Source organism: Pseudomonas sp. LBUM1641, assembly GCF_059716235.1.
In genome coordinates, this window is sequence record NZ_CP166815.1 from 4,337,125 (window position 1) to 4,561,151 (window position 224,027).

Below are 224,027 nucleotides of genomic sequence, written 5' to 3' on the forward strand. Positions count from 1 at the left end.
GCTCTATGCCCTCGCCGGCGCCGTACATCTGGCCCAGATTGTTCTGGGCGATGGTGTTGCCTGCGTCGGCCGCCTCGCGGTACAGCGTCAGCGCCTTGTCTGTGTCTCGTGGGACCGCGATACCCATCCGGTAGAACGAGCCGAGGTCGTTCACGGCAATTGGCAAGTGCTGGGCGGCGGCTCTGGTGTACCAGAAAATGGTTTGGCTCAGGTCCTGGGCCACGCCCTGACCGAGTTTGTAACTCAGACCCAAGCTGTATTGCCCCTGCGCTTCACCGGCTTCGGCGGCTTTGCGATACCAGCTCACAGCTTGTACAGCATCTTGTTTGACGCCCTGCCCCTTGTCATACGCATAACCGAGGTTAACCTGGGCCTCTGCCAAGCCTTGCTCCGCGGCCTTGCGAAACCACACGGCGGCCTTTGCCTTGTCGGCGTTCACGCCAACACCGAGGTTGTAGCAAAGACCGAGGTTGTATTGAGACAGCGCAAGGCCTTGCTCTGCAGCCTTGCTAAACCATTGCGCGGCTTGAGCGTGGTCCTTGGGTACACCAAGAGCGTCGTAGTAAGCCACTCCGAGGTTGTGTTGGGCAGGGGCGTAACCCTGGCGGGCGGCGCTTTTCAGCCAGGTGATGGATTCGGCCAAGGTCACGAGGTTCTGACCCTTGATGACAGACAAGTCGAACTGCGCTGGCGCCGAGCCGTTATTCGCAGCCGTGGTGAGCGCCGATAAATCGCTCGTGGTTTGCCGGTGAATCATCGCGCCTGCGGGGCTATAACTTGCAAAACTGTAACTGGTGAACCCCAGAAACACAGTGGCAATACAGACCCGAAACATCCTTTTCGCCTGCATGATTGAATCCTTCGTCAATAAGCTGGGTTCGGTTTGGCCAGAACTCAGCCTGCCAAAAGCCGATCATAGCCAAGCAGGCGTCAGCCGCAATTATGCAAATAGGATTAGCTCCTTATTTTTTCCCGGATTTAAAGCGTGGCTATCAGCGACATTACCGTGTCGATCTTTTAGCTTGCTGAAACGTTTCATCACGTTTATAAAAATGGCACAACTCCAAGAAAGGCTGCTGCCATGACCCCGCTCAAACTTTTTGTTGCCATCAGCGCACTGTCCACTGCCTCCCACGCCATGGCCTGGGATTACGTTCTGCTCGACACTGACAAAGCCGCCCAGAGCTGGCAGATCACCAGTCAGCAACTCGGAATAAAAACCGACAAACCCTTCAGTGTTACCTTACGCACCTTGCACGGCGGTCGGCAGGAGGGCGTCAGCATCGTCGACATTGATAACGGCACGATGAAACTCTCGGTAGTGCCGACCCGCGGAATGAACGTCTTGCAGGCCTCGGTTGGCAATGTACGCATGGGCTGGGATTCGCCGGTCAAGGAAGTGGTCAATCCGTCTTTCATCGAACTCAATGGCCGCGGTGGTCTGGGCTGGTTGGAAGGTTTCAATGAGCTGGTCACCCGCTGCGGGTACGAATGGGTCGGCCACCCCGGCGTCGACAACGGCGAGCTGCTGACCCTGCATGGTCGGGCCGCCAACATTCCTGCGAATAAAGTCACGCTGCATATCGATGAAAAACCACCGTACGCCATCACCCTGCGCGGCGAGCTGAAAGAGCAGGCGTTCAAGAAGGTCGACTTCTCGGTCGCGACCGAACTGGTCACCGAACCCGGCAGCGTGGTGTTCGCCCTTAACGACACCCTGACCAACAACGGCGACTATCCGAAGGAATACCAGGCGCTTTATCACAGCAACTTCAGCACTCCGTTCCTGGAGCAGGGCGCTCGTTTCGCCGCGCCGGTGAAACAGGTGTCGCCGTTCAACGACAAGGCCAAGGACGATCTTCCCGACTGGCAAACCTACCGCGCACCGACCAAGGACTACGACGAAACGGTGTACAACGTGGTGCCGTATGCCGATGCCAAGGGCGATACGTTGACCGTGTTGCATAACAAGGCCGGCAGCCTGGGCGTTTCGGTCGGCTTCAATACCCAGACACTGCCCGTGTTTTCCCTGTGGAAAAACACCGACACCCAAGGCCAGGGCTATGTCACGGGGCTGGAGCCGGGGACAAGTTTTTCCTACAACCGCCGTTATCAGCGGCCACTGAATCTGGTACCGACAATTGGGCCCAAGGAACACAAACAGTTCCGCATCAGCTATAGCTTGTTGGCGGATAAGGCGGCGGTGGATAGAGCCTTGAAGCAGGTTAGCGAGATTCAGGATGGGCGGGAGACTGAGGTGCGGCAGACGCCGTTGGTTGATCTTACCAAGGGGTGACACGGGCGGGAGCATTGTCGGCCGATATGGCAGCCCCTCGGCCATGTGTTCGCGTCTGATCCCGTCGGCTTGTTCAAGGTCCACCAGCGAGCGTGCGACCTTGAGCGGCGATGGGCTGCTCGCAACGATTCGGTCACTGTCCGCGGTTGGCCGATTGCAGCCCCTCGTGACAAACCTCTATTCGCCGTTTCCAACCTAAAGCCCCACCCAACAACGCCGATAACCTCCTACCACCCATCAATCCCCGCTCCCCCACACCTGATTCGCTCCCCGCATGCCCGTATGGCACGTCGCATGCTTGCCTGACCCTGGCCAGTCCACATGGAGTACGAGTGAATGCCTGCGCAAGCCCGTTTTATCGAGCACTACCGTAAAGCCGACCGCATCATGCTCGCCCTGATCTGGCTGATGACGCTGTTCTCCCTGGGCCTGTCGTTCTGGCACGACACGCTGCTGCAAGCACTCATCATAGGAGGCGGCACCAGTGTGGTGCTGACCCTGGCCTATCGCGTCATCGGCGGCACCCGTCTGATGCGCTGTGCGCTGGGCGTTGGCCTGATGGTGATGGCGGCGTTGCACATCAACCAGGCCGAGGGTGTCATCGAATCGCACTTCGGTATCTTCGCGCTGCTGGCGGTGCTGACGTTCTACCGCGACTGGCTGCCTATCCTGGTGGCCGCGGCTACCATCGCGGTGCATCACGTGGTGTTTCATGCCTTGCAACACCAGGGCTTCCCTGTGTTTGTGATGGAGCATCACGGCGGCTGGAGCATGATTTTCGTCCACGCGTTCTACGTGGTGATGGAGACGGTCGCCCTGCTCTATCTCGCGGTACACAGTCAGAAAGAAGCGGTGGAAAGCCAGGAAATGCTCGAAAAGATGCTCGCCGTCACCACCCAGTTCAGCGGTGAGGCCGTCAAGGGCAGCGCGGAAAAAGTTCATGTCTCACTCGCGACGCGTTTCGACCACTTTCTGACCCAGATCACCGGCCTGATCGACGGCGTCGCTCGCGACTCCCACGGCCTCGGCCAACTTGGCCAGGAACTGGCCCACGCCAGCGGCACTCTGGAAAAAGGCGCGCGCCACCAGTTGGCAGAAATTGCCCAGATGACCGACTCCATGCAACGCATGGAAGACGCCATGGGGCATATCGCGGTGCACGTGGAGCAAGCCGTCGAACACGCGGGGCAAGCCAGCCAGCAAGTCATCCGTGGCCAGGAAAGCGTCGGCCGCGCCCAGCAGGAAATCACCCAGCTCGCCACCCGCCTCCACGACACTAACGAAACGGTCCAGGGGCTGGCCGTGCAAGCCGAACAGATCGGCTCGGTGCTGGAAGTCATCAGCAGCATCGCCAACCAGACCAATCTGCTGGCCCTCAACGCCGCCATCGAAGCCGCCCGCGCGGGTGAGCAAGGGCGCGGGTTTGCCGTGGTTGCCGATGAGGTACGCAGCCTGGCGCAGCGCACGGCGGTGTCTACCCAGGAGATCAAGACGATTATCGAAGGCTTGCAACACGGCAGCCGGCAAGCGGTTGAAGCCATGCACGACAGCCGCCAGGGGGTGGAACGCTGCGTGGAAGACAGCCAGCTGGCGGTGGAGATGCTGCGGGCGGTGGGCAATGATATTTCGCAGATTGATCAGTTGAATGGGCGGATTGTGTCGACCACCCGCGAGCAGTCCACGGCGAATGTGGAGATTGTGGGGCGGCTGCAGTCGGTGCAGAGCATTGCGCAGAATACGGCGCAGGATGTTGAGACGCTGGCCAGGAGCAGTGAACGGCTGCCGCCAATTGCGGTGCGGCTGGATGCGCTGGGGCGCCGGTTTCATCAGTGAGCGGGCGCTCGATTGACCCCGATTTTTTCTAGTAAAATTTGGAGTTTAAGGACTAACCCATGGATGTGATTTCAGCGCACCTATTTTCTACAAATCACCGCACTCAAATTGAAGCAAGCGATCGCTGTGGCTGTTTTTACTGCTTAGGTGTGTTTTCGCCTTCAGAAATCACTGAATGGGTTGACCTAGATGGCACCGCTTTGTGTCCGAAGTGCGGGATCGACTCGGTTATCGGTTCAGCATCCAGCTTGCCGATCACCCCTGAATTTCTCTCGAAAATGCACGAATATTGGTTCTAAAAGATTCCGTCACTCGATGGCATCCCTTCTGTTTGAGATCTACAGAGGAGCTTTATCTCAGTGCCGCACGTTTCGGCTACGTATTTACACACTCTGGGCCGGAAGCATTCACTATTGGCTCTGTTAAAGTCTCTCTCTGAACACAACTCACGGACGGCTTCATGGAACGACTCCATCCTCGTGGCATTGATGCGGACGGTTATATCCTCACCGTCTCCAACGTCGAGATGCAGCCACAGTTTCAGGCTTTGCTGACGGACGTTTGCATGACGCTCACGCGGTCGGAACCTCTGCTGGACGGGATTTATCTTTATGGTAGCGTCGCTAGAGGCGACGCTGTGCCGGGGGTTTCTGACCTGGACCTAACCCTCGTTCTGCACAGCCCTCCTACGTCGCAGGATCTGGAAATGCTGGAGTCGAAAAGGCGCATGCTGGAAAGTCGGCATGCCGAAGTCACCAAGATCGATTTCGATATCGGTAGTCGTGCTGAAGTATTGGCACCTGACAATCGATTGAGCTGGGGGTATTGGCTCAAGCATCACTGTCGTTGCTTATGGGGCAATGATCTGACCAAACGCTTTGACCGGTTCAAGCCGTCGCGCGCTATCGCCATTGCCGTGAATGGTGACTTTGAATCCGTACTGACCCGGTATGCCGATCTTATCGATCAGGCGACCACACCGACGCAATCGCTGCGCTTGCAGCGAGAAGCTTCGCGCAAACTCATCCGGTCAACTCAAGTGCTTCGCTCTGAACAGGACCTGATGTGGCCGCAAACACTGGAAGAGCTTGTCGAGCAGTTTGTTCAGCATTACCCAAGTATGAGAATGCAGATCTCTTTTTTCTTGTCCCAGGCAAGGAACCCGGATGCCAAGCCAAAAAAGTTTACGACTCAGCTCCACCATTTTTTGACCTGGATGGCGACAGAAATGCACGGAGCTCATTCCACGTAACGAAGCCACAAATGCGTCCGACCGGAGATCGCCTGTGCGACTGCGCAAACCCGTGCTTGTAGGTCTTCATCGCTAGTGTTGTAGAGCGCACAGAAGTCTCTGGCCACGACGTTAGTCAGGGACGCATCAGGCGGCTCAGCACGAATGAAGCCGATGTAAGAAGCACCTACGCCCATCAATTCATAGCCATGTGCTTCTGAAAAGTGACGCGCAACCGCAAAGTTTTTTGCAGGATCCAGGTCGCAAGTGAAATAGCCATTCGGAAAAGCCGCGAGTGCCTGGCAAGACTGCTGAACGGGCACCAGGACAGCTGAAAGGGGCTGATCTAGAAGAGAGACAGGGTTGTTCTGATAACCGATCCACTCCTGCAGGGCCTGCTCATCCAGCGTCAAACCATGAGCGCAAGCGTCTTCGAAAGAGGTGGCTGCAACCAGGTTCATGAAATTGCGAAGACAGATTGCGAACTCCGCTTTCGTGGTCGGATAGCCTATGTATTCGCCATTCTCGAAGCACTCTGGAGGTAAGCCCGCTATGTCCTGCTCCGATGCATCGTCCATCCCTAAATTGTTGCGCACATGTCCCGAGGTGTAGCGGGCTTGGTGCAGATCATCGAGCGAGAACAGAGGTTTGAATCCAGGGTGCGACTCAGCAATCTTACGACGAGCTTCGGCTAGATCGTCAAAGCGGGTAATACCACTCACGCCGTACTCATCGCATGTACCTACAGACGGGTTATCACGCATGCCATTACCGCGAAATTCGATATCCATAACCTGTTGGCTGCTCCGTGGTGTTACTGAATTGAGTGAATCATCCTAAGCGTTCCAGGATCATCATCGAAAGATACGCTTCCAAGCGACAACAGGCCTTGGATCAACTCCCCATGAATGGCCGATGGTCCTTTTCTTATTGATGAGTATCAGCCTCCTCTGCGGGATAAAACTCGCCCTCCTTCCCCATTTTTTTCAGCCGTTCGCGCACAATTACCTCAACGCTGACCACGGCGGCTTGATCGTCAGGGTTGACCAACTGCAAGCACAGGCGTTGGACATTCTGATCGTGGGTGCCCTCGCTCATCATCTCGTGGGTGAAGACCTGTTCGCCACGCCATAGGCATAGCTGGGTATGCGTCCCGCCGAGCCATATTTCGTTGATTGATCTAAGGTCGGTAGTCTCTAGTTGATCGACGGTGATTGTCTTATCCATTGCGCTGTACCTTACCCATGAGTAGATACAGGTAGACTTACCGGCATAGCGGGTCGTTCCACGCGTTGGCAGTTCAACCGGGCTAATGGTGGTTAAGCACGTCCCGGTTAGAACCAGGACAATTGACGATTGAAGGCGGACGGTACGAGCCGATAAGGGCAATCACATGACTGATCCTGCTGTTTCACATGCAAATGGCCGCGCCTGGATCAATCTTGATCTCCCCTCCTCGGGCCGATACTGCCAGCTCAACAGATGGCGTGCAGACTATGGAACGACCGGCTGCTATCGACCCAAAGCGGACGTTGTCACTTCACCCAGCGTCTAGTAAAGGGTCATCTCCAGTTCCAGGCACTGAAACGAATTTATGACTACTGACTATGGTCAACGTGTTTGTAATCGATGCGGCGAATCAATTACTGCTTACTATCCATCAATTGAAACGCTAGCGATCATCGGGGTTTTCCACGAGAAGGGTGATCAGGCAGTAGTAGATGAGATAGTCCGCCGAGAAAATATTGATCCGAATGTTGTCTGGGAATATTTCCGCCATCGGATGAGGCCTCTGTGCGAGCAAAAAATTGCCCGCTGCTCATTCTGCGGAGGGCAGTTGAGGTCTTGGCGTGCGCGTCAATGCATGCACTGTTTTAGGGAGTGGCACTGACACACAGTATTATCGAGCTGAATTTTCAGATTCTGAACTGCATTCTTACGACTGCTGACTGACCGCTATTGGCCGATTGCAGCCAGTCACCAATGGTAGCCATCGGACAAAAGCTGCCCTCACAAAATACCGCTCTCAGCCAAAAGCAGCGGACAACGCCAAACTATCCGGCGTTACTGCACCTTGCATAGCCCTTTTCCATAGGACGGGGCTTTGAGCGTGAACAGGCTACTTGAAATAGCCTGTGCGGCGTATCCGCAGGCTGTAGACCCAAACGGCAATCAGCAAGGCTGCTTGTAGGGCGGCCGGCAGTACGAACCAGGCAACCTGCACATAGTGGCTGGCCGATACCAGGAAAACTTCCGGAAGCATGAGCGGGATTAGCATCAGCCCGAAAAGTAACGAGCCCAATAGAAACCACGAAGATTTTGCACTGCGCAACCATAGCAACAAGCTGCCCACGGCCAACAGAATGCAGGTCAATACAGCGGGGAGCAGCATGATGATCGAAATATCACCCGTCCTGGCCATACCCCAGCCGTCACTGACCACCCAGTAGGCAATTTTTATGGTGAGAATCAAGCAATAGGCCACCGAGAAGATGACCATCGCCGGGCGTGAGGGGTTTCGTACCTGAGGTGTACTTGTGTCCATAAGTTCCAGATCCAGCGACAGGCCGGATCATCCAGCCAACCGCTGCAGTCTACCGAACGCTCGGGCAATCACGAAGCTGCCGGCGAACATGGCGCACGTCGAGCAAAACTCAGCCCAACTCGCGCCCCAAAAACGGCGCAGTCCGGCTGCTCTTGCTCTTCGCCACCTTCTGCGGCGTGCCACTCACCACCACCTTCCCGCCTCTATCCCCTGCCCCCGGCCCGATATCAATCACCCAATCACTCTGCGCCACCACACGCATTTCATGCTCCACCACGATCACCGTATGCCCCGCCTCCACCAGATGATTCAACTGGCTCAACAACCGGTCCACATCCCGCGGATGCAACCCGGTCGTCGGCTCATCCAGCACATACAGCGTCGCGCCCCGAGCATTACGCTGCAGCTCGGTCGCCAGCTTGATCCGCTGCGCCTCCCCGCCTGACAACTCGGTCGCCGGCTGGCCAAGGCGCAAATACCCCAAGCCAATATCCCGCAGCACTTGCAGCGAGCGCAGCACACCCGGCTCTTCGGCAAAAACTTCTACCGCTTGTTCAACCGTCAGCCTCAGCACCTGGGCGATGGTCAGCCCTTCCCACTTGATCGCTAACGTTTCCGGGTTGTACCGCGCGCCATGGCACGTCGGGCATGGCGCGTATACGCTGGGCATGAACAGCAATTCAACGCTGACAAAACCCTCGCCTTCGCAATTCGGGCAGCGGCCTTTGGCGACGTTGAAAGAGAATTGCCCGGCATCGAAATTGCGCTTTTTCGCCGCCGGTGTAGCGGCGAACAGTTTGCGCACGTTGTCGAACAGCCCGGTGTAGGTCGCGAGGTTGGAGCGCGGTGTGCGGCCGATGGGTTTTTGGTCCACCTGGACCAGGCGGCGGATGTGTTCCAGCCCGCCGCTGATGCGGCCTCCACTGGTTTGTGGGGCGTCGTCTTCGAGGCTGGGTTCGTCTTCGGCTTCCACCACGCGGCCCAGGCCTGCGCCTACCAGTTCCAATAGCGCCTGGCTGACGAGGCTGGATTTGCCCGAGCCAGAAATGCCGGTCACGGCGGTGAAGCAGCCCAGGGGGAAGTACACGCTGAGGTCGTTGAGGTTGTTGCGTGTGACGCCTTCCAGGCTCAGCCAGCCGGTGGGTTGGCGCGGTGGTTGGCTGACCGGGCGCTTTTCGGCGAACAGGTATTCGCGGGTTTGCGAGGCTTCGATCTGTGCAAGGCCGGCGGGTGGGCCGCTGTAGAGGACTTGGCCGCCGTGTTCGCCGGCAGCCGGGCCGACGTCGATCAGCCAGTCGGCGCGACGCATGGTTTCAAGGTCGTGTTCCACCACGAACAGTGAGTTGCCGGCGGCCTTCAGGCGGTCGAGGGCGGCGAACAGGGCTTCGCCATCGGCAGGGTGCAGGCCGGCGGACGGTTCGTCGAGCACGTAGATCACGCCGAACAGTTGCGAGCCCAGTTGGGTGGCCAGCCGCAGGCGTTGCAGTTCACCGGATGACAGGGTCGGTGTGCTGCGCTCCAGGGCCAGGTAGCCGAGGCCGAGGTCGGTCAAGGTGCTGACGCGTTCCAGCAGGTCCTGGGCGATGCGTTGGGCTGCCAGGCGTTTTTCTACAGAGAGTTTTTTATCGCCCTGCCCTTCAGCCACCGGGCGCAGGAGTTCGGCGAGTTGCAGCAGGGACATTTGCGACAGTTCGCCAATGTCCACGCCGGCAAATTTCACCGACAGCGCGGCCTTGTTCAGGCGCTTGCCTTCGCACAGCGGGCATGGGCTGCCTTGCATGAATTGCGACACGCGCTTTTTCATCAGGGCGCTTTGGGAGTGGGTGAAGGTGTGCAGGATGTAGCGCCGGGCGCCGGTGAAGGTGCCTTGGTAGCTGGGTTCGAGTTTGCGTTTGAGGGCTTCGCGGGTTTGGGCAGGCGTGAAGCCGGCGTACACCGGGACGGTGGGGGTTTCTTCGGTGAAGAGGATCCAGTCGCGCTGCTTTTTCGGCAGGTCGCGCCATGGGATGTCGACGTCGTAGCCCAAGGTGACAAGGATGTCGCGCTGGTTCTGGCCTTGCCACGCCAGCGGCCAGGACGCCACGGCGCGTTGGCGGATGGTAAGGGAAGGATCGGGCACCATCAGCGCTTCGGTTACTTCGTACACGCGGCCCAGGCCATGGCATTGCGGGCAGGCGCCTTGGGGCAGGTTGGGGGAAAAGTCTTCGGCGTACAGCATCGGTTGCCCCGCCGGGTAGCTGCCGGCGCGGGAGTAGAGCATGCGGATCAGGCTGGACAAGGTGGTGACGCTGCCCACCGAGGAGCGCGTGCTGGGTGTGCCGCGCTGTTGTTGCAGGGCCACCGCGGGTGGCAGGCCTTCGATGGAATCGACGTCGGGCACGCCGACCTGGTCGATCAGGCGGCGCGCATAGGGCGCCACGGATTCGAAGTAGCGGCGCTGGGCTTCGGCGTAGACGGTGGAGAATGCCAGCGAGGATTTGCCAGAGCCTGACACGCCGGTGAACACCACCAGGGCGTCACGGGGAATGTCCACGTCGACGTTGCGCAGGTTGTGTTCCCGGGCACCCCGCACCCGCACGAAGCCTGGGCGTTGGGTGGTGAGTGAGGTGTCTGGGGGCAGATTGCGCTGGGAAGTCATGGGTAACCTTATCGGGAAGTCAGCACCGAGCGCACCCGTTGCGCCAACTCATCCGGGCTGTAGGGTTTGCTCAGCAGGTGAATATCGGCGCTCAGCAGGTGGTTGCTGGAGAGAATGTCGCGGGTGTGCCCGGAGGTGAACAGCACCGCTATCGCCGGCACTTGCTCACGCGCCCATTCGGCCAGGTCGGTGCTTTTGACCCGGCCCGGCATCACGACGTCGGTAAAGATCAGGTCCGGTTGCAGGCCGCCGTGCAGCATCTGCATGGCCCGGTCGCCGTCTTCGGCGGTGAGTACGGTGTAGCCGGATTGTTCGAGCAATTCCACTGCGGCCGCGCGTACGCCTTCATTGTCTTCGACCACCAGAATGGTCTCCTGGCCGCCGCAGTGCTGTGGCGTAAGGGCAACAGGTGCTTCCTGGCTTTCCGGCCGGAGGCTGCGGGGGAAATACATCTGCACCACGGTGCCGCTGCCCTCCACGCTCTCGACCTCCACATGCCCGCCACTTTGGCGCACGAACCCGAACACCATGCTCAGGCCCAGGCCGGTACCGTGCCCATTCGGCTTGGTGGTGAAAAACGGTTCGAAGGCCCGTGCCAGGATCGTCGGTGACATGCCGGCGCCGCTGTCGGCGACGGCCAGGCGCACGTATTCACCGGGGTTGATGCTTTTGCCAGCGCAATCCGGGGGGTTGAGGATGATGTTTTCGCCGGTGATCCGAATCACGCCCTCGCCTTTCATGGCGTCCCGGGCGTTGATCGCCAGGTTGAGCAAGGCGTTTTCCAGTTGGTTGCGGTCGACGTTAATGCACCAGGGATCCTGGGGCAGTTGCACATCAACTTGGATGGTTTCTCCCAGCGCCCGCTGCAGCAACTCACCCAGGCCTTCATAGATGCGCAGTGGGTTGTACACCGCTGGCGACAGCGGCTGGCGACGGGCAAACGCCAGCAGTTGCGAGGTCAGCTTGGCCCCGCGTTCCACTGCCGCGATGGCGGCGCTGACCCGGCGCTGTACCTGGGGGTTGTCCGGCTCATGCCGGGCCAGCAGGTGCAGGTTGCCGGAGACCACTTGCAGCAGGTTATTGAAGTCGTGGGCCACGCCGCCGGTCAGGCCGCCGATGGCTTCGAGCTTCTGCGATTGGCGCAACTGTTCTTCGGCGGAGGAACGGGCTTGCACTTCGGCGGCGACACGTTGTTCCAGGTTGTGGGTGAGTTCCTGGCGCAAGCGCTCGGAGATCACATGTTCGGTGGTCTCCACCACAATCGCCAGGACCCCGGCCGGTTGCTGGTCGTCACCGGCCACGGGGCTGTAATACAGGTCCATCCAGACTTGTTCCGGGCGGCCGTCGCGCAACAGCTCCAGGGGCAAGTTGCGATAGGACAAGGTGCCGCCGGCCAGGCAGGTGTCGACCACATTGCGGTTGAAGTCGGCGACTTCCGGCCAGCCCAGTTCTACCGGCGCCCCCAACAGATACGGGTGGCGACCGCCGGCAAACACCGAATAGCTGTCGTTGTAGATCATGTAACCCGCCCGTCCCCACAGCATGACCATCGGGATGGGCGATGCCAGCATCATCTGCACGGCACTGGTCAGGCTGGAGGGCCAGGCACCAATCGGGCCGAGGTCGGTGCCGGACCAATCGAATGCGCGAATCCTCTGGGCCATTTCCCCAGCCCAGCCATCACAGCCATGGGTATCGGATAAAAACTGCATCAGTCGGCTCTGCAAAAGATAAAAGGTGGGCGGCTATGAAAACTTTGAGCCCGACAGCGGCGGTTGGTTTCATCGCATATTGCTTATGCCGGTACGAAGGAGCAAGAGCCGGCTCAGCGAAAATCCCGGCTGCGCACACTGATGCCCGACAGCAACGGGGTCAGGTCGGTCAGGCGCCCGGCGATCAGGTGCCGAACCTCCCCCACTGCCTCCCAGCGCCCATCCACTTTAAGCAACCGCGAACCCACCAGCGCCTGGCGTTGGCGCTCGGCCAGATCGCGCCAGACCACCACGTTGATATTGCCGAACTCATCTTCCAGGGTAACGAAGGTGACGCCGCTGGCCGTGCCCGGGCGTTGTCGACCGGTGACCAGGCCGGCGACGCTGACGTTGCGCCCATGCTCAACCAGCAGCAATTCCCTGGAACTGCGGCAGCGTCGTGCGCGCAGTTCATCGCGCAACAGTGCCAATGGATGTGGACCCAGGGTGGTGCCGACGCTGGCGTAGTCGGCATAGAGGTCTTCGCCCACTGTCGGTTGCGGCAGTTCCACCACCGCTTCTTCGGGGCTGGCCACACCGGCAAACAGCCCCAGTTGCTTCTGCACCCCGGCCACCTCCCAGCGCGCCCGGTGCCGATGCCCGGCCAGGCCGCGCAAGGCTCCAGCATCCGCCAGCAGTTCCTGGGCGCGAGTGTCCAATCGAGCGCGCTCGCCCAGGTCGGCAATGTCGAAAAACGCCCGTGCCTGACGCGCCGTTTCGATGCGCCGGCCATCCTCTTCGCGAAACCCGGAGATCATCCGCAAGCCCATGCGAATCGCCGGCTGCTGGCCTTCGATCGGTTCAAGGCTGCAGTCCCAGTCGCTGGCTTGCACATCCACCGGGCGGATCTGCAAATGATGGCGACGGGCGTCCTGCAGGATCTGGTCCGGGCTGTAGAAACCCATGGGCCAACTGTTGATCAGCGCGCAGGCAAACGCTGCCGGCTCATGGCATTTGAGCCAGCAACTGGCGTAGGTCAGCAAGGCGAAACTGGCGGCGTGGGACTCGGGAAAGCCGTAGCTGCCAAAGCCCTTGATCTGCTCGAAGATCTGCGCGGCGAAGGCTTCGCTGTAGCCGTTTTTCAGCATGCCGGTGCGCAGGCGTTGCTGGTGAGGCTCGAGACCGCCGTGGCGTTTCCAGGCGGCCATGGAGCGGCGCAACTGGTCGGCTTCGCCAGGGCCGTAATCGGCGGCGACCATGGCGATCTGCATGACTTGTTCCTGGAACAGCGGGATGCCCAGGGTGCGCTCCAGCACGGCCTTGAGTTCCGGCGATGGGTAGGTAGTTTCTTCCTCCTTGTTCCGCCGCCGCAGGTACGGATGCACCATGCCGCCCTGGATCGGCCCGGGCCGCACGATGGCGACCTCAATCACTAGGTCATAAAAGGTCTGTGGTTTGAGCCTTGGCAACATCGACATCTGCGCCCGCGATTCAATCTGGAACACACCAATGGTGTCGGCCTTGCTGATCATCGCGTAGGTCGCCGCGTCTTCCTTGGGCACCGTGGCCAGGCTGAGGTCCTGATTGCGATGGCGGCGCAGCAGGTCGAAGCAGCGGCGAATCGCACTGAGCATGCCCAGCGCGAGGATATCCACCTTGAGCAGGCCCACGGCGTCGAGGTCGTCCTTGTCCCACTGGATAATGGTGCGATCGGCCATGGCCGCATTTTCTACCGGCACCAGAGTGTCCAGCGGGTGTTCGGAAATCACGAAACCGCCGGGGTGTTGGGACAGGTGCCGGGGGAAGCCGATCAGTTGTTGGGTCAAGGTCAGCACCCGGCGCAGCACCGGGCTGTCGGGGTCGAAGCCACCTTCGCGCAAACGCTCCAGGGGCGGCGCCTCATCACTCCAGCGCCCGCAACAGTCGGCCAGGGCGTTGACCTGATCCGGCGGCAACCCGAGGGCCTTGGCCACGTCGCGCACCGCACCCGCGCCGTGGTAACTGCTGACCACCGCCGTCAATGCGGCGCGGGTGCGGCCGTAGCGTTGGAACACGTATTGCAGCACTTCTTCGCGGCGTTCATGTTCGAAGTCCACGTCGATGTCCGGCGGCTCGTTGCGTTCCCGGGACAGGAAGCGCTCGAACAACATGTTCATCAGGCTCGGGTTGATCTCGGTGATGCCCAGGGCAAAACACACTGCCGAGTTGGCCGCCGAGCCACGGCCCTGGCACAGGATCGAACGGCTGCGGGCGAAGCGCACAATGTCGTGCACGGTGAGGAAGTAGCTTTCGTAGCCCAGCTCGGTGATCAGCTTCAGCTCATCATTGATCTGCCCAAGGGTCTTGGCGTCCACGCCGTGCGGCCAACGCTGGGCAATGCCCTCTTCGGTCAAGGTGCGCAACCAGCTCTCAGGCGTTTGCCCTTCGGGCACCAGTTCCCTCGGGTATTGATAGCGCAACTGGCCGAGGTCGAAGGTGCAACGCCGGGCAATATTCAGGGACTCTTCCAGCAAGTGCGCCGGGTACAGCGCGGCCAGTGCATCGAGGCTGCGCAAGTGCCGTTCGCCATTGGGGTGCAGGCGCGCACCGGCTTCGGCCACCGGGACGTGATGACGGATTGCAGTCATGGTGTCTTGCAGGGCACGGCGACCACGCACATGCATATGCACATCGCCGCAGGCCACCGCCGGCAGGTGCAGGCTGGCGGCAAGGTTGAGGCGTTGCTCAAGATGGCGGGCATCGTTCTGGCCGCAATGCAGCTCCACGGCCAGCCACAGGCGATCGGTAAACGTGCTGCGCAGCCATTGGATGTGAGCCTGGGTGTCGGTGTCTTCGACGATCCATAACGCCAGCAAACCTTGCACGGATGTGAAGTCTTCCTGCAGCAGGCGGTAGTGACCTTTTTCCGCACGGCGGCGGGCGATGGTGATCAGTCGGCACAGGTGCTGATAGCCCTCCAGGTTCTCCACCAGCAATACCAGCTTGGGGCCGTTTTCGAGGCGCATCTCGCTGCCGATAATCAGCGGCAACTCGACTTTCTTGGCCGCCTGCCAGGCGCGCACGATGCCCGACAAGGTGCACTCATCGGTGATCGCCAGCGCTGCGTAGCCCTGCTGCTTGGCCCGCTCGAACAGTTCGCGGGCACTGGAGGCGCCTCTTTGAAAACTGAAGTTGGACAAGCAATGCAGCTCCGCGTACTTCATGCGAACCAGCCTTGCAGCCACAGCGCACCGCTTTCGCCCACGGTGCGGTAGGCCCAACCCTGTTGGCCGGCGCGGGTGCGCACCAGGTAGTAATCGCGGCGCACATCGGCACCATCCCACCAGCCGGATTCGATGCGCTCCGGGCCCATCAGGATGTGTAGACCTTGCTCGGCCAGGGGCGTCGGTTCATGCAGCAACCAGCCGGGGCGTTGCACGTTGTTTGAGGGTGAGCACGGGCGAAGATCAGCACCGGGTTGCCAGGCGCATTCGGGGCGGTGGTCGGCGTGAAAGCGCAGGCCTTGCACCGCCTCGTCTCCGAGCCGCGCCCGCAGGCGTTCGCGCAGTTGTTCCCAGGGCAGGGTTTGTTGCGGGCGCTCGTCGAACAGGTCCTGGCGCTGGGGCACAAACACCGGCAGGTCCTGAGCCACCAAGCGAAAGCCACGCACCGGCGAGGTGACTTGCACCTGCTCCAGGCGGCCGCGGGCCAGTTCAAACAGCATCGCTGCGTCACGCTCGGCGCTGAGCAGGCCGACTTTGATGACGGTGTCGGGTTCTGCGGCGTGTTCCAGGTGCAGGTCAAAGCGCTGCACGCCACTGTCGCGGCCACACAGGAACGCCGATAAATCGCCGGTCAAACGGCGCAGGGGAAACAGCAAGGCCTGGTGGGACAGCACATCAAAATTCAGCTCGATGCGCACATCGAACTGGTCCGGCGGTTGGTAGAACGCCAGGGCCAGGGGCCGTTGCCCGCACAATGCATCGAGGTGTTTGAGCAACGCCGCGTCGAAACGCCGGGCCAGGGTATGCCGGGGCAATGCCTGCACCTGGGCCAGGGTGCGCAGGCCCATGCGCGACAGTGCGGTGGCGGCTTGCGGGTCGAGGCCGGCTCGGTCGATGGGGATCGGTGCCAAGGCTTGTTGCAGGCTGTGCTCGTCGGCCACGGCCAGGCAGTCGTAGGCATTCGCCAGAATCCGTGCCGCCGCCGGGTTCGGCGCGGCGACGATGCGATGACGAAACCCGAGGTCGGTCAGTTCCTTGCGCAAGCGCGCTTCGAGCAACGGCCAGGGCCCGAACAGGCCCAGGCTCGACTCGATCTCAAACAGTAACGCCCGTGGGTAATACACGCTGACCTGGGAGCTGAAACGGTAGGCCCAGGCGGCGAGAAATTGCTGCCAGTATTCGATCTGCGCCGGGTCGTATTCGGCGCAGGTAAAAGCCTTGGTCAAGGCATGGGCCGCCGTCAGGGATTGGCCGGGGCGCAGGCCGAGTTTGCGAGCGGCCTCATTGACGGTTTGCAGCACCCGTCGTTGCGGCGTGCCGGCCAACAGGGCCAATGGCTGATCCGGTTCGGGGCGCAGACGCAGCACCCCGTCCAGCGCCAATTGCGGGAAGACAATACACACCCAGCGCATGCCAACCTCAGTGCCCAAGCGCAATGGGCGCGGGATGGGCCAGGCCGCCCCGGCACTTGAGCACCCGCACTTGCGCAGGGCTCGCCTCCACCGCCAGGCGCAAGGCGGCCGGTGACGGGTTGATGGCCTCGCTCAAGGAGCGCCAGGCGAAGGCCAGGGTCTGGCCGGTTTCCGCCGCCACCTGCAAGCGGCGCAAGGCCCGGTCATCGGCCTTGCGCGGCCAGCACAGCACCGCGCCACAACTGCCGGAACGCAGGCATTGCTCCACGGCCCACAGGGCGTCACGTTCATCGGCCTGGATCACGGAAAGCTGGCGCACATCCACCCCGGCGTTTTGCCAGGCGTGGGGGTACGGCGTATAAGGCGGTGCCACCAGCACGATGCGCTCGCCGGCCGCCGACAATCGCGCCAGGGTCGGCCACACCAGTTGCAACTCGCCCACGCCCTCCTTCGCCATCAGGATTTCGCTCAACGCCGCTTCCGGCCAGCCACCGCTGGGCAGCACTGCATCCAGGGCCGCAAGCCCGGTGGGATGGATGCTGGCAGGCGGCGCGGCGGGCCGGCCTTTCCAGACCCGGCCGCCATTGAACAGCGAGTCCAGTGCAACGACGGCGCCCATCAGCCTTGCCTCACCAAACCGCAGAACACCCCTTCGATGGCCAGGTCCTGATCGGGGCGCACCACGATGGGTTGATAAGCGGGGTTGCGCGGCAGCAAGCGCACGCGCTCGCCGACGTGTTCGAAACGCTTGATGGTGACTTCACCGTCCAGGCGCGCCACCACAATCTGCCCGTTCAAGGCCTCGGCGCTGCGGCGTACACCCACCAGGTCGCCATCAAGGATGCCGTCTTCGATCATCGAATCGCCCTGCACCCGCAACAGGTAATCCGGGGTTTTCGCGAACATGGACGGGTCGAGCAGCAGGCGGTTGTGCACTTCAGCGTCGGCGCCGATGGGCAAGCCGGCAGCTACCCGGCCGAGTACCGGGATGTCCAGCAGCTCCGGCCGCGCCGGCTGATTGAGCAGGCGAATGCCGCGCGCCTGGTTGGGGTTGACCTCGATAAAGCCGCCCTCGGTCAGCGCCAGCACATGCTTGCGCGCCACGCTGCGGGAGGCAAAGCCGAACGCCTCGGCGATCTCGGCGAGGCTGGGAGACTGGCCTTGCTGCGCGATACGGTCGCGGATAAAGGTCAGGATGGCGGTACGGCGGGGCGTTAGGTTCGTCATGGAGTACATTTGTACTCCTGTGGGAAATTTCTAGCAATATCCGTCAGTCGCTTCCTATGTGGTCACGGGAAAAGCCCCCGCCAAGTTGACGAACGGTCTTTCGAATGTTCAGATGCCGGCCTGTTTCAGGTGCCTCATGCCGCCGTGCATGGGGTGAAACGGGAAACCGGTGCCGCTCTTTTCGAGCCAGTCCGGTGCTGCCCCCGCAACGGTAGACGCGTGATCCCTTCGACACACCACTGTGGCCTGCGCGCCATGGGAAGGTGAAGGTATCCATACGCGTGAGCCCGGAGACCGGCCTGGAATTCTGTTTGGCAAAATCCTGCGGTGGGCGGGCATGGGCCGGTATTGGCGTGTGCTCGGTGCCTACTCGTGCGTGCTTTTCGCGAAAGATACTTTTCCGAGAAGACTATGATTCGACCTTTCAAGACTCCCGTGCCCGGCCTGTTGTTCGGCTGCCTGTTCAGCCCCCTGCTGCTGGCCGACGACAACACCCTGGAACTCAAGCAACTCAACGTTTCCGCACCGTCGGTGGAGTCCACCACCGTGGCCGACATGGCCCAGTACGGCAGCAAGGTAGAGATCGTCACCCGCGAACAGATTGAGCGCGCCGGCCCCGCCGCCGATGTCTCGCGCGTGATGCAGATGTTCATCCCCGGCCTGTACGTGGCGCCCAAGAATGGCCCGTTCGACTACGGCACCTACTCCCTGTTGGGCGGGCGCAACGACGACACGCTGATCCTGCTGGACGGCGTGCGCCTGAACAACCGCCTGTACGGCGGCCTGTACCTGGACACCCTGCCCGCCAACGCCATTGAGCGTATCGAAGTGCTCAAGGGTGGCCAGAGCCTGCTGTTCGGCACCCAGGCGGTGTCGGGGGTGATCAATATCGTCACCCGAAGCCCGCAAACCCGTGTGGCTTCCGGTGAAGTGAACCTGGGCGCCGACACCTTCGGCGGCACCACCGGCGATGCCCGGGTCGAGAAGATTTTCAACAACGGGTTTGGCGACCTCGGCTTGCTGGCCTACGTCAGCCGCAACGTCTCCGAGGGCTACCAGCCGTTTCGCAACCGCGACATGAAAAACGTCACCGACAAAAAGCGCTCCTACGAAGTCACTACCTTCGGCACCAAGGCGATCCAGTCGTTTGGCGATGACACGCGCCTGGAACTGTTTTACCAATACGCCGACGCCAACCTCGATTTCGCCCGCCCTGTGGACAACCACAAGACCACCAACGACCGCGTGCAGCAGATCGCCACGGCGACCTTTGAGCAAACCTTCAACGACCGCCTGAGCTACTTCGTCAAAGGGCATATCAACGATTGGGACACGCGCTATACCCGCCTCAACAATGTCGAAGGCGGCGGCACCAAGGTCATCAACCACAACGACTACTGGGGCTTCACCGACTGGGGTGTGCAGGCCGAAGGCAAGGCCGTGTTGCCCGGTGAGCATGTGCTGGTATTCGGTTCCGACAACCAGTGGTTCAAGGGCCAGGACGATGTATTGATCATCGATGACAACAAGGCCCAGGCCCACGCGCTGTACACCCAACTGCGCCCGAATATCGAAGCCCTGCCGAACTGGCACCCGAGCATCGGTGTACGTCACGAAGCCATGAGCGGCGGTGACAGCGCCACCGTCGGCATGCTCACTTCGCTTTATGACCTCAACGACAACTGGGCCCTGCGCGGCCAATACGGCACCGCCTACAAACTGCCGAATGCCGAGCAACTGTTCGTCAACGAAGACGATGAGAAAGGCAACCGCAACCTCAAGCCGGAGAAGAGCCGCAACGCCGAACTGGGCCTCGACTACAAGGGCAGTCTGCTGGCGCGGGACTTCAGCGCCAGCGTGACGCTGTTCAAACGCAAGATCACCGACCTGATCACCCAGGACGATATCCAGTGGGTCAACGGCCAGGGGCAGATCCAGATGCGCGGTTTCGAGGCCGACGCCAAGCTGCAACTCAACGAACAATGGAGCGTGCAAGCCGACATGACACGCAACCTCACCGAGTCCCGCGCCGGTGTCACCCTCAACGATATTCCCGGCTTCTTCGCCCGCTCGCGGGTCGGCTATGAATCGGTGGACCGCCTGTGGGGCGTCGGTACCGCCGTGCGTTACATCGGCGATATCGTCAGCTCGAAAAAGGTCGAGTACGGTAACTACACCGTGGTGGATGCCGACGCCTATCGCTATCTCGACAACGCCCACCAACACCGGGTCAGCCTGCTGGTAGAGAACCTGTTCGACCGCGACTACGTCACCAGCCGCGCCAGCAACGTCGACAACCTCGGGCGGCCGTTCACCTCCGAAGTACGCTACACGTATCGCTTCTGATGAGTACGCCCGTGGAAACTCATCCGGACTGGTCCCGTGTGCCTGACCACGCCCGCCACGTGTTCCTGTGCACCGGACCGCGCTGCACCCAGCGTGGCGCGCTGCAATTATGGAAAACCCTGCGCCGCCACCTGCGGGAACACGACCGCATCGAAAAGCCTGGCGGCGTGCTGCTGACCCGCACCCACTGCCAGTTCCCGTGCAACCTGGGGCCGATTGTGACGGTGTACCCGGACACGTGCTGGTACGGCGTGCACAGCAATGCAGACGTGCAACGCCTGGTGGAAGTGCACCTGGTGGGCGGCGAAGTCGTCGAGGATTTGCTGATCAAGGAGCGCCCATGAAAGCGTCGTGGCTGGTGTTGGGCGCCCTGCTCTGCCCACCGTTGGCTCTGGCGGACAGTTATCGCAACTGCAACCAGAACTGGACTGCCGCCCACTCACCGCCCTCGCGCATCGTGGCCCTCAACCAGCATGCGGCTGACCTGTTGTTGGCGCTGGATGTCGACCCGGCATTGGTGGGCGTGGCGTATCTGGATGACAACGGTGCGGCCCATCGACACGGCGAGTATTTCAGCGTGCCGGTGATTGCGCCCAAGTACCCGTCCAGTGAAGTGCTCTACGCGCAGAAACCGGATCTGGTGGTCGGTGGGTTCGCCACTGCCTTTGGCACTGGCGTCACTTCCCGCACAGGGTTGGCAGGCAACGGGGTTGGGTCGTACTTGCTGGAGTCGGCGTGCGACGGGCACTCGCTGGATTACTTCGGGCATATCCGCAACGACCTGTTTACCCTCGGCGCCCTGGTGCACAAACAGCAACGGGCGCGGGCGTTGAGCGAGGCCATGGACGCCGACCTCGCCAGTGCCCAGGCACTGGCGGGCGAAGGTAAACCGTTGTCGGTGTTTTACCTGGACAGTGAAGTCAACGGGTTGGACAGCGAAGGCCAGCGGGGTTTTGTCACTACATTGGTGGCAGCTGCCGGGGCGCGCAATGTATTCGCCGGGATCAACCAATACCGCGTCACCGTGAGCAGCGAAACCCTGTTGGTGAGTGACCCGGATGTGATCTTGCTGGCGGATGCGGTGTGGTCACCGGCCAGCCGCAAGCGCCAGTTGCTGACCAGTGACCCGGTGCTGTCGCGTTTGCGGGCAGTGCGGGAGAACCGGATGATCGATATTCCGTTTACCCACCTGGTGCCCACGGCAAGCAGCGGGCGGGTGGCCCTGGGCCTGGCGCGGCAGTTCAAAAAGCTGGCTGAATAAACACAGTTTTCTGCCTTTGCTCTTCACCACTCATGACTTTTGGTAAAGAGTCCTTTTCGGATTCAGCGGTTTTTCTGAAGGAACGAGGGGTCGATACTCGACTCCATTGTTCACATCACTTCAGGAGTCACTCATGTCTATTCCCGCATTCGGCCTCGGTACGTTCCGCCTGCAAGGCCAGGTCGTCATCGACTCCGTCAGCACCGGCCTGGAGCTGGGCTACCGCGTCATCGACACTGCGCAAATCTACGAGAACGAAGCCGACGTCGGCCAGGCCATTGCCGACAGCGGCATCCCACGGGGCGAGCTGTTTATCACCAGCAAGATCTGGATCGCCAACTTCGCCGAAGGCCAGCTGATTCCCAGCCTCAAGGCGAGCCTGCGCAAGCTCCAGACCGATTACCTGGACCTGACCCTGATCCACTGGCCATCGCCGGAAGACCAGGTGCCGGTCGCCGAATTCATGGGCCAGTTGCTGGAAGCCAAGCGTCAGGGCCTGACCCGCCAGATCGGTATTTCCAACTTCACCGTCGACCTGATGAAACAGGCGATTGCCGCCGTCGGTGCCGAGCACATCGCGACCAACCAGGTGGAGCTGCACCCGTACCTGCAAAACCGCACCGTGGCGGATTTTGCCAAGGCCCATGGCATCCAGATCACTTCCTACATGACCCTGGCCTACGGCGAAGTGCTGAAGGACCCGGTGATCCAGCAGATCGCCGAACGTCATCAGGCAACCCCGGCGCAAGTGACCCTGGCCTGGGCCATGCAACTGGGTTACGCGGTGATCCCGTCGTCGACCAAGCGCGCCAATCTGGCCAGCAACCTCAAGGCGCTGGAGCTGACCTTGAGCGACGCCGATATGGCGCAGATCGCCGGCCTGGAGCGTGGCCATCGGCTGACCAGCCCCAAAGGCATCGCCCCGAACTGGGACTAAGCCGCAGGGCTGCGGGACAACTCTCGCAGCCACGGCAGTACCCGCAAGCCACAAGTGGCTGGCGGCGGGTCGATGATGTCCATGAAGTGTTCGAGGTTGACGCTGTCCGGCGCTCCCGGCAGGCGCACCAGCAGTGTCGGTGTGGCGGCCGGCGTGCCCAGGTCGCGGATATCGTAGACCAGCACATGGCGAATCTGCGGGTGCTGTTCCTGGTAGGCCAGTACCCCGCCCTCGCTGTCTGCCAACCCGGCATTGATGATCAGCACGTCGAACGGCTCCGTCGGGATGGCCGTGAGGATCAGCACTTCTTCAAAAGTTTGCACCGGGACGATGCGGTAGTAGCCCAATTGGTTGAGCATTTTTTCGATGTACAGCCGTTGAAGGTGCTGTTCATCGGCGATCAGGATGGTCAGTGCTTTGTTTGGCATGGCGATCACCTGAGCAAGGAGCGCTCGTGAGGGACTGGGCGGCCTATTTTCCAGACATATCTCGAAGACTAAATAAGGCTTGTTCCACCTTCATGTAGGAGTTGTCCCAAATAGCTCGAATGACAGCCCTCGCCGGTCAAGTCTGATTGCAATAAACCGACAACCCGTGATGCAGGTGAGCGAGCGCTTCGTCCACGTCGTCGACGGTACCGGCCAGCTCGTTATGCGCTTGCCGTTCACAGACGTTTTCCAGTACCTCGCAGCACTCCATCAATGCCTGGGCCTTGACCATGCGCGCGCCGCCTTTGGTGCGATGGGCCAGGTCATGCAGCCCGGCAAAGTCGGCCTTGCGTTGCAGGATCAGCAGTTGCCCATGGTCGGCTTCCAGGCTCTCAAGCAACGGCGCCAGCAATTCTTTTACCGCGTCGATATCGCCCCCGGTCAGTTTCTCCAGGTGGCTCAAGTCAAAGTCTGCCGATGGCTCATCTGCGGTGGCCGGTGCCACAGAAGGCGTGGCCGTTCGCAGCACCAGAGCCGCATGCAAATCCTCAAGGCCGGTGGGTTTGAACAGGCAGCCATCCATTCCCGCCTGCCGGCAACGTTCGGCCTCCTCGGGCTGGGCATTCGCGGTGAACCCCAACAGCAGGCAAGGCGCCAGGCCACGCTCACGCTCCAGGGTGCGGATATCCCGCGCCAGTTCGTAACCGTCCTTGAACGGCATATTGCAGTCGGTGATCACCCCGTCAAAATGACCGGACAACCACAACTCAAGCCCCTCGACGCCATCTTCGGCAGTGGTGATTCGGTGCCCCAGGAAGCTCAACTGCCGGGCCAGCAGCAGTCGGTTGGCCGGGTAGTCATCCACTACCAGAATGCTCAGTGCATGAACCGGAGGAGTTTCCAAGGCAACGGATACGGCCGGTCTCAGGATCGCGTCGGCGACGGCCAGCTCCAGCGTGACGTCCACCCGGGTGCCCTGCCCCAACAGACTGCTCAATTGCAGTTGCCCGCCCATCATCTCGCACAGGTTGCGGCTGATGACCAGGCCCAGGCCCGAACCGCTGCGCGCCGATTGCGCGGTGTTGTTGCCCTGGATAAACGGGTTGAACAGGCGTTTCTGGTCTTCGACACTGATGCCGATGCCGGTGTCTTCCACCCACAGCCTGAGGCTCAGGTAGCCGTTGGTAATCGCCGACGAACCGGACGCGCCAAGCCGTACCTGGCCATGGGGAGTGAACTTGATTGCATTGCTCAGCAGGTTCGACACCACCTGCTTGAAACGCATGGGGTCCACCAGCACGTATCGGTCAATCAGCGGGTCGAGTTCCACTTTCAATAGCAGGCCCTTGGCTCGCGCCAGGCCATCGAATACCCGTGCTACGGAAGACAGCAACTCGTGCAGGTTTGAAGGTTCAAGGGCCAGGGACAGATGGCCCGACTCAATGCGTGCGATGTCGAGAATATCGCCAATCAACTCCAGCATGCCCCGCGACGCATCAGCGGCCACCTCCAGCGCATCACGGTCGGCCCGATCCTGCTCGGCGGCTTTCAAGGCCAGTTCGATCATGCCGATCACGGCATTCATCGGTGTGCGTATTTCGTGGCTCATGGTCGCGAGGAAGGTGGTCTTGGCGCGATTGGCTGCGTCGGCATCCTCCTTGGCCTCCTGCAGCTGGCCCAGCAGGTGCTGCCTTTCGCTGACGTCGACCCAACCGGCGATCATGCCCACTACCCGCTCATCACCGTCGCGGTACGGCAGCATCCAGTGGTAGATGGTCAGCACCGTCCCGTCCGGCACCTTGAGCACACGGTCCTGGATCTGCGGCTCGCCCCGCTCCATCAGGCGCAGGTAATCCTGATGAAAAGACTCGGCCTGGGGACGATTGCCAGGGTCGGTCTCGACCACGGTTTTACCGGTCACATCCTCCAGCTTGTAATCGAACACATCGAGGTAAGCACTGTTGCATGCCATCAGCCGACCGAGGCGATCCCGCACATAAATCGGATGAGGCGTGCCGTCGATCAACACCCCCATAAAGCGCATCTGATCACTCAGGGCGCGCTCGGCCTGGACTCGTTTGCGAATCAGCTGGCGCAAATAAATCGCCCAACCAAGGGTGATCAGCAACAGCAGCGCCGCGAGGCTGAAGCCTTGAATGATTGCACTGCGGTGCCGCGCCCAGTAGCTGTCTTCAACCAGCACTTCGCTGCGCCAGTGGCTGGCCAACTCGTCCATTTCCTGGGGCGTGATGCTCAGCAGCGCCTTGTCGAGGATCGAATACAACTCCAGTTGGCTGCGGTTGACACCGAAAGCGATGCGGGCCGGCTCAGAGCCGACCGTACTGGTGACCCGTAACCGGTCACGGTACTCGCGGGCAATCATGTAGCGGGCGCTGATCAAGGTATTGACGGCGGCATCGGCGCCGCCACTGGCCACCAGCGCCATGGCGTGTTCAGGGCTCTCGACGTCCACGAACTTGATGGTGGGATAGTCCCGGGCGATCCCCTCCTGCAGGCTATTGCTGCCAATCAGCGCCAGGCGCATGCCGGCCATGTCTTCCAGGGTCAGGGGGTTGCCCTCATCAATGCGACTGACCAGCACAAACGGATTGATCAGGTAAGGTCGGGTAATGCGCACCTTTTCGGTCCGCTCGTCGCTGGGCGTGACCACCGCGATCATGTCTGCACCACCCGTGCTGACCTTGTCGATTTGCTGGGGCATCGAGGTGCCCGGGATGAAGTCAAACTTCAACCCGGTGCGCAAGCTGATGCGAGCCAGCACCTCCGCACTCAAACCTTCGAACGCGCCCTGCTTGTCGACAAATGAAACCGGCAGGAACTTGTCGAGTGCCGCAACCTTTATCCTGGGGTTCTTGTCCAGCCAACGCTGTTCACTGGCGCTCAAGCGCAACCGGTCCGCGCCCAGGAACCCAAGATTACCCGCACTCCAGCGCCGCAGGATTTCCATCTGCTCACTGACCGGAATAACGGCCAGCGCCGCGTTGATGATCGACTGCAGGCGCGTGTTGTCACGGGGGAATGCAAACCCGAAGGGATTGACTTCAAGTGACGAGAAATCCGCCATTCGAACGTTGTTCAGGTGGTTTCTGTTGATCAGGTAGTTGGTGCTGATTGCGTCCCCCAGGTAAACATCTGCTTGACCAAACGCCACCGCACCGATGCCCTCGAAGGTCGACGGGAAAAGCTGTAGCCGGGCATGGGGGTAAAACGCCTGCACCACATCAGGCTGCATGTAGTGATAGAACATCGCCACGCGCTTGCCGGCGAGGTCGGCACTCAAGGTCTGGCTGTCGCCTGTGCGGGTTACAAGCGCCGGTTGATCCATGGCGTAGGAGCGCGATAACACAAGTTGCGAGTCTGCTGCTTCGTAACCGTTGGCAGACCCCATAAAGTCCACCTCGCCGCGCTTGAGTGCGCTGATGACTTCATCCCGATTGTCGTAGCGCCTGACTTCTATGGTGATGTTCAGTGCATCGGCGATCAGCGCCGCGTAATCCGCCGTAATCCCCTCAAGCTCATCGCTGGTGCTCAGCTCGAAAGGTGCGTAATCAGGCGCCGAAATCCCCATCAACAAGCGGCGCCGTTCGCGTAGCCAGCGCCAGTCCGCCTCTTGCAGCTCTACGGTTGGGGTTTCAAGAATGGAGTGCCCCAGCAGGTACAGGGCGCGTGGCTCACCTAGAGCCAGGCCTTGTGTACAAAACACGCCCAGCAGCAGACTTGCACTGAGCCACAAGACCCGGAAGTTGGTCATTTCAGATCAGATGATTGCGCTGGGCGAACTTGGACAAATGCACCACCGACGACATTCGCAGCTTCTCCTTCAAGCGGGTTTTGTAAGTGCTGATGGTCTTGTGGCTGAGCAACATGTCCTCGGCTATTTCCTTGTTGCCAAGCCCCAGCGCCAGCTTCTGCAACACGGTCAACTCGCGATCGGACAGCTCAGCCACCAGGTCCTGCTCGGTGGACTGCAAATCGTCGCGCCGCACCGAACTGGTGGGCAGGCTCGGAAAGCAGCTGTAGTTGGACATCACGGCCTTGATCGCTTTTTGCAGTTCATCCAGCTCGCCGGTCTTGGCGACAAACCCCATCGCACCGGCCCGCATGCAGCGGGTGGAGAAGAACACCGCCAGGTAGGACGTGAGCACCAGGATCTTGCAAGGCAGGCCCAGCGCCTTGATTCGGCTGATCACCTCCAGGCCGCCCAATTTGGGCATCGCCAGGTCGAGGATGATCAGCTCGGGGCGCTCTTCCCTGGCGATCTGCATGGCATCTGCGCCGTTGCCGGCCTCGAAGATCGTGTCGAAACCTTCCTGCCTCAGCAGATAGCGCACGGTTGCGCGGATAAATGGATGGTCATCCACGATTAAAGCTTTGCTCATAAGGCTCCCCTGGGAGAATTCAGCACCGTTACACATCACACGGGACCTATCTACCTGTGAGAAATGACAGTTCCGACGAGCGGTTCTGAACATTCCTACAAGCAATAGCCGGGTCCCTCCACTTGAACCGCGCATAACCATAGGTAAGCGGCACCGGCGTGCCTGGCTAGTCGCAAGCGCGCAACCTTACCAATGGAATGACGCGGCAACTGAAGGGATAGTCCCAGCTCGATGTAGGACTTTTCCTCACTAAAGCATAGTAAACAGCGGCCTGCCGGGGAGTGGACCTCGTCTAGTCGGTGGTACTCGGGCTCCAGAACGCCTGTATCACCAAGGTCGAGGTCGAGATACGCGCCACCAGCGCGTCCAGTTCGTCACCGTCGACGGAGGTCACGGCCAGCGTCGCCTCGATTTCCACCTCTTCAGGACCAAAGGGACGTACGTCCACGTCACTGGCCGGGTAGTTGCAGCGTGCAAGCTCGGCTTCGAGCAAGGCCAGTACCGCCTTTTGCTGGGTACGCCGGGCCACCACGTAGAGAATGTTGGTGACCTCGGCCGACACCACGTCCAATGGCTGGCGGTTGATGTTATTGACGATCGGCCGCAGCAAGGTGTTGGCCGCCAGCACAAACAACGTGCCCAGCAGCGCTTCGAGGATCAGGTCGGCACCGGCACACGCGCCCACCGCCGCCGATGCCCAAAGGGTGGCTGCGGTATTCAGCCCGCGCACGTTGCCCTCTTCACGCATGATCACGCCGGCACCGAGAAAACCGATGCCCGAGACCACATAGGCCACGACCCGCACCGCCCCTTCCGCGCCGCCCAGACGGTTGGCCATGTCGACGAAAATCGCCGCCCCCACCGCCACCAGCACGTTGGTACGCAAGCCTGCCGTGCGCTGGCGGTACTGACGTTCGAAACCAATCAAGCCGCCGAGGATAAAGGCTGCGGTGAGGCTGACCAGCGTGTCGATCAGTGAGTTGAGGTTGATGTTGTTGATTGCTTGCATGGTGTGTCACTCCTGCGCGAGGAAACCTTCGGGCAGGTACGACCGTCCAGTGCCGTGGCCGAGTGGCGGGCACGACAGGACAGGCCCGCCTGTCGCAAACGACAGGCGCGTCCGTAGTACCGCGATGCAGGGCATCACGTACTGGTCAGCGTCGATGAGAGGGAACTCGGAATCGGGCCAGGACTGGCCGCTACCGGGATGCCGTTTCTCGCTTTTGGGCGAGACAACGGCATCGGAAAAATGCGCGTTATCTTGCCAAGTATGTGCCGGTTATCGAGACCGGCCGACGACTGTCACTCGAACAAGTACCCACTGAGGGTCTCCGCTATTGATGAAAACGCGCGAAGTTTACGCTCCGATTTAAGGAGAGTAAACCGTAGGAAAGCGCACCCGAAAGGGTTAGGAAGATTCTTCAGGGAGGGTTCAGGTAGGCACCTCCACCCCGTAGCAGCTGTCGAGCCCAAGCGAGGCTGCGTCGGCCGCACTGCGGTAATCAAGCCAGGCACAGCACCGAGTCGCGCCGAACGCAGCCTCGCCCCGGCTCGACAGCTGCTACGCAAAGGACGGTCGATCACGCTCTACCAGCGCCAAATACTCATTGATCTGCCCACCCGCCAAGGCCTTCACCTGAATGGAAACCCGATTCACCTTCCGGCCCATCTCGATCCCATCCCGAGTCCGCACCTGAACATACCCAAGCCGGGGCCAGAACCGCTCGGCCTTGACGTTCCCCACCACCACCGTCAACCGCAACCAGCGTGCGCCCAGGCGTACTACCCACTCCTGGAGATCCGCATGCAGCTGCCGCGCAAAACCGGTGCCATGCAACGGCGTGACCACCAACAGCAACCCGATATGCCAAACCCCGACCGCCAGCAGGTCGGACGCCACATTCACCACCGCAACCAACTGGCCATCGGCATTGCGATAGCCAATCCAGTACATCCGCGTGTAGCTCCAGGTGTCGGGCAGTTGAAGAGTCAACTCATCCCGCGCCTCCGTGGGCGTGGCAGGCTCACCGTTGACCGCGAGAAAATACTCCGGCGCCGCCTCGAAAAATCGCTGCAGCTCGGCTTCATCCTCAAGGGTCAGCTCAACCACCCGAATGCCCGCTATCGAACTGCGCGGCAAGGCCATCGTTTCAACAACATCCATGTTCATCCCTTCTCAATCGTCGCGCGTCAGTACTTCCAGCAACTCAATCTCAAAGCGCAGATTACTGTTGGGTGTGATATGCGCGCCCATCGAGCGCTCGCCGTAAGCCAGATGCGCCGGTACAAACAACGTGCGAATGCCGCCGACTTTCATGCCCATCAAGCCTTGGTCCCAGCCTTTGATAACGCGACCGGTACCGATCACGCATTGAAACGGCTTGCCCCGCTCCCATGAAGAATCGAACACCGTGCCGTCTTCGAGGGTGCCGGTGTATTGCGTAGTGATCAGGGCGCCTTTGACCACGGCTTTGCCGTCGCCGAGGCGGACGTCGGTTATTTCAAGTTCGTTGCTCATTTTTTCTCGTTTTGTGTAGTGCGTGGCTCACGCCAAACGGGCGTTTTCCCAGAGTCAAACGCGTTTGGCAAGCCCGGGATTGGGGTCACACGCCCCAACCTACAAAAAACCACGAAAACACCCCTGTCAAAATCTCCAAACTCCCGATTTACCTTGTTCGGCTCAACGATCAGCCTAACCCTGCAAAAACATAGAACATCAAGGATGACCAACGTGACAATAGGATCAGATTTCAATTACCCGGCTGACATTGCTACTGGTACCTCTAGAGAAAAGAGGTCTATCAAAAATAAATGGCGAGGTCGCTTTCCCAGCCCACCAGATTTATGCTTCGATTATCGAACCTTAGTTGAGCAACCTGGCGGAATAGCCAGCACGATTGATTTGAATCACAAAATATGTATTATCGGAGCAGGTATAACAGGGCTTACTGCAGCACGAGAACTTTATCGCTGCGGCTTTAAGAATATATCGCTATTCGAAAAATCCAAAAGAATCGGTGGCAGGCACCTCACCGTACTTGGCGCCCATCAATCCAACAGCATAGGACGTCCGCCCTTTGAGATGGGCGCAATGCGTATGCCCTTCTTTAATCGATCTGGCGAACAGCCCACTGACGGTAGATCCTTGATGGCCTATTACGCAAAAGAGTTTGAGCTTGCTCATTCAAACTTTCCAAACCCGGGAAGCCCATGGGTCAAATCAACCGGCATCTACCTACGCGAAGGGACTATAGACAATAGCAGTCAGCCCATAATGCTGATCTGGAAAAACAAAGATGGAATAACGCCACCGCCCGGCGAAACCCTACGAGCCGTGTCTGCAAAGTGGGAAAACTTTGCCAAACGCATGACTCAGAAAGTCGCGGAGTTCTATGGAAGCGAGCAATGGGAGTTAATTTGGGCTGCCATAGTGCAAAAATACGAAAGTATTTCGTTTCGGGATCTAGTAAAAATGCCGGCCATTGAATCTTGGCACAAGGACCGTCCCGGTGACTTCGGGGGTATGGGAATGACGTCACAAGAATCGTCGGTATTCTACGCAATTGGAATAGGCGATGGCAGTTGGGGAGCATTTTATGACATATGCTCGCTCTATCCACTGCGTACCGCGATTTTTGGTTTCAGCAGTCACCTTCAGTTGATTCATGGCAGGGTCAACCTTGACGGCGCGACCTTAGACTCTCCACACTTGAAAAGCGCGGCGGTTTTCGATTCCCGAGGGCTTAAGTTCAACAAACCTAACTACAAAGGCCTCGGCGCCTTGGCAGAGTGCCTGCTCTTTATGAGCCTCCCTGAAACAGGACACTCCGTGTATGAGCATAGCCTCGAGAAAACAACTGGCTTACTGACCGACTCTCCAGTAAAAAAACTGGAAAAACTCAAGAGCGGAAAAACACGAGTTCATTATGAATGGAACTCGAGCAATCCCAAAAAAACTGAAACGTGCTACGAAGACTTCGATTCAGTCATCATGACTCTCCCCTCTTGGCTGATCGAAACACAGATACTACTTGAGGGTTTCGATCAAGAAATGCTTACTTTCGAAACGATAAACGCTTATAAAACCGCTCACTGGGAAACCAGTTGCAAAGTATATGCCCCGTTAAAAAAGTCCTTCCTATCCAAAAATACAAAAATCCCTCAAGCCATAGTGACGGACAGCTTCATCCATGATGCATATACGTATCGCTACAACGAAAGTTACACCTACGACTGCATACTTCTAAGTTATACGTGGGAAGACGACGCAACGAAGCTCTCCTCGTTAAATGATAAAGAACTGGTAGCCAAGTGCATTGAGGAGCTGGACAGAATCCTGATTAATTCAACAAATATCCAGGAAAAAATCTCTCCATACATAGGCCGCGAGCAGGCTGTAGTGCAACGCTGGATGAATGACAAAAACTCGTTAGGATGCGCAAAACTATACAGACCGGGGACTTATTATGAGGCTGTAAGTTTAATGAAATATAACAAGGATTTTTCACTAAAATCCGGACTTTACCTATGCGGTGAATCTTTCTCAGTAGACGCCGGCTGGACAGAGCCATGTTTTAGAGGTGCAATCGATACTGTCATAAATATCTGCAGCCGGACGGGTGCCAAATTCAATGGAGGATTCACCATGAAAGACTATCCTGAATACAAAACTCAACGTTCACACTAATCAACTCCAGCACTCAGTTTAGAGCCTTGGCAGAACCAAACTACAGCGCTATAGGAACCGTCCGACTTTCATTTAAACATCAGTTCACCTCTTATAAACATCCAGCTATTCCTGGCTGAATAAAAATAAGAGGTCACCCGCAATGAGCGATCCAACAAGCCCTGTCCGCATAGCTGTCATACAGTTCGATCCCCAGGTCGGAATGGAAAACCGGGAACGTAACCTGCGTCATAGCCTTGAGTTGGCAACGGAAGCAGCGAGCGGTGGTGCCAATCTGATCGTGCTGCCAGAGCTCTCGAACTGTGGCTATTTCTTCTCCAGCCGTCAGGATGCGTTTGATCACGCCGAGGCCATTCCGGGCGGACCGAGTGTGCAAGCCTGGATGGATTTTGCCTGTAAACATCAGGTGTATCTTGTGGCAGGCCTCAGCGAAATCTCCGGCATGCAGTTGTTCAACACCGCCGTACTGCTGGGGCCGGACGGTTTTATCGGCAAGTACCGCAAAGCCCATTTGTGGAACCTGGAAAAGCTCTGGTTCAGTCCCGGCGATGTAGGGTTCCCCGTATTTGAAACACCCATAGGCCGCATAGGCCGCATAGGCCTGTTGATCTGCTGGGACATCTGGTTCCCTGAGGTGCCGCGCATCCTCAGCCAGCAAGGCGCCGATATTATTTGCAGCCTCAACAACTGGGTATGGACGCCGCCGCCGCTGTTCGACGACGCGGGGAAGTGTATGGCGTCGTACCTCACGATGACCGCTGCTCACGTCAACAACGTGTTTATCGCCGCCGCCAGCCGTATCGGAGAGGAGCGCGACGCGCGTTACCTGGGGTGTTCGCTGATTGCCGGAACCAACGGTTGGCCCATCGGCGCGGTGGCTTCGGCGAATCGGCAGGAAATCCTGTTTGCCGATGTTGACCTCACCAGCGCTCGCAGTGCACCTATCTGGAACAGCCTCAACGATTTGCAGCGGGACCGGCGTGCTGATCTTTACGACCAGATGCTCGGGTATACCCAACACCGCGCCCTGCCACGCTGATCGGAGGGCGCATGATGGAAATCCTTTTAGAAAAACCGTCCCTGCACCGCTCCCGAGCCGATAAAACAGTCATCGCCCTGGGCGCTGCCAGTGCATTGCTGATCCTATGGATAGCCCTGACTCACCCTTGGCCGGGCTATGTCGACATGGTGACCAGCCTTCCTCACCCCAGCGCCTGGCTTCGCTGGGTGCTGGGGGATATCAGCGAAGTCGCGTTCTACAAACATGAACTGGCCTCACTCGGCCTGCTTGGCGGCGCGTACCTGGCGTGGTGGGCCAGCCGTACAGGCAAGTCCTGGCAAGGCTTTGCCATCTCGTATGGCACCGGGCTGTGGCCCTGGCTGGTGACCAGCTCATTACTCGGTTTATTGCTGAGTAATGCGCTCTGGGGATGGACTGTGACTGCAAGCACTTGGCAGCCGACGTTTGCAGCATTTGTTTCGCTGCCGGCGGCCATGGTGCTGATGTTCGGCGGAGGCTGGAAAGTCACCCTCAACGGCGCGGTACTGGGTGCCTTGCTGGTCACGCCGATGTGTTTGTTGATCGTCAATTACATCTGCGTACCGCTGGGCTTGCCGGTGGTCATCGGAAATGTGCTGGGGATGGCGGTTGGCAGTGTGATTGCATTTGTGTTGTGCCATTGCGTGCCGATCCTGGTGCGCAGCCGCCACATAGCCCCGATAAAGCCTGCGCCCTTGAAGCCACCGAGCTACGGCGTGGTGTGGAGCGCGCGAAGGGTATTGGCAGACTTTTCCGAAGCGCCGTTCTTTGGCAATGAGCTGGCCAGCCTGGGCTTATTGGCTGGCGTGTTATTGGCTTATGCGCTGAACCCGATGAGCCCGGCCTATGGATCTGGCCTGATAGTGCATCTGATCGGCGCGCAAGCGTTGACGTCTGCGCTGGGCGTGGTGATCTGGAGACATCAGTGGATCAAACGTGGTTGGTATCCCACGTATGTTCCGCTGGTGTCGGTGGTCCCGGCGGCCGTATTGACCTATGGCGGCAGCTGGGTGGTGATGGGTTCAAGTGCATTGCTGGGCGCATTGATTGCGCCGCCACTGGCCTGCGCCATTGCAGGACGGCTACCCGCGCACTTTCATCCTTATATCGGCAACGTCATCTCGATGGCGTTGAGCACCTTGATGGTGGTGCCATTGGTGGGATGGTTAGCCGTTTAGCCACACTCCCTTAAGCCGGGCAATGGAATGCCCGCGCACTCAAAGCCAATGCCAAAACCGACTCCAGAACCCCCGCCCCAGATCATTCTTGCAGCCCGCATATTGCGCCGCATACATCTGCGAACGGGCCTGTACCTTACTGGCAACCGGCATCAGCCAGGCTTTGCTCGCATAGGTGCGCTGACGATAACCGCCCCAGCCTTCGTGGTAGTTCAGGTATTGGCCGTAGGCATCGTATTTGTACACGCCGTTGATGGTGTAGGTCTTGTCCATGTACCAGCCGACAAAATCGATGGCGTCGTCAAAGTCCTCGCGACTGGCGCCGGTGCGGCCGGTGCTTTTCTGGTAGTCGCTCCACACTTCATCCTTGGCCTGGGCGTAGCCGGAGGCAGTGGACACGCGGCCCCAGGGGATGATCCATAACAGGTATTTACGCGGGGTCTTGGCGTCCTGGCGGAAGCCGGACTCTTGATACATGATCGCGAACGGCACCTGGATCGGCACGCCCCAGCGCGCCTGGGTGACTTTGGCAGCGTCGTACCAATCATCCTTTTCACGGAAGATGCCGCAGATGTCGTTGGGGGTGCGGGGCGGCGAGGTTCCGCATCCAGCCAGTAAGGCGGTGAGTAATAACAGCCCTGTGGTTTTTACTGCGTTCAAAAGCCCACCGTTTCATCGTGAGGATAAAAAGGCGGGCAGTTTACTCGTTCGGCGGGGTTGATGCAGGGGGCAAGCAGGACTATTCCTGTGGCGAGGGAGCTTGTGCCCTCGCCACATCCAGCACCTCACATCATGATCAGGCCAATGGCACCCGACGTGTAGTGATCGCCAGGCGACCTACACCGAAGCTCAACGCCGCACCCAGCAGCAACATCAACAAGGTGCTCCACGCTGCGCGGGACAGTTGCTTGGCGGCCACTTCACCGGCTTCACGGGCTTTCTGTTCAGCTTGTTGCTTCAGCTCGTCAACCTTCTGCATGGCCTGCTGGTAAGCCTGGGCATAGTTGTCGACGATCTGGGTCGCTTCAGCCTGGCTCTTGCCGGTACGGGCGGCGACGATGTTAACCAACGCCTGCTTGTCTGCGGCATTCAACGCTGGCTCACCGGATGCCTTGACCCGCTCGAACCACTGCTTCAGTTCATCACCGGCCTGGGCTGGGTTGGTTGCGGCATCGTTGGCCGATTGCTTGCCATCCGCAGCTGCCTGATCGGCTTTGTGCTCAACATTGGCAGGGTCCAGTTCAGGCTTGCCGCTCTGCTTGAGCAGGGTGTCGAGTTGGCCTTGCAGGCTGTTCCAATCCAGCTTGATGCCCTGCTCATTCAACTGCTGCTTGACGCTGTCGCTGATGCCCGGCGCCACGGCGGCGATACCGCTACCGGCAGCCGACAACCCTTTACCGACGACGTTACCTGCGGCACCCACAACGCTGGTGGCCAGCGCGGCGAGCAGCCAGGTGGTGAACAAGGTGGTGATGGTCCAGCTCAACACGCCATGCAGGCCGCCGCGATCCGGTGCGGTACGCCCGGCCACGAATGCACCGGCACCGATGGCGAGCAGCGTCGAGACAAACAGCCAGATACCGGCACCGGTACCAAAACCGCTCAGCGGGTTACCGGCCGCCATCGGGTTTACAGCACTGGCGCCAATTGCGGTGCCGAGTACGCTCAACACCAAATAGGTCACCAGGGCAATTGCACTACCGGCCAATACCGAGCCCCAGGAGACTCGAAACAGCGAACGGTTGGTTTCATAGACAGTGGTCATGGTCGATCCTTTGAACAGTGGGTAGGTGGCCAGTTTGGCGAGGCACCTACCCTGCGGTCTCGGCCCAATTGCACTAGGCGCACTGGTGCATTCGCACCCCGCGCCGTGCACTTTCTCTGCACTATCCTGAGCCTCAGGTGTCGTACTTCCTATGCGACTTACCCCAGGAGAAAGCATGAGCCAGGCCGTCCTCGCCAAAGAAACCAACCGCCGCCAACTGCAGCAGATCATCTCCGGCTTGTCCGACGGAGTGATCCTCGCCGAGGCCGACCAGAACATCCTATGGGCCAATGAAGCCGCGCTGCTGATGCATGGCGTGGATAAAGTCGAAGACCTGGGTGCCAACACCCAGGAATACGCCGCGCGCTTTGCTTTGCGTTATCGCAACAACCATCCGCTGGCGCTGGAGAATTACCCGTTAAGCCGGGTGGCAGACGGTGAAGAGTTCAGCGATGTGGTGGTGGAAGTCACGCCCACCGGCGACGAGGAAAAAGTCTGGGTGCATCGCCTGCGCAGCCTGGTACTCGACGACGCGTCCGGCGAGCCGGAGCTGCTGGTGTTGATCCTGAGCGACGCCACCGAATGGGCCAGCGCCGAACAGCGCTTCGAAAAAACCTTTAATGCCAACCCGGCGCCGGCGGTGATTTGCCGCTTGAGCGACCTGCGCTATATCAAGGTCAACCAGGGCTTTTTGGAGATGACCGGCTACAACCGCGACCAGGTGATCGGCCACTCGGTGTATGAACTGGACGTGCTGGAACAGGCTGAAAACAAGGACCTCGCCGTGAAACGCCTGGGCGAAGGCGCGACCATTCCGCAGATGCAAGCCGAACTGAAACTGCCCGAAGGCGGCAGCAAGCTGGTGATCGTGGCCGGCCAGCCGCTGGACATGAACGAGGAAGACTGCATGCTGTTTTCCTTCACCGACCTGGAGCCGCGTCGCAAAGCCGAAACCGCCCTGCGCCAGAGCGAGGAACGCTTCGCCAAGTCGTTCCGCCTGACGCCAGTGCCGACCCTGGTGTGCAACGCCGCCAACCGCCAGGTGGTGGATATCAACGAAGCCTTCATGACCATCACCGGCTATACCAGTGAAGAACTGATCGGCAAATCCATCGAAGACATCGACTTTATCGACAGCCCCCAGGCGAGCACGCAACTGTTCACCACCCTGGAAAAAGCCGGCAACCTCGACGGCCTCGACCTGAAGATCCGCAAGAAAGGCAATGAGCTGATCGACTGCGTGCTGTCTGCCGACACCGTGAGCATCCAGGACGTGCCTTGCTACCTGCTGGTGCTGATGAACATCACCGAACGCAAGCGCTCCGAGCTGGAACTGGTGGCGGCGATCGAGGAAGTGATGCAGGACGCCTCATGGTTCAGCCAGACGCTGATTGAAAAGCTCGCCAACGCCAAGAGCGTCAACAGCCCCAATGTACCGAACATCTCCTTTACCGACCTGACCGCCCGGGAGCGCGATGTACTGGGCCTGATTTGCGAAGGCCTGGCCGACAAGGAAATCGCCTCGCGCCTGAAACTGGCGCCCAACACTGTGCGTAACCATGTGGCCACGGTGTACTCCAAGCTGGGGGTGCATAGCCGTAGTGCAGCCATCGTCTGGGCCCGTGAACGCGGGCTGTTTGCCGGTGAATTGCGGGTTAAAAAACCAAAATAGAGTGCAAATGCACTAGTGCGACCGGTGCAAATTCGCCTTATTGCACGGGGGCACACTGCTTAACCTTGAAGGGTGGGCACAGGGCTTTAGGTCCTGTGCTGTTGAGATGTCATGCCCTTTAAGGAATCCGTCATGAAAAGCGAACAAGTCAAAGGCGCCGTCGAAAAAGTGGCCGGCAAGGCTCAAGGTTTTCTGGGTGATCTGACCGGTGACGAACGTCTCCAGGCCGAAGGCGTAGCCCGCCAGGCCGCAGGCCAATTGCAGCAAACCTACGGTGACGCGCTGGACACCGTTGGCGACTTTGCCAAGCAAAAACCCTTGGCTACCGTAGCGATCGTCGCCGGTGTCGGCTTGCTGCTGGGTCTGTTGCTGCGTCGTCGCTGAGGAGCGCCTTAATGTTTACGCTCTCCCAACTGCGCAACTGCATCGAAGAGGCCCTGTCGCCCCTGACCTGCGAGTTCACCCTGTGCCGTGACGCCTCGTTGACCCTCAAAGTCTTCGACGCCGAAAGCGGCCGGGTGGACTTGGTGGTCACCGGGATCAGCGTCAACAAGCTGCAGACCCCGCAGGAAGTGGAAAAGATGGTCGACGAGTTGCGTTACGAATTGCAGAGCAACACCGTCGGCAAAGTCAGGCTGGATGACCTGCCGCTGCGCCCGCTGTAACTGTAGGAGCGAGCTTGCTCGCGAAAAACGCCCAGGCGCCGCGCTCATTCAGGCGTGGCTCATTATCGTTAACGACCTTCGCGAGCAAGCTCGCTCCTACAGTATTCAGCGGGCCTTCAACGACGCCCCGATAAAATAGAACACCCCTCCCCCGACGATAAACGCTGCCAACATGTAGAACATGTAGTGGGCCGGCAGGCTGGCCAGTACCAGCCCGCACAGCACCGGCCCCAGGGCAGCGCCGAGGTTGGAAAGGTTTTGCGCGCCGTAATACATGCCTCGCAGATGGTCCGGGGCGATGCGGTCGATAAACATGTACTCGGCCGGGAACACCACGATTTCACCCACGGTGAAAATCGCCATCGCCAGGATCCACCACCACACGTTGCTCGCCAGGGCAAAACCAATCACGCCCAGCATGAACATGCCCAGGCCGAAGATCAGCCACTGGCTCAGGTAACGGTGGGAAATCCGCCGGCCAATCGCGTATTGCAGGGTGATCACCAACACGGCGTTGGTGGTGAGTACCGCGCTGATAATCGTGTAGGTGTATTCAGCCGTGGTGGTAGTCACCAGGTATTGCGAGAGGTACGCGGTGAACTGGCCAAACACCACGGCACTGAGCAGGCCGCCGAGGGTGAAGCACACCAGCCGATGATCCCGCAGCAGTACGCGGCCCACGGCGAGGAATGACACCGGCTTTTGCGTGGTGTCGACGGTGGCCAAGGTGCGGTCGCCCCAACGCCAATACAGCAGGAAAAATCCAAGGCCCAGAACGGCCGACAAGATAAACGGCAAGCTGATATCGAGCTTGGCTATCATCGCGCCAAAAAACGGCCCTACTGCATAACCGATATTGGTCAGGGTGTACTTGATGGAAAACGCTTCGCTGCGTTCATCTTCCGGCAACAGGCTGGCAAACCCGGACTTGATCGCAATGTCGATCACCGCGTACGCCAGGTTGATGAGTATCAGGCAGCTGTAGAACGACCAGATTTCCCGGGCCAGCACCGTGCCGATAAACCCCAGGGCAAACACGACGCTCAGGCTGAGCAACAGCCGATAACTGTTGATGCGGTCTACCAGGAAACCGCCATACACACTCAGCAACGATCCGACGATCAATGAGCTGCCGATCACCAGGCCGACCTGGCTGATGTCGAGGGCGAAGTGGTTGGTGAGGTAGATCACGAGGTACGGAAACGTGATGGCTTTGGCCAGCGTGAGGATCAGCGTGGCCGACAACAGCAGATTCACGGTACGTGGGTAGTTTCTTATTGTGGCAAGCATCCTGCTCTCATTTTGATCAAGGTAACGAGGCCATTGCGGCCCGCAAGCGGATGTACCTTAACGCAAGATGAGACGAAATAAATGCTGATTTATGCATTTATGCAAAAAATAAATGCAGCGGGATGAGGACGCCGTCGCTCATCCCGCTGAACGCTTTATTTTTTAACCGGCGTGATGTCGAGAATCGTACCGTTGGTGGTTTTGAGCAACACGTATTTGTCGTTTACCCGGGCCCACTGGCTGTCTTCTTCCGGCTGCTTCAAGCCACGTTTCTTCCAGTCGGCAATCGCCGACTCCTTACGCATCAGAATGTCTGGCGCGCGGTCGCCCGTCTTGAGGTCGCGGGTATTGATGTTTGAAGGCTGCACGGTTTTTTGCGGGGTATCCGCGGCCTGGACGGTGAGACTCGCGGCGGACAGGCTCGCGGCAACCAGCAGGCAGGCAACAAGGGATTTGGACTTCATGGGCACTTCCTTCAATGAATGACGCGTAAAGATTCCGACCGCAGCCGTGAAGAATCATTCAGCGAAGTGATTGAAGCGGCGGATGGATGGACAGCCAACGACCGAGGCGACGATTAATCAGATAAGATTGGTTCTTTTTTCCAGCTGCTCAGGAAGTCCAATGACTGGTACCCACGTCATCATCATTTTCGTGACTATTGTCACTTTGCTCGCGCTTTACGTGTTCGGCACCTACCGGGAACTGGTGGCGCTGCTTGATCGTTGCAAAAAAGCCTTCGGCCAATTCAAAGAGGCCGAGCAACAATTGGCGGCGGCGCAAAACGCCTCGTCACCCGCCGCGGACATTGCCAGCCTGGAAAGCCGCGTCGCGTTCACCCGCCAGCTGTTCCACGACTCGGTTAACAACTACAACACCTACAAACACAAGTCGCCGACGTCGGTGGTGGCCGAGCTGCTGGGGCATCGTGATGATGTCAGCCTGTCCGGGTTTGAGGTCAAGCACACGGCTTGAACCTGCCGACACTTACACAGGTGCACGCTGACGCGTCGGCGTGCCCTGATGAAACACCATCTGCCACTGCCCGCCGCTCTCGCGCCATACCGAACTGCGCAACGACTCCCCCGCCGCATTGGCCTCAGTCGCCGCCCGCTGACAGCGATACGTCACCAACGCCACGCCTTCGGCCAGCATCTTCAGAGCAAAGTCACTGATACTACGGGCTGAAAACACCTCATCCTGCAGCCCCTCGATCACCTCGGCCTTACTGGCCCACACATTGCCACTGGCGCCAAATTCGACGAAATCATCCGCCAGCAGCACCGACAAGCGCGCGGCATCTGTACGGGTGGTGCATTGATGCAGCTCCTGTTCCAGGCTGCGTAAATGCTCCGACAACTCCATACCCATTGCCTCCATGAAATTAATCCTGTAATTTTTCATGAAATTTCTTGATAAGAATTTCACGAAACGCCTATGGACAAGCAAGAAGAACTCGACGCCCTGGCGATCCTGATCCACGACCTGCGCAAGCACAAGAAGCTCACCCTGGCGCAACTCGCGCAAAAGATCGAGCGTTCCGTGGGCTTCCTGTCCCAGGTTGAACGTGGCCTGTCGCGCCCTACCGTGGCCGATCTGACCGCCATCAGCCATGCCCTCGGTGTGCCCACCACCTACTTCTACAGTTTGTCCAAACCGAAGGCCGTGAACTGGGTCACGCGCCCCAATGAACGGCGCACGGTGTATTACGCCAACGGCATCACCGACATCCTGGTGTCGCCGAGCATGCACGGCGCGTTCTCGATGCTCGACAGCCTATTGGCCCCCGGCGCCAACAGTGGCGAACAGACCATGAGCGACCGTGCCGAACAGGCCGGTTATGTGCTGGAAGGCGAGTTGACACTGTGGGTTGAGGGCGAGGCCGACGCGGTCACCTTGCGCCCGGGTGACAGCTTCCACCTGGCCAGTTTCGCCCACTGCCGCTACGGCAACCTGACTGACCTGCCAGCCCGCGTGCTGTGGGTCTACAACTGAAGGCACACCAAGGAGCGTCACCCGTGAAAAGCCATTCCTCCACGCTGCTGGCCGAAGTCCGGACCTTTCGCCTGAACCATCCCGATGTGCGTTATGTCGACCTGATTGCCCTGGACATTCCCGGGCATTTCTACGGCAAGCGCTACCCGGTGGACATGCTGGAAAAGGTCGCCGCCGGCAGCCCTTTGAAACTGCCGCAGAACGCAGTGCTGCTGGGTGCCCAGGGCGGTTTGTTCAAGATCGGTGACTATTGCTTTCACGACGGTGACCCCGACGCCAACCGCCGCCTGGTGCCCGGCACCCTCAAGCCGGTGAGCTGGGAAGCCCAGCCGCTGGGGCAGATGCTGATTACCTCCGACGGCACCGAAGCGCCCATCGAATTCGAACCTCGGGAAGTGCTGGCCAAGGTGCTGGAGCGCCTGCACCACAAAGGCATTCACCCGGTGGTGGCGTTTGAGCTGGAGTTCTACCTGTTCGATAAAAAGCTCAGCGACGGCCTGCCGCAATTCGCCCGCGACCCGCTGAGCGATGACGCCGACGACCAGCCCAATTTGCACATCGAGCGCCTGTCGCGTTTCGCCCCTGTGCTGGACGACATGGTCGAGACCGCCAAGGCCCAGGGCATCGACATCACGGTGATCACAGCCGAACTTGGCCCCGGCCAGTTCGAAATCAATTTCGGCCACCTGGAAGACGGCCTGCGCGCTGCCGACTGGGCCGCCCTGTTCTGCCGCAGCACCCGTGGCGTGGCCCTCAAGCACGGCTATCGCGCCAGCTTCATGGCCAAGCCCTACCTGCAACATCCCGGCAGCGGCATGCATGTGCATGTCAGCCTGTACGACGCAGCGGGCAATAACCTGCTGGCCGCCCATCAGCAGCAACCGTTGCGCCACGCGGTGGCCGGCTGCCTCGAGCTGTTGCCTCATTGCATGCCGATCTTCTCCCCCAACCACAACGCCTTCCGCCGCCTCGGCGGCACGGTCAACGCGGCAACCCGCGCGTGCTGGGGTTATGAGGATCGCGACGCGTGTGTGCGAATCCCTGAATCCGACCCGCGCAACCTGCGCATCGAACATCGCCTGGCGAGTGCCGATGCCAATCCGTACCTGGTGCTGGCGGCGATTCTGGTAGGGCTTGAACAAGGTCTTGAGGCTGCCAAGGAGCCCATCGCACCGCTGAACGAAGACCGCAACAGCGGCACGGATTTCCCCCTGGAAATGCTCGAAGCCGTGCGCGCCATGCAGCATCAGCCTGCGTTGCGCGAAGGCCTGGGCGCCGAGTTTGTCGACGTGTATTGCGAAAACAAACGCCAGGACCACCTGGCATTCCATCAGGAAATTCATGCGCGGGAATATCGCTGGTACCTCTAACCCCCCACCTCTCTCCGTAGCAGCTGTCGAGCCTTGGCGAGGCTGCGTCAGCGGAGTATCAGACACACCGCGAACGCAGCCTCGCCTAGGCTCGACAGCTGCTACGACGTGGGGCGTGCGATATGGGGGTTTGCATGTAATCTGATGGCCAACTTCATCTGTGGACTTGCCCATGACCGACCAAAGCGCCCCGGCCCTGAAGGAAATCTTCAACGCCGAACGCCTGCAACACATCGCCACCGAAATGACCGCGGTGTACCCGGCGTTCGACGCCAAGGGCTTTCTCAAACACGCCAAGGCCGGGCTCGCGGACCTGTCGGTGATGCAGCGCATGGCGCAGGTCAGCGAAAGCCTGCACGCCGTGCTCCCGCTGGATTACCCCCAAACGCTGAAGTTGCTGTATGCCCTGGCACCCCGCCTGAACAGCGCCTTTGTCAGCCTGTCCCTGCCCCACTACGTCGCCAGCTACGGCGGCGATGATTTCAAGCGTTCCATGGCGGCGCTCAAGTACTTCACCACCTTCGGCTCTGCCGAGTTTGCCGTGCGGTATTTCCTGCTGAAGGATTTCAAGCGCACCCTGGCGGTGATGCAACAGTGGTCGCTGGATGACAACGAACACGTACGGCGCCTCGCCAGTGAAGGTTCACGGCCACGGCTGCCATGGTCGTTCCGCCTGGCCGAGGTGCAGGCCGACCCGAACCTGTGCGCCTCGATCCTCGACAACCTCAAGGCCGACAGCAGCCTCTACGTGCGCAAGTCGGTAGCCAACCACCTCAACGACATCACCAAGGACCATCCCGACTGGGTGCTGACCTTGATCGAAGGCTGGTCCCTGGACAATCCCCACACCGCCTGGATCGCCCGCCACGCCTTGCGCAGCCTGATCAAGCAAGGCAACACCCGGGCGCTGACGATCATGGGTGCAGGGGCCAAGGCCGAGGTGAAGCTCCATCAGCTGAAAGTCGAACCGGCGGTGATTAACCTGGGGGACCGGATCAACCTGTCCTTCAGCCTGGAATCCATCACCGACACCTCGCAAAAGCTGGTGGTGGACTACGCCATCGACTATGTGAAAAGCGCCGGTCACAGCGCGTCCAAGGTGTTCAAGCTCAAGGCGTTTACCCTGGGCGCCGGGGAACATCACGCCATCAGCCGTGGCCAACATATTCGTGAATTGACCACACGCAAACACTATTCCGGCAAGCACGCGGTGCACGTGCTGGTGAACGGCGAACGACTGGGAAGCGTCGAGTTTGAGCTCGTAAAATAATCCTTAAAACATTAACGAAGGCTCTATCTCGCGCCTTTCAGCGAAAATAATTGTCCGACAATGCTAGGCATTCGTGTTGCGATCCATTATCATCCGGCGCCTTCTCGGTACCCCCAGGGTACTTGTGTCAATGTTCCACCTGAGGCGCTCATGCACCGTTTTTCGTTTTACCGTCCCCTGATCTGCATCAGTTGGGGGCTTGCCAGCCACAGCGCGTTTGCCGCCCTGCAACCGATGGCCGAAGCCCCGCTGGCCAGCGACACCGAGCTGCATTGCCACTTCAACCGCGACGCCAGCGTCGACTGCACCACGCGCTACCACTACACCATCCTCAAGCCGAGCGGCCGGGAAATGCTCTCGCGGATTGACTTCAGCTATCAGGAAGAGGACGGCTTTGAACTGGTCAAGGCCGAGTCCACCCAGCCCGGCGGCAAACCGGTGCCCCTGGATCAGGCACAAATCGACACCCGCACCGCCCCCAATCCTGACCAGGGATTCTCCCGAGAAAAACAGACCTCCCTGGCATTCCCCAACCTGCGGGTCGACACGCAAATACGCTATACGGTGCGCGAACACTATCCCGCCAAACCGCTGATGACCGAGTTCTACTACGCCTTGCAGTTCGGCCCCAGCGCTGCACGACGTGACCACTTCAAGGCACGCTTCACCGCCGAGCGGCCCATCGAGTGGCGCAGCGAACTGATGGAGGGTTTCAGCATTACCCCATCGGCCAATCGCAAGACCCTGGACGTGGTGCAAAAGGCTCCGACCTACCTCAGCTACATCAACGAATCCGCCAACGCCTACATTCGCCACGCCCCGCGCATCGAAGTCGGCAGCTCGCTGGATCGCCAGCAGTACTTCGGCAACTTCGCCGAACGCTACAACCAGATCCTCAGCGCCAAGCTACCGCCCCAGGGCGCCGCCGCCGTTGCCGCCGTTCGCGGCCTGCCGCCGGTGCAACAAGTGGCCGACCTGATGCAGCACATCAACGACCACTACCGTTACCTGGGCGACTGGCGTGCATCGGATCGCGGCTATGTACCCTTCAGCCTGGCCGAGATCGAACAGCACGGCTACGGCGACTGCAAAGACCTTTCGACGCTGCTGGCGGCCATGCTCAAGGCCAGCGGAATCAAGGCCGAATCCGCCTGGGTCAGCCGCGGCGACGTGGTCAACCCGCTGCTGATTCCCGGCACCGGCGCGCCGAACCACGCCATTGTCCGCGCCGAAGTCGATGGCCAGGTGTGGTGGCTGGACCCGACCAACCCGGTCTTCGCCCCAGGCCAGACCCTGCCCGACATCCAGGACCGCTGGGTGCTGGTGACCAACGCCGAGGGCCAGGTACGTGAAGAACACATCCCGCTGCAACCTGCCGCCACCACATTGATCCTCGACAAGCAGGAACGCTTCGACGCCCAGGGCACCGCCCGCGTCTCGGCCACCGTTGATTTTCGCGGTATGCCGCTGATGCAACTGAGCCTCGCCGACCGCCAGCAAGGCTCCACCGCCAGCGACCAGAACATCTGCGACAACTTCGGCAAACAGATCACCGACTGCCAGGTCGAGCGCCCCGCCACGGCGTTTTTGATCCCGGCCAGCTACAAAGTCAGCGCCACCCTGACGGACATGCGGCCCCTGGAGCCCTTAGGCAATGACCACATCTACAACGATGCCTTGCTGCAGGAGAAATGGGACGGGCTGCTCAACTATCGCCGCAACGGGCAACTGGCGGACTTGTATGTAGGCAACCCCGAGACGCTGGATTACACCATCGCGCTGTCGGGTGGCCAGATCGACAAGGACATCAAGGCCTGCCAGGTGCACTCGCCGTGGTACGACCTGGACCTGACGGGTGAACGCGTCAAGGGTGAATGGCGCTATCACTACCTCCTGGTGCAGAAGATACGCTGGCTGACTCACGATGAAATTGTCAGCGCGCCGTTTGAAAAGATGATCAATGAGATCCGGGCCTGTGGTGAGCAGGTGCATCAGGTGGTGAAGCTCTAACCCTCCCCCAACAAAACCCCTTGCTCCCGCGCGCACAGTTCCACCAGGTAATCCCACAACACTCGCAACCTTACCGACTTGTGCAACTCGCGCCGGGAGCTGATCCAGTAGCTGCGCTGGATGCTCTCGCCCGGCAGCAGCGGCACCAGATCCGGGTCGCTCGCTGCCATGAAGCACGGCAACACGGCAATCCCTAACCCCGATCGCGCGGCCTGGTGCTGTGCGATCACGCTGGTGCTGTGGAACACTACTTTGGGGTTGCGGCAGAAGCTGCTGAGGAATTTCAATTCCTGGCTGAACAACAAATCGTCGACGTAATCGATCCAGGCATGGACTGCCAAATCCTCGCGCTTTTCAATCGGTGGCGTACGGTCCAGGTAGCTGCGGCTGGCGTAGAGGGCCAGGCGGTAGTCGGTGAGTTTGCGGGTCACCAGTTGGTCGACGCTGGGGCGTTCCAGGTGGATGCTGATTTCCGCTTCGCGGTTGAGGATGCTGACGAAGCGCGGCACCGCCAGCAGTTCCACTTCCAGGCCCGGGTAGCGTTCGAACAGGCCGCCCATGCGGCTGGCGAGGAACATCACCCCCAGACCTTCAGCCACGCCCAGGCGAATCTTGCCCAGGGGCGCGGCGGAATGGGTCAGTTCTTCTTCGGCCAGCAGTGCGACGTTTTCCATGGCTTCGGCGTGTTTGAGCAGGGCTTCGCCGGAAGGCGTGAGTTCGTAACCCTGTGCGTGCTGCACGAACAGCGCGGTGCCGAGGCTTTTCTCGATGGCTTCGATGTGCCGGGCCACGGTGGCGTGGGTGGTTTTCAAACGTTGCGCCGCCGTGAGCAGGCGTCCGCTACGCTGTAACTCAAGAAAGAACCGCAGATCATTCCAGTCGAACATGCCGCCTCCGCTCTCCACCTCAAAAGCATCGCTGTCTAAAAACGCACAGCAGCTGGGTAAAAACTAACATTTTTAAGACGAAAACTAACAACTAGGATGGAGCCAATAAGAAAAACAAGCGAGGTCACAGATGCATTCTGCAGCTGCTGAATACGATTACGTGGTGGTAGGCGCCGGCCCCGCAGGCTGCCTGCTGGCCAATCGACTGTCTGCCAACCCTGCCCATCGCGTGCTGCTGCTTGAAGCCGGCGGTCGCGATAACTATCCCTGGATCCACATTCCCGTCGGCTACCTGTTCTGCATCGGCAACCCACGCACCGACTGGTGCTTCAAGACCGAAGCCCAGGAAGGCCTGCAAGGCCGTGCGTTGAGCTATCCACGGGGCAAGGTGCTGGGCGGTTGTTCGTCGATCAACGGCATGATCTACATGCGCGGCCAGGCCCGGGACTACGACGGCTGGGCCGAGGACAATCCCGGCTGGGCCTGGAAAGATGTGCTGCCACTGTTCAAGCAGAGCGAAAACCATTTTGCCGGCGCCTCGGAATTCCACAGTGATGGCGGAGAGTGGCGGGTTGAACAACAGCGCCTGCACTGGCCGATCCTCGACGCGTTTCGCGATGCCGCGCAGCAGAGTGGAATCGAGAGCATCAGCGACTTCAACCAGGGCGACAACGAAGGCTGCGGCTATTTCCAGGTCAATCAGAAATCCGGGGTGCGCTGGAACGCGGCCAAGGCGTTCCTCAAGCCGATCCGCCAGCGGCCCAACCTGACGGTGATGACTGAGGTTGAAGTCGACCGCGTGCTGCTGGAGAACGGTCGCGCCACCTCAGTGGTTGCTCGCCAGCAAGGCCAGGCCGTCACATGGAGGGCGCGCAAGGAAATCATCCTGTGCGCCGGTTCGGTGGGTTCGCCCGGCATTCTGCAACGCTCCGGCATCGGCCCTTCCAGCGTGCTCAAGCCCTTGGGTATTGATGTGCTGCACGAGTTGCCGGGCGTCGGTGGCAACCTGCAGGATCACTTGCAACTGCGCCTGATCTACAAGCTGGAAAACGCCCGCACCCTGAACCAGATCGCCGGCACCGTGTTGGGCAAGATGGGCATGGGCCTGCGCTATCTGTACGACCGCAGCGGCCCGCTGTCCATGGCCCCCAGCCAGTTGGGCGCGTTCGCCCGCTCCGGGCCGGAACAGACGTCGGCCAACCTCGAATACCACGTGCAACCGCTGTCCCTGGAGCGCTTCGGCGAACCGCTGCACGCCTTTGCGGCCTTCACCGCCTCGGTGTGTGACCTGCGCCCGCAAAGCCGTGGCCGCATCGACATTCGCTCGGCCAACCCGGCAGACGCGCCGTTGATCCGCCCCAACTACCTCAGCCATCCGGAAGACCTGAAGGTGGCCGCCGACGCCATTCGCCTGACCCGTCGGATCGTTTCGGCGCCGGCCCTGAAGCAATTCAACCCGGTGGAATACCTGCCCGGCGAAGCACTGCAAACCGACGAACAACTGCAAGAGGCCGCCGCCCGCATCGGCACCACTATTTTCCATCCGGTGGGCACCTGCCGCATGGGCAGCGACAAGGAGGCGGTGGTCGACGCGCAACTGCGGGTGCACGGCATTCCGGGCCTGCGCATCGCCGACGCGTCAGTCATGCCACGCATTACTTCAGGCAACACCTGCTCACCCACGCTGATGATCGCGGAAAAAGCCGCGCAGCTTATCCTTTCGCCGAACACAAGGAGCCTCGCACCGGAGAAAGAACTGACCTTACCGGCTTGAACTTACCTTACCGGCTAGACCTGTAGGAGCGAGCTTGCTCGCGAAAAACGTCAACGATAATGCGTGCATTCCGGATTAACGCAGTGTCTTTGCATTCTTCGCGAGCAAGCTCGCTCCTACAGTGGAATAGCGGCGCTGATGCTGGCGCCGACAGTGGAACAACAATAAATAATCACTGTGAGGGCTACCCAATGTCAGAACACGCTCAACCCCTGGACCCGGCGCTCGGCGCACGCTCGAGCAACGACACGCAGAAAGTCATCTTCGCCTCCTCCCTCGGGACGGTGTTCGAGTGGTATGACTTTTTCCTCTACGGCGCCCTCGCGGCGGTGATCAGCAAGCAGTTCTTTGCCGGGGTCAACGACACCACGGCGTTTATCTTCGCCCTGATGGCCTTCGCGGCCGGCTTTGTGGTGCGCCCGTTCGGCGCGCTGGTGTTCGGTCGGCTGGGTGACCTGATCGGCCGCAAGTACACCTTCCTCGCCACTATCGTCCTGATGGGCCTGGCAACCTTCTGCGTGGGCCTGCTGCCGACCTATTCAAGCATCGGCATCGCTGCACCGATCATCCTCGTGGCGCTGCGCATGCTCCAGGGCCTGGCGCTCGGCGGCGAGTACGGCGGCGCAGCCACTTATGTGGCCGAGCATGCCCCAGCGGGCAAACGGGGCTTCCACACCAGCTGGATTCAATCTACCGCTACCCTCGGCCTGTTGCTGTCGCTGCTGGTGGTGCTGGCGTGCCGTTATTTCACCGGTGACCAGTTCGAAGTGTGGGGCTGGCGCCTGCCGTTCCTGCTGTCGATCGTGCTGCTGGGCATTTCCACCTGGATCCGCATGAGCCTGCACGAGTCGCCGGCGTTCCTGAAAATGAAAGAGGAAGGCAAGGCCAGCAAGGCGCCGATCCGCGAATCTTTCGGTAAATGGGAAAACCTCAAGATTGTGCTGATTGCACTGTTCAGCATCAACGCCGGGCAAGCGGTGACGTTCTATGCCGCGCAGTTTTATGTGCTGTTCTTCCTCACGCAATTTTTGAAGATGGACCCGGCATTGGCCAACATGCTGCTGATCATCAGCGTGGTGATTGGCGCGCCGTTCTTCATCTTCTTCGGGTGGCTCTCGGACAAGCTGGGGCGCAAGCCGGTGTTGATGGTCGGCCTGCTGCTGGCAACCGCATTGTACTTCCCGATCTTCAAGGGCCTGGCCTACTACACCAACCCGGCGATGGACCACGCGAGCCGCCAGTCACCGATCACGGTGTTGGCGGATCCAGCCACCTGCACCTTCCAGTTCGACCCGGTAGGCAAGGCGCGTTTTGACAGCCCGTGCGACAAGGTCAAGACCTTCCTGGTGAAACAGGGCCTGCCGTACGAAAGCGCGGCCGCCCCGGCCGGCAGTGCGGTGCAGGTGAGCGTGGGTGATGTGCGTATCGACGGTTACGACGAAGCTGCCCTGAAAGGCGCGGTGACGCTGGCGGGTTATCCGCAGTCGGCTGACGTGGCGCAGGTCAACAAAACCATGGTGGTGGTGCTGATCGTGGCACTGATCCTGATTGCCGCCATGTGCTACGGCCCGCTGGCGGCGCTGATGGTGGAGCTGTTCCCGACGCGCATCCGCTACACCTCGTTGTCGCTGCCTTACCACATCGGTAACGGCTGGTTTGGTGGGTTCCTGCCGACGGTGTCGTTTGCGCTGGTGGTGTACACCGGCGATATCTTCTACGGCTTGTGGTACCCGGTGGTGATTACCGGAGTGAGCTTGATCGTCGGGCTGATTTGCCTGAAAGAGACCAAGAACGTCGATATCGACAATAATTGAAGCTGACCCGCTGCCGGTCGCCCGACCGGCAGCGCAACCTTTTGCTGTACATCCATACAGATAAAGGTTGATCAATTCCCTTCTGTTGCGCATCCTGCTCCCCATTCAATTTCGTAGCGAATGTGGTGACCATGCGGCTGTTCCTCTGTGAAAAACCGTCCCAGGCCAAGGATATCGCCGCCGTGCTCGGCGCGACCCGGCGTGGCGACGGTTGTTGGCTGGGTTCAGGCGTTACCGTGACCTGGTGTATCGGCCACCTGCTGGAAACCGCCCCGCCCGACAGCTACGACGCCAAGTACAAGCGCTGGGTGCTGGCCGACCTGCCGATCATCCCCGAGAAGTGGAAGATGCTGGTCAAGCCCAAGACCGCCAGCCAGTTCAAGGCAGTCAAGCGCCTGCTGGGGGAAGCCCAGGAATTGGTAATCGCCACCGATGCCGACCGCGAGGGCGAGATGATCGCCCGGGAACTGGTGGAGCACTGCCGTTATCGCGGCCCCATCCAACGGCTGTGGCTCTCGGCACTCGATGACGCATCGATCCGCAAGGCCCTGGCCTCATTGAAGCCCGGTGCGGAAACCTTCAGCCTCTACCATTCGGCGCTTGGCCGCTCCCGCGCCGACTGGCTGATCGGGATGAACATGAGCCGCCTGTTTACCCTACTGGGCCGACAGTCTGGCTATCAGGGCGTGTTGCCGGTAGGTCGGGTGCAAACCCCGACCCTGCGCTTGGTGGTAGACCGGGACCGCAGCATTGCCGACTTTGTACCCGTCGCCTATTGGGCCATCGATGTGGATTTGCTCCACGACAACATCACCTTCACTGCGCAATGGCGCGCGACCGAAGATGCCTGTGACGATCAGGGCCGTTGCCTCAATCCGGAGCTTGCCCGGGACGCCGCCAACGCCATGAGCAACGCCGCCAGTGCGCGACTGATCAAACTGCGTACCGAGCGGATGCGCGACGTGGCGCCCCTGCCCTTCGACCTCGGCACCTTGCAGGAAATCTGCTCGAAAAAACTCGGCCTCGGCGCTCAGGAAACCCTGGATGTTGCGCAGTCGCTCTACGAAACCCACAAAGTGATTACTTACCCGCGCAGCGATTGCGGCTACCTGCCCCTTAGCCAGCACGGCGACGCGCCGAAAATTCTCGCGGCGCTGGGGCGGGCCGATCCGGCAGTGAACGCGTTGATGCCGCATATGGATCCACAACGGCGCTCACGGGCCTGGAACGACGCCAAGGTCAGCGCGCACCACGGCATAATCCCTACCGGCGCCGGCAAGGATGTCGGGCAACTGACCGGCAAGCATCGCGCGGTATACACCCTGATTCGCGCCCGCTATCTCGCGCAGTTCCTGCCCAATCACGAATACGACCGCACCCAGGCCGATTTCGACTGCGCCGGTGAAGCCTTGCGGGCTGTCGGCAAAGTCATCGTGGAGCCTGGCTGGAAACGCGCATTGCCGGAAGCATTGGCACCGGCCAAAGGCCGTGAAGCGCCTGCGCCGCAGTCCTTGCCAAAATTGGTTCAAGGCCAGGATTACGCCGTGGCCAAGGTCAACCTCAAGGACCTGTGGACCCAGCCACCCAAGCCCTTCACCGAAGGCGACCTGATCAAGGCGATGAAAAACGTCGCCAAGCTGGTGGAAGACCCGCTGCTCAAGCAAAAGCTCAAGGACACCACCGGGATCGGCACCGAAGCCACCCGCGCCGGGATTATCCAGGGCCTGCTGGATCGCGGTTACCTGGTGAAAAAAGGCAAGGCGCTGTCGGCAACGCCTGCCGCGTTCAGCCTGATCGATGCGGTGCCCCGGGCAATCGCCGACCCCGGCACCACGGCCATTTGGGAGCAAGCACTGGACATGGTGCAAAGCGGAGAGATGAGCCTGGAAGAATTCGTCGCCAAACAGGCGGCGTGGATGAGCAAGCAAGTCACCCGCTGCACCGGCATGCGCCTGACCATCAGCGGCCCGGCCAGCCCGGCAGGACGTGGCGCTGCACCGTGGAAAAACAAACGCAAACCGGCCAAGCGCAAGACAGCCACCAGCCCGAAGCGGGCGGCGAAACCGGCAAACAAAGGCTGAGAGGCACTGAAAAGTCGCGTCAATGACGTTTTTCGACGGGATGTATGCCGCTTTGGACCTTGCCCTGCTGCAGGCCATCCAGGATTCTGTAGGGCCTGCTAACCTCCCAACAATAACAACACCGGAGTGGCCTCCATGAAAACCGTTGCCCAAGTGCTGAAGTCCAAAGACCAGCAAAACCAGCAAGTCCACACCATCCCCCACGACCATACGGTATTTGAGGCCTTGATCGTGATGGCTTCGAAAAACGTCGGGGCCTTGCCAGTGCTCCAGGACGGGAAGGTGGTGGGCATCATCAGTGAACGAGACTATGCCCGTAAGGTCATCCTCCATGGATTGTCTTCGGTGGCGACCAAAGCCCACGAGATCATGAATTCGCCGGTGATCACCGTCGACACTCACCAGACTGTCGAGACCTGCATGACTATCATGACTGACCGACATCTGCGGCACCTGCCTGTGGTGGAGAACGGCGAGTTGCTTGGCTTGCTGTCCATCGGCGACCTGGTCAAGGAAGCCATTGCCGAACAGGCCGACCTGATCAAGCAGCTGGAGCAGTACATTCGCGGCGAATAATCATTGGGGAACCCATGCTCGATACCCTGCAACATCAGGTCGATGACCACCTCGTTACCTTGCACCGGGCCATGGCCGAACGGCGCTTCCTGGTACTGACGGGTGCGGGTATCAGCACCTCTTCGGGCATTCCCGACTACCGGGACAGCGAAGGCGTGCGCCGGGGCAAGGCGCCGATGATGTACCAGGAGTTCCTCGCGACCCCGGAAGCACGCCGCCGCTACTGGGCTCGGGCGATGCTCGGCTGGCCGAGGGTGCGTGTCGCACAGCCGAACGCTGCGCATATCGCACTGGCCAGCTTGCAGCAGCGCCAGCGCATTACCGGGCTTATCACCCAGAACGTCGACACCCTGCACGACCAGGCCGGCAGCCATGACGTGATCGAACTCCACGGCAGCCTGCACCGGGTGCTGTGCCTGGATTGCCAGCAGACCAGCGAACGAGATCTGATCCAGCGCCAGATGGAAGCTGAGAATCCGTACCTGGCAGGGGTGGACGCGGTTCAGGCGCCGGACGGTGACACCCTGCTGGACCCGGCCTTTGAAGGACGCTTCCAGGTGCCCCGCTGCCCCCATTGCGGCGGGCAACGGCTGAAGCCGGATGTGGTGTTTTTCGGCGAGAACGTCGCCCAGGGCACCGCCGCCAAGGCGATGGCGGCGGTGGATGACGCGGAAGGATTGCTGGTGGTGGGTTCGTCGCTGATGGCGTATTCAGCGTTTCGGTTGTGCAAGGCGATGGTTGAGCAGGGCAAGCCCGTGATTGCCATCAATCTGGGCAAGACACGGGGCGATGAGTTGCTGCAACTCAAGATCGAGGCCTCCTGCGAGCGCCTGCTGCCGTTGTTGGTGGAGCACCTCCTGTAGGAGCGAGCTTGCTCGCGAAAAACCTGAGGGCCCCGCTGACTCTCAGAAGCCCCGCGTTATCGTTGACGATCTTCGCGAGCAAGCTCGCTCCTACAGTTTTCATACCCGACTCGACTTCCAGAAAATGACGCCCAAGTCACGCTTTCCGCTCTCATCCCCGTCCCACGGGGATTTATGTAGTACTCGAAAATAATCACTACATAATCGTTGACGTAACCATTTTGTAATTGCATGATTCAAGCGTCTCCCGGATCGGGAGCGTTGGTAACAAGCGTTTTGAACAAGCTCGTCTGACCGCCGAGCTGTTTTTTCCGGATGTGCACTGCCCACAAGGCAGATTGATGAAGCTGACCGGCCCGAAAGGATCGGTACAAGGAGCTCAAACGCTGCTTGTCTTCGTTATGAAACCATTGCGTAGCAGTTCATCAGCAAGACTACATGCATCGGTTCAAGACCCTGCCCGTATTCGGCAGACAGTCGCTGACGCCCGGTTTTCTGAGCCGGAGACAACTTAGTAGTTTTAACGGATCAACTAAAGATCGCCAACTGGTCAAGGGGCTTACACATGAATCTGAACAACCAACCAACTATCGATGAATTGGCTGAGATGTTCGCAGCGCAGAAAGACACGCTCGACGACCATATCCTCTGGATTGGTAAATCGGGCCAGGTCCATATTGACTGCCTGGCGCCCCATACCGTGGAAGAAGAGTTCGACAAGAATAACCGTGAACTGGCAGCACGCCTGAAGATGTACCGCCGCGGCCAGGGTTATGTCGGCAAGAAAGCCGCCGCCGATCGCAACTTTATCGAGCAGGTCTTTCACACACTTAATACCGAATGGCAGAACCTTAAAGGCCATTCGCACGTTAAAGTGATCGACAGATACTGCTGATAACTACCCACTGATTACTTAAGCCTGCTCGCTTAAACGAGCAGGCTTTTTTATGGCCGACTGTTATTGCAGCAAGGCTGGAAAACGCCCCTTCCCTGCTTCATCGCGAAAGATATCAAACATGGCCTGGGCCGCCGCCGAGAGTTCGTGACCGGGCTTGGTCAATACACCAATCGGCCGTTCAATCACCGGATCGCTCAACGTGATGCAGTGGGCACCCGCTTCCTGCATTTGTCGCGCACACAGCGCCGGCACCGCACTGACACCCAAGCCACTGGCAACCATCTTGCCCACCGTCGCCAGTTGATGACTCTCCAGGGCCACGGGCAGCTTCATGTCGAGCGCCTTCAGGTGTTCTTCAAGCATCACCCGCACCGTGGAGGGGCGCTGCAAGGTGATGAAGGGTTGTTCCAGCAGGGTGTGCCAGTCGATATCGGACCGACGCGCCAACGCCGAGTCACCGGGCACTACCGCGACAAAGCGATCCACATACAGCGGGGTGAACACGAGCGACGAGCTTTCCGTAGGCTCAAACGCCACGCCCAGTTCCACCTGGCGATCCCGGACCATTTCCAGCACCTGCTCGTTGATCACGTCATTGACCGTCACGTTGACCTGGGGATAGCGCGCCCGAAAAATCTTCAGGATCGGCGGCAGCAGGTTCCCGGCAAACGACGGCATCGCTGCCACCGTCACCCGCCCGCGCTGCAAGGTGAAACGCTGGCGCAACTCATCCTCGGCATTGTCCCAATCGGCGATCAGGCGCCGGGCCAGGGGCAGCAGGGATTCACCTTCGGGGGTCAGCGCGACATTGCGTGTATTGCGGCTGAACAAGCGCCCGCCGAGGCCTTCCTCCAGACCTTTGATGGTCAGGCTCAAGGCCGACTGGGAAAGATGCAAACGCTCACAGGCCGCCGCAAAGCTGAGGGTCTGGGCCACGGCAAGAAAGGCGCGCATCTGTTTAACTGTCATGAAGCTTCTCCCGATGGCTGGTGACTATGCTGTTTTTTAAATCAATCAACCTTAAAAAACAACTTAACAAATCAATCCGTCGGCGCAACACTCGGTTCATATGGCTGGCCCACAAACAATAAAAGAGGTGCATATGGCAGGTTTTGATAAACGCGTAGCGTCCTATGAAGAGGCGCTGGCAGGCCTGGAAGATGGCATGACGGTGCTGGCGGGTGGTTTTGGCCTGTGCGGCATCCCGGAAAACCTCATTGCCGAAATCAAGCGCAAAGGCACCCGCAACCTGACCGTGGTCTCCAACAACTGCGGCGTCGACGGCTTTGGCCTGGGCCTGCTGCTGGAAGGCAAGCAGATCAGCAAAGTCTTCGCGTCTTACGTCGGTGAAAACGCGCTGTTCGAGAAGCAACTGCTCAGCGGCGAAATCGAAGTGGTCCTGACACCTCAAGGCACCCTCGCCGAAAAACTGCGCGCAGGTGGTGCCGGCATCCCGGCGTTCTTCACCGCCACCGGCGTCGGCACACCCGTCGCCGAAGGCAAGGAAACCCGCGAATTCAACGGTCGCCCGTACCTGATGGAAGAATCCATCACCGGCGACTTCGCCATCGTCAAAGGCTGGAAAGCCGACCACTTCGGCAACGTGATCTACCGCCACACCGCCCAGAACTTCAACCCGCTGGCCGCCACTGCCGGCAAGATCACCGTGGTCGAAGTCGAAGAAATCGTCGAACCGGGCGAGCTGGACCCGGCGCATATCCATACCCCAGGGATCTACGTCGACCGGATCATTTGCGGCACCTTCGAGAAGCGCATCGAACAGCGCACCCTCCGCAAATAATCCACCAGTCCAAATAATAAGGAGACAAACAATGGCTCTTACCCGCGAACAAATGGCTCAACGCGTCGCCCGCGAAATGCAGGACGGTTTCTACGTCAACCTCGGTATCGGCATTCCGACCCTGGTGGCCAACTACATCCCCGAAGGCATGGAAGTGATGCTGCAGTCGGAAAACGGCCTGCTGGGCATGGGTCCGTTTCCGACTGAAGAAACCATCGATGCCGACATGATCAACGCCGGCAAACAGACCGTCACCGCGCGCATTGGCGCGTCCATCTTCTCCTCGGCCGAGTCCTTCGCGATGATTCGCGGCGGCCACGTCGACCTGACCGTGCTCGGCGCGTTTGAAGTCGACGTGCAAGGCAACATCGCCTCGTGGATGATCCCAGGCAAGCTGGTCAAAGGCATGGGCGGGGCGATGGACCTGGTGGCCGGTGCCGAGAACATCATCGTGATCATGACCCACGCGTCCAAGGACGGTGAATCCAAGTTGCTGAGCCAGTGCAGCCTGCCGCTGACCGGTGCCAACTGCATCAAGCGCGTGCTGACGGACCTGGCTTACCTGGAAATCGAAAATGGCGCTTTTGTCCTCAAGGAACGCGCACCTGGCGTCAGTGTTGAAGAGATCGTCAGCAAGACAGCCGGTAAACTGATCGTCCCGGACCACGTTCCAGAAATGCATTTCCAGTGAGGACAGATTCCATGCAAGACGTCGTGATTGTTGCTGCCACCCGCACCGCCGTGGGCAGCTTTCAAGGTTCGCTGGCGAGCATCCCGGCCCCGGAGCTGGGGGCTGCGGTGATCCGTCGCCTGCTGGAGCAAACCGGCATCGACCCAGCGCTGGTGGACGAAGTGATCCTTGGCCAGGTGCTCACCGCCGGCAGCGGCCAGAACCCGGCACGCCAGGCCTCGATCCTCGCCGGCCTGCCCCACGCCGTACCGGCCCTGACCCTGAACAAGGTCTGCGGCTCGGGCCTCAAGGCCCTGCACCTTGGCGCACAAGCGATCCGTTGCGGTGACGCCGAGGTGATCATCGCCGGCGGCATGGAGAACATGAGCCTGGCCCCGTACGTATTGCCGGCCGCCCGCACCGGCCTGCGCATGGGCCATGCGAAAATGATCGACAGCATGATCACCGACGGCCTGTGGGACGCGTTCAACGACTACCACATGGGCATCACCGCCGAGAACCTGGTGGACAAGTACGGCATCAGCCGTGAAGCCCAGGACGCCTTCGCCGCCGCCTCCCAGCAAAAAGCCACGGCGGCCATTGAAGCCGGGCGTTTCAACGATGAGATCACGCCGATCCTGATTCCCCAGCGCAAGGGCGATCCAGTGGCCTTTGCGGTGGACGAACAGCCACGCGCGGGCACTACCGCTGAATCCCTGGCCAAGCTCAAGCCGGCCTTCAAGAAAGACGGCACCGTCACCGCCGGCAATGCGTCCAGCCTCAACGACGGCGCGGCTGCCGTGCTGCTGATGAGCGCAGATAAAGCCAAAGCGCTCGGCTTGCCAGTGCTGGCCCGTATCGCCAGCTACGCCAACGCCGGCGTCGATCCCGCGATCATGGGCATTGGCCCGGTATCGGCCACCCGACGCTGCCTGGACAAGGCCGGCTGGAGCCTGGGCGACCTGGACCTGATCGAAGCCAACGAAGCCTTCGCCGCGCAGTCACTGGCGGTGGGCAAAGAGCTGGAATGGGACGCGGCGAAGGTCAACGTCAACGGCGGCGCGATTGCCATCGGCCACCCGATTGGCGCATCAGGCTGCCGTGTGCTGGTGACCCTGCTGCATGAAATGATCAAGCGTGATGCGAAGAAAGGCTTGGCCACACTGTGCATTGGTGGAGGTCAGGGCGTCGCACTGGCGCTCGAGCGCCGCTGATTTCCAAGAGCAACATGGAGAAGGCCCGGTTGTGGCGAGGGGGCTTGTCCCCCGTTGGGCTGCGCAGCAGCCCCAGTACATTGACCTCGGTGTTTCAGGTAGAACTTCAGCGCGGGTTTTAGGGGCCGCTGCGCGGCCCAACGGGGGACAAGCCCCCTCGCCACAGGACTGCGATCGGTCAGTCCCGCACCTGGGGCACCGCAAACACCGCATTTGCCCGCACCACCACCTTCTCCCCCACCTGCACACTGACCGTGGCAAACGCCATCTGCCGCCCGCGCTTGTGGTGTTCCAGCCGCACCTCGATCCACTCCCCCACCTGCACCGCGCCGAGATAATCCAGAGTCATGCTCGCCGTGATCAACGGCAGCGGCGGCTCACTGGAAAAGGCCATGGCGTAGCCCATCCCCACATCCGCCAGGGTGGCCAACACGCCGCCATGCACGGTGCCGCGCCCATTGGCATGGCGATTGTCCGCACGCAGGCCAATCTCCAACTGCACCCCTTCACCACGGCAGTACACCGGGCCCAGCAGGTCTAACAAAGGGCTGCTGCGAGACAACGGGACAAAACCTTCGGGGATAACATGGGCGGTCATGGCGGATTCTTCCCTGGAATGAGCCTTGAGGTGTACCCCAGCCCTTGGGTGACGACTATCAAGATCAGCGCTGCAAATCCTTCACGATACTTTGCGTTAATTTGCCGGACCCGGTTTAATCGCCACTTTTGCACACCTCAAGGAACTGCAATGCGCCATCCGGACGGCAAAACCTCTCTGCTACTGATGCTGCTGGTCTTGGCCGGCTGCTCGCCCAAAGGCCATTCCGAAGCCACGGTCATCAGCGGCGAACAAGGCAAGGCCGGGGCGCAGCTGGCCTACGAGCATGAGCTGAGCCTGGCGCTGCCCGTCGCCTTGCTCGCACCGCGCATGCAGGCCACCCGCGAAGCCTGCGAGTCGGCGCGGTTCGGCCCGTGCAATATTCTCGGTATCAAGCAAGACAGCGACGGCGGCCAGATGGTGCTACGCATTGCACCTGCCGGCGTTGAACCGTTGGTGGCCATGGCGGCCGAAGGCGGCAAGCTGGGGCAGCGGATCACCACTGCCGAAGACCTGGCCGATGCAGTCGCCGATGTACAGCGTCGTCAGGAGCGGTTGCTGGCCCAGCAGCAGCGCCTGGATGAACTGGCCAAGCGCAAGGACATCACCGTGGGCGACCTGATCACCTTGAGCAAAGAGCAGGCGAATATCGAAAACGACCTGCAGGAACTGGCCCAGGCCGCCGCAGGCCAAAAGCGTCGCCTGGACACCAACCGCGTGACCCTGAATTTCAGCACCTCGGACGGCCTGCAGCAGCAATCACGCCTGAGCCGCATGCTCAGCAACCTGGGCGCCAACCTGGTGGACGGCACCGCCGATGCACTGGAGCGCGCCAGCTATGTATTGCCGTTCGTGATCCTGGCCTTCCCGGTACTGTGGCTGTGGGTGTGGCTGTGGCGCAAGTTGGTCAAGCGTCGCCCCTAACGCTTCATGCAACGCTGATAACGCTCATCCACGCGCTTGGCGAACCAGGCGGTGGTGAGGTTGCGGGTGATCTTCGGACTCTTCAGCACGATGCCCGGCAGGATGGCTCGCGGCACCGGTTTGCCGGCGGCCTTTTCGGCCAGGGCGAACACACGCTGGTACAGGGTGGTGTCTTCAAAATCCAGGCGCTCGCCCTGCTCCAGCTGGCTGCGGATGCTCGGGTTGCGCATGTCCAGCGCCTTGCCCAGTGAGCGTACTGCCAGCTCGGTGGTGCCTGGCAGGAACGAGCCGTAGTTGATCAAATCACCGTCCAGCGCCAGCGTGGTACCCGAGACCCGGCTGACCGCCGCCTGGAACGCTGCATTGCGGCTGGCATACCAACCCGCATTGAAATCGGCGAAGCGGTACAGCATCTGGTCGTAACTCACCGGGTAGCCCAGCAAATGGGTGATGCCAAAGTACATGCCGCCGCGGCGGGTAAACACTTCCCGACGGATGCTGCCATCCACGCTGTAGGGATAGTCCCGCGCCTGCTTCTGTGCGAAATCGATGCTGACCTGCATCGGGCCTGCGGTATGCACCGGGTTGAAGCCGCCAAACAGCGTATTGCCCAGGGGCACGACACTGATGAAGTCGTCAAAGATCCCACTCAAATCCCGCTCGGTACGCGCAGCGTTCAAGCGCTCGGCGTAGGACTTGCCGGTGGGCGAGCGCAGTTGCAGTGCCGTGCGCACCAGCACCGCCGGCACATGGACTTTAGCGGCGCGCCGCAGGATTTCGTCCTGGGCGATCTTGCCCATGTTCGGTACCGGCGGGTCGACCTGATAGGTGGACTCCTGCTCGGTCACGGCCAATACCGCGCAGATGTTTTCCGTACCGGGGTAGATTTTCTGCGTGTTGAAGGCGGTGTAGATGTCTTGAGCCCAGCCGTTGCGGTCCGGCACGCTGGCCGGCATCAGCCGCACAATCTGCGCCTTCACCTCGGCTTCGCTGCGCTCCGGCAGTTGCTGGGTGCGCTGGCTGGAGCAGCCGGCCAGCACCAGCAAAGTGGTGAGGCACAGGATCAGGCGAGATGAATGCATGGGGCTTCCTTGGGCGACAATGGGCCAGTCTTGGCAGATATCGACCGGTAAGTCTAACCGGGGTTCGCCGACCTGGCGCACTCGCCAAAAAAACCAGAACGTGAAAGGATCAGGCAACCGTCGTTCCTACAAGGAGTTTGAATGCCATGCTTAGCCTGAACTTCCTCATTACCTGCCTGATCGTCGTGCTGATTCCCGGCACCGGGGTCATCTTCACGGTGTCCACCGGGCTGACTGCCGGCAAGCGCGCCAGTGTGTTCGCCGCGCTGGGCTGCACCGCCGGGATCGTCCCGCACTTGTTGGCCTCGGTACTTGGCCTGTCCGCCCTGCTGCACACCAGTGCCCTGGCGTTCGAAGCCTTGAAGTATGCCGGCGCGGCCTACTTGCTGTACCTCGCCTACGCCACCTGGCGCGACCGCTCGGCCTTTGCCATGAACGACACACCGACGATTGCCAGCGCCCGCAGCCTGATGGTGCGGGGCCTGTTGCTGAATATTCTGAACCCCAAGCTGACGATTTTCTTCCTGGCGTTCCTGCCGCAATTCGTCACCCCGGGCGCGAGCGCACCCGCCCTGCAAATGCTGTTGCTGAGCAGTGTATTCATGGCGATGACGTTTGCGGTGTTTGTGATTTATGGCCTGCTGGCCAATGTGTTCCGCCGCGCAGTAATCGAATCACCACGCGTACAGAACTGGCTGCGCCGCAGTTTTGCGGCGGCGTTTGCGGGGTTGGGGCTGAACCTGGCGTTTGCCCAGCGCTAAGTTGCAAGCAGCCGCGAACAGGCTTCTTGTGGCGAGGGAGCTTGCTCCCGCTGGACTGCGCAGCAGGCCCATTTTCAGGGCCGCTGCGCGCCCCAGCGGGAGCAAGCTCCCTCGCCACAGGTTACTTAGATCCCGGCGAGTGCCAGGTCCATCGCAAAGTAGGTGAAGATCAAGTCCGCACCAGCGCGCTTGATCGACCCCAGGGTTTCCCGAACCACGCGGGCTTCATCGATCGCGCCTGCCTGGGCACCGAACTTGATCATCGCGTACTCGCCGCTCACCTGGTACGCCGCCACCGGCAAACGCGAGGCTTCGCGGATGTCGCGGATGATGTCCAGGTACGCGCCGGCCGGCTTGACCATCAGCGCATCCGCGCCTTCCTGCTCATCCAGCAACGACTCGCGCACCGCTTCGCGGCGGTTCATCGGGTTCATCTGGTAGCTCTTGCGGTCGCCCTTGAGCGCGCTGCCGCCGGCTTCGCGGAACGGGCCGTAGAGGGCCGAGGCAAATTTGGTGGAGTAAGCCATGATCGGAATATGGCTGAAGCCTGCTTCATCCAACGCACGGCGAATGGCCTGGACCTGTCCGTCCATTGCAGCGGATGGCGCAATCACATCGGCACCGGCGCGGGCGGCGGCCACGGCTTGCTTGCCGAGGTTGACCAGGGTGCGGTCATTGTCGACCTCAGCGCCGTGCATCACGCCGCAATGGCCGTGATCGGTGTACTCGCAGAAGCAGGTGTCGGACATCACGATCATTTCCGGCACCGCATCCTTGATGATCGAGGACATGCGCGAAACCAGGCCACGTTCTTGCCAGGTGTCGCTGCCGGAGGCGTCGAGGTGATGGGACACACCAAAGGTCATCACCGACTTGATCCCGGCTTTCGCATAGCGCTCGATCTCACCCGCCAGCTTCGACTCGGGAATGCGCTGCACCCCGGGCATGCTGGTGATCGGTACGAAGTCGTCGATTTCTTCTTCAACGAAGATCGGCAGTACCAGGTCATTGAGGGTAAATTCGCTTTCCTGGAACAGGCCACGCAACTCCGCAGAGCGGCGCAGGCGGCGTGGACGGGCTTCGGGGAACTGGCTGGACATTGATGCTCCTGAAAAAGGCAGGACGAAAAAACGTTGGGGCGAAAGCTTATGCCTCGTGCACCGCAGAGCACAAACGCCAAGTGCGGAACAGTTTATTGCAGGCCAGGTAACAATTGCATTGATCTAGAGCTGTACACGCCCGTCAATGCAAACGGCCACCGCGCCGCCGACCCAGATTTCCTCGCCGCTCTGTTCGACGCGGATTCGCCCGGCGCGGCCCATGGCGGTGCCCTGGCTGACCACATAGCGGCTGGGCGCCAGGCCTTCGCCGAGCAACCACTGGGCGACACCGGCGTTCAGGCTGCCGGTGGCCGGGTCTTCCGGGGCACCGTCGCCGGCAATGAAGGCCCGCACTTCAAATTGCGCCTCGTCGCCGTCCCGCCCGGGGTTCCACGGAGCGATCACGCCCACGGCCAGACCCTGCAACTGCGAGTAATCCGGATGCAGCGCCAGTACCTGCTGGCGATCCTCCAGCATGACCGCCAGCCAACCTGCACCGTTATCCACCCACTGGCTGCGCACAATCGTCCCGGGGCCAAGGCCCAGTCCCCGCCGCACGCGCTCAACCAACTCGCTTTCCAGCGGGCCGGAGCGCAGCAGTGGTGGCGCAATAAACGCCAGTTCATCTCCCTGGCGGCGGATGCGCACCAGGCCGATCTCACACTCCTGGATGATCTCCGCGCCGGCGGGTTGGCCGCCGGCCTGCAGCCAGGCATGGCAACTGCCGAGGGTCGGATGGCCGGCAAACGGCAGTTCCTGCAGGGTGGTGAAGATTCTTACGCGGTAGTCCGCCCGTGGATCACGGGGCTTGAGCAAAAACGTGGTCTCACTGAGGTTGGTCCAGTTGGCGAAATCCGCCATTTGCTGGTCGCTCAGGCTGTCGGCGCCCAGCACCACCGCCAGCGGGTTGCCCTTTAAGGCCACGTTGCTGAAGACGTCGAGCTGTTTGAAGTCGAAGGAAGGCATGCAGGTCCTTATGCCGGGATGTTCAAGCCACGGATCACCGCGGGCCGGGCGACGAACCCGTCCAGCGCCCGCAGCACGTTCGGGAAGTCGGTGATGCCTACCAGGTCGCCGGACTCGTAGAAGCCAATCAGGTTGCGAACCCATGGGAAAGTGGCGATGTCGGCAATGCTGTATTCGTCTCCCATGATCCAGGTGCGACCCAGCAGGCGTTTTTCCAGCACTTCCAGCAAGCGGCGCGCCTCGGCAACGTAGCGGTCACGCGGGCGTTTGTCCTCGTAGGCCGCGCCGGCGAATTTGTTGAAGAACCCAACCTGGCCAAACATCGGCCCGATACCGGCCATCTGGAACATCAGCCACTGGATCGTCTCATAACGCATTGCCGGGTCTTCGGGCAGCAACTCGCCGCTCTTTTCGGCAAGGTAGATCAGGATCGCGCCCGACTCGAACAAGCCCAGCGCCTGGCCGCCGGGGCCATTGGGATCGATGATCGCCGGGATCTTGTTGTTGGGGTTCAGCGACATGAATTCGGCGGACAGCTGGTCCTGGGTCTCGAAGCTGATTTTGTGCGCCTCGTAAGGCAACCCGAGCTCCTCCAGCATGATCGACACCTTCACCCCGTTGGGCGTCGGCAAGGAATAAAGCTGCAGGCGCTCGGGATGCCGGGCCGGCCATTTGGCGGTGATGGGAAAGTCTGTCAGTGAGTTCATCGCAAAAGCCCAGTTAAAACCTTGATAATAGTGGTTGAATGGTCGGCGCGCACCCGACTTAAATCCGCAACATCCGCCGGTTAATCTCCTGCAATCGGCAGGGATGCCGCCCCATTGTCCACCCGGAACGAACCAAAGTGCCCGGGCGCACTCTTAAGTGCGCCCCCAAGGAAGCCACTTTCACGACACGGAACACCTGGCTTGTCCGCCTTAACCCGCTGCACGAAGACTCGACCCTCAATGACTATCAAGCCTCTGTGCCTTGCGAAACGCCTGAAACGCTACTCCTACATCCTGCTGCCGGTATTGCTGGTAGGCACCGCGGTCGGCCTGACCCTGGAATCCAGAATCAGCCGCGCCCAGCAGGTCGACGGCGTGCAAACCCTGGTGTTCCTGCGCCACGCCGAAAAACCCGCCGGCGGCCTCGGCCAACTCAATTGCCAGGGTTTGAACCGCGCGATGAACCTGGCCAGCGTCCTGCCGGAAAAATTCGGCAAGGCTGACTTTGTGTTTGCCGCCAACCCGACCCGCAATGTCGAGGAAGGCGAGAAAGACAACTCCTACAGCTACATCCGCCCACTGATGACCATCAGCCCCAGCGCCATCAAGCTCGGGTTGCCGGTGAACATAAACTTCTCGGCCAATGACACCAGCGCCCTCGCCGATGAGCTGGTGGAAGACAAGTACCACAACGCCGTGATCTACACCGCCTGGTCCCACGGCTACCTGCCGGAGTTGATCAACAAGGTGGCCAGTGAAGCGGTAGGCGAAAAACATGTGATTACCGACGATTGGTCCGGCAGTGATTTCGACACCTTGTACGTGCTGACGCTGACCTGGCACAACGGCAAGGCCACGCTGCTGAGCCGCAATTACAAGCAAGGGCTGGATAACGGCGAGCAGAGTTGCCCGGATGCAACGCAGGTTAGCGCCGATATCTGAGTGCCACAGCGTATGATGCTGCGCTATTGACTCAGCTGCGGATCATCCACATGTCCAACCTCTCCTCCACCCAGCCTGCCCGGGGCTGGTCCTTCTGGTGGAAACCAGCGCTGTTCCTGCTGGTGGCCTGCATTGGCCTCTACTACGTGAAGTGGTCGCCCTACTACGCCAAGGCGTTTATTGCGGCAGACAACCACAGCATCGGCGCGTCGATTCTCAATGACCAGCAAAGCGCGCCGCTTGCCGCCGCATTGGCCTATGCCCAGGTGTATTTCCTGGCGATCTGGAAAGCCGCCGTGCTGGCGGTCATTCTTGGCTCATTGCTGCAAGTGCTGATCCCGCGGGACTGGCTGTTGCGCCTGTTTGGTCGTGCCGGGCTGGGCTCCACCCTGCGCGGTGGGCTGTTCGCGTTGCCGGGGATGATGTGCAGTTGCTGCGCCGCACCAGTGGCCGCCGGCATGCGCCGCCAACAGGTGTCGGTCGGCGCGGCGCTGGCGTTCTGGATTGCCAACCCGGTGCTGAACCCGGCGACGCTGGTGTTCATGGGTTTTGTGCTGGGCTGGGGCTTTACCGCGCTGCGGTTGGTGGCCGGGATCGTGCTGGTGGTGGGTGTGTCGCTGGTGGCGCAGCGCATCGCGCGGCCAGAGCAGGTGCCTGAAGCGGCGCTGGACGCGGTGGCCCAAGCCAGCCACACCGAAACCGAACCGTTCCTGAGCCGCTGGCTGCGCACCCTGTGGCAGCTGTTCTGGAGCACGATTCCGGTGTACATCCTGGCAGTGCTGATCCTCGGCGCGGCGCGGGTCTGGCTGTTTCCCCACGTTGACGGCGCCATGGCCAACAGCCTGGTGTGGCTGGTGCCGCTGGCGATTGTCGGCACGTTGTTTGTGATCCCGACGGCCGCCGAAATTCCGATTGTGCAAACCATGATGACCCTCGGCATGGGCACCGGCCCGGCCGTGGCGTTGCTGATGACCCTGCCGAGCGTGAGCCTGCCGTCGCTGCTGATGCTGCGCAAGGACTTCGATGCGCGGGTGCTGGTGACTGTGGCCGGCTTGACCATGCTGATGGGTGTGGTGTGTGGCCTGATCGGGGCGTTTATCCTGTAGTGAGTGGGTGAGTTCGAGGGCCTCTTCGCGAGCAAGCCCGCTCCCACATTTTGACCGCATTCCTACTGGATAAACGCGGTCGAATGTGGGAGCGGGCTTGCTCGCGAAAGGGCCGGCAAACTCAATCAATTACTTACGCCGAGCGAGCCTGTCCCGGAAATACTCCACCACCGCCGTTTGCTCTCCTGCAAACTCGATGCGCGCACCTTTGCTTTCCCGCTGAAAGGCGTACATCGGGTCGTAATACTCACGCAACAACCCTTCAATCCAGCCGCGGTGCAACTCCACCGCACCGCTGCGAGCTTGCTCCGCCAACGCGTCCTGCATGATCGCGTGCAACCGCGCAAAGCGCTCGCCGCCCAGGCGCTTGTGGATATTGCCCAGGCTCTGGGTCAGGCGTTCGGCAAACAGTTCCTGGCCAGTGTCGCCAAACACCGCGACAAACTCGGCGCAAAGGTCCACCACGTAATCCTTCAGGATGCGCTCCACGCGGCCTTCAACGCTGTCTTCCAGCCAGACCATCGGGAAGCCCTGCATGCCCTTGTGCAAGGGTAATGGCAGCGCGCAACTGCCGATCATGCGGCTCTCATCCTCGACCACGAACTGCTCGATACCGGCGGCACGCTTTTTCAGCAGGTCCACCGCCAGGCGGTTTTCGAAGTCGATGTTGGAGGGTTGCGTCGTGGCGCGCTTGCCGAAGCTGGAACCGCGATGGTTGGCGTGGCCTTCCAGGTCCAGGGCGTTGTTCAACTGGCCGAGCACTTCGGTCTTGCCGGTGCCGGTCATACCGCCCAGCAACACGAAGTCGCATTGCGCGGTGGCGCTTTCAACGGTGTCGAGCAGGAAGGTTCGCATGGCTTTGTAGCCACCGCCCACTCGCGGATAGTCGATACCCGCCTCGGTTTTCAACCATTGCTGGGCAATCTGTGAACGCATTCCGCCGCGAAAGCAGTACAGCAAACCATCAGGATTGGCCTGGGCGAAGCGCGCCCAGTGTTCGATACGTTGCGCCTTCACCGCCCCGGACACCAGTTCGTGACCGAGAACAATGGCCGCCTGCTGGCCTTGCTGCTTGTAACAGGTGCCCACCCGTTCGCGCTCATCGTCGGTCATCAACGGCAGGTTGATCACCCCGGGAAACGCGCCTTTGATGAACTCGATCGGCGCGCGGGTATCCATCATCGGCCGGTCGTTGAGAAAGATGTCGCGGTAATCGGTGATGTCGATTGGCATCAGAACACCTCTACCGCGTTGGTCTGTCGCTCAACCAGTTCGCCGATCGGCTCAAGGTTCAGGCCCAGTTCCGCCGCCACGGCGAGGAATTCGGCATTGCCTTCGGGCGTGACCGCCACCAGCAGGCCGCCGCTGGTTTGCGGGTCGCACAGCACGCGTTTGTGCAGTTCATTCAGGCGCCCCAGCTTGCTGGCGTAGCTGTCGAAGTTGCGCAAGGTACCGCCGGGCACGCAGCCCTGCTCCAGGTAGTACTCAACCCCGGGCAGGCGTGGGACTTTTTCGTATTCGATGCGGGCCGTTAGCTGGCTGCCGTCGGCCATTTCCACCAGATGGCCCAACAGGCCAAAACCGGTGACGTCGGTCATGGCCGTGACACCGGCCAGCTTGCCAAACCGGCTGCCGGGTTTGTTGAGGGTGCACATCCAGTCACGGGCCAGGCCGATGTCAGCCTCGCGCAACTTGCCCTTCTTTTCGGCGGTGGTGAGGATGCCGATACCCAAGGGTTTGGTCAGGTACAGCTGACAACCGGCGGTGGCGGTGTCGTTGCGCTTCATGTGGCGCTTTTCCACCAGCCCGGTGACGGCCAGGCCGAAGATCGGCTCGGGGGCGTCGATGGAGTGGCCACCGGCCAGGGGAATCCCGGCAGCGTCACACACGGAGCGACCGCCGCGAATCACTTCCCGGGCAATTTCCGGGGCCAGCACGTTGACCGGCCAGCCGAGAATCGCGATGGCCATCAACGGATCGCCGCCCATGGCGTAGATATCGCTGATGGCGTTGGTGGCAGCAATACGGCCGAAGTCGAAGGGATCATCGACAATCGGCATGAAAAAATCGGTGGTAGACACCACGCCGCGCTCGTCGTCGATGGCATATACAGCGGCGTCATCGCGGGAGGCGTTGCCTACCCAAAGCTTGGGGTCGAGGTTCTGCGCGCCACTGCCGGCGAGGATCACTTCCAGTACCTGAGGTGAGATTTTGCAACCGCAACCAGCACCGTGGCTGTATTGGGTCAGGCGAATCGGCTCGTTCATGGGTATCCCTCAAGGCGTCAAGTGGACGGATTCTATCAGACAGCAAAAGGCCGGCTGGGCTCTGATGAGCGCAGCCGGCCTTTCTTGTCAGCGTTTACTGTTTGGCAGCGAGGCGTTTATGCCGGTTGCGTCGCATCATGTTCAGGCACTCGATAGCCGCCGAGAACGCCATGGCCGCGTACACATAGCCTTTTGGCACATGGGCACCGAAGCCTTCGGCGATCAACGTCATGCCGATCATGATGAGGAAGCCCAAGGCCAACATCACAATAGTCGGGTTCTCGTTGATGAACTTGGCCAACGGCTCGGCCGCCACCAGCATCACGATTACCGAGACCACTACGGCAATGATCATGATCGGCAAGTGCTCGGTCATGCCCACGGCGGTGATGATGCTGTCGATGGAGAACACCAGGTCCAGCAACAGGATTTGGCCGATCGCCGAAGCGAAGCCCAGGCTCACGCTCGGTGCACCGCTGTCCACATGCTCCTTCTCAGGGTCCATGCTGTGATGGATCTCGGTGGTCGCCTTCCACACTAGGAACAGGCCACCGGCGATCAGGATCATGTCCTTCCAGGAGAACGACTGCCCCAGGATATCGATGACCGGTTCGGTCAACTGCACGATAAAGGCAATGGTGCTCAACAGGCCCAGACGCAGGATCAATGCCATGCTGATGCCGATGCGACGGGCCTTGGCCCGGTGTTGCACCGGCAACTTGTTGGTAAGGATCGAGATAAAGATCAGGTTGTCGATCCCCAGCACGATCTCCATGACGATCAGGGTGGCCAGTGCGATCCACGCGGTCGGGCTGGCGGCCAGTTGTAAGAGGTATTCCATAGGTCAGTCCTGGTGTGATGTGCGGGTATTAGGTTTCTTGGGAGGTGGACTCAGGCGTGTTGCCTTCCTGTTCCTCGTTGTCCTGCTTGTCCTGCTTGCGTTCCGGCGGAGCAATCAAGCCTTTGGTCGCGTCACTCAACGCCTGCTCTGCGGCCTGATGAGTGTCGTCAATCACTTGCTTGGCTGACTCGGAGGCTTTACCCAGCAGTTGTTGCGCGCTTTTTTCCGCTTGGTCACAGCCACTGAGCATGACTAATGAAAGCCCAAGTAACGCCGTTGCGCCCAGGGAATTGAGTTTCATGATGCGTTCCTCGTTAGAACCGTTGGGTCCAAGTAGTGGCCCCTCGATAGCGACGCATTCTATGCAGATGAACACTTCAGTAAAATTCGTATTTTTTTCGCTTATACTTCGGTTTTAACGAAGTGTTGGCCGCCATGCTCAATTACCGACAACTGCACTACTTCTGGGTCGTCGCCAAGACCGGCAGCATCGTGCGCGCCTGCGAGCAACTGAACCTCACGCCGCAAACCATCAGCGGGCAGATCAGCCTGCTGGAGCAGACGTTTGGCGTGGCATTGTTTCAAAAGGTCGGACGCCAACTGGAACTGACGGAAGCCGGACGCCAGGCCCTGCCCTATGCCGAGCAGATGTTCCAGCTGGGCAATGAGCTGGAGGCGATGCTGCGCACCCAGCCCAACGAGCAGCAGATTTTGTTCCGGGTCGGCGTGGCGGATGTGGTGCCCAAGTCCATCGTCTACCGGCTGATTGCGCCGACCATGGAATTGAGCGAGCCGATCCGCATTACCTGCCGTGAAGACAAACTCGAACGCTTGCTGGCAGACCTGGCGATCCAGCGCCTGGACCTGGTGATCTCCGACAGCCCGATGCCCCCGCACCTGGACATCAAGGGCTACAGCCAGAAGCTGGGGGAATGCGGGATCAGTTTTTTCGCGACCCAGGCGTTGGCTGACCAGCATCGCGGCGATTTCCCACAATGCCTGCAGGGTGCGCCGCTGTTGATTCCGGGTGCGGAGACCGTAGTGCGCAGCCGCTTGCTGCGCTGGTTTGCCGAGCAGCAGATCCAGCCACGGATAGTCGGGGAGTTTGACGACAGTGCGTTGATGCAGGCCTTTGGCCAATCCGGCAGCGGGATTTTTATCGCGCCCAGCGTGATTGCCGATGAGGTGGAACGCCAATATGGCGTGGTGCTGATCGGCCAGACGGATGCGGTGACCGAGTCGTTTTATGCGATCTCGGTAGAGCGCAAGGTCAAGCACCCCGGCATCGTGGCGATTACCGAAGGTGCAAGACGGGAGCTGTTTACGGCCCTGCCCTGAGGACTCAGGCGCAGACGGCGCGGGTCTTGGCGGTCATCAGCCACAGCGCCAGCAGGATCGACAGCAGGATAAAACCGGCCGCAGCAAAGCCGAGGCTGCCAAGGCCGAGGGTGTCGATCACGTGACCGCCCACCAACGCCCCCAGGCCAATCCCCAGGTTGGCCCCGGCGATGTTCAGCGAGGCGGCAAAGGCCGGCGCATGAGGCGCGGCCTTCATCAGCCGCACATGGCTGACCAAAAACAAAGCCGCCTGGGTCACGCCCCATACGGCCATCGCCGCCGCCAGCCCGACGGTGGAATGGATGGCAGGCACCAGCGCCACCATGCCGGCGATCATGAAGCCGCAAAACACCATCGACGCGATCAGCGGATGCCGGTCGACCATACGCCCGCCCAATGAGTTGCCGATCAGGCCGACCGCGCCAAAGCCCATCAGGCACCAGCCCACCACCGTTCCATCGAAACCCGCCAGGCGCTCAAGGATGTCCGCCAGGTAGGTGTAGGCGGTGAACATGCCGCTGAACACCAGGATCGACAGCAGGATATGGCCCTGCATCAGCGGGCTGCGCAAGATTTTGAACTGCGAGCGCAAGCTGACCTGGTCGTTCTTTGCGCGGGTCTTCGGCAGGTAGATAAACAGCAGCAAGGCCTTGGCAAACGCCACCACGGCGAGAATGCCAAAGGCGGTGCGCCAGCCGAACATATCGGAAATCAGCGTGCCCACCGGGATCCCGAAGACCGTGGCACACACGATGCCGAAGCCGATCTTTTCAATCGCACGGCCGGCAAAATCCGGCCCGACGATGTCCACCGCTGTCTCGCTGGCCAGGGCCCAGAACACCGGCAGCACCAGCGCCGGGATCAACCGGGCCAGGGACATGACCCAGATATTCGAGGCCATAGCCGCCAGAGTGTTGGCCAGGCCGAACATGATCAGGATCGTGATAAACAGCCGCTTGCGCTCAAACCGCGCGAAATACGCGGTCAGGAACGGGCCAAACGCCGCCACGGTGAAGGCGAACAACGTCACCAGCAGCCCGGCCTGGGACACGCTCACGTCGAGGTCCCGGGCGATGGAAGGCAACAGGCCGACGATGATGAATTCTGTGGTCAGCACGGTAAAACCGGCTGCCGACAACAGCAGGATCGGAAACAACATCAAAAACTCCAGAAAACAGCGACATCAACGACAGCCCGGAGGGCCCGCTGATAGAGAAGAAATAAGAGGATGGGCAATGTTAACAGAATGTGTCCCATCGTGGTGACGGAACGCCGCACCCGAATAAGACGTTGCCTACAGATGCTAGACTTCGCCCCTGCCAGATTCACGCTGCCTTAGCTGCATCTATTAAAAAAACTAGAGACAACCTTTTTATGACTGCTGCCCCTTCTCTCTTTCAGCGGCTGATGTCTATCAGCCTGGTCACCCAAATTGTCATCGGCCTGGTCGCCGGTATCCTGCTGGCCCTGTTGTTACCCGACGTGGCGCAAGCCACTGGGTTTATCGGCAAGGTCTTTGTTTCGGCGCTCAAGGCCGTCGCGCCAATCCTGGTGTTTGTGCTGGTGATGGCCTCGATCGCCAACCACAAGCACGGCCAGGAAACCCACATCCGCCCGATCCTGTTCCTGTACCTGCTGGGCACCTTTGCTGCTGCCGTGGTGGCGGTGATCGCCAGCACGCTGTTCCCCTCCTCGCTGGTACTCGCCACCCACGACCTGACTGTCAGCGCCCCCGGCGGCATTGGCGAAGTGCTGCAAAGCCTGTTGCTCAGCGTGGTGGACAACCCGATCAGCGCGCTGATGAATGCCAACTTCATCGGCATCCTCGCCTGGGCCATCGGCATGGGCATAGCGATCCGCCATGCCAGCGACACCACCCGCACCGTGCTGGGCGACCTGTCCAATGGCGTCACGCTGATCGTGCGCATGGTGATCCGCTTCGCGCCTCTGGGGATCTTCGGCCTGGTGGCCTCGACCCTCGCCACATCCGGCTTCGGTGCCCTGCTGGGGTACGCGCACCTGTTGCTGGTGTTGATCGGCTGCATGCTGTTCGTCGCGCTGGTGATCAACCCGGCCATCGTATTCTGGAAGCTGCGCCGCAACCCTTACCCGCTGGTGCTGATGTGCTTGCGGGAAAGCGGCATCACCGCCTTCTTCACCCGCAGCTCGGCAGCCAACATCCCGGTCAACCTGGCACTGAGCAAGCGTCTGGGTTTGCATGAAGATACCTACTCGGTGTCGATTCCGCTGGGTGCCACCATCAATATGGCCGGCGCGGCCATCACCATCACCGTACTGACCCTGGCCGCCGTGCATACCCTGGGCATTGCCGTGGACATCCCCACCGCCGTGCTGCTCAGCGTGGTCGCTGCAGTGTGCGCCTGCGGCGCGTCGGGGGTTGCCGGGGGTTCACTGCTGTTGATTCCGCTGGCGTGCAGCCTGTTTGGCATTCCCAGCGAAATCGCCATGCAGGTGGTGGCCGTGGGCTTCATCATCGGTGTCTTGCAGGACTCGGCGGAAACCGCGCTGAACTCGTCCACCGACGTGCTGTTCACCGCTGCCGCGTGCCTGGGCAAAGAAGAACAGACCGCGTAAACCTTACGCGCACAAAAAAGCCCGGGACGGTTCGTGAATGAACCGCCCCGGGCTTTTTTTATGCCTGAGGCTTAGAACGCGCCCATGTAGTCGCGCTTGCCCACTTCCACACCGTTGTGACGCAACAAGGCGTAAGCGGTGGTGACGTGGAAGAAGAACTGCGGCAGGCCGTAGCTCAGCAGGTACGACTGGCCGCTGAAGCGCTTCTCTTTAGGAGTGCCAGGGCGAGTAACGATTTCGATGCCTTCTTTACCGTCGACCTGGGCCGGGGTGATGGTGTCGATAAACGCCAGGACCTTGGCGATCAGCGCTTGCAGGTCGGCGAAGGTCACTTCTGTATCGTCGTATTTCGGTACTTCGATCTCGGCCAGGCGGGCAGAAACGCCTTTGGCGAAGTCGACGGCGATCTGCACCTGACGCACCAGCGGGAACATATCCGGGTACAGGCGCGCTTGCAGGAAGGCGTTCGGGTCGATGTTCTTGGCGGTGGCGTGGGCTTCGGCCTTGTTCAGCACATCGCTCAGGGCGTTGAGCATTTGCTTGAAGACCGGGAGGGAAGCGGCGTACAGGGAAATAGTCATGACAGTCTCGACAGTTGTGGCAGGGTTTGAAACAGCCGCGATTATAGACATGCTGGCCGCCAGCGCCGCTTGTCTTTTATTTTTTCAGGATTAGGCTAGTGGGCTCACTGCATTAGGGAAAGCGCGATGACCACCGAGCACGACACCACTTCCGAAGAGCCGCGCCTGAACAGCACGGAAATCCGCATCCTGGGTTGCCTGATCGAAAAACAGGCCACCAGCCCCGAAACCTATCCGTTGACCCTCAACGCGTTGGTGATCGCCTGCAACCAGAAAACCAGCCGTGAACCGGTGATGAACCTCAGCCAGGGCCAGGTCGGCCAGAGCCTGCGGGCCCTGGAAGGTCGCGGGTTTACCCGGCTGGTAATGGGCAGCCGCGCCGATCGCTGGGAGCATCGGGTGGACAAGGCGCTGGAGCTGGTGCCGGCCCAGGTGATTCTCAGTGGGTTGCTGTTCCTGCGGGGGCCGCAGACGGTCAACGAATTGCTGACCCGCAGCGGACGCATGCATGAATTTGAAGACACCGAGCAAGTGGTGCACCAACTGGAACGCCTGATTGCCCGCGGGCTGGCATTGTTGGTGCCGCGTCAGTCGGGGCAGCGGGAAGACCGGTATATGCATGCCTTGGGCGACCCGGCGGATATTGAAGCGACCCTGGCGGCGCGTGGCAATCCGGTGGAGCGTGGTGCGGGAAGCGGGGTTTCCCTGGAGCGTATCGAAGAGCTGGAGGCGCGGATTGCGGCGCTGGAAGAGCGACTTTCCCGGCTGGAGTAATGTTTGTGGTGAGTGAGCTTTTGTGGCGAGGGAGCTTGCTCCCGCTGGAGTGCGTAGCGCTCCCATTTTCTTGGGGCTGCTGCGCAACCCAGCGGGAGCAAGCTCCCTCGCCACAACAAGCTCCCTCGCCATACAGTCAGCTGTGATGCTCAGCTTCGGGCAAACGCCACCGCCGCCTGAAACTGTTCATCCGTCGGCCGCACGCCTGTGTACAGCACAAACTGCTCCAAAGCCTGGATGGCGATCACTTCCAAACCGGTGATCACTCGTTTGCCCTGAGCGCGGCCCCGCAGGATCAGCGGCGTTTCCGAGGGAATCGCCACCACATCAAACACGGTTTCTGCCGCATCAATCGCGTCGGCCTCAAATGCCAACTGGTCCGCTTCCGCACCGCCCGTCATCCCGACCGGCGTGACGTTGATCAGCATCTGCGGACGTAAAGCCCCCAACTCCGCCTGCCATTCATAACCCAGGCTCTGGGCCAGCGCCGGGCCCGCCACTTCATTACGCGCCACGATCACGCCATTGGCGTAGCCACCATCGCGCAATGCACTGGCCACTGCCTTGGCCATGCCGCCACTGCCGCGCAAGGCAAACGTCGAGTCCTTGGGCACTTCATGCTTCTTCAGCAATTGCTCGATGGCGATGTAATCGGTGTTGTAAGCCTTCAGATGGCCGTTGGTGTTGACGATGGTGTTGATCGACGCAATGGCTCGCGCCGAGGCATCCAGCTCGTCCACCAAGGCAATGCAGGCCTCCTTGAAGGGCATCGACACGCCACACCCACGAATGCCCAACGCACGAATGCCGCCCACGGCGCCCGGCAAGTCCTGGCTGCTGAACGCCTTGTAGTAGAAATTCAGCCCCAACTGTTCGTACAGGTGGTTATGAAAGCGCAGGCCAAAGTTCCCGGGGCGCGCCGACAGTGACATGCACAGTTGGGTGTCCTTGTTGGGGTTCATCTGCATCGGTAACTCCTTGAAGCCATTCCAGAGGCGATTTCGGATAGACGGAATACCCGCGCCGGCGGGTCGTGGTTAATCATACGCACTGTGCCCGGCCGCTTGTGTAAGCCAGCCGATACAGACCTTACACAACCTTTACCTACCGGCTGTGCTGTTTTTCAGAAATACGCTGTCTTAAAAGTATCCCCGCGACAATCCTTGAGTCTATTGATTGCAGACCACAAGCGCAGGGGCTAACCGAGGAATGACCATGATTCGTAAACTCCCCAAGATCGCCTTGCTTATCGGTGCACTCGCTATAGCAGGACAGGCCTCCGCCCACGGTGGTGGTTGGGGTGCCCCGCTTGCACTGGGAGCGGTAGTCGGTGCAGTGGTAGGCGGCTCGATTGTCGCCAGCCAGCAGCAACCGGTCTATGTGCAACAGCCGGTGTATGTCCAGCCGCAGCCGGTGTATGCCGCTCCGCCGCCGGTCTACTACGCACCGCCACCGCCGGTGTATGTGCAGCAACGGGTTTATTACCGCCCGGCACCGGTCTATTACGGCCCACCGCGTGGCTACTACGGCCCTCCACACGGCTATTACGGGCGCGGCTGGTAAGCATGAACTGATACACACGAACAGGCTCCGCCCTAAAAGCGGGGCCTTTTTTTGGCCTGCTGGTCTGAATAAATCTCGCCAAGGTCGTTATAAGGACAATGGCTGTGGCCAAATCCCACATCATTGATCCAAATAGGCGCTTGCCCGAACGGGGCCTGCGCTGTCATGTTTGTGTCTCAAAAGGCTTCCACTATCAACATTGTCCAGCCAAGAACAACAAGGACGACTGACCATGCCCACGCAAAACCCGCATCGCACCGCCGGCCTCTGCACGTCCAGCAAGGTCTATAGCGTACTGACCGAACTCAAGGCCCTGGAAGGCCATCGCAATGCCAAGTTCCTGTCCCTGCTGGCGGAAAACCTGGTGCGCAAGGGCCTGCTCAGTGAACAGGAAGTGGTGCACATGCTCGACCAGGTTGTCGACTGACTGATCGCTCGATAACAGTGATGTCGACTATCGAGCGGGTTAATTTTCCCTTAAGGCCTGCACACCGTAATGTCACCTCCATCGCTTATTGGAGGTCGTCATGCCCACTATTCAAATCATGTCTGTCATCGGCAGTGCCGTTCCCGCCCCCCTTCGGGAGCTGGGTTTGCTCGCCTGCTGGTACCTGGTACGCGACGGCGAACCTATCAGCGGCCCACTTACCTCGTTGCCAGCCGCCCAGGCCCTGTCGGTCAGGATGGCGGATTGTTTTCATGCCTAAGGCAGTTGCACCCGTGGCTTGGTTTCAACAAACAATGCCCAACTGGACATAAACAACGCAGCAATCAACGGGCCGATGACAAACCCGTTCAGGCCAAAGATCGACAGGCCGCCCAAGGTTGAGATGAGGATCAGGTAATCCGGCATACGGGTGTCCTTGCCCACCAGGATGGGCCTCAGCACATTGTCCACCAGCCCGATCACAAACACCCCGAACAGCCCAAGCACCACGCCCTGCCAGATCGCCCCGCTCAACAGGAAATACACCGCCACCGGCCCCCACACAATCCCCGCGCCCACCGCCGGCAGCAGCGACAGAAACGCCATCAACACCGCCCAGAGCAACGCGCTGGGAATGTCCAGGAACCAGAAGATCAAACCACCCAACGCGCCTTGCGTGACCGCCACCAGCACGTTGCCTTTTACCGTGGCCCGCACCACCCGGTTGAACTTCAGTTGCAGGCGACGTTTTTGCGGTTCGGCCAGCGGCACGGCGGTGCGCACCTTGCGCACCAGCTCGGGACCGTCGCGCAGCAGGAAGAACAGCAAGTACAGCATGATGAAAAAGCTCACCAGGAAATCAAACGTGCCCTGGCCAAAGCTGAACGCCTGGGTCGCAAAAAACTGGCTGCCCTGCATCGCGCTCTTGACGATTTTTTCCCGCAGGCCTTCCAGGTTGCCCATGCCGAAGCGGTCCAGCAGGTGCTGGAAATACGGCGGCAAGAAGTTCTTGAACTGCTCGATATACCCGGCAACGTCGAGCTTGCCGCTCTCGACGTTCTTGTAAAGCGTCGCGCCCTCCTGCACCAGCAAGGCACTGGTGATAATCACCGGCAGAATCGCAATCACAAGACACACCATCAGGGTTGCCAGTGAGGTGAAGTTGCGATTCCAGCCAAATCGTTGCTGGAAGCGCCGTTGCATCGGCGCAAAGATGATCCCCAGGATCACCGCCCAGAACACCGCACCGTAAAACGGCAGCAGGATCCAGATAAACGCGATGGTCACCAAGGCGAGCAGTAACAGCAGGGTTTTGAATTGCAGGTTGGTTTGGTTCATGGCCGATCCATCTCAAAAAACGCAGGACACTCGTGTGCACCTTGATGCTTAGTCCGCTGCAAATCCTGCGAGTGCCCTACTTCTTAGATCTGGATCAATAAACGTCGCGGCGGGCACCGCTACCCTGCCGCCCTTTTGCGACCAGAACCCATGCCCCCCGTTATCGCCCCCGAACTGCTCGCCCCCGCCGGCACCCTGAAAAACATGCGTTATGCCTTCGCCTACGGCGCCGATGCCGTCTACGCCGGGCAACCGCGCTATAGCCTGCGGGTGCGCAATAACGAGTTCGACCACGCCAACCTCGCCCTCGGGATCCAGGAAGCCCAGGCCCAGGGCAAGCGCTTCTACGTGGTGGTCAATATCGCGCCCCACAACGCCAAGCTGAAAACCTTCCTCAAGGACCTCGCCCCGGTGATCGCCATGGGCCCGGATGCGCTGATCATGTCCGACCCTGGCCTGATCATGCTGGTGCGCCGGCACTTCCCGCACATGCCGATCCACCTGTCGGTACAGGCCAATACGGTGAACTGGGCCAGCGTCGAGTTCTGGCAGGCGCAAGGCATCTGCCGGATCATCCTGTCCCGAGAGCTGTCGCTGGAAGAAATCGAAGAGATCCGCCAGCAAGTCCCCGCCATGGAGCTGGAAGTGTTTGTGCACGGCGCGCTGTGCATGGCCTATTCCGGGCGCTGCCTGCTGTCGGGCTACATGAACAAACGCGATGCCAACCAAGGTACCTGCACCAACGCCTGCCGCTGGAAATACCAGGCGACGCCGGCGGTGGAAAACGCCGTCGGCGACATCGTGCAGCAGTACGCACCCGAGCCGACCCTGGGCCTCGGCGCGCCCACCGACCAGGTGTTCCTGTTGCAGGAGGCCAACCGCCCCGACGAGCAGATGCCCGCCTTCGAAGACGAGCACGGCACCTACATCATGAACGCCAAGGACCTGCGGGCGGTGCAGCACGTCGAGCGGCTGACGCGCATGGGCGTGCATTCGCTGAAGATCGAAGGCCGCACCAAATCCCACTTCTACTGCGCCCGCACCACCCAGGTGTATCGCCAGGCCATCGACGACGCAGTGGCCGGGCGCGCCTTTGACCGCGGCTTGATGACCAATCTCGAATCCCTGGCCCAGCGCGGCTACACCGAAGGTTTCCTGCGCCGGCACGTGCACGATGAATACCAGAACTATCAGAACGGCAGCTCGGTGTCTGAACGCCAGCAGTTCGTCGGCGAGCTCACCGGTGAACGGCGCGGCGAGCTGGCCGAGGTCAAGGTGAAGAACCGGTTTGCCGTGGGTAATCACCTGGAACTGATGACCCCGGCGGGGAATTTCCACTTTGACCTGAGCACGCTGCACAACGCCAAGGGCGAGGCTATCGAGGTGGCGCCGGGCGACGGCCATACGGTGTATCTGCCGATCCCGGCGGAGACGGATCTGCGTTTCGGTCTTTTGATGCGCGACGTTTAACTTCGCCAGACACCTCAATGAGTGTGAGACAGCTTTCTGTGGCGAGGGAGCTTGCTCCCTCGCCACAAAAGCGCTTTTTTCCACAAAAACTTCCTCATCACAAAAAGCAGGGCATGCGCGCAATAGGCTCATTAGCACAGTAGAATTGGCGGTTCTGCGTACCGCCACCCTGTCTTGAGCGGTCACACTCTTTTTTACGGAGATCGCCTTGCGTCTGTTTCACACCTCCGACTGGCACCTTGGGCAAAACCTGCACGGCCAGGAACGCGACTTCGAACACGCCTGCTTCCTCGACTGGCTGCTGGGCCAGTTGGGCCTGCACCGCCCGGATGTGCTGCTGATCGCCGGCGATATTTTCGATACGGTCAACCCGCCGCTCAAGGCCCAGGAGCGGCTGTATGACTTCATCATCAGCGCCCACGAGCAAAACCCGGCGCTGACCATCGTGATGATCGCCGGCAACCACGACTCCGGCTCGCGCATCGAACTGCCGGCACCGTTGATGCGCCGCCTGCGCACCCACGCGTTGGGCCGGGTACTGTGGCTGGATGATGGGCAGTTAGACGTCGAACGCCTGCTGATTCCATTGCCCGGTACCGACGGTGAAATCGCCGGCTGGTGCCTGGCCCTGCCCTTCCTGCGCCCGGCCGAAGTGACCGGCGCGCAGTTGGGGGACGATTACCTGCGGGGCATCGGCCAGGTTCATGAGTGGCTCATCGCCGCCGCCAACGCCAAACGCCAACCGGGCCAGGCGCTGGTTGCCATCAGCCATGCGCACATGGCTGGCGGTTCGGTATCGGAAGATTCCGAGCGCAGCCTGATCATCGGCAATGCCGAAGCGCTGCCCGCCAGCCTGTTTGATGCCAGCGTCAGCTACGTGGCCCTCGGCCATTTGCACAAACCCCAGCGGGTGAATGGCGAGGAGCGTATTCGCTACTGTGGCTCGCCGATTCCACTGTCGTTTTCGGAAATCGGCTACCAGCACCAGATCCTTGACGTGCAACTGGACGGCGAAACCCTGGTCAGCGTCGAATCCCGCCTGATCCCGCGCTCGGTCAACCTGCAACGCCTGGAAGCCGCGCCCCTGGCCGACATCCTCAAGCAACTGGCCGACCTGCCCGACATCGACCTGCTGGCCGAAACCCAGCGCCAACCCTGGCTGGAAGTGCGGGTGCGCCTCGACGAGCCGCAACCCGACCTGCGTCAGCAAGTGGAAAACGCCCTGCAAGGCAAGGCCGTGCGCCTGGTGCGCATCGCCGCTGAATACGCAGGCGCGGGCAGCCGCGAAGACAGCCAGGAAGACCGCCTGATCGAGCTCGACCAGCTCACGCCCCAGGAATTGTTCAGCCGCGCCTGGCAGGAAAGCTACGGCAGTGAAGTGGACGAACAGACCCTCAAGGACTTCGCCGTGCTGCTCCAGGAAGTACAACAGGAGGGCGAACAGCCATGAAGATCCTTGCCATTCGCCTGAAAAACCTCGCCTCCCTGGCGGGACCGTTTGAAATCGACTTTACCGCCGAGCCCCTGGCCAGTGCCGGGCTGTTCGCGATTACCGGGCCCACGGGTGCCGGTAAAAGTACCTTGCTTGATGCGTTATGCCTGGCGCTGTTTGGCGCGGTGCCGCGCCTGGGCGATACCGGCCAGGCGAAGATGCCGGATGCCGACACCGACATTTCCATCGGCGACCCACGCACCCTGATTCGCCGGGGCACGGGCGGCGGTTATGCCGAAGTGGACTTTGTCGGCGTCAGTGGCCGTCGCTACCGCGCCCGTTGGGAAGCCAACCGCGCCCGGGACAAGGCCAGCGGCAAGCTGCAAGCCAGCCGCCAAAGCCTGATCGACCTCGACAGCGAGCAACTGCTGGCCAGCCAGAAAACCGAATACAAGACCCAGCTGGAACTGGCCCTGGGCTTGAACTTCGAGCAGTTCACCCGCGCCGTGTTGCTGGCGCAAAGCGAGTTCAGTGCGTTCCTCAAGGCCAACGACAACGAGCGCAGCGAACTGCTGGAAAAGCTCACCGACACCGCGCTCTACACCCAACTCGGCCGCCGCGCCTTCGATAAGGCCAAGGACGCCCGGGACGCCCACAAACACCTGCAAGACCAGGCCACCGGCGTCACCCCGCTGGCCCCTGAAGCCCGCGCCGAGCTGGACGCACAGCTGGCTGCCGCCCAGCAGCAGCTCAAGACCCAGCAAGCGCAGCTCAAGCAGCTTGAGCTGCAGCACACCTGGCTCAAGGAACTGCGGGAATGGCAGGAGCGCCAACAAGGCGCGGTCGAGCAACTGCAACAGGCCCAGCAACATTGGGAAAGCCAGGGCCCGCAACGCCTGGACCTCAGCCGCCTGGAACAACTGGCGCCGCAACGTCATCACTTCGCCCGCCAGGCTGAACTGACCACACAGTTGCAGCCCCTCGCTGCGCAGATCCAGCAGCACCTTGAGCAACAAACCGCGCTGCACACCCGCCAGACCCAACTGCAACAGCAGCAGGCCGACGTGCACGCCGCTCTCGCCCAGGCCCTGAAACAACAGGCCGATGCGGTCCCCCTGCTACGTCAGGCTTTCGAGGAACAAACCACCCTCGCCCACTTGACCCGTGAGCTGGCCAAGCGCAGCGAAGAAAAACAGCTGGGCGAAGCCGCCTGTGTGGAAGGTCAGGCCACGTTGACCGGGTTGCTCGACAAACAAAAACTCGTTGCCGAACGCCTGCACCGGCTGGCCGCAGAGCTTGAACGCAGTGCCGCACTCGCCCCCTTGAGCGATGCATGGAGCGCCTACCGCGACCGCTTGCAACAGCTGATGCTGATCGGCAATCGCCTCAATAAAGGCCAGGCCGAACTGCCGCAACTGGAAGAACGCGCCACCCGCCTCGGCGAAAAGTGGACCGCGCAACGCGAAGCGCTGGACCTGCTGTACCACGAAGCCGGCGCCGAACCCCATGCGGTGGCCGAACAGATCCAGTTGCTGGGCAGCCTGCTTCAGGACAACCGCAAGCAACATCGAGCGTTTGAAGATTTGGCGCGGCTGTGGGACAGCCATCAGCAACTGGATAGCCAGAGCCAGGCCCTGACGCAAAAGCAAACCCTCGCACAGCAACAACGTGAACTGTTGAACCAGAGCGGCCTGCAAGCCAAGGCCGAGCTGACCGTCGCCGAGCAGACCCTGACCGTCACCAAGCAATTGCTGGAACGTCAGCGTTTGGCCCGCAGTGCCAGTGTCGAGGAATTGCGCGGCCAGCTTCAGGATGACCAACCATGCCCGGTCTGCGGCAGTGTCGAGCACCCGTATCACCAACCCGAAGCGATGCTGCAAAGCCTGACCCGCCACGACGAAAGCGAAGAGGCCAACGCGCAGCAAGCCGTGGATGTACTCAAGGAAAAACTCACTGAGTTGCGCGGCGAAGTGGGCGGCCTGATCGCCCAGCAAAAGGAGTTCCTGCAACAGCAGGAGCAACTCGCCACCCAGTTGCAGGCCTTGGTACCGAGCCTTGAAGCCCACCCGCTGTCCGCCTCGCTGTTCAACCAGGACGTGGCCAAGCGCGACGCATGGCTCGCCCAGCAACTGAGCCAGCTCAGCCAAAGCCTCGCCCAGGATGAACAACGCCAAGGCGCCCTGCTCAACCTGCAACAGAATGCCGGCCGTATGCAGCAACAACTGCACGCCGCCCAGGACGCCAGCCAACAGGCACGCCAATTGCTGATCGACCAGCAGCGGGAACTGTCCAACGACCGCGAACGCCTGGACGAAGAACTCAACGCCTTCGCCAGCCTGTTACCCGCCGAGACCCTCGACGGCCTGCGCAGCGAGCCGGCGGCAACCTTCATGCTGCTCGACCAGCAGGTCAGCCAGCGCCTGGAGCAGCTGGATAACCAAAAAGAAGAACTGGCGGAGCAGCTACAGCGCCAGCAAGCCATCGAGAAAGAACAGGACCGCCAGCAGCATCGTCAGCAGCAGTTGGAGACCTTGCAAAAACAGCTCGCCGAACAAAGCGCCCTGCAACACGCCGCCAAGGAAAAACTCGCCGGCCTGCTGGGCGAAAACCCCAGCGCCGAACACTGGCAACAGCAACTGGACCTGGCCGTCGACCAGGCGCGGCAGCATGAGAACGAGGCCAACCAACAGCTGCAGGACACCCGCAACCAGCTGATCCAACTGGCCGCCGACCTCAAGTCGCTGCAAGAACGCCAACAATCTCTGGACACCGAGCACCAGGCACTCACCACGCGCCTGAGTGACTGGCGTGCCTTGCACCCGGAACTCGATGACGAAGGCCTGGCGCGCCTGGTGGCCTTCGATGAACCGCAGGTGGCCGAGCTACGCCAGCAACTGCAACACAGCGAAAAAGCCATCGAGCAGGCCAAGGTGTTGCTGCAAGAGCGCGAACAGCGGCTCAAGGATCACCAGGCGCTGCACAACGGCAACCTCGACGCCGAGCAACTGGACAGCGCCCTGGCCGAACTCAACGCCGCGCTGATCATTGGCGAAAAACACTGCGCCGAACTGCGTGCCCAACAGGCCGACGACCAGCGCCGCCAGGATGCCAACCAGGCCTTGGCGGCCGAGATCGCCAAGGCCTACGAAGAATGGCAACGCTGGGCACGCCTGAATGCGCTGATTGGTTCAGCCACCGGCGATACCTTCCGCAAGATCGCCCAGGCCTACAACCTCGACCTGCTGGTGCACCACGCCAACGTGCAACTGCGCCAACTGGTACGCCGTTACCGCCTCAAACGCGGCGGCAGCATGCTCGGCCTGCTGGTGCTCGACACGGAAATGGGCGACGAACTGCGCTCGGTGCATTCGTTGTCGGGTGGCGAGACGTTCCTCGTCTCGCTGGCCCTGGCCTTGGGCCTGGCGTCGATGGCGTCGAGTACGCTGAAGATTGAGTCGCTGTTTATCGACGAAGGCTTTGGCAGTCTGGACCCCGAGTCGCTGCAACTGGCGATGGACGCCCTCGACGGCTTGCAGGCCCAGGGCCGCAAGGTGGCGGTGATTTCCCATGTGCAGGAAATGCACGAGCGGATTCCGGTGCAGATTCAGGTCAAGCGCCAGGGCAATGGCTTGAGCACCCTGGAGGTCAAGTGAGCGAAGTGGTGTTGTATTCGTTCCGCCGTTGCCCGTATGCGATGCGGGCGCGGATGGCCCTGCGGTATTCGGGGGTGGCGGTGCAGATCATTGAGGTCAGTCTCAAGGCCAAGCCGGCTGAAATGCTGGCGCTGTCACCCAAAGGCACGGTGCCGGTGCTGAGCGTGGATGGCCGGGTGATCGATGAGAGCCTGGCGATCATACGCTGGGCACTGGCGCAGAACGATCCTGAGGGATGGTTGCTTGAGGATGACGAGGCGACGCAGGCGCTGATTGAAGAGAATGATCAGGGCTTCAAACATCAATTGAATCGATACAAGTATGCCGAGCGCTATCCGGAGCAGCCGATGGAGCACTATCGGGCCGAGGGTGAGGTGTTTTTGTCGAAGCTGGAGGGGTTACTGGCGCAGCGCGAGTATTTGCTGGCCGGGCACTTGAGCCTGGCGGATGTGGCACTGGCGCCGTTTGTGCGGCAGTTTGCGCATGTGGATCGGGAGTGGTTTGGACGGGCGCCGTATCCGCGGTTGCAGGACTGGTTGCAGCGGTTTCTGGAATCGCCTTTGTTCATCGCCGTAATGGCAAAACCCTGAGACTGTCACAGGACAAAATGTGGGAGCGGGCTTGCTCGCGAAGGCGGTGTATCAGTCAGCCCATGTATAGACTGACCCGGCGCTTTCGCGAGCAAGCCCGCTCCCACATTTGATCTTCATCAGCTTCAAGATCAGTTCTGGATTTTGTGGTCCAGCGCTGCATAGAAGTTGGCGCTTTGTTGCAGGTATTTCTGGGTGTAGGCGCTGGTGCTGGTTTTTTTGCTGCTGATTTCGACGCTGGCGCTGGCTGGCAACGCTACGGTGGCGGAAACAGCGGAAGCGGCGATGATCGAGAAGAGATTGAAGTTCATGTCGGTAACCCTTGTGTTCGGTTGGCTGGGTGGCCTGTGTTGGCCTTGGAACCAAACTTACGCCCGAGGGGTTAGCCTTAGAAATTCATTGAAACACTAGCCGCTATTAATAGTATTAATACAGCAAGTCAGGCCCCGCACTGCGGGGCCTGTGGCTTATTGTCGCACCAGGAACTTGAGGTCGCTGGGGGCATCAATCGCCAGTTTCTGCACGGTTTTGCCCAAAAGACCGGTCTTGGGGTCGCGCTCGACCACCACAATCTCGTTGCTCTTCTGGTTGGCGATCAGCAGGAACTTGCCGCTGGGGTCCAGGGCGAACTCCCGGGGATGATCACCTTCCACCGAGCGGCGCTGGATCTCTTTCAACTGCGCGGTGGCCGGGTCGATGGCAAACACCAGCATCTGGTTGGCGGTGCCTCGGTTGCTCACGTAGAGGAACTTGCCGTCGCTTGAGGTGTGCAACGCGGCGCCGGCCTTGTCGGACACCGGTTGGCCGTCGGCAAAGTTGACCAGTTGCTTCTGGGTCAGCTTGCCATCGTTGTAGTCAAACACCGCCACTTGTGCGCTCATCTCGGTGGTCAGCCACGCGTGCTTGCCGTCTGCGGTGAACAGCAGGTGCCGCGGGCCGCTGCCCGGTGGCAATTGCACGAACGCAGGATCGGCCGGGGTCAGCGGCAGTTCGTGGTTGGCCTTGGGATCGTAGTGGTAGGCAAAGATCTTGTCCGCCCCCAGGTCCTGAACAAACACGTATTTGCCATCCGGCGAAGACACCACCGAATGCACGTGGTTGGAGGCCTGACGCTCCGGGTTGACCCGGCTGGCCGGGTGCCCGCTCAACTGCACCGGCGGCGACAGCTTGCCTTGGGCATCTACCGGCAACACCGCGAGGCTGCCGCCCGGATCTTCCAGCACCGAATAGTTGGCGACGAACAGGTAGCGCCCGTCACTGGCCAGGCTGGAATGAGTCGGCTCGTTGCCCAGGCTCTGCACCTGGTTGATCAGGGTCAGTTGATGGTTCTTCGGGTCGATGCTGTAGCTGCTGACGCGCCCCACCGGGTCTTTTTGGCCCGGGCCGTTTTCGTTGACCACAAACAGGTGCTTCTGGTCTTTGGACAGGGTCAGCCACGACGGGTTGGCCGTCTTGGCGGCGAGCACCGGCTGGCCGCTGAACTGCCCGGTACGGCTGTCGAACTGCAGGCGATAGATGCCTTCGCTGGTGCCGGCGGTGTAGCTGCCGACGAGCAATTCATAGGTATCCACCGGCGCGGCCTGGACCGACATCGCGCCTACACTGCCGGCCATCAGCAGGGGCCAGAATTTACGCATCATCATCCGCTTCATCCTCGTCATTATTGTTGCCGGTGACGCCGCTCATGCAGACCAGGCGGTGTTCGCCCGAGTCACCGGTAAGGGTCCAGCTTTGCAAGGTTTGATCAAAGGTCGCCGCCTTGACCTGCTCCAGGCTGAATCTCCAGTGCTTCTTGTCACGACCGTCCATGCAGATGATCAACAACTTCTGGTCATCCAGGCTGAAATCGAAAGTGTGCAGGCCATCGATTTCAACCATCTGGCAGTCTTCAAAAGCATTGAGCAAGGTAGCGGTGTCAGCAGTCATAACCATCAATCATCAAGAGGAAAGACCCCATGATAGGTCAAATCGTTGCATCGACCTAAGCCCGCGCAATGCAAAACGCCGTGGCACAGGCCACGGCGTTTTGGCGAACAGCGATGAATCAGTGAGCGAACAACGAATTGCCCTTCTGCCCCGCCAGCTTCTCGGGCTTGATCAGGAAGCGTGCCAGCGCCGGCAGCAGCCACAGCGCGCCGAACATGTTCCACAGCAGCATGAAGGTCAGCATCAGGCCCATGTCAGCCTGGAACTTGATCGCCGAGAAGATCCACGTCGCCACGCCGATCGCCAGGCACAAGCCGGTGAACAACACCGCTTTACCGGTGGATTTGAGCGTCTGGTAATAGGCTTCCTGCAACGGCAAACCGGCGCGCAGGAAACTCTCCAGGCGACTGTAGATGTAGATGCCGTAGTCCACGCCAATCCCCACGCCCAGCGCCACCACCGGCAAGGTCGCGACCTTGACGCCGATGCCCATGAACGCCATCAGCGCATTGCCCAGCACCGAGGTCAGCACCAGTGGGAGCACGATGCACAGGGTCGCCGCCCAGGAGCGGAAGGTGATCATGCACATGGTGGCCACGCACAGGTACACCAGGATCAGGATGGTCAGCTCGGATTCCTTGATCACCTCGTTGGTGGCGGCTTCGATCCCGGCGTTACCGGCGGCGAGGATGAATTCCAGGCCCGCCTTGTTGTTCTCCTTGGCGAAGTCCTGCACCGCATGCACCGCGCGGTCGAGGGTTTCGGCCTTGTGGTCGTTGAGGAACACCAGCACCGGCGCCAGGGAGCAATTGTTGTTGTACAGGCCATCGGCACGGGCGATGGAGTTGTTCAGCACATCCGGGTTACGCGACAGGGTTTCCCATTTCAGGTTGCCCTCGTTCATGCCCTTGATCATCTGCTTGGACACGGTCACCAACGAGATGGCCGACTGCACGCCTTCGGTGTTCTGCATCTTGCACATCAACTGGTCGATGGGCGCCATGGCTTCATAACGCGAGCAGCCTTCCGGCGGCGTCTTGACCATCACCACCAGCACGTCGGAGCTGGTGGAGTAGTTGCTGATGATGAAGTTGTTGTCCTTGTTGTAGCGCGAATCCGGGCGCAGCTCCGGCGCGCCCTGGTCGAGGTCGCCGATCTTCAGGTTCTGGCTGTACCAGAGGCCGCCACCGAAGGCGACCAATGCCAACGCAATCGATACCGGCGCGACTTTGGGGCTGGCGAATTTCGACAGCAGGCGCCAGAACGGGTGTTCGCGGTGTGCGTCTTTCTTGCTGCGCTCGATGGCGCGTTTGCTGATGCCGACGTAGGAGATCGCGACCGGCAGCAGGATCAGGTTGGTGAACACGATCACCGCCACACCGACCGAGGCGCCGATGGCCAGTTCACGGATCACGCCGATGTCGATGATCAGCAGGGTGATAAAGCCGACCGCATCGGCGAGGATCGCGATCATTCCCGGCAGGAACAACTGGCGGAACGTACGCCGGGCGGCGGTCAGGGCGTTGTCGGCATCACTGGATTGCAGGGCGATGCCGTTGATCTTCTGTACGCCGTGGGAAATACCGATGGCGAAGATCAGGAACGGCACCAGCATCGAGTACGGATCCAGCCCGAAACCCAGGGCATGCATCAATCCAAGTTGCCAGATAACCGCCACCAACGTGGTGCTCAACACCGCGACGGTACTGCGCAGGCAGTTGGTGAACCACAGCAGCAGCACCAGGGTGATGACGAAGGCGATACCGAAGAACATCACCACCATCACCAGGCCGTCGATCAGGTCGCCGACCTTCTTGGCAAACCCGACGATGTGGATTTTGACGTTGGGGTTCTGTGCTTCGAACTTGTCGCGGATCTTGTCTTCGAGTTCATGGGAGAACTTGCGATAGTCCAGGGCCAGCAGCTTGCCCTGGTCTTGTGGGTCCGGGTAGGACTCCAGCAGCGGAATGTCGACGATGCTCGACTTGAAATCGTTGGCCACCAACCGCCCGACTTGCCCGGACTTGAGCACGTTGTTGCGCAACTGATCGAGGCTTTCCGGCGAGCCGTTGTAGCTCTGGGGGATCACTTCACCGCCGGCAAAGCCCTCTTCCGTGACTTCGGTCCAGCGTACACTTGGGCTCCACAGGGACTTGAGCCCGGAGCGGTCGACGCCGGAGATGTAGAACACCTCGTCGTTGATCTGGCGCAGGGTCTCCATGTACTCCTTCGTGAAGATGTCGCCGTCCTTGGCCTCCACCGAGATGCGCACCGTGTTGCCCAGGTTCGCCAGGTCGTTGCGGTGCTCCATCATCTTCTCGATGAAGGGGTGCTTGAGCGGGATCATTTTTTCGAAGCTGGTGGACGGGCGAATCAACGTCGCCTGCCAGAACAGGAAAATACTCACCAGCAGGCAGATCGTGATCACTGCCGGGCGGTTATTGAAAATCAGGCGCTCGAGAAACGTGGCCTTGTCGTTGTGATGACTGCTCATGGTGTCCCCGCCTTCTTATTGTTTTGTCGGCTCGGCGCCAGTTGGACCCGCCACGCGAACGCCGCCCTGCCCCACCAGAATCAAGTTGCCGTTGCCCGCCGCCGTGACCGCCGACAACGAAATGCGGTCCGGGCGATTGAATACGCTGAAGGTCAGGCCGTCATCGTGGCTGACCACCACGCTGCCGCCGTTGCCCACCACTACGATCGAGCCGTCGTCCAGCAGGGTCGCGCCCGACAAGCCGAACTCCAGCGCGCCACGGGTGGCGTTCAGCTCCACCGGCTCCCAGGTGCTGCCAAAATCCGTGGAGCGAAACAGGTTGCCGCGCAGGCCGTAGGCCAACAGGGTTTGCGCCTGGGCCGTGCCGATCACGCCGAACAGCGAGCCCTCGTAGGGGCCTTCGAGTTTTTCCCAGGTTTGCCCCTCGTCATGGGAGCGGAACATGCTGCCCTGCTCACCGACGATAAACAGCCCGGCGTCTTTCACCTGGGCGATGGCGTTGAGGTGGAACTGGTCTTCGTTGTCGAGGCGGTCGCTGACGTCGTCCCAAGCCTTGCCGCCGTCGGTGGTTTCGATCAGCGCACCGTACGCGCCCACGGCAAAGCCATTGCTGGCGTCCTTGAACCACACGTCGAGCAGCGGCGCTTCGCGCTTGAGGTCCTGGAATTGTTGAGTCCAGCTCAGGCCGCCGTCGGTGGTGGCGAGGATCTGTGCGTCATGGCCCACCGCCCAACCGTGTTTGTCATCGGCGAAAAACACCGCGGTCAGCAGTTGCCGGGTGGGGACTTTGGCTTGGCTCCAGGTCGCGCCCTGGTCGTCGGAATAGAGGATGTGCCCGCGATCACCGACCGCGACCAGGCGTTTGCCTGCGTGCACCACGTCGATCATCAGGCTTTTGGCAGCCTTGGGGGAATCAATGGCAAACACCGCTGCGGCGGTGGTTTCAGTGGCGGCGTGGGCCGATGTCGACAACGCGACAACCCCCAGCAACGAGAGCGCTGTGGCCAGCAATGCGACCCTGCGCGTGGCCTTCGGGCGGAAAAACACCACACCCATGACAGGCTCACTCATAGACCTTTCTCCCATTTATTATTGTTAGGTCGTCTTGCCTTTCAGAGCCCTGAAACCTGCAACCTAGAGCGCCTTGGGCAAGCTGGGCCATCCTAGCGGGCTTTGGAATCGTCTGACAATCGGCGCTACGTTATGTTTTGTTAACTGGAGGGGCTTTGAGCCACTGCTGAATGTAGCACTATCAGCAGCGGTGATCGTGGCGAGGGAGCTTGCTCCCGCTGGAGTGCGCAGCGCTCCTACGCTTTTTGGGGCCGCTACGCAGCCCAGCGGGAGCAAGTTCCCTCGCCACGGGATGAATGGAGAGCCTTGAAATGAATTTTTATTCTATGTATTGAGTTTTGGGAATATTTATTCCATAAATAGCCTTCTCAAAACAATAATTCGAAGGAACCCGGCTATGCGCGAACTCGGAATCGGCCTGATTGGCACAGGCTTTATGGGGCGTGCCCACGCTCTGGCATTCAATAACGCGCGGGCGGTGTTTGAGCTGCCGGTGAAGCTCACACTGGCCGCCCTGGCCGATGCCGATACCGAACGCGCGACACGCTGCGCCGCGGACTGGGGGTTTGCCCAGGCCCATGGCGACTGGCTGCAGTTGATCGACGATCCCAAGGTCGATGTCGTCGCCATCACTACCCCTAACCATTTGCACTACCCGATGGCCATGGCTGCGCTGGCGGCGGGCAAGGCGGTGTATTGCGAGAAGCCGCTGGCGGTGAGCCTGGAACAGGCGGCAGCCATGCGTGATGCGGCGAGCAAGGCCGGGGTAGTGACGCGGGTCGGCTACAACTATCAGCACAACCCGATGATTGGCCTGGCCCGGCAGTTGATCGCCAGTGGTGAATTGGGAGAGATCATCAGTTTCCAGGGGGAATTCAGCGAGGATTTCATGGCGGATGCATCGTCGCCGTGGTCGTGGCGCTGTGAGGTGGGGCATGCCGGCGGTGCGTTGGCGGATTTGGGCAGTCACTTGCTGTCGATGGCGCGGTACCTGGTGGGGGATGTGCTGAGTGTGTGTGCCGATACGCAAACGGTGCATGGGCAACGGCCTGCTACTGCCGGAAGTGACACGCTGCGGGAGATTGCGGTGGACGATCAGGTGCATGCGTTGCTGCGGTTTGCCAATGGTGCGCGGGGGACGGTGAGCAGTAGTTGGCTGAAGCATGGGTATAAGAATCACCTGAGCTTTGAGATCAGTGGCACGCGGGGCACGTTGTTGTTTGATCAGGAACGGTTGAATGAGTTGCAGCTGTTTCGGGTTGGGCAGGATGGGTTTCAGCGGTTGCTGGCGGGGCCTTCGCTGCCCGGATATGCCGCGTTCAGCCCGGCACCGGGGCATCAGTTGGGGTACAACGAGTTGAAGACGCTGGAGGTGCATGAGTTGGTGATGGCGTTGGCTGGGAACGGTAGCGATGGGACGGATTTTGCAGCGGCTTGGGAGGTTGAGCGGTTGGCTACGGCGATTCGGGTGGCGGCCAAGGAGGAGCGGTGGGTCAGGACTGAGGAGGTCTGAATTTGTAGAGGATTAAGTGTGGAGAGGGAGCTTGCTCCCGCTGGGGCGCGAAGCGGCCCCAAAAAATGGGCCTGCTGCGCAGTCCAACGGGAGCAAGCTCCCTCGCCACAGGTTATGTGTAAGCCATCAGGTTCGGGGGCGACGCATGAGGCGGTACGCCGCCGGGATAACGAAGAGGGAGAGCAAGGGTGCCGTGAGCATGCCGCCAATCATTGGCGCGGCAATTCGGCTCATGACTTCGCTGCCGGTGCCGCCGCCCAACAGGATCGGCAGCAAGCCGGCGATGATTACGGCGACGGTCATCGCCTTGGGGCGCACGCGCAATACGGCGCCTTCGGTGATGGCTTCCAGCAGGGCCTGGTCCCCTCCTCCTTGGCGTTCAGCCCAGGCGTTTTTCAGGTACAGCAGCATGATCACGCCGAACTCGGCCGACACCCCCGCCAATGCAATAAACCCGACGCCGGTCGCCACCGACAGGTTGAAGCCCAGCCAGTACAGCAACCAGACCCCACCGGTCAGTGCGAACGGCAACGTGGCCAGGATCAGCAGCGCCTCATCCACCCGGCGGAACGTCAGGTACAGCAGCACGAAGATGATCAGCAAGGTCGCCGGCACTACCAGCTTCAAGCGTTCATTGGCCCGCTCCAGGAACTCGAACTGCCCCGAGTAGCTGAGGCTCATGCCCGGTTGCAACTGCACCTGCTGGTTGATCGCCGCACGCAAGTCCTTCACCACCGACGCCAAGTCGCGATCGCGCACGTCGATGTACACCCAGCCGGAAGGCCGGGCGTTTTCGCTCTTGAGCATCGGCGGGCCTTCGGTGACCTTGATGTTGGCCACGGCGCCCAAGGTGATCTGGCTGCCCGACGGCGTATAAATCGGCAGGTTGCTTAACGCCGCCACCGAATCGCGCCATTCTTTCGGGTAGCGCAGGTTGATGGGGAAACGCGCGAGGCCTTCGACCGTCTCGCCGATGTTTTCACCGCCAATCGCCCCGGAGACGATGGACTGCACATCGCTGATGTTCAGGCCATAACGCGCGGCTGCCGGGCGATTGATATCCACGTCGATGTAGCGCCCGCCCGTCAGGCGTTCGGCCAGGGCGGAGCTCACGCCGGGCACCGTCTTGGCGACCTTTTCCACGGCCTGGGTTACCGCGTCGATTTCCATCAGGCTAGTGCCCGCGACCTTGACGCCGATCGGGCTTTTGACCCCCGTAGCGAGCATGTCGATGCGGTTGCGGATCGGCGGAATCCAGATGTTGGTCAGCCCCGGCACCTGCACCACGCGGTCGAGTTCCTTCACCAGTTTTTCCGGGGTCATGCCGGGGCGCCATTGATCTCGCGGCTTGAACTCAATGGTGGTTTCGAACATTTCCAGCGGCGCCGGGTCGGTGGCCGTTTCTGCGCGGCCGGCCTTGCCGAACACATGGGCGACTTCCGGCACGCTCTTGATCAAGCGGTCGGTACGCTGCAGCAACGCGCCTGCGGTTTGCGTCGACAATCCCGGCAGCGCCGAAGGCATGTACAGCAAGTCGCCTTCATCCAGCGGCGGCAGGAATTCACCGCCCAGGTGCGACATCGGCCACAGCGCACTCGCGACCATCAGCAGCGCCACCAGCAGGGTCATGCGCGGCCAGCGCAATACGGCTTCGAGGGCCGGTTGATAGAGTTTGATCAGGCCGCGATTCAGCGGGTTGCGCTGCTCGTCGGGAATGCGCCCGCGAATCCAGTACCCCATCAGCACCGGGATCAAGGTCACCGACAACCCTGCCGCTGCGGCCATGGCGTAGGTCTTCGTGTAGGCCAGCGGGCCGAACAACCGGCCTTCCTGGGCTTGCAGGGTGAACACCGGGATAAACGACAAGGTGATGATCAGCAGGCAGAAAAACAGCGCCGGCCCCACCTCCACCGCCGCATCAGTGATGACCTTCCAATGCTCCTCGCCCTTCAATTCGCGATTCGGATGTGCGTGGTGCCAGGCCTCGATTTTCTTGTGGGCATTCTCGATCATCACCACCGCGCCATCGACCATCGCGCCGATGGCAATCGCAATCCCGCCCAAGGACATGATGTTGGCGTTGATCCCCTGGAAGCGCATGACGATAAAGGCAATCAGCACCCCTACCGGCAACGAGATGATCGCCACCAGGGACGAGCGCAGGTGCCACAGGAAAATCCCGCACACCAGCGCCACCACCAGAAACTCTTCCAGCAGTTTATGGCTGAGGTTGTCCACGGCGCGGTCGATGAGTTTGCTGCGATCGTAGGTGGTGACGATTTCAACACCGGGTGGCAGGCTGGTTTTCAGTTGTTCCAGCCTGGTCTTGACCGCCGCGATGGCCTCGCGGGCGTTCTTGCCGCTGCGCAGGATCACCACGCCGCCCACGGCTTCGCCTTCGCCATCCAGCTCGCTGATGCCTCGGCGCATGTCCGGGCCCAATTGAATCGTCGCTACATCGCCGAGGGTCACTGGCACGTTGTTGGTGTCGAGCCGCAGGGGAATGGCGCGGAAATCTTCCAGGGTTTTCAGGTAGCCGGAGGCGCGCACCATGTAATCCGACTCGCCCATGTTCAACACCGAGCCGCCGGTTTCCTGATTGGCCTTGCCGATGGCTTCCACCACTTGCGCCTGGGTGATACCGCGACTGGCCAGGGCCAGGGGATCGATCTGTACCTGATACTGCTTGACCTGGCCGCCGATGGTCGCCACTTCGGCGACGTTGGGCAGGGTCTTGAGTTCGAACTTGAGGAACCAGTCCTGCAAAGAGCGCAACTGCGCCAGGTCATGTTTGCCGGTGCGGTCCACCAGCGCGTACTGATAGATCCAGCCAACACCGGTGGCATCCGGGCCCAGCGCCGGCTTGGCAGATGCCGGCAAGCGCGCCTGCAACTGGCTCAGGTATTCCAGCACCCGCGAACGTGCCCAATACAGGTCGGTGCCTTCGTCGAACAGCACGTAGACGTAGCTGTCGCCGAAGAACGAAAAGCCGCGCACGGTCTTCGCCCCCGGCACCGAGAGCATGGTGGTGGTCATCGGGTAAGTGACCTGATTCTCGACAATTTGCGGCGCCTGGCCCGGGTATGGCGTGCGGATGATCACCTGCACATCCGAAAGGTCCGGCAGCGCGTCCACCGGAGTGTTCTGGATCGACCACAGGCCCCACGCGGTCACGAATAACGTCGCCAGCAACACCAAAAAGCGGTTGGCCACCGACCAGCGAATCAACAGGGCGATCATGGCCGGGCTCCCGGTTGCATGCTCATGCCGTCCATGGCCCCTTTATTTGAAAAACTGTCGGACGCCTGAGTGGTAATCCCCTTCAAACTTGCTTCAGAGTCCAGCAGAAATTGACCCGAGGCGACTACCTGCTGGCCTTCCTGCAGGCCTGAAACGATGACGGTCTGGTCCTGGTTTTCTGCGCCCACCTGGACTTCCACCGGGCGATAACGTCCGCCCTCCCCGGCCACCATCACCAGCGCGCGTTTGCCGGTACGAATCAACGTCTCGCTCGGCAGCAACAGCACCGATTGCCCGGTCGATTGGGCCAGTCGTGCCTGGGCGGTCATGCCGGGGCGCAACCTGCCGTCAGGGTTGGGCAGTTCGACTCGCAACTGCACGGTGCGGCTGTCCATGGCGGTGGCTGGCAGGATTGCGGCGACGGTGCCTTTGAATACCTGGCCCGGTAGCCCGACAAAACGGCTCTCGACGGTTTGCCCGACCACCAATGCGCCGCCCTGGGCTTCAGGCACAGCGACTTGCAGCCACACAGTGCCCAGGCCGTTAACTCGCGCGAGGGTTTGTCCGGCCGCAACGGTCATGCCCTCGCGAACGTCCAGGGTTTGCAACGCGCCGCCTAACGGGGTGGTCATGGTCATCACCGATTGCACCCGGCCGCTGCGCTCCATCTGCGTGATCAACCCGGCAGGCATTCCAGTCAAGCGCAGGCGCTGGCGGGCGGCAGTCAACAACCCTGGATCGCTATGTCGCAGAGCAAGAAACTCTTCCTGGGCGGCGGCCCATTCGGGCACCAGAATGTCAGCCAGGGGCGCCTGAGCCTTGAGCACATCACCCGGCGCACGGGCGTAAACCCGCTCTACATATCCAGCAGCGCGAGCCTGCACCACTGCCACATCGCGGTCGTTGAAGGTCAGGATCCCCGACAGATCAAGACTCGACGCCAGCACGCCGCGACTGACACTCGCCAGGCGTACGCCGATGTTCTGGGTCAGGCTCGAATCGATTTGAATCGACGCACTCTCTTCGGCACCACCGGCGTAACGCGGCACCAACTGCATGTCCATGAAAGGCGACTTGCCCGGCTTGTCGAATTTCTGCTGCGGGTACATCGGGTCGTACCAGTACAGCGCCTTTTTCTCGTCCGGCGCCTGCATCGCCCCGGCCATGGCCGGTTGTGCCGCGCGCATCTGCGCCAGCCAATAGCCGCCACCCAGACCCAGCAGCAGGACGCCGCCCAACAGGGCCATATTCACGATTCGGTTATTCATTGGCGGGTTCCCCGTAAGCGAAATACAGCTGGGCGCCGGTCAGGGCGCGCTGCTCAATGGCATCAATCTGTTTGAAGCGTGCCTCGACCAGCTCACGGCGGGCGCTGACCACGTTCATCAGGTCGCCCTTGCCCGCGCGATACCCCGCCAGGCTCAGGGACACCTTCTCCTCGGCCAGCGGCACCAGGCTGTCCTGGCTGCGCTGCACGGCGCGGTCCAGGCGTTGATAGTTGGCCAGGTCGTCTTCGAGTTCCTGGGTGTGTTCACGGGTCTTGGCTTCGCGCTCGGCGTCCAGTTGGTCGAGTTCGGCCTGTTTGGCGGCGATACCGGGGTTCTGCCGGCGACCGGGGAAGATCGGCAAATCGAAGGTGAATTGCAGGCTGACCATGTCGCCGTATTCGCGTCCTCGGTGTTGGTAGTCCACTTCCCAACTCCAGTCCGAGGTCTTTTGCGCCTTGGCCTCGTTCAGCCGGGCTTCGGCCTCGCGGGTGCGCGGTACAAAGGCTTGCAGAACCGGATGCTGATGCAGGTTGTGGGTGAGGCCCGTGGTGTCGATTTTCCAGTTCGGCAACTGCCCGCTGGGGGCTTCACTGGCAGCCGGGCCGATCCAGCGCTTGAGCGCCGCGCGGGCCTGGGCGCGTTGCTGGATCAGCTCATCTTCGCGTTCGGCCAAGTCAGCCGCTTCCTGCTTCGGGATCACTGCGTCGGAGAGCTGCCCGCGACCACCGGCCAGTTGCGCACGCACGGTGTCTTGCAGCAGGCGATTCTGCTGATAGAAGTCCTTGAACAATGCCTCTTTGCGTCCCACCGAATAGGCGCGAATCCACGCCTGGGCGGTGGCCTGCCGTACGTTCAAGCGTTCGATCCGGCCCTCGGCGGCAGCCGTGTCCACGGTGGCCGAGGCCAACTCAACCCGTGCCTTACGCTTGTCGCGGCTGGGCACTTGTTGCTGGATACCGATCATTTGCTCGGTCATGTCATCGCCATACAGCGTCCCGCGATTGGGCCCGCCGACGGGGAAGTTTTGCAGGCCTACTACCAGTTTCGGGTCCGGCAGTTCACCGGCCGGAATCGCCGCCTCAGTGGCAGCCTGCAATTTGGAGGATTCAGCCGTCAGCGACGGCGCGTTGTTTTGCGCCAGGCGCAAGGCATCATCCAGGGTCAGCGCAGACGCCAGCGTCGGCCACGCCAGCACGCCCACCACCAGGGCACGCACGCATAGGAAATTCATCTTGAAGTGTCCTGTTCTGTTGCGCTGCGCACCGCTTTACGCGGCCCACAGCAAGGCCATCCCGGGTCAGGGACGAGTCTTCAGGTGCAACAGGATTCAGGTACGGGGCGGACGCCAGACGCCGGACGGCGTGCGGTCGGGAATAAAGTCAGAAGAGACGCTGACCAGCAGCGCATTGGAAACAGTCGCCGGCGCTTTAAGCACCGGCATCGACAATTGCAGCATGCCGCCAGTCTTGCATTCCTGGCCGGGTTTACAGCTTTTGCTGTGGTCGGCGGGAGTGGCGCCGTCCTGACAACAGTCCGGGGCCATGTCGCTCATCATCTGCATATCGGACATCTGCATCGGGCACGGCTCGGTACTCGACGGCACGCCCGCCATCCCGGTCAGGGGAAGCGCAAGACTCAACAGCAGGACCAGGAAAAAACGCAGATAGCGGCTCATGGGACGGGAGCTTAGCCAAATGGTGGTTAAGCAACAATTAACAAACAACAAAAAGCCGCACCTGCTGGAGCAGGCGCGGCTTGATTCAAACGGACAGCAGGATCAGTGCATGAAGATCGCGATCAGGATGATGACCGGGATAGGCACACCGAGGAAAAACAACAGTAATGAGCGCATGACGTTCTCCTTGAATTAACGAACGGGAGTGGTGTGGGGAGTGGTTTCCAGGTACACCACGGCATCCCGGCGACGACCGCCAAAGGTTGCAGCGAGGCTGGCAAAAAACGCACCGATCAACAGCGCCACGAAGGTCCACAGCGATGTGTAGGCCGCCACTTTCGCAGCCGTGTCGGCAGCCTGCTTGGCTTTCAACTTGGCGTCATCCAGCGCTTTTTGAGCCTGGCCGTAGACTTGGTCTACACGCGCCTCGGCATCAGCCTGGCTGAGGTTGGTACGCTGGCTGATCAACTGCGCGAGGTACGCACGGTCTTCAGGCGCCAGTTGGCCGTTGTTGCTCACGGTGCGAGCGAAGATGCGAGCGACCACACCGTGCACCGCGTCATCGCTGACGGCTGCCGGGCGATCATCACGGAACAGGCTGTCGACGTAGTAGCCGAAGTCTTCACCCTTGGTGGCAGCACCCGCTGCCTGGCTCATGCCGCTGGCGGCACCCGAGACCACACTGGCACCGGCCTTTACACCACCGCTGACCACACTGCTGACCGAACCGACGATCAACACCGCCGTCACCAGTGTCGCCACGGCCCAGGCCAGGAAGCCATGGGCGGTGTCGCGGAAGTACACCTCATCGCCGTGCATATTGGCCCATTTCACCCGCAGGCGACCGGCGATGTAACCGCCCATCCCCGACGCGATGATTTGCGTAGCCGCCAGCCAGACAATGGTGGAAATGCCAAGCCCTTTGGCGCTGATGCCACTGTCGGCCCACGGCGAAACCGCCGAAAAGCCCAGGCCGAAGCCCAGCAGTACCAGGATCAAGGACAACGCAGCCGCGGCAGCGGCCCCGGCAAAGATCGCGCCCCAGGAAACCCCGGAGAGCGAGCTCGATTCTTGCAGCGTGGATGAGGATGTGATCATTGTTGTTTTGCTCCAGGCATGAAAAATAGTGTTACAAGTCTCAAAAGGGACAGTGCAGGCGACGTGCCAGATGTCTCAAAATTAAAAGCCTATATATTTCAAATACTTAAGTAATTTGAACTAATTTGAACCATGCAACTTGCAAGAAATGCCCTGGAGCGGCGGGCGTTATGCATTCCTCGTAGGAAATAACCCATGCTCGCGCCATGGGAAGCAAAAAATCCTACACACACAGCGTTCGTTCAGATTCACCGGGGTAAGGTGAATTGTGTCGTTTGTGCCTACATAAATTTTTATTTAGGAAGCGGGCTATCATTTCTTGGCAAAATGCCCGTACTTCAGTGTGAATCGCTCACCAGGTAATCCTTATGACCCGCATTTTGACCATCGAGGACGACGCCGTAACGGCCCGGGAGATCGTTGCCGAGCTGAGTAGCCATGGACTGGACGTAGACTGGGTAGACAACGGCCGCGAAGGCCTGGTGCGTGCCGTCAGCGGTGATTACGACCTGATCACCCTCGACCGCATGCTCCCGGAACTGGATGGCCTGGCCATCGTCACCACCTTGCGCACCATCGGCGTATCCACACCGATCCTGATGATCAGCGCCCTCTCCGACGTGGATGAACGGGTACGCGGCCTGCGCGCCGGTGGTGATGACTACCTGACCAAACCGTTCGCCTCCGACGAAATGGCCGCCCGCGTCGAAGTGCTGCTGCGGCGCAAAAGCACGGTCAAGGAGTTCGAAACCGCACTGCGCGTGGCAGATCTGGAATTGAACCTGATCAGCCGCGAAGCCAGCCGCGCCGAACAGCCTCTGAGCCTGTTGCCGACGGAATACAAACTGCTGGAATTCCTGATGCGCAACACCGGGCAAATCTTGTCGCGGATGATGATCTTCGAGGAAGTCTGGGGTTATCACTTCGACCCGGGCACCAACCTGATCGATGTGCACATCGGTCGCCTGCGCAAAAAAATCGACCCGCCGGGCCTCACGCCGCTGATCCGCACGGTACGAGGTTCCGGGTATGTCATTGCTGAACCCCTCTAAAGGCTGGCGCTCCTCCAGCAGCCGACTGCTGGCGCTCTACAGTTCGTTGTTCGTGGCCTGGAGCTGCATTCTGATGGGCGTGCTGTACTACGAGGTCTCTGGTTACCTGGGCGACCTCTCGCGCCACTCGCTGATGCAGCGCCAGCATTTGTTCCAGCGGTTTGACGGCGAAGAACTGGTGGAAGCCCTGACCACCAGCATGACCTTCGACATGAAGGGCGTTGACGCATACGGGCTGTTCGATAACCAGTTCAACCCCATCAGCGGCCCGATCCGTGTGATACCGCCCGACCTGCCGATGGACGGGCACATCCATGCCCTGGCCAACTGCATCAATTCCGATGACCCGAAACTGCCCCGCGACAGCTGCGACGCCGTGGCCACCCACACCGAGGATGGCCGCTGGCTGATTTTGGTTCGCGCCAACGGCTCGCTGTTCGGTGTGACCCGCATCATCCTGCACGCCCTGCTGTGGGGGATTACTCTGACGATCATTCCTGGCGCGGCTGGCTGGCACCTGCTGCGACGGCGTCCGTTGCGGCGGATTCGCGGAATCCAGGCCAGCGCCGAAGCCATCGTGGCCGGCGACCTGACCCACCGCTTGCCGTTGTCTGACCGACGCGACGAACTGGACATGCTGGCGGCCATCGTCAACGCGATGCTCGACCGCATCGAGAAGCTGATGAACGAGGTCAAGGGCGTGTGCGACAACATCGCCCACGACCTGCGCACCCCGCTGACCCGCCTGCGGGCGCAGCTGTACCGGATCCAGCAGCAGGCCGATGAAGACGCGCCCCACGCCCTGCAACTGGACGCGGCCATCGCCGAGACCGACACCTTGATGGCGCGCTTTCGCGGCCTGTTGCGGATTTCCGAACTGGAAGACCACCAACGTCGCTCAGGCTTCCTGGTACTCGACCCCCTGCCCTTGCTGCAGGAACTCCACGACTTCTACCTGCCTTTGGCGGAGGAAGGCGAGATGGAACTGCTGCTGCAAGTGCCGGCCTCATTACCGTGGATCACCGGCGACCGCGCATTGCTGTTCGAAGCCCTGGCCAACCTGCTGAGCAACTCGATCAAATTCACCCCACCGGGCGGCGAAGTGATCCTGCGAGGCGTCAACGATGCCGGCAGTACCCGCATCGAAGTGCTCGACTCCGGCCCCGGAATTCCAGCAGCGGAACGCGCGGCAGTGTTCCAGCGTTTCTATCGGGTGGACGAAGGGAATCAGCAGCAAAGCGGGTTTGGGTTGGGGCTGTCGATTGTGGCCGCGATCATCAACCTGCACGGGTTCAAACTGGAAGTGGGCAGCAGCGAAAGTGGCGGCGCGAAGCTGACCCTCGAATGCCGCCAACAGCTAATGCCCGAGGCCTGAAGGACACCACAAAACCAATGTGGGAGCGGGCTTGCTCGCGAATGCGGAGTGTCAGTCAACCCATCTGGCACTGATCCACCGCATTCGCGAGCAAGCCCGCTCCCACATTTGATCTTCACTCAGCCAGGGAAATTGCCCCGCAACGCTTCCAGCCCACCGCTGTAAACACCGCTGAACAACTCCTCCACCGCCGCATCCGTCACACCCGCCACCGGGGTAAACACACCCGACCAGGTCACCTTCGCAGAGCTGTCATCCAGCGCCTCAACCTTCAACGTCGCCAGATACTCACTCACCGGAAACGGCGACTCACTGATGGAGTAGCTGTAAGTACGTGCCGCGTTATCAAAGCGTTGCAGACGCTCCACCACCACACCACCATCAGCCGTTTGCAGATGGCGCACACGGCCGCCGTCACTCGGCTCGCTCTTGACGATAAAGGGCAGCCAGTCCGGCAGCGAATTGAAGCCGCCGACCAATTGCCAAACCTGTTCGGCCGAAACCGGGATTTCAATAACAGCAGATGCTTTTGCCACGATTCACACTCCAAACCATTCAAGAAATTCAGATCGCCATGCTGTCGACAACGCCGCCGTCGACCCGCAACGCGGCACCGGTGGTTGCAGACGATAACGGTGAAGCAATGTACGCCACCAGATTCGCCACTTCATCCACATTCGCTGCGCGCTGGATGATCGACGTCGGCCGCGCGTTGCGCACAAACACATCTGCCTCATCCCGAGGACTGCGCCCGGACTTGGCCACCGCGTCCTTGAGCATGTTCTCCAGGCCATCGGTAAAGGTCGGCCCCGGCAGGATCGCATTGACCGTCACCCCGGTGCCCGCCAGGCGTTTGGCCAGGCCATGGGACACCGCCAGGTTGGCGCTTTTGGTGACGCCGTAGTTGATCATGTCGGCCGGCGTTGCCACGCCCGATTCCGACGACACAAAGATCACCCGGCCCCAGCCCTTCTCGACCATGCCCGGCGTGTAGTGCCGCGACAAACGCACGCCGGAGATCACGTTGACCTCGTAGAAACGCGTCCACTCGCTGTCGGGTGCGTCGAAGAAATCGACGTCGTTGAAGATCCCGAGGTTGTTCACCAGGATGTCGGCCCGCGGCTCGGCGGCGAACAGTTTTTCGGCGCCCTCGACCGTGCCCAGGTCTGCCACCAGGCCACGCAGCTCAGCGCCGGGGACTGCCTGGCGAATCGTCGCCAGCGCCTCGTCGACCTTGCTCGACTCACGCCCGATCACTACCACCGTGGCGCCGGATTGCGCCAGGGCCTGGCTGATGCCCAGGCCGATCCCGGCGGTGCTGCCACTGACGATTGCGACTTTGCCACTGATATCAATTTTCATGTTCGCGTTCCTGTGGTTAGAGCGGCAGCGGTGCACGGGCCGAAATCAATCGGGCGTCGCGCAGGGCCTGCCAAAAGGCTGCGGGAATCTTCTCTGACAACGCCGCGACGTCTTCAGCAATTCGCCCCGGACGACTGGCACCCGGAATCACTGCCGCCACTGCCGGATGGGCCAGGGAGAATTGCAGCGCGGCGGCTTTGACACTCACGCCATGGGCCGCGGCAATCGCCTTGATCTGCTCGACCTTGCTGATGATCGCCGGGCTGGCTTTCTGGTATTCAAAATGCGCGCCGCCCGCCAGGATGCCCGAGCTGTAGGGGCCGCCGACCACGATCTCGACGTTCTGTGCCAAGGCCGCGTCCATCAGGCGCTGCAAGGCACGTTCGTGGTCGAGCAAGGTGTAGCGACCGGCGAGCAGGAAGCCGTCGGGCTGGGCTTCGGTCAGGTCCAGGGTCAATTCGCAAGGCTCGACGCGATTGACGCCCAGGCCCCAGGCCTTGATCACGCCTTCTTCACGCAGGCGAGTCAGTACTTTGAAAGCACCGGTGCGCGCCTGGTTGAAATAATCCAGCCATTGGTCACCGTAGAAGTCCTGGGCAATGTCGTGAATCCACACGATATCCAGGCGGTCGGTTTGCAGGCGATTGAGGCTGTCTTCGATGGAGCGCAGGGTGGCATCGGCGCTGTAGTCGTTGACCATCTTGTTCGGCCGGCCGTGTTCGAACACACCGCTTTTCTCGCCGAGATCGCGGGCGTTTTCTTCCACTTCGTCCAGAATCAGACGGCCAACTTTGGTGCTGAGTACATAGTCGTCACGGTTGTACTTCGACAGGGCCTGGCCCAGGCGAATTTCCGAGAGGCCCGAACCGTAGAACGGCGCGGTGTCGAAGTAACGCACACCCTGGTTCCAGGCGGCTTCAACGGTGGCTTGGGCTTCTTCTTCAGGGATGGCGCGGAACATGTTGCCCAATGGGGCGGTGCCAAAACCCAGCACGCCGGGCAGTTTGTCTTTCAAGCTCATGGGGTAAATCCTCAAGATTGTTCAAGGTCGCTGTGTTGACCGTTGAGCAGATCGTAGATTGCAGAGATCGGACCGTCCAAGACATACTGCGACCAACTTGAGTCCTTACAGGTCTGACATGATCGATTTCCGCCAATTGCGCTACTTCGTTGTAGTCGCTGAAGAAGAACACGTGGGGCGTGCTGCCGAACGGTTGCACATCTCCCAATCGCCCCTGAGCCGGCAGATCGCGCAACTGGAAGAACGCCTGGGCCTGACCCTGTTCGAGCGCAGCCAACAGCGCATCCGCCTGACCCGCGACGGCCAGACGTTCCTGGCCGAAACCAAGGCGCTGCTGACCCACGCCAACCGTCTGGAATCCCTGGGCCGGCGCTTGGGCAAAGGCGAAGAAGGCGGGCTGTGCATCGGCTACATCGAAAACGCGATGCACGCGGGCGTGTTGCCGAATGCCTTGAAAGTCTTGCGCGACGCGCGGCCCAACGTGCATATCGCGCTGTACAACCTGCCCTCCGCCGAACAGCTGGAAGGCCTGCGCCAACGCAGCCTCGACATCGCCCTGGTGGGTGAACCACCGGCTGCGGATGACCCGGACCTGATGGCGCTGCAAGTGCTGGACGACCCGATGCTGCTGGCGCTGCCCGAGCAGCATCCGCTGGCCAGCGTCAGCGAACTGCTGCCCGAACATCTGGCCGAGCAGCAATGGATTGGCGTGCAACGCAAACCGGGCGCGAACCCGGCGGATGATTTTGTTGCCGCGTGCATTCGTGCAGGTTTCACCCCGCAGATTCCGATGGAAGCCAGCGAGCCGTTCACCGCGTTGGGGTTGGTGGCGTCGGGGTTAGGTGTCGCGATGGTGCAAAAGGGCTTGAGCCGCAATGCACCGCCGGGCGTGGTGCTGCGGGAACTGCCATGGCTGACCTACACCACGCCGCTGTGGGCGGCGTGGCATCGGATCAATTTGCGGCCGTTGGTGGAGACGTTCAGGAAGGTGTTGACGGAGCCCCTATCACATCTGGGAGCCGGGCTTGCCCGCGATGCAGGCGCCTCGGTCTGTCAGTAAGACCGCGGTGATGCCATCGCAGGCAAGCCAGCTCCCACAGGGTTTCAGCGTCGCAGTTAAAAGTGTGGAGGGATCAATACCGCCAATGCCCCGGCACCCACAACCACTGTCCGTTCCCCCAGCGATAGTGCCCCCGCACCCACTGATACCCCGGCGCCGGTGCCACCGGCACGACCTCAACCAACGGCGGCGGGCGCCGCGGGTGAACAGGTTCAACGATACAACCGGACAACGCAGCTGCCATCAACGTGGCGGCCAGCGTGGCCTTGAATATCCGGGACATGGCACGGTTCCCCAATGAGACTAGCCGTCGCCTGAGTGGCGGGCTTACCCGGGTTAAACGCGACCAACCGGGAAAATCCGTCGCCCGTCTCCGTGATTAATGCTCGTTCCGACGCTCTGCGTGGGAACGAGCATCAGTGGCTCTTGGCGGCCTTGCCCTTCGCCTGCCCCTTCATATACAACGCCTCCACCAACCGCTGGCGCTCATCCCGGGGCAACGTACTGGCGAACTGCGCCAGGGTGTTGTCCACCAGCGCCCGGAGCGCCATGTCCGCCTCCCGGGCCTTGCCTAAATCCGTCACCAACGCCGCACGGTCCAGGGTCGGCGCTTCCAGTTGCTTGATCACATCCAGCCGCGCCTCGCGCCCGGCGAGCACCAGTGGCTGGCTGTCGGCGCGGTTCTGGCGCAGCAGCTGGCGCAGTTCCTTGCGCCGTTCCGGCGGTAGCTTGACCATCGCCTGGCGCAAGCCATGCTGGTTCACCACGGCCTCGGCGGGCTTGGCATTGGCCAGCCAGTGGTAAAGGCCACCGCCGACACCACCGATCAAAAACACGTTGAACAACACCGACACAACCAACAGCGGCTTCAGGTACTTGGGTGACGGGGTCATTGCTCGCTTTCCTCGGCGTTGACGGTGAAGACGATGTCGGCGTCGCCCTGGTCGAAGACACTGGGCAGTACTTCAGGACCGAGCGTGGGCAGCGGCACGCTCAACGATGCCACCAGGATGCCGGCGGCAATCCCGGCGATGCCCACGCCGACGAAACCGGCGGGCGATAGCCAGCCAGCGTAGCGTGCCCAAAAGGACTGGCGCTGGGGAAACGAGTGGCGGATCTGCCGCGCCAGCGCCGGGTCGACGGGCGCCAGTTGATAGCCGTCCAACTGGCCATCGAGCCATCGCGCCTGGTGCAGCACCTCGAGTGCGCCGGCATCGCCTGCGTCCAGCAGTGCCTGGGCCTGCGCCTGTTCGGCACGGGGCCAACGGTGCAGGTGGCCGCCGTAAGCCTCGGCCAGTTGGGCAAATCGTTCGGGCGTCATGGTTTTCCCCTTCCTGGGCGGGCGGGCCCGGGTGTGTCGTCAAGGTAACTGCGCAAGTTGCGCCGGGCCCGAGACAGCAAGCTCTCCAGTGCCTCGACGCTGATGTTCATCAGCGCCGCGGCGTCGATATTCGACAGCTCTTGATAGTACTGCAGCACAATCGCCTCGCGCTGGCGATCAGGCAGCGATGCCAGCGCCTGGGCCATATGCGCGCTGCGGGCGGCGGCTTCCAGTTGCTCATCGGGCGCAGGCGCCGTGTCGACCACTTCGCTCATGGCCTCCTCGTCGTGCAACGGGCGCTCCTTGCGCCGACGCAAATGGTCGTGGCACAGGTTGAGCACCACGCGGTGCAACCAAGTGTCGAAGCGCGCTTCGCCACTGCGCCAGTTCGCGGCCTGGCGCCAGATCCGCAGGAAGCTTTCCTGGGCCACGTCCCTGGCCTCGTCGCCATCCCCGAGGATCCGACTGGCGAGTGCGAGCAAACGCGGGAGTTTGCGCGTCACCATTTCGTTGATGGCCGCCGGTTCGTTGTTACCGATGCGGGCCAACAGCTCAACGTCCGGATCAGTGTCTTTCAATAGGGCAAGTCTCGGTCCGGTGGCTAAGGGTCAGGTTGACGGGAGGGTCAGCGGATCCAGTGCCCTTCTCTCCAGTACCAGTTGGGGCCGCGCGATTCCCAGTGGCCAGGTTCCCAACGGGCGTTGCGCATCACCGGCTGCCAGTGGCCCGGCACCCAGGCATAACCACGCCCTTCGTAGCGCCAGTGCCCGCGGTCCCACACATAACCCGGGCGCTCGACGGGAACGGCCTCGACGCGCATCGGCGGTGGCGCTTCGCGGATGATCACTTCGGTCTGGGCAAAGGTCGGCGTGCTGACCAGGGCGGCCAGCGCCAGCGGGATCAACAAGGCGTAACGTAATTTGGCCAGCGGTCGTGCAAGTCTCATGACAACTCCTTCATCGGCGATCGCCAGTGATCGCAGCTGTAGGGTTGAACGGTGAGTGTCCGAATAATCCGTCGCGTCAAAATCAACTTTTTCCACGACCGCTCATGACGGTAGACAGGGCCAGTATTGCCCAGGGTTTGCGGGGGTTTGATGAAATATGCAAAAAGCGCCGACGGATTTGGCCAGGCGGTCGCGTTCAAGGGTTAACCGTTGGCAATCAGCAGGCATACCTGTTGATTTTCAACGTTCACTACCTTGAGGAAATCACCATGTCTCGTCGAATTTCACTGCTGGTTGCCGCTGTCCTGCTCATGAACCTTGGCGGCTGCGTGTTCCTGCCGGGGCACCGCGACCATTGCTGCTGGCGCGGTTACGGGGTGGTGACTGCACCGTCGGCACAAGCAGTCTCTTGAGCCTCTAACCGAATGCCGCAAACCCTCTGCGCCCGGCCTTGATCTCGGTGCGCAGTTCGCCAATCAGGTTTGAGATGGAACGGATGCTGTCCAGACCCTGGGGAGACACGCGGGTCAGCAGCAGGTCGACGCGCCCGGAAGCCGGGTCGAAGATATTGATGCGCAGAGAACCGTCGCTGTTCAATGAACAGTCACAGGCGAGCGGCAGGAAGCCGGACTCCATGATGTGGCGAAACTCGGCTATCGAGACCATGCGGGCACCCTTCGCTGGACCAGACTCGGTGGACGTGATCCGTCTAGGGTAGATGAGCTTTTTCAACCTGCCGGGGAATTAAGTCAAAAGTGATACTTGGTGCTCAATTTGCCTGAAACCGCTGGCCGGCTGACGCCAGAAAAACCACACCGGCCCCTCTCATCCGATGCCGCGCGAAGCACTTGATTCCTGGCGATGATGGCCAGATGCTATGGTCTTTTGCCGCCATCAAGAGCATCCCCATGAGCATCGAACCTTTGATCGAACCCGACAGTGCCGTGTACAAGACGTTGCTCGAATCGACCAAGGCCATCCCCTGGCGTATCGACTGGGCAACGATGACCTTCAGCTACATCGGCCCACAAATCGAGGCGCTGCTGGGCTGGACCCCGCAGAGCTGGGCCACCGTCGATGACTGGGTGGAGCGCATGCACCCGGATGACCGCGAATACGTCGTCAACTTCTGCGTCTCGCAGTCCCGCGCCGGGGTCGATCACGAAGCCGATTACCGCGCGCTGACTGCCAGCGGTGAGTACGTGTGGATTCGCGACGTGGTGCACGTGGAGCGCAAGGACGGCGAAGTGCAGGCGCTGATCGGCTTCATGTTCGATATCAGCGAGCGCAAGAAGACCGAAGAACACCTGACTCGCCTGCAAAAACAGCTGGAGGAATATTCGTTCCAGGACGGCCTGACTGGCATCGCCAACCGGCGCATGTTCGACACCGTGCTGGCGCGCGAATGGACCAGCGCGCAGCGCAGCCAACTGCCGCTGTCGTTGATCCTGCTGGATATCGACTATTTCAAGCAGTACAACGACCTCTACGGGCATATCAAGGGTGATGAATGCCTTAAGCAAGTGGCGAGCACGCTCTCCCGGGCGGCCAATCGGCCACGGGACTTCATTGCGCGCATCGGCGGCGAGGAGTTTGTGTGGTTGCTGCCGGAAACCGATGCCGAGTCTGCCCGGCGCGTGGCCGAACGCTGCCTGCACCTGATCCGCCAGCAGCAGATTGAGCACGGGCATTCGGCGGTGTCGAACTTGCTGACGTTGAGCCTGGGCGTAGGCACTTGCACGGTAAGGCCAGGCAGCGAGGCGCTGGTATTTGTCGAAGCGGTGGACAAGCTGCTGTACCAGGCCAAGCACAATGGCCGGATGCGCGCGGAGTTCGCCGACGCGCTGGATTGATACAACGCTCAAATCGCGGGCAAAAAAAATCCCAAGTAGCTGATGGAAACTTGGGATTTAAAAATGCATAAACCGTGGGAGGTGAACGCCCGACTATATTACCGAGCGGCAAAACTTGTAACAAGATAATTTTCAACCTTTCGTCGGATTAAAACAGCGCTAAGTCATTCAATAACCACACATTTTTAATGGATCCGATTATTGAAAGTGCCACTTTTTGGTGCAATAACGGCATGAATTAAACACACTTGCGCAGTTTAATTCCGTGAAAAAAATAAGGTTATTGATTAAAAGTGCGTGGGCTTTTTCAAGTAATGTTCCATCAAGTGTTTGCAGGGATCCACCAGCACAAGGTCGTCCTGGGGCGTAGGGCGCGAAACGCTGGCCGCCTGACGGCATAACGCCAGGCGCTCCGCCGCTTCTTCCCGCTGTCGGTCAACCTGGGCATTGAGCCGAACGAAATAGGTCCCCAACATCACCGCCAAGCACACAATCCCGATGAAAAAATAGCGGAAGGCGTGGGATTGAGGGGGTTCCGGATGACTCATACACTCATTGCACCTTGTGTTTCTGATAGCGAACGTCGTCGCCTTCGGCCGTGTCGACCACCGACCAGCCAAGCCGTTGGTAAAAGCCATTAGCCCGAATGTGATCTCGCCCATCGGTGATCAGGAACAGCGTGTCGTGGCGTTCGAACAGCGCCGCCTCGGCCACCGCCATCAATTGGCGACCCAACCCGAGGTTCTCGTGGGAGGGCAGCACAAACAGGGCGAACACCTCGCCTTCGGCAACATCCACCATTGAAAACGCCACAGGCGTGCCGTCCACTTCGGCGAGCCACACACAGGGCGCTTCATGCATGCTCTCGGCGACCACCTGCGGGGTAATGCCCAGCTCAGCCATCTGCTCGCGGCTTAGGTGGTTCTGCACCACTGCGGTGCGAATATCGAAAATCGCATTAATGTCATTCGGGGTTGCCAACCGTAAAACCGTAGCCATGTGCACCGCCTCCCAATGAGACGCTCAATTGTATGTAAATTGAAACACATCGATTGTGGTGGATTTGTAAAACACGCACCCGGTTTGCGCGTCAATCCTGCTCACGCCGCCTGAACTGCCCCGGCGCCAGCCCGTGGGCCTTGCGAAAACACCGGGAAAAATACGCCTCGTCGGTAAACCCGCAACGGTGCGCAATCGCGCCGATCATCTGTGGGCTGTTGAGCAGCAGCGTGCGCGCCAGTTGCATGCGCCGGTCGAGCACCAGTTGGGAGAAGGGTTTACCGGTTTCCTTGCGCAGCAAGTGGGTCAGGTAATTGGGCGACAGGAACGCAGCCGCTGCGGCATCGGTCAGGTTCAGCGATGGCTCGTGCAAATGCTCACGAATGTAGCCCTGCACACGGGCCAGTGCGTCCTTTCGGCCACGCCGGGTGGCGTTGTTGGCGGCGAACGCCTGGAGCGGTTCGGCGTACTGTTGGCACACCAGCCCGATCAGCTGGAACAGGTAACCCTTGAGCCGCTCTCGCGCGCCGAAGCTGCGGTGGGCGTCCAGGGTGCGCATGTGTTCGAGCCAGGTTTTGACTTCCTCGAATGCCGCGTCTTCAAGAATGAAGTCCAGCTGTTCCTGGAAGCGGAACGGCGACAGCTCCGGGGCCTGGCTGATGGGGATGTCTTCGAGGTCCAGCGGGTCGCAGGTCAGTTGCGGCAGGAAAAAGCCCTGGCTGAAATTGATCAGCAGGAAGTCACCGTCTTCGGGATGGGGAATCACATGCAGGCGATGGGGCAGGATAAAGGCCAGGGCCTTTTTCGGGAACGGGCGCACCGCACCGCCGATGTGCTGCACGGTGTCGCCGCCCAGGTTGATCTGGATCTGGAAGTATTCGTGGCGATGGGGACTGGTCAGCGCCGCCCTGCCCCGCTTGTCGCGGATGTAGAAGTCGGAGCGGTCGCTGCGTTGTTCCATGCCATAGGTGGTGATGCGGGTGCCTGGCATACGTATTTCCCGGAGAGCCTGGGCACCACTGTAGCGTCAACCCTGGCTGAGGGTGAAGCTCAGCTCGGCCAGGCCGTCGATCCCGGCGGTCACCACATCGCCCGGTTGCAAGGCGCCAACGCCCGCCGGGGTGCCGGTGAAGATCAGGTCGCCGGCTTTCAGCGCCACGGATTTGGACGCATGGCTGATCACCTCGCTGACCGACCAGATCTGGTCTGCCAGATCGCCCACTTGGCGTTGCTCGCCATTGACCTTGAGCCAGATACGCCCGCTGCCCGGATGGCCGACGGCGCTCACCGGCTGCAACGCAGTGCAGGGTGCCGATTCATCGAAGGCCTTGGCCCATTCCCACGGCCGCGACAGCTTTTTCGCCTGGGCCTGGAGGTCGCGGCGGGTCAGGTCAATGCCCAAGCCGTAACCCCAGATATGCGCGAAGGCCTCTTCCGGGGCAATGTCCACGCCGCCTTTGCCGATGGCCACCACCAACTCGACCTCGTGATGCAGGTCGGCGGTCAATGGTGGATAGGCGATCACGCCCTCGGCAGGCACCACGGCATCGGCCGGTTTCATGAAAAAGAACGGCGGCTCGCGGTCGGGGTCGTGGCCCATTTCGCGGGTATGTTCGCTGTAGTTGCGCCCGACACAGAACACCCGGCGCAGCGGGAAGCGAGCGTCGTCGCCCTGGATGGCGAGGGATGGGATTTCGTTGGGAGTGATGACGTAGCGGGTCATGGCATGTGCCTCTTCGGTTACCTGGGGCCAGTATGCGGACTGGCCTCAGGGCGAAGTTGGACAGGCTTACGCAGATTTTGTACTGGGCGGTGCATCGGTCACTTTGCCGAGCGAACCCAACACTGCTAGCCTCATCGCGGTTTCAACCACTGATCCCGCAGAAAGGACTCTGATGAACATCATTCGCGCCGTCGCCCTCTTCGCCGCCTCATTGTTCTCGATGAACACTTCAGCCAAGGCCCCGCTCCCGGGATTCCAGTTGCCCAAGGCAGATTCGGAATATGACGAGAAGGTGTTGGCGGATATCAAGAAGATCGGCTGGCACCATGTGCACGTGCGGGCCGAAGACGGTGACCCGTCGTTCGCGTACTCCCTGGGGTTCTACGCCAACTTCGGCCAACCGGAAATCATCGTATTCGGGCTGCCCCCGCAGATTGCCCAGCAGTTGCTGAACATCGCCGCGATCCGCTTTGCCGGTACAAAAGCCGCCTATGAAACCTACAAGCCCTATGACGATATTGCCGAAGGCATGCGCATCGCCTTCATTCCTGCAGACCGCCGGCACTACCGCGAGTACCTCGGTTATGCCGGCTGGTTCTACGCCTCGATCAAAGCTGATTTCCCTGCGCTGCAAATGGTCTGGCCGGACAAACAGGGGCACTTTCCTTGGGAGCCCACCTACGACCAGTCGTTCTCAAGGCTCCAATTGCTGCTGGATAAATAGGGGTTATTTACGCGCCAGCTTGTAGCGCAAACAGTCCTGATAAAAACTCTGGCGAATCACCTCGGGCTTGACCCGCGAGCGGCTGTCGTAGGTCTGCTCGGTGATGCCCATGGCCATCATGTGCATCCAGGGTTTCTTGAACTGGTAGGTCTTGAGCTTCTGGCGCGCGGCGTAGAGCGAGACGCCCGACAGCTTCAATTCCTGGGCCCGGGCGGCGGTGCCAGCCCCCCAGCTGCACATGTACTTGTCGTTGTCCCGCAGCTCCCGTGCCTCAACCGAAACCGCCCCACCCGCCAGGGAACAGGCGATCAGCATGATTCCAACATTGCGCATTTGCATCCCGCCTAACCACCTGAAAATAAAAGTGATTTTGGCGAGAATTTTGTTACAAAGGGGCCAGCAAATTGCCTTCTCGATGATTTTTCCAGCCGGTAACGGGGCCAAGAAGCCACGCATGTCTTAAGGCCTTTTGCCACTATTTGTTGCCGATAGGCCAGCGTCTGACGATAATCCCCGCGCTCTCCCACACTCACGCAAGGAAACGCCGTGAAAAAGCTTCTACTGTTAACCCCATTGCTCGCGCTGCTGTTGCAAGGTTGCGGCGTCACCATGACGCAATACGAGCCGAACTTCGACAACGTCCAGGTCCTCAAGCAAGCAGCGCCGCTGCAACCCGTCAGCAATGCCCAGGTGACGGCCGCATCGGGCGAAGGCTCGTTGTCCGTACGTGCCAACCCGATCCGCTCGCCCAGTGGCAGCATCCCGGCGCATATCCAGGCTGCGATCACCCAGGAACTGCAACTCGCAGGCCTGCTGAACCCGCAAGCGGAACGACATCTGCAAGTGTTGGTGGTGAAGAATTCGCTGTCGGCAGGCATGGGCTCCGGCAACGGCACGCTGGCCGCGCGGTTTACGCTGCTCAAGGGCAATGACGTGGTGTACGACGCGACCAAGGAAGTGAATCACACCTGGTCCAGTTCGTTCTTCGGGTTCATTGCGATCCCGAATGCCGCCAACGCCTACAACCCGATGGTGCGGGATTTGCTCAAGTCGTTGTACAGCGACCCGCTGTTCATCAAAGCGCTTAAGTAAGCGCCCAGCTTGCGAGGGCGGGTCACCCTGCCCTCGCTGCTGTTTCAGCTTACGTTGTGCAACGTGTCACGCCCGTGGCACGCCGGCATCCAGTGCCGAGTACTTCAGGTTATTGCCGTCGACCATTTGCTTGAGCAGGGCATTGACCTGGCGGGTGAAGGTATCCGTCACCGCCTCTTTCGGCGTGTTGGCCATCAACGGGATAAACCAGATGCCCATCCAGGTATTGATCGAGTCGTGGTTGGTGCCGGTGCTCAGCGCCTGGCCCTGTGCATCCAGCGACTCCAGCTTCATGGTGTACTGATCAGTACCCAGCGCCGGGATGATGGTGAAGGTAAAGCCGCTGATAAACGCCAGCACCATTTGGCCGCCACCCGGTGGATGGTTGTAGACCTTCAGGCGCAGGCTGTAATCGCCGGGCTGCTTCTGGAATTCATCCAGGGTCACACGGCCAAACAGGCCGGAGTCGGTCAGGACTTTCTGCAGCTGTGGCTTGAGCATGTCCCGCGCTTGTGGAACTTCGGCAGCGGCGGCGTTTGTCGGCTCGCCCTGGTAGAACTTGAAGTCTACGTAGACGTTCGGTTTGTTGGCGTAGCTGGCCTTCGATGGCAGCGTGACAGGTGCTACTTCGTCCTTCGTGAAGCTGGCGCAGCCGCCCATCGACAACGTGATCAGGGCCAACCCCAGCATTTTTCCAATGTGCATTACGGCTTCCTTAGTGAATGGAGCGTCTCCATGGCCGGAGTTGCTGGGGGCGGATGATAAAGAGTGAGCAACAATGTTAAAAGGCCATCTCCGATAAATACCTGCTCGCAGGCAGCACTAATTGGCGGAGACCAGTTTCAGGCCGATCACGCCGGCCAGGATCAGTACGATGCACAGCACTCGTAACGGCGCGGTGGAATCGCCCAGCAATGCCATGCCGAGGATTGCGGTGCCCGCTGCGCCGATTCCGGTCCACACTGCGTAGGCGCTGCCCACCGGCAGCGTGCGCAGCGCCGTCGACAGCAGGATGACGCTGGAGACGCCGGTCACCACGGTGAGCAATCCGGGGGTGAATCGGGTGAAGCCATCCGAAGCCTTCATCGCGAACGCGAAAGCGATTTCAAGAATGCCGGCCAAGCCGAGCAGTAGCCATGCCATGGGGTGAACCCTCAGGAAATTCAGTGGGTGTGTGGCGAGGGGACCCGCCACAACGAATCCGCGTTGGCTTATGCCTTGGCGGCCGCCGCCGGCGTGGTGCGGAAGGTGATGCCCAGGCGGTTGAAAGCATTCATCAGTGCGATGCCGTAGGTGAGATCGGCCAGTTCCTTGTCGCTGAACTCGTCGGCCGCTGCCGCGTAGTCAGCGTCCGAAACATCGCTGGCGGTCACTGCTTCAGCAAAGGCCAGCGCCACGCGTTCACGCTGGGTGAAGACCGCGCCAGCGTCATGCCATACGGGCACCAGCACCAGCTTGTCCACGGCCAGGCCTTGCTTGAGCAAGTCCCGCGAGTGCATGTCGATGCAAAAGGCGCAGCCGTTGATTTGCGAAACCCGCAGGTAGACCAGGTCGATCAGTTCCTTGGACAGGCCGCTGTTCTGCAGGTAGACGTAAACCCCGCCGAACGCCTTGTAACCTTCAGGGGAAGCTTTGGAGTAGTCGAGACGCGTTGTCATGGTGAAGTCCTGTAGCGGTTGGATGAAGCCGCCATCTTGCGACGCCATGGCCTATCCCAAAAGATCCATGATCTGGCTTGAACACCAGGCCATGAAGGCGCGGACATGGCCTACTCTGAATCTTGATTCTTGGCTCTTTGGCCTGGGTCATGGGGTTCGTAGACTGAAGGCCATCCATCCAGGAAGCAGCGCACCATGAATATCCTCCATGTCAGTGCCAGCCCTCGCGGGCCAGCGTCAGAAAGCAACGCCCTCTCCCTCAAGATCATTGAATACCTGCGCCAGCGAAATCCGGCCGCCGAGGTGATCCAGCGCGGCATCGCCGGGAATGCCCTGGCACCGGTGGACGAGCCTTATGCAACGTCCCAGCAGTCCCTCGTGGATGTCTCGTCCGAGGGTTCGATGGCCCAGTCCGAGCGGCTTGTGCGGGAATTGGAGCTGGCCGACATTGTGGTGATCGCCACCCCCATGCATAACTACTCGGTACCCGCAGCCCTCAAGCTATGGCTCGATCACATTGCGCGGGTGCGCCGCACCTTCGATATCTCGGCACAGGGCAAGATCGGCCTGTTGCAGGACCGCCCAGTGTTTGTCGCCATCGCCTCGGGCGGACGGTTTTCCGGGGAGCGTGCGCATCAGCCGGATTTCCTGACGCCGTACCTGAAAACCCTACTGGGCATGATCGGCCTGCATGACGTGACTTTCTTCACCGTCGAAGGCACCGCTTCACGCCCGGAAGTACTGGCCCAGACGCGCCGCCAGACCGACCAGGCGCTGCACGACTATTTCGCCACCTGAACAGGACCTGCCGCCGGATGAGCACCTCGATCAAGGCCTTTTCACCGCTGGACGCCGGCGCTGCCGAGCCGATTTACCGGCAACTTTATTGGCGCTTCCGCAGCGCGATTGCCGACGGTTTGCTCAAGCCGGGGGAACGCATCCCCGCGGCCCGAGCCCTGGCCAAGGAACTTGGGCTGGCCAGGGGCACCATTGACACGGCGTATTCGTTGCTGGCGGCCGAAGGCTATATCCAGGCCCGTGGCCAGGCCGGCACCGTGGTGGCGGAAGGGATCAAGTCCAGCCTGCCGGAACGCCCCATGACGGCCAGCGACCACAATGCAGTCCGGCACAAGGCCGCCGTGTTGCCGTTTCAAATGGGCCTGCCGGCACTGGATGCGTTCCCGCGCAAGATCTGGTCAAAAATCGCCGCCCGTTGCGTGCGGGCCACCCAGGTCGCCGACATGGCCAACCCCTGCGTGTTCGGCCTGCACTCGCTGCGCACGGCGATTGCCAGCTACTTGCAGGTTGCCCGGGGTATCCACTGCTCGCCGGCACAAGTCTTCGTCACCTCGGGCTACCGCAACACGCTGGGGCTGATCGCCCACGCACTGCTGGAACCGGGCGATCGGGTGCTGGTGGAAGACCCGGGCTACCTGTTCACCCGGCCATTGCTGGATTACCTGAATATCAAGGCCATACCGGTACCCGTGGATCAGGACGGCATGCAGGTGTCCCGAGCCGTGCAACAGGGCAAAGGCGCCCGCGCCGTGGTGGTCACGCCGGCCCATCAAAGCCCGCTGTGTGTCTCGCTGTCCTTGCCCAGGCGCCTGGAACTGCTGGATTGGGCGAGCCGCCAGCAGGCGTGGATCATCGAGGACGACTATGACGGCGAATACCGTTACGTCAGCCGCCCACTGCCGGCCCTCAAGAGCCTGGACCGCGTCGGCCGGGTGCTCTATGCCGGGACCTTCAGCAAAGTGTTGTTTCCCGGCATCCGCCTCGCTTACCTGGTGGTGCCTGCGGCTCAAGTGGAACGTTTCGAACACGTCAGCCAGACCTTTCTCGGTGGCTGTCCGGAACTGACCCAGGCGATCGTCGCGACGTTTATGGCCGAAGGGCATTTTGCGCGGCATATCCAGCGCATGCGCAAACTCTACGGTGAGCGTCGGGAAGCCACGGCCAGGGGCCTGCGCAAAGCGCTGGGCGAGCGTATTTCGATTGATGCCCAACCGGGCGGGATGCATTTGATCCTGCGCCTCAACGTGCACCAGTCCGACCGCCTGTGCGTGGAGCGACTGGCACAGGCCGGCATTTATGCCGAAGCCTTGAGCGACTGGAATATTCAGGGCCAGACCGGCCCGGGCCTGCTGCTGGGCTTTGCCAATATCGAATCGGAGGCCGTCGCCGAGGTCCTTGGAAAACGCATCCTGGATGCACTCATGGCCTGATCCGCAAGCCAACTCTTGGCTCTTTCGCCCTCAAGCCGGGACCGCCATGCTGGACGGCTTGTACTCACCAGCCTGGAATCTCCATGCCCACTCCCCTGCGCAGCCTTGCGGTTTTCTGCGGTACCAATTTCGGTTTCAACCCGCAGTACGCGGAAGGCGCCCAGGCCCTGGGCCGGGAAATCGCCCAGCGCGGCATTCGCCTGGTTTACGGCGGCACCCAAAAAGGCTTGATGGGTGTGGTGGCGGATGCCGTGTTGGCGGAAGGTGGCGAGGTCGTCGGCATCATCACCCGGCTGCTGCATGAGCGCGGCCATTCCCACGCCGGGCTCACCCATCATGAACTGACCCACGACATGCGCAGCCGCAAGACCCGTATGAGCGACTGCGCCGACGCTTTCATTGCCTTGCCCGGCGGGCTGGGAACACTGGAAGAATTGTTTGAAGCGGCCACGCTGACCCAGGTAGGCGAACACCACAAGGGCGTGGCGTGCCTGAATACGGCGGGGTTCTTCAACCCGGTGCGCGCCCTGTTGGATCACGCCGTGAAGGAAGGCTTCATGAAGGTCGAGCACAGCCAGATGCTGATCTCCAACGAAGACCCCGGCGCCCTGATTGATGCCCTGGAGCAGTGGCAGGCGCCGGTGGTTTCCAAACTGCTTGAGCCGATGGCGAACTAACTGTTTTTGGCCTTGGCGATGCTGCTCCCGAATCCTTTCGCCAAGGCCTTTTTATTTACCACTGATATGTCGCGCTGGCCTGCACGGTACGCTGTGAGCCATACCAGCACCACGAGTAGGAATAGCAGGACGCGACGTACTCTTTATTCGCCAGGTTGGTGGCGTTCACCGCCAGACGCAGGTTGTCACCCTGGCGATTGATGTGCGGGATGTCGTAGTGCACCGCTGCATCGAACAAGGTGTAGCCCGGCACCTTCAAGGTGTTGGCGGTATCGCCCCATGACGAACCGACATACCGCGCACCGGCCCCCACGCCGAAGCCCTTCAGCGTGCCGTCATGCAGGGTGTAATCCGCCCAGGCCGACGCGGTATGACGTGGTACGGCGTAGGTAGTAGTACCTTCGGCAGCCACAGCCGGACCGACACCGATGTCACTGATGGGCGCATAACGCACGGTGTTGTTGGACTTGCTGATGCGGTTATCCAGGTAGGCGTAGGCCGCGGTGATATCCAGGTTGTCGTTCAGGCTGGCCTTGCCTTCGAGCTCAAACCCACGGGATTGCACTTCACCGTCCTGAATCTGGCAGCGCGAGCCGTTGCACAGGTGGGAAGCGTCCGGATCCAGTGTCGGCACGTTGGTCTGGCGCAGGTCGAAAATGGCGGCGGTGATAAAGCTGTTGCTGCCCGGCGGTTGGTACTTGATGCCGATCTCGGTCTGCTTGCCTTCAGTCGGCTGGAACGTCGAGCCGCCATAGCCCGTGCCGGATTGCGGCTGGAAGGATTCCGAATAGCTGACATACGGCGCCAAGCCATTATCGAACAGGTAGACCAGGCCCAAGCGGCCCGTAAAGGCTTTGCTGTCCTGGCTGGATTTGGTCTTCTTCTGGGTCGTCATCGCCAGGGTGCTGTTGTCGGTGCTGGCCCAGTCATAACGCCCGCCCATTAACAACACCCACTTGTCCCACTTCATCTGCTCTTGCAGGTACACGCCAGTCTGCTCGCTGCGCGAAGTAGCGTCGCTGGTGTAGGCCGGTACCGGCACGGCCGCGCCGTAGACCGGGTCGAAAATATCCAACGTAGGGCCTGCGGTGTAAACGCCGCTGCCCGACTGGGTGTCAGTGCTGGTGTTCTGGTAATCAGCGCCCATCAGCACGGTGTGCTGCAACGGGCCGGTGTCGAATTTGGCCTGCAACTGGTTGTCGAGGGCATAGGCGTCGATGTTCACGTCGCTGGCGGTGGTCGAGCGCCGGATGGTGCGGTAATCGCTCTCCAGGTAGTTGCTGTAGAGGCTGCGGTACTGCCCTTCGCTGCGCAGGTAGCGCGCGTTCTGGCGCACGGTCCAGACATCGTTGAAGTGATGTTCGAAGGCGTAGCCGATGGAGTAATACTCGCGGTCACTCTTCTCGAAGCTTTTCTCGCCGTCATAGAAGTCCACGTCGATCTTGCGCCCGGTCGGGCTGTGCAACACCGAGCCCCAAGCCGGCATCGAACCGTAGGACGCGCCTTTGGGGTCCTTCTGGAAATGCCCGAGCAAAGTCAGCGAAGTACTGTCGTCCGGGCGCCAGGTGAAGGCCGTAGATAGGGATTGGCGACGGGTTTCGGTGTGCTCGATCTGGCCGTCGGCATCGTCGAACAGGCCGGCGACACGGTAGGAATACACGCCTTGATCGTCCAGCGGGCCGCTCAAGTCAAAGCTGGTGCGCTTCTTGTTGAAGGTGCCGTATTCGACGCCGACTTCATGGAACGGCGTGTCCAGCGGGCGCTTGCTTACCATGTTGATCACACCGCTGGGTGTGCCCTGCCCGTACAACACCGATGCCGGCCCGCGCAGCACTTCGACGCGCTCCAGGTCAAAGGCGTCTTTTTGCGGCAAGGCATCCCGGCTCGAAGGCATGCGCAGGCCGTCGAGGTAGGTCGCCGGGGTGAAGCCACGGATGGTCAACTGGTCGAGACGCGAGGCGGTGGAGCCACGGGTTTCCGGGATCACAGCAGCGCTGTAGCGCAGGATCTGGTTGAGGCTCTCGGCGTTCTGGGCGCGCATCTGGTCTTTGGTGACCACGGAGATCGACTGCGGGGTTTCGATCAGCGCGGTGTCGGTCTTGGTGCCCGACAGGCTGCGGGTGGCCACATAGCCAGACACCGGGCCGGTGGGGCTTTCCGATTGGTAGGCACCGCTGATGGTGGTGGCCTGCAGTTCCATGGCGCCGTCGGTTTGCGGAATGGCTTCGAGGCGGTAGCGGTCGTCCGCAATCTTCAGGGCTTGCAAGCCGCTGCCAGCCAACAATTGGGCCAGGGCGGCGTCGGTGCTGTACTGCCCGTTCAGGCCATTGCTGCGTTTGCCGCGAGTCAGGCTCGAATCAAAGGCCAATACCAGGGCCGCCTGTTCGGCGAGGCTGTTGAGGGCCTGGCTCAGGTCACCGGCGGGAATGGAGAACGCAGCGCTTTCAGCCGCGTAGGACGCTTGAACGGTCAGCAGGGGTACGGCGGCAAAAGCCATCGCCACTGAAAGGGCCAGTGGCTTTAAGGGACGAGCAAGGCGCGACATGAGAAGTCCTGGGAAATGGGGGTTCTATTAGTCATGACGGCCATGTCGGAAAATCGGGTATGAATGAGAGCAGTTTTTATTCAGACTTTTTATCGGGGCTTGATCACCACCACCAAATCGGTGAAGTACTCCACCTTGATCGGCAAGTTATCCGCCAGTGAAGCCAGGGCCGCGCCGGTGTCGTCGAGCTTGAACACCCCCGACACGCGCATCCCTTGCAGCGCCTGCGGATCAAAGCGCACCAGCCCATGGCGGTAACCGGCGAGGGTTTGCAGCACCTCACTCAGGGGTTGGTCGTCGACCTTGAGCAGGCCACGGGTCCAGGCATCCGGGTCGGCATTGCCGATGGGTTGCGGGTTGCTGGCGTGTCCGTCCTTGAGTGTGGACTTCTGCCCTGCCGGCACTTTCACGTCCCCTGCGCGGGTGCCTTTGACGGCCACGGTGGACTCGATCACGGTGACTACGGTCGAGCCGTCCTCGGCCTTGCGCACCAGGAACCGCGTGCCCAACGCCGTGGCCGTGCCCTGGTCGGTATGCACCACGAACGGCCGTTGCGCGTCCTTGGCCACCTCGACCCACATCTCGCCCTGCAACAGTTCGATCACCCGTTGGTGGCCGTCGAACTTCACGTCCAGCGCCGAGTTGCTGTTGAGCTGCACCTGGCTGCCATCGGTCAGTGCCACCTGACGCCGTTCGCCGATGCTGGTGCGCTGGTCAGCCATCCACACCGGCATCCGCTCAATTCCCGCCCAGCCGCACAACAACACACCCAACAGCGCGACGGCCTGAGTACCACGGGCGGCAAACCTTGGTTTTTGCGGGGCAAACGCGCGGTTCAGGGCAAGGCGCGCCGGGGCGGCGGGCAATGCGTCGAGGCTGCCCCACAGGCTGCGCATGCGCTCGATGGCGACGGCATGCCGTGGGTCGACCTGGTACCAAGCATCGAATGCGGCGCGGTCGGCCTCGGTCACGTGATCGTCGTGCAACAACGTCAGCCAGCGGGCGGCCTCACTGATGATCTGCTCGGAACTCACGACAGCGGGTCCGCCCCGTGCAGGGTGTGATAGCAGTGCACCAGTGCGCTGGAGATGTAGTTCTTCACGGTGCTGGGGGACACCTGCAGTTGTGCGGCGATTTCGCTGTAGGTCAGCCCGTCGAGGCGGCTGAGCAGGAAGGCTTCGCGGGCCTTGGCGGGCAAGCCGGTGAGCATCTCGGCGATTCGTTCCAGGGCCTGGAGTGCCACATGAATTGCCGCCGGATCCGGCATGCCGGCGTCTTCGCTTTGAATCGCCAGGGCTTCCATGTAGGCCTTCTCGATGCGCCGCCGACGCGCGCCGTCAATCATCAAGCGCCCGGCCGTCGTCGCCAGGAAAGCCCTTGGTTCCTTGATGGTGTGGGGTTCGGCCAGCAGCAGAATGCGGATAAAGGCGTCGTGGGCCAGGTCGGCGGCATGTTGTGAGCAGCCGAGTTTCTTGCGCAGCCAACCGTGCAACCAGGAATGGTGGTCGCTGTAGAGGGTGGCGATGGTCTGCTGGCGACGGGCTATATCACCCTCAGCTACAGGAAAGTCATGCATGCGCAAAAATTTCTCAAACAAGAAAGATTACCAATTGCGCAAACGATGACAGTAAAACGGAGGGGGAGCAAGAGGCTCACCGATAGAAGCCGACATGGGTGATGGGTGGTGAGCGGGATGCAGGTAGATAACAACTACCTTTTAACAGACGTATTAACACTTCACTTAGTTAGAACGCGCAATAGTCGACAGGCACTTGCGTACCTGCCAACTTAATGGACGCATGGCAATTAATGACGGGCGTCTAGCGTACGACGGTTACTTACAGCCAATCCGCTGCGGCAGTTGTCCTTGATTCGATTTAAGTGCAGTTTGTACCGCCTGCGGCAACTCACTCCAGAATGTCAGCCCGGAACGCTGTTCAATCTGTTCGACCGTCGCGCGATAGTCACAGAAGTTAGCCCCCTTGGGCGCTTCCTGATTCATGATGAACGAGGCATAAAGTCCGTCTTGCGGCGACTTGCCGACAGAAACAATCTTCCAGTAGCCGCTGGGAATCGTGTGGACTTTATTGGTTCCCGGCAAGGTGCCGATGAATTTCTCATACAGCGGGCCGGTCATCACGTACACCTCGTCCACTGCGGCGTCCTGGCTCAGGGTGCGCTCCTGATCCTCCAGGCGTGCCCACGGGCCCTGGTTCAAATCAGCCTTTTGCGGGGTGATATTCGACAGGTAATTGAGGGTCTGCCAATCGGAGACGCCGGCCATCGACGCCAGGTTTGCCTGGTGCCCACGGTCAACCTTCAGCGCCACGTTGGCGCCGTTGTAGTCAACAGGATCAAGGGTTTCACCCGCCGGAATGTCCGGATCGGTGTGCCAATTACGTGGGCGCCCGCTGGCCGATGTGGACTTGGTGATCCGGTAGGCCACCCAGTTGGCGAACTTGGTCGATGCATTGTTGTTGAGGGTGTAGGCCTGGCGATTCAATGTCAGCGGTCCACCGCCGGAGGGGCAACCCTGGGAACAATTATCGACCGTGACGGCCTGCTCGAGCGGCGCCTGTACGGCGCGCTCCGGTGCCTGTGTAGGCTGGGTGCTGATACAGCCTGCAATCAGCGGCACCCACAACAACGCCAGGTATTTGAACGGTGCTTTCCTTTGCATGGTAATACTCCATTTACAACAGATTAATTAAGCTTAAAGGGATAAAACGGACGCAATTGATCCCGACAGATGAAATAACACCACTATCAAGTCGATTGCTGGCAGTTATCCGGTGAACACTGTGCAGTGCTGGATAACTGTTTTTGCGCGTACGGCGACATTCCATGTGCGTACCCGCTTAAGTGCCCCACGCCAGTGGCGCGGGGAACTAACTGCTCATCAAGAGTTATCTTTCAGTTGAGCAGGCTTTATCTTATACACGCAATTGTTACAAAAAAACCAGCGTTAAAATCAAAAAAATCAGTCAGTAAAATAGTGCCCACAGTTGATCTTCGCTCGGCTTAACGCCAGCTCCAGGAAACCCCGGTGTAAACGCCCATGCCATCCCCCGGCGTCGACCGCGCAACGTCCAGCCCTTTGTCGTCATAACCCGGCGTGATCGTATTGGCGTAGCGCTGGTTGGTCAGGTTGCGCAGGTCGACCCAGGCTTGCCAGTCGTGCTTCGGCGCGTCATACCCGACCGTCGCACCGAGCAGCGTGTAGGCCGCCGCGTAGTAGGAATTGGCGTAGTCCACCGCGACCCGCGACGAGTGCTCGCCATTGAGGCTGGTGTAGAAACCGCTCGGATGGCTGTAGCGCAACTGCGCCTGATAGTAGTGCTTGGGGATGCCGGGCAAGGTGTTGTCGCCGAAGCGGTCGTCGTTGCGGTAATGGAAGTCGCTGTAGGTGTAGGCCTGGCGCAGGGCTAACTGGCCGGTGCGGCCGCCATCCCACAGCGGGCTGATCAGGCTCAGTTCCACGCCTTGGTGCACCGTGGGGCTGGCGTTGGACTCGGCGATGATTGCAGAGGTGGTGGAGGTCGCGGCTTGAGTTTCGACGCTGAGCAGTTCGTGGCGCACCTCGGAACGGTACAGCGCCAGGTCCCATTGGCCGAACCACTCTTCACCGCGACCGCCGATTTCCAGGGTGGTTGCAGTCTGGTTTTTCAGCTTCACGCCTTCGCGCTGCAGCCCGCTCGCCGGGCCGCTGTTGGCCGGGAAATACTTGTTGGAACCCCAGATCATCGACCACGCATGAGGCGGCTCAACCGAGCGGCTCAGGTTGCCATACACCTGCAGTTGCGGGCTGAAGTCATAACGCAAGCCAACCCGTGGCGCGTAATCCCAATCGTGCTGGCTGACCGGCGTGTGGGTTTCCGGATAGCTGACTTCGGTTTCACGGCGGGTGTAGATCGCCGCCAGCCCGGTGGTCAGCCAAAGGTCCGGCACCAGCTCCAGGTCGTTGCCGATATGCAGCACGGTGTCGGAACCCAGGTAGCTGTAATCGCGGGTCTTGGTGCCGGGTGCATAAATGGCGGTATTGCCGGTCGGGATCCGTACGAATTCCGAGCCGCCGTTATTCGGCATCGCCTGGGTGGTACGCAAACCGATAGTGGTCTTGCTGTCGCGCCCGAACAACGTGTCCTGGCGGATGTAGTTCACTGTGCCGCTGACGTCGGTGTAGGCGACCTTGAGACGGTTGGTGCCTTCGCGCAGGTCCATCGGGTAGTCGTGATACGCCAGCCCGACCTCGACCCGGGCGTTGTCGTCCAGGTGCAAGGTGGTTTTGTTGGCAATCCAGGTCGAGCCCGGTTGCAGGCGCTTGGAGTCCCGCGCCACGTTGAGGGTGGCGGCGGCGCGTGGGTCGTGGCTGATCAGGTCGCGGGTCAGCTTGCCGGGGGAATCGTTGTCGGTTTCGCGGTAGCGGAAGTAGAAGCGGGTTTCCAGGTCGGGGTTGAAGCGGTAGCCAAAGTTGGCGGCCATGCCTTTGCCGCTGCCGGCGCTGTGGTTCTGGAAGCCGTCATAGTGCGAATCGGTGAGGCTGATGTAGTAGTCGGCGTCTCCCAGCACCTGTCCCGAACTGATTTCCCGTTGGGCGTAGCCATGGCTGCCAGCTTCGTAGCGCACTTGCAGCTTGGGGGCGTCGTAGCCGGTGTGGGTGACGTAGTTGACCGCACCCCCGAGGGCCAATGCGCCCTGGTCAAAACCATTGGCGCCGCGCAGCACTTCAACCCGGCTGAGCCACAACGGGTCCTTGAGTTCGTAGGGCGTGCCGCCCGGGCCGGTCAGCGGCAGGCCGTCGAAGGTTTCATACAGGCCGGACGCATGGGCGCCGGGGCCACGGTTGATGCCCGAGCCACGGATGGAAAGCTTCACCCCTTCGTTGTTCGCGGCCTTGGCGTACACGCCGGCCTGGTACTTGAACACGTCCTCGTTGGTGCTAACCCGCCCTTGCTCGACGCTGCCCATGTCGATGTAGTTGGTGGCGCCGGGCACGCTCTTGAGCTGAACCTGGGCCAGTTCATCGGCGCTGAGTTCGGCGCTGCTGACCTCGACGGGTGCCAGTTGCAGCGTGTCTTGGGCCTGGGTGACCGGGCTGAAGCTAAGAGCGGCGCCAAAACCCAGCAAGGGCCAGGCTTTTCGGGCGGGGAACGGAAACGCGGGGGGCATTGGGGGCAAATCCTTGGAATTCGTTTTTGCGACGGGCTCGGTCCGGCACAAGGTCTGTGGTGGGAAGCCTGTGAAGCCCGGCGGGTCACCACTGATGGACGTACAGGCGCCAATCGGCGTTAAGTCCAAAATCGAATTACCAAATGCAAACTCAGTATTTATGGAAATAAGCGGTACGGATTACTGTAGGGCCATTGAGTCCCCAGAGAATTTACGTCATGCAAACATCCGCCACCGTCATCGATTTCACCCTCCACCGCAAACGCCGCCAGGCACGCGCAGCGGCTGAACTGATGTGGGCGATGTACGCGGCGCGGGCCGGGGTCGCGGTGTTTACCGCACACGTCACCACGTCCAGCGATACCCGCCGGGCGTGAGGCAATGAATGTCCTGCACGCGCTTCCCGAAGTGCCCGACCTCCCCTCCAAACCCAAGGATTGCAACAGCGGCGACGATGACGCCATCGGCCAATGCGTCGCGCAGAACCTGCAACGCCTGCGCAGTAAACGCTACCTGTCGCTGGATGCCCTGGCGCGCAACTGCGGCGTAAGTCGGGCGATGCTGGCGCAGATTGAATCCGGGCGCAGCGTGCCGTCGATCAAGGTGCTGTGCAAGATTGCCAAGGGCTTGAAAGTCTCGGTGGCGGCCTTCCTGGAAAACCGTGCGTTCGAAGGGGTCGAACTGCTGCCGGCACAACAGAGCAAACGCTTGGTGAGTGCCGACGGCAGCTTCATCAGCCGTGCGCTGTTTCCCTACGATATGGCGCGCCAGTCAGAGTTCTACGAGATCCGCTTGAAGGCACTTGGCGAAGAAGTTTCTGAAGGTCACGGGCCGGGAATCCAGGAAAACCTGTTGGTGGCCCAGGGCGTGCTGGAAGTCAGTGTCAACGAGGAACGCTACCTGCTGTCCACCGGTGACTCGATCCTGTTCTACGCCGACCAGCCCCACCGCTATCGAAACCCGGCGGACAGTGAGGCGGTGGCGTTCCTGGTGATCACTTACCCGGAGCGCCTGGACTGAAACGCAAAAAGCCCCGGCACTCGCCGGGGCTTTCTGGTTTCACGCCAAACGAATCAGCAGGTGCAGCACATCATCGGCATGCCGTTGCAGCTCATCATCATCGGCATGGCGCAGTCGCTCATCATCTTCATCATCAGCATGCAGCAGTTGTTCATCATGTCCATGCTCATGCCTGGCATCGGCATCATCTTGCAGGTCATGCAGTCGGCTTCCATCTTGCATTCCATGACGCACTTCATCATCGGCATAGGCATGCCCATCGGCATCATCATCGGCATGTTCATGGTCGACATGCTGTTCATCATCGCCATGCCGTCTTGCGACATGCACATCATCGACATGTTGGCGCACTGCATCATCATCGGCATGCCGCAGTTCATCATCATCGCCATCATTTCGGCGTTGTTCTTGAACATCGCCATGTCCATGCCGGCGGCCGGCTTCATGGTGCACATCATGGCCTCGTCGGTCATCGTGCAGGTCATGGTGGCCATCATCATCGGCATGCCCATCATCGGCATCATTGGCATCGCGTTGTTCATTGGCATCTGCATGGCGTTCATCATGTTCGAAACTCCGTAATCGACAGGAAATGAGTAAGTTCTGGGGCCGATTCTAGAGATGCGGCGCAACGGCGCAAGGCGCTGGCCCAGCAGCAGAAATGGACGTTGCATGGGGGTTTATCGGAGCGAGACAGCCGACAATTCCGCGATGACGGATTTAATGACGCGATCACGCCGACCCGCTCCGTTATCAGGTCCGAACCGACGTGATGGATATGCGATTGGGGAATGGCCTCCAATCATAAGGAAATAAACGATCTAACCAGCGTGAAAATACCGGTTTTCCGGACGCGGCAGCCCGAGGTTTTCCCGCAGGGTAGAGCCTTCGTACTCCCGCCGGAAGATCCCGCGCCCCTGTAACTCAGGCACCACTTTGGCGACAAAATCATCAAGCCCGCCCGGCAGCCACGGGAACATGATGTTGAAGCCATCGCTGCCCTCTTCTTCCAGCCACTGCTGCATCTCGTCGGCAATGCTGTGGGCCGTGCCGACAAACGACAAGCCGGCATACCCGCCAAGGCGTTGGGCCAATTGGCGCACCGTCAACTGCTCGCGGTCAGCCAGCGCCAGTACTCGTTCGCGGGAGCTTTGGCTGGCGTTGGTTTGGGGAATCGCCGGGAGGTATTGGTCGGGATCAAACTTGGTCGCGTCGGTACCCAGCGCTATCGACAGCGAGGCAATCGCGATTTCGTAATGCACCAGGCTGTCGAGGTGCGCACGAATCCGCCGCGCGTCTTCCAGCGTATCGCCGACCACCACAAACGCCCCGGGCAGAATCTTCAGGTGGTCGGGATGCCGACCGACCGCCAGCATCCGGCGCTTGATATCCCCATAGAACTTGCGCCCCTCCTCCAACGTGCCCGGCGCGACAAAAATCACCTCGGCGGTTTCCGCCGCCAGTTGACGCCCGGGCTCCGAGGCACCGGCCTGCACGATCACCGGCCAGCCCTGCACCGGCCGCGCAATATGCAGCGGGCCACGCACGTTGAGGTAGCGGCCGTGATGATTGAGGGTGTGCAGTTTGTCGGGGTCGAAGTACACGCCACTGTCGGCATCGCGGATGAAGGCATCATCGGCCCAACTGTCCCAGAGCCCGGTGACCACATCGTAGAACTCCCGCGCACGGGCGTAGCGCTCGTCGTGATCGTAGGCCTGTTCCAGGCCAAAATTCTGCGCGGCATCCGGGTTGGCCGTGGTGACAATGTTCCAGCCGGCGCGACCGTTACTCAAGTGATCCAGGGATGCGAAGCGACGGGCAATGTGGAACGGTTCGTCGTAGGTGGTCGAGGCCGTGGCCACCAGGCCGATGTGCTCGGTGGCCTGGCTGAGGGCCGACAACAAGGTGAACGGTTCGAATGACGTGGCGGTGTGGCTGCGCTTCAACGCGTCGATGGGCATGTTAAGCAAGGCCAGGTGGTCGGCCATGAAGAAGGCATCAAAACGTGCCTTCTCCAGGGTTTGGGCAAACTGCTTGAGGTGCGTGAAGTTGAAGTTGGCGTCACGGTAAGCGCCGGGATAGCGCCAGGCGCCGGTGTGGATGCTGACCGGGCGCATGAACGCGCCCAGTTTCAGTTGGCGTGGAGTGGTCATGGAAAGCCCCTGATCGAGAGGGGCTCAGCATCGGATGCGCGAACGGCGTCTGTCTAATAACGAAAGGATCTGGCTTATGCCTGCGCGGAGCGGCTGTTGTAGTCCGCCAAAAACGCTTCGGAGGCCACATGGTCTGCCATGCCGCGCAACTGCGCCGCCGAATCATGCCCCAGCACCTCCTCCACCCGGTTGTTGGCAGACGCCCAGAACACCAACGCCTCATTGAACAGCGCTTCGCCCTTGGGCGTGAGCACACAGCGTTTGGTGCGCTTGTCCAACGCGTCCGGACGTAGCTCGACAATCCCGTCGCGCACCAGCGGTTTCATGGCATGGGTCAACGCCGACATCAGGATCGCCAGGCGTCCGGCCAGTTCCTGCAACGTCGGGCCCCCATGCTCATCGACCGCTGCCAGCCGGGTGATTTCACCCAGCAAGCCGACCTGTGTGGCCTTCAGGCCAATCGGTGCCAGTGCTTCGTCATACAGCTGCCCCAGCCGCCTGGCGGCGCGGCGCAGTGCGTTGTTGGTGCACGCCACGTCCCCCAGCAGATTCAAAAGGTCGGCGCGAGCATCAGGCTTGTCAGTCTTGTCAGTTAGCATTTTCAGCTCCTCTATGCCCCTAGAATGATTGAGTACTAAACCATTGACAAGGACAAACGCCAAGCCTATAACTTGAGCCCTCAACAATATTGGTTGAGCACTCATCTATTGGAGCCGTTCATGTCGACCCCCGCTTCCACAAAAATTGCCCTCATCACTGGCGCGTCTTCCGGTATTGGCGCTGTGTATGCCGACCGATTGGCTGCTCGCGGCTACGATTTGATCCTGGTCGCCCGTCGCGAAGACCGCCTCAAAGCCCTGGCGGCGAAGATCACTCAAGCTCACGGGCGGCAGGTCCAGACCCTCGGTGCCGACCTGGTTAACCCCGCCGACCTCGCCCGTGTCGAAAGCCTGCTCGCCAGCAACCCGGCAATCCACGTGCTGGTGAATAACGCCGGCCTGGCGCGCCTGCACCCGCTGGCTCAATCCTCGGTCGAGGACTCCATGACCCAGATCGCCTTGAACATCACCGCCCTCACCCGCCTGACCCACGCGGCGTTGCCGGGCATGCTCGTGCGCAATGAAGGTGTGATCATCAACGTGGCGTCGGTGTTGGCCGTGCACTCGCTGCCGGTCAGCTCCGTGTACAGCGGCACCAAGAGCTATGTCCTGGCGTTCAGCCGTGGCTTGCAATCGGAACTGGCGGAAACCGGGGTGAAGGTGCAGATCGTGTTGCCGGGGTCTACCGCTACCGAGATCTGGGACGAGTCGGGCATTCCGCTTTCCGCCCTGCAACAAGAGTCGATCATGACCACCGAACATCTGGTGGACGCGGCGTTGGCCGGGCTTGACCAGGGTGAGACGATCACCTGGCCGTCGGTGGCCGATAGTTCGTTGTGGGATACCTATGACGCGGCGCGGGGTGCGTTGTTTGCGGCAACGCAGACGGGTAAGCCGGCACCTCGGTACGAGATTGTCTGAGGCGCCCGTTGGTTTTATTGAATACCGATGGAAAACCGCCGCACAGTCTGCTCCTCACGGGGCAGGCTGATGTCGCCTTCGTAGGTGCACTCGCGGCCGGCGCAGCTGTTTTCCACGGTCACCGGCGCAACGCTTTTGACCGGGAAGCGCGGCTTGGGCTCAGCCTGCGGCGTTAGAGGTACGGCGCTGAGGATCGGTGCCTCGTAGGTCAGGTCCAGGTTGGACGCGTCGGCCGGGGTGGCCAGAACGGCGAGCAGTGCGCTCGCCATGACAGTCCTTGTAAACAACATCGAAATCTTTCCGGGCAGCAAAAAATGAAGGGGCAATGATAAACCCTTGAGCCGCCGGGTTGAAGTCAGGACGTCTGAATCGCGGGTTCCAGCACCAGTACGTTGGCGGGGCCCGCACGGAATGTCGGGTTGTGCTTGGCGGCTTCCAGCATGTGAGGGGCCGCGTGGTGATCCTTGAGCGCCGCCTTTGAAGCCCACGTCTCGATCAACACAAAACTGTCGCTGTTGCCGTCAACCGGGTGCAGGTCGTACTGGATGCAACCCGCTTCAGCCCGCACCAGCGGAGCGAGTCTGGCAAAGGCGGCCAACTGGTCCGCACCCCGCCCAGGCTGGGTATTGATGATGACGACAAGCCGCACTTCATCGGACATAAACAGCACCGTTATCGATAAGGACATTGAGGGGCCACAGTAAGGGATGCCATTCTCTGGCGCTATGAAAAATCTATCAGTAAGCTACTTTCACTGAATGGCTTGAGTCAGCACTCAACCCCTCCCCTTTTCTGCACCCGGCGATAACCACGTGATCGAAGTAACCGAAGTTTCCATTGCCCAGCTGCGCGCTGCGCTCGAGTCCGGCCAGACCACGGCGGTTGAACTGGTAGAGGCCTACCTCGCCAGGATCGACGCCTTTGATGCCCCAAACACCGCCACCGCCCTCAACGCCGTGGTGGTGCGTAATCCTCAAGCGCTGGAGGAAGCCCGCGCCTCCGATGCACGCCGGGCCAGCGGTAAAACCCTCGGCCCGCTCGACGGCATTCCCTATACAGCCAAGGACAGCTACCTGGTCAAGGGCCTCACCGCCGCCTCCGGCAGCCCGGCTTTTGCCAACCTGACCGCGTATCGCGATGCGTTCACCATTGAGCGGCTGCGAGCCGCCGGCGCCATTTGCCTGGGCAAGACCAACATGCCGCCCATGGCCAATGGCGGCATGCAGCGCGGTGTATATGGCCGGGCCGAAACCCCGTACAACGCCGACTACCTGACCGCACCGTTCGCCTCGGGCTCCTCCAACGGCGCCGGCACGGCCACTGCGGCCAGCTTCGCGGCATTTGGCCTGGCGGAAGAAACCTGGTCCAGCGGACGCGGCCCGGCCTCCAACAATGGCCTGTGTGCGTATACCCCGTCCCGTGGCGTGATCTCGGTACGCGGCAACTGGCCGCTGACCCCGACCATGGACGTGGTCGTGCCCTACGCCCGGACCATGGCCGACCTGCTTGAAGTGCTCGACGTGGTGGTGGCGGAAGACCCCGACACACGCGGCGACCTGTGGCGGATGCAACCCTGGGTGCCGATCCCCAGCGTCGCTTTGGTTCGCCCCGAATCCTATGGCGCCCTGGCCTCGACCGGCGATGCGCTCGCCGGCAAACGCTTCGGCGTGCCACGCATGTACATCAATGCCGACCCCGAAGCCGGCACCAGCGACGACCCGGGAATCGGTGGCCCCACCGGCCAGCGCATCAACACCCGCGCCTCGGTCATTGACTTGTGGGAGGCCGCGCGCAAGGCACTCGAAACGGCCGGTGCGGAAGTGATCGAGGTGGATTTCCCGCTGGTTTCCAATTGCGAAGGCGATCGCCCGGGCGCACCGAAAGTGTTTACCCGAGGCCTGGTGTCGAAGGAATTTCTGCACGATGAATTGTGGGAACTGTCCGCCTGGGCATTCGATGATTTTCTGCGTGCCAACAACGACCCTGCACTGAACCGCCTGGCCGATGTCGACGGCCCGAACATCTTTCCCCACGACCCCGGCACCCTGCCCAACCGCGAAGACGACCTGGCCGCCGGCATGGACGAGTACGTGCGCATGGCCGAGCGCGGCATCACCCCGTGGGACAAGATCAGCACCGTGCCCGACGGCCTGCGCGGCCTGGAACAGACACGGCGCATCGACCTTGAAGACTGGATGGATAAGCTGGGGTTGGATGCGGTGATTTTTCCGACCGTCGCCGACGTAGGCCCGGCGGATGCGGATGTGAATCCCGCGTCGGCGGATATCGCGTGGAGCAACGGTGTGTGGGTGGCCAACGGCAACCTCGCCATCCGCCACCTGGGCGTGCCGACAGTGACGGTGCCGATGGGCGTTATGGCGGACATTGGCATGCCGGTGGGGCTGACCTTTGCCGGTCGGGCTTATGATGATTCGGCGTTGCTACAATTGGCGTCGGCGTATGAGTCGACAGGGAGCAAGCGCCGGGTGCCGCCGCGTACGCCGAAGTTGGTGGCTCGTCAGGCCTGATCGGTTTCGCTGCTGATGTTGCGCATCAACCGATCGGCTTCCGACCCGGGTTCAAAGCGAAAGCCGCTCATCTCATCGAGGAGCAGGCAATCGCTGATCGCCTCCCACAGTTGCTCTTGGGTTGGCTTGTTGCGCAGCAGAATGTACGAGAGCAAAAGTCGCTCAATGGGAACGCCTCGATTGGAGGCCGTTTCAATGATTGCCAGCAGGATAAAGCGCAGTCGAACTTCTCGCTCCGTGGGCCATACCGTTTTTCGCTTACCCAATGCAGGGCCTCAGTGTCAGGAAAAACGTGAGGCTATGGCCGAGGGCGGTGTTGTTTCAAGCACTGCATGGGGAGAAAGCCCTGCTCCTACGGAAAACAGGGAAAGGGCTTACAAAATCTCACAGGACACGGAGTCACCCAATGGAACAGGGAATAAAACCACTCGCACTGGTCGGTTTGGTACTGTTCATTTTGCTCGCAGCCCTCTTGCAAACTCTCCGGGTCCGGCGATGGAGGCGGAACGTAAAAGCCGACTTTGATGCCGCCTTGCAACGCCTGCACATCGAGACCTACGAGCTGCTTGTGGACCGAAACCTGGCCCGAGGTACGCGCAGGCCGCCCGAGATTTACCGGATCCTGCACGACCACGAAGACCACTACTTCTTGTACCTTCACTCCGCTGGCGGCCCAGGTGTCCTGACCCCGCTGACCAAAGAGCGCGCACTACTCGCCATGCAGATCAATGGTTAAAAGAACGCGCTTCAGTACACCCATGGTGATCAAGCAAGCTCCAACTGCTCATAGGCAAACAACCAATACAATGTATTGCCGTTCTCGAAAGTCTTGACGTCAAAGACGCCCCGCTCATCCGGCAGCCATTCATTGTCCCAACTGCGGCTGCTGTCCTTGGCTGTCCACCAGTCCACGGTAGCTTTTTGCCAAGTCTCTGCCAGCATGACGCGATATACGCTTCGCTCGCTGGTTTCAGCACGGGTGAATTTCTCCAGCACCGGCGCCAGGTTGATTGCGCTCATTCGATGAAAATCGAGGCGCAGTTGTTCCGCTTTTTCCGGGCTGTAGAGCCTCTTGCACTCCACGAAAGCAACAGTAGTTGGGTCGAACAACATGCAGTCGATACGAAACTCGTAGCGCTCGGTCACCGGGTTGAGAAAGGGCACCTCCATAAAGGCATGTGCATTGCTTCGCGCCGCAAACGCTTTGGACATTTGGTATGTCAGGTTGCGCTCGTTGAGGCCGTTGCTCCCATAAGACGGGTAAAACTCGTCCAGGCTGGCAGCAAAATTCTGGGCCGCCTGCTGTAAAACGCTGGTGATGACTTCGCTCACGGTAAGACTCTTTTCAAGCTGCTGGTGGCTTGCGCCAGGCATAGGCCAGGCGCTCATTAAAGGCGTCGGCGCTGTGAAATCACTCAGGTACTGGCGGCACGACTGTGATGGAAATACAGGTAAATCAAACCCACCGGCGCGATAAACAGCGCCATGCTCCAGCACATCACCATGGTGAACAGCTTGACCAGTAACATGGGTATGGCAGGCACGTAAAACACGTTCTCACCCATGATGTAACCCACCACGCTTTCATAGACGAAGCGTGCATACGGGTACAACAGACTGCACACGATCGAGAACACCACCACACCCCATTTGCCCGAAAGCCCATTTTTGGAATGGGCTAGGCTCCAGATGATGGCGACGCTGAACATCAAGCCAAACAGAAATTGTCGGAGGTAATACCGAGCCGTGAGGCCGCCGAAGGTTTTGGAAAGAAACGCGTGCATAAATTCCCTTTTATTATCAAATAAGTGGCCAAATGATATCACCCTGACGACCAGAGTTCCTTACTTGGTTCCTTATTCAACCGTACATCCTTTCAAAACCCACGACGCCTGAATCGACGTCTTACCCGCGCTTACCCATCAACGGATCACTGATACTGTGCGCTCCCGTCTCGATGCGCCCCGCCACTCGCCGCACCCAACCATGCTCGTCACGCAGCTTGAAGTCATACCACCCCCCATTCGGCTGGCATGAGAACGTGCGTTGCACTGTACTGCCGCCCGCAATCTCCAGCAGCCAGGGCCCCTGCTTGGTGTAAGGGCAGCGCTCGATGGTCACCGAGGCAGCACGCTTGCCAGGGTTGACCAGGGTCAGCAGCAAGGTATCGCCGTGATACGCCAGGGATAACTCGGGTTCGCGACGCTGCAGGTGCCCTTTGAACGAACGGTGGAAGCCATTCGGCCCCAACAGCCAAAGCTTGTAGGCACCCGCGACTTGCCAGGTGTCGCTGAGGTGTTTGCCGGCCTCTACCGTGTAGCGGCGTGGTACCTCGTCCAGGTGCAGGCGGTCGTAGACGTGGAACACCACGCCTTGTTCGCCATTGTTGAAGAAGTCGAGGCTCACGGAACTGGCGCGACGGTCAACCGAGCCCTCGACGTTCAACTGGTACGGCAGCGCTCGGGAGGGCCGCGCCATTCGCGCCTGGAACGGCGCCTGTTGCTGGCCCACGGTTGGCAGGGCGACCTGGGGCAGTTGTTCCTGGCGTTGGCGCAGGGAGTCGGCAGCCTGGCGGCTGATGGTGTGCAGCGGCGGCAGGGTCTCGGTGTTGGGGTTGACGAAGTTGAAGGCTGAGGTGAGGTCGCCGCACACGGCGCGGCGCCAGGCGCTGATATTGGGCTCGCGTACGTGGAAACGCTTCTCCAGGAATTGCAGCACGGAGGTGTGATCAAACGCCTGGGAGTTGACCCAACCACCACGGCTCCAGGGTGACAGCACCAACATCGGCACTCGCGGGCCGGGTCCGTACACGCCGCCATCGGGTGCGGGTTGCTGAGTCGTGCCGGGGGGTGCCGGGTGGGTGAAAATCTCGCTGTCGAACTTCACTGTGGACTTGCCGGCAAAGCTGCCGTCCAGGCGTTTGGATGGAGCCGATGGCGACGGCACATGGTCGAAGAATCCATCGTTTTCATCGTAGTTGACCAGCAACACGGTCTTGCTCCAAACGTCCGGATTAGCGGTCAACGCCTTGAGGATTTCCTGGGTGAACCAGCCACCCTGCACCGGGCTGGAAGGCCCGGGATGTTCGGAGTAATTGGCCGGGGCCACCAGCCAGCTGACCTGAGGCAGGCGCCCGTCGTTCACGTCCTTGCGAAAGCCCTGGATGATCGCCTCGAGGTCGCTGCCGCTGACGGCCGGGAGCGTGTTGCCGTTGCCTTTGTAAAGCGGCACGCGGGCATTAAGTTGGTCGCTGTAAGGCACAAAGTCTTTGAAGTCCTTCGGTGGCACCGCGGGGTTGCCGGCCGCGACACTGGCCGCGCGAAACTGACGAAATCCGGCCAAGGGGTTGTCGCCAAAGTTATCCGGCAAGTACTGGTAAACCTTCCAGCTCACGCCCGCATCTTCCAGGCGCTCAGGATAGGTTTTCCAGGTGTAGCCCACGCTCACGGCACCGGGGCCGTCCCATTCGTTGACCACCGCCGCCACGTTCGCGCCGGTCGGGCCGTTGGTGCCGGTCCAGTGGAACAGTCGATTGGGATTGGTGCCGGCGTGCACCGAACAATGGTAGGCATCGCACAAGGTAAAGGTGTTGGCCAGGGCGAACTGGAACGGCACTTCCTGCTCGCGGTAGTAGCCCATCGAGGTGGGCGTCTTGTACGTCGGCCAGGCATTCATCCGGCCACTGCCCCACGCGGCATGCTCATCGCTCCAGGAATGGGGCGTGCCGTCGACCCGCTGCGCGTTGCCACGGGCACTGTCCAGGTGATAGGGCAAAATCCGCCGCCCGACGCCCTGCTGCTCCCATACCCGGTGCCCGCCCGGCAGCGGAATGGTGAAGCGGTCACTGAACCCGCGCACGCCGGGCAAGGTGCCGAAGTAATGATCGAATGAGCGGTTTTCCTGCATCAGGATCACCACATGTTCGACGTCCATGATAGTGCCGGTGCGGTTGTTGGCGGGGATCGCCAGGGCCTGGCGAATGGAGTCGGGCAACAGGGTGTAGGCGGATCCGATGGCAGCTGCTTGCAGCAGCTTTCTGCGTGTAAGAGTCGGCATAAGACGATTCAATCCCTTGAGGTTCTGAAGCAAGGCTCAAGACAAAATAGGGACTCAAGGCGACAAAGAAATGACATCGTTCGAATCGCGTTCAACCTGCCCCACCTGATACTCCCTCGGCGTACACCCGAACTCACGCTTGAACACCGTGTGCAGGTACTGCGCCGATTTGAACCCGCAGTCGTAGGCAATATCAGCAATGCCGGCCCCGGTATTTTCCAGGCTCGCAACCGCCGCCGCGAGTTTGAAGCGCAGGATTTCGTCGTGGACACTGCGGTTCAGTTCACTGCGAAAATGCGCTTCCAGGGACGACCGCGACACGCCGACGTAGCTGGCGACCTGGGCGGTCTTGATGCCCTGGCAGGCGTACTGGCGAATGAAGTGCAGCGCCTGCATCACGTAGGGATGGCCGAGGGGTTGATGCAGGCTTGAGGTCTGCACGTTGACTGCTTCCGGCGGCACCAGGATCTGGCTGCCCGCCGAGGGCATGCCATGCAACATCTGGTGCAGCAAGCGCGCGGCGGTGCGGCCCATTTTTTCGGTGCCCTGGATCACCGAACTCAGTGGCACGCGGGTCAGGGTGCGGGTCAGCGGGTCGTTGTCGATGCCAATCAGCGCCACTTGCTCCGGCACCGGGATGCCGGCGGTAAGGCAGGCTTGCAGCAACTGCCGGGCACGGGCGTCGCTGACTGCAATGATGCCGATGGGCTTGGGCAGGCTGTGCAACCAGGCGATCTGCTGCTCCACCGCCGAATCCCACAGCGGTGCGCTGGTGCCCAGTCCGCGGTACACCTCAACGGGCAGGCCATCGCGCTCCAGCAGGCGGCGAAAGGCTTTTTCGCGCTCCTGGGCCCAGCGGTTGATATCAGCTTGCGGCAGGCTGAAACAGGCGAAGCGCGTCAGCCCGGCTTCGATCAGGTGTTCATAGGCCAGCTTGATCAGGGCGAAATTGTCGGTAGCCACGTACGGAATATGCCGTGGGTAAGCCCGCTCATCTTCATAGGACCCACCCACCGCCACCACCGGCAAATGCACACCCGCCAGCGCGGGGCCCATCGCCGGGTCGTCGAAGTCGGCGATGATCCCGTCGCCATGCCAGCGCTCGATGCCCTTGAGCCGGCAGACGAAATCCTCTTCCAGAAACAGATCCCACGACACCCGCGTACTGCTCAGGTAGTTGCCGATCCCGGTGATGATGCCGCGATCGTAGATCTTATTGCCGTTGAACAGCAGGGCAATCCGGTGCACTGGCGGGACGGTTTTCACAGGGCGGCTCCATGGGAGGTGTCGATCAACTATGCGCCCAAAGCTACTCAAAATCGAACCCCGCTCTGGTGATTTTCATAATCGGTTGGCCGGGGGCCGTTGCTAGTATCGAGGCAAGGTTAACGTGCACTCATAACAACAAGGATCTGGCGATGCCCTACTTTCCCGCTGTCGATAAAATCCTTTACGAAGGCCCGCAAAGCGACTCTCCCCTGGCCTTCCGGCACTACGATGCAAACAAGCTGATCCTCGGCAAACCCATGCGCGAGCACCTGCGGATGGCTGCGTGTTATTGGCACAACTTCGTCTGGCCCGGCAGTGACATGTTCGGCTCCGGCACCTTCCAGCGGCCCTGGCAGCAACCGGGGGAAGCCATGCAGATGGCGCGCGGGAAAGCCGATGCGGCGTTCGAGTTTTTCTCCAAGCTGGGCATCGACTACTACAGCTTCCACGACACCGATGTCGCCCCCGAAGGCGCAAGCCTGGCGGAGTACCGCAACCACTTCGCGCAAATGGTCGACGAACTCGAACGCCATCAGGAAGAGACCGGCATCCAGCTGCTGTGGGGCACGGCCAACTGCTTCAGCAACCCGCGCTTTGCCGCCGGTGCCGCGAGCAATCCCAACCCCGAGGTGTTTGCCTATGCGGCGGCCCAGGTGTTCAGCGCGATGAACGCCACCCACCGCCTCAAGGGTTCCAGTTATGTGCTGTGGGGCGGCCGCGAAGGCTACGAGACCCTGCTCAATACCGACCTCAAGCGCGAGCGCGAACAACTCGGGCGCTTTATGCGCATGGTGGTCGAGCATAAATACAAGATCGGCTTCACCGGCGAGCTGTTTATCGAGCCCAAGCCACAGGAGCCGACCAAACACCAATACGACTACGACAGCGCCACCGTGTTTGGCTTCCTGCATCAGTTCGGGCTGGAGAAAGAGATCAAGGTCAACATCGAGGCCAACCACGCCACCCTCGCCGGCCACAGCTTTCATCATGAAATCGCCACCGCCGCGTCCCTGGGCATTTTCGGCAGCATCGACGCCAACCGCGGCGACCCACAGAACGGCTGGGACACCGACCAGTTTCCCAACAGTGTCGAGGAGTTGACCCTGGTCACCTACGAGGTGCTCAAGGCCGGTGGTTTCAAAGGTGGCGGCTACAACTTCGACTCTAAAGTGCGCCGCCAAAGCCTCGATGAAGTGGACCTGTTCCATGGCCACGTGGCCGCGATGGACGTGCTGGCGTTGTCCCTGGAACGCGCAGCCGCCATGCTCCAGAACGATGCCCTCGAGCAGTTCAAGGCCCAGCGTTATGCCGGTTGGGACCAATCGTTCGGACGTTCCGTACTCGGCGGTGACTTCAGCCTGGAATCGCTGGCCGAGCATGCCTTCAGCCATGAACTCAACCCAAAAGCCGTCAGTGGCCGCCAGGAAATGCTCGAGGGCGTGGTGAATCGCTTTATCTACCCATGACCGCTACGCTCCAGGTCCAGCAGTGCGTCTAAACAACAATAAAAGGGACTCACCATCATGAAACACCTGAAAACCGTCTTATTCACCAGCGTTCTGGCACTGCTTTCCAACTCGGTCATGGCCGACGCGGCCCATCCGAAAATCGGCTTTTCCATCGACGACCTGCGCCTTGAGCGCTGGGCCCGCGACCGTGATTACTTCACCGCCGCCGCCGAGCAACTGGGCGCCAAGGTCTATGTGCAATCGGCAGACGCCAACGAACCGCGGCAGATCTCGCAGATTGAAAACCTGATCTCCCGGGGCGTCGACGTGATCGTGATCGTGCCGTTCAACGCCACGGTGCTGAATAACGTGGTGGCCGAGGCCAAGAAAGCCGGGGTAAAAGTGCTGTCCTATGACCGGCTGATTTTGAATGCCGATATCGACGCCTACATTTCCTTCGATAACGAAAAGGTCGGCGAGATGCAGGCCCAGGGCGTATTGAACGCGCAACCTAAAGGCAATTACTTCCTGCTCGGCGGCGCACCTACCGACAACAACGCGAAGATCCTGCGCCAGGGCCAGATGAAGGTGCTGCAGCCTTCGATTGACAAGGGCGACATCAAGATTGTCGGCCAGCAGTGGGTCAAGGAATGGAACCCCACCGAAGCCCTGAGCATTGTCGAAAACGCCCTGACCGCCAACAGCAATAAAATCGACGGCATCGTCGCCTCCAACGACGCCACCGCCGGCGGCGCGATCCAGGCCCTGGCGGCACAAAAACTCGCGGGCAAGGTACCGGTCTCCGGCCAGGACGCCGACCTCGCCGCGATCAAGCGCGTGATCGCCGGCACCCAGACCATGACCGTCTACAAGCCCCTGAAGCTGCTGGCGACAGAGGCGGCCAAGCTCTCGGTGCAACTGGTGCGTGACGAGAAACCGGCCTACAACTCGCAGTACGACAACGGCAGCAAACAGGTGTCGAGCATCCTGCTCAAGCCGACCGCATTGACCAAAGACAACGTCAACGTGCTGGAAGAAGACGGGTTCTACACCAAAGCGCAAATCGCCGGGCAGTAAGCGTACGGCTCACAGCAGGGGCGGCTTGAGGCCGCTCCTGCCTTTTCGCTGTGGAATGAGTGCCCGCCATGTCCGACTACCTGCTGGAAATGAACAACATCGTCAAAACCTTCGGTGGCGTCAAAGCCCTGAATGGCATCGACATCAAGGTAAAACCCGGGGAATGCGTGGGGTTGTGCGGCGAGAACGGCGCCGGTAAATCGACCCTGATGAAAGTGCTGTCAGCGGTGTATCCCCATGGCACCTGGGACGGCGAAATCATCTGGGACGGCCAGCCGCTGCGCGCCCATTCCATCGCCGAAACCGAGGCCTGCGGCATCGTGATCATCCACCAGGAACTGACCCTGGTGCCCGACCTCTCGGTGGCCGAAAACATCTTCATGGGCCACGAGCTGACACTGCCCGGCGGGCGCATGAACTACCCCGCCATGATGCACCGCGCCGAAGCCCTGATGCGCGAGCTGAAGGTGCCGGACATGAACGTCGCCCTACCCGTTTCGCAATACGGTGGCGGCTACCAGCAACTGGTGGAAATCGCCAAGGCCCTGAACAAGCAGGCGCGCCTGCTGATCCTCGATGAACCCTCGTCGGCGCTGACCCGCTCGGAAATCGAGGTGCTGCTGGACATCATTCGCGGGCTCAAGGCCAAGGGTGTCGCCTGCGTGTACATCTCCCACAAGCTCGATGAAGTCTCGGCCATCTGCGACACCATCGCGGTGATCCGCGACGGCAAACACATCGCGACCACGGCCATGGCCGACATGGACGTATCGCGCATCATCACGCAGATGGTGGGCCGTGAGATGAGCAACCTCTACCCCACCGAACCCCACGCCGTCGGCGAGGTGCTGTTCGAGGCGCGCCACATCACCTGCTACGACGTCGACAACCCGGGCCGCAAACGCGTGGACGATGTCTCGTTCAGCCTGCGCCGTGGCGAAATCCTCGGTATCGCCGGGCTGGTGGGCGCGGGCCGTACGGAGCTGGTGTCGGCGCTGTTCGGCAGCTACCCTGGGCGCTACGAAGGCGAGGTGTGGCTCGACGGCAAACCCATTGATACGCGCACGCCGCTGAAGTCGATTCGCGCGGGGCTGTGCATGGTCCCGGAAGACCGCAAGCGCCAGGGCATCGTGCCGGATCTGGGCGTCGGGCAAAACATCACCCTGGCGGTGCTCGACAGTTTCTCGCACCTGACGCGCATCGATGCCGAGGCGGAACTGGGCAGCGTCGAGCAGGAAATCAAACGCATGCACCTGAAGACAGCGAACCCGTTCCTGCCGATCACCAGCCTCTCCGGTGGCAACCAGCAGAAAGCCGTATTGGCCAAGATGCTGCTGACCAAACCCCGGGTGCTGATTCTCGACGAACCCACCCGTGGCGTGGATGTGGGTGCCAAATACGAGATCTACAAATTGATGGGCGCGCTGGCGGCCGAAGGCGTGTCGATCATCATGGTGTCCTCGGAACTGGCCGAAGTGCTGGGGGTGTCTGACCGGGTGCTGGTGATCGGCGAAGGCCAACTGCGCGGCGACTTCATCAACCAGGGCCTGACCCAGGAACAGGTACTCGCCGCCGCCCTCAGCCAACCAAACGGGCATGACAATAGTAATGATCGGAAGTCCGCTTAAATGAACCAGGTCAAACAGCTTTTCACCCGCTACAAAATGCTCGCCCTGTTGATCGCCGTGGTGCTGATCTGGGTGTTTTTCAGCTGGCAGACCGAAGGCGGTTTCCTGACCCCGCGCAACCTGTCGAACCTGCTGCGGCAGATGTCCATCACCGGCATTCTGGCGTGCGGCATGGTGCTGGTGATCATCAGCGGCGAGATCGACCTGTCGGTGGGCTCGATGCTCGGTTTGCTCGGCGGTGTCGCGGCGATTCTGGATGTGGTCTATCACGTTCCGCTGCCGCTCAACCTGGCCATCGTCGCCCTCTGCGGCTTGCTGATTGGCCTGGGCAACGGCTACATGACCGCGTACCTGCGCATCCCTTCGTTCATCGTCGGCCTGGGCGGCATGCTGGCGTTTCGCGGGGTGCTGCTGGGCATTACCGGCGGCACCACGATTGCGCCGGTGTCGCCGGAACTCGTTTACATCGGCCAGGGCTACTTGCCGACGGTGGTCGGGGTGATTCTCGGCGTGTTGCTGTTCGGGCTGACGGTGTTCCTGACCTGGCGCCAACGCCACAACCGCGCCCTGCACGGGCTGGCACTGCCATCGATGCTGCGGGACAGCGTGCGTGTGGTGCTGATCGGTTTCGTGCTGGCCGGCTTCGTCTACACCCTCAACAGCTATGACGGGATTCCTGTGCCGGTGCTGCTTCTGTTAGTGCTGCTGGGGGTGTTCAGTTACGTCACCAGCCAGACCGTGTTCGGCCGCCGCATCTACTCGGTGGGCAGCAACATGGAAGCCACGCGCCTGTCCGGGATCAACGTGCAGGCGGTCAAGCTGTGGATCTTCGGAATTATGGGCGTGATGTGCGCCCTCGCCGGGCTGGTCAACACCGCGCGCCTGGCGGCCGGTTCACCTTCGGCGGGCAACATGGGCGAACTGGATGCCATCGCGGCATGTTTCATTGGCGGCACATCGATGCGCGGCGGTTCGGGCACGGTGTACGGCGCCCTGCTCGGCGCGCTGGTGATCAGCAGCCTGGACAACGGCATGTCGATGCTCGATGTCGACAGCTACTGGCAGATGATCGTCAAGGGCAGCATTCTGGTGCTGGCGGTGTGGGTGGATGTGAGTACGCGGACCGGGCGGCGCTGAGGGCGCCAGCCGGTTATTGCACCGGCAGGAAATTCATCAGCAGCAAGCTTTGCGCATAGTTGAGACCGATGCGCCGGTAGCGCTCATCTTGCATCTGGGTCAACAGGTCGAGGCGCGCGACGATCTTGCCGAATTCGACAGCAAAACTGAGGTTGCTGCCCGCTTCCGAGATCTCGTTGGAGAACAGCAACAGCGAGCCATTGGCGTCCTGGCGCTGGCTGAGCAGCCAGGTTGCCTTCTCGATATTGCGCGCGGCATTGCTGACGAACTGGGGGTTGATCGAGTCCGTTATATAAAACTCGGTGCGCCCGCCGTGTGCCGTCACCAGCATGCTGCCGATCGCGTAGATGAACGCGCCCACCCGGTCGCCACTAAACTCCGGGCTCAGGGAATAGCTTAGCGCCGCCAGGTCACGGCGATCCCCAAGGGCGGGCAGCGGCTGGCGAAGTTCGATGGCCTGGCGGATTTGCCGGGCGGCGGTCACAGCGTCTGGGTAACCCGATTGACGCCACTGGTTGGGGTTGCGCAGGTAGAGCTTGCTCATCAGCAAATACAGGCTTTGCAGGTTGTCGCGCATGCTCAGGGTGGCCATGCGATCGACGCTGGTCTGGAAGAACTCATCGGGTTTGCCGTTGCTGAACTGCGTGGCAATATCGCGCCCCATCTGCTGGCTGCAACCGTTGGCGCAAAGCATCAAAACCGCAGCCAGCCACAGCGGCTGGCGCATCCATCGAGTGATAAAAACAGGTAACGTGCGATCCATCGGCATCAGGTCTGGGTCTTCTGTCCACGCCGGGAATTAGTGTGGCCGGGACAGAGATAGAGCAGGAGAACGGGAAAAAGTGCGACGGGACGCCCAAACGAATAATTTTTCGAGACATGCATCCACTTTGCTCCTTGGTACGTAGATTCAATACCCTCAACCGGGGGAACAAGAACCAAGGAGATACATCATGCATGCTTTCTACAAAAAAATTGCTGCCGTCGCCTGCTTCACGATCCTCTCGATCACAACCACCCTCAGCGTTGCAGCCGACACTGTGATGGTGGGCGGTGCGGCGATGTATCCGACGAAAACCATCGTCGAAAATGCCGTCAACTCAAAGGATCACACCACTCTGGTGGCGGCGGTCAAGGCAGCCGGACTGGTTGATACCCTTAACAGCAAAGGCCCGTTCACCGTATTCGCACCGACCAACGAAGCCTTCGCCAAACTCCCGGCAGGCACCGTAGATACGCTGGTGAAACCTGAGCACAAAGCCGACCTGACGAAAATCCTGACCTACCACGTGGTGCCTGGCACCCATACCTCTGCGCAACTGATGGCCGATGCCAAGAAGAACGGCGGCATGGTGATGTTGAAAACCGTGCAGGGGGAATCGCTGACGATCAAGCTGCACGACGGCAAGCTGTGGGTGGTGGATGCCAAGGGTGGCAAGGCCAGCATCAGCATTGCGGATGTGATGCAGTCCAACGGCGTGATTCATGTGGTTGATTCGGTGCTGATGCCGTAATCGCCGCTCGACACCGAAAAGCCCGGCGCAGTGCGCGTCGGGCTTGTTCGGATGCGTCAGTTGTCGGGGTGTTCGCTTGCGACAGAATCAGCCGCGTCTACATCCGACATATCCTCTTCCAGAGGGGCGTCATCGTCCGCTGGTAGAGGCACCTCAGGCTGATCGCGCCGAGGATCGTGACCGGTTTCATTGTCTGTACCACGGGTTACGCCCTGCTGGGATACGTTTCCAGGGGCCTTCTCGTCAATTTCCATGCTGGCTCTCCGTTCTGGCGCGCGGGATGTCCGTGCTTGAACATGAGAAACGGTGCGTGGTCGCGAGTGCCGGGCGATAGACGAACGGTGGGGGTAATTTCTGCTTCAGAGAAAGACGTGGGCTCGCTTGGACAGGACTTGAAATGCTGAAGGGTTGCCGGTATTTGTGTGCGCCTCAAGCAAGCAAGGAAGGGCTGACTCGCGATGCTCACGCAAACGTCAATGGCTGCAATGGCGCTGATTTTTATCTGCGCTCCCGTAGCCGCCGATACCTATTCGGATCTCAACACCCCTGACAAATCGGGCTTCATGTGGGGGCAGGTTTATCAGCGCACTAAAACAGCTTGCGGCACCCTGCCCCAGGATCTTGAAGACGACTACGCCAAAGCGATTCGACTCCTTTCAGAGTCCTCTGCGGAATTTGGCCCAACCTATCAAGATGGCCTGAAGCCTAGCGTGAAGAAAGGTCCTCCTAAGTCCGCCGAGGAAACGGAAGACATGTGTATCAAAGGTCAGTCAGGTCTCAGGAACCAGGTAAAGCTCGCCAGGTATTGGTTTACGGCGAAATGGTAGCAATGACACAGACCTTCACATTGACATATCGGTAATTCTCGATATGATCGCGCCATGGACTTACTCGAAATATTCAAAGCACTCTCAAACCAGACACGCCTCGAAATCCTGAAAGGTTTGAAAGATCCCGAAAAGAACTTCCCGCCTCAAGATGAAGGTGACGTTCACACGGTGGGTGTGTGCGTCAGCAGCATCCAAGAAGGTATCGGACTCTCGCAGTCAACGGTGTCCGGTTACCTTGCAACCCTGCAACGAGTGGGCCTGGTGGAAGTCCGGCGTATCGGCCAGTGGACCTACTACAAGCGCAATGAAGCAACCATCAGCATGCTTGCCGAGGTCATGGGGAAAGAGCTGTAAATTTTTCGCCCCATAATATCGAGATTTCGCGATATCCCTTTTTATCGAAATGAGGAAATACAGTGAAAGCGTTGATACTCAATTCATTTGGCGGCCCGGAATCGTTCGAACTGTGCGACGTGCCCAAGCCCGTGCCACACGCAGGACAAGTCCTGGTGCGCGTACACGCAACCTCCATCAACCCGCTGGATTATCAGGTCCGGCGTGGCGACTATTCCGACTTGGTGCCGTTACCGGCCATTACCGGGCATGACGTATCGGGTGTTGTTGAAGAAGTCGGGCCGGGGGTTACGACCTTCGCGCCCGGCGATGAAGTCTGGTACACCCCGCAAATTTTCGAAGGCCCGGGCAGTTATGCCGAGTACCACGTGGCGCACGAAAGCATTATCGGGAAGAAGCCCTCTTCGCTGAGTCATCTTGAGGCAGCAAGCCTGAGCCTGGTCGGCGGGACAGCCTGGGAAGTATTGGTGGTGCGTGGGGCACTCAAAGTGGGAGAAAGCATTCTGGTGCACGGCGGCGCGGGAGGCGTCGGCCATGTGGCGATCCAGCTGGCAAAAGCCATGGGCGCCAAGGTGTTCACAACCGTGCGCGAAGTGAACGTCGAGTTCGCACGAAGCATGGGCGCCGACGTGATCATCGACTACGAAAAGGAGGATTATGTCGACGTCATCCAGCGAGAAACGGCTGGTCGTGGAGTCGATGTCGTGTTCGATACCATCGGCGGCAACACGTTGTCGCGCAGCCCGGACGCGCTTGCGCAACTAGGTCGCGTGGTCTCGATTGTGGACATTGCACACCCGCAAAACCTGGTTCAGGCCTGGGGCAAGAACGCGAGTTATCACTTCGTTTTCACACGACAGAACCGCGGCAAACTGGATGAAATGAGCGCACTGATAGCCAACGGTAAACTGCGCCCACATCTTGGCGCGGTCTATTCGCTTGCCGACATCCCACTCGCCCATTCCCGGCTGGAGAGCCCTAACAACGGCATCCAAGGGAAAATCGCGATTGCCGTGTCTTCCGAGTTACAGGAGGATTGGCGCAACGGTGTTTGAGCTGATGGCACTGAACCATTTCTTTGGGGAGCACGGGTAGATGGCAGAACTGATGGAAATGCTCGACGGCCCAAGGACCGCACAACAGGAACTGTTTTACGACCTCGAAGATGCGATGGCCGTTATCGCCTGGTCGGTCAATGAGCTGGCCAGTATCGCCGGGGTCGCCAAATCTCCCGACGAAGCTGTCGCCCTCATGAAGATGGGCGCCCTGCTCGCGGCTCAGCAGGAAAAGCTCAGCGGGTACGCGGATGAGGTGAAGGCGGGAAGGATTGTGCGGGGGGAGGATCAATAGCGGTCAATACGCTACGCAACCAACAACCTTTCACATCCCTTTCACAGTCGAGCGCTTATGGTTACCCCAGCTCCTAAGTGAACACCTTTAAGCCCGCACTCCCCATCGCGGGCTTTTCTTTGCCTGGAATTCAGTAAAAGGGATATCAAAACATTCATCCAGTTTCATTTGTTGATGGCCTGGGCTCTCGCCTTAATGCTCCAACACGAACTCGTGCACAGGAGCAAAAAATAATGAAAAAACGTCAACCGTTACTTCAGCTCAATACCTTGGCAGTGGCGCTGGCATTTGCCTTGCCGGCCATGAGCTACGCCAGCGATCAGTCCGATTCCAAGGGCTTTGTCGCCGACAGCAGCTTGAATATCCTCAACCGCAACCTGTTCTGGAACCAGAACGGCAACGGCGCCCACACCCGTGACTGGAGCCAGGCGCTGATGGCGACCTACAGCTCGGGCTTCACCCAAGGCACCATTGGCATCGGCATTGATGCGTTTGCCGACCTGGCGTTGCGCATCGACGGAAACACCGACCGTGCCGGTGGCCCGAACATTCCGTCCGACGCCAATGGCAATCCGGACCATGGCTTCGCGAAGGCTGGCGGTGACGTCAAGTTCCGTATTTCCAATACCACGCTCAAGGTCGGTGACCTGCAGCCTACATCGCCGGTGTTCGCCACCGCCGATAACTACCTGATGCCACAGACCGCAACAGGCTTCCAGATCGACAGTCATGAAATCTCCGGCCTGAACCTGGAGGCCGGTCACTACACCTCCGGCACCGGTAACACAACCACCTCGCGCAGTGGCGACATTCTTGCCAGCTATGCAGGTGTGGCTGCGTCGTCGGCCAGCTTCGCGGGGGGCAAGTACCAGTTCAGCAAGGAATTCACCGCGTCGCTGTACGGAGCGCATCTGGAAGATGTCTGGAACCAGTACTACGCCAACTTGAACCTTGTTCATCCACTGACCGATGACCAATCCGTCGCGCTGGACTTCAACCTCTATCGCACACTGGACGACGGCAGCGCCAAGGCCGGCACCATCGACACCACCGCCGCCTCGCTGGCGGCGGCCTACACTCTGGGCGCGCAGACCTTCACCCTGGCCGGACAGAAGGTTCATGGTGACGAGCCATTCGACTACGTCGGCTTTGGGGAGACCAATGCCGGTGTCGGTGCTGGCCGCTACGGCAACTCGATCAACCTCGCCGACTCCGTGCAGTACTCCGACTTCAACGGCCCGGGCGAGCGGTCCTGGCAGATGCGCTATGACCTGGACATGGGCACCTTCGGCGCCCCCGGCCTGAGCTTCATGGCCCGTCATATTCGCGGTGCCGGCATCGACGGTACGCATACTCCCGGCAATTCGGCCTACACCGGGTTCTATGGTGCCAACGACCAGGAACACGAAACCGACGCCGAAGTGAAATACGTGGTGCAGAGTGGCCCGGCCAAGAAGCTGTCCTTCCGCCTGCGGGAAGCTTGGCACGATGGTGACGCATCCACCGGGGGGCATTTGGTGCAGACGCGGCTGATTACGGAGTATCCGTTGAATATCTTCTAAACAGACGGGAGTGCCCGGTTGATGGATCGACCGGGTACTCTGCGTGGCCAGGTATTGTTCGGCAGGCATTTTGATTCCACACACACACAAAAGGCGCTACCAAGAGCGCCTTTTTTGCTACCGCTGACTTATTGCAAACTAACCTGACGCAGTTCGGGCTCTTTCCCGCTGCCAATCGTGATGCGCTTGGGCTTGGCCTCTTCAGGAACCACGCGCAGCAAGTCGATGCTTAACAGCCCGTTGTTCATCGAAGCACCGCGCACCTCGATGTGATCTGCCAGCCGGAACGACAACCGAAATGCTCGTTGCGCGATGCCCTGGTGCAGATAAGTGACTGCTTTCTCGGTTTCGCGCTTGTCGCCAACGACTGTCAAAACGCCCTTCTCGACCTGAATATCCAGATCCGCTTCAGTAAGCCCAGCGACTGCAATGACAATGCGATATTCGTCATCACCGTGCTTTTCCACATTATGAGGCGGATAAGTGTTCGGAGCCTCGCTGCGAAGCGCCGACTCAAACAGGTCATTGAAGCGATCGAAGCCCACGGATTGACGGAACAAAGGGGCCAACGAAAGGGTAGTAGCCATCTCAAAATCTCCTGATTAAATCCAAGTGATTAAGTGCGCGACCCGCATTCGGCGTCGCGTGATGAAAATTTATGTTCGCCGGGGAAAATTTCAAGAGGGCAGAAAAATTTTTTTACAAGATCCACACCAAGGCTTGGTTAGCGAGCTTATTTGGCTTCATGGTCGGAAGCCGCAATCCCCAAAGCGCCATTTCCGCCGAAAGAAGACGGTACGGTGAATCAAGAGGGGTGAGTTGCACACTGTTCGAACATGCAAAGCCGCCTCTACAGCCTGTTACACCCCGAAAATAGCTTCAATTTCGATATTCAGCTCCGGGGAAAACAACTTTGAGACCTCCACTAGGGAGCTGGCAGGTAAATGCCCCTCATAGTGCCGCACCAGCACCTTGCGCAGCTCACCGACTTGGCTGAAGTCAGTGATGAATATAGTCACCTTCAAGAGTGAAGACATATCGGTGCCCTCTTCGGCGGCAACCGCTTTAATCTGTTCAAAAATAGCATTGGCCTGTTTTTCAAGGCTCTGCCCTTGAGCATCAGTTCCGAACGCTGTGAAGCCTGACAGGTACAGGGTATTGCCATTTTTCACCGCGTGCGAATATGGCCCCACGGCGGGAGGAAGTGCTACGTAAGTTTTACGTTCGATATTATTGCTTGGCATATTAGCGTGTCCGAAATTTTAGTAGATGGGTAATCCTGGAGTTCCTAAAAATCAAGTGATTATTCAGGATTTGTCCAAGTTAGCTATACGCTTGCTTAGCCTTGAAGTGAGCCCTCAAGGCCACTACTGCTAGTCTGCTTACTCTACCAGAGGAACGCCGATGCCCAACTCAGACCTTCTCCCCTCCCTGTTCTCCAAGTTGTAAGAAAACCAACTGGCCCTCGAAGCCTCGATCATGGAGCTGTCAAACTGGGTCGAGCAGCGTGGCTCCGCTGATGTGGCTGAAAACGTGCGCGGCGCTCTGCACACCATCGACGAGAACGAAGAGTTTATAAAGCTGACTCTGGCAGTCATCATGGCGCCTGACTGATCGTCGGGTAAACCTGCAGTTCGTCGCGTCAAGCCTTCTGAGGGGTACGAGGCAAAAAGCGTCGCGCGCACCCTCAGCGCATTACAACCGAGCAAGGGAACATGACTCACACTCTTGAGCTGGAAATCAACGGCACACCTCCGGACCTAGCCGGCCTGGCATGCAACTTCTTCATCTGCGAATCATTTGTCTGTGATGGGAGAGTGATCGCCCCGGCGAACGTGAGTCACATCAGTTTCGGTGGTCAGTTGTACAGAGCCTATTTTGATTGCGGCATTATCTTCTGGCGATCCTCCTCAACACCGCCCGAGCCCTGGACCGATCCGGAAGAAGACTGGGATTGCCCACATATAGATGTTGGTGCCCTTGCAGGCGTAGTAGGAGTCGCGTTGAGCTCATGTGTCCTGGCGCCCACCGCAACGGGAAGCACCATCGTGTTTCACTTTGCAAATGGGGTGCAGATCAAGTTAGAGGACGTGAACGATGAAACCCGATTCAGCATCCTTTGAACCCCGTTCCTTGACTCTAGGTTCATCACACTAAAATCTCTGCTTTGGCCAAGCACCCACTTCACTGGGGAGCCGGTGCAAGTAGCCCAACCCTAGCGGACCGTGGAGTCTTATGCGCCTGCTACCCGAGCTGAACGAATCTACAAAAGCAAAAATTCAAAAGCTGCTAACTGACGGCAAAATATTCTCAGTTATGAACAACACCAAGTGGACCGAGCTGATCAAGGAGATGCTTGCTTCACCAGAAATGAAGCCTGCATTCAGATTGCGCAGCATTTTAGCTTCGAGCGATTACTGCACAGAATGGGACCGGGATTGGCACTACCACATACACCCAGTTGCAGAAGTTGAGTGGATTGAGCTCAGGTCCACGTCATCAGACTGGCTGGTGTCCACCCTCAGAAAACACAGCATTCCATTTTCTTTGGAGGACGGAGTACCGCGTGTCTGGGGGTATACAAGACCTGGCGTACAACCTCTTTGGGTGAGCCTTGCGTAACACTACGAACGACGATGCTTTGCAGCGATGCGCCCAGTGACCTCGTTGTGGCAATCAACCGTCAGCTCATCCAGATAAGGGGTCATCTCCAGACGCCCCATCAGCCGGAGCAGATCTGTAGCGGACTCACGAATAGACTGCCAATCTTGATGATCGAATATCAACCGGTCGCCACAACGGGAAGCTTCTTCAGACAGGTCATTACATCGTTTCCAGAGGTTTTGGAGGCCGCACCTTACTTCGCTTGGCATGGCATTACCACAGGCGGCCAAGGCATCGTTCAACGGCAACATCGTCATGGACCAAGCCTCACATGCAGGGCAATCCGGAATAACTTCTCGCTACTCATCTGCACTCATCGCCAAAAATTCTAGAGCAGGAAACGTTTCACAAACGGCGAGCACCCGCTTGTAGTCCCCTTCCCCATACCACTCCCAGAGTGTTGTTGCGAAACCCATCTTAATGCTCCTAAACCGCTACCGCCGCTATCAACATCCGCATGATGCTCTACGTAGGAGTAGCATTCGTTGAGTGAAGGACGCAGATGTCTCAGTTTGTCCATCAATCTGGTTTTTCGAGTTTGGAAGTTAACTCGACGTTTATCTCAAACTGCTCACCGACATCGATCAGCGTGCGGCTGCTTTCGTCGATTGAGCCTTCTCTAGTCCAGAGAAAGGGAAAGAATGAAAAACACTGATCTGCTCTCAGTCCCCGCAGGTCATGACGCCAGCCATCCCAGCGCAGGCCGTCATAAAAAGTAGCGAGTCGATCGCTTAAGGCCCAACCAAAAAAGTCGGTATAACCAATGTCCAACTGCTCCCACCGTAGTGTGTCGGGTGCCCAGTAATACATTGCTCCAACATCATCCCCCAGACCGCCGCCGTTGATGGAAAAGAACCCTCCAGCAGCATCGTCGGCGACCAGTAAATAACCATCGGCACGGCCCTTGTTCCAATCAACAAGATTTCGGGACAATTGCGGATGACCGGAGCCGATCAAGCGTAACCAGCCGTGATCAATGAGTAGACCGCCAGTCTCATAGGCTATCGCCCCCAGCGCAGATCTAGTTGTGATCTGCAGGCCGGAAAGAACACGAGCTCTATCAGTGGACGGAGGGAGCAACTGATAACTCAAGGTGGCTTCTCCCAACATTTTTTCAATGAGGGGTAGAGCGGGGTCTCGGCTGTCTATCAGGTCTTCCAAACTTGTCATCTGCCGGTCCTTGGAAAAAGGAACCGATTATAGCCGCATAGGCAATATCGCGGATTGAGGCTAGGTGGGTACTAACAAGCCAGCTATGAGCCGGTATCCGCTCGATACTCGAAAGAGACCGGAACCATGTATGTCGCTGCGTCTGTGATCCCCGGCCCCTGCTCTACCGGCGACATGGTGACCACTGTGACGCCGCGCTTCGTGTCTGGGCATAGCCGGGATACACCAACTGATCATTCTAAATGTAGTCGGCTTCATCGAGGTTTGAGTGCTTGACTGGTTCAGGTTCAGGTTCGGCAAGCGATCATCTCTGGAAACTCTCTGGCATGTTCGCCATTACTCGCGGTATGTCTTAAAATATCCGGTTGCCGAAGAACCGCCATGACATATCCATGAAGGGCTTCAATCCTTTACAAATAAGTGTGGTTAAGATGAACAAGCCTTTCATTTCGCTGTGCCCTGAAATTACTCGGGCGCACGCGCTGACGTTGATGGATTGGTTAGAGGATGAGCGCATCACCTGCTATCTGAGCGATTCGCGTCATGTCTCCCGCTCCATTGAGCAAGCCATTGATCGGACTCAGTTGCCGATCCTGACTCATCTATTCAACCGGGGCGGCAGATTCTTTATGGCCTATGACCGGCATGACGCCCCGGTGGGCTTTGTCCGCCTAATCAAGACCGGCTCAAATTGCGAGATAGTCCTGGTCATCGGAGACAGCGACAAATGGGGCCGAAACCTAGGCGCCCGCACGATCCGCGAAGGCATGAAACTGGCCTTCCTCGACATGCGGGCCGAGAAGCTCATCGCCAAGATTCACCCGGACAACTCGCGCTCGCTGAAAGCCTTTCTGCGCAGCGGCTTTGCGCTTGAGAGCGAAACGCCGACATTGAAGTCATTTTCCATGACGGCGGCGCGCTATTTCCAGTTCTTGCGCGAAGGAGCCGGTGGCGACTCCACCAGGATCTACATCACTGAAATCGACAAGGCCAGGCTCGAGGAACTAATCGCGTTCGAGCAAGGCCCGGCGATTGTTGAACTCGAACATGAGCTCGAGCGAGCCATTGTCGTCAAGCCGCAGCAGGTGGCGTGCAATGTCATCACGATGAACTCCAGGGCGTTGCTGCAACTGGACGACGAAGAGTTCGAAGTGGCCTTGGTCTACCCTGAACACGCGGACAGCAACGCAGGAAAGCATTCCGTGTATTCCGACCTAGGCGCCGCCATCCTTGGCTATAAGGAGGGAGACGCCATCGACTGGCGAATTGCTGATCGGACCCGCCGGATTGAAATCAAGAAAGTGCTTTACCAGCCGGAGGCTGCGGGCGACTTCCACCTATAATTGCGCCTTTTTCTCAGTAACGAATCACGCCAGCCGGCGCGCCCGGCTTGGACGCCTGACTTCTCCAGAGCGAACTGATAACCGAGACGGTTTATCGGCGCGTGGGTGAGATCGTGAAACCTACCCGTTGACTCCCACTTTTTGCAGAGTTGCGGCAACTGCCTGAAATGATGCGGAGACGATTAGATGTTCCACTGCCGCATTCCTGAACGCCAGAAACGCAAAAGCCCCGCAATAGCGGGGCTTTTGAGTAAATCTTGGCGGGAAACCAGGGATTCGAACCCTGGGAACGCTATTAACGTTCGCCGGTTTTCAAGACCGGTGCATTCAACCACTCTGCCAATTTCCCTTGTGCAACACAGGATTAGCGTAGCCCATCCTGTCTCAGCGGGCGCCATAATACCCGAATGAAACACACTGTCAAACTCTCGCCATCGCTTGTTACAGAGCGTCTGTTATGATCCTTGCGACTGAATGTTTCAAAACTGAAGGAGTGTCGCCATGCGCGAACAAAATTACGCAGTGAATGGAAACGCGCAGGCTGAGCAGCTAGAAGTTAGCCGCGTCCTGCGCAATACGTACGGCTTGCTTGCTCTCACCCTCGCGTTCAGCGGCGTGATGGCCTTCGTAGCCCAGCAAATGCGCGTCGGCTACCCGAACATCTTCGTCGTGCTGATCGGCTTTTATGGTCTGTTCTTCCTGACCAACAAGCTGCGCGACTCGGCCTGGGGCCTGGTGTCGGCGTTTGCCTTGACCGGTTTCATGGGCTTCATCCTCGGCCCGATCCTTAACCGTTACCTCGGCATGGCCGGCGGCGCGGAAGTGGTCAGCTCGGCATTCGCCATGACGGCCCTGGTATTTGGCGGTCTGTCGGCTTACGTGCTGATCTCCCGCAAGGACATGAGCTTCCTGGGTGGTTTCATCACCGCCGGTTTCTTCGTGTTGCTGGCTGCCGTACTGGCGGGCATGTTCTTCCAGATCAGCGGCCTGCAATTGGCGATCAGCGCCGGTTTCGTGCTGTTCTCCTCGGCGTGCATCCTGTTCCAGACCAGCGCGATCATCCAGGGTGGCGAGCGTAACTACATCATGGCCACCATCAGCCTGTATGTATCGATCTACAACCTGTTTATCAGCCTGTTGCAGATCTTCGGCATCATGAGCCGCGACGACTGATCGTAGCAGCATGTAAAAAGCCCGCTTCGGCGGGCTTTTTGTTGCCTGCGGCTTTATCATTGCCACAGGTTTTGCCTTCAGAGTGTTCCATGAAGTTCGCGATTGCGCTTTTTTCCGCCGCCCATGCGCCCTCCTCGCGCCGTGCCTTGCTGTTCGCTCAAGCGGCGCTGGCCGGCGGGCATGAAATTGTGCGGCTGTTTTTTTATCAGGATGGCGTCTACAGCGCGTCCAACAACATTGTTGCGCCGCAGGATGAGCAGGATATCGCCCGTCAGTGGCGCGAGTTTGTCAGTGATCATCAGCTTGATGGCGTGGTGTGCATCGCCGCGGCCCTGCGCCGTGGGGTGCTGAATGCCGAAGAGGCCACCCGCTATCAGCGCAGCGCGGTGAACCTGGAGGCGCCTTGGGCGTTGTCCGGGCTTGGGCAACTGCATGACGCCGCCCAGGCCGCTGACCGCTTGATCTGTTTCGGAGGGCCGTGACATGTCGAAATCCTTGCTGGTGATCAGCCGACAGGCACCGTGGTCCGGCCCCAGCGCCCGTGAAGCGCTGGATATCGTACTGGCTGGCGGCGCGTTTGATTTGCCCATTGGCCTGTTGTTTCTGGACGACGGCGTGTTTCAACTGGCCGCACGCCAGGACGCCAAGGCTGTGCAACAGAAAGACCTCAGCGCCAACCTCCAGGCTTTGGAGTTGTTTGGGGTTGAAGATGTGTTTGCCTGCAGCCATAGCCTCACCGAGCGTGGCCTGACCGCATCCGGCAACGCGCAGCCGCTGAGCAGCGAACAGATCTCACAGATGATTGACCGTTACGACCAGGTGATTACCCTCTGATGTCGACTTTGCATGTGGTATCCCACTCTCCTTTTACCGATAGCCGACTGGACAGCTGCCTGCGCCTCTGTGGCGCACAGGATGCGATCCTGCTGTGCGGCGACGGCGTCTACGCCCTGCAATCCGCCAGCGCGCCCTTCCAGGCCCTGCAAGCCAAGGGTTTGAAGGTGTTTGTGCTGGCCGAAGACGGCCAGGCGCGCAATCTTGCGGTGCCTGCCTGGGCCGCCAGTGTCGATTACCCGGCCTTCGTCCAGCTGTCGATCGATTACGACAAGGTCAACACCTGGCTATGAACACCCTGACCGCAGGCGAACGCACTCTCGAACTGGACAAGGACGGCTACCTCGTCGACCTGAACGACTGGTCCAGCGACGTGGCCAACGCCCTCGCCGCCGCAGAAGACCTGGCGCTGACCCCGGAACACTGGGAAATCCTCGAACTGCTGCGGGGCTTCTACAGCGAATTCCAGCTGTCGCCCGCCACTCGCCCGCTGATCAAGTACACCGCCTTGAAGCTGGGCCCGGAAAAGGGCAACAGCCTGCACCTCAACCGACTGTTCAAAGGCACTCCCGCCAAACTCGCCGCCAAGCTGGCGGGCCTGCCCAGGCCGACGAATTGCTTATGACTGATTTTGCCCCGTTGATCACTGAAACCCCTGCCGAGCATCCGTTCGCACCGTTCGTGCGCATCCTTGGCAAAGGCAAGCGCGGCGCCCGCAACCTCACCCGTGAGGAAGCCCGGGAAGCCATGGGCATGCTGCTGGACGAGAAGGTCGAAGACACCCAACTCGGCGCCTTCCTGATGCTGTTGCGGCACAAGGAAGAAAGCCCGGAAGAACTCGCAGGCTTTACTGAAGCCGTGCGCGAGCGCCTGAATGCACCGTCACTCAAGGTGGATGTCGACTGGCCTACCTACGCCGGTAAAAAACGCCACCTGCCCTGGTACCTGTTGGCGGCCAAGTGCCTGGCACAGAACGGCGTGCGCATCTTGATGCACGGCGGCGGCGCACATACGGCAGGCCGGCTCTACACCGAGCAATTGCTGGAAGGCTTGCAGATTCCGTTGTGCCGTAACTGGCAACAGGTGGAAGCGGCCCTTGAACAGGGCAACCTGGCGTTTATTCCGCTGGGAGATTGGGCGCCGCAACTGCAGCGCATGATCGACCTGCGCAACACGTTGGGCCTACGTTCGCCGATCCACTCCCTGGCACGCATCCTCAACCCGTTGAGCGCTCGCTGCGGCCTGCAAAGCATCTTCCACCCGGGCTATCAGGGCGTGCACCGCGATGCCAGCGGCTTGCTCGGCGACAACACCATCGTGGTCAAGGGCGACGGCGGCGAGATCGAGATCAACCCGGACACCATCAGCCACTTGTACGGCACCACCGGCGGCGAAAGCTGGGATGAAGAGTGGCCTGCCCTCTCCGCCCAGCGCCACGTCAAACCAGCGGCCCTGGAACCCGAGCACCTCAAGGCGTTATGGCGCGGCGACGTGCAGGACAGCTACCCGCAACTGGCACTGATCGCCACCATGGCCCTGGCCTTGCGCGGCCTCGGCCACCCGCGGGAGCAAGCGTTCGAACTGGCCCAGCAGTACTGGGACGCCCGGGACAAATCGATTTAGTCGATCATTAACCCCCAGCCTTTGCGCTTTTTGTTCGAACTCAGACCTTTAGACTGCACTCCTACGCTTATTAGCCAAGGAGTCAGTCATGGGTTTGCTGATCGAAGGACGCTGGCATGACCAGTGGTACGAAAGTAGCGCAGACGGCGCCTTCCAACGGGAGCAGGCGCAACGTCGCAACTGGGTGACCGCCGATGGCGAACCCGGCCCGACCGGCGAAGGCGGTTTCGCGGCCGAAGCCGGTCGCTATCATCTGTACGTCTCCCTCGCCTGCCCCTGGGCACACCGCACCTTGATCCTGCGCAAGCTCAAAGGCCTGGAAAGCTTGATCGATGTGTCCGTGGTCAGTTGGTTAATGCTCGAGAACGGCTGGACCTTCGACAAGGCCCACGGCTCCAGCGGCGACAAGCTCGACGACTTCACCTACATGCACCAGCGCTACACAGGCGACACCGCCAACTACACCGGGCGCGTCACGGTGCCGGTGTTGTGGGACAAGAAGCTCAAGCGGATTGTCAGCAATGAATCGGCGGAGATTATTCGCATGTTCAACAGTGCGTTTAATCAACTGACCGGCAATCAACTGGATTTCTATCCCGAGGCCCAGCGCTCGACCATCGATGCACTGAACGACCGGATCTATCCCGCCGTGAACAATGGCGTATATCGCGCAGGCTTTGCCACGTCGCAAAAGGCGTATGAAGCCGCTTTTGATGATGTGTTTGCCGAACTGGATCACCTTGAACAGCACTTGGGTGAGCATCGTTACTTGGCCGGGGAATACCTGACCGAAGCCGATGTAAGGCTTTTCACCACGGCGATTCGGTTTGATGCGGTGTACTACAGCCACTTCAAATGCAACCTGCGGCGGATTGCGGATTATCCGAATTTGTCGAATTGGCTAAGGGAGCTGTATCAGTGGCCGGGGATTGCCGAGACGGTGGATTTTGCCCACATCAAGGGGCATTACTACGCCAGTCACCGCACGATTAATCCGACGGGGATTGTGCCGAAGGGGCCTTTACAGGCGTTTGATGCCGCTCATGAGCGAGACCGGTTGAGCGGGAAAGGCGTCTGGAGTTGACCCAAGCCCTGTAGGAGCAAGCTTGCTCGCGAAGGTCGTCAACGATAACGCACTCATTCTGAATGAACGCGGTACCCTTGAGTTTTTCGCGAGCAAGCTCGCTCCTACAGTTGGAATGTGTCGCGCTTGTCAGACTTGCGACTGAGCGCCTTCAAACCACTTCAGCTTCTCACGCAACTGCACCACTTCTCCCACAATCACCAGTGTCGGTGCATGAACTTCATGCTCCGCCACCATGCGTGGCAGGTCAGCCAGGGTGCCGGTAAACACCCGCTGGTTAGACGTAGTGCCCTGCTGGATCAACGCCGCCGGCGTATCCGGCGAGCGACCATGCTTGATCAGTTGTTCGCAGATGATCGGCAACCCGATCAAACCCATGTAGAACACCAGCGTCTGCGAAGGCCCCACCAGGTCACTCCATGGCAGGTCCGAAGTCCCGTCCTTCAAGTGCCCGGTGATGAAGCGAACCGATTGCGCATAGTCGCGGTGGGTCAGCGGAATACCGGCATACGCCGCGCAACCACTGGCTGCCGTAATCCCAGGCACCACCTGGAACGGGATGCCGTGGGCCGCCAGCTCTTCGATTTCTTCACCGCCACGCCCAAAGATGAACGGATCGCCACCCTTGAGCCGCAGCACGCGCTTGCCTTGCTTGGCCAGGTCCACCAGTTGCTGGTTGATCTGGTCTTGCGGCACCGCATGGTCGGCGCGACGCTTGCCGACATACACCCGCTCGGCATCGCGACGGCATAACTCAAGAATCGCAGGCGCCACCAGGCGGTCGTACAGCACTACATCGGCCTGTTGCATCAAGCGTAAGGCGCGGAAGGTCAGCAGGTCCGAATCACCCGGGCCTGCGCCCACCAAGTAGACTTCGCCCGGTGCGTGAGGCGGCGCGCCGTTGATTTTCTCCACCAGCAAACGCTCGGCTTCATCGCCCTGCCCGGCCAGTTGCCGATCAGCAATCGGCCCCTGAAAGACCTCTTCCCAGAACGCGCGACGTTGCTGCACATCCGGGAACAAGCCTTTGACCTGGCTGCGAAACCGCGCCGCCAACCCGGCCAATTGGCCGTAAGTCGAAGGAATCCAGGTTTCAAGCTTGGCGCGGATCAAGCGTGCCAGCACCGGCGCATCGCCGCCGCTGGATACTGCGATCACCAAAGGCGAACGGTCGACAATCGCCGGGAAGATCACGCTGCACAAGGCTGGCGCATCTACCACATTGACCGGTACGCAACGACGCCGGGCATCGCTGGACACTTGCGCGTTCAGCGGCTCGTCGTCGGTCGCGGCGATGATCAGGGTGCAACCGTCGAGGTCGGCCTCCTGATAACCGCGCAAAATCAGTTCACCACCACTGCCCTGCACCAGTTCACGCAACTGGTCTTCAATCTGGGGAGCAACCACCCGCAACAACGCGCCGGCGTCGGCCAGCAGCCGGGATTTGCGCAAGGCAATCTCCCCGCCACCGACGACCAACACACGACTGCCGCGCAGGTTATGAAACAGCGGCAGAAATTCCATTTAGCCGATGACCTCAACGCCCGCCATGTAAGGCTTGAGCACGTCAGGTACGCGGATCGAACCGTCAGCCTGCTGGTAGTTTTCCAGCACGGCCACCAAGGTACGGCCTACCGCCAGGCCCGAACCGTTGAGGGTGTGGACCAGCTCAGGCTTGCCGGTTTCCGGGTTACGGAAACGCGCCTGCATGCGACGGGCCTGGAAATCACCGCAGTTGGAGCACGACGAAATCTCGCGGTACTTGTCCTGGCTCGGCACCCACACTTCCAGGTCGTAAGTCTTCACGGCACTGAAACCCATGTCGCCGGTGCACAGCGCCAGAACGCGGTACGGCAGCTCCAGCAGTTGCAGGACGCGTTCGGCGTTGGCGGTCAGGCCTTCCAGCGCGTCCATGGACGTCGAAGGCTCAACCACCTGAACCATCTCGACCTTGTCGAACTGGTGCTGGCGAATCATGCCGCGCGTATCGCGACCCGATGCACCGGCTTCACTGCGGAAGCACGGCGAGTGGGCGACAAACTTGATCGGCAGTTGCTTGGCATCGAGGATTTCCCCGGCCACGATGTTGGTCAGCGACACTTCAGCGGTCGGGATCAGGTACAGATCGGCTTCGCCATCGCGGCTGATCTTGAACAGGTCTTCCTCGAACTTCGGCAGCTGGCTGGTGCCCATCAGCGCCGGCGCCTGAACCAGGTACGGGGTGTAAGCCTCTTCGTAGCCGTGTTCACCGGTGTGCAGGTTGATCATGAACTGCGCCAGAGCACGGTGCATGCGCGCGATCGGGCCGCGCAGCAAGGCGAAGCGCGCGCCGGACATTTTGGCCGCTGTCTCAAAGTCCAGGCCACCGGTCAATTCGCCCAGGGCGACGTGGTCCTTGATCTCGAAATCGAAGGCTTTTGGCGTGCCCCAGCGACGGACTTCGACGTTGCCGTCTTCGTCTTCGCCAATCGGCACGGATTCGTGCGGCAGGTTCGGGATACCCAGCAGGATAGAATCCAGCTCGGTCTGGATCGCGTCCAGCTCGACTTTGCCGGAAGCCAACTCGCCAGCCATACGCTCGACGTCCGCCATCAATGGCGCGATGTCTTCGCCGCGCTGCTTGGCCTGACCGATGGATTTGGAACGCGCATTACGCTCAGCCTGCAGTGCTTCGGTGCGGGTCTGGACGGTCTTACGCTGTTCTTCCAGCGCTTCGATGCGCGCAACATCCAAGGCAAAGCCACGGGATGCCAGGCGGTCCGCTACGTCCTGAAGGTTGCTACGTAACAGTTTGGAATCGAGCATGTCGGTCTCTCGTTTATCAAAGTTTGGTCAAGGACAGGCCAGCCCAGGTGGCGAGCAGCCCGCCGAACACACTGATGGCCAGGTACCCGAAGGCGACCGGTGCCTGCCCGCTTTCCAGCAGGCGCAGCGTGTCCAGTGAAAAGGATGAAAAGGTCGTCAGACCGCCTACAAAGCCGACAATCAAGCCGGCACGAATCTCAATCGGCACTTCCGGGCGAAGCAGAAACCACCCGTACAACAAGCCGATGATCAAACAGCCCACCAGGTTGACCGCCAGGGTCGCCGCATAAAAATGCTTCGGCCAGTTGGCGCTGACCCAGGTGCTGGTGGCGAAACGCAATAATGTACCAGCGATGCCGGCCACGGACACGGCAAGAATCGTTCTAATCACTACTTTCTCCGCTGTTTCGGACTGAGACGGTCAAGTTGGGCGAGGTGATTGAGCTTTTCGCCGATCTTCAGTTCCAGGCCACGAGGCACCGGCTGGTAGAAAGGCTGCGGCTCAAGATCATCCGGGAAGTAATCTTCGCCAGCCGCATAAGCGTCCGGCTCATCGTGGGCGTAGCGGTATTCATCGCCGTAGCCAAGCTGCTTCATCAGCTTGGTCGGCGCATTGCGCAGGTGCAGCGGCACTTCCAGGGAACCATGCTCGGCAGCAGCACGCAGGGCGGACTTGAAGCCCATGTACACCGCGTTACTTTTCGGCGCGCAGGCCAGGTAGGTGATGGCCTGGGCCACCGCCAACTCGCCTTCCGGGCTGCCCAGGCGTTCCTGCACTTCCCAGGCGGCCAGGCACAGGCTCAGCGCGCGCGGGTCGGCATTGCCGATGTCTTCACTGGCCATGCGCACCACGCGTCGGGCCAGGTACAGCGGGTCGCAACCGCCGTCGATCATGCGCGCAAACCAGTACAAAGCGCCGTCGGGATTAGAGCCGCGCACCGACTTGTGCAACGCGGAAATCTGGTCGTAGAACGCTTCGCCGCCCTTGTCGAAACGCCGACGGGTGTCGCCCAAAAGGCTTTGCAGCAAATCGACGCCGATCTCGCTGCCATCTTCTGCCAGGTCGGAAGCGTTTTCCAACAGATTGAGGAAACGTCGACCGTCACCGTCAGCCGCGGTCAGCAAAATCTTGAAGCCTTCCTCGCTGACACTCAGCTGCCGCTTGCCCAAACCCTTGTCTTCGCTCAACGCGCGCTGCAACAGCTTCTGCATCGCCGCTTCATCTAGGCTTTTGAGCACATAGACGCGCGCCCGGGACAGCAAGGCGTTGTTCAGTTCAAAGGACGGGTTTTCGGTGGTCGCGCCAATAAAGATCAGCGTGCCGTCTTCGACATACGGCAAGAACGCATCCTGCTGCGATTTGTTGAAGCGATGCACTTCGTCGACAAACAGGATGGTGCGCTTGCCGTATTGCCCGGCCTGCTGCTTGGCGACTTCTACCGCCTGACGGATTTCCTTGACCCCGGCGAGCACCGCCGAAACCGTCTCGAAGTGTGCATCCGAGACTTTCGCCAGAAGCCGCGCCAGGGTGGTTTTACCCACGCCCGGCGGCCCCCAGAAAATCATCGAGTGCAGCGCACCCTGCTCCAGGGCTTCGCGCAAAGGCTTGCCGCGAGCGAGCAGGTGTTCTTGCCCGACGTACTCGTCCAAGTTGGTCGAACGCAGGCGCGCCGCCAGAGGCTGAGCAATCGGGTCACTTCGAAACAGGTCCATGGGCAGCGTTTGAAACCTCTAGGCAGTTTATTCCTGGATCACGTCGGCACCCTTCGGGATGTCGAACTTGAACTTGGACGCGGCCACCGGCTCGTTGGCCTTGACCCCGGTGAACAGGATATTGGTGCGTTGGCCGACGCTGTCCACCAACTGCATGTCGTTGATCACGCCGTTGCGGAACGACAGGCGCAGGCTGTCGAACAGCGTGTCCTTGGATTTCGGCTTCAGCGTGAAGTCGATGACGTTGCTGGCCTGCTTGGAGGTGATATCAAAACTCTGGCTGATCTGCGACACATCGCCCGACAGCAGCAGCGCCGGCGTTTGGCTCAGGCGCGGATCGAGCTTCTTGATGGTCGCCTGTTCCAGGTCCGGGTCCCACAGGGTGACTTTCTGGCCGTCGGAAACGATGGTCTGCTCGTTTGGCGCGTCGGTTTTCCAGTAGAACAACCCTGGACGTTGCACGGCCATTTCGCCGGCGGTTTCCTGCAATTGAGTGCCGCCACCGTCCAGGGTCAACTGGGAGAAGCGCGCGCTCAGGGTCTTGGATTTGTCCAGCAGGTTGGTCAGGCTCGCAACGGAAGCCGGGTCAGCGTGAGCCGAAACAGCAGTCAGGGCCAATGCCGGCAACAACAGCATGCGGATAAGACGCATGGGAGTCCTCTTAGATTCGTTTACAAGGCGTGCCGCGTGTTGCCACGCGGCACGTAATCAGTCACGCATCTGCGCTGGCGCGATGACTTCGCGCGAGCCGTTGGTGTTCATCGAGGTGACTACGCCGGCCATTTCCATGGCTTCGATCATGCGCGCAGCACGGTTGTAGCCAATCTTCAGCTTGCGCTGTACCGCAGAGATTGAGGCGCGGCGGCTTTCAAGGACAAACTGCACGGCTTCGTCATAGAGCGCATCGGTCTCGGCATCATCGTCGCCACCGCTGCTGCCACCGTCGAAGCCGCTGCCGGCTTCTTCGACGCCTGCGAGGATGTCGTCGTTGTATTCCGGGGCGCCGCGCAGTTTCCAGGCTTCCACCACACGGTGCACTTCATCATCGGAGACGAAGGCGCCGTGAACACGGATCGGCAGGCTGGTGCCCGGCGGCATGTAGAGCATGTCACCGTGGCCCAGCAGTTGCTCGGCGCCGCCCTGGTCGATGATGGTCCGGGAGTCGATCTTGCTCGATACCTGGAACGCCATGCGGGTCGGGATGTTGGCCTTGATCAGGCCGGTGATCACGTCCACCGACGGGCGCTGGGTAGCGAGGATCAAGTGGATACCGGCGGCACGGGCCTTCTGGGCGATACGGGCGATCAGCTCTTCGACCTTCTTGCCGACGATCATCATCATGTCGGCAAATTCGTCGACCACCACCACGATGGTCGGCAGCTTGGTGAGCAGCGGGGCTTCGTCGTGAATGCTTTCGCGCTTGTACAGCGGGTCGGTCAGCGGTGTGCCGGCGTCCTGGGCTTCCTTGACCTTGGCGTTGAAGCCCGACAGGTTACGCACGCCCATCTTCGCCATCAGCTTGTAGCGGCGCTCCATCTCGGCAACGCTCCAGCGCAGGGCGTTGGCGGCGTCCTTCATGTCGGTCACCACCGGGCACAGCAGGTGCGGAATGCCTTCGTAGATCGACAGCTCGAGCATTTTCGGGTCGATCATGATCAGCTTGGCGTCTTCCGGGCCAGACTTGAACAGGATCGACAGGATCATCGCGTTCACACCCACCGACTTACCGGAACCGGTGGTACCGGCGACCAGCAAGTGGGGCATTTTCGCCAGGTCGGTGATCACCGGCTTGCCGCCGATGTCGTGGCCCAGGGCCAAGGTGACCGGCGATTTGAAGTTGTCGTATTCCGGGGTCGACAGCACTTCGGAGAAGCGCACGATCTGCCGGTCTTCGTTGGGAATCTCGATACCGACGGTGGTCTTGCCCGGAATCACTTCCACCACCCGCACGCTGGTCACGGCCAGCGAACGCGCCAGATCCTTGGCCAGGTTGGAAATGCGGCTGACCTTCACGCCGGCAGCCGGCTGGATTTCGTAGCGGGTAATCACCGGGCCCGGGTGGATCGAGTCCACCGAGACTTCGACGCCGAATTCCTTGAGCTTGATTTCCAGCAGGTGACCGACGGCCGCCAGGGATTCAGGGGAGTAGTTGAGCTGTTTCTTTTCCGCCGGGTCGAGAATCGAGATCGGCGGCAAGGTGCCTTCCACGGCGCTGTCGACAAACAACGGCGCCTGTTTCTCTTTCTGTACGCGGTGGCTCGGCTCGGGTGCCTTGGGCGGCGCAGGCGCGATCACCGGCGGTACCTGCTTCTCGCGGTCCGACATGTGCTTGGTCAGGGCCTGTTCGCGTTCGATCAGGCGTTCCTTGACCTTGGCTTGCTCACGCCGGTCCGGCGTGCTCGGGGCCACCACCTCATTGACGCGGGTATCGACCTCACGCAACTGCGCAACCATGCGCTTGCGATCAACCCGGGCCGACCACCAGCGATTGGCGGCGCCCTGGAACAGTTCGAGCAGGTCGAGGGTGATCTTGCCGGTCACGTCCATGACCTTGAACCAGGACAGGTCGGTAAACACGGTGAGGCCAAACAGGAACAGCGCGATAAACATCAGGGTGCTGCCCTGGATGTTCAGGCTCCTGCGGGCCAGGTCGCCGAGGCTTTCGCCCAATGCGCCGCCAGCACCGGCCGGCAAGCCGGTGGGTGCGTGGAAATGAATGTGTGCGAGGGCGGCGCCCGACAGTACAAGGAACACCAGGCCGATCAGGCGCCAGGAGAACAGCCAGCCGCTCCACTGCCACGGCTCATGACGCTGGCGAAAGATCTGCCAGGTCTTGATGGCCAGCAGCAACGGGAAGATATAGGCGAAGTAACCCAGCACCATGAACAGGATATCGGCGCTGTAGGAGCCGGCCGGGCCACCGAAGTTCTGCACGTCTTCGATCTTGCTGTTGTGGCTCCAGCCTGGATCGTCCTTGCCATAGGTGAGCAAGGCCATCATCAGGAACAGGCACAGGGCGCCGATGGCGATCAGTGCACCTTCCTTGAGTCGATAGTGCAGGTGCTGGCGCCAGGCGGGCACGACTGCGGCTTTAGGTGTTGCGGCGGATTTCTTCAAAACGGGTCTTTTCCTGCGCCTTTAGCGCGTCCATCTATTGAATGACTGCAAAATACTGCTCAATCCGAGCAGGTAAAAAATGAACGAGTGCCAGTGAAGCTACTTTTAACACTCTGCAACTGATTCATGAAACGGCGATAACGCCTGAATGGCCGCATTGTACGGGTTTGTGTGCGCTATGCCACGCACTAGGCCCTACGTTACACAGCATAGCCAATCTTCGGTTTCATAACGCTCAATTTGAGCATGCATTGTCTTTACTGACAAAGGCTTATGAGCTGTTTTTGCCAATCCAGGCTAGCTTGCCGACCGACGTACGCGATTACGACCACGGCCCCGGCATAGAGTTGCAGAAACACCCGTTCATGCTTATCTGCACCGATCCCATGTTCGGGGTAGCCCCAGAGCGTTTCGTCGACAATAATCACAGCTCTTGCAACGGGCAACATCGCCGTTACCGCCCTCCCCTTCCGTAAGCCTGGATGCCATGCTGACCTGGTTACAACGCAACACCCTGACGTTTCCACCGCTGGCCAAGGCCATGCGCGAACCCAATGGCCTGCTCGCCGCCGGTGGCGACCTGTCGGCCGACCGCTTGATCCAGGCCTATCGCCATGGCTGCTTTCCCTGGTTCTCGGAGGGCCAGCCCATCCTCTGGTGGTCACCCGACCCGCGCACCGTGCTGTTCCCCGACGAGCTGCATGTTTCCCGCAGCCTCGGCAAACTATTGCGCCAGCAGCGTTATACGGTGACCTTTGACCAGGATTTCGCCTCCGTCATCCAGGCCTGCGCAGCGCCGCGCAGTTACGCTGATGGCACCTGGATCACCGAAGCCATGCAGAGCGCCTACCTGCAACTGCACCAGCGCGGCTATGCGCACTCGGTGGAAGTCTGGGACGAAGGCGAACTGGTCGGCGGCTTGTACGGCCTGGCGATGGGCCAGTTGTTTTTCGGCGAATCGATGTTCAGTCGCGCCGACAACGCCTCCAAATTCGGCTTCGCCACCCTGGTCAGGCAATTGCAGGCATGGGGCTTTGTGCTGATCGACTGCCAGATGCCCACCGACCACCTGCACAGCCTCGGCGCCCGCGCCATTCCCCGCAGCGACTTTGCCAACTACTTACGCGACCATTTGGACCAAACCAGCTCTGCGCCATGGGTTTCCTAGGCGACTTCCCCGCACCTGGCTTACACTTATTTCAAAGCTTATCCGAGGGTTGATCATGACCGAGCTGGCGCGTTTGAAGTTTTATGCCACTCAACCCCACTCTTGCAGCTATCTGCCCGATGAGCAGGCCACCACGCTGTTCCTCGACCCCAGCCAGCCGATGGACGTGCATGTGTATGCCGATTTGTCGGAAATGGGCTTCCGGCGCAGCGGCGACCACCTTTACCGGCCCCACTGCCAGAACTGCAACGCCTGCGTACCGGCGCGCATCCCGGTGGCGCAGTTCCTGGCGGACCGTAATCAGAAACGCATCCTAAAGCGCAATGCCGACCTGACCGTCACCGCTGCCAAACCGGGCTTCAGCGAGGAGTATTTCGACCTTTACCAGCGCTACATCGAGCAGCGCCACGCTGACGGCGACATGTTCCCGCCCAGCCGCGACCAGTTTTCCACCTTCCTGGTGCGCGACCTGCCCTTCTCACGCTTCTACGAGTTTCGCCTTGAGGGACGCCTGGTGGCGGTAGCCGTCACCGACCTGCTGCCCAATGGCCTGTCGGCGGTCTACACCTTTTATGAGCCCGCCGAAGAGCGGCGCAGCCTGGGACGCTTTGCGATCCTGTGGCAAATCGGCGAAGCCTTGCGCATGGAATTGGAGGCGGTGTACCTCGGATACTGGATAAAAAACTGCAAAAAGATGAACTACAAGACCCAATATCGGCCCATTGAGCTGTTAATTAACCAAAGATGGGTCACCTTGAACTAGAACCTCTTGGCTTAAACACCCTTTTTCGGGCACAATGCACGCCGCTTTTGCCTGGCGCAGTTGCACCGGGCCATTCACTGGATACCGAGGGCTTTACTGCATGTCGAAAGAAGACAGCTTCGAAATGGAAGGCACTGTCGTCGACACCCTGCCCAACACCATGTTTCGTGTGGAGTTGGAAAATGGGCACGTCGTAACCGCGCATATCTCCGGCAAGATGCGCAAGAATTACATCCGTATTCTTACCGGTGACAAAGTGCGCGTCGAACTGACGCCCTATGACCTGAGCAAAGGGCGTATCACTTACCGCGCCCGTTAATCAAGTCAATACAAGACGCCCGGTTATGCCGGGCGTTTTTGTGTGTGCGCTATTTACCTGAGACCAGAAATCCCTTGTGGGAGCGGGCTTGCTCGCGAATGCGGGGTGTCAGTCATTGATTGTGTCGACTGGCACACCGCATTCGCGAGCAAGCCCGCTCCCACATTTGATCTCCATCAGTTCCAAGACAGCAAAAAGGCGCCTCTCGGCGCCTTTTTGTTTTGTTGCGTCAGCTATCAGGCCATTTCAGCCGTGGTCTCGAAGTCGAAGGTCAGCTCGCCGTCCTTCAGATCGATATGCACCACGCCACCATGGTCTGCCAGTTCGCCGAACAGGATCTCTTCCGCCAGTGGGCGCTTGATCTTGTCCTGGATTAGGCGAGCCATTGGCCGAGCGCCCATTGCCGCGTCGTAGCCACCTTCTGCCAGCCAGTTGCGCGCCGCGTCCGTAACTTCCAGCTGCACACGCTTGTCTTCCAACTGCGCCTGAAGCTCGGTGAGGAACTTGTCCACCACGCTTTTGATGACCTCATGGCTGAGGCGACCAAACTGGATAATGGTGTCCAAACGGTTGCGGAATTCCGGCGTGAAGCTCTTCTTGATCACTTCCATGGCGTCGGAAGAGTGATCCTGATGAGTGAAGCCAATGGAAGCCCGCGCGGCCGTTTCGGCACCGGCGTTGGTGGTCATGATCACGATCACGTTGCGGAAGTCCGCCTTGCGCCCGTTGTTGTCGGTCAGGGTGCCGTGGTCCATCACCTGCAACAGCAGGTTGAAGACTTCCGGGTGCGCCTTCTCGATTTCATCGAGCAGCAGTACGCAATGTGGCTGCTTGGTGATCGCCTCGGTCAACAGGCCGCCCTGGTCGAACCCGACATAGCCCGGAGGCGCACCGATCAGGCGCGACACAGTGTGACGCTCCATGTATTCGGACATGTCGAAACGCACCAGCTCGATACCCATGGCCTTGGCCAGTTGCCGCGCCGCTTCGGTCTTGCCGACACCGGTAGGCCCGGCAAACAGGAACGAACCGACCGGCTTGTCCGGCGACTTGAGGCCCGCACGGGACAGCTTGATCGCCGTGGACAGCGAGTCGATGGCCGCATCCTGACCAAACACGGTCAGCTTGAGGTCACGCTCCAGGTTGCGCAGCAGTTCCCGGTCGGACGTGTTGACGTGTTTTGGTGGAATGCGTGCGATCTTCGCCACGATGTCCTCGACCTGAGGCACATCGATGCGTTTCACACGCTTCTCTACCGGCTGCAGGCGCTGATAGGCACCCGCCTCGTCGATCACGTCGATGGCCTTGTCCGGCATGTGCCGGTCATTGATGTAGCGCGACGCCAGCTCGGCGGCTGCTCGCAGCGCCTCATCGGTGTACTCGATGCCATGGTGCGCTTCGAAACGCCCCTTGAGCCCGCGCAGGATACCGATGGTGTCTTCAACCGAAGGCTCGGACACGTCCACTTTCTGGAAGCGGCGCGCCAGGGCACGGTCCTTTTCGAAGATCCCGCGGAATTCCTGGAACGTGGTCGAACCGATGCAACGGATATCACCCGAAGACAGCAGCGGCTTGAGCAGGTTCGACGCATCCATCACGCCACCGGAAGCAGCACCGGCACCAATGATGGTGTGGATTTCGTCAATGAACAGGATCGCCTGCGGGCGTTTTTTCAGCTCACCGAGCAGCGCCTTGAAGCGCTTCTCGAAGTCGCCACGGTACTTGGTCCCGGCGAGTAGCGCGCCCAGGTCAAGGGAGTAAACGACGCTGTTGGCCAGCAGGTCTGGCACCTGGTTATCAACAATGCGTTTGGCCAGGCCTTCGGCAATTGCGGTTTTACCCACGCCTGCTTCACCGACCAACAGCGGGTTGTTTTTGCGACGACGCGCCAGGATCTGCGCCACGCGCTCAACTTCCAGCTCTCGCCCTACCAGCGGATCGATCCGCCCCTGGCGCGCCAGTTCGTTGAGGTTGCTGGCATAGGCATCCAGCGGGTTGCTCGAAGAAGAAGACTCACCGCCCTCGTCATCCTGCATATCCTGCTCACCTTCTGAGTGATCGCCATGCCCTGGCACTTTGGAAATGCCATGGGCGATGTAGTTGACGACATCAATACGGGCAACGCTTTGCTGCTTGAGCAGGAATACGGCCTGGCTTTCCTGCTCGCTGAAGATCGCCACGAGCACATTGGCCCCTGTGACTTCGCGCTTGCCGGAGCTCTGTACGTGGAAAACGGCACGCTGCAGTACCCGCTGGAAGCCCAGGGTAGGTTGGGTCTCGCGGTCCTCGTCATGAACGGGGATCAACGGCGTGGTGGAGTCGATAAACTCCTGCAGGTCATGCTTGAGTTTGTCGAGATTGGCACCACACGCACGCAGTACGGTGGCGGCAGCTTCGTTATCCAAAAGTGCCAGCAGCAGGTGCTCGACGGTCATGAATTCATGACGCTTCGAACGAGCCTCCTTGAAGGCAAGATTGAGGGTGACTTCGAGCTCGCGGTTTAACATAGCTTCACCTCATACCCAAGTGGTCGGAGTTAACCGTCCTTCTCGATTTCACAGAGTAGCGGATGCTGGCTTTCCCTGGCGTACTGGTTGACCTGCATGGCCTTTGTCTCGGCGATGTCGCGGGTAAACACTCCACATACTGCCCGTCCTTCTGTGTGAACGGCCAGCATTACCTTGGTCGCCAACTCGCGGTTCAGGTTAAAAAACACCTCGAGCACTTCGACGACGAAATCCATCGGTGTGTAGTCATCGTTGAACAAAACCACCTTGTACATCGGCGGCGCCTGTAAAGCAGGCTTGGCCTCCTGAACAGCAATGCCTGCAGAACCATCGTCGTCTTCATGACCATCCGGATGATCTTTATGGAGAGTCGGGCGATCCTGATTGAATGTTAGTCGAATCTGGCTGATTGCATGCATGGAAAGAAAGGTTCGTCAGTGGTTCAAATACAGTGGTGGGGGCGGCCTGTCAGAATTTCAACTCTGACCGACTGGTCGCCTTGACTATCGGCAAATCAGTGTTACAACCAATAGAACCCACAGTGGGTAAAAAAGGTCCGCGCAGTCAACCTTATTTATTCGGGTTAGGACGGATAAACTGGATGATACTCCAGTGATGGAGTCTGGTGCAGAGGGATATGGGCATGGCAAGCGGTAAGGTCAAATGGTTCAACAATGCCAAGGGTTACGGCTTCATTAATGAAGACGGCAAGGAAGACGACCTTTTTGCGCATTACTCGGCAATCCAAATGGATGGCTACAAGACTCTGAAGGCAGGGCAACCGGTTTCCTTCGAAATCATTCAGGGACCCAAAGGCTTGCATGCGGTGAATATCGGCGCGCCCGTCAGCCTAGGCACCGCCAAAGAAGACGTCGCTCAAAAATCAGAAAAACAGTCGGCCTGATCAGCCGCTGAGCAAACGTTCTAAAAGAAACCGGCCATCAAGGCCGGTTTTTTTATGCCTGCCTATAAGTCTACATATGCGAAATCAGCGCATCCCCGAAGGCGGACGAAGACAGCAACTTGGCGCCGTCCATCAAGCGATGGAAATCATAAGTCACAGTCTTGGCCGAAATCGCACCGTTGGTGCCCTTGATGATCAGGTCGGCCGCTTCAGTCCAGCCCATGTGACGCAGCATCATTTCCGCCGACAGGATCAGCGAACCCGGGTTGACCTGGTCCTTGCCGGCATACTTCGGCGCGGTACCGTGGGTGGCTTCGAACATGGCCACGGTGTCGGACAGGTTGGCACCCGGCGCAATACCGATGCCGCCCACTTCCGCCGCCAGGGCGTCGGACAGGTAGTCACCGTTAAGGTTAAGCGTAGCGATCACGTCATATTCCGCCGGGCGCAGCAGGATCTGCTGGAGCATGGCGTCGGCAATTGCATCCTTGACCACGACATTCTTGCCGGTGCGCGGGTTCTTGAATTGCATCCACGGCCCGCCATCGAGCAGGGTCGCGCCGAATTCTTCGGCCGCCACTTCGTAGGCCCATTCCTTGAAGGCACCTTCGGTGAACTTCATGATGTTGCCTTTGTGCACGATGGTCAGCGAGTCGCGGTCGTTATCCACTACATATTGCAGAGCCTTGCGCGCCAGGCGCTTGGTGCCTTCCAGGGACACCGGCTTGACGCCGATCCCGCAATTCTGGTCGAAACGGATCTTGGTGACGCCCATCTCTTCTTTCAGGAACTTGATGACCTTGATCGCTTCCGGGGAGCCAGCCTTCCACTCGATACCGGCGTAAATATCCTCGGAGTTCTCACGGAAGATGGTCATGTCCACATCGCCTGGCTTCTTGACCGGGCTTGGCACGCCTTCGAACCAGCGCACCGGGCGCAGGCACACATAAAGGTCGAGCTGTTGGCGCAGGGCCACGTTCAGCGAACGGATGCCGCCACCGACCGGGGTAGTCAGCGGGCCCTTGATGGAAACCACGTAGTCCTTGACCGCATCCAGGGTTTCCTGGGGCAGCCAGGTGTCCTGGTCGTAAACCTGAGTGGCCTTTTCGCCGGCATAAACCTCCATCCAGGAGATCTTGCGCTTGCCGCCATAAGCCTTGTTAACAGCTGCATCGACAACCTTGATCATCACCGGGCTGATGTCGACGCCAATACCGTCACCCTCAATGAAGGGGATGATCGGGTTGTCAGGAACATTGAGAGAATGGTCTGCATTGACGGTGATTTTGTCGCCGACTGCCGGAACCTGAATCTTCTTGTATCCCATGCTGAACTCCATCTATGGATTGAACATCTGGCTGCGTTCGAGCCTACTCCAGATAAATGAGGACTGAAACCTCAGGGCCTGCACATTTGCGTCGAAAACAGCACATTTAGTGGCCTACAAGCTTGAAAGCAAAGGGAAAAGCGCCAATCTTGAGCACCTCATGCGACTTTCGGCGTAACCCGCTGCCTGCGACCTTTAGACCAATGGACGACACACCTTTTGTATGAAGGCTCGGCGTAAGCATAGCGACCTATGTATAATGCCGCCGCTGACCAAAGAGTCACGACGGCCGACCGCTCTACATTGATGCCCTCCGCCCGAAAAGCCGGACTATTACAATAGTCCACCCGCTTGACGCTCGACTGATGCAACCCAACATCACCGCGAAGAAACTTCGACATTTCGCTCATGGATGACTTTGAACGAACGCGCTTTACCCGGCGCATCTCGAGTTTCTGCGCATGCTTTCAGCAAAGAAGAGAGTTAATCCGAATATGCCCACCCGCTCGAAGATCATCTACACCTTCACCGACGAAGCCCCAGCCCTCGCCACCTATTCACTGCTGCCTATCGTAGAGGCCTTCACCGCTTCCGCTGATATTGCCGTGGAAACCCGCGACATTTCCCTGGCCGCGCGCATCCTCGCAAGCTTCCCCGAGCAACTGGGCGCCAAGGCCGTGCCGGACCACCTCGCCGAACTCGGCGACCTGGCCGTAACCCCTGAAGCCAACATCATCAAGCTGCCGAACATCAGCGCTTCGACCCCTCAGTTGCAGGCCGCCATCAAGGAACTGCAAGCCCAGGGCTTCGACCTGCCGGACTACCCGGAAACCGTAACCACCGACGCGGAAAAAGAAACCCGTGCACGTTACGACAAGGTCAAGGGCAGCGCCGTGAACCCGGTACTGCGCGAAGGCAACTCCGATCGCCGCGCACCGCTGTCGGTCAAGAACTACGCACGCAAGCACCCGCACAAAATGGGCGCCTGGGCTGCCGACTCCAAGTCCCACGTTGCCCACATGAGCAACGGCGACTTCTACGGCAGCGAGAAAGCCGTACAGATCGAAGGCGCTGACGCCGTCAAGATCGAACTGATTGCCAAAGACGGTACCGCTACCGTCCTGAAAGAAAAAACCAGCGTACAAGCTGGCGAGATCATCGACAGCGCCGTGCTGAGCAAGAAAGCCCTGCGCAGCTTCATCGCCGCTGAAATCGAAGACGCCAAGAAACAAGGCGTACTGCTGTCGGTTCACCTGAAAGCCACCATGATGAAGGTCTCCGACCCGATCATGTTCGGCCAGATCGTTGCCGAGTTCTATAAAGACGCGCTGGCCAAGCACGCGGTCGTGCTGGAGCAGATCGGCTTCAACCTGAACAACGGCATCGGCGACCTGTACGCTCGCATCAAGGCCCTGCCTGGCGATCAGCAAGCGCAGATCGAAGCTGACATCCAGGCGGTGTACGCCGCTCGCCCTTCCCTGGCGATGGTCAACTCCGACAAAGGCATCACCAACCTGCACGTGCCGAGCGACGTCATCGTCGACGCCTCGATGCCTGCGATGATCCGTGACTCCGGCAAGATGTGGGGCACCGACGGCCAGTTGCACGACACCAAGGCTGTGATCCCGGATCGCTGCTACGCGACCATCTACCAGGCAGTGATCGAAGACTGCAAGGCCAACGGCGCCTTCGACCCAACCACCATGGGCAGCGTGCCAAACGTTGGCCTGATGGCGAAAAAAGCCGAAGAGTACGGCTCCCACGACAAGACCTTCCAGATCAAGGCTGACGGCGTAGTCCGCGTCACCGACAGCAAGGGCAACCTGCTGATGGAACAGGCTGTTGAAGCCGGCGACATCTTCCGCATGTGCCAGACCAAAGACGCGCCGATCCAGGACTGGGTCAAACTGGCCGTCAACCGTGCCCGCGCCAGCAACACCCCGGCCATTTTCTGGCTGGACCCACAGCGCGCACACGACGGCGTCGTGGTCGAGAAAGTTCAGGCTTACCTGAAAGACCACAACACCGAAGGCCTGGACATCCGCATCATGGCGCCGGTCGACGCGATGAAGTTCACCCTGGAGCGCACCCGCAAGGGCCTGGACACCATCTCGGTGACCGGCAACGTACTGCGCGACTACCTGACTGACCTGTTCCCGATCATGGAACTGGGCACCAGCGCCAAGATGCTGTCGATCGTGCCGCTGATGAACGGTGGCGGCCTGTTCGAAACCGGCGCCGGCGGTTCGGCTCCGAAGCACGTACAGCAACTGGTTGAAGAAAACTTCCTGCGCTGGGATTCCCTGGGCGAGTTCCTGGCCCTGGCAGCGTCCCTCGAGCATTTGGGTGTGAACTACAACAACCCGAAAGCCCTGGTGCTGTCCAAGACCCTGGACCAGGCCACCGGCCAGTTCCTCGACAACAACAAGTCGCCATCGCGCAAAGTCGGCAACATCGACAACCGCGGCAGCCACTTCTACCTGGCGCTGTACTGGGCTCAAGCCCTGGCCGCCCAGACCGAAGACACTGCACTGCAAGCGCAGTTTGGCGAACTGGCCAAGACCCTGGCTGCGAACGAGGCAACCATCGTTGCCGAGCTCAACGCCGTCCAGGGCAAGCCAGTGGACATCGGTGGCTACTACGCGCCGAACGCCGAGCTGACCAGCAAGGCCATGCGCCCAAGCAACACCCTCAACGCGGCAATCGCTGCGCTGGTGTAAGGTTGTAAGGATGCAAAGAAGCCCCGGCCCTGTGCCGGGGTTTCTGTTTCTGGACATGGCGCTTTTATTGAAGAAACCCAATCAAAATGTGGGAGCGGGCTTGCTCGCGAATGCGGTGGATCAGTCAATACCTCTTTAACTGACACGCCGTATTCGCGAGCAAGCCCGCTCCCACACTGAATGCAATCGCGCCTGAAGACAGCGTTACACCTTGAATCGAGGCACTTTATGACCTGGCTACCTCACATCACCGTCGCCACCATCGTCGAAGACAACGGCCGCTTCCTGATGGTCGAAGAACTCAAGGGCGGCCGCGCCGTGCTGAACCAGCCCGCCGGCCACCTCGACCCGAATGAAACCCTGACCGAAGCCGCCGTGCGCGAAACCCTCGAAGAAACCGGCTGGGACGTCGAAGCCACTGCAATTGTCGGGATTTATCTATACACCGCCCCCAGCAATGGCGTGACCTATCAGCGCGTGTGCTTCACCGCCAAAGCCGTGAAACATCACCCGAACTACCAGCTGGACGACGGTATCGTGCGCGCTCGCTGGCTGACTCGCGACGAATTGATGACCCTGCGCGAAGACTGGCGCAGCGAGCTGATTATCCGCTGCATCGACGATTATCTGGCCGGCCAACGCCACAGCCTCGAATTGATCCGCCCTTCTCTTTAGCCTTGCAGACGCGAGCCTGCTAGAATCGCGTCCTTTTTAAAGACTCCCGTTGAAATCCTATGCGTGATCCAGCCCCTTCTGACACACAAAAGAAGCGCGTCATCGTCGGTATGTCCGGCGGCGTGGATTCTTCCGTTTCCGCCGTTCTGCTCATGGAGCAGGGTTATGAGGTGGAAGGCCTGTTCATGAAGAACTGGGAAGAAGACGATGGAACGGAATATTGCACCGCCATGGACGACCTGGCGGATGCCCAGGCCGTCTGTGACAAAATCGGCATCAAGCTGCACACCGCCAACTTCGCCGCCGAGTATTGGGACAACGTGTTCGAGCACTTCCTGGCTGAATACAAGGCCGGTCGTACGCCGAACCCGGACATCCTGTGTAACCGCGAGATCAAGTTCAAGGCGTTCCTCGACTACGCGATGATCCTCGGTGCCGACCTGATCGCCACTGGCCACTACGTGCGCCGTCGCGACATTGATGGCCGCACCGAACTGCTCAAGGGCCTGGACGCCAACAAAGACCAGAGCTACTTCCTGCACGCCGTCGGCGGCGAACAGATCGCCAAGACCCTGTTCCCGGTGGGCGAGCTGGAAAAGCCCGAAGTACGCGCAATTGCCGAGAAACACGGCCTGGCCACCGCCAAGAAGAAGGACTCCACCGGGATCTGCTTTATCGGTGAGCGCCGCTTCAGCGACTTCCTCAAGCAATACCTGCCGGCGCAACCGGGCGAGATCAAGACCACCGAAGGCGAAATCATCGGCCGTCACCACGGCTTGATGTACCACACCATCGGCCAGCGCCAGGGCCTGGGTATCGGCGGCTTGAAAGACGCGGGCGAAGAGCCGTGGTACGTGCTGGTCAAGGACCTGGAACACAACGAACTGATCGTGGGCCAGGGCAATGACCACCCATGGCTGTTCTCCCGCGCCCTGCTGGCTTCGGACATCTACTGGGTCAACCCGGTGGACCTCAGCAGCCCGCGCCGCCTGACCGCCAAGGTTCGCTATCGCCAGAGCGACCAGCCCTGCACCCTGGAAAAAACCGCCACTGGCTATCGCGCCACCTTCGACGACCCGCAGCGCGCCGTAACGCCGGGCCAATCGGTAGTGTTCTACGACGGAGAGATTTGCCTGGGGGGCGGCGTGATCGAAGTTGCCGAACCCTGGAGCAGCAAGGCATGAGCCCGACCCAGGAGCAATTGACGGCACTGGGCGGCGTGTTTCTCGCCGCGGTGCTGGTGGACAAGATCGCCAAGACCGGCCAGGTCACCGAGGCAGGCCTGACCTGCATGCTCGGCAGCCTGCTGATCCGCGACCCGAAGGACACCCTGGAAGTGTACGGCGGCGACGACCTGGCCCTGCGCGAAGGTTATCGCGCACTGGTCGGCGCCCTGGAGCGCGACCCGAGCACCCTGCAGCGCGAGCCACTGCGCTACGCCCTGTCGATGCTCGGCCTGGAACGTCAATTGGCCAAGCGCGACGACTTGCTGGAAACCATCGGCAAGCGCCTGCCGCAGATTCAGTCTCAGGTCGAACATTTCGGCCCGGCCCACGAAAACGTGATCGCCGCCTGTGGCGCGCTGTACCAGGACACCCTGAGCACCTTGCGCCAGCGGATTCAGGTGCACGGCGACATGCGCAACCTGCAACAACCGAACAACGCCTCGAAAATCCGCGCGCTGCTGCTGGCCGGTATTCGTTCGGCGCGGTTGTGGCGCCAGTTGGGCGGTCATCGCTGGCAGTTGGTCGTCAGCCGTCGCAAATTGCTGAAAGAGCTTTACCCGTTGATGCGCAACGAATAAGTCGCAGCAACCGATTTTTTTATAGCCCCACGCGTAATACGCCGGTCAGTTGGCAACGGACCGGCGGATTTTTTCATGTATGATACGCGCCCCATTTCGTTGCCCGACTGTCCGAGAACACCCCATGCAGCTTTCTTCGCTCACTGCGGTTTCCCCTGTTGACGGCCGCTACGCCGGCAAAACCCAGGCCCTGCGCCCTATTTTCAGCGAATACGGCTTGATCCGTGCTCGTGTTCTGGTTGAAGTGCGCTGGCTCCAGCGCCTGGCCGCTCACCCTGGCATCAGCGAAGTGCCGGCGTTCTCCGCCGAAGCCAACGCGGTGCTGAACGCCTTGGCGGAAAACTTCGCTCTGGAGCACGCCGAGCGTGTCAAAGAGATTGAGCGCACCACCAACCACGACGTAAAAGCCATCGAGTACCTGCTCAAAGAGCAAGCGGCCAAGCTGCCGGAACTGGCCAAAGTCAGCGAGTTCATCCACTTTGCCTGCACCAGCGAGGACATCAACAACCTGTCCCACGCCCTGATGCTGCGCGAAGGCCGTGATGACGTGATGCTGCCACTGATGCGCCAGACTGCCGACGCCATCCGCGAACTGGCCATCCGTTTCGCCGACGTACCGATGCTCTCGCGCACCCACGGCCAGCCGGCTTCGCCGACCACTTTGGGTAAAGAACTGGCCAACGTGGTGTACCGCCTGGAGCGCCAGATCGCTCAAGTGGCCGCCGTGCCGCTGCTGGGCAAGATCAACGGCGCCGTAGGCAACTACAACGCCCACCTGTCGGCCTACCCAGAGATCGACTGGGAAGAAAACGCCCGCGCCTTCATCGAAGACGAGCTGGGCCTGGGCTTCAACCCTTACACCACGCAGATCGAACCTCACGACTACATCGCCGAGCTGTTCGATGCGATTGCGCGCTTCAACACCATCCTGATCGACTTCGATCGCGATATCTGGGGCTACATCTCCCTGGGCTACTTCAAGCAGCGCACCATCGCCGGTGAAATCGGTTCGTCGACCATGCCGCACAAGGTCAACCCGATCGACTTCGAAAACTCCGAAGGCAACCTCGGTATCGCCAACGCCCTGTTCCAGCACCTGGCCAGCAAGTTGCCGATCTCCCGCTGGCAGCGCGACCTGACCGACTCCACCGTACTGCGCAACCTCGGCGTGGGCTTTGCCCACAGCGTGATCGCGTACGAAGCCAGCCTCAAAGGCATCAGCAAGCTTGAGCTCAACGCGCAGAAGATCGCCGCTGACCTGGACGCTTGCTGGGAAGTCCTGGCCGAGCCAATCCAGACCGTGATGCGCCGCTACAACATCGAAAACCCGTACGAGAAGCTCAAAGAGCTGACCCGCGGCAAGGGCATCACCTCTGAAGCGCTGCAAACTTTCATCGACGGCCTGGACATGCCAGCCGCCGCCAAGGCTGAGCTGAAACTGCTCACCCCGGCTAACTACATCGGCAACGCTGTGGCCCAAGCCAAACGCATCTGATAGCTGCTTGACCCTTTGAGACGCCCGGCAGCGCCGGGCGTTTTTATTCCCGTCTGAAAAGTGCTTTTTTTCAATAGGTTACACATGAATCCTGATATTCCTCTTCAACTTCTGGGCGGCATCACGGCACGCGAGTTCCTGCGCGACTACTGGCAGAAAAAACCGCTGCTGATCCGCCAGGCCATTCCTGATTTCGAAAGCCCGATCGACGCCGACGAACTGGCTGGCCTGGCGCTGGAAGAAGAAGTCGAGTCGCGCCTGATCATCGAACACGGCGAGCGCCCGTGGGAGTTGCGTCGCGGCCCGTTCGCCGAAGATGCCTTCAGCACCCTGCCCGAGCGTGAGTGGACCCTGCTGGTGCAGGCCGTCGACCAGTTCGTGCCGGAAGTGGCTGAACTGCTGGAAAACTTCCGTTTCCTGCCGAGCTGGCGCATCGATGACGTGATGATCAGCTACGCCGCCCCGGGTGGCAGCGTGGGCCCGCACTTCGACAACTACGACGTGTTCCTGCTGCAAGGTTCCGGCAAGCGCAACTGGAAGATCGGCCAGATGTGCAACTCCGACAGCCCGCTGCTGCAGCACGCCGACCTGCGCATCCTCGCCGAATTCGAAGAAACCGCCGAATGGGTGCTGGAACCGGGCGACATGCTCTACCTGCCGCCACGCCTGGCCCACTGCGGTGTTGCCGTGGATGATTGCATGACTTACTCCGTAGGCTTCCGCGCCCCGAGCGCGGCTGAAGTGCTGACCCACTTCACCGACTTCCTCAGCCAGTACCTGACTGACGAAGAGCGCTACACCGACGCCGACGCCCAGCCGGTCAGCGACCCGCACCAGATCCAGGCCGACGCCCTCGACCGCCTGAAAAGCCTGCTTGCCGAGCACATGAGCGACGAGCGCATGCTGCTGACCTGGTTTGGCCAGTTCATGACCGAGCCGCGCTACCCGGAACTGGTCGCCGGCCCGGAAGTGGAAGAAGAAGACCTGCTGGGCAGCCTGCAAGACGGCGCCGTGCTGATCCGCAACCCAAGTGCACGCCTGGCCTGGTCCGAAGTGGACGACGACCTGCTGCTGTTCGCCAGCGGCCAGAGCCGCCTGTTGCCGGGCAAGCTGCGGGAACTGCTGAAGCTGGTGTGCGCCGCCGACGCATTGCACATCGACAACCTCGGCCCATGGCTGGCGGACGAAGATGGCTGCGCGCTGCTGTGGGAACTGGTCAAGCAAGGGAGCCTGGGGTTTGCCGATGAATAAGATTCACGTAAGTGTCGCGGACTGGCAAAAGGATATCGCCGAGATACGGCGCATTCGTGAAGCGGTATTTATCGCTGAACAATCGGTTCCACCGGAGCTGGAATGGGATGCTGACGACGCGGGTGCCGTGCATTTCCTGGCGTTCGAAGGCGACTTCCCCATCGGTACTGCACGCCTGCTGCCTACCGGCGAGATCGGGCGTGTGTCGGTCCTCAAGGACTGGCGCGGCCTGAAGGTCGGCGACAAGCTGATGGAAGCAGTGATCGGCGAGGCCGAGCAACGCGGCCAGACCCGGCAGATCCTCAGTGCACAGGTCCATGCAGCGCCGTTTTATGAGCGCCTGGGCTTCAAGATTGTCAGCGATGAATTCCTGGAAGTCGGAATTCCTCACGTTGATATGGTGCGCGAGGGCTGATCCGAGACCGCGCCGCGCCCTTCGCGAGCAAGCCCGCTCCCACATTCGATCCAGTACATCCTTGGAATGCGATCAAATGTGGGAGCGGGCTTGCTCGCGAAGGCGCCATCAGCAACACCTCAAAAGGCCCTGCCATCCACCGATGCCAGGGCCTTTTGCCGTCTAGGATTCAACTTGCACCCCGCCAGGCCGACAAACTGGCACTATCAAGCCTAATGACTCGCAGAGATAACGGACATGTCCCTACGCACCCTGCTCACTACTTTGCTCCTGGCCACCAGCTTCTCGGTGATGGCCGCCACCGAAGTCGTGCCCCTGAGCAACCGCACCAGCGCTGACCTGCTGCCCGTCGCGCAGAACTTTATCGGCAAGGACGGTACCATCAGCGCCTACGGCAACCAACTGATCGTGAATGCCGAACCCGACAAGATCCAGGGCCTGCGCGCCTTGCTTGCGCAACTGGACACGCCTTCCAAACGCCTGCTGATCACTGTCGACACCAACGAGAACAACCAGCAAAGCAACGGCAACAATCAAACTCAGGTCATCACCTATAGCACCGAGAGCCGCGACGGCGGGATCCAGCAGATCCAGGCCAGCGAAGGCGTGCCTGCGCTGATCCAGGTCGGCCAGAGCGTGCCGCTCACCACCACCCAGCCTGATGCCTACGGCCGCCCGCAGAACCAGACGCAGTATCGCAACGTGACCCAGGGCTTCTACGTCACCGCCAGCGTCACCGGTGAGACCGTTCACCTGAGCATCAGTACCAATCGTGACCGCATGAGCCAGGAACGTCCCGATGTAGTGAACGTGCAAAGTACCGACACAACTGTCAGCGGACGCTTGGGCGAGTGGATCAACCTGGCCGGGGTCAATCGCCAGACGCAGGCCGACAAAACCACTACAACCCGCAGCTACTCTACTCAGGGGCGCGATGACCTGACCTTGCGGGTCAAAGTCGACACCCTGAACTGAAGCACCAAAAACTGACTGGCAAGTCGTATTAGACTAAAGATGTAGTGCTTAAAAAAAAGCACTACAAAACATTTGACGATCCAAAAAAGCATGGGCATGATGGCCTCGCTCCCGCTAATCAGGGGCCCTGGCAAGGGCCTTCGGATCGTCGCTCTAAGCTACCCACCTGAGCCGATTCGTGTCTGTACCGCCCACAAGGTGTGTTTGACGAGGTTGCGACTGGAACGAAGTTGTCCCGAGGGACGGAAGCTAACCAGGTAACCCGGCAACACACTGATGGATCGTACAAAGGCCCACGACGCCTGAAGACCGTTCGCAGTTCGCCCCTACCTGCTCAACTCCCCCGCTCGATACTCGTTCATCCCGTCGCCTTCCCCGCCAAGCCTGACTTGACCGCCTAAGCTTCTGGTCAGCGAGCAGCCATTCCCACGCAACGATTGCGCGGCTGGCAAATGGAATTTTCCACCTAGACCTATGCGACGAGGTTTTTCCCCATGGCACTGACACGCGAACAGCAAATTGCAGCCCTTGAAAAAGATTGGGCTGAAAACCCACGCTGGAAAGGCGTGACCCGCGCTTATTCCGCTGCTGACGTCGTCCGCCTGCGTGGCTCGGTTCAACCTGAGCACACTTTTGCAAAACTCGGCGCCGAGAAGCTGTGGAAGCTGGTCACCCAGGGTGCCAAGCCGTCCTTCCGCCCAGAGAAAGATTTCGTCAACTGCATGGGCGCCCTGACCGGCGGCCAAGCGGTTCAACAGGTAAAGGCCGGCATCCAGGCGATCTACCTGTCCGGCTGGCAAGTGGCAGCGGACAACAACTCCGCTGAATCCATGTACCCCGACCAATCGCTGTACCCGGTGGACTCCGTGCCAACCGTGGTCAAGCGCATCAACAACTCGTTCCGCCGCGCCGACCAGATCCAGTGGAAAGCCGGTAAAGGCCCGGGCGACGAAGGCTACATCGACTACTTCGCACCGATCGTTGCAGACGCTGAGGCAGGTTTCGGTGGCGTACTGAACGCCTACGAGCTGATGAAGAGCATGATCGAGGCGGGTGCTGCGGGCGTTCACTTCGAAGACCAACTGGCTTCGGTGAAGAAATGCGGCCACATGGGCGGCAAGGTACTGGTTCCAACCCAGGAAGCCGTTCAAAAGCTGACGGCTGCTCGTCTGGCTGCTGACGTTGCTGGCACTCCGACTATTATCCTGGCCCGTACCGATGCCAACGCGGCTGACTTGCTGACCTCGGATTGCGACCCGTACGACCAGCCGTTCGTAACTGGCGAACGTACCCAGGAAGGTTTCTATAAAGTGCGCGCCGGTCTCGACCAGGCGATCGCTCGCGGCCTGGCCTACGCGCCGTACGCCGACCTGATCTGGTGCGAAACTGCCAAGCCGGACCTGGACGAAGCTCGCCGCTTTGCCGAAGCCATCAAGAAGGAATACCCGGACCAACTGCTGTCCTACAACTGCTCGCCTTCTTTCAACTGGAAGAAGAACCTGGACGACGCGACCATCGCCAAGTTCCAGCGTGAACTGTCTGCCATGGGCTACAAGCACCAATTCATCACCCTGGCCGGCATTCACAACATGTGGCACAGCATGTTCAACCTGGCGCACGACTACGCCCGCAACGACATGACTGCCTACGTGAAGCTGCAGGAGCAGGAATTCGCTGACGCCGCCAAGGGTTACACCTTTGTGGCGCACCAGCAGGAAGTAGGCACCGGCTACTTCGACGACATGACCACCGTGATCCAGGGCGGCACTTCGTCCGTGACTGCGCTGACCGGTTCGACCGAAGAAGAGCAGTTCCACTAAGTACTGAGTACACGGCCACTGCGGCCCCAAGGAAGACCTAACCGCAGTGCCGCACGATCTGACGCCCCGACTGGTTCGGGGCGTTTTTTTTTGCAACAGTTTTATCCTGCACGCTACTACCGCCGTCAAACGGCACTGGACAGGCAGATACGCCACTCTGCGTGCCCTGCAACGCTGAGTGACGACCAACTAAACATGCCCACTGGCGAAGAAAACGGGCAAAATTGCCACCTTATAAAATGGAGTGAAGGTATGAAGTTGCTCAAAGGCGTAATTCTGGGAGCAGTGCTGCTTATCGTCAGCGCCGGCGCACTGGGGCTTTTCTACGTCCTCCCCCAACACGAGGTGGTGCTGATCACCGGAGGCGAGGTCAAGCGGGTCGACCACGATGGCGTGATCAATGCCGAGAACCCGGCTGATGGCCCGACCCGAGACGTTTACTTCATCAACACCGAGCACCCTGACACCAAAGACGTCATGGTCTACCGCAATGAAGACACCGGCTGGTCGTTCCCCTGGTATTTCAAGTTCGACTCTGCGGACATCCAGGCCAAGGCCCAGGGTTACTCTCGCAACGCTGAACAACTGGCGCTCATCCGGTACTACGGATGGCGCATCAAGATATTGTCGGTGTTCCCGAACGTCACCGATATCGAAGCCACCAACAGCCGTGAAGAACCCTTCCCGCTGTTCAATACGGTGTTCCTGGGCATCATCGCGCTGGTGCTTATTGTTGTCGCGGTGTTCATCAAACGCCGCCTGAAGCGGCGTCATCAGACTGTCGTAAGTTGACCCCAGCCCTGATTGCTTAAACGGCAGACAAGAAAAAGCCCCGCTCGAAAGACGGGGCTTTTTTTTAACCCGATGGGTTAGCCAATGCTAACGCCATGGGCTTCAGCCAGAGGCTTCAAGCCGCCAGCAAAACCCTGACCGATCGCCTTGAACTTGAACTCTTCGCCGCTGCGATAAAGCTCGCCGAAGATCATCGCAGTTTCAGTCGAAGCGTCTTCGCTCAGGTCGAAACGCGCCAGCTCTTTACCGTCAGCCTTGTTAACCACACGAATGAAGCTGTTGGCAACCTGACCGAAGGTCTGTTTGCGGGCTTCGGAGTCGTGAATGGTGACAGCGAATACCAGCTTCTTCACCAGCGGGGCCAGGGAAGTCAGTTTTACGGTCACTTGTTCATCGTCGCCATCGCCGGCACCGGAGCGGTTATCGCCCATGTGCTCGACGGAACCGTCAGCCGACTTCTTGTTGTTGTAGAAAATGAAGCTGTTGTCGTCGAGCACCTTGCCGTTTTCACCTACGACGAAAACCGATGCATCGAGGTCGAACTCGGTGCCGTCCGTGACACGAGGGTCCCAGCCCAGACCTACAACTACTTCGGTCAACCCGGGGGCTTCTTTGGACAGCGATACGTTGCCGCCTTTGGAAAGACTTACAGCCATGATTAATTTCCTTGTTCTGGACGTGGGGGGTTAGAAGCTCATGCCGTACGAGTTGGCCACTGCTTTCAGGCCACCTGCGAAGCCCGAACCAACGGCGCGGAATTTCCACTCGCCGTTGTTACGGTAAAGCTCGGCAAAGATCATCGCGGTTTCGGTAGAGGCATCTTCAGCAAGGTCATAACGAACAATCTCAGCACCGCTGATCTCGTTTACGACGCGAATGAACGAGCCGCCGACCTGACCGAAATTCTGCTTACGAGCGTCTGCATCGTGAATCGTAACGGTGAACGCGATCTTGTCGATATCCGCAGGAACGCGGCTCAGATCAACTTTCAGAACTTCATCATCGCCATCGCCGGCACCGGTGCGGTTGTCGCCAGTGTGTTCGATGGAACCGTCAGCGCTTTTGAGCTGGTTGTAGAAAATAAAGTCGGCGTCGCTGCGTACTTTGCCGTTGGCACCCAGCAGGAATGCGCTGGCATCCAAGTCAAACTCAGTCCCGTCAGTCGCGCGAGGATCCCAGCCCAGACCGATCAGAATCTTGGTCAGTGTCGGGTCGGTCTTCGAAAGAGACAGGTTGCCGCCTTTTTGAAGGGTCAGTGCCATGAGTACAACTCCTTGTGGGTAATCTGTTTGAAATTACGATTTTTCGACTTCGACTTCTTCCTTTTGAGGGAAGAGCACGCTGGCAAAAATACCGATGGCCAGTACAACGACAACAATGATCAAGCTGGTGTTCGGATCAATGTTGTAGCCGTGATGGAAAATATGGTCTGTCGCATTCAAGCCAAGTTTTACGGCAATGAAGAACAGCAGTGCGATGACCGCTTTTTCCAGGTGAACCAGGTAGCGCTTCAGGGCTTCCAGCACAAAGTACATGGTCCGCAGGCCGAGAATGGCGAAGAGCATCGCCGAGAACACGATCAATGGCTCACGACTCACCGCGATAACTGCCGGGACAGAGTCAAACGCAAACAGCACGTCGGAGACTTCCATCACCACTAGGCAGAGGAACAGTGGAGTCGCGAACAAACCGCCTTTGGCGGCCAATGACATCCCGGCGTTTTCCGGCTTGGTCAGTTCGGCTTCCAGGGTCTTGCGACGTACGAAGAAGGCATGACCATGCAGTTTCGGCCACACAGGGAACAGTTTCTTGGCGAAACGGTAAGCCATGTGCTGGGAGTAATCCTCTTCTTCTTCGTCATCGCCGCCGCTGCGCAGCATCATGACGGCAGTCCAGGCGACGACCAGGGCGAAGACCACTTCGACCCAAGGCCCCAGGGCCAACAGTCCGGTACCAATGGCAACGAAGATCAGGCGGAATACGATCGCGCCGAGGATGCCCCAGTACAGCACGCGGTGACGCAGGCCATTGGGCACCTTGAACCAGGCGAAGATCGCCATGAACACGAACAGGTTGTCCACGCTCAGCACTTTTTCAAGGGCGTAGCCGGTGATGAACAGCGTGGCGACTTCAGAACCGTGCTCGACGTACAGGAATCCTGCAAAAGCGAACGAGATGAGAATCCAGAATATCGACCAGGCCGACGCACGCGCCAGGCTGATGGGCTGGTCGCCACGGTGGGTAAACATGTCAAGTACCATCGCGCCAATCGCCAATGCTACAAACACGGCAATGGTCAGCGGGGGGAAACCCAGGTGGCTAACTTCCACAGTAATGTTCCTTTAGAGTTCAAAGTCAGCTGGGGGGAGACCCAGCTCGAGACAAATCAGACGGCAAACGGCTTTTTCTTTTTCGTCGAAATCACCGTCCGACGCGCCAATGGCGCAGGCGACACGAACGAGCAAACGACCTGCCCCGTCCTTGCCTTTGATCTTGCTGATGTTTTTCAGGGCTTCAGCCTGACCGATCTGGAAGTCGAATTCGAACTTGGCACACGCGTCGTTGAACACCTTGATGACGTCGGTCAGGTTGAATACTTTCAGTTCGGGCGAGTTGCTGATGAACCCCGCCATCTTGGTTTTTTCTGCGGAGGTGACTTCACCATCGGCCGCCGCGACCATAGCGCAGCTGTTGGCGACAGCTTCCATGAACTCCCTGTTCTTGAACTTGCTCACCTCGGTGGTCAACTTCTCGCGGGCAAGCGCCGCATTCGTTTTCAGCCATGACAACATGTTGTTCACCTCAAGGGCGGGCCGGTCTGGCCCGCCGTATTCAATTGCAGTTGGATAACCGGGTTACTTGGAACCTGCCGCCCAGCGCATACCCCAGCCGTAAGCCTTGTCCATCAGCGAATGCCCTTTGTGGAAGTCAACGCGGCGGCTCACCTTGACGCTGCCACCGACGTTTTCCAGCAGGGCGATTGCACACATGCCCAGGCGACCGCCCTCTTCATTCAGGCGAACCTCGATAGGCGGCTGACCCGGGACATGGATAGTCACCACGCCATCGGTTTCCCGCCAGTTCGGGGCGCCTTCATAAATGAATGCGAACACCAGGACCCGTCGAATCTCACCCCAGTGTTTACCGTTGATGTGCAGCCATTCGCCATCGCTGACGGCGCCGGTACGGTCATCACCTTTGAGCTGAATGTAGGGGTCACGATTCAGTTCGCCGAAGCAATTGCCCAGCGCCTGAACGACGCCCTTGGAACCGTCCTGCAACTCGTAAAGGCACCCGACATCCAGGTCAATGGCGTTGTTACGCGAGAAGAAACCGCCACCACCCTTGCCTTTGTTCCAGTTCAGGTTGACCTTGATTTCGCCAAAGCCGTCAGCGGTTTTTTCCAGGCTGATCGACGAGCGAGTCTTGTCGAGGGTAATTTTGCTGAGGCTGACCGATGGCTTCGGCGCCGCTGCCGGAGCAGGCACGGGTGCTGGAGCTGGAGCTGGAGTTGGAGCTGCGGGTGCAGGCGCCGCGACTTCAACACCAAAGTGCTGGGCCAACGGTTCCAGGCCACCCGCAAAACCCTGGGCTACACAGCGAAACTTCCACTCACCCTGGCGACGATAGAACTCACCCAGAATCAGTGCGGTTTCCTTCATGCCTGCGGTGGGTATCTGCGCCTCAATGCCGCCGGTGACAGTCAGTGCGAGATGAGACACACGGTCGAAGCTGGCCTTGTTCTCATAGATCGTTGCGGTCAACGCGACTTTCTCGACTGCCGCCTCAAGGCGCGACAGGTCAAGCGTGAACCCGGCGCGACCGGCCGAGGACTCGGTCATTTGCACCGCGCCACCCAGTACATTGGTCTGCCCGTAGAAACACATATCTGTGTCGCCGCGGACTTTTCCAGCAGCCCCAAGGACAAACGCAGACACGTCGATATCAGCGCCCGGAATGGCCGAGTAGCTGATATCGACCCGTACCTGGCCGGTGGCGACCGGCGCGTTTGCGCCTGGCCCCAAGGTCGTCATGGCCGTACTGCCTGGATGGCCAGGTTGACCAGGTCGTCAGCTGTGCGGCCGTTGGTGACTTGACCGATAGCCTTGAATTCCCAGCCGCCGGCTTCGCGCACCAGGCTTGCCATCACCACGCCGGTATGACTGCCCTTCTCGGACAGATTGAAGCGCGCCAGTTCGGTCTTGTTGCTTGCGTTGACGATACGGCAGTAGGCGTTGGCAATTTTTTCGAAGTTTTGCCCCGTGAAACTGTTCACGGTGAACACCAGCGATTTGACCGTGGCCGGCAGGCGCTGCAGGTCAACGTTGATGGTTTCATCGTCGCCATCGCCTTCGCCGGTGCGGTTGTCGCCGGAATGCTTGATCGAGCCGTCGCGCGATTGCAATTGGCGGAACCACACCAGGTCCACTGGCTGAAGGTCTGCGTCGAAAAGGATGCAGGAGGCATCCAGGTCGATCTCACCGCTGTTGCCCATCAACCGCCCCAGGAACCCGGCTTTCTCCGGATCCCAGCCCAGTCCCAGGCTGATCGCTGTAAGGCCACCACCACCCGCGGTTTTTTCCAGGGAGATTGTTTGGTTTTTAGTCAGAGTCAGGGCCATCGGTACGCTCCTTGTTAATCGTCGTTTTCTGGTGTGTACGGTTGTTGTCTTCAGCCACGCAGGCGGCCATTGGCTTCAGGACAAAAGCAGGTATGCCCTGAGTCATCGGCCGGCCTCGGCGAGACGAATCGGTTGTTCGGTGTGGCTGGTTTCGACATGCCTGACGCCATGCCATTTGGCACGTTCAAGGATGTTGGTCGCCCATTTGAGATGAGTCGCTGGTTCGCACATTGCGTCATTGTGTTTGAAAACAGCGGGCGCGATCTCGTTCAGCATTAATTTGGCACAATTTAAATCCTCAACACTGACACGCAGGCTGTCCTGGATGGTGTTGATCTGGCTTGGGTGAATCGCCGTCTTACCCACCAAACCATGGGCAATATCAAGGCCCAGCTCTTCCAGCAGCAGATGCGGCGTGGCCAGTTGCTCGAACACCGGCGCCGTCAAGGCAAACCCTTGGGAGCCCATAACGCCGGCCAACATCGGGATCACATAGCCCATGGGCGTGTTGTACAGCGTCATGTCCGGGTTACGCCTCAACCCCAGGCAACCCAGCAAGTCATTGCCGCCGATGCGCAGCGCGATAATGCGCTGCGCCAGCGTTTCGTTGAGCGCCGTACCCAGCTCGACCATTGCCTGCGGATTGAAGACTTCCCGGGTTTCCAGGGTCGGCATCAGCAGAATCTGCGGGTTGGTAACCGCCAACTCCCACGCACGCAGGTTGGACAGGCTCAATTTGGGCACGACAAAGCCATCGACATGAGCCATCAGCGGCCAATCGTTCAGCACCGCCGCCATCTGCCAGTCGCGCGGGCGCACAAACAGCATCGGCCCGTCTTCCGACCGGCCGCCCTGCTGCTCAATCGCGCTCAACAACCGATGGAGATTGCGCAGGGCGGTGTCGACGTCGATTTCGGCAACCGCGTCCTCAAGGCACACCACCATAGAGCGCAGTTGAGGCAGCTTCTTGCGAAACACTACCTCGAGAATGTCCTCACGGGTGGCCGGCATGTAGAGCGTGGCACCCAGGGCGTAAGGCGATATTTTCTTCATCAGCTCAAGCTCCGGATGACGGTCACTGCACGGTAGGGGCCAAGGGCCGCCCCCACTTCCTCAACCGTCACACCGGCCCGTTCGGTCAGGTGCATCAGTAGTTGGACGTCCGGATCGCTGCGATCACGTACCAGCACGTGGTCCGGCACTCGGCGCAATACGGCGCGGGTAGCCTCGGCGATACCAGGTTTTACCCGGTTCAAATTAGTAATGCCAAAACGCTTGGCAATGACGTCGATCACGTCCAGCGCCGCCGACTGCAACTCAGTGCGCTGCGCTTGCGTCCATGCAGACGCTGGCGCGACGGCAGGCAATGCCCGGCGCACGGCTTCAATCTGGTTCACAAAGTCGCGGGTCACATCGTGTTCATTCAGGTGGTCGTAGACCACGCACCCATGCAGCCCACCCTCGGCAGGCCAGATGGAACGCGAGACCAGGCCGGAAACCGTGGCGCCCAAAATGCCCGATGGAATCACCCAGTCCTCAGCGGAAGCCGCCAGCCAGGCGCGCCCGCATGGATCGGCGAGCACCACAAGGCGTGGCTGCTCCGGGAACCGCGCATCGCCGTTGAGGCTGCGCTGGATCTCGCCGGAGATTGCGCCCTTTCCGGTCCAACCATCCACGAACACAACGTTTTCGGCGCCATGAGCGGCGATCACGGCTTCCAGGGCAACTTTGTCGATGCCACGGTCACGCACGATACTGATGCCGTAATGATGGGCATCACGCCCCAGATCCAGCAGCGCACGGCGTAAAAGCACGCCCAGCGGCAGGCCCGCGCGAACGAACGACACGAGCGCAATCGATGGCCCCTTGCAAGCCTGGTCCAGGGCCAGGGCCAAGGACTGAACGTCGCTGGCCATCCTGCCCGCGTTTTGCTGCATGGCCCGCTGGTACAGCTCTTTGTGCACCTCGGTAGGCGCCGATTCCTGGCTGATCATCTCCGAGTAATGCTTTTGTCTGGTCTGGATCAGGCGCTCTTTCTCATGGACATCCGTCACTTCGATCTCGACGGGCTGCAGCAGGAAGAGCACGTCGTCGGCCTGGTAGCTCCCGCTACCGACCGTTGTCAGGTGGGCGAAGGCATCACGCATGGATCATCGCCTCCACGACTTTTGCCAGTTGGCTATTGGCCGGCGTTGCCCAGAAGTTGCATTCGTTCATAAAACCCAGGTCAGTCACGCTGTCGCCAAACCCCAACACCGGGCGTTCGCCGTGAGCGGCACGGTCTCGACGCAGCAGTTCCTGGACCGCATGGCGCTTGGCCAGGCCATTGGGCAGGAACGCGAGGTTGTTACCGTTGCCGTGAATATGCATGCCTTCCACAAGGCCGCGGGCCTGGACTTCTGCCAGTACCTTCTGCAGCACCGAGTCGTCGGACTCGTTGTGCTTGGTCACGACATAGTTGAGCAGGCCTTGCTCTTCGACCACCCAGCCGCGCAGGGAAAAGCCCATTTCCTCGCCGATCGCCAAGGTTGCCGCGCTGAGCGCAGGCAAACGGCTTTGATAGGCGGCGAGCACCTCAGTCATCTGCCCATGCCAATCCCGGTCCAATGTTCCGTCGGGCTGAAGAATCACCCCACCGTGGGAGCACACTGCCCCTGCGACAAAGGGCAATTGCACGCGGCTGTAAGCTTCCACGCTGCGCGCAGTGACCGGAACCACATCGGCCGATTCCAGCAGCCACTCCACAAACGTTTTCTGCACGGCACTCATGTAACCGTTGGGCTGCCCATCGACATCCAGCGTCGCAGTATGCCGGGCACTGCCTTCGGGCATCTTGCGAGCCGTCTGGAACAACGTGTCATCCAGGTCTATGAGGATCAGGGGGCGCTTACTGCTCATCGACGATGACCTCTGCGTTCAATGCGTCTATCAACGATTGCGGAACCGCCTGGGCAGGTGTTTCGCTACAGATCAACACCCGGTCGAATTGGCCTGGCCGCACGTTGTAAAGAAAATTGGGGATGCCAAGGCCATAGTTGTCGGAGAACGACAACGCGTGGCCGATCTCATGCCCCAGGGCAATCGGCGAGCGGGTGGTGGAGCTGAAATGAACGTCGCCCCCCGCCTGTTCAAGGCGCTCGGCCAACAGGAACGGGCGCCACACGAATTCCCCGGTGCCCACCACGAGAATCCGTTCGCCCGGCTTCACCTGAATATCCGTTGCAAGCGTGTCATCCACATGACAAACGCCCAGACGCCCCCAATCGTTGCGCGGATCAATCGGCCAGTCGCCCACCGCCACCGCCCCGACATCCGGCATGTGCGGCAGCGGCGCGCTCACATCTTCAAGGAAACGGTACGTGCCCTGAAGCAGCGACACCTCATCGGCCGTCTCGCCCAGGACCTTGCGCACGGCCCCTTGGGACCAATCGGTAAGCACGCACGTCACCACCCGCTCGACCTTGCTCAGCCCGGCCTCTATCAGCGCCCGGTGCAGATTGATAAACGTCTTGCCGGTTGAGGCCTCGTCGTCCACCAGCACCAGAGAACGCGCCTGGTGCATCCGTTCGCGGATAGCGGGATCGGTTGGCTGATGGATCAAGTGCGCGCTGGCGTGGCTGTGCTCCTCTTCGAAGCGGGCGAACATTTCATCCCCCACCGGATGCCGGGTGCTCACCAGATAGACGGTGTCCTGGCGGGTCTTGCTGTACATGCGGTGCACGCCGGCGCCCAGGCCCACGGCGGTCTCGGCCATGCCGATCACCAGCACCGGCCCGGGCAAATCTGCGGGAATCTTCGCGGCTAGGCTTGCGTAACTGGCCTGCATGGCCGATGGGCGCACAGGGATATGCTTGCCCAACACCCGCGATACAAACAGGAACGCGCGCTTTGGATTGCGGCGTTCCGCGAATCCGAATAGTGATTCGGGTTCGAAGGCCGATTGGTCTATATCAACCTCCATCAACCCGCGCTTGAGTTGCGCGCTGAGTCGGCGTGTCGATGTTTTTACTGCTGCGGATTCCATGTACGACATTCCTAAAAGAGGCGTTTAGTGAGTGCGATGCCCCTCACTTTTTCTTCAAACCGGGTGCCTCTACGGGTTTCTGGCTTCAATCCGCCAAAGCGAGGATTGAGCTTCACGGGCCATTTCCGAGGTCGAATACGTTCGGCCCGTTGGAGATTTGGAAGGTGATACCTGGCAGGCATCCAGGAAGGCCAGGAGCAGGCCGGCCTTGACGGCAAAGTTCATGTTTTGCGCGTCCGGCAAAGTAGACGTCACCATCGCGATAACCCCGCCGCTGGTATCAAACAACGGGCTGCCACTGGACCCGGGCTGAATCGCTGCGGTGAATTGCAGCAAACTGGAATCGTTGTGCAGCCCGAACAAACTCGACACGCCTCCCTGGGTGACATGCACACCACCTCCGGCCAGGCCCGCCATTGGAAAACCCAGTGCAATCACTGATTCGCCCAGGGCACAACCGGCGCCGTCCTTGAAGAGCACGGGCGATAACGTCGGGCAGTCCTGGACCCGCAACAGCGCGATATCGTTACGTTGATCGACCACGACCACTTCAGCGCGGTAACGTCCGGCAAAAGAAGAAATGTGCAGTTCCTGCATGCCCTCGATTACGTGGGCACATGTCATGACGTGACTGGGTGAAACGGCAAAACCGGTGCCCGTTGCAGAACCACGGTTTCTTGGAGAGTCGCCGGAATAAGGGCGGCGGTTTGGGTGTGCGTCGTCGATGCTAATGCCCATGCGTCGCCCCATCGCGGCGAGGCCATAGGCGGAACCTTCGGCGAGCGCGCGGAACTTCCACTGATCGTTACGCTTATAGAACTCGCCGATGACAATGGCCGATTCGCCGTTGTTACGCAAATCCAGGTGCAATTCGACCTGATTGTCGACCTGAAGGCGCAACTCTTTGAGTTCACTGACAGGGCCTGCGGCGCCAAAGGTGTAAACGACCAGCAACACCCCTTCACTGCCGCCAGGCAACGCGGACAAATCAAGGGAACAACCGATCGAGGCTTGCTTGCCGCTCCACTCCATCCACTTCTGGGTGATTTGAAACAGCGCCGGATCGCCTGTTGGCAGGCGCTTCTCGGTGACGGGGAGCAATGCGACGGCAGCGTACTCACCGAAGGCGGTGGCGTTACCGGAGTCGAGTGTCCATGCAGTCTTTACACCTGAAATAGCGGTGTTTGCTCCGGGCGTAAGCGCCTTCATCCTAACCTTCCCTGATCGATGTGAGGGTGATTATGTCAAGACAGACATAATCATTCACTCTTTCTGTGGCGCGTTGATATCAATTAGAGGCTATTACGGCGACCGTAATGGGCTTCACGCGCACGCCTTCGGCCCATTGACCAGTCGGCTCCGGCAAACCAAGCCGACGAGTGGCGAAAATTCCGGCCAGGTTTACCCCGGTCGCGCGCGTATAGCCGATACCGCCGGAGTAGCGCGGATTGATCTCCAACAGATAGGGAACGCCTTCAAGGTCGTCCCGCGTCTGCACGTTCACCAAGCCATCGCACTTGAAATGCGCCGCAGCCTTGAGCGCCAACTCCACGGCCGCTGATTCGCGCTCGAATGTCTGGTGAACGCCCTGCTTCCTCCTGCCCACGAATGCCACGGGCCTGCCCGCCTCGCAAACCATGTCGACCGAACACTCGCTGCCGGCGAGGTAAGGCATGACCAGCATCGGCGCACGCTCTGCGCCAGACCGGTAAATCTTCAGGTAGGTGTCGAAATCGATTTCCCGGGCATCCGGGTTTTGCAAACAGCGAAACGGGTCGACATCCGACTTGAACCGCCAGAACCCCTGCCCGTAGATGCCGACCACAGGCTTGATGCAAACCTCTCCCTGCGCCGACAGCACCTCGTAGGCCGCCGCCAGTTCCTCGGCATTTGTGACCGTAATCGCAGGCGTGCAAGCGAGCCCCGCACGCCCGGCCTCAGCGGTGAACCGGCTTTTATCGTCGACCTTGTCAAAGGTCTCCATGGACATGCCGCCGGTGACAAGGCGCAAGCCAGCCGCCTCGAATCGGTCGCGTTCCGCCTCGTACTGGCTGCCAATACGTCCCGCAAGAATGACTTCGATACGGTGCTCAAGTGCCGTCTCAATCACCCAGTCGATACGCTCCTGGTTGTCTTGAGGCTCTTGAAAGGCGACGTCGGCCTGCCCTGTAATCTCGGGCCGATCCTGGCGGTGTGAGGCAAAGACCCTGACACCCGCCGGTAATGCTTCACGCGCACCTATAATAATGTCGCGCTGGCTGGATTGACCTTCAAGAAACCAGATCACGTGTACGCTCCTCAATGAACATCGGCAGAAATTGACGCACTCGTTGGGCGATAGCCCTCAACGCTGTGTAATTTTTCCGACACATTAACGAACATCAAGCAAAAGGCTATCTAAATCCTGTTTCGCCGTATCACAGACCGCCAACGCCCCAAGCCTCGCCGAGGTCGCTTTCGCGCCTTTTTGGACCTAACATTGATCCAGAGCGGTATCCGCGTGGCCAAAGTCAGTTAAAACATCCGCTTTACCAACTTGCGCCGCCCGCACAAGTAACAGCAACTTCCCCCGCTAAATGCCGAACAGTTGTTTAAAACCCACGCAAACAATATTCATTATCATTTAGAGCATGAAAACTTCGTTGCCAGTTAAACAAAACACAATTCATTAAATGCGCGCTAATGCCCGCCCCACAAGGGCTACAGCCCCAAGAAGGTGCACTATGTGCTTATTCCATCGAATAATTTCGCTATAGGAATTTTACTTGCCCGGTGTTTAGCCATAAAATCACCGCGATTGATTGCGCTGCGACATATCGTCACTGCATCGTTACTTTTTCGAGCTCAGAGACCTTTGCTCTCTGTTAAGGATTTCCAGCATGACCGAAGCGACAGGACTCATGGCCCACAACTGGGGCTTTGCCATTTTCCTCCTCGGTGTTGTCGGCCTCTGCGCCTTCATGCTTGGCGTCTCCAGCCTCCTCGGGTCAAAAGCCTGGGGCCGCAGCAAAAATGAACCGTTCGAATCCGGCATGCTGCCTACAGGTGGCGCCCGCTTGCGGCTCTCAGCCAAATTCTATCTGGTCGCGATGCTCTTCGTGATCTTCGATATCGAAGCCCTTTTTCTCTTTGCCTGGTCTGTGTCCGTCCGCGAAAGCGGCTGGACCGGATTCGTCGAAGCTCTCGTTTTCATAGCAATTCTGTTGGCAGGCCTTGTCTACCTATTTCGAGTGGGCGCCCTTGACTGGGCTCCGGAAGCTCGTCGCAAGCGGCAAGCGAAGCTGAAACAATGAGGCTTTGGCGATGCAATACAATCTCACCAGGATCGACCCGGATGCTCCTAACGAGCAGTACCCCATCGGCGAACGGGAAACCGTTTCCGACCCGTTAGAAGACCAAGTCCACAAAAACATCTACATGGGCAAGCTGGAAGACGTGCTGAGTGGCGCGGTCAACTGGGGACGTAAGAACTCCCTGTGGCCGTACAACTTCGGTCTGTCCTGCTGCTACGTGGAAATGACCACCGCCTTCACGGCGCCCCACGACATCGCGCGCTTTGGCGCCGAAGTTATCCGGGCATCGCCGCGTCAGGCGGATTTCATGGTTATCGCCGGTACCTGCTTTATCAAGATGGCGCCGATCATTCAGCGTCTCTACGAGCAAATGCTCGAGCCAAAGTGGGTTATCTCCATGGGTTCGTGCGCCAACTCCGGTGGCATGTACGACATCTACTCCGTGGTTCAAGGGGTGGACAAGTTCCTGCCCGTGGACGTCTACGTGCCTGGCTGCCCGCCCCGCCCTGAAGCATTTCTGCAAGGCTTGATGCTGTTGCAGGAATCGATTGGCAAGGAGCGTCGCCCACTGTCCTGGGTCGTCGGCGATCAAGGCGTGTACCGCGCCGAGATGCCTTCGCAAAAGGAACAGCGCCGCGAACAGCGAATCGCAGTCACCAACCTGCGCAGCCCCGACGAAGTCTGATCCAGAACCGCTTCTTTTATAGAACGAAAACCTGGCTTCATTCTTTACGTTGACCGAAAGCGATAAAAAACCATGACTACAGGCAGTGCTCTGTACATCCCGCCTTATAAGGCAGACGACCAGGATGTGGTCGTCGAACTCAATAACCGTTTTGGCCCTGACGCCTTCACCGCCCAGGCCACACGCACCGATATGCCGGTGCTGTGGGTGGCGCGTGCCAAGCTCGTCGAAGTCCTGAGCTTCCTGCGCAACCTGCCCAAGCCGTACGTCATGCTCTATGACCTGCATGGCGTGGACGAGCGCCTGCGCACCAAGCGCCAGGGACTGCCGAGCGGCGCCGATTTCACCGTGTTCTACCACCTGATGTCGCTGGAACGTAACAGCGACGTGATGATCAAGGTGGCCCTCTCCGAGAGCGACCTGAGCGTTCCGACCGTGACCGGTATCTGGCCTAACGCCAACTGGTACGAGCGTGAAGTGTGGGACATGTTCGGCATCGACTTCCCGGGTCACCCGCACCTGACGCGCATCATGATGCCGCCGACCTGGGAAGGTCACCCGCTGCGCAAGGACTTCCCTGCCCGCGCCACCGAATTCGATCCCTTCAGCCTGACCCTCGCCAAGCAACAGCTTGAAGAAGAGGCTGCGCGCTTCCGTCCGGAAGACTGGGGCATGAAGCGCTCCGGCACCAACGAGGACTACATGTTCCTCAACCTGGGCCCGAACCACCCTTCGGCTCACGGTGCCTTCCGCATCATCCTGCAACTGGACGGCGAAGAAATCGTCGACTGCGTGCCAGACGTCGGTTACCACCACCGTGGTGCCGAGAAGATGGCCGAGCGTCAGTCGTGGCACAGCTTCATCCCGTACACCGACCGTATCGACTACCTCGGCGGCGTGATGAACAACCTGCCGTACGTGCTCTCGGTCGAGAAGCTGGCCGGCATCAAGGTGCCGGACAAGGTCGACACCATCCGCATCATGATGGCCGAGTTCTTCCGGATCACCAGCCACCTGCTGTTCCTGGGTACCTATATTCAGGACGTCGGCGCCATGACCCCGGTGTTCTTCACCTTCACCGACCGTCAGCGCGCCTACAAGGTCATCGAAGCCATCACCGGTTTCCGCCTGCACCCGGCCTGGTACCGCATCGGCGGTGTCGCCCACGACCTGCCGCGTGGCTGGGAACGCCTGGTCAAGGAATTCATCGACTGGATGCCCAAGCGTCTGGACGAGTACCAGAAAGCCGCCCTGGACAACAGCATCCTCAAGGGCCGGACCATCGGCGTCGCCCAGTACAACACCAAAGAGGCCCTGGAATGGGGCGTCACCGGTGCTGGCCTGCGTTCCACCGGTTGCGATTTCGACCTGCGTAAAGCGCGCCCGTACTCCGGCTACCAGAACTTCGAATTCGAAGTCCCGCTGGCAGCCAATGGCGATGCCTACGACCGCTGCATCGTGCGCGTCGAAGAAATGCGCCAGAGCCTGAAGATCATCGAACAGTGCATGCGCAACATGCCGGAAGGCCCGTACAAGGCGGATCACCCGCTGACCACGCCGCCGCCGAAAGAGCGCACGCTGCAACACATCGAAACCCTGATCACGCACTTCCTGCAAGTTTCGTGGGGCCCGGTGATGCCGGCCAACGAATCCTTCCAGATGATCGAAGCGACCAAGGGTATCAACAGTTATTACCTGACGAGCGATGGCGGCACCATGAGCTACCGCACCCGGATTCGTACTCCAAGCTTCCCGCACCTGCAGCAGATCCCTTCGGTGATCAAAGGTGAAATGGTCGCGGACTTGATTGCGTACCTGGGTAGTATCGATTTCGTTATGGCCGACGTGGACCGCTAAGCATGAATAGCACGCTTATCCAGACAGACCGTTTCACCCTCAGTGAAACCGAGCGCTCGGCCATCGAGCACGAGCTGCATCACTACGAAGACCCGCGCGCGGCGTCGATCGAAGCCTTGAAGATCGTCCAGAAGGAACGTGGCTGGGTGCCGGACGGCGCCCTCTACGCCATCGGCGAGATCCTCGGCATCCCCGCCAGCGACGTTGAAGGCGTGGCGACGTTCTACAGCCAGATCTTCCGCCAGCCGGTTGGCCGCCACATCATTCGCGTTTGCGACAGCATGGTCTGCTACATCGGTGGCCACGAGTCCGTGGTCAGCGAGATCCAGAGCAAGCTGGGCATCGGCCTGGGCCAAACCACTCCGGACGGGCGCTTCACGCTGCTGCCGGTGTGCTGCCTGGGCAACTGTGACAAGGCGCCGGCGTTGATGATCGACGACGACACATTCGGTGACGTGCAGCCTGCTGGCGTCACCCAATTGCTCGAGGGCTACCCATGACCCTGACTTCCTTCGGCCCGGCCAACCTGATCAAGCGTTCGCCCGAGACCCACCCGCTGACCTGGCGCCTGCGTGACGACGGCGAAGCCGTTTGGCTCGACGAGTACCAGGCCAAGAACGGTTACGCGGCCGCGCGCAAAGCCTTTGCCGACATGGCCCAGGACGACATCGTCCAGACCGTGAAAGACGCAGGCCTTAAAGGCCGCGGCGGCGCAGGCTTCCCCACGGGCGTCAAGTGGGGCCTGATGCCCAAAGACGAATCCATCAACATCCGCTACCTGCTGTGCAACGCGGATGAAATGGAGCCCAACACCTGGAAAGACCGCATGCTGATGGAGCAACTGCCCCATCTGCTGATCGAAGGCATGCTGATCAGCGCTCGCGCGTTGAAAACCTACCGTGGCTACATCTTCCTGCGTGGCGAGTACACCACCGCCGCCAAGCACCTGAACCGTGCCGTGGAAGAAGCCAAGGCAGCCGGCCTCTTGGGCAAGAACATCCTCGGTTCGGGCTTCGATTTCGAGCTGTTCGTGCACACCGGCGCCGGGCGTTATATCTGCGGTGAAGAAACCGCACTGATCAACTCCCTCGAAGGCCGCCGCGCCAACCCGCGTTCCAAGCCGCCCTTCCCTGCCGCCGTTGGCGTGTGGGGCAAGCCGACGTGCGTGAACAACGTTGAAACCCTGTGCAACGTGCCGGCAATCATCGGCGACGGCGTGGAGTGGTACAAATCGTTGGCCCGCGAAGGCAGCGAAGACATGGGCACCAAGCTCATGGGCTTCTCCGGCAAGGTCAAGAACCCGGGCCTGTGGGAACTGCCATTCGGCGTGACCGCACGCGAGCTGTTCGAGGACTACGCCGGCGGCATGCGCGACGGCTACACCCTCAAGGCCTGGCAGCCAGGCGGCGCCGGTACCGGCTTCCTGTTGCCCGAGCACCTCGACGCACAAATGTACGCCGGCGGCATCGGCAAGGTGGGCACCCGTATGGGTACCGGCCTGGCCATGGCCGTGGACAACACCGTGAACATGGTGTCGTTGCTGCGCAACATGGAGCAGTTCTTCTCCCGCGAATCCTGCGGTTTCTGCACCCCGTGCCGCGATGGTTTGCCATGGAGCGTCAAGCTCTTGATGGCCATCGAGAACGGCGAAGGTCAGCCTGGCGATATCGAGACCCTGCTGGGTCTGGTCGGTTTCCTCGGCCCAGGCAAGACTTTCTGTGCTCACGCACCGGGCGCCGTGGAGCCATTGGGCAGCGCGATCAAATACTTCCGCTCGGAGTTCGAAGCCGGCATCGCGCCTAAAAGCGCCGCCGTCCCGCCTCTGGCAAGGCCGATTGTAGTCGGCGCGTAACGCTTAACAAGGCGAAGGGTCCGTGCCCTTCGCCTTCTCATGTGCTGACGCCTTTATGGCTGTGTTGATGCACATGAATAACAAGATTCCATTAGCCACGCCCGCTGACACCGGGCCAACGAAGAACTTTGAACCATGGCCACTATCCACGTAGACGGCAAAGAGCTCGAAGTCGATGGGGCAGACAACCTGTTACAGGCGTGTCTGTCGCTAGGCCTCGACATTCCATATTTCTGCTGGCACCCCGCCCTTGGCAGCGTTGGCGCTTGCCGCCAGTGCGCGGTCAAGCAGTACACCGACGAGAACGACACCCGTGGTCGTATCGTGATGTCCTGCATGACCCCTGCCACCGACGGCAGCTGGATTTCCATCGAAGACGAAGAAGCGAAAGTGTTTCGCGCCAGCGTCGTCGAATGGCTGATGACCAACCACCCGCACGACTGCCCTGTGTGTGAGGAAGGCGGCCACTGCCACCTGCAAGACATGACCGTGATGACCGGCCACAACGAGCGCCGGTATCGCTTCACCAAGCGTACCCACCAGAACCAGCAACTGGGCCCGTTCATTTCCCACGAGATGAACCGCTGCATCGCTTGCTACCGCTGCGTGCGCTTCTATAAGGACTACGCCGGCGGCACCGACCTCGGTGTATTCGGCGCCCACGACAACGTGTACTTCGGTCGCGTTGAAGACGGCACCCTCGAAAGCGAGTTCTCCGGCAACCTCACCGAGGTCTGCCCGACCGGTGTGTTCACCGACAAGACTCACTCCGAGCGCTACAACCGTAAGTGGGACATGCAGTTCTCGCCGAGCATCTGCCATGGCTGCTCCAGCGGTTGCAACATCTCCCCGGGCGAGCGCTACGGCGAACTGCGTCGGATCGAAAACCGCTTCAACGGTTCGGTCAACCAGTACTTCCTGTGCGACCGTGGCCGTTTCGGCTATGGCTACGTCAACCGCGAAGACCGCCCACGTCAGCCACTGCTGGCCGACGGCGCCAAGCTGAGCCTCGACGAAGCGCTGGATAAAGCCGCTGACCTGCTGCGCGGTCGCAACATCGTCGGTATCGGTTCGCCCCGTGCCAGCCTCGAAAGCAACTACGCGTTGCGCGAGCTGGTGGGTGCCGAGCACTTCTACTCGGGTATCGAAGCCGGTGAACTGGAGCGTATCCGCCTGGTGCTGCAGGTGTTGAACGACAGCCCGCTGCCGGTTCCGAACATGCGCGACATCGAAGACCACGACGCGATCTTCGTCCTCGGTGAAGACCTGACCCAAACCGCTGCCCGCGTGGCCCTGTCCTTGCGCCAGTCGGTAAAAGGCAAGGCCGAAGACATGGCCGACGCCATGCGCGTGCAGCCTTGGCTCGACGCTGCCGTGAAAAACATCGGCCAGCACGCGCTGAACCCGCTGTTTATCGCCAGCCTGGCTGAAACCAAGCTCGACGACATCGCTGAAGAATGCGTACACGCCGCGCCTGACGACCTGGCCCGCATCGGTTTCGCCGTGGCCCACGCCCTCGACGCCAGCGCGCCTGCTGTTGAAGGCCTGGACGCTGAAGCCGTTGAACTGGCCAAGCGCATCGCCGACGCCCTGCTGGCGGCCAAGCGTCCATTGATCATTGCCGGCACCTCGCTGGGTTCCAAGGCGCTGATCGAAGCCGCTGCCAACATTGCCAAAGCCTTGAAGCTGCGCGAGAAGAACGGTTCCATCAGCCTGATCGTGCCGGAAGCCAACAGCCTCGGCCTGGCCATGCTCGGTGGCGAGTCCCTGGACGCTGCCCTGCAAGCCGTGACCGACGGCAGTGCCGACGCGATCGTGGTACTGGAAAACGACCTGTACACCCGCACTGATTCGGCCAAGGTCGACGCAGCGCTGAACGCGGCCAAAGTGGTGATCGTTGCCGACCACCAGAAAACCGCCACCAGCGACCGCGCCCACCTGGTACTGCCCGCCGCCAGCTTTGCTGAAGGCGACGGTACCCTGGTCAGCCAGGAAGGCCGCGCCCAGCGCTTCTTCCAGGTATTTGATCCGAAGTACATGGACGCCAGCATCCTGGTTCACGAAGGCTGGCGCTGGCTGCATGCCCTGCGCGCTACCCTGCTGAACCAGCCGATCGACTGGACCCAGCTCGACCATGTGACCGCTGCTGCAGCCGCAGCCGCACCGCAACTGGCACGCATCGTCGACGCTGCACCGTCGGCCTCGTTCCGCATCAAGGGCATGAAACTCGCCCGTGAACCGCTGCGTTACTCCGGCCGTACCGCCATGCGTGCTGACATCAGCGTGCACGAGCCACGTACTCCACAAGACAACGACACCGCGTTCGCCTTCTCCATGGAAGGTTACTCGGGTTCGGTCGAGCCACGTCAGCAGGTGCCATTTGCCTGGTCGCCGGGCTGGAACTCGCCGCAAGCCTGGAACAAGTTCCAGGACGAAGTCGGTGGTCACATCCGCGCTGGCGACCCGGGCACCCGCCTGATCGAAAGCACCGGTGACTCGCTGAACTGGTTCGCCAGCGTCCCGCGTCCATTCAACCCGGCCCAGGGCACCTGGCAGGTTGTGCCGTTCTTCCACCTGTTCGGCAGCGAAGAAACCTCTTCCAAAGCCGCGCCGGTACAAGAGCGCATTCCGGCCGCCTACGTGTCTGTTGCCAAGTCCGAAGCCGACCGCCTGGGCGTCAACGACGGTGCCCTGCTCAGCCTGACCGTAGCCGGCAAGACCCTGCGTCTGCCGCTGCGCATCAATGAAGAGTTGGGTGCTGGCCTGGTTGCATTGCCAAAAGGCCTCGCGGGGATTCCTCCGGCGATCTTCGGCCTCACCGTTGACGGTCTGCAGGAGGCAGCTCAATGACCTGGTTCACCCCTGAAGTGATCGACGTGATCATCGCGGTGGTCAAGGCCATCGTGATCCTGTTGGCCGTGGTCGTGGCGGGCGCCTTGCTCAGCTTCGTCGAACGTCGCCTGCTGGGCTGGTGGCAGGACCGTTACGGTCCGAACCGCGTTGGCCCGTTTGGTATGTTCCAGATTGCCGCCGACATGCTGAAAATGTTCTTCAAGGAAGACTGGACGCCACCGTTTGCCGACAAGGTGATCTTCACCCTGGCACCGGTCGTGGCCATGAGCGCCTTGCTGATTGCCTTCGCAATCATCCCGATCACCCCGACCTGGGGCGTGGCGGACCTGAACATCGGCTTGCTGTTCTTCTTCGCCATGGCCGGTTTGTCGGTCTACGCGGTGCTGTTCGCCGGTTGGGCCAGTAACAACAAGTTCGCCCTCTTGGGCAGCTTGCGGGCTTCGGCCCAGACCGTGTCCTACGAAGTGTTCATGGGCCTCGCGCTGATGGGCATCGTGGTGCAGGTGGGCTCGTTCAACATGCGCGACATCGTCGAGTACCAGGCGCAGAACCTGTGGTTCATCATTCCGCAGTTCTTCGGCTTCTGTACCTTCTTCATCGCTGGCGTCGCCGTGACTCACCGTCACCCGTTCGACCAGCCGGAAGCGGAACAGGAACTGGCCGACGGTTACCACATCGAATACGCCGGCATGAAATGGGGCATGTTCTTCGTAGGTGAGTACATCGGCATCATCTTGATCTCGGCCCTGCTGGTCACGCTGTTCTTCGGCGGCTGGCACGGTCCGTTCGGCATCCTGCCGCAGCTGGCGTTCTTCTGGTTCTTCTTGAAGACCGCGTTCTTCATCATGCTGTTCATCCTGCTGCGCGCTTCCATCCCGCGTCCACGGTATGACCAGGTGATGGATTTCAGCTGGCGATTCTGCCTGCCGCTGACCCTGATCAATTTGCTGGTGACTGCTGCCGTTGTGTTGTTGAACACGCCAGCGGGCGCGGTTCAGTGAGGATTTGACCCATGTTCAAATATATTGGCGACATCGTTAAGGGTACCGGTACCCAGTTGCGAAGCCTGGTGATGGTGTTCGGTCACGGCTTTCGCAAACGCGACACCTTGCAATACCCGGAAGAAGCGGTGTACCTGCCGCCGCGTTATCGCGGCCGCATCGTCCTGACCCGCGACCCCGACGGCGAAGAGCGCTGCGTGGCCTGCAACCTGTGCGCCGTGGCGTGCCCGGTGGGTTGCATCTCGCTGCAGAAAGCTGAAACCGAAGACGGTCGCTGGTACCCGGACTTCTTCCGCATCAACTTCTCGCGCTGCATTTTCTGCGGCCTCTGCGAGGAAGCTTGCCCGACCACCGCAATCCAGCTGACACCGGATTTCGAGATGGCCGAGTTCAAACGTCAGGACCTGGTGTACGAGAAAGAAGATCTGCTGATCTCTGGTCCCGGTAAAAACCCTGATTACAACTTCTATCGTGTTGCAGGTATGGCCGTTGCCGGTAAGCCGAAAGGCGCCGCACAAAACGAAGCCGAGCCGATCAACGTGAAGAGCTTGCTGCCTTAAGGAAGAAAGATGGAATTCGCTTTCTATTTCGCATCGGGTATTGCAGTGGTGTCCACGCTTCGCGTGATCACCAACACTAACCCCGTGCACGCCCTGCTCTACCTGATCATTTCGCTGATCGCCGTGGCCATGACCTTCTTCAGCCTCGGCGCACCGTTCGCCGGTGTGCTGGAAGTGATTGCCTACGCTGGCGCCATCATGGTGCTGTTCGTGTTTGTGGTGATGATGCTCAACCTGGGGCCGGCTTCGGTCGCCCAGGAACGCGTCTGGCTCAAGCCCGGCATCTGGCTCGGCCCGGTGATCCTGGCAGCCTTGCTGCTGGGTGAACTGCTGTATGTGCTGTTCGCTCACCAGAGCGGCCAGGCCATCGGCCACACCACCGTAGACGCGAAAGCCGTGGGCATCAGCCTGTTCGGCCCGTACCTGTTGGTGGTCGAACTGGCTTCGATGTTGCTGCTCGCTGCAGCCATCACCGCCTTCCACTTGGGCCGCAACGAAGCCAAGGAGCAATGACGATGCCTGCTATCCCTTTGGAGCATGGTCTGGCGGTCGCCGGCATCCTGTTCTGCCTTGGCCTGGTCGGCCTGATGGTTCGCCGCAACATTCTGTTCGTGTTGATGAGCCTGGAAATCATGATGAACGCCGCGGCACTCGCGTTCATCGTGGCCGGTAGCCGTTGGGGCCAGCCGGATGGACAAGTGATGTTCATCCTGGTGATCAGCCTGGCAGCCGCCGAGGCCAGTATTGGCCTGGCGATCCTGCTGCAACTGTATCGTCGCTTCCACACGCTTGATATCGACGCTGCCAGTGAGATGCGCGGATGAACATGATCTTTCTGACTTTCGTATTTCCCCTGATCGGTTTCCTGCTGCTGTCGTTCTCCCGTGGACGCTGGTCGGAAAACCTCTCGGCCTTGATCGGCGTGGGTTCCATTGGCCTGTCGGCGATTGTCGCCGCCTACGTCATCTGGCAATTCAACGTCGCACCGCCGGAAGGCGGTCACTACACCCTGGTGCTGTGGCAGTGGATGTCGGTGGAGGGCTTCAAGCCCAACTTCGCCCTCTACGTCGACGGCCTGTCGATCACCATGCTCGGCGTGGTGGTGGGTGTTGGCTTCCTGATCCACCTGTTCGCATCCTGGTACATGCGCGGTGAAGCCGGTTACTCGCGCTTCTTCGCCTACACCAACCTGTTTATCGCGAGCATGCTGTTCCTGGTGCTGGGCGATAACCTGTTGTTCCTGTACTTCGGCTGGGAAGGCGTGGGCCTGTGCTCGTACCTGTTGATCGGTTTCTACTACAGCAACCGCAACAACGGTAACGCCGCACTCAAAGCCTTTATCGTGACCCGGATCGGCGACGTGTTCATGGCCATCGGCCTGTTCATTCTGTTCCAACAAGTGGGCACGCTGAACATCCAGGAACTGCTGGTGCTGGCACCGCAGAAATTCCAGGTCGGCGACTTCTGGATCACCCTGGCGACCCTGATGCTGCTGGGTGGCGCCGTTGGTAAATCCGCGCAACTGCCGCTGCAAACCTGGCTGGCGGATGCGATGGCCGGCCCTACCCCGGTTTCGGCACTGATCCACGCCGCCACCATGGTGACTGCTGGTGTCTACCTGATTGCCCGTACCCACGGCCTGTTCACCCTGGCACCGGAGATTCTGCATCTGGTGGGCCTCGTGGGTGGCGTGACCCTGGTACTGGCCGGCTTCGCGGCCCTGGTTCAGACCGACATCAAGCGTATCCTCGCCTACTCGACCATGAGCCAGATCGGCTACATGTTCCTGGCCCTGGGCGTTGGCGCCTGGGACGGCGCGATCTTCCACCTGATGACCCACGCCTTCTTCAAGGCCCTGCTGTTCCTTGCTTCCGGTGCGGTGATCGTTGCCTGCCACCACGAGCAGAACATCTTCAAGATGGGCGGTCTGTGGAAGAAACTGCCGTTGGCCTACGCCAGCTTCATCGTCGGCGGCGCGGCCTTGTCGGCCCTGCCACTGGTAACCGCAGGTTTCTACTCGAAAGACGAAATCCTCTGGGAAGCCTTTGCCAGCGGTAACCACGGCCTGCTGTATGCCGGACTGGTGGGTGCGTTCATGACCTCGCTGTACACCTTCCGCCTGATCTTCATCACGTTCCACGGTGAAGCCAAGACTGAAGCCCATGCAGGCCACGGCATTTCCCACTGGTTGCCACTGTCGGTGCTGATCATCCTGTCGACCTTCGTCGGCGCCATGATCACCCCGCCTCTGGCCGGTGTTCTGCCGGAAAGTGCCGGGCATGCCGGTGGTGCAGCCAAGCACAGCCTGGAAATCGCCTCGGGTGCCATCGCCATCGCCGGTATCCTGCTGGCCGCCCTGCTGTTCCTCGGCAAGCGCCGCTTCGTCACCGCCATCGCCAACAGTGGCATTGGCCGTTTCCTTTCGGCCTGGTGGTTCGCTGCCTGGGGCTTCGACTGGATCTACGACAAACTGTTCGTCAAGCCGTACCTTGCGATCAGCCACGTACTGCGCAAAGACCCGCTCGACCAGACCATCGGTTTGATCCCGCGCGCCGCCAAGGCCGGTCACACCGCCCTGAGCCGCAGCGAGACTGGCCAATTGCGCTGGTATGCAGCTTCCATGGCGGCCGGTGCCGTCCTGGTGATCGGCGCCATCATCGTGGTCGCGGTCTGACTATGCACATTGCGAACTTTGCGAACTTGCGAAAGGAAACGAGCCCGTCATGATTCTGCCCTGGCTAATCCTGATCCCTTTTATCGGCGGCCTGCTCTGCTGGATGGGTGAACGCTTCGGCGCCACCCTCCCCCGCTGGATTGCGTTGCTGACCATGTCCCTGGAACTCGCTCTCGGCCTCTGGCTGTGGGCCCATGGCGACTATTCATTTGCTCCGGCACCGGGTGTCGATCCAACCTTCGCGCTTGAATTCAAGCACGTGTGGATCCAGCGCTTCGGCATCAACGTGCACCTGGCCCTCGACGGCCTGTCGCTGTTGATGATCCTGCTGACCGGCCTGCTGGGTATCCTCTCGGTACTCTGCTCCTGGAAAGAAATCCAGCGTCACGTGGGCTTCTTCCACCTGAACCTGATGTGGATCCTGGGCGGTGTTGTCGGCGTGTTCCTCGCCCTCGACCTGTTCATGTTCTTCTTCTTCTGGGAAATGATGCTGGTGCCGATGTACTTCCTCATCGCGCTCTGGGGTCACAGTTCTTCGGACGGCAAAAAAACCCGGATCTACGCGGCGACCAAGTTCTTCATCTTCACCCAGGCTTCCGGCCTGATCATGTTGGTGGCGATCCTGGGTCTGGTACTGGTCAACTTCAACAGCACGGGCGTGATCACGTTCAACTACGCCGACCTGTTGAAAACCAAGATGTCCCTGACCACCGAGTACATCCTGATGCTGGGCTTCTTCATCGCGTTCGCGGTGAAGCTGCCGGTGGTGCCGTTCCACTCCTGGTTGCCTGACGCTCACGCCCAGGCGCCGACCGCAGGTTCTGTGGACCTGGCCGGTATCCTGTTGAAGACGGCGGCCTACGGCCTGCTGCGTTTCGCCCTGCCGCTGTTCCCGAATGCCTCGGCCGAGTTTGCGCCGATCGCCATGACCCTCGGTCTGATCGGGATCTTCTACGGTGCGTTCCTGGCCTTCGCCCAAACCGACATCAAGCGTCTGATTGCCTTCTCGTCCGTTTCCCACATGGGTTTCGTACTGATCGGCATCTACTCCGGTAGCCAACTGGCACTGCAAGGCGCAGTGATCCAGATGCTGGCGCACGGTGTGTCGGCAGCGGCACTGTTTATCCTCAGTGGCCAGCTCTACGAGCGCCTGCATACCCGTGACATGCGTGAAATGGGTGGTGTGTGGTCGCGTATCGCCTACCTGCCGGCCATCAGCCTGTTCTTCGCCGCCGCGTCCCTGGGCTTGCCGGGTACCGGTAACTTCATTGGCGAGTTCCTGATCCTGATGGGTGCGTTCGTGCATACACCGTGGATCAGTGCGATCGCGACTTCAGGCCTGGTGTTCGGTTCGGTCTACTCGCTGATCATGATCCACCGTGCGTACTTCGGTCCGGCCAAGTCCGACACCGTATTGCACGGCATGGACGGTCGCGAACTGATCATGGTGCTCGGCCTTGCGGTACTGCTGATCTTTATCGGCGTGTACCCGCAACCGTTCCTGGATACCTCTGCCGCAACGATGCATGGCGTGCAGCAATGGTTCAGCACCGCCTTCACTCAACTCGCTTCGGCCCGGTAAGAGCGCTATGGAATTCACGATCCAACACTTTATCGCGCTTGCGCCGCTGCTGATCTCCAGCCTCACCGTTGTGGTGGTGATGCTGGCGATCGCATGGCGCCGCAACCACTCACAGACCTTCCTGATTTCCGTGGCAGGTTTGAACCTGGCCTTGCTGTCGATTATCCCGGCACTCAAGGTCGCACCGCTGGCGGTCACGCCGCTGTTGATGGTCGATGACTTCGCGCTGCTGTATATCGCGTTGATCCTCGTGGCCACCCTGGCCTGCGTTACCCTCGCCCACGCCTACCTCGGCGAAGGCGGCACAGGCTACCCGGGCAACCGCGAAGAGCTGTACCTGCTGATCCTGCTGGCTGCAACCGGCGGTATCGTGCTGGTCAGCGCGCAGCACCTGGCCGGCTTGTTCATCGGCCTGGAACTGCTGTCGATCCCGGTCTACGGCCTGGTGGCTTACGCCTTCTTCAACAAACGTTCCCTGGAAGCCGGCATCAAGTACATGGTGCTGTCGGCCGCCGGTTCCGCGTTCCTGTTGTTCGGTATGGCCCTGCTCTACGCAGAAGCCGGCAGCCTGAGCTTCAGCGGTATCGGTCACGCCCTGGCAGCTTCCGGCAGCCCTGCGCCAATCGCCCAGTTGGGCCTGGCCATGATGCTGATCGGCCTGGCGTTCAAACTGTCGCTGGTGCCATTCCACCTGTGGACCCCGGACGTGTACGAAGGCGCCCCGGCGCCGGTGGCCGCGTTCCTGGCCACCGCGTCGAAAGTTGCCGTGTTTGCGGTGATGGTGCGTCTGTTCCAGATCTCCCCTGCGGCCAACACCGGTGTACTCAGCAACGTGCTGACCATCATCGCGATCGCCTCGATCCTGTTCGGTAACCTGCTGGCGCTGACCCAGAACAACCTCAAGCGTCTGCTGGGTTATTCGTCCATCGCGCACTTCGGTTACCTGCTGATCGCCCTGGTGGCGAGCAAGGGCCTGGCGATGGAAGCCATCGGCGTGTACCTGGTCACCTACGTGATCACAAGCCTGGGTGCATTCGGTGTGATCACGCTGATGTCCTCGCCTTACAAAGGCCGTGACGCAGACGCCTTGTACGAATACCGCGGCCTGTTCTGGCGCCGTCCGTACCTGACCGCCGTACTGACCGTGATGATGCTGTCCCTGGCCGGTATCCCGCTGACCGCTGGCTTCATCGGCAAGTTCTACATCGTGGCGACCGGTGTTGAGGCTCACGAATGGTGGCTGGTTGCTTCCCTGGTACTGGGCAGCGCCATCGGCGTTTTCTACTACCTGCGCGTGATGGTGACCTTGTACCTGATCGAGCCAAACCTGCGCCGAGTGGACGCCGAGTTGCACTGGGAGCAGAAAGCGGGCGGCGTAATGCTGCTGGCAATCGCCCTGCTGGCGTTCTTCCTGGGCGTGTACCCACAACCGTTGCTCACCCTGGTGCAGCATGCGGTGATGGCGGGTTGATCGCTTAGTTAAACGCAGCAAGCAAAACGGCGCCTTAGGGCGCCGTTTTGCGTTTCTGGAGAAGATAATCTTGTCAGGTTGAAGAAGCTTGCCTCCCGTAGCAGCTCTCGAGCTCAAGTGAGGCTGCGTCGGCTCAATTTGATCTTGTGCCTGGCTCTATAACGACGGCGTGGCCAACGTAGCCTCGCTTGAGCTCGACAACTGCTACGACACCTTCAGCAGTGGCGGTAAATCCGCAATCAGATCCTGAACTGCCCCACCAACTGACCCAACCGCTGCCCCAGGTCCGCCAGGCTGCGGGAGGTCTGGGCACCCTGTTGGGTTTCATCCGCCACGCTGTCCACCGCCACCGCGATCTGATGCACGCTGCGGTTGATCTCTTCGGCCACGGCGGTTTGTTCTTCCGCCGCACTGGCGATTTGCGCGTTCATCGAGTTGATGGTGCCGATCAACTGCGCCATGGTGTCCAGGGACGCACCGGCTTCATTGGCCTTGGCCGAAGTGCCGTCGCCGGCGTCGCTGGAGCGGCGCATGGATTCCACGGCGGCTTCGGTGCCTTTTTGCAGACGGTCGATCATGCCCTGGATTTCCTGGGTGCTTTGCTGGGTGCGGCTGGCCAGAGCCCGTACTTCGTCGGCGACCACGGCAAAACCACGACCGGCCTCCCCTGCCCGCGCGGCTTCAATGGCGGCGTTGAGGGCGAGCAAGTTGGTCTGTTCGGCAATCGAGCGGATCACGCCAAGCACGCTGACAATCGACGACACGTCCTGCTGCAAGCTGTCCAGGGATGCGCCGCTGCTGCGGATGTCGTTCACCAGCGCATGAATCTGCGCGATGCTGCCGTCCACGACTTTTTTCGCAGCCTGGCCTTCGGCGTCAGTTTGCTGTGCCGCCACCGCTGCACCTTGAGCACTGCGCGCCACTTCGTGGGCAGCAGAAGACATTTCGTTGATCGCAGTAGCCACCTGGTCCGTCTCGTGACGCTGGCGCTCCATGGCTTTTTCCGAGCGATTGGCTTGCTCGGCGACCTGACTCACCAGGCCGGTAAGCTGGGAGGTCATTTCGGTAATCTGCCGCACCAGGCCGTGGATCTTGTCGACAAAGCGGTTGAACGAGCCGGCCAGCTCTCCCAGCTCGTCCTGGCTGGTGATGGCCAGGCGGCGGGTCAGATCACCCTCACCGGCAGCGATGTCGTCGAGGTTGATCTTCATCAGGTGCAGCGGCCGCAGGATGGTATTGGCCACCAGCATGCCCACGGCGGCGATCACCAGCAGCACCACCACGGCAATCCCGATGATACTCAGCAGCACGCCTTCCATGCGCTTCTCGACCTTGGCCTGAACCTCAGCGACCTGGGCATCGATACCGTCCAGGTTCACCGACGTACCGATCACCATGTCCCATTTGGGCAGGTATTCGGTATAGCCGAGCTTGGGCACCAGCTCGGTCTGGCCGGGCTGTGTCGAGCTGTATTGCAGGTAGTGGGTGCCGTCCTTGCCGACCTTCACCAGGTCGCGGTTGACGTAGACGCCATTCGGGTCGCGGTTGTCCTTGAAGCTTTTACCGACGCCGTCCGGGCTGTTGCCCTTGAACAGGCGAATGGTCTCGGAGTCGTAGCCGAAGAAATAACCGTCCTTGCCGTAGCTGGTGTTGGACAGCAGCTTGACCACCTGCGCCCGCGCCGCCGTGTCGCCCTGGGCGGCAGCGTCGTACAGCGGCTTGATGGTGGTCATGGCCACCTCGACGTAACCGCGCAAGGTGGTCTTGGCGGCGTCGAGCAGGTTCTGACGGGTTTCTTCAACCTCGTTACGGGCCTGCTCTCGAAGGATCCAGACCGTGGTCAGGCTGATGATCACGGCAAACAACAGTACGGGCAGAACAGCAAGGGACAGTACTTTGGCCTTTAGACTCAGACGCATGGCTCTTCTCTCTTAAGGGACAACTTGAGAGGTTAACGGCCAGTTACAATAAATCTGTAGGACAATCCCGTCAGAGCGTCATTGCCGCAAACCAGCCAAACGCCAGCAGCGGAAGGTTGTAGTGCAGGAAGGTTGGTACCACGGTGTCCCAGATATGGTGATGCTGGCCATCGATGTTCAAACCCGAAGTCGGGCCCAGGGTCGAGTCCGACGCCGGCGAGCCAGCATCGCCCAGCGCACCGGCGGTACCAACGATGCACACGATGGCCAGCGGGCTGAAGCCCAGCTGCACGCACAGCGGCACAAAGATCGCGGCGAGGATCGGCACCGTGGAAAACGACGAGCCGATGCCCATGGTCACCAACAATCCCACCAGCAGCATCAGCAGCGCGCCCACACCGCGGCTATGGCCGATAAACGCCGCCGACGCTTGCACCAGTGTCTGCACTTCGCCGGTGGCCTTGAGCACTTCGGCAAAGCCCGACGAGGCGATCATGATGAAGCCGATCATCGCCATCATCTTCATGCCTTCGGTGAACAGGTCATCGGTGTCGCGCCAGCGCACGATGCCCGACACCGAAAAGATCAGGAACCCGGCCAGGGCGCCGATGATCATCGAGTCCAGCCACAGCTGGATAATGAACGCCGCCGCAATCGCCAGGCCGGCCACCAGCAGGGTCAGCGGGTTGTACTGCACCGCCACCTGCTCGACGCGCTCGATTTTCTCCAGGTCGTACACGCGCTTCTTGCGGTAGCTGATAAACACCGCCACCAGCAGGCCGACCACCATGCCCAGCGCCGGGAGGCCCATGGCGTGGGTGACGTTGACGTGGCTGATGTCGACGCCGCTCTTGGCCACGTTGGCCAGCAGGATCTGATTCAGGAAGATATTGCCGAAGCCCACCGGCAGAAACATGTAGGGCGTGATCAGGCCGAAGGTCATGACACAGGCGATGAGGCGGCGATCCAGTTGCAACTTCGTCAGCACGTATAAAAGCGGTGGTACCAGCAGCGGGATAAACGCGATGTGGATCGGCAGGATGTTTTGCGAGGCAATCGCGACTACCCAGAGCAAGCCGATCAACAGCCATTTGACGTGACTGCCGCCCGTGGCTTCCTGGCGATCCACCAGCAGCAGGGCTTTATCGGCCAACGCATGGGCCAGCCCGGATTTGGCAATCGCCACGGCGAAAGCGCCGAGCAACGCGTAGGACAACGCTACCGTCGCACCGCCACCCAGCCCGCTGTTGAACGCCTTGAGCGTTGCGTCGATGCCCAGGCCGCCGGTCAGTCCACCCACCAGGGCGCCGACAATGATCGCGATCACCACATGCACGCGGGACAGGCTGAGCACCAGCATCGTGCCGACCGCGGCGATTACTGCATTAATCATCGTTACCTCAAGACAGAAAAAACTAAAAAAAGCACACACCTGCCCGGGCTGCTGTCGGGAACGGCTGCCGCAAACCAGGTTTTAAAGGAGTTTTATTAGAGGGCGCGCACTTTGCAGCAGGTCGGCGGGCATGTCAAAGAACGGCGTCGCAAACGAGTTTAAATTGATCGTTTGAATAAAGAAAAATCCTGGGCGGCCGATACAGGCAGATCGTCTCTGTCGTATCGAAAGGTTAAGGAAGGCTCCATGTCGCTCAGACAGCTGTCCATTCAATGGAAAATCACCCTGCTGGCCGGACTTTGCCTGCTGGGCATCGTGACCTTGCTGGTAGGTCTCTCGCTGTACCGCATGGCGCAGAGCTCCGACCTGGTGAAGGCTTCCAGCATGGAAATGCTCGACGAAGCCGCCCAGGCACGCATTGAAGCCCAGGGTGAAGTCCAGGCATTGGGCATTCGCCAGCAGTTCATGGACGCCTATCAATACGGCCACGGTTTTTCCCGCCAGGTGCTGTTCCTGCGCGAACAGGCCGAGAAACGCTTCCTGGATGCCTTCGACCTGCGCGAAGACCTGACGCGCCAGGTCAAGGCCGCGCTGCAAGCCAATCCGGAACTACTGGGCTTGTCCTTGGTGTTCGAGGCCAACGCACTGGATGGCAAGGACGAGCTGTTCGCCAACCAGCAAGAGCTGGGCAGCAACGACAAAGGCCGTTTTGCGCTGTACTGGTCGCAGCCGACTGCGGGCAAGCTGACGTCAATGTCGCTGCCCGAAAGCGACATGTCCGACACCAGCGTCGGACCCAGCGGCGAAAAAGCCAACGCTTGGTTCACCTGCCCGCGCACCACACTCAAGCCGTGCGTGATCGAACCCTATTTCTATGTGATCGACGGGCAAAAGGTGCTGATGACCAGCATCGTTTTCCCGCTGATGGTCAACGGCAAAGTCATCGCCTCGCTGTCGGTGGACATCAACCTCAACAGTCTGCAAGCGGTCAGCCAGGGCGCGAGCCAGAAACTCTATGACGGCCAGACCAGCGTCAGCATCATCAGCCCGGTGGGCCTGCTGGCTGGCTACAGCCCGGACGCCGGCAAACTCGCCCAGCGCCTGGACGCCGTCGACACGGCCAACGGCGCGCAGTTGATCAGTTCACTTTCCACCAGCACCCAGACTCGCAGCGTGCGCACCGACCATCAACTCAAGGTGCTCGCGCCGTTCCAGCCGATCCCCGATGGCAAGCCGTGGGGCGTTCTGCTGGATGTACCGGAAAAAGTCCTGATCGCCCCGGCTGAAGCCCTGAAGTCCAAACTGGATGCCGACAACGCCAAAGGCACCCTTCTGGAACTGGGCCTGGGCCTGCTGGCCGCCATAGTCGGCCTGTTGCTGGTGTGGCTGATGGCCCGCAGCGTGACGCGGCCGATCCTCGGCGTGGCGCGCATGCTGGAAGACATTGCCAGTGGCGAGGGCGACCTGACCCGGCGGCTGGCCTACGACAAGCACGACGAACTCGGCGAGTTGGCCGGCTGGTTCAACCGCTTCCTCGACAAGCTGCAGCCGATCATTGCCCAGGTCAAACGCTCGGTGCAGGACGCCCGTGGCACCGCTGACCAGTCGGCCGCCATCGCCACTGAAACCAGCGCCGGCATGGAACAGCAATACCGCCAGGTCGACCAGGTGGCCACCGCCTCCCACGAGATGAGCGCCACCGCCCAGGACGTTGCCCGCAGTGCAGCACAAGCCGCCCAGGCCGCCCGCGATGCGGATCAGGCCACGCGTGAAGGTTTGACCGTGATCGACCGCACCACCACCAGCATCGGCCATTTGGCCGCAGACATGAGCACCGCGATGACCCAGGTGGAAGGCCTGGCCGCCAACAGCGAGAAGATCGGTTCGGTACTGGAAGTGATTCGTGCGATTGCCGAGCAGACCAACCTGCTGGCGCTGAACGCCGCCATCGAAGCTGCCCGTGCGGGTGAAGCCGGTCGTGGTTTTGCGGTGGTCGCCGACGAAGTGCGCAATCTGGCGCGGCGTACCCAGGAGTCGGTTGAAGAAACCCGCCTGGTGATCGAGCAACTGCAAAGCGGTACCCAGGAAGTGGTCGGTTCCATGAGCAACAGCCATCGCCAGGCCCAGGGCAGCGTCGAACAAGTGGGCCAGGCCGTGACCGCCTTGCGCCAGATCGGCGATGCGGTGACGGTGATCAGCGACATGAACCTGCAAATCGCCAGCGCCGCCGAAGAGCAAAGCGCGGTGGCCGAGGAGATCAACAACAACGTGGCGACAATTCGCGATGTGACGGAGTCGTTGTCCGAGCAGGCGAATGAATCGGCGCGGGTCAGCCAGGCTTTGAACAGCTTGGCGAATCAGCAGCAGGGCCTGATGGATCAGTTCAGGGTTTGATGAGGTGCGGGATACTCCGGCAATAAGCCCGAGTATCCGCAGCTGTCGAGCCTTGGCGAGGCTGCGTTGGTTTTCAATGGCGGCGTGGCAGGTCGATAACTACCTTTAACCCGCCCAGCTCGCTCTCCTGCAACAGAAGCACCCCGCCCCATACCTCAACAATATCCCGCACGATCCCCAGCCCAAGGCCGTGGCCGTCAATCTGCTCATCCAGCCGCGTGCCTCGGCTGAACACCTGGTCGCGCTGGCTCTCGGGAATCCCCGGCCCGTCATCTTCCACCACCAGCCGAAAGCCTTCCGGGGTTTCGCTGATGCTCAACACAATCTCCGCGTCCGCCCATTTACAGGCGTTGTCCAGCAGGTTGCCCAACAACTCCAGCAAGTCTTCGCGGTCCCACGGCAACTGCAAACCAGGCGGTACGCGGTAACTCAAATCCAGGTGTTCGCCATGGATCATGTTCAGGGTTGCCAGCAAGCCCGGCAATTCGCCATCGCAGTCAAACAGGGCACCGGGCAGCGTCTCGCCGGCCAGGCGCGCACGATTGAGTTCGCGATTAAGCCGTTGTTGCACCTGCTCCAGCTGTTCGCGCAGCAGCTTGCTCAGTTGCGGATGGTCCTTGAGCTGCTCACTGGATGCCACGCTCAGCAACACCGCCAACGGGGTTTTCAACGCATGGCCAAGATTGCCCAGGGCATTGCGCGAACGTTTGAGGCTGTCTTCGGTGTGGGCCAGCAAGTGGTTGATCTGCGCCACCAGCGGTTCCAGCTCTACCGGCACCTGGGTGTCCAGTTGCGAGCGCTGACCTTGCTGCAGTTGCGCGATCTGGTTGCGCGCGGTCTCCAGCGGGCGCAAGGCGCGGCGCACGGTGACCCGTTGCAGGAGCAGGATCAGCAACAGCGCCGCCAACCCCAGCACCAGGCCGATCTGGCGCATCAGGCGAAAGCTTTCTCTGACCGGGGTGTAGTCCTGGGCCACGCTGATGGAAATCGATTGGCCAAAACGCTTGTAGTCCGAACGCAGTACCAGCAACTGCTGGCCTTCCGGCCCCAATTGCAGGTTGCCCTTGAGCCCGGCTTGGGGCAGTTGTGGCAGTTCCTGGTCCCATAACGAGCGGGAACGCCAATGGGTGTCGGCAAAATCGATACGGAAATAGTGCCCGGAAAACGGCCGTTGATAGGCGGGAGACAACCGCTGTTCATCCAGTTGCACGCCCATAGGCCCGCGCACCAACGCCACCAGCAGGTTTTCGCTGTCGTTGCGCAAGCCCGATTCCAGGTAGCGTTGCAGGCCCATTTCGAACAGCCACAGGCTGGTCTGCGCCAGCACCAGGCCGACGATCACCATCACGCTGATCAGCCCAAGGCTCAGGCGCCGCTGGATCGACTTCATGCAGGGCTGGCGCCGAAACGGTAACCCTGGCCGCGCCGGGTCTCGATCACGCTACGGCCCAACTTGCGGCGCAAGTGATTGACATGGACCTCAAGCACATTGGAGTCACGCTCAGTCTCGCCATCATATAAATGTTCGGCCAAATGGCTTTTCGAAAGGATTTGCTCGGGGTGCAACATGAAATAACGCAACAGCCGAAACTCGGCGGCTGTCAGTTGGATCTCCTCGCCATCGCGCATCACACACTGGCGGCCCTCATCCAGGTGCAAGCCGGCAGCCTGCAAGGTGGGCTGATTGGCTTGGCCGTGGGAACGGCGCAGCAAGGCCTGAACACGCAGGTGCAGCTCTTCGGGGTGAAAGGGTTTGCTCAGGTAATCGTCGGCGCCCGCCTTGAGCCCTTCGATGCGCTCGGCCCACGAGTCACGAGCGGTGAGGATCAATACCGGCGTGGCCAGGCCGGCGGCACGCCACTGCGTCAACACTTCAAGCCCGGGCAAACCCGGCAGGCCGAGGTCAAGAATGATCAGGTCGTAGGGTTCGCTGCGCCCCTGATATACCGCGTCGCGCCCGTCCGCCAGCCAGTCCACGGCATAGCCCTGGCGATTGAGCCCGGCCATCAGCTCATCGGCCAGGGGAACGTGGTCTTCCACCAGAAGCAGGCGCATCAGTCGTCTTCCTTGTCTTTGAGCAGTTGACCGGTGTTGGCGTCGAGTTCGATCTCGCGCACCACGCCTTCCACCGTCAACAGTTCGATTTCATAGATAAAGCGCACAGGGCGATCCTTGTGCTCTTCAAGCTCTGCATCCAGCAACTTGGCGCCCGGGTAGCGCTCGAAAGCCGGGCCCAGCAGATGCTCAAGCGGCGCGATCACGCCCTTCTGGCGCAGGCGCAGTGCTTCATCCTGGCCCAGGTCCCGAGCGGCCAGGCCTGAGCAAAATGCCAGGAGCACCAGCGCCACTTGAACGCTGGTGCGTAGATTTACCTTCATTACGTATCCTGATGATCCTTGAGGACGGCGCCGGTGACAGCGTCCAGTTCCAGGTCCCACTCAACGCCCTGGGCGTCGCGCAGTTCAACCTGGTAAAGGTACTTGCCGTATTCCTCTTCAAGCTCGGTTTCATGCACGGTGGCACCGGGATGTTTGGCCAGTGCGATAGCATTGAGCTTCTCGAAAGACACAATGGTACCAGCGTCGCGCAACTTCAGCGCTTCGTCCGGCCCCAGGTCGCGAGCCTGGGCGACGCCAGCGGTGAGGGCAATGATACTGCTGGCGATCAAGGCTGTGAGGGTTTTCATGGTGAGTCTCCGTTTCAGGATATTTTGCCTACGGGGCTCACCGTACTGGATCCAACTTAACTGAAACTGAATTGCCACCATGGCAATTCTCTGCGAGACCTTTGCCTGCAACCAGGCCAGATTTTCTATACTGCCCTGCTCGCGGTAAATGAGACCGGTATGACTGCTATCCATATGAAGTTCCCCGCCTTGACCCTCAAGGCCGGTAAACGTGCGTTCTCGCGCATTCGCGAACAAGGGCTTGCGCCTGTGGACGTCGGCATCCTTCCCGGCGCCGCCGGTGGCCCCAAGGCTTTGGGCATCCAGGGTCTGGACCTGGCGCTGTTCGGCGACTGGCTTCCCCGCGCGCCACGGGAACGTGCGCTGATCGGCGCCTCGATTGGCTCCTGGCGGTTTGCCAGTGCGTGCCTGCCCGACCCGGTTCAAGGCCTGCTCGACTTGGGCCGGCTGTACAACGAACAGCGCTTTGCCAAAGGCGTGACCATGGCCGAAGTCAGCCAGAGTTGCGTGCGCATGCTCGATGATTTGCTGGCCGGCCGTGATGCCCGGGTGCTTGATAACCCGAACTACCGGCTGAACATCATGGTGGTCAAAAGCCACGGCCTGCTGGCGGACGATCATCGCGGTCGCCTTGGTCTGGGGCTGTCATCGGTGATCGCTGACAACCTGCGGGGTCGCGCGCGGTTGTCCCGGCACTTCGAACGGCTGATCGTCCACGACCCACGCCAGGCGCCTCCGCTGCATGCGCTCAAGGATTTCCCCTCGAGGTTCCTGAATCTGGAACTGGGTAACCTGCGCCAGGCGCTGCTGGCGTCGGGCTCGATCCCCATGGTGATGCAAGGCGTGCGCGACCTGCCGGGCGCCGGTGCTGGCACCTATCGCGATGGCGGCCTGCTGGACTATCACCTCGACCTGCCCTACCACGGTGATGACATTGTGCTGTACCCGCACTTCACCGACCGGGTCATTCCCGGCTGGTTCGACAAAGGCTTGCCGTGGCGCCGCGCCAATCAACAGGGCTTGCAGGATGTACTGCTGCTGGCGCCGTCGAAGGAATACCTGGCCCGCCTGCCCCACGGCAAACTGCCGGACCGCAGTGACTTCAAGCGCTTCATGGGCGATGACCCGGGCCGCAACAAGTATTGGCAAACCGCGATGAGCGAAAGCCAGCGGCTGGGGGACGAGTTTCTGCAACTGGCCGACACCGGGCAATTGGGCGAGCGCCTGCAGGCCCTCTAGCGCCCTCTGCGTAGCAGCTGTCGAGCCCAAGCGAGGCTGCGTCGGCGGCACCTCGGTTTGCCAAACAAACCGTAAACGCAGCCTCGCCAAGGCTCGACAGCTGCTACGCGGTATGCGCGCGGCCGCGACAAACTGTTAAACTCGCCGCCTGCCAGACACCTCACCGAGCTGAAAAACCCTGTGGAAATCTTCAAAGAGTTTACCTTCGAGTCCGCCCACCGCCTGCCCCACGTTCCGGAAGGCCACAAATGCGGGCGCCTGCATGGCCATTCGTTCAAGGTGGCGATCCACCTCAGCGGCGACCTCGACCCGCATACCGGCTGGATCCGTGACTTCTCGGAGATCAAGGCGATTTTCAAGCCGCTCTACGAACGCCTTGATCACAACTACCTCAATGACATTCCGGGCCTTGAAAACCCCACCAGCGAAGTGCTGGCCAAGTGGATCTGGAATGAACTGAAACCGTTGTTGCCCGAACTCAGCGCGATTCGTATCCATGAGACTTGCACCAGCGGCTGCATCTATCGCGGCGAATAAGCCGGCGAGGTAAAAAAACCACCCTTGAGGTGGTTTTTTTATGCCAGCGAGTCCCTTACAGTCGTGGCCTCTTGTACAGAAGGCGCACGCTGCGATGCCACCCCTTATCCGCCCCGCCACCGTTGACGATATCTGCGCTATCGAGGCCATCGTCCACGCCGCCTACTCCCCGTACATCGAGCGAATCGGGCGCAAACCAGGGCCGATGCTGGATGACTATCGCCAGCAAGTTGCAGCCGAACGCGTGCATGTGCTGGAGCACGCAGGCCAGGTGCACGGCTTTGTCGTGCTGATCCATCACGAGAAGTACCTGCTGCTGGACAACCTGGCCGTCGCCCCCGGCGCTCAGGGTTTGGGTTACGGCCGT

221 protein-coding genes, 1 tRNA gene, 3 pseudogenes and 1 riboswitch (2 of these 226 only partly in view) are annotated in these 224,027 nt (G+C 60.2%); of the genes and pseudogenes, 113 read left to right on the plus strand and 112 right to left on the minus strand.

The features are described from left to right. A protein-coding gene (locus ACA046_RS19985) for a tetratricopeptide repeat protein (protein ID WP_459021850.1) crosses the window boundary here: on the minus strand, positions 1-850 show its 5' portion. Its footprint begins 599 nt before the window's first position; only the first 850 of its 1,449 coding nucleotides appear in the window; it begins with the start codon at positions 848-850; its stop codon lies beyond the left edge, outside the window. 231 nt (positions 851-1,081) lie between these two features. On the opposite strand from ACA046_RS19985, the gene ACA046_RS19990 reads away from it, so the two are divergent. Next, on the plus strand, positions 1,082-2,296 hold the full coding sequence (locus ACA046_RS19990) for an aldose 1-epimerase family protein (RefSeq protein ID WP_497674808.1): 1,215 nt from the start codon (positions 1,082-1,084) through the stop codon (positions 2,294-2,296). Positions 2,297-2,305: 9 nt separating this feature from the next. Here ACA046_RS19990 and ACA046_RS19995 read toward each other — a convergent pair. Then, positions 2,306-2,433 (minus strand): annotated as a pseudogene (locus tag ACA046_RS19995) (magnesium chelatase subunit ChlI family protein); the annotation flags it as partial. Positions 2,434-2,632: 199 nt separating this feature from the next. Here ACA046_RS19995 and ACA046_RS20000 point away from each other — a divergent pair. From ACA046_RS20000 to ACA046_RS20010, 3 genes are all read left to right on the plus strand, one after another. Continuing rightward, a complete protein-coding gene (locus ACA046_RS20000) occupies positions 2,633-4,129 on the plus strand; it encodes a methyl-accepting chemotaxis protein (RefSeq protein ID WP_497674809.1) in 1,497 nt (498 codons plus the stop codon). A 59-nt stretch (positions 4,130-4,188) separates the two neighbouring features. Continuing rightward, entirely contained in the window at positions 4,189-4,428 is a 240-nt protein-coding gene (locus ACA046_RS20005; RefSeq protein WP_076016928.1) for a cytoplasmic protein, read from the plus strand. 161 nt (positions 4,429-4,589) lie between these two features. Beyond that, entirely contained in the window at positions 4,590-5,381 is a 792-nt protein-coding gene (locus ACA046_RS20010) for a nucleotidyltransferase domain-containing protein (protein WP_497674810.1), read from the plus strand. On the opposite strand, the gene ACA046_RS20015 is transcribed toward ACA046_RS20010, so the two are convergent. From ACA046_RS20015 to lexA, 9 genes are all read right to left on the minus strand, one after another. Beyond that, positions 5,369-6,151: a hypothetical protein gene (locus tag ACA046_RS20015; RefSeq protein ID WP_497674811.1), complete on the minus strand. Its 783-nt coding sequence runs from the start codon at positions 6,149-6,151 to the stop codon at positions 5,369-5,371. The two genes, ACA046_RS20010 and ACA046_RS20015, sit on opposite strands and share 13 nt — an antisense overlap. A 136-nt stretch (positions 6,152-6,287) precedes the next feature. Then, positions 6,288-6,587, minus strand: a complete 300-nt coding sequence (locus ACA046_RS20020; protein ID WP_497674812.1) for a hypothetical protein — start codon at positions 6,585-6,587, stop codon at positions 6,288-6,290. Between the two features lie 892 nt (positions 6,588-7,479). After that, positions 7,480-7,905 (minus strand): hypothetical protein, encoded by a 426-nt coding sequence (locus tag ACA046_RS20025; protein WP_497674813.1) that lies wholly within the window; start codon positions 7,903-7,905, stop codon positions 7,480-7,482. Positions 7,906-8,014: 109 nt separating this feature from the next. Next, positions 8,015-10,543 (minus strand): excinuclease ABC subunit UvrA, encoded by a 2,529-nt coding sequence (uvrA, locus tag ACA046_RS20030; RefSeq protein WP_497674814.1) that lies wholly within the window; start codon positions 10,541-10,543, stop codon positions 8,015-8,017. Between the two features lie 8 nt (positions 10,544-10,551). Next, complete coding sequence (locus ACA046_RS20035; RefSeq protein WP_497674815.1) at positions 10,552-12,255, minus strand: ATP-binding protein; 1,704 nt, start codon at positions 12,253-12,255, stop codon at positions 10,552-10,554. Positions 12,256-12,368: 113 nt separating this feature from the next. Further along, the gene (locus ACA046_RS20040; protein WP_497674816.1) at positions 12,369-15,458 is read right to left on the minus strand and encodes an error-prone DNA polymerase; all 3,090 of its coding nucleotides are present in this window, start codon (positions 15,456-15,458) and stop codon (positions 12,369-12,371) included. Continuing rightward, on the minus strand, positions 15,434-16,849 hold the full coding sequence (locus ACA046_RS20045) for a Y-family DNA polymerase (protein WP_497674817.1): 1,416 nt from the start codon (positions 16,847-16,849) through the stop codon (positions 15,434-15,436). Before ACA046_RS20045 ends, ACA046_RS20040 begins: the two co-directional genes overlap by 25 nt. Positions 16,850-16,856: 7 nt before the next feature. Further along, positions 16,857-17,468, minus strand: coding sequence for a translesion DNA synthesis-associated protein ImuA (gene imuA / locus ACA046_RS20050; protein ID WP_497674818.1), 612 nt, complete (start codon positions 17,466-17,468; stop codon positions 16,857-16,859). Beyond that, positions 17,468-18,085 (minus strand): transcriptional repressor LexA, encoded by a 618-nt coding sequence (lexA, locus tag ACA046_RS20055; RefSeq protein ID WP_063031178.1) that lies wholly within the window; start codon positions 18,083-18,085, stop codon positions 17,468-17,470. Before lexA ends, imuA begins: the two co-directional genes overlap by 1 nt. 101 nt (positions 18,086-18,186) lie before the next feature. Further along, positions 18,187-18,393, plus strand: a riboswitch (cobalamin riboswitch). Between the two features lie 94 nt (positions 18,394-18,487). On the opposite strand from lexA, the gene ACA046_RS20060 reads away from it, so the two are divergent. The 4 genes from ACA046_RS20060 to dkgB all read left to right on the plus strand — a co-directional run bounded on the left by ACA046_RS20060 (position 18,488) and on the right by dkgB (position 22,620). Beyond that, positions 18,488-20,422 (plus strand): TonB-dependent receptor plug domain-containing protein, encoded by a 1,935-nt coding sequence (locus ACA046_RS20060; protein WP_497674819.1) that lies wholly within the window; start codon positions 18,488-18,490, stop codon positions 20,420-20,422. Positions 20,423-20,433: 11 nt separating this feature from the next. Next, positions 20,434-20,766: a (2Fe-2S) ferredoxin domain-containing protein gene (locus ACA046_RS20065; protein ID WP_497674820.1), complete on the plus strand. Its 333-nt coding sequence runs from the start codon at positions 20,434-20,436 to the stop codon at positions 20,764-20,766. Beyond that, complete coding sequence (locus tag ACA046_RS20070; protein WP_497674821.1) at positions 20,763-21,683, plus strand: ABC transporter substrate-binding protein; 921 nt, start codon at positions 20,763-20,765, stop codon at positions 21,681-21,683. The genes ACA046_RS20065 and ACA046_RS20070 overlap by 4 nt, the downstream gene beginning before the upstream one ends. A gap of 133 nt (positions 21,684-21,816) precedes the next feature. After that, entirely contained in the window at positions 21,817-22,620 is an 804-nt protein-coding gene (gene dkgB / locus ACA046_RS20075) for a 2,5-didehydrogluconate reductase DkgB (protein ID WP_497674822.1), read from the plus strand. Here the strand turns inward: dkgB and ACA046_RS20080 are convergent. From ACA046_RS20080 to ACA046_RS20105, 6 genes are all read right to left on the minus strand, one after another. Continuing rightward, positions 22,617-23,048, minus strand: a complete 432-nt coding sequence (locus tag ACA046_RS20080; RefSeq protein WP_076016916.1) for an ANTAR domain-containing protein — start codon at positions 23,046-23,048, stop codon at positions 22,617-22,619. The genes dkgB and ACA046_RS20080 overlap by 4 nt on opposite strands. A gap of 136 nt (positions 23,049-23,184) precedes the next feature. After that, positions 23,185-26,820, minus strand: a complete 3,636-nt coding sequence (locus ACA046_RS20085) for a transporter substrate-binding domain-containing protein (protein WP_497674823.1) — start codon at positions 26,818-26,820, stop codon at positions 23,185-23,187. Between the two features lies 1 nt (position 26,821). Then, positions 26,822-27,448 carry a response regulator transcription factor gene (locus tag ACA046_RS20090; protein WP_076016914.1) on the minus strand — a complete coding sequence of 209 codons (627 nt, stop codon included), beginning with the start codon at positions 27,446-27,448 and terminating at the stop codon, positions 26,822-26,824. 292 nt (positions 27,449-27,740) lie between these two features. Beyond that, entirely contained in the window at positions 27,741-28,457 is a 717-nt protein-coding gene (locus tag ACA046_RS20095) for an MgtC/SapB family protein (protein WP_459021888.1), read from the minus strand. Positions 28,458-29,009: 552 nt separating this feature from the next. Beyond that, positions 29,010-29,612, minus strand: coding sequence for a GNAT family N-acetyltransferase (locus ACA046_RS20100; RefSeq protein ID WP_497674824.1), 603 nt, complete (start codon positions 29,610-29,612; stop codon positions 29,010-29,012). Positions 29,613-29,624: 12 nt separating this feature from the next. After that, complete coding sequence (locus ACA046_RS20105) at positions 29,625-29,966, minus strand: FKBP-type peptidyl-prolyl cis-trans isomerase (protein ID WP_076016912.1); 342 nt, start codon at positions 29,964-29,966, stop codon at positions 29,625-29,627. A gap of 213 nt (positions 29,967-30,179) precedes the next feature. Here ACA046_RS20105 and ACA046_RS20110 point away from each other — a divergent pair, with 213 nt between their 5' ends. The 3 genes from ACA046_RS20110 (at position 30,180) to ACA046_RS20120 (ending at position 34,352) form a co-directional block, all read left to right on the plus strand. Next, on the plus strand, positions 30,180-32,135 hold the full coding sequence (locus ACA046_RS20110) for a flavin monoamine oxidase family protein (protein WP_497677121.1): 1,956 nt from the start codon (positions 30,180-30,182) through the stop codon (positions 32,133-32,135). Between the two features lie 142 nt (positions 32,136-32,277). Next, the gene (locus ACA046_RS20115; protein WP_497674825.1) at positions 32,278-33,174 is read left to right on the plus strand and encodes a nitrilase family protein; all 897 of its coding nucleotides are present in this window, start codon (positions 32,278-32,280) and stop codon (positions 33,172-33,174) included. A 14-nt stretch (positions 33,175-33,188) separates the two neighbouring features. Continuing rightward, positions 33,189-34,352, plus strand: coding sequence for a hypothetical protein (locus ACA046_RS20120; RefSeq protein ID WP_497674826.1), 1,164 nt, complete (start codon positions 33,189-33,191; stop codon positions 34,350-34,352). Positions 34,353-34,391: 39 nt separating this feature from the next. Here the strand turns inward: ACA046_RS20120 and ACA046_RS20125 are convergent, their stop codons facing one another. Then, positions 34,392-35,012 carry a transglycosylase SLT domain-containing protein gene (locus tag ACA046_RS20125; protein WP_076016908.1) on the minus strand — a complete coding sequence of 207 codons (621 nt, stop codon included), beginning with the start codon at positions 35,010-35,012 and terminating at the stop codon, positions 34,392-34,394. 136 nt (positions 35,013-35,148) lie between these two features. Continuing rightward, positions 35,149-36,117: a hypothetical protein gene (locus ACA046_RS20130; protein ID WP_497674827.1), complete on the minus strand. Its 969-nt coding sequence runs from the start codon at positions 36,115-36,117 to the stop codon at positions 35,149-35,151. Positions 36,118-36,292: 175 nt separating this feature from the next. Here ACA046_RS20130 and ACA046_RS20135 point away from each other — a divergent pair, with 175 nt between their 5' ends. From ACA046_RS20135 to ACA046_RS20145, 3 genes are all read left to right on the plus strand, one after another. Continuing rightward, positions 36,293-37,789 carry a PAS domain S-box protein gene (locus ACA046_RS20135; protein WP_497674828.1) on the plus strand — a complete coding sequence of 499 codons (1,497 nt, stop codon included), beginning with the start codon at positions 36,293-36,295 and terminating at the stop codon, positions 37,787-37,789. A gap of 132 nt (positions 37,790-37,921) precedes the next feature. Next, positions 37,922-38,173, plus strand: coding sequence for a CsbD family protein (locus tag ACA046_RS20140; protein ID WP_003211583.1), 252 nt, complete (start codon positions 37,922-37,924; stop codon positions 38,171-38,173). Between the two features lie 11 nt (positions 38,174-38,184). Continuing rightward, a complete protein-coding gene (locus ACA046_RS20145; protein ID WP_167663280.1) occupies positions 38,185-38,454 on the plus strand; it encodes a DUF1652 domain-containing protein in 270 nt (89 codons plus the stop codon). Between the two features lie 105 nt (positions 38,455-38,559). Here the strand turns inward: ACA046_RS20145 and ACA046_RS20150 are convergent, their stop codons facing one another. Continuing rightward, positions 38,560-39,744 carry an MFS transporter gene (locus tag ACA046_RS20150; protein ID WP_318301497.1) on the minus strand — a complete coding sequence of 395 codons (1,185 nt, stop codon included), beginning with the start codon at positions 39,742-39,744 and terminating at the stop codon, positions 38,560-38,562. A 155-nt stretch (positions 39,745-39,899) separates the two neighbouring features. After that, positions 39,900-40,208, minus strand: a complete 309-nt coding sequence (locus ACA046_RS20155; RefSeq protein ID WP_003211589.1) for an RcnB family protein — start codon at positions 40,206-40,208, stop codon at positions 39,900-39,902. 160 nt (positions 40,209-40,368) lie between these two features. Here ACA046_RS20155 and ACA046_RS20160 point away from each other — a divergent pair, with 160 nt between their 5' ends. Then, entirely contained in the window at positions 40,369-40,719 is a 351-nt protein-coding gene (locus ACA046_RS20160) for a LemA family protein (protein WP_459021900.1), read from the plus strand. Positions 40,720-40,731: 12 nt separating this feature from the next. Here ACA046_RS20160 and ACA046_RS20165 read toward each other — a convergent pair whose 3' ends face one another. Beyond that, complete coding sequence (locus tag ACA046_RS20165; protein WP_459021902.1) at positions 40,732-41,124, minus strand: nuclear transport factor 2 family protein; 393 nt, start codon at positions 41,122-41,124, stop codon at positions 40,732-40,734. Positions 41,125-41,181: 57 nt separating this feature from the next. On the opposite strand from ACA046_RS20165, the gene ACA046_RS20170 reads away from it, so the two are divergent. From ACA046_RS20170 to ACA046_RS20185, 4 genes are all read left to right on the plus strand, one after another. Beyond that, positions 41,182-41,739, plus strand: a complete 558-nt coding sequence (locus ACA046_RS20170) for a helix-turn-helix domain-containing protein (RefSeq protein WP_459021904.1) — start codon at positions 41,182-41,184, stop codon at positions 41,737-41,739. A gap of 23 nt (positions 41,740-41,762) precedes the next feature. After that, complete coding sequence (locus ACA046_RS20175; protein ID WP_497674829.1) at positions 41,763-43,109, plus strand: glutamine synthetase family protein; 1,347 nt, start codon at positions 41,763-41,765, stop codon at positions 43,107-43,109. Positions 43,110-43,281: 172 nt separating this feature from the next. Next, positions 43,282-44,379 (plus strand): DNA alkylation repair protein, encoded by a 1,098-nt coding sequence (locus ACA046_RS20180; protein WP_497674830.1) that lies wholly within the window; start codon positions 43,282-43,284, stop codon positions 44,377-44,379. 150 nt (positions 44,380-44,529) lie between these two features. Continuing rightward, complete coding sequence (locus tag ACA046_RS20185; protein WP_497674831.1) at positions 44,530-46,389, plus strand: DUF3857 domain-containing transglutaminase family protein; 1,860 nt, start codon at positions 44,530-44,532, stop codon at positions 46,387-46,389. On the opposite strand, the gene ACA046_RS20190 is transcribed toward ACA046_RS20185, so the two are convergent. Further along, complete coding sequence (locus tag ACA046_RS20190; RefSeq protein ID WP_010172253.1) at positions 46,386-47,276, minus strand: LysR family transcriptional regulator; 891 nt, start codon at positions 47,274-47,276, stop codon at positions 46,386-46,388. The two genes, ACA046_RS20185 and ACA046_RS20190, sit on opposite strands and share 4 nt — an antisense overlap. 130 nt (positions 47,277-47,406) lie before the next feature. On the opposite strand from ACA046_RS20190, the gene ACA046_RS20195 reads away from it, so the two are divergent. The 6 genes from ACA046_RS20195 to ACA046_RS20220 all read left to right on the plus strand — a co-directional run bounded on the left by ACA046_RS20195 (position 47,407) and on the right by ACA046_RS20220 (position 55,279). Further along, positions 47,407-49,050 carry a GMC family oxidoreductase gene (locus tag ACA046_RS20195; RefSeq protein WP_497674832.1) on the plus strand — a complete coding sequence of 548 codons (1,644 nt, stop codon included), beginning with the start codon at positions 47,407-47,409 and terminating at the stop codon, positions 49,048-49,050. A gap of 191 nt (positions 49,051-49,241) precedes the next feature. Next, a complete protein-coding gene (locus ACA046_RS20200; protein ID WP_497674833.1) occupies positions 49,242-50,864 on the plus strand; it encodes an MFS transporter in 1,623 nt (540 codons plus the stop codon). 131 nt (positions 50,865-50,995) lie between these two features. Continuing rightward, complete coding sequence (locus ACA046_RS20205) at positions 50,996-52,945, plus strand: DNA topoisomerase III (RefSeq protein ID WP_497674834.1); 1,950 nt, start codon at positions 50,996-50,998, stop codon at positions 52,943-52,945. Between the two features lie 135 nt (positions 52,946-53,080). Then, entirely contained in the window at positions 53,081-53,521 is a 441-nt protein-coding gene (locus tag ACA046_RS20210) for a CBS domain-containing protein (RefSeq protein WP_010172262.1), read from the plus strand. A gap of 14 nt (positions 53,522-53,535) precedes the next feature. After that, positions 53,536-54,384, plus strand: a complete 849-nt coding sequence (locus ACA046_RS20215) for an NAD-dependent protein deacetylase (RefSeq protein WP_497674835.1) — start codon at positions 53,536-53,538, stop codon at positions 54,382-54,384. Positions 54,385-54,949: 565 nt separating this feature from the next. After that, on the plus strand, positions 54,950-55,279 hold the full coding sequence (locus ACA046_RS20220; protein WP_459021921.1) for a hypothetical protein: 330 nt from the start codon (positions 54,950-54,952) through the stop codon (positions 55,277-55,279). Between the two features lie 63 nt (positions 55,280-55,342). Here ACA046_RS20220 and ACA046_RS20225 read toward each other — a convergent pair whose 3' ends face one another. Further along, entirely contained in the window at positions 55,343-56,251 is a 909-nt protein-coding gene (locus ACA046_RS20225; RefSeq protein WP_076016888.1) for a LysR family transcriptional regulator, read from the minus strand. A gap of 133 nt (positions 56,252-56,384) precedes the next feature. On the opposite strand from ACA046_RS20225, the gene ACA046_RS20230 reads away from it, so the two are divergent. The 3 genes from ACA046_RS20230 to ACA046_RS20240 are packed head-to-tail and all read left to right on the plus strand — an operon-like array spanning position 56,385 to position 58,967. Beyond that, the gene (locus ACA046_RS20230) at positions 56,385-57,083 is read left to right on the plus strand and encodes a CoA transferase subunit A (protein ID WP_063031241.1); all 699 of its coding nucleotides are present in this window, start codon (positions 56,385-56,387) and stop codon (positions 57,081-57,083) included. Positions 57,084-57,114: 31 nt separating this feature from the next. Continuing rightward, positions 57,115-57,774 (plus strand): CoA transferase subunit B, encoded by a 660-nt coding sequence (locus tag ACA046_RS20235; protein ID WP_003211625.1) that lies wholly within the window; start codon positions 57,115-57,117, stop codon positions 57,772-57,774. Positions 57,775-57,785: 11 nt separating this feature from the next. Then, entirely contained in the window at positions 57,786-58,967 is a 1,182-nt protein-coding gene (locus tag ACA046_RS20240; protein ID WP_497674836.1) for an acetyl-CoA C-acetyltransferase, read from the plus strand. A 178-nt stretch (positions 58,968-59,145) separates the two neighbouring features. Here ACA046_RS20240 and ACA046_RS20245 read toward each other — a convergent pair whose 3' ends face one another. Then, complete coding sequence (locus tag ACA046_RS20245; RefSeq protein ID WP_167663288.1) at positions 59,146-59,565, minus strand: PaaI family thioesterase; 420 nt, start codon at positions 59,563-59,565, stop codon at positions 59,146-59,148. Between the two features lie 150 nt (positions 59,566-59,715). Between ACA046_RS20245 and ACA046_RS20250 the strand changes: the two genes are divergently transcribed. Next, the gene (locus ACA046_RS20250; protein WP_497674837.1) at positions 59,716-60,489 is read left to right on the plus strand and encodes a DUF4349 domain-containing protein; all 774 of its coding nucleotides are present in this window, start codon (positions 59,716-59,718) and stop codon (positions 60,487-60,489) included. Here ACA046_RS20250 and ACA046_RS20255 read toward each other — a convergent pair. Continuing rightward, positions 60,486-61,571, minus strand: a complete 1,086-nt coding sequence (locus ACA046_RS20255; RefSeq protein WP_497674838.1) for a DUF1615 domain-containing protein — start codon at positions 61,569-61,571, stop codon at positions 60,486-60,488. The genes ACA046_RS20250 and ACA046_RS20255 overlap by 4 nt on opposite strands. Positions 61,572-61,717: 146 nt before the next feature. On the opposite strand from ACA046_RS20255, the gene ACA046_RS20260 reads away from it, so the two are divergent. Then, positions 61,718-62,332 carry a LysE family translocator gene (locus tag ACA046_RS20260; RefSeq protein WP_076016883.1) on the plus strand — a complete coding sequence of 205 codons (615 nt, stop codon included), beginning with the start codon at positions 61,718-61,720 and terminating at the stop codon, positions 62,330-62,332. Between the two features lie 125 nt (positions 62,333-62,457). Here the strand turns inward: ACA046_RS20260 and hemB are convergent, their stop codons facing one another. The 3 genes from hemB to ACA046_RS20275 all read right to left on the minus strand — a co-directional run bounded on the left by hemB (position 62,458) and on the right by ACA046_RS20275 (position 65,105). Beyond that, positions 62,458-63,432, minus strand: coding sequence for a porphobilinogen synthase (hemB, locus tag ACA046_RS20265; RefSeq protein ID WP_421522999.1), 975 nt, complete (start codon positions 63,430-63,432; stop codon positions 62,458-62,460). A 123-nt stretch (positions 63,433-63,555) separates the two neighbouring features. Next, a complete protein-coding gene (locus ACA046_RS20270; RefSeq protein ID WP_497674839.1) occupies positions 63,556-64,398 on the minus strand; it encodes a PhzF family phenazine biosynthesis protein in 843 nt (280 codons plus the stop codon). Between the two features lie 8 nt (positions 64,399-64,406). Continuing rightward, on the minus strand, positions 64,407-65,105 hold the full coding sequence (locus ACA046_RS20275) for a glutathione S-transferase N-terminal domain-containing protein (RefSeq protein ID WP_497674840.1): 699 nt from the start codon (positions 65,103-65,105) through the stop codon (positions 64,407-64,409). Positions 65,106-65,345: 240 nt separating this feature from the next. On the opposite strand from ACA046_RS20275, the gene ACA046_RS20280 reads away from it, so the two are divergent. Together ACA046_RS20280 and ACA046_RS20285 are read left to right on the plus strand one after the other, a co-directional pair. Further along, the gene (locus tag ACA046_RS20280) at positions 65,346-66,047 is read left to right on the plus strand and encodes a histidine phosphatase family protein (RefSeq protein ID WP_459021937.1); all 702 of its coding nucleotides are present in this window, start codon (positions 65,346-65,348) and stop codon (positions 66,045-66,047) included. A 50-nt stretch (positions 66,048-66,097) separates the two neighbouring features. Further along, entirely contained in the window at positions 66,098-67,153 is a 1,056-nt protein-coding gene (locus ACA046_RS20285; RefSeq protein ID WP_167663293.1) for a permease, read from the plus strand. A 129-nt stretch (positions 67,154-67,282) separates the two neighbouring features. On the opposite strand, the gene mnmH is transcribed toward ACA046_RS20285, so the two are convergent. From mnmH to ACA046_RS20305, 4 genes are all read right to left on the minus strand, one after another. Next, complete coding sequence (mnmH, locus tag ACA046_RS20290) at positions 67,283-68,386, minus strand: tRNA 2-selenouridine(34) synthase MnmH (RefSeq protein ID WP_459021939.1); 1,104 nt, start codon at positions 68,384-68,386, stop codon at positions 67,283-67,285. Continuing rightward, positions 68,386-69,420: a selenide, water dikinase SelD gene (gene selD, locus ACA046_RS20295; RefSeq protein ID WP_459021941.1), complete on the minus strand. Its 1,035-nt coding sequence runs from the start codon at positions 69,418-69,420 to the stop codon at positions 68,386-68,388. Before selD ends, mnmH begins: the two co-directional genes overlap by 1 nt. A gap of 94 nt (positions 69,421-69,514) precedes the next feature. Further along, positions 69,515-70,261 (minus strand): TerC family protein, encoded by a 747-nt coding sequence (locus tag ACA046_RS20300; protein WP_076016875.1) that lies wholly within the window; start codon positions 70,259-70,261, stop codon positions 69,515-69,517. 28 nt (positions 70,262-70,289) lie between these two features. After that, positions 70,290-70,562, minus strand: coding sequence for a hypothetical protein (locus tag ACA046_RS20305; protein WP_459021944.1), 273 nt, complete (start codon positions 70,560-70,562; stop codon positions 70,290-70,292). Positions 70,563-70,696: 134 nt separating this feature from the next. Between ACA046_RS20305 and nhaR the strand changes: the two genes are divergently transcribed. Then, positions 70,697-71,599, plus strand: coding sequence for a transcriptional activator NhaR (gene nhaR, locus ACA046_RS20310; RefSeq protein ID WP_421551314.1), 903 nt, complete (start codon positions 70,697-70,699; stop codon positions 71,597-71,599). Between the two features lie 4 nt (positions 71,600-71,603). Here nhaR and ACA046_RS20315 read toward each other — a convergent pair whose 3' ends face one another. Next, the gene (locus tag ACA046_RS20315; RefSeq protein WP_497674841.1) at positions 71,604-72,758 is read right to left on the minus strand and encodes an MFS transporter; all 1,155 of its coding nucleotides are present in this window, start codon (positions 72,756-72,758) and stop codon (positions 71,604-71,606) included. A gap of 215 nt (positions 72,759-72,973) precedes the next feature. On the opposite strand from ACA046_RS20315, the gene sstT reads away from it, so the two are divergent. Beyond that, positions 72,974-74,194 (plus strand): serine/threonine transporter SstT, encoded by a 1,221-nt coding sequence (sstT, locus tag ACA046_RS20320; RefSeq protein WP_076016871.1) that lies wholly within the window; start codon positions 72,974-72,976, stop codon positions 74,192-74,194. 71 nt (positions 74,195-74,265) lie between these two features. On the opposite strand, the gene ACA046_RS20325 is transcribed toward sstT, so the two are convergent. Beyond that, positions 74,266-74,775, minus strand: a complete 510-nt coding sequence (locus ACA046_RS20325; protein ID WP_088423220.1) for a DUF1993 domain-containing protein — start codon at positions 74,773-74,775, stop codon at positions 74,266-74,268. Between the two features lie 126 nt (positions 74,776-74,901). Here ACA046_RS20325 and ACA046_RS20330 point away from each other — a divergent pair, with 126 nt between their 5' ends. Next, positions 74,902-75,549, plus strand: coding sequence for a YceH family protein (locus ACA046_RS20330; RefSeq protein WP_459021948.1), 648 nt, complete (start codon positions 74,902-74,904; stop codon positions 75,547-75,549). A 149-nt stretch (positions 75,550-75,698) separates the two neighbouring features. On the opposite strand, the gene ACA046_RS20335 is transcribed toward ACA046_RS20330, so the two are convergent. Further along, a complete protein-coding gene (locus tag ACA046_RS20335) occupies positions 75,699-76,517 on the minus strand; it encodes a shikimate 5-dehydrogenase (RefSeq protein ID WP_497674842.1) in 819 nt (272 codons plus the stop codon). Between the two features lie 241 nt (positions 76,518-76,758). Here ACA046_RS20335 and ACA046_RS20340 point away from each other — a divergent pair, with 241 nt between their 5' ends. From ACA046_RS20340 to ACA046_RS20350, 3 genes are all read left to right on the plus strand, one after another. Continuing rightward, positions 76,759-77,112, plus strand: a complete 354-nt coding sequence (locus ACA046_RS20340; protein ID WP_017475503.1) for a hypothetical protein — start codon at positions 76,759-76,761, stop codon at positions 77,110-77,112. A 232-nt stretch (positions 77,113-77,344) separates the two neighbouring features. Then, complete coding sequence (locus tag ACA046_RS20345) at positions 77,345-77,539, plus strand: hypothetical protein (RefSeq protein WP_010172323.1); 195 nt, start codon at positions 77,345-77,347, stop codon at positions 77,537-77,539. Between the two features lie 100 nt (positions 77,540-77,639). After that, the gene (locus ACA046_RS20350) at positions 77,640-77,819 is read left to right on the plus strand and encodes a hypothetical protein (RefSeq protein WP_167663298.1); all 180 of its coding nucleotides are present in this window, start codon (positions 77,640-77,642) and stop codon (positions 77,817-77,819) included. On the opposite strand, the gene ACA046_RS20355 is transcribed toward ACA046_RS20350, so the two are convergent. Continuing rightward, positions 77,816-78,877 (minus strand): AI-2E family transporter, encoded by a 1,062-nt coding sequence (locus tag ACA046_RS20355; RefSeq protein ID WP_459021953.1) that lies wholly within the window; start codon positions 78,875-78,877, stop codon positions 77,816-77,818. The two genes, ACA046_RS20350 and ACA046_RS20355, sit on opposite strands and share 4 nt — an antisense overlap. A gap of 150 nt (positions 78,878-79,027) precedes the next feature. Between ACA046_RS20355 and trhP the strand changes: the two genes are divergently transcribed. The 4 genes from trhP to ACA046_RS20375 all read left to right on the plus strand — a co-directional run bounded on the left by trhP (position 79,028) and on the right by ACA046_RS20375 (position 86,022). Then, a complete protein-coding gene (gene trhP / locus ACA046_RS20360) occupies positions 79,028-80,347 on the plus strand; it encodes a prephenate-dependent tRNA uridine(34) hydroxylase TrhP (protein ID WP_459021955.1) in 1,320 nt (439 codons plus the stop codon). Between the two features lie 208 nt (positions 80,348-80,555). Next, complete coding sequence (locus tag ACA046_RS20365; protein ID WP_459021957.1) at positions 80,556-81,797, plus strand: exonuclease SbcCD subunit D C-terminal domain-containing protein; 1,242 nt, start codon at positions 80,556-80,558, stop codon at positions 81,795-81,797. Then, on the plus strand, positions 81,794-85,432 hold the full coding sequence (locus ACA046_RS20370) for an AAA family ATPase (protein ID WP_497674843.1): 3,639 nt from the start codon (positions 81,794-81,796) through the stop codon (positions 85,430-85,432). The genes ACA046_RS20365 and ACA046_RS20370 overlap by 4 nt, the downstream gene beginning before the upstream one ends. After that, positions 85,429-86,022 carry a glutathione S-transferase gene (locus ACA046_RS20375; protein WP_497674844.1) on the plus strand — a complete coding sequence of 198 codons (594 nt, stop codon included), beginning with the start codon at positions 85,429-85,431 and terminating at the stop codon, positions 86,020-86,022. The genes ACA046_RS20370 and ACA046_RS20375 overlap by 4 nt, the downstream gene beginning before the upstream one ends. Before the next feature lie 131 nt (positions 86,023-86,153). On the opposite strand, the gene ACA046_RS20380 is transcribed toward ACA046_RS20375, so the two are convergent. From ACA046_RS20380 to ACA046_RS20400, 5 genes are all read right to left on the minus strand, one after another. Continuing rightward, positions 86,154-86,333: a hypothetical protein gene (locus ACA046_RS20380; RefSeq protein ID WP_003211212.1), complete on the minus strand. Its 180-nt coding sequence runs from the start codon at positions 86,331-86,333 to the stop codon at positions 86,154-86,156. A 156-nt stretch (positions 86,334-86,489) separates the two neighbouring features. Continuing rightward, on the minus strand, positions 86,490-87,665 hold the full coding sequence (locus tag ACA046_RS20385) for a lactonase family protein (RefSeq protein ID WP_076016860.1): 1,176 nt from the start codon (positions 87,663-87,665) through the stop codon (positions 86,490-86,492). Beyond that, positions 87,652-87,948, minus strand: coding sequence for a DUF5629 family protein (locus ACA046_RS20390; protein ID WP_076016859.1), 297 nt, complete (start codon positions 87,946-87,948; stop codon positions 87,652-87,654). Before ACA046_RS20390 ends, ACA046_RS20385 begins: the two co-directional genes overlap by 14 nt. 118 nt (positions 87,949-88,066) lie before the next feature. Continuing rightward, positions 88,067-90,442, minus strand: a complete 2,376-nt coding sequence (locus ACA046_RS20395; protein ID WP_497674845.1) for an efflux RND transporter permease subunit — start codon at positions 90,440-90,442, stop codon at positions 88,067-88,069. A gap of 15 nt (positions 90,443-90,457) precedes the next feature. Next, a complete protein-coding gene (locus tag ACA046_RS20400; protein ID WP_459029347.1) occupies positions 90,458-91,498 on the minus strand; it encodes a WD40/YVTN/BNR-like repeat-containing protein in 1,041 nt (346 codons plus the stop codon). A 412-nt stretch (positions 91,499-91,910) separates the two neighbouring features. Here ACA046_RS20400 and ACA046_RS20405 point away from each other — a divergent pair, with 412 nt between their 5' ends. Further along, positions 91,911-93,026 (plus strand): Gfo/Idh/MocA family protein, encoded by a 1,116-nt coding sequence (locus tag ACA046_RS20405; protein ID WP_497674846.1) that lies wholly within the window; start codon positions 91,911-91,913, stop codon positions 93,024-93,026. 16 nt (positions 93,027-93,042) lie between these two features. Then, positions 93,043-93,138: pseudogene (locus tag ACA046_RS20410) on the plus strand (N-acetyltransferase); the annotation flags it as partial. Positions 93,139-93,152: 14 nt separating this feature from the next. On the opposite strand, the gene ACA046_RS20415 reads toward ACA046_RS20410, so the two are convergent. From ACA046_RS20415 to ACA046_RS20430, 4 genes are all read right to left on the minus strand, one after another. After that, positions 93,153-96,266: an efflux RND transporter permease subunit gene (locus tag ACA046_RS20415; protein ID WP_497674847.1), complete on the minus strand. Its 3,114-nt coding sequence runs from the start codon at positions 96,264-96,266 to the stop codon at positions 93,153-93,155. Next, positions 96,263-97,534 carry an efflux RND transporter periplasmic adaptor subunit gene (locus ACA046_RS20420; RefSeq protein ID WP_497674848.1) on the minus strand — a complete coding sequence of 424 codons (1,272 nt, stop codon included), beginning with the start codon at positions 97,532-97,534 and terminating at the stop codon, positions 96,263-96,265. The genes ACA046_RS20415 and ACA046_RS20420 overlap by 4 nt, the downstream gene beginning before the upstream one ends. Then, positions 97,527-98,765, minus strand: coding sequence for a TolC family protein (locus tag ACA046_RS20425; RefSeq protein ID WP_497674849.1), 1,239 nt, complete (start codon positions 98,763-98,765; stop codon positions 97,527-97,529). Before ACA046_RS20425 ends, ACA046_RS20420 begins: the two co-directional genes overlap by 8 nt. 96 nt (positions 98,766-98,861) lie before the next feature. Next, positions 98,862-99,209, minus strand: a complete 348-nt coding sequence (locus tag ACA046_RS20430) for a hypothetical protein (protein WP_459021974.1) — start codon at positions 99,207-99,209, stop codon at positions 98,862-98,864. 19 nt (positions 99,210-99,228) lie between these two features. Between ACA046_RS20430 and ACA046_RS20435 the strand changes: the two genes are divergently transcribed. Next, on the plus strand, positions 99,229-99,405 hold the full coding sequence (locus ACA046_RS20435) for a hypothetical protein (RefSeq protein ID WP_459021976.1): 177 nt from the start codon (positions 99,229-99,231) through the stop codon (positions 99,403-99,405). Here the strand turns inward: ACA046_RS20435 and ACA046_RS20440 are convergent. Further along, a complete protein-coding gene (locus tag ACA046_RS20440; protein ID WP_459021978.1) occupies positions 99,402-100,307 on the minus strand; it encodes a hypothetical protein in 906 nt (301 codons plus the stop codon). The two genes, ACA046_RS20435 and ACA046_RS20440, sit on opposite strands and share 4 nt — an antisense overlap. A 368-nt stretch (positions 100,308-100,675) precedes the next feature. Here ACA046_RS20440 and ACA046_RS20445 point away from each other — a divergent pair, with 368 nt between their 5' ends. Continuing rightward, positions 100,676-101,359 carry a response regulator transcription factor gene (locus ACA046_RS20445; RefSeq protein WP_003219726.1) on the plus strand — a complete coding sequence of 228 codons (684 nt, stop codon included), beginning with the start codon at positions 100,676-100,678 and terminating at the stop codon, positions 101,357-101,359. Continuing rightward, entirely contained in the window at positions 101,337-102,734 is a 1,398-nt protein-coding gene (locus ACA046_RS20450; protein ID WP_497674850.1) for a sensor histidine kinase, read from the plus strand. The genes ACA046_RS20445 and ACA046_RS20450 overlap by 23 nt, the downstream gene beginning before the upstream one ends. Before the next feature lie 119 nt (positions 102,735-102,853). Here the strand turns inward: ACA046_RS20450 and ACA046_RS20455 are convergent, their stop codons facing one another. The 3 genes from ACA046_RS20455 to ACA046_RS20465 are packed head-to-tail and all read right to left on the minus strand — an operon-like array spanning position 102,854 to position 105,117. Continuing rightward, a complete protein-coding gene (locus ACA046_RS20455) occupies positions 102,854-103,270 on the minus strand; it encodes an SRPBCC family protein (protein WP_459021981.1) in 417 nt (138 codons plus the stop codon). A gap of 28 nt (positions 103,271-103,298) precedes the next feature. After that, entirely contained in the window at positions 103,299-104,096 is a 798-nt protein-coding gene (locus tag ACA046_RS20460) for an SDR family NAD(P)-dependent oxidoreductase (protein WP_459021983.1), read from the minus strand. A gap of 16 nt (positions 104,097-104,112) precedes the next feature. Beyond that, positions 104,113-105,117, minus strand: coding sequence for an aldo/keto reductase (locus ACA046_RS20465; RefSeq protein ID WP_497674851.1), 1,005 nt, complete (start codon positions 105,115-105,117; stop codon positions 104,113-104,115). A gap of 118 nt (positions 105,118-105,235) precedes the next feature. On the opposite strand from ACA046_RS20465, the gene ACA046_RS20470 reads away from it, so the two are divergent. Further along, the gene (locus tag ACA046_RS20470; protein WP_497674852.1) at positions 105,236-106,177 is read left to right on the plus strand and encodes a LysR substrate-binding domain-containing protein; all 942 of its coding nucleotides are present in this window, start codon (positions 105,236-105,238) and stop codon (positions 106,175-106,177) included. Positions 106,178-106,250: 73 nt separating this feature from the next. Here ACA046_RS20470 and ACA046_RS20475 read toward each other — a convergent pair whose 3' ends face one another. The 5 genes from ACA046_RS20475 to ACA046_RS20495 all read right to left on the minus strand — a co-directional run bounded on the left by ACA046_RS20475 (position 106,251) and on the right by ACA046_RS20495 (position 108,444). Further along, positions 106,251-106,460, minus strand: a complete 210-nt coding sequence (locus tag ACA046_RS20475) for a YXWGXW repeat-containing protein (protein WP_076016843.1) — start codon at positions 106,458-106,460, stop codon at positions 106,251-106,253. A gap of 133 nt (positions 106,461-106,593) precedes the next feature. Beyond that, positions 106,594-107,070 (minus strand): periplasmic heavy metal sensor, encoded by a 477-nt coding sequence (locus ACA046_RS20480; protein ID WP_017477135.1) that lies wholly within the window; start codon positions 107,068-107,070, stop codon positions 106,594-106,596. Further along, the gene (locus ACA046_RS20485; RefSeq protein WP_497674853.1) at positions 107,067-107,498 is read right to left on the minus strand and encodes a hypothetical protein; all 432 of its coding nucleotides are present in this window, start codon (positions 107,496-107,498) and stop codon (positions 107,067-107,069) included. The genes ACA046_RS20480 and ACA046_RS20485 overlap by 4 nt, the downstream gene beginning before the upstream one ends. Beyond that, positions 107,495-108,076, minus strand: coding sequence for an RNA polymerase sigma factor (locus tag ACA046_RS20490; RefSeq protein WP_497674854.1), 582 nt, complete (start codon positions 108,074-108,076; stop codon positions 107,495-107,497). The genes ACA046_RS20485 and ACA046_RS20490 overlap by 4 nt, the downstream gene beginning before the upstream one ends. Positions 108,077-108,123: 47 nt before the next feature. Then, positions 108,124-108,444: a YXWGXW repeat-containing protein gene (locus ACA046_RS20495; RefSeq protein ID WP_003219711.1), complete on the minus strand. Its 321-nt coding sequence runs from the start codon at positions 108,442-108,444 to the stop codon at positions 108,124-108,126. Between the two features lie 269 nt (positions 108,445-108,713). Between ACA046_RS20495 and ACA046_RS20500 the strand changes: the two genes are divergently transcribed. Further along, entirely contained in the window at positions 108,714-108,857 is a 144-nt protein-coding gene (locus tag ACA046_RS20500) for a hypothetical protein (protein ID WP_167663322.1), read from the plus strand. Between the two features lie 4 nt (positions 108,858-108,861). Here ACA046_RS20500 and ACA046_RS20505 read toward each other — a convergent pair whose 3' ends face one another. Then, entirely contained in the window at positions 108,862-109,110 is a 249-nt protein-coding gene (locus tag ACA046_RS20505) for a DUF1652 domain-containing protein (RefSeq protein ID WP_167663323.1), read from the minus strand. Between the two features lie 242 nt (positions 109,111-109,352). Between ACA046_RS20505 and ACA046_RS20510 the strand changes: the two genes are divergently transcribed. Beyond that, the gene (locus ACA046_RS20510) at positions 109,353-110,297 is read left to right on the plus strand and encodes a sensor domain-containing diguanylate cyclase (protein ID WP_076016837.1); all 945 of its coding nucleotides are present in this window, start codon (positions 109,353-109,355) and stop codon (positions 110,295-110,297) included. Positions 110,298-110,584: 287 nt separating this feature from the next. On the opposite strand, the gene ACA046_RS20515 is transcribed toward ACA046_RS20510, so the two are convergent. The 4 genes from ACA046_RS20515 to ACA046_RS20530 form a co-directional block, all read right to left on the minus strand. Next, on the minus strand, positions 110,585-110,845 hold the full coding sequence (locus ACA046_RS20515) for a hypothetical protein (protein WP_076016836.1): 261 nt from the start codon (positions 110,843-110,845) through the stop codon (positions 110,585-110,587). Positions 110,846-110,849: 4 nt separating this feature from the next. Continuing rightward, positions 110,850-111,296: a GNAT family N-acetyltransferase gene (locus ACA046_RS20520; protein WP_459021999.1), complete on the minus strand. Its 447-nt coding sequence runs from the start codon at positions 111,294-111,296 to the stop codon at positions 110,850-110,852. 91 nt (positions 111,297-111,387) lie between these two features. Then, a complete protein-coding gene (locus ACA046_RS20525) occupies positions 111,388-112,287 on the minus strand; it encodes a helix-turn-helix transcriptional regulator (RefSeq protein ID WP_497674855.1) in 900 nt (299 codons plus the stop codon). A gap of 36 nt (positions 112,288-112,323) precedes the next feature. Further along, positions 112,324-113,019, minus strand: a complete 696-nt coding sequence (locus ACA046_RS20530) for a fumarylacetoacetate hydrolase family protein (protein WP_497674856.1) — start codon at positions 113,017-113,019, stop codon at positions 112,324-112,326. A gap of 172 nt (positions 113,020-113,191) precedes the next feature. Here ACA046_RS20530 and ACA046_RS20535 point away from each other — a divergent pair, with 172 nt between their 5' ends. Beyond that, positions 113,192-113,743 carry a DUF4262 domain-containing protein gene (locus ACA046_RS20535; protein ID WP_497674857.1) on the plus strand — a complete coding sequence of 184 codons (552 nt, stop codon included), beginning with the start codon at positions 113,192-113,194 and terminating at the stop codon, positions 113,741-113,743. A gap of 3 nt (positions 113,744-113,746) precedes the next feature. Here the strand turns inward: ACA046_RS20535 and ACA046_RS20540 are convergent, their stop codons facing one another. Beyond that, complete coding sequence (locus ACA046_RS20540; protein WP_023658946.1) at positions 113,747-114,076, minus strand: hypothetical protein; 330 nt, start codon at positions 114,074-114,076, stop codon at positions 113,747-113,749. Positions 114,077-114,289: 213 nt separating this feature from the next. Here ACA046_RS20540 and ACA046_RS20545 point away from each other — a divergent pair, with 213 nt between their 5' ends. Further along, positions 114,290-114,835: a hypothetical protein gene (locus ACA046_RS20545; RefSeq protein ID WP_076016832.1), complete on the plus strand. Its 546-nt coding sequence runs from the start codon at positions 114,290-114,292 to the stop codon at positions 114,833-114,835. A 66-nt stretch (positions 114,836-114,901) separates the two neighbouring features. Here ACA046_RS20545 and ACA046_RS20550 read toward each other — a convergent pair whose 3' ends face one another. The 3 genes from ACA046_RS20550 to ACA046_RS20560 all read right to left on the minus strand — a co-directional run bounded on the left by ACA046_RS20550 (position 114,902) and on the right by ACA046_RS20560 (position 116,493). Further along, entirely contained in the window at positions 114,902-115,540 is a 639-nt protein-coding gene (locus tag ACA046_RS20550) for a hypothetical protein (RefSeq protein ID WP_459022007.1), read from the minus strand. A 117-nt stretch (positions 115,541-115,657) separates the two neighbouring features. Next, a complete protein-coding gene (locus ACA046_RS20555; RefSeq protein WP_431037801.1) occupies positions 115,658-115,978 on the minus strand; it encodes a DMT family transporter in 321 nt (106 codons plus the stop codon). A 68-nt stretch (positions 115,979-116,046) separates the two neighbouring features. Continuing rightward, positions 116,047-116,493 (minus strand): carboxymuconolactone decarboxylase family protein, encoded by a 447-nt coding sequence (locus ACA046_RS20560; RefSeq protein ID WP_459022009.1) that lies wholly within the window; start codon positions 116,491-116,493, stop codon positions 116,047-116,049. Positions 116,494-116,688: 195 nt separating this feature from the next. Here ACA046_RS20560 and ACA046_RS20565 point away from each other — a divergent pair, with 195 nt between their 5' ends. The 3 genes from ACA046_RS20565 (at position 116,689) to ACA046_RS20575 (ending at position 119,398) form a co-directional block, all read left to right on the plus strand. After that, positions 116,689-117,291 (plus strand): FMN-dependent NADH-azoreductase, encoded by a 603-nt coding sequence (locus ACA046_RS20565; RefSeq protein ID WP_459022011.1) that lies wholly within the window; start codon positions 116,689-116,691, stop codon positions 117,289-117,291. A gap of 17 nt (positions 117,292-117,308) precedes the next feature. Beyond that, positions 117,309-118,721: a MocR-like pyridoxine biosynthesis transcription factor PdxR gene (gene pdxR, locus ACA046_RS20570; RefSeq protein ID WP_459022013.1), complete on the plus strand. Its 1,413-nt coding sequence runs from the start codon at positions 117,309-117,311 to the stop codon at positions 118,719-118,721. Positions 118,722-118,804: 83 nt separating this feature from the next. After that, on the plus strand, positions 118,805-119,398 hold the full coding sequence (locus ACA046_RS20575) for an LOG family protein (RefSeq protein WP_497674858.1): 594 nt from the start codon (positions 118,805-118,807) through the stop codon (positions 119,396-119,398). A gap of 55 nt (positions 119,399-119,453) precedes the next feature. On the opposite strand, the gene ACA046_RS20580 is transcribed toward ACA046_RS20575, so the two are convergent. From ACA046_RS20580 to ACA046_RS20600, 5 genes are all read right to left on the minus strand, one after another. Then, entirely contained in the window at positions 119,454-121,943 is a 2,490-nt protein-coding gene (locus ACA046_RS20580) for a TonB-dependent siderophore receptor (protein ID WP_497674859.1), read from the minus strand. Between the two features lie 89 nt (positions 121,944-122,032). Next, the gene (locus ACA046_RS20585) at positions 122,033-122,977 is read right to left on the minus strand and encodes a FecR family protein (protein ID WP_497674860.1); all 945 of its coding nucleotides are present in this window, start codon (positions 122,975-122,977) and stop codon (positions 122,033-122,035) included. Beyond that, positions 122,974-123,519, minus strand: coding sequence for a sigma-70 family RNA polymerase sigma factor (locus ACA046_RS20590; protein WP_167663330.1), 546 nt, complete (start codon positions 123,517-123,519; stop codon positions 122,974-122,976). The genes ACA046_RS20585 and ACA046_RS20590 overlap by 4 nt, the downstream gene beginning before the upstream one ends. Before the next feature lie 258 nt (positions 123,520-123,777). Then, positions 123,778-124,623: a DNA/RNA non-specific endonuclease gene (locus ACA046_RS20595; protein WP_497674861.1), complete on the minus strand. Its 846-nt coding sequence runs from the start codon at positions 124,621-124,623 to the stop codon at positions 123,778-123,780. A gap of 341 nt (positions 124,624-124,964) precedes the next feature. Continuing rightward, complete coding sequence (locus ACA046_RS20600; protein WP_497674862.1) at positions 124,965-127,112, minus strand: TonB-dependent receptor family protein; 2,148 nt, start codon at positions 127,110-127,112, stop codon at positions 124,965-124,967. 218 nt (positions 127,113-127,330) lie between these two features. Here ACA046_RS20600 and ACA046_RS20605 point away from each other — a divergent pair, with 218 nt between their 5' ends. Genes ACA046_RS20605 through ACA046_RS20615 form a run of 3 tightly spaced genes read left to right on the plus strand, consistent with a single transcriptional unit; the run spans position 127,331 to position 128,714 of the window. Beyond that, positions 127,331-127,489: a hypothetical protein gene (locus tag ACA046_RS20605; protein ID WP_167410161.1), complete on the plus strand. Its 159-nt coding sequence runs from the start codon at positions 127,331-127,333 to the stop codon at positions 127,487-127,489. A 4-nt stretch (positions 127,490-127,493) separates the two neighbouring features. Next, a complete protein-coding gene (locus ACA046_RS20610) occupies positions 127,494-128,132 on the plus strand; it encodes a helix-turn-helix domain-containing protein (protein ID WP_497674863.1) in 639 nt (212 codons plus the stop codon). 60 nt (positions 128,133-128,192) lie between these two features. Next, positions 128,193-128,714 (plus strand): hypothetical protein, encoded by a 522-nt coding sequence (locus ACA046_RS20615; RefSeq protein ID WP_178124253.1) that lies wholly within the window; start codon positions 128,193-128,195, stop codon positions 128,712-128,714. 239 nt (positions 128,715-128,953) lie between these two features. On the opposite strand, the gene ACA046_RS20620 is transcribed toward ACA046_RS20615, so the two are convergent. Further along, positions 128,954-130,285 (minus strand): LLM class flavin-dependent oxidoreductase, encoded by a 1,332-nt coding sequence (locus ACA046_RS20620; protein WP_497674864.1) that lies wholly within the window; start codon positions 130,283-130,285, stop codon positions 128,954-128,956. A 74-nt stretch (positions 130,286-130,359) separates the two neighbouring features. Next, positions 130,360-130,884, minus strand: a complete 525-nt coding sequence (locus ACA046_RS20625) for a MarR family winged helix-turn-helix transcriptional regulator (RefSeq protein WP_497674865.1) — start codon at positions 130,882-130,884, stop codon at positions 130,360-130,362. Positions 130,885-131,004: 120 nt separating this feature from the next. Between ACA046_RS20625 and ACA046_RS20630 the strand changes: the two genes are divergently transcribed. Continuing rightward, a complete protein-coding gene (locus tag ACA046_RS20630; RefSeq protein ID WP_459022030.1) occupies positions 131,005-131,805 on the plus strand; it encodes an SDR family NAD(P)-dependent oxidoreductase in 801 nt (266 codons plus the stop codon). A 14-nt stretch (positions 131,806-131,819) separates the two neighbouring features. Here ACA046_RS20630 and ACA046_RS20635 read toward each other — a convergent pair whose 3' ends face one another. Then, positions 131,820-132,074, minus strand: a complete 255-nt coding sequence (locus ACA046_RS20635; RefSeq protein WP_497674866.1) for a hypothetical protein — start codon at positions 132,072-132,074, stop codon at positions 131,820-131,822. A gap of 86 nt (positions 132,075-132,160) precedes the next feature. Beyond that, complete coding sequence (locus ACA046_RS20640) at positions 132,161-132,466, minus strand: putative quinol monooxygenase (protein ID WP_497674867.1); 306 nt, start codon at positions 132,464-132,466, stop codon at positions 132,161-132,163. Positions 132,467-132,617: 151 nt separating this feature from the next. Between ACA046_RS20640 and ACA046_RS20645 the strand changes: the two genes are divergently transcribed. Next, positions 132,618-134,333, plus strand: coding sequence for an amidase (locus ACA046_RS20645; RefSeq protein WP_497674868.1), 1,716 nt, complete (start codon positions 132,618-132,620; stop codon positions 134,331-134,333). Here the strand turns inward: ACA046_RS20645 and ACA046_RS20650 are convergent. Next, a complete protein-coding gene (locus ACA046_RS20650) occupies positions 134,324-134,599 on the minus strand; it encodes a hypothetical protein (RefSeq protein WP_076016808.1) in 276 nt (91 codons plus the stop codon). The two genes, ACA046_RS20645 and ACA046_RS20650, sit on opposite strands and share 10 nt — an antisense overlap. 140 nt (positions 134,600-134,739) lie before the next feature. On the opposite strand from ACA046_RS20650, the gene ACA046_RS20655 reads away from it, so the two are divergent. Continuing rightward, positions 134,740-135,069 (plus strand): hypothetical protein, encoded by a 330-nt coding sequence (locus tag ACA046_RS20655; RefSeq protein ID WP_497674869.1) that lies wholly within the window; start codon positions 134,740-134,742, stop codon positions 135,067-135,069. 29 nt (positions 135,070-135,098) lie between these two features. On the opposite strand, the gene ACA046_RS20660 is transcribed toward ACA046_RS20655, so the two are convergent. From ACA046_RS20660 to ACA046_RS20675, 4 genes are all read right to left on the minus strand, one after another. After that, on the minus strand, positions 135,099-135,665 hold the full coding sequence (locus ACA046_RS20660) for a hypothetical protein (protein WP_497674870.1): 567 nt from the start codon (positions 135,663-135,665) through the stop codon (positions 135,099-135,101). A gap of 83 nt (positions 135,666-135,748) precedes the next feature. Then, positions 135,749-136,117 (minus strand): hypothetical protein, encoded by a 369-nt coding sequence (locus ACA046_RS20665; protein WP_459022040.1) that lies wholly within the window; start codon positions 136,115-136,117, stop codon positions 135,749-135,751. Positions 136,118-136,238: 121 nt separating this feature from the next. After that, positions 136,239-138,389, minus strand: coding sequence for a phosphocholine-specific phospholipase C (locus tag ACA046_RS20670; protein WP_459022042.1), 2,151 nt, complete (start codon positions 138,387-138,389; stop codon positions 136,239-136,241). Positions 138,390-138,443: 54 nt separating this feature from the next. Next, complete coding sequence (locus tag ACA046_RS20675) at positions 138,444-139,655, minus strand: XylR family transcriptional regulator (protein WP_497674871.1); 1,212 nt, start codon at positions 139,653-139,655, stop codon at positions 138,444-138,446. 152 nt (positions 139,656-139,807) lie between these two features. On the opposite strand from ACA046_RS20675, the gene xylA reads away from it, so the two are divergent. The 4 genes from xylA (at position 139,808) to ACA046_RS20695 (ending at position 144,948) form a co-directional block, all read left to right on the plus strand. Next, the gene (gene xylA, locus ACA046_RS20680; RefSeq protein WP_459022046.1) at positions 139,808-141,124 is read left to right on the plus strand and encodes a xylose isomerase; all 1,317 of its coding nucleotides are present in this window, start codon (positions 139,808-139,810) and stop codon (positions 141,122-141,124) included. 57 nt (positions 141,125-141,181) lie between these two features. Further along, positions 141,182-142,183, plus strand: a complete 1,002-nt coding sequence (gene xylF, locus ACA046_RS20685; RefSeq protein WP_497674872.1) for a D-xylose ABC transporter substrate-binding protein — start codon at positions 141,182-141,184, stop codon at positions 142,181-142,183. A 68-nt stretch (positions 142,184-142,251) separates the two neighbouring features. After that, on the plus strand, positions 142,252-143,811 hold the full coding sequence (gene xylG / locus ACA046_RS20690; RefSeq protein WP_497674873.1) for a D-xylose ABC transporter ATP-binding protein: 1,560 nt from the start codon (positions 142,252-142,254) through the stop codon (positions 143,809-143,811). Beyond that, positions 143,812-144,948, plus strand: a complete 1,137-nt coding sequence (locus tag ACA046_RS20695; RefSeq protein ID WP_076016803.1) for a sugar ABC transporter permease — start codon at positions 143,812-143,814, stop codon at positions 144,946-144,948. It abuts the gene before it with no gap. 13 nt (positions 144,949-144,961) lie between these two features. Here ACA046_RS20695 and ACA046_RS20700 read toward each other — a convergent pair whose 3' ends face one another. Further along, positions 144,962-145,711, minus strand: coding sequence for a hypothetical protein (locus ACA046_RS20700; protein WP_497677122.1), 750 nt, complete (start codon positions 145,709-145,711; stop codon positions 144,962-144,964). 190 nt (positions 145,712-145,901) lie between these two features. Between ACA046_RS20700 and ACA046_RS20705 the strand changes: the two genes are divergently transcribed. After that, positions 145,902-146,462, plus strand: a complete 561-nt coding sequence (locus tag ACA046_RS20705; RefSeq protein ID WP_258346704.1) for a fasciclin domain-containing protein — start codon at positions 145,902-145,904, stop codon at positions 146,460-146,462. 56 nt (positions 146,463-146,518) lie between these two features. Here ACA046_RS20705 and ACA046_RS20710 read toward each other — a convergent pair whose 3' ends face one another. Further along, positions 146,519-146,716, minus strand: a complete 198-nt coding sequence (locus ACA046_RS20710) for a hypothetical protein (protein WP_318303029.1) — start codon at positions 146,714-146,716, stop codon at positions 146,519-146,521. A gap of 204 nt (positions 146,717-146,920) precedes the next feature. Here ACA046_RS20710 and ACA046_RS20715 point away from each other — a divergent pair, with 204 nt between their 5' ends. The 5 genes from ACA046_RS20715 to ACA046_RS20735 all read left to right on the plus strand — a co-directional run bounded on the left by ACA046_RS20715 (position 146,921) and on the right by ACA046_RS20735 (position 150,558). Then, on the plus strand, positions 146,921-147,289 hold the full coding sequence (locus ACA046_RS20715; RefSeq protein ID WP_497674874.1) for a hypothetical protein: 369 nt from the start codon (positions 146,921-146,923) through the stop codon (positions 147,287-147,289). Positions 147,290-147,343: 54 nt separating this feature from the next. Continuing rightward, positions 147,344-147,646, plus strand: a complete 303-nt coding sequence (locus tag ACA046_RS20720) for an ArsR/SmtB family transcription factor (protein ID WP_167663348.1) — start codon at positions 147,344-147,346, stop codon at positions 147,644-147,646. Positions 147,647-147,708: 62 nt separating this feature from the next. Next, positions 147,709-148,701, plus strand: a complete 993-nt coding sequence (locus ACA046_RS20725; protein ID WP_459022057.1) for a zinc-dependent alcohol dehydrogenase family protein — start codon at positions 147,709-147,711, stop codon at positions 148,699-148,701. Between the two features lie 40 nt (positions 148,702-148,741). Beyond that, on the plus strand, positions 148,742-148,996 hold the full coding sequence (locus ACA046_RS20730) for a hypothetical protein (RefSeq protein ID WP_017477095.1): 255 nt from the start codon (positions 148,742-148,744) through the stop codon (positions 148,994-148,996). 233 nt (positions 148,997-149,229) lie between these two features. After that, positions 149,230-150,558 carry an OprD family porin gene (locus tag ACA046_RS20735; RefSeq protein WP_497674875.1) on the plus strand — a complete coding sequence of 443 codons (1,329 nt, stop codon included), beginning with the start codon at positions 149,230-149,232 and terminating at the stop codon, positions 150,556-150,558. A 128-nt stretch (positions 150,559-150,686) separates the two neighbouring features. Here the strand turns inward: ACA046_RS20735 and ACA046_RS20740 are convergent, their stop codons facing one another. Continuing rightward, positions 150,687-151,145 (minus strand): Hsp20 family protein, encoded by a 459-nt coding sequence (locus tag ACA046_RS20740; protein ID WP_003219642.1) that lies wholly within the window; start codon positions 151,143-151,145, stop codon positions 150,687-150,689. 273 nt (positions 151,146-151,418) lie between these two features. Further along, positions 151,419-151,802: a RidA family protein gene (locus ACA046_RS20745; RefSeq protein ID WP_459022065.1), complete on the minus strand. Its 384-nt coding sequence runs from the start codon at positions 151,800-151,802 to the stop codon at positions 151,419-151,421. 160 nt (positions 151,803-151,962) lie between these two features. On the opposite strand from ACA046_RS20745, the pseudogene ACA046_RS20750 reads away from it, so the two are divergent. From ACA046_RS20750 to ACA046_RS20760, 3 genes and pseudogenes are all read left to right on the plus strand, one after another. Further along, a pseudogene (locus ACA046_RS20750) lies at positions 151,963-152,172 on the plus strand (hypothetical protein). 101 nt (positions 152,173-152,273) lie between these two features. After that, on the plus strand, positions 152,274-152,681 hold the full coding sequence (locus ACA046_RS20755) for a hypothetical protein (RefSeq protein ID WP_459022067.1): 408 nt from the start codon (positions 152,274-152,276) through the stop codon (positions 152,679-152,681). A 112-nt stretch (positions 152,682-152,793) separates the two neighbouring features. Beyond that, the gene (locus ACA046_RS20760) at positions 152,794-153,180 is read left to right on the plus strand and encodes a DUF6678 family protein (RefSeq protein ID WP_459022069.1); all 387 of its coding nucleotides are present in this window, start codon (positions 152,794-152,796) and stop codon (positions 153,178-153,180) included. Between the two features lie 2 nt (positions 153,181-153,182). On the opposite strand, the gene ACA046_RS20765 is transcribed toward ACA046_RS20760, so the two are convergent. Both ACA046_RS20765 and ACA046_RS20770 read right to left on the minus strand, forming a co-directional pair. Beyond that, positions 153,183-153,479, minus strand: coding sequence for a hypothetical protein (locus tag ACA046_RS20765; protein WP_459022071.1), 297 nt, complete (start codon positions 153,477-153,479; stop codon positions 153,183-153,185). A gap of 262 nt (positions 153,480-153,741) precedes the next feature. Further along, positions 153,742-154,392, minus strand: coding sequence for a DUF2625 domain-containing protein (locus ACA046_RS20770; protein ID WP_459022073.1), 651 nt, complete (start codon positions 154,390-154,392; stop codon positions 153,742-153,744). A 431-nt stretch (positions 154,393-154,823) separates the two neighbouring features. On the opposite strand from ACA046_RS20770, the gene ACA046_RS20775 reads away from it, so the two are divergent. Continuing rightward, entirely contained in the window at positions 154,824-155,735 is a 912-nt protein-coding gene (locus ACA046_RS20775; RefSeq protein ID WP_459029349.1) for a bifunctional GNAT family N-acetyltransferase/nucleoside diphosphate kinase regulator, read from the plus strand. 258 nt (positions 155,736-155,993) lie between these two features. Here ACA046_RS20775 and ACA046_RS20780 read toward each other — a convergent pair. Beyond that, positions 155,994-156,084 (minus strand) — tRNA-Ser (locus tag ACA046_RS20780). 152 nt (positions 156,085-156,236) lie between these two features. On the opposite strand from ACA046_RS20780, the gene ACA046_RS20785 reads away from it, so the two are divergent. The 7 genes from ACA046_RS20785 to ACA046_RS20815 all read left to right on the plus strand — a co-directional run bounded on the left by ACA046_RS20785 (position 156,237) and on the right by ACA046_RS20815 (position 160,449). Continuing rightward, on the plus strand, positions 156,237-156,908 hold the full coding sequence (locus ACA046_RS20785; RefSeq protein WP_076016792.1) for a Bax inhibitor-1/YccA family protein: 672 nt from the start codon (positions 156,237-156,239) through the stop codon (positions 156,906-156,908). 89 nt (positions 156,909-156,997) lie between these two features. Then, positions 156,998-157,390 (plus strand): sulfurtransferase complex subunit TusD, encoded by a 393-nt coding sequence (gene tusD / locus ACA046_RS20790; RefSeq protein WP_497674876.1) that lies wholly within the window; start codon positions 156,998-157,000, stop codon positions 157,388-157,390. 1 nt (position 157,391) lies between these two features. After that, positions 157,392-157,742 carry a sulfurtransferase complex subunit TusC gene (gene tusC, locus ACA046_RS20795; RefSeq protein ID WP_076016791.1) on the plus strand — a complete coding sequence of 117 codons (351 nt, stop codon included), beginning with the start codon at positions 157,392-157,394 and terminating at the stop codon, positions 157,740-157,742. Next, entirely contained in the window at positions 157,742-158,035 is a 294-nt protein-coding gene (gene tusB, locus ACA046_RS20800) for a sulfurtransferase complex subunit TusB (protein ID WP_497674877.1), read from the plus strand. The genes tusC and tusB overlap by 1 nt, the downstream gene beginning before the upstream one ends. Further along, positions 158,032-158,367 carry a TusE/DsrC/DsvC family sulfur relay protein gene (locus tag ACA046_RS20805; protein ID WP_076016789.1) on the plus strand — a complete coding sequence of 112 codons (336 nt, stop codon included), beginning with the start codon at positions 158,032-158,034 and terminating at the stop codon, positions 158,365-158,367. Before tusB ends, ACA046_RS20805 begins: the two co-directional genes overlap by 4 nt. After that, complete coding sequence (locus ACA046_RS20810; RefSeq protein ID WP_497674878.1) at positions 158,364-159,365, plus strand: glycosyl transferase family protein; 1,002 nt, start codon at positions 158,364-158,366, stop codon at positions 159,363-159,365. Before ACA046_RS20805 ends, ACA046_RS20810 begins: the two co-directional genes overlap by 4 nt. Positions 159,366-159,453: 88 nt before the next feature. Continuing rightward, complete coding sequence (locus ACA046_RS20815) at positions 159,454-160,449, plus strand: glutathione S-transferase family protein (protein WP_497674879.1); 996 nt, start codon at positions 159,454-159,456, stop codon at positions 160,447-160,449. Positions 160,450-160,578: 129 nt separating this feature from the next. Here ACA046_RS20815 and cysG read toward each other — a convergent pair whose 3' ends face one another. The 6 genes from cysG to ACA046_RS20845 are packed head-to-tail and all read right to left on the minus strand — an operon-like array spanning position 160,579 to position 168,084. Next, entirely contained in the window at positions 160,579-161,973 is a 1,395-nt protein-coding gene (gene cysG / locus ACA046_RS20820; protein WP_497674880.1) for a siroheme synthase CysG, read from the minus strand. After that, entirely contained in the window at positions 161,974-163,254 is a 1,281-nt protein-coding gene (serS, locus tag ACA046_RS20825; protein WP_459022087.1) for a serine--tRNA ligase, read from the minus strand. A gap of 16 nt (positions 163,255-163,270) precedes the next feature. Next, complete coding sequence (gene crcB, locus ACA046_RS20830; RefSeq protein ID WP_459022089.1) at positions 163,271-163,645, minus strand: fluoride efflux transporter CrcB; 375 nt, start codon at positions 163,643-163,645, stop codon at positions 163,271-163,273. After that, entirely contained in the window at positions 163,645-164,967 is a 1,323-nt protein-coding gene (locus ACA046_RS20835) for a replication-associated recombination protein A (protein ID WP_010172481.1), read from the minus strand. Before ACA046_RS20835 ends, crcB begins: the two co-directional genes overlap by 1 nt. A gap of 27 nt (positions 164,968-164,994) precedes the next feature. Beyond that, positions 164,995-165,618 (minus strand): outer membrane lipoprotein periplasmic chaperone LolA, encoded by a 624-nt coding sequence (lolA, locus tag ACA046_RS20840; protein ID WP_026078226.1) that lies wholly within the window; start codon positions 165,616-165,618, stop codon positions 164,995-164,997. 57 nt (positions 165,619-165,675) lie between these two features. Then, positions 165,676-168,084 (minus strand): DNA translocase FtsK, encoded by a 2,409-nt coding sequence (locus tag ACA046_RS20845; RefSeq protein ID WP_076016784.1) that lies wholly within the window; start codon positions 168,082-168,084, stop codon positions 165,676-165,678. A 487-nt stretch (positions 168,085-168,571) separates the two neighbouring features. Between ACA046_RS20845 and aat the strand changes: the two genes are divergently transcribed. From aat to infA, 3 genes are all read left to right on the plus strand, one after another. Continuing rightward, positions 168,572-169,252, plus strand: a complete 681-nt coding sequence (gene aat / locus ACA046_RS20850) for a leucyl/phenylalanyl-tRNA--protein transferase (protein ID WP_459022094.1) — start codon at positions 168,572-168,574, stop codon at positions 169,250-169,252. Positions 169,253-169,307: 55 nt separating this feature from the next. After that, on the plus strand, positions 169,308-170,015 hold the full coding sequence (locus ACA046_RS20855) for an arginyltransferase (protein WP_076016781.1): 708 nt from the start codon (positions 169,308-169,310) through the stop codon (positions 170,013-170,015). Positions 170,016-170,115: 100 nt separating this feature from the next. After that, positions 170,116-170,334 (plus strand): translation initiation factor IF-1, encoded by a 219-nt coding sequence (gene infA, locus ACA046_RS20860; protein ID WP_002553999.1) that lies wholly within the window; start codon positions 170,116-170,118, stop codon positions 170,332-170,334. A 236-nt stretch (positions 170,335-170,570) separates the two neighbouring features. Here infA and clpA read toward each other — a convergent pair whose 3' ends face one another. Continuing rightward, on the minus strand, positions 170,571-172,841 hold the full coding sequence (gene clpA / locus ACA046_RS20865; RefSeq protein ID WP_010172706.1) for an ATP-dependent Clp protease ATP-binding subunit ClpA: 2,271 nt from the start codon (positions 172,839-172,841) through the stop codon (positions 170,571-170,573). 29 nt (positions 172,842-172,870) lie between these two features. Next, on the minus strand, positions 172,871-173,260 hold the full coding sequence (gene clpS / locus ACA046_RS20870; protein ID WP_076016780.1) for an ATP-dependent Clp protease adapter ClpS: 390 nt from the start codon (positions 173,258-173,260) through the stop codon (positions 172,871-172,873). Between the two features lie 218 nt (positions 173,261-173,478). On the opposite strand from clpS, the gene cspD reads away from it, so the two are divergent. After that, positions 173,479-173,745: a cold shock domain-containing protein CspD gene (gene cspD / locus ACA046_RS20875; protein WP_076016779.1), complete on the plus strand. Its 267-nt coding sequence runs from the start codon at positions 173,479-173,481 to the stop codon at positions 173,743-173,745. Positions 173,746-173,815: 70 nt separating this feature from the next. Here the strand turns inward: cspD and icd are convergent, their stop codons facing one another. Further along, complete coding sequence (gene icd, locus ACA046_RS20880; protein WP_010172708.1) at positions 173,816-175,072, minus strand: NADP-dependent isocitrate dehydrogenase; 1,257 nt, start codon at positions 175,070-175,072, stop codon at positions 173,816-173,818. 494 nt (positions 175,073-175,566) lie between these two features. Between icd and ACA046_RS20885 the strand changes: the two genes are divergently transcribed. The 10 genes from ACA046_RS20885 (at position 175,567) to ACA046_RS20930 (ending at position 187,019) form a co-directional block, all read left to right on the plus strand. Continuing rightward, on the plus strand, positions 175,567-177,792 hold the full coding sequence (locus ACA046_RS20885; protein ID WP_167663362.1) for an NADP-dependent isocitrate dehydrogenase: 2,226 nt from the start codon (positions 175,567-175,569) through the stop codon (positions 177,790-177,792). Positions 177,793-178,020: 228 nt separating this feature from the next. After that, a complete protein-coding gene (locus ACA046_RS20890) occupies positions 178,021-178,467 on the plus strand; it encodes an NUDIX hydrolase (RefSeq protein WP_459022101.1) in 447 nt (148 codons plus the stop codon). 59 nt (positions 178,468-178,526) lie between these two features. After that, complete coding sequence (gene mnmA / locus ACA046_RS20895; RefSeq protein WP_076016776.1) at positions 178,527-179,651, plus strand: tRNA 2-thiouridine(34) synthase MnmA; 1,125 nt, start codon at positions 178,527-178,529, stop codon at positions 179,649-179,651. Continuing rightward, complete coding sequence (hflD, locus tag ACA046_RS20900) at positions 179,648-180,271, plus strand: high frequency lysogenization protein HflD (RefSeq protein ID WP_076016775.1); 624 nt, start codon at positions 179,648-179,650, stop codon at positions 180,269-180,271. Before mnmA ends, hflD begins: the two co-directional genes overlap by 4 nt. Positions 180,272-180,395: 124 nt before the next feature. After that, positions 180,396-181,766: an adenylosuccinate lyase gene (gene purB / locus ACA046_RS20905; RefSeq protein WP_017479511.1), complete on the plus strand. Its 1,371-nt coding sequence runs from the start codon at positions 180,396-180,398 to the stop codon at positions 181,764-181,766. 84 nt (positions 181,767-181,850) lie between these two features. After that, positions 181,851-183,017, plus strand: a complete 1,167-nt coding sequence (locus ACA046_RS20910; RefSeq protein WP_459022106.1) for a ribosomal protein uL16 3-hydroxylase — start codon at positions 181,851-181,853, stop codon at positions 183,015-183,017. Continuing rightward, entirely contained in the window at positions 183,010-183,432 is a 423-nt protein-coding gene (locus ACA046_RS20915) for a GNAT family N-acetyltransferase (RefSeq protein ID WP_459022108.1), read from the plus strand. The genes ACA046_RS20910 and ACA046_RS20915 overlap by 8 nt, the downstream gene beginning before the upstream one ends. A 237-nt stretch (positions 183,433-183,669) precedes the next feature. Beyond that, positions 183,670-184,407 carry a secretin N-terminal domain-containing protein gene (locus ACA046_RS20920; protein WP_497674881.1) on the plus strand — a complete coding sequence of 246 codons (738 nt, stop codon included), beginning with the start codon at positions 183,670-183,672 and terminating at the stop codon, positions 184,405-184,407. Positions 184,408-184,901: 494 nt separating this feature from the next. Further along, positions 184,902-186,227 (plus strand): isocitrate lyase, encoded by a 1,326-nt coding sequence (gene aceA / locus ACA046_RS20925; RefSeq protein ID WP_003219577.1) that lies wholly within the window; start codon positions 184,902-184,904, stop codon positions 186,225-186,227. 252 nt (positions 186,228-186,479) lie between these two features. After that, positions 186,480-187,019, plus strand: a complete 540-nt coding sequence (locus ACA046_RS20930; protein ID WP_497674882.1) for a DUF1523 family protein — start codon at positions 186,480-186,482, stop codon at positions 187,017-187,019. A 77-nt stretch (positions 187,020-187,096) separates the two neighbouring features. Here the strand turns inward: ACA046_RS20930 and ACA046_RS20935 are convergent, their stop codons facing one another. The 12 genes from ACA046_RS20935 to ACA046_RS20990 all read right to left on the minus strand — a co-directional run bounded on the left by ACA046_RS20935 (position 187,097) and on the right by ACA046_RS20990 (position 197,951). Beyond that, positions 187,097-187,675 carry a TerD family protein gene (locus ACA046_RS20935; protein WP_459022113.1) on the minus strand — a complete coding sequence of 193 codons (579 nt, stop codon included), beginning with the start codon at positions 187,673-187,675 and terminating at the stop codon, positions 187,097-187,099. Positions 187,676-187,705: 30 nt separating this feature from the next. Beyond that, complete coding sequence (locus ACA046_RS20940) at positions 187,706-188,281, minus strand: TerD family protein (protein WP_076016769.1); 576 nt, start codon at positions 188,279-188,281, stop codon at positions 187,706-187,708. A gap of 33 nt (positions 188,282-188,314) precedes the next feature. Then, a complete protein-coding gene (locus ACA046_RS20945; protein ID WP_076016768.1) occupies positions 188,315-189,349 on the minus strand; it encodes a TerC/Alx family metal homeostasis membrane protein in 1,035 nt (344 codons plus the stop codon). Positions 189,350-189,361: 12 nt separating this feature from the next. After that, a complete protein-coding gene (locus ACA046_RS20950) occupies positions 189,362-189,811 on the minus strand; it encodes a tellurite resistance TerB family protein (protein ID WP_076016767.1) in 450 nt (149 codons plus the stop codon). 63 nt (positions 189,812-189,874) lie between these two features. After that, positions 189,875-191,053: a TerD family protein gene (locus ACA046_RS20955; RefSeq protein WP_497674883.1), complete on the minus strand. Its 1,179-nt coding sequence runs from the start codon at positions 191,051-191,053 to the stop codon at positions 189,875-189,877. Continuing rightward, entirely contained in the window at positions 191,050-191,640 is a 591-nt protein-coding gene (locus ACA046_RS20960; RefSeq protein ID WP_076016765.1) for a TerD family protein, read from the minus strand. Before ACA046_RS20960 ends, ACA046_RS20955 begins: the two co-directional genes overlap by 4 nt. 102 nt (positions 191,641-191,742) lie before the next feature. Continuing rightward, the gene (locus ACA046_RS20965; protein WP_421523131.1) at positions 191,743-192,693 is read right to left on the minus strand and encodes an HpcH/HpaI aldolase/citrate lyase family protein; all 951 of its coding nucleotides are present in this window, start codon (positions 192,691-192,693) and stop codon (positions 191,743-191,745) included. Next, positions 192,693-193,787, minus strand: coding sequence for a cysteine protease StiP family protein (locus tag ACA046_RS20970; RefSeq protein WP_459022119.1), 1,095 nt, complete (start codon positions 193,785-193,787; stop codon positions 192,693-192,695). The genes ACA046_RS20965 and ACA046_RS20970 overlap by 1 nt, the downstream gene beginning before the upstream one ends. Beyond that, the gene (locus ACA046_RS20975) at positions 193,780-194,538 is read right to left on the minus strand and encodes an HAD family hydrolase (protein ID WP_167663369.1); all 759 of its coding nucleotides are present in this window, start codon (positions 194,536-194,538) and stop codon (positions 193,780-193,782) included. Before ACA046_RS20975 ends, ACA046_RS20970 begins: the two co-directional genes overlap by 8 nt. Further along, complete coding sequence (locus tag ACA046_RS20980; RefSeq protein WP_167663370.1) at positions 194,528-195,664, minus strand: phosphoribosyltransferase domain-containing protein; 1,137 nt, start codon at positions 195,662-195,664, stop codon at positions 194,528-194,530. The genes ACA046_RS20975 and ACA046_RS20980 overlap by 11 nt, the downstream gene beginning before the upstream one ends. A gap of 69 nt (positions 195,665-195,733) precedes the next feature. Then, complete coding sequence (locus ACA046_RS20985) at positions 195,734-196,873, minus strand: trypsin-like peptidase domain-containing protein (protein WP_076016760.1); 1,140 nt, start codon at positions 196,871-196,873, stop codon at positions 195,734-195,736. 79 nt (positions 196,874-196,952) lie between these two features. Continuing rightward, positions 196,953-197,951, minus strand: a complete 999-nt coding sequence (locus ACA046_RS20990; protein ID WP_497674884.1) for an ATP-grasp domain-containing protein — start codon at positions 197,949-197,951, stop codon at positions 196,953-196,955. Between the two features lie 592 nt (positions 197,952-198,543). Here ACA046_RS20990 and ACA046_RS20995 point away from each other — a divergent pair. The 13 genes from ACA046_RS20995 to nuoN all read left to right on the plus strand — a co-directional run bounded on the left by ACA046_RS20995 (position 198,544) and on the right by nuoN (position 213,492). Then, positions 198,544-198,957, plus strand: a complete 414-nt coding sequence (locus ACA046_RS20995) for an NADH-quinone oxidoreductase subunit A (protein WP_003219575.1) — start codon at positions 198,544-198,546, stop codon at positions 198,955-198,957. A 10-nt stretch (positions 198,958-198,967) separates the two neighbouring features. Then, complete coding sequence (locus ACA046_RS21000; protein ID WP_003174719.1) at positions 198,968-199,642, plus strand: NuoB/complex I 20 kDa subunit family protein; 675 nt, start codon at positions 198,968-198,970, stop codon at positions 199,640-199,642. A gap of 72 nt (positions 199,643-199,714) precedes the next feature. After that, positions 199,715-201,499, plus strand: coding sequence for an NADH-quinone oxidoreductase subunit C/D (gene nuoC / locus ACA046_RS21005; RefSeq protein ID WP_497674885.1), 1,785 nt, complete (start codon positions 199,715-199,717; stop codon positions 201,497-201,499). A gap of 2 nt (positions 201,500-201,501) precedes the next feature. Continuing rightward, the gene (gene nuoE / locus ACA046_RS21010) at positions 201,502-201,999 is read left to right on the plus strand and encodes an NADH-quinone oxidoreductase subunit NuoE (protein WP_003219568.1); all 498 of its coding nucleotides are present in this window, start codon (positions 201,502-201,504) and stop codon (positions 201,997-201,999) included. Next, the gene (gene nuoF / locus ACA046_RS21015) at positions 201,996-203,351 is read left to right on the plus strand and encodes an NADH-quinone oxidoreductase subunit NuoF (RefSeq protein WP_459022128.1); all 1,356 of its coding nucleotides are present in this window, start codon (positions 201,996-201,998) and stop codon (positions 203,349-203,351) included. The genes nuoE and nuoF overlap by 4 nt, the downstream gene beginning before the upstream one ends. 135 nt (positions 203,352-203,486) lie before the next feature. Beyond that, entirely contained in the window at positions 203,487-206,201 is a 2,715-nt protein-coding gene (gene nuoG, locus ACA046_RS21020) for an NADH-quinone oxidoreductase subunit NuoG (RefSeq protein WP_459022130.1), read from the plus strand. Next, positions 206,198-207,205 carry an NADH-quinone oxidoreductase subunit NuoH gene (nuoH, locus tag ACA046_RS21025; protein WP_076016755.1) on the plus strand — a complete coding sequence of 336 codons (1,008 nt, stop codon included), beginning with the start codon at positions 206,198-206,200 and terminating at the stop codon, positions 207,203-207,205. The genes nuoG and nuoH overlap by 4 nt, the downstream gene beginning before the upstream one ends. 11 nt (positions 207,206-207,216) lie before the next feature. Beyond that, positions 207,217-207,765 carry an NADH-quinone oxidoreductase subunit NuoI gene (nuoI, locus tag ACA046_RS21030; protein WP_003174725.1) on the plus strand — a complete coding sequence of 183 codons (549 nt, stop codon included), beginning with the start codon at positions 207,217-207,219 and terminating at the stop codon, positions 207,763-207,765. Between the two features lie 9 nt (positions 207,766-207,774). Next, positions 207,775-208,278, plus strand: a complete 504-nt coding sequence (gene nuoJ / locus ACA046_RS21035) for an NADH-quinone oxidoreductase subunit J (RefSeq protein ID WP_003219561.1) — start codon at positions 207,775-207,777, stop codon at positions 208,276-208,278. 2 nt (positions 208,279-208,280) lie between these two features. Beyond that, on the plus strand, positions 208,281-208,589 hold the full coding sequence (nuoK, locus tag ACA046_RS21040; protein WP_003219560.1) for an NADH-quinone oxidoreductase subunit NuoK: 309 nt from the start codon (positions 208,281-208,283) through the stop codon (positions 208,587-208,589). Further along, entirely contained in the window at positions 208,586-210,439 is a 1,854-nt protein-coding gene (nuoL, locus tag ACA046_RS21045; protein WP_459022134.1) for an NADH-quinone oxidoreductase subunit L, read from the plus strand. The genes nuoK and nuoL overlap by 4 nt, the downstream gene beginning before the upstream one ends. A gap of 49 nt (positions 210,440-210,488) precedes the next feature. Further along, positions 210,489-212,021 (plus strand): NADH-quinone oxidoreductase subunit M, encoded by a 1,533-nt coding sequence (nuoM, locus tag ACA046_RS21050; RefSeq protein WP_076016753.1) that lies wholly within the window; start codon positions 210,489-210,491, stop codon positions 212,019-212,021. A 7-nt stretch (positions 212,022-212,028) separates the two neighbouring features. Next, positions 212,029-213,492, plus strand: coding sequence for an NADH-quinone oxidoreductase subunit NuoN (gene nuoN, locus ACA046_RS21055; protein WP_017476148.1), 1,464 nt, complete (start codon positions 212,029-212,031; stop codon positions 213,490-213,492). Between the two features lie 239 nt (positions 213,493-213,731). Here the strand turns inward: nuoN and ctpM are convergent, their stop codons facing one another. Continuing rightward, on the minus strand, positions 213,732-215,411 hold the full coding sequence (gene ctpM, locus ACA046_RS21060; RefSeq protein ID WP_497674886.1) for a methyl-accepting chemotaxis protein CtpM: 1,680 nt from the start codon (positions 215,409-215,411) through the stop codon (positions 213,732-213,734). Between the two features lie 70 nt (positions 215,412-215,481). Further along, on the minus strand, positions 215,482-216,801 hold the full coding sequence (locus ACA046_RS21065; protein WP_459029353.1) for a Na+/H+ antiporter family protein: 1,320 nt from the start codon (positions 216,799-216,801) through the stop codon (positions 215,482-215,484). A gap of 249 nt (positions 216,802-217,050) precedes the next feature. Between ACA046_RS21065 and ACA046_RS21070 the strand changes: the two genes are divergently transcribed. Next, positions 217,051-219,198 carry a methyl-accepting chemotaxis protein gene (locus ACA046_RS21070; RefSeq protein ID WP_497674887.1) on the plus strand — a complete coding sequence of 716 codons (2,148 nt, stop codon included), beginning with the start codon at positions 217,051-217,053 and terminating at the stop codon, positions 219,196-219,198. A 73-nt stretch (positions 219,199-219,271) separates the two neighbouring features. Here ACA046_RS21070 and ACA046_RS21075 read toward each other — a convergent pair whose 3' ends face one another. Genes ACA046_RS21075 through ACA046_RS21090 form a run of 4 tightly spaced genes read right to left on the minus strand, consistent with a single transcriptional unit; the run spans position 219,272 to position 221,884 of the window. Next, the gene (locus ACA046_RS21075) at positions 219,272-220,588 is read right to left on the minus strand and encodes a sensor histidine kinase (protein WP_497674888.1); all 1,317 of its coding nucleotides are present in this window, start codon (positions 220,586-220,588) and stop codon (positions 219,272-219,274) included. After that, positions 220,585-221,253 (minus strand): response regulator transcription factor, encoded by a 669-nt coding sequence (locus tag ACA046_RS21080; RefSeq protein WP_076016748.1) that lies wholly within the window; start codon positions 221,251-221,253, stop codon positions 220,585-220,587. The genes ACA046_RS21075 and ACA046_RS21080 overlap by 4 nt, the downstream gene beginning before the upstream one ends. Beyond that, positions 221,253-221,576 carry a PepSY domain-containing protein gene (locus ACA046_RS21085; protein WP_003219549.1) on the minus strand — a complete coding sequence of 108 codons (324 nt, stop codon included), beginning with the start codon at positions 221,574-221,576 and terminating at the stop codon, positions 221,253-221,255. The genes ACA046_RS21080 and ACA046_RS21085 overlap by 1 nt, the downstream gene beginning before the upstream one ends. Continuing rightward, positions 221,576-221,884, minus strand: a complete 309-nt coding sequence (locus ACA046_RS21090; RefSeq protein WP_008432789.1) for a PepSY domain-containing protein — start codon at positions 221,882-221,884, stop codon at positions 221,576-221,578. The genes ACA046_RS21085 and ACA046_RS21090 overlap by 1 nt, the downstream gene beginning before the upstream one ends. A 159-nt stretch (positions 221,885-222,043) precedes the next feature. Between ACA046_RS21090 and ACA046_RS21095 the strand changes: the two genes are divergently transcribed. The 3 genes from ACA046_RS21095 to ACA046_RS21105 form a co-directional block, all read left to right on the plus strand. Beyond that, positions 222,044-223,123: a patatin-like phospholipase domain-containing protein gene (locus ACA046_RS21095; RefSeq protein WP_459022144.1), complete on the plus strand. Its 1,080-nt coding sequence runs from the start codon at positions 222,044-222,046 to the stop codon at positions 223,121-223,123. 180 nt (positions 223,124-223,303) lie between these two features. Beyond that, complete coding sequence (queD, locus tag ACA046_RS21100; RefSeq protein WP_003190259.1) at positions 223,304-223,660, plus strand: 6-carboxytetrahydropterin synthase QueD; 357 nt, start codon at positions 223,304-223,306, stop codon at positions 223,658-223,660. A gap of 94 nt (positions 223,661-223,754) precedes the next feature. Next, positions 223,755-224,027: the 5' portion of a GNAT family N-acetyltransferase gene (locus ACA046_RS21105; RefSeq protein WP_459022146.1), read on the plus strand. Its footprint extends 180 nt past the window's final position; the window shows 273 of its 453 coding nt (coding positions 1-273); it begins with the start codon at positions 223,755-223,757; its stop codon lies beyond the right edge, outside the window.

Excerpts from the sequence above, each read along its gene's own strand:
- ACA046_RS19990 (WP_497674808.1), top strand. The coding sequence starts at position 1,082 with ATGACCCCGCTCAAACTTTTTGTTGCCATCAGCGCACTGTCCACTGCC.
- ACA046_RS20000 (WP_497674809.1), top strand. The coding sequence starts at position 2,633 with ATGCCTGCGCAAGCCCGTTTTATCGAGCACTACCGTAAAGCCGACCGC.
- ACA046_RS20005 (WP_076016928.1), top strand. The coding sequence starts at position 4,189 with ATGGATGTGATTTCAGCGCACCTATTTTCTACAAATCACCGCACTCAA.
- ACA046_RS20010 (WP_497674810.1), top strand. The coding sequence starts at position 4,590 with ATGGAACGACTCCATCCTCGTGGCATTGATGCGGACGGTTATATCCTC.
- ACA046_RS20015 (WP_497674811.1), bottom strand. The coding sequence starts at position 6,151 with ATGGATATCGAATTTCGCGGTAATGGCATGCGTGATAACCCGTCTGTA.
- ACA046_RS20020 (WP_497674812.1), bottom strand. The coding sequence starts at position 6,587 with ATGGATAAGACAATCACCGTCGATCAACTAGAGACTACCGACCTTAGA.
- ACA046_RS20025 (WP_497674813.1), bottom strand. The coding sequence starts at position 7,905 with ATGGACACAAGTACACCTCAGGTACGAAACCCCTCACGCCCGGCGATG.
- uvrA (WP_497674814.1), bottom strand. The coding sequence starts at position 10,543 with ATGACTTCCCAGCGCAATCTGCCCCCAGACACCTCACTCACCACCCAA.
- ACA046_RS20035 (WP_497674815.1), bottom strand. The coding sequence starts at position 12,255 with ATGCAGTTTTTATCCGATACCCATGGCTGTGATGGCTGGGCTGGGGAA.
- ACA046_RS20045 (WP_497674817.1), bottom strand. The coding sequence starts at position 16,849 with ATGCGCTGGGTGTGTATTGTCTTCCCGCAATTGGCGCTGGACGGGGTG.
- imuA (WP_497674818.1), bottom strand. The coding sequence starts at position 17,468 with ATGGGCGCCGTCGTTGCACTGGACTCGCTGTTCAATGGCGGCCGGGTC.
- lexA (WP_063031178.1), bottom strand. The coding sequence starts at position 18,085 with ATGTACTCCATGACGAACCTAACGCCCCGCCGTACCGCCATCCTGACC.
- ACA046_RS20060 (WP_497674819.1), top strand. The coding sequence starts at position 18,488 with ATGATTCGACCTTTCAAGACTCCCGTGCCCGGCCTGTTGTTCGGCTGC.
- ACA046_RS20070 (WP_497674821.1), top strand. The coding sequence starts at position 20,763 with ATGAAAGCGTCGTGGCTGGTGTTGGGCGCCCTGCTCTGCCCACCGTTG.
- dkgB (WP_497674822.1), top strand. The coding sequence starts at position 21,817 with ATGTCTATTCCCGCATTCGGCCTCGGTACGTTCCGCCTGCAAGGCCAG.
- ACA046_RS20080 (WP_076016916.1), bottom strand. The coding sequence starts at position 23,048 with ATGCCAAACAAAGCACTGACCATCCTGATCGCCGATGAACAGCACCTT.
- ACA046_RS20085 (WP_497674823.1), bottom strand. The coding sequence starts at position 26,820 with ATGACCAACTTCCGGGTCTTGTGGCTCAGTGCAAGTCTGCTGCTGGGC.
- ACA046_RS20090 (WP_076016914.1), bottom strand. The coding sequence starts at position 27,448 with ATGAGCAAAGCTTTAATCGTGGATGACCATCCATTTATCCGCGCAACC.
- ACA046_RS20095 (WP_459021888.1), bottom strand. The coding sequence starts at position 28,457 with ATGCAAGCAATCAACAACATCAACCTCAACTCACTGATCGACACGCTG.
- ACA046_RS20100 (WP_497674824.1), bottom strand. The coding sequence starts at position 29,612 with ATGGATGTTGTTGAAACGATGGCCTTGCCGCGCAGTTCGATAGCGGGC.
- ACA046_RS20105 (WP_076016912.1), bottom strand. The coding sequence starts at position 29,966 with ATGAGCAACGAACTTGAAATAACCGACGTCCGCCTCGGCGACGGCAAA.
- ACA046_RS20115 (WP_497674825.1), top strand. The coding sequence starts at position 32,278 with ATGAGCGATCCAACAAGCCCTGTCCGCATAGCTGTCATACAGTTCGAT.
- ACA046_RS20120 (WP_497674826.1), top strand. The coding sequence starts at position 33,189 with ATGGAAATCCTTTTAGAAAAACCGTCCCTGCACCGCTCCCGAGCCGAT.
- ACA046_RS20130 (WP_497674827.1), bottom strand. The coding sequence starts at position 36,117 with ATGACCACTGTCTATGAAACCAACCGTTCGCTGTTTCGAGTCTCCTGG.
- ACA046_RS20135 (WP_497674828.1), top strand. The coding sequence starts at position 36,293 with ATGAGCCAGGCCGTCCTCGCCAAAGAAACCAACCGCCGCCAACTGCAG.
- ACA046_RS20140 (WP_003211583.1), top strand. The coding sequence starts at position 37,922 with ATGAAAAGCGAACAAGTCAAAGGCGCCGTCGAAAAAGTGGCCGGCAAG.
- ACA046_RS20145 (WP_167663280.1), top strand. The coding sequence starts at position 38,185 with ATGTTTACGCTCTCCCAACTGCGCAACTGCATCGAAGAGGCCCTGTCG.
- ACA046_RS20150 (WP_318301497.1), bottom strand. The coding sequence starts at position 39,744 with ATGCTTGCCACAATAAGAAACTACCCACGTACCGTGAATCTGCTGTTG.
- ACA046_RS20155 (WP_003211589.1), bottom strand. The coding sequence starts at position 40,208 with ATGAAGTCCAAATCCCTTGTTGCCTGCCTGCTGGTTGCCGCGAGCCTG.
- ACA046_RS20160 (WP_459021900.1), top strand. The coding sequence starts at position 40,369 with ATGACTGGTACCCACGTCATCATCATTTTCGTGACTATTGTCACTTTG.
- ACA046_RS20165 (WP_459021902.1), bottom strand. The coding sequence starts at position 41,124 with ATGGAGGCAATGGGTATGGAGTTGTCGGAGCATTTACGCAGCCTGGAA.
- ACA046_RS20170 (WP_459021904.1), top strand. The coding sequence starts at position 41,182 with ATGGACAAGCAAGAAGAACTCGACGCCCTGGCGATCCTGATCCACGAC.
- ACA046_RS20180 (WP_497674830.1), top strand. The coding sequence starts at position 43,282 with ATGACCGACCAAAGCGCCCCGGCCCTGAAGGAAATCTTCAACGCCGAA.
- ACA046_RS20185 (WP_497674831.1), top strand. The coding sequence starts at position 44,530 with ATGCACCGTTTTTCGTTTTACCGTCCCCTGATCTGCATCAGTTGGGGG.
- ACA046_RS20190 (WP_010172253.1), bottom strand. The coding sequence starts at position 47,276 with ATGTTCGACTGGAATGATCTGCGGTTCTTTCTTGAGTTACAGCGTAGC.
- ACA046_RS20195 (WP_497674832.1), top strand. The coding sequence starts at position 47,407 with ATGCATTCTGCAGCTGCTGAATACGATTACGTGGTGGTAGGCGCCGGC.
- ACA046_RS20200 (WP_497674833.1), top strand. The coding sequence starts at position 49,242 with ATGTCAGAACACGCTCAACCCCTGGACCCGGCGCTCGGCGCACGCTCG.
- ACA046_RS20205 (WP_497674834.1), top strand. The coding sequence starts at position 50,996 with ATGCGGCTGTTCCTCTGTGAAAAACCGTCCCAGGCCAAGGATATCGCC.
- ACA046_RS20210 (WP_010172262.1), top strand. The coding sequence starts at position 53,081 with ATGAAAACCGTTGCCCAAGTGCTGAAGTCCAAAGACCAGCAAAACCAG.
- ACA046_RS20215 (WP_497674835.1), top strand. The coding sequence starts at position 53,536 with ATGCTCGATACCCTGCAACATCAGGTCGATGACCACCTCGTTACCTTG.
- ACA046_RS20220 (WP_459021921.1), top strand. The coding sequence starts at position 54,950 with ATGAATCTGAACAACCAACCAACTATCGATGAATTGGCTGAGATGTTC.
- ACA046_RS20225 (WP_076016888.1), bottom strand. The coding sequence starts at position 56,251 with ATGACAGTTAAACAGATGCGCGCCTTTCTTGCCGTGGCCCAGACCCTC.
- ACA046_RS20230 (WP_063031241.1), top strand. The coding sequence starts at position 56,385 with ATGGCAGGTTTTGATAAACGCGTAGCGTCCTATGAAGAGGCGCTGGCA.
- ACA046_RS20235 (WP_003211625.1), top strand. The coding sequence starts at position 57,115 with ATGGCTCTTACCCGCGAACAAATGGCTCAACGCGTCGCCCGCGAAATG.
- ACA046_RS20240 (WP_497674836.1), top strand. The coding sequence starts at position 57,786 with ATGCAAGACGTCGTGATTGTTGCTGCCACCCGCACCGCCGTGGGCAGC.
- ACA046_RS20245 (WP_167663288.1), bottom strand. The coding sequence starts at position 59,565 with ATGACCGCCCATGTTATCCCCGAAGGTTTTGTCCCGTTGTCTCGCAGC.
- ACA046_RS20250 (WP_497674837.1), top strand. The coding sequence starts at position 59,716 with ATGCGCCATCCGGACGGCAAAACCTCTCTGCTACTGATGCTGCTGGTC.
- ACA046_RS20255 (WP_497674838.1), bottom strand. The coding sequence starts at position 61,571 with ATGCATTCATCTCGCCTGATCCTGTGCCTCACCACTTTGCTGGTGCTG.
- ACA046_RS20260 (WP_076016883.1), top strand. The coding sequence starts at position 61,718 with ATGCTTAGCCTGAACTTCCTCATTACCTGCCTGATCGTCGTGCTGATT.
- hemB (WP_421522999.1), bottom strand. The coding sequence starts at position 63,432 with ATGTCCAGCCAGTTCCCCGAAGCCCGTCCACGCCGCCTGCGCCGCTCT.
- ACA046_RS20270 (WP_497674839.1), bottom strand. The coding sequence starts at position 64,398 with ATGCCTTCCTTCGACTTCAAACAGCTCGACGTCTTCAGCAACGTGGCC.
- ACA046_RS20275 (WP_497674840.1), bottom strand. The coding sequence starts at position 65,105 with ATGAACTCACTGACAGACTTTCCCATCACCGCCAAATGGCCGGCCCGG.
- ACA046_RS20280 (WP_459021937.1), top strand. The coding sequence starts at position 65,346 with ATGACTATCAAGCCTCTGTGCCTTGCGAAACGCCTGAAACGCTACTCC.
- ACA046_RS20285 (WP_167663293.1), top strand. The coding sequence starts at position 66,098 with ATGTCCAACCTCTCCTCCACCCAGCCTGCCCGGGGCTGGTCCTTCTGG.
- mnmH (WP_459021939.1), bottom strand. The coding sequence starts at position 68,386 with ATGCCAATCGACATCACCGATTACCGCGACATCTTTCTCAACGACCGG.
- selD (WP_459021941.1), bottom strand. The coding sequence starts at position 69,420 with ATGAACGAGCCGATTCGCCTGACCCAATACAGCCACGGTGCTGGTTGC.
- ACA046_RS20300 (WP_076016875.1), bottom strand. The coding sequence starts at position 70,261 with ATGGAATACCTCTTACAACTGGCCGCCAGCCCGACCGCGTGGATCGCA.
- ACA046_RS20305 (WP_459021944.1), bottom strand. The coding sequence starts at position 70,562 with ATGAAACTCAATTCCCTGGGCGCAACGGCGTTACTTGGGCTTTCATTA.
- nhaR (WP_421551314.1), top strand. The coding sequence starts at position 70,697 with ATGCTCAATTACCGACAACTGCACTACTTCTGGGTCGTCGCCAAGACC.
- ACA046_RS20315 (WP_497674841.1), bottom strand. The coding sequence starts at position 72,758 with ATGTTGTTTCCGATCCTGCTGTTGTCGGCAGCCGGTTTTACCGTGCTG.
- sstT (WP_076016871.1), top strand. The coding sequence starts at position 72,974 with ATGACTGCTGCCCCTTCTCTCTTTCAGCGGCTGATGTCTATCAGCCTG.
- ACA046_RS20325 (WP_088423220.1), bottom strand. The coding sequence starts at position 74,775 with ATGACTATTTCCCTGTACGCCGCTTCCCTCCCGGTCTTCAAGCAAATG.
- ACA046_RS20330 (WP_459021948.1), top strand. The coding sequence starts at position 74,902 with ATGACCACCGAGCACGACACCACTTCCGAAGAGCCGCGCCTGAACAGC.
- ACA046_RS20335 (WP_497674842.1), bottom strand. The coding sequence starts at position 76,517 with ATGCAGATGAACCCCAACAAGGACACCCAACTGTGCATGTCACTGTCG.
- ACA046_RS20340 (WP_017475503.1), top strand. The coding sequence starts at position 76,759 with ATGACCATGATTCGTAAACTCCCCAAGATCGCCTTGCTTATCGGTGCA.
- ACA046_RS20345 (WP_010172323.1), top strand. The coding sequence starts at position 77,345 with ATGCCCACGCAAAACCCGCATCGCACCGCCGGCCTCTGCACGTCCAGC.
- ACA046_RS20350 (WP_167663298.1), top strand. The coding sequence starts at position 77,640 with ATGCCCACTATTCAAATCATGTCTGTCATCGGCAGTGCCGTTCCCGCC.
- ACA046_RS20355 (WP_459021953.1), bottom strand. The coding sequence starts at position 78,877 with ATGAACCAAACCAACCTGCAATTCAAAACCCTGCTGTTACTGCTCGCC.
- trhP (WP_459021955.1), top strand. The coding sequence starts at position 79,028 with ATGCCCCCCGTTATCGCCCCCGAACTGCTCGCCCCCGCCGGCACCCTG.
- ACA046_RS20370 (WP_497674843.1), top strand. The coding sequence starts at position 81,794 with ATGAAGATCCTTGCCATTCGCCTGAAAAACCTCGCCTCCCTGGCGGGA.
- ACA046_RS20380 (WP_003211212.1), bottom strand. The coding sequence starts at position 86,333 with ATGAACTTCAATCTCTTCTCGATCATCGCCGCTTCCGCTGTTTCCGCC.
- ACA046_RS20385 (WP_076016860.1), bottom strand. The coding sequence starts at position 87,665 with ATGATGATGCGTAAATTCTGGCCCCTGCTGATGGCCGGCAGTGTAGGC.
- ACA046_RS20390 (WP_076016859.1), bottom strand. The coding sequence starts at position 87,948 with ATGACTGCTGACACCGCTACCTTGCTCAATGCTTTTGAAGACTGCCAG.
- ACA046_RS20395 (WP_497674845.1), bottom strand. The coding sequence starts at position 90,442 with ATGAGCAGTCATCACAACGACAAGGCCACGTTTCTCGAGCGCCTGATT.
- ACA046_RS20400 (WP_459029347.1), bottom strand. The coding sequence starts at position 91,498 with ATGGGTGTGGTGTTTTTCCGCCCGAAGGCCACGCGCAGGGTCGCATTG.
- ACA046_RS20405 (WP_497674846.1), top strand. The coding sequence starts at position 91,911 with ATGCGCGAACTCGGAATCGGCCTGATTGGCACAGGCTTTATGGGGCGT.
- ACA046_RS20415 (WP_497674847.1), bottom strand. The coding sequence starts at position 96,266 with ATGATCGCCCTGTTGATTCGCTGGTCGGTGGCCAACCGCTTTTTGGTG.
- ACA046_RS20420 (WP_497674848.1), bottom strand. The coding sequence starts at position 97,534 with ATGAATAACCGAATCGTGAATATGGCCCTGTTGGGCGGCGTCCTGCTG.
- ACA046_RS20425 (WP_497674849.1), bottom strand. The coding sequence starts at position 98,765 with ATGAATTTCCTATGCGTGCGTGCCCTGGTGGTGGGCGTGCTGGCGTGG.
- ACA046_RS20430 (WP_459021974.1), bottom strand. The coding sequence starts at position 99,209 with ATGAGCCGCTATCTGCGTTTTTTCCTGGTCCTGCTGTTGAGTCTTGCG.
- ACA046_RS20435 (WP_459021976.1), top strand. The coding sequence starts at position 99,229 with ATGGTGGTTAAGCAACAATTAACAAACAACAAAAAGCCGCACCTGCTG.
- ACA046_RS20440 (WP_459021978.1), bottom strand. The coding sequence starts at position 100,307 with ATGATCACATCCTCATCCACGCTGCAAGAATCGAGCTCGCTCTCCGGG.
- ACA046_RS20445 (WP_003219726.1), top strand. The coding sequence starts at position 100,676 with ATGACCCGCATTTTGACCATCGAGGACGACGCCGTAACGGCCCGGGAG.
- ACA046_RS20450 (WP_497674850.1), top strand. The coding sequence starts at position 101,337 with ATGTCATTGCTGAACCCCTCTAAAGGCTGGCGCTCCTCCAGCAGCCGA.
- ACA046_RS20460 (WP_459021983.1), bottom strand. The coding sequence starts at position 104,096 with ATGAAAATTGATATCAGTGGCAAAGTCGCAATCGTCAGTGGCAGCACC.
- ACA046_RS20465 (WP_497674851.1), bottom strand. The coding sequence starts at position 105,117 with ATGAGCTTGAAAGACAAACTGCCCGGCGTGCTGGGTTTTGGCACCGCC.
- ACA046_RS20470 (WP_497674852.1), top strand. The coding sequence starts at position 105,236 with ATGATCGATTTCCGCCAATTGCGCTACTTCGTTGTAGTCGCTGAAGAA.
- ACA046_RS20475 (WP_076016843.1), bottom strand. The coding sequence starts at position 106,460 with ATGTCCCGGATATTCAAGGCCACGCTGGCCGCCACGTTGATGGCAGCT.
- ACA046_RS20480 (WP_017477135.1), bottom strand. The coding sequence starts at position 107,070 with ATGACCCCGTCACCCAAGTACCTGAAGCCGCTGTTGGTTGTGTCGGTG.
- ACA046_RS20485 (WP_497674853.1), bottom strand. The coding sequence starts at position 107,498 with ATGACGCCCGAACGATTTGCCCAACTGGCCGAGGCTTACGGCGGCCAC.
- ACA046_RS20495 (WP_003219711.1), bottom strand. The coding sequence starts at position 108,444 with ATGAGACTTGCACGACCGCTGGCCAAATTACGTTACGCCTTGTTGATC.
- ACA046_RS20500 (WP_167663322.1), top strand. The coding sequence starts at position 108,714 with ATGTCTCGTCGAATTTCACTGCTGGTTGCCGCTGTCCTGCTCATGAAC.
- ACA046_RS20505 (WP_167663323.1), bottom strand. The coding sequence starts at position 109,110 with ATGGTCTCGATAGCCGAGTTTCGCCACATCATGGAGTCCGGCTTCCTG.
- ACA046_RS20510 (WP_076016837.1), top strand. The coding sequence starts at position 109,353 with ATGAGCATCGAACCTTTGATCGAACCCGACAGTGCCGTGTACAAGACG.
- ACA046_RS20515 (WP_076016836.1), bottom strand. The coding sequence starts at position 110,845 with ATGAGTCATCCGGAACCCCCTCAATCCCACGCCTTCCGCTATTTTTTC.
- ACA046_RS20520 (WP_459021999.1), bottom strand. The coding sequence starts at position 111,296 with ATGGCTACGGTTTTACGGTTGGCAACCCCGAATGACATTAATGCGATT.
- ACA046_RS20525 (WP_497674855.1), bottom strand. The coding sequence starts at position 112,287 with ATGCCAGGCACCCGCATCACCACCTATGGCATGGAACAACGCAGCGAC.
- ACA046_RS20530 (WP_497674856.1), bottom strand. The coding sequence starts at position 113,019 with ATGACCCGCTACGTCATCACTCCCAACGAAATCCCATCCCTCGCCATC.
- ACA046_RS20535 (WP_497674857.1), top strand. The coding sequence starts at position 113,192 with ATGAACATCATTCGCGCCGTCGCCCTCTTCGCCGCCTCATTGTTCTCG.
- ACA046_RS20540 (WP_023658946.1), bottom strand. The coding sequence starts at position 114,076 with ATGCGCAATGTTGGAATCATGCTGATCGCCTGTTCCCTGGCGGGTGGG.
- ACA046_RS20550 (WP_459022007.1), bottom strand. The coding sequence starts at position 115,540 with ATGCACATTGGAAAAATGCTGGGGTTGGCCCTGATCACGTTGTCGATG.
- ACA046_RS20555 (WP_431037801.1), bottom strand. The coding sequence starts at position 115,978 with ATGGCATGGCTACTGCTCGGCTTGGCCGGCATTCTTGAAATCGCTTTC.
- ACA046_RS20560 (WP_459022009.1), bottom strand. The coding sequence starts at position 116,493 with ATGACAACGCGTCTCGACTACTCCAAAGCTTCCCCTGAAGGTTACAAG.
- ACA046_RS20565 (WP_459022011.1), top strand. The coding sequence starts at position 116,689 with ATGAATATCCTCCATGTCAGTGCCAGCCCTCGCGGGCCAGCGTCAGAA.
- pdxR (WP_459022013.1), top strand. The coding sequence starts at position 117,309 with ATGAGCACCTCGATCAAGGCCTTTTCACCGCTGGACGCCGGCGCTGCC.
- ACA046_RS20575 (WP_497674858.1), top strand. The coding sequence starts at position 118,805 with ATGCCCACTCCCCTGCGCAGCCTTGCGGTTTTCTGCGGTACCAATTTC.
- ACA046_RS20580 (WP_497674859.1), bottom strand. The coding sequence starts at position 121,943 with ATGTCGCGCCTTGCTCGTCCCTTAAAGCCACTGGCCCTTTCAGTGGCG.
- ACA046_RS20590 (WP_167663330.1), bottom strand. The coding sequence starts at position 123,519 with ATGCATGACTTTCCTGTAGCTGAGGGTGATATAGCCCGTCGCCAGCAG.
- ACA046_RS20595 (WP_497674861.1), bottom strand. The coding sequence starts at position 124,623 with ATGCAAAGGAAAGCACCGTTCAAATACCTGGCGTTGTTGTGGGTGCCG.
- ACA046_RS20600 (WP_497674862.1), bottom strand. The coding sequence starts at position 127,112 with ATGCCCCCCGCGTTTCCGTTCCCCGCCCGAAAAGCCTGGCCCTTGCTG.
- ACA046_RS20605 (WP_167410161.1), top strand. The coding sequence starts at position 127,331 with ATGCAAACATCCGCCACCGTCATCGATTTCACCCTCCACCGCAAACGC.
- ACA046_RS20610 (WP_497674863.1), top strand. The coding sequence starts at position 127,494 with ATGAATGTCCTGCACGCGCTTCCCGAAGTGCCCGACCTCCCCTCCAAA.
- ACA046_RS20620 (WP_497674864.1), bottom strand. The coding sequence starts at position 130,285 with ATGACCACTCCACGCCAACTGAAACTGGGCGCGTTCATGCGCCCGGTC.
- ACA046_RS20625 (WP_497674865.1), bottom strand. The coding sequence starts at position 130,884 with ATGCTAACTGACAAGACTGACAAGCCTGATGCTCGCGCCGACCTTTTG.
- ACA046_RS20630 (WP_459022030.1), top strand. The coding sequence starts at position 131,005 with ATGTCGACCCCCGCTTCCACAAAAATTGCCCTCATCACTGGCGCGTCT.
- ACA046_RS20635 (WP_497674866.1), bottom strand. The coding sequence starts at position 132,074 with ATGGCGAGCGCACTGCTCGCCGTTCTGGCCACCCCGGCCGACGCGTCC.
- ACA046_RS20640 (WP_497674867.1), bottom strand. The coding sequence starts at position 132,466 with ATGTCCGATGAAGTGCGGCTTGTCGTCATCATCAATACCCAGCCTGGG.
- ACA046_RS20655 (WP_497674869.1), top strand. The coding sequence starts at position 134,740 with ATGGAACAGGGAATAAAACCACTCGCACTGGTCGGTTTGGTACTGTTC.
- ACA046_RS20665 (WP_459022040.1), bottom strand. The coding sequence starts at position 136,117 with ATGCACGCGTTTCTTTCCAAAACCTTCGGCGGCCTCACGGCTCGGTAT.
- ACA046_RS20670 (WP_459022042.1), bottom strand. The coding sequence starts at position 138,389 with ATGCCGACTCTTACACGCAGAAAGCTGCTGCAAGCAGCTGCCATCGGA.
- xylA (WP_459022046.1), top strand. The coding sequence starts at position 139,808 with ATGCCCTACTTTCCCGCTGTCGATAAAATCCTTTACGAAGGCCCGCAA.
- xylF (WP_497674872.1), top strand. The coding sequence starts at position 141,182 with ATGAAACACCTGAAAACCGTCTTATTCACCAGCGTTCTGGCACTGCTT.
- xylG (WP_497674873.1), top strand. The coding sequence starts at position 142,252 with ATGTCCGACTACCTGCTGGAAATGAACAACATCGTCAAAACCTTCGGT.
- ACA046_RS20695 (WP_076016803.1), top strand. The coding sequence starts at position 143,812 with ATGAACCAGGTCAAACAGCTTTTCACCCGCTACAAAATGCTCGCCCTG.
- ACA046_RS20700 (WP_497677122.1), bottom strand. The coding sequence starts at position 145,711 with ATGGATCGCACGTTACCTGTTTTTATCACTCGATGGATGCGCCAGCCG.
- ACA046_RS20705 (WP_258346704.1), top strand. The coding sequence starts at position 145,902 with ATGCATGCTTTCTACAAAAAAATTGCTGCCGTCGCCTGCTTCACGATC.
- ACA046_RS20710 (WP_318303029.1), bottom strand. The coding sequence starts at position 146,716 with ATGGAAATTGACGAGAAGGCCCCTGGAAACGTATCCCAGCAGGGCGTA.
- ACA046_RS20715 (WP_497674874.1), top strand. The coding sequence starts at position 146,921 with ATGCTCACGCAAACGTCAATGGCTGCAATGGCGCTGATTTTTATCTGC.
- ACA046_RS20720 (WP_167663348.1), top strand. The coding sequence starts at position 147,344 with ATGGACTTACTCGAAATATTCAAAGCACTCTCAAACCAGACACGCCTC.
- ACA046_RS20730 (WP_017477095.1), top strand. The coding sequence starts at position 148,742 with ATGGCAGAACTGATGGAAATGCTCGACGGCCCAAGGACCGCACAACAG.
- ACA046_RS20735 (WP_497674875.1), top strand. The coding sequence starts at position 149,230 with ATGAAAAAACGTCAACCGTTACTTCAGCTCAATACCTTGGCAGTGGCG.
- ACA046_RS20740 (WP_003219642.1), bottom strand. The coding sequence starts at position 151,145 with ATGGCTACTACCCTTTCGTTGGCCCCTTTGTTCCGTCAATCCGTGGGC.
- ACA046_RS20745 (WP_459022065.1), bottom strand. The coding sequence starts at position 151,802 with ATGCCAAGCAATAATATCGAACGTAAAACTTACGTAGCACTTCCTCCC.
- ACA046_RS20755 (WP_459022067.1), top strand. The coding sequence starts at position 152,274 with ATGACTCACACTCTTGAGCTGGAAATCAACGGCACACCTCCGGACCTA.
- ACA046_RS20760 (WP_459022069.1), top strand. The coding sequence starts at position 152,794 with ATGCGCCTGCTACCCGAGCTGAACGAATCTACAAAAGCAAAAATTCAA.
- ACA046_RS20765 (WP_459022071.1), bottom strand. The coding sequence starts at position 153,479 with ATGACGATGTTGCCGTTGAACGATGCCTTGGCCGCCTGTGGTAATGCC.
- ACA046_RS20770 (WP_459022073.1), bottom strand. The coding sequence starts at position 154,392 with ATGACAAGTTTGGAAGACCTGATAGACAGCCGAGACCCCGCTCTACCC.
- ACA046_RS20775 (WP_459029349.1), top strand. The coding sequence starts at position 154,824 with ATGAACAAGCCTTTCATTTCGCTGTGCCCTGAAATTACTCGGGCGCAC.
- ACA046_RS20785 (WP_076016792.1), top strand. The coding sequence starts at position 156,237 with ATGCGCGAACAAAATTACGCAGTGAATGGAAACGCGCAGGCTGAGCAG.
- tusD (WP_497674876.1), top strand. The coding sequence starts at position 156,998 with ATGAAGTTCGCGATTGCGCTTTTTTCCGCCGCCCATGCGCCCTCCTCG.
- tusC (WP_076016791.1), top strand. The coding sequence starts at position 157,392 with ATGTCGAAATCCTTGCTGGTGATCAGCCGACAGGCACCGTGGTCCGGC.
- tusB (WP_497674877.1), top strand. The coding sequence starts at position 157,742 with ATGTCGACTTTGCATGTGGTATCCCACTCTCCTTTTACCGATAGCCGA.
- ACA046_RS20805 (WP_076016789.1), top strand. The coding sequence starts at position 158,032 with ATGAACACCCTGACCGCAGGCGAACGCACTCTCGAACTGGACAAGGAC.
- ACA046_RS20810 (WP_497674878.1), top strand. The coding sequence starts at position 158,364 with ATGACTGATTTTGCCCCGTTGATCACTGAAACCCCTGCCGAGCATCCG.
- ACA046_RS20815 (WP_497674879.1), top strand. The coding sequence starts at position 159,454 with ATGGGTTTGCTGATCGAAGGACGCTGGCATGACCAGTGGTACGAAAGT.
- cysG (WP_497674880.1), bottom strand. The coding sequence starts at position 161,973 with ATGGAATTTCTGCCGCTGTTTCATAACCTGCGCGGCAGTCGTGTGTTG.
- serS (WP_459022087.1), bottom strand. The coding sequence starts at position 163,254 with ATGCTCGATTCCAAACTGTTACGTAGCAACCTTCAGGACGTAGCGGAC.
- ACA046_RS20835 (WP_010172481.1), bottom strand. The coding sequence starts at position 164,967 with ATGGACCTGTTTCGAAGTGACCCGATTGCTCAGCCTCTGGCGGCGCGC.
- lolA (WP_026078226.1), bottom strand. The coding sequence starts at position 165,618 with ATGCGTCTTATCCGCATGCTGTTGTTGCCGGCATTGGCCCTGACTGCT.
- aat (WP_459022094.1), top strand. The coding sequence starts at position 168,572 with ATGCTGACCTGGTTACAACGCAACACCCTGACGTTTCCACCGCTGGCC.
- ACA046_RS20855 (WP_076016781.1), top strand. The coding sequence starts at position 169,308 with ATGACCGAGCTGGCGCGTTTGAAGTTTTATGCCACTCAACCCCACTCT.
- infA (WP_002553999.1), top strand. The coding sequence starts at position 170,116 with ATGTCGAAAGAAGACAGCTTCGAAATGGAAGGCACTGTCGTCGACACC.
- clpA (WP_010172706.1), bottom strand. The coding sequence starts at position 172,841 with ATGTTAAACCGCGAGCTCGAAGTCACCCTCAATCTTGCCTTCAAGGAG.
- clpS (WP_076016780.1), bottom strand. The coding sequence starts at position 173,260 with ATGCATGCAATCAGCCAGATTCGACTAACATTCAATCAGGATCGCCCG.
- cspD (WP_076016779.1), top strand. The coding sequence starts at position 173,479 with ATGGGCATGGCAAGCGGTAAGGTCAAATGGTTCAACAATGCCAAGGGT.
- icd (WP_010172708.1), bottom strand. The coding sequence starts at position 175,072 with ATGGGATACAAGAAGATTCAGGTTCCGGCAGTCGGCGACAAAATCACC.
- ACA046_RS20885 (WP_167663362.1), top strand. The coding sequence starts at position 175,567 with ATGCCCACCCGCTCGAAGATCATCTACACCTTCACCGACGAAGCCCCA.
- ACA046_RS20890 (WP_459022101.1), top strand. The coding sequence starts at position 178,021 with ATGACCTGGCTACCTCACATCACCGTCGCCACCATCGTCGAAGACAAC.
- mnmA (WP_076016776.1), top strand. The coding sequence starts at position 178,527 with ATGCGTGATCCAGCCCCTTCTGACACACAAAAGAAGCGCGTCATCGTC.
- hflD (WP_076016775.1), top strand. The coding sequence starts at position 179,648 with ATGAGCCCGACCCAGGAGCAATTGACGGCACTGGGCGGCGTGTTTCTC.
- purB (WP_017479511.1), top strand. The coding sequence starts at position 180,396 with ATGCAGCTTTCTTCGCTCACTGCGGTTTCCCCTGTTGACGGCCGCTAC.
- ACA046_RS20910 (WP_459022106.1), top strand. The coding sequence starts at position 181,851 with ATGAATCCTGATATTCCTCTTCAACTTCTGGGCGGCATCACGGCACGC.
- ACA046_RS20915 (WP_459022108.1), top strand. The coding sequence starts at position 183,010 with ATGAATAAGATTCACGTAAGTGTCGCGGACTGGCAAAAGGATATCGCC.
- ACA046_RS20920 (WP_497674881.1), top strand. The coding sequence starts at position 183,670 with ATGTCCCTACGCACCCTGCTCACTACTTTGCTCCTGGCCACCAGCTTC.
- aceA (WP_003219577.1), top strand. The coding sequence starts at position 184,902 with ATGGCACTGACACGCGAACAGCAAATTGCAGCCCTTGAAAAAGATTGG.
- ACA046_RS20930 (WP_497674882.1), top strand. The coding sequence starts at position 186,480 with ATGAAGTTGCTCAAAGGCGTAATTCTGGGAGCAGTGCTGCTTATCGTC.
- ACA046_RS20935 (WP_459022113.1), bottom strand. The coding sequence starts at position 187,675 with ATGGCTGTAAGTCTTTCCAAAGGCGGCAACGTATCGCTGTCCAAAGAA.
- ACA046_RS20940 (WP_076016769.1), bottom strand. The coding sequence starts at position 188,281 with ATGGCACTGACCCTTCAAAAAGGCGGCAACCTGTCTCTTTCGAAGACC.
- ACA046_RS20950 (WP_076016767.1), bottom strand. The coding sequence starts at position 189,811 with ATGTTGTCATGGCTGAAAACGAATGCGGCGCTTGCCCGCGAGAAGTTG.
- ACA046_RS20955 (WP_497674883.1), bottom strand. The coding sequence starts at position 191,053 with ATGACGACCTTGGGGCCAGGCGCAAACGCGCCGGTCGCCACCGGCCAG.
- ACA046_RS20960 (WP_076016765.1), bottom strand. The coding sequence starts at position 191,640 with ATGGCCCTGACTCTGACTAAAAACCAAACAATCTCCCTGGAAAAAACC.
- ACA046_RS20965 (WP_421523131.1), bottom strand. The coding sequence starts at position 192,693 with ATGAAGAAAATATCGCCTTACGCCCTGGGTGCCACGCTCTACATGCCG.
- ACA046_RS20970 (WP_459022119.1), bottom strand. The coding sequence starts at position 193,787 with ATGCGTGATGCCTTCGCCCACCTGACAACGGTCGGTAGCGGGAGCTAC.
- ACA046_RS20975 (WP_167663369.1), bottom strand. The coding sequence starts at position 194,538 with ATGAGCAGTAAGCGCCCCCTGATCCTCATAGACCTGGATGACACGTTG.
- ACA046_RS20980 (WP_167663370.1), bottom strand. The coding sequence starts at position 195,664 with ATGGAATCCGCAGCAGTAAAAACATCGACACGCCGACTCAGCGCGCAA.
- ACA046_RS20985 (WP_076016760.1), bottom strand. The coding sequence starts at position 196,873 with ATGAAGGCGCTTACGCCCGGAGCAAACACCGCTATTTCAGGTGTAAAG.
- ACA046_RS20995 (WP_003219575.1), top strand. The coding sequence starts at position 198,544 with ATGACCGAAGCGACAGGACTCATGGCCCACAACTGGGGCTTTGCCATT.
- ACA046_RS21000 (WP_003174719.1), top strand. The coding sequence starts at position 198,968 with ATGCAATACAATCTCACCAGGATCGACCCGGATGCTCCTAACGAGCAG.
- nuoC (WP_497674885.1), top strand. The coding sequence starts at position 199,715 with ATGACTACAGGCAGTGCTCTGTACATCCCGCCTTATAAGGCAGACGAC.
- nuoE (WP_003219568.1), top strand. The coding sequence starts at position 201,502 with ATGAATAGCACGCTTATCCAGACAGACCGTTTCACCCTCAGTGAAACC.
- nuoF (WP_459022128.1), top strand. The coding sequence starts at position 201,996 with ATGACCCTGACTTCCTTCGGCCCGGCCAACCTGATCAAGCGTTCGCCC.
- nuoG (WP_459022130.1), top strand. The coding sequence starts at position 203,487 with ATGGCCACTATCCACGTAGACGGCAAAGAGCTCGAAGTCGATGGGGCA.
- nuoH (WP_076016755.1), top strand. The coding sequence starts at position 206,198 with ATGACCTGGTTCACCCCTGAAGTGATCGACGTGATCATCGCGGTGGTC.
- nuoI (WP_003174725.1), top strand. The coding sequence starts at position 207,217 with ATGTTCAAATATATTGGCGACATCGTTAAGGGTACCGGTACCCAGTTG.
- nuoJ (WP_003219561.1), top strand. The coding sequence starts at position 207,775 with ATGGAATTCGCTTTCTATTTCGCATCGGGTATTGCAGTGGTGTCCACG.
- nuoK (WP_003219560.1), top strand. The coding sequence starts at position 208,281 with ATGCCTGCTATCCCTTTGGAGCATGGTCTGGCGGTCGCCGGCATCCTG.
- nuoL (WP_459022134.1), top strand. The coding sequence starts at position 208,586 with ATGAACATGATCTTTCTGACTTTCGTATTTCCCCTGATCGGTTTCCTG.
- nuoM (WP_076016753.1), top strand. The coding sequence starts at position 210,489 with ATGATTCTGCCCTGGCTAATCCTGATCCCTTTTATCGGCGGCCTGCTC.
- nuoN (WP_017476148.1), top strand. The coding sequence starts at position 212,029 with ATGGAATTCACGATCCAACACTTTATCGCGCTTGCGCCGCTGCTGATC.
- ctpM (WP_497674886.1), bottom strand. The coding sequence starts at position 215,411 with ATGCGTCTGAGTCTAAAGGCCAAAGTACTGTCCCTTGCTGTTCTGCCC.
- ACA046_RS21070 (WP_497674887.1), top strand. The coding sequence starts at position 217,051 with ATGTCGCTCAGACAGCTGTCCATTCAATGGAAAATCACCCTGCTGGCC.
- ACA046_RS21075 (WP_497674888.1), bottom strand. The coding sequence starts at position 220,588 with ATGAAGTCGATCCAGCGGCGCCTGAGCCTTGGGCTGATCAGCGTGATG.
- ACA046_RS21080 (WP_076016748.1), bottom strand. The coding sequence starts at position 221,253 with ATGCGCCTGCTTCTGGTGGAAGACCACGTTCCCCTGGCCGATGAGCTG.
- ACA046_RS21085 (WP_003219549.1), bottom strand. The coding sequence starts at position 221,576 with ATGAAGGTAAATCTACGCACCAGCGTTCAAGTGGCGCTGGTGCTCCTG.
- ACA046_RS21090 (WP_008432789.1), bottom strand. The coding sequence starts at position 221,884 with ATGAAAACCCTCACAGCCTTGATCGCCAGCAGTATCATTGCCCTCACC.
- ACA046_RS21095 (WP_459022144.1), top strand. The coding sequence starts at position 222,044 with ATGACTGCTATCCATATGAAGTTCCCCGCCTTGACCCTCAAGGCCGGT.